206 protein-coding genes, 3 tRNA genes and 7 pseudogenes (2 of these 216 only partly in view) are annotated in these 228,255 nt (G+C 70.1%); 120 read left to right on the top strand and 96 right to left on the bottom strand.

Annotation, left to right across the window (positions count from 1 at the left end; all coding sequences use genetic code 11):
* From WAB15_RS14415 to WAB15_RS14395, 5 genes are all read right to left on the bottom strand, one after another.
* Positions 1 to 6,759, bottom strand: the 5' portion of a protein-coding gene (locus tag WAB15_RS14415) for a toxin glutamine deamidase domain-containing protein (protein ID WP_407286505.1). Its footprint begins 78 nt before the window's first position; the window shows 6,759 of its 6,837 coding nt (coding positions 1-6,759); it begins with the start codon at positions 6,757 to 6,759; its stop codon lies beyond the left edge, outside the window.
* A gap of 205 nt (positions 6,760 to 6,964) precedes the next feature.
* A complete protein-coding gene (locus tag WAB15_RS14410) occupies positions 6,965 to 7,468 on the bottom strand; it encodes a hypothetical protein (RefSeq protein ID WP_399147836.1) in 504 nt (167 codons plus the stop codon).
* A 107-nt stretch (positions 7,469 to 7,575) separates the two neighbouring features.
* On the bottom strand, positions 7,576 to 7,956 hold the full coding sequence (locus WAB15_RS14405; protein ID WP_399147837.1) for a hypothetical protein: 381 nt from the start codon (positions 7,954 to 7,956) through the stop codon (positions 7,576 to 7,578).
* A gap of 160 nt (positions 7,957 to 8,116) precedes the next feature.
* Complete coding sequence (locus WAB15_RS14400; protein WP_399147838.1) at positions 8,117 to 8,923, bottom strand: maleylpyruvate isomerase family mycothiol-dependent enzyme; 807 nt, start codon at positions 8,921 to 8,923, stop codon at positions 8,117 to 8,119.
* An 82-nt stretch (positions 8,924 to 9,005) separates the two neighbouring features.
* Positions 9,006 to 10,934 carry an APC family permease gene (locus WAB15_RS14395; protein WP_407286504.1) on the bottom strand — a complete coding sequence of 643 codons (1,929 nt, stop codon included), beginning with the start codon at positions 10,932 to 10,934 and terminating at the stop codon, positions 9,006 to 9,008.
* Positions 10,935 to 11,271: 337 nt separating this feature from the next.
* Here WAB15_RS14395 and WAB15_RS14390 point away from each other — a divergent pair, with 337 nt between their 5' ends.
* The gene (locus WAB15_RS14390; RefSeq protein ID WP_407286503.1) at positions 11,272 to 11,985 is read left to right on the top strand and encodes a hypothetical protein; all 714 of its coding nucleotides are present in this window, start codon (positions 11,272 to 11,274) and stop codon (positions 11,983 to 11,985) included.
* 93 nt (positions 11,986 to 12,078) lie between these two features.
* Here WAB15_RS14390 and WAB15_RS14385 read toward each other — a convergent pair whose 3' ends face one another.
* From WAB15_RS14385 to WAB15_RS14355, 7 genes and pseudogenes are all read right to left on the bottom strand, one after another.
* Positions 12,079 to 12,804 carry an RDD family protein gene (locus tag WAB15_RS14385; protein WP_407286502.1) on the bottom strand — a complete coding sequence of 242 codons (726 nt, stop codon included), beginning with the start codon at positions 12,802 to 12,804 and terminating at the stop codon, positions 12,079 to 12,081.
* Between the two features lie 57 nt (positions 12,805 to 12,861).
* A complete protein-coding gene (locus WAB15_RS14380) occupies positions 12,862 to 13,167 on the bottom strand; it encodes an ArsR/SmtB family transcription factor (RefSeq protein ID WP_399147942.1) in 306 nt (101 codons plus the stop codon).
* Positions 13,168 to 13,244: 77 nt separating this feature from the next.
* Positions 13,245 to 13,730, bottom strand: a complete 486-nt coding sequence (locus tag WAB15_RS14375) for an SRPBCC family protein (protein ID WP_407286501.1) — start codon at positions 13,728 to 13,730, stop codon at positions 13,245 to 13,247.
* 129 nt (positions 13,731 to 13,859) lie between these two features.
* On the bottom strand, positions 13,860 to 14,261 hold the full coding sequence (nirD, locus tag WAB15_RS14370; protein ID WP_407286500.1) for a nitrite reductase small subunit NirD: 402 nt from the start codon (positions 14,259 to 14,261) through the stop codon (positions 13,860 to 13,862).
* Entirely contained in the window at positions 14,261 to 16,861 is a 2,601-nt protein-coding gene (nirB, locus tag WAB15_RS14365; protein ID WP_407286499.1) for a nitrite reductase large subunit NirB, read from the bottom strand. The genes nirD and nirB overlap by 1 nt, the downstream gene beginning before the upstream one ends.
* Positions 16,862 to 16,991: 130 nt before the next feature.
* Positions 16,992 to 19,022 carry a glycoside hydrolase gene (locus WAB15_RS14360; protein ID WP_407286498.1) on the bottom strand — a complete coding sequence of 677 codons (2,031 nt, stop codon included), beginning with the start codon at positions 19,020 to 19,022 and terminating at the stop codon, positions 16,992 to 16,994.
* 195 nt (positions 19,023 to 19,217) lie between these two features.
* Positions 19,218 to 19,719 (bottom strand): annotated as a pseudogene (locus WAB15_RS14355) (transposase); the annotation flags it as partial.
* A 260-nt stretch (positions 19,720 to 19,979) separates the two neighbouring features.
* Between WAB15_RS14355 and WAB15_RS14350 the strand changes: the two are divergent.
* The 3 genes and pseudogenes from WAB15_RS14350 to WAB15_RS14340 all read left to right on the top strand — a co-directional run bounded on the left by WAB15_RS14350 (position 19,980) and on the right by WAB15_RS14340 (position 22,183).
* Entirely contained in the window at positions 19,980 to 21,098 is a 1,119-nt protein-coding gene (locus WAB15_RS14350) for a hypothetical protein (RefSeq protein WP_407286497.1), read from the top strand.
* 39 nt (positions 21,099 to 21,137) lie between these two features.
* Positions 21,138 to 21,293, top strand: a pseudogene (locus tag WAB15_RS14345) (IS982 family transposase); the annotation flags it as partial.
* A 44-nt stretch (positions 21,294 to 21,337) separates the two neighbouring features.
* Positions 21,338 to 22,183 (top strand): SDR family oxidoreductase, encoded by an 846-nt coding sequence (locus WAB15_RS14340; RefSeq protein WP_407286496.1) that lies wholly within the window; start codon positions 21,338 to 21,340, stop codon positions 22,181 to 22,183.
* A 597-nt stretch (positions 22,184 to 22,780) separates the two neighbouring features.
* Here the strand turns inward: WAB15_RS14340 and WAB15_RS14335 are convergent.
* From WAB15_RS14335 to WAB15_RS14310, 6 genes are all read right to left on the bottom strand, one after another.
* Complete coding sequence (locus tag WAB15_RS14335) at positions 22,781 to 23,746, bottom strand: NAD-dependent epimerase/dehydratase family protein (protein ID WP_407286495.1); 966 nt, start codon at positions 23,744 to 23,746, stop codon at positions 22,781 to 22,783.
* Positions 23,747 to 23,862: 116 nt separating this feature from the next.
* Entirely contained in the window at positions 23,863 to 25,173 is a 1,311-nt protein-coding gene (locus tag WAB15_RS14330; protein WP_407286494.1) for an LCP family protein, read from the bottom strand.
* Positions 25,174 to 25,297: 124 nt separating this feature from the next.
* Entirely contained in the window at positions 25,298 to 27,394 is a 2,097-nt protein-coding gene (locus tag WAB15_RS14325; RefSeq protein WP_407286493.1) for a bifunctional polysaccharide deacetylase/glycosyltransferase family 2 protein, read from the bottom strand.
* A 388-nt stretch (positions 27,395 to 27,782) separates the two neighbouring features.
* A complete protein-coding gene (locus tag WAB15_RS14320; RefSeq protein WP_407286492.1) occupies positions 27,783 to 28,973 on the bottom strand; it encodes a M20 family metallopeptidase in 1,191 nt (396 codons plus the stop codon).
* An 11-nt stretch (positions 28,974 to 28,984) separates the two neighbouring features.
* Complete coding sequence (locus WAB15_RS14315) at positions 28,985 to 29,272, bottom strand: DUF397 domain-containing protein (protein WP_407286491.1); 288 nt, start codon at positions 29,270 to 29,272, stop codon at positions 28,985 to 28,987.
* Positions 29,269 to 30,099 (bottom strand): Scr1 family TA system antitoxin-like transcriptional regulator, encoded by an 831-nt coding sequence (locus WAB15_RS14310; RefSeq protein WP_407286490.1) that lies wholly within the window; start codon positions 30,097 to 30,099, stop codon positions 29,269 to 29,271. The genes WAB15_RS14315 and WAB15_RS14310 overlap by 4 nt, the downstream gene beginning before the upstream one ends.
* Positions 30,100 to 30,257: 158 nt before the next feature.
* Here WAB15_RS14310 and WAB15_RS14305 point away from each other — a divergent pair, with 158 nt between their 5' ends.
* Positions 30,258 to 30,539, top strand: a complete 282-nt coding sequence (locus WAB15_RS14305) for a hypothetical protein (RefSeq protein WP_407286489.1) — start codon at positions 30,258 to 30,260, stop codon at positions 30,537 to 30,539.
* Positions 30,540 to 30,556: 17 nt separating this feature from the next.
* On the opposite strand, the gene WAB15_RS14300 is transcribed toward WAB15_RS14305, so the two are convergent.
* Positions 30,557 to 31,444, bottom strand: coding sequence for an aldo/keto reductase (locus WAB15_RS14300; RefSeq protein ID WP_407286488.1), 888 nt, complete (start codon positions 31,442 to 31,444; stop codon positions 30,557 to 30,559).
* Positions 31,445 to 31,486: 42 nt separating this feature from the next.
* On the opposite strand from WAB15_RS14300, the gene WAB15_RS14295 reads away from it, so the two are divergent.
* Positions 31,487 to 32,275 (top strand): sulfite exporter TauE/SafE family protein, encoded by a 789-nt coding sequence (locus tag WAB15_RS14295; RefSeq protein ID WP_399147856.1) that lies wholly within the window; start codon positions 31,487 to 31,489, stop codon positions 32,273 to 32,275.
* Positions 32,276 to 32,331: 56 nt separating this feature from the next.
* On the opposite strand, the gene WAB15_RS14290 is transcribed toward WAB15_RS14295, so the two are convergent.
* The 3 genes and pseudogenes from WAB15_RS14290 to WAB15_RS14280 all read right to left on the bottom strand — a co-directional run bounded on the left by WAB15_RS14290 (position 32,332) and on the right by WAB15_RS14280 (position 34,452).
* Entirely contained in the window at positions 32,332 to 33,276 is a 945-nt protein-coding gene (locus WAB15_RS14290) for a hypothetical protein (protein ID WP_407286487.1), read from the bottom strand.
* 197 nt (positions 33,277 to 33,473) lie between these two features.
* Positions 33,474 to 33,587: pseudogene (locus WAB15_RS14285) on the bottom strand (MarR family transcriptional regulator); the annotation flags it as partial.
* 22 nt (positions 33,588 to 33,609) lie between these two features.
* Positions 33,610 to 34,452: a class I SAM-dependent methyltransferase gene (locus tag WAB15_RS14280; RefSeq protein WP_407286486.1), complete on the bottom strand. Its 843-nt coding sequence runs from the start codon at positions 34,450 to 34,452 to the stop codon at positions 33,610 to 33,612.
* 150 nt (positions 34,453 to 34,602) lie between these two features.
* Between WAB15_RS14280 and WAB15_RS14275 the strand changes: the two genes are divergently transcribed.
* Together WAB15_RS14275 and WAB15_RS14270 are read left to right on the top strand one after the other, a co-directional pair.
* Entirely contained in the window at positions 34,603 to 35,046 is a 444-nt protein-coding gene (locus WAB15_RS14275) for a hypothetical protein (protein ID WP_399147859.1), read from the top strand.
* Positions 35,046 to 35,246 (top strand): helix-turn-helix transcriptional regulator, encoded by a 201-nt coding sequence (locus tag WAB15_RS14270; protein WP_399147860.1) that lies wholly within the window; start codon positions 35,046 to 35,048, stop codon positions 35,244 to 35,246. The genes WAB15_RS14275 and WAB15_RS14270 overlap by 1 nt, the downstream gene beginning before the upstream one ends.
* 95 nt (positions 35,247 to 35,341) lie before the next feature.
* Here the strand turns inward: WAB15_RS14270 and WAB15_RS14265 are convergent, their stop codons facing one another.
* The gene (locus WAB15_RS14265; RefSeq protein ID WP_399147861.1) at positions 35,342 to 35,719 is read right to left on the bottom strand and encodes a cupin; all 378 of its coding nucleotides are present in this window, start codon (positions 35,717 to 35,719) and stop codon (positions 35,342 to 35,344) included.
* A 327-nt stretch (positions 35,720 to 36,046) separates the two neighbouring features.
* Between WAB15_RS14265 and cutA the strand changes: the two genes are divergently transcribed.
* The 3 genes from cutA (at position 36,047) to cpt (ending at position 38,567) form a co-directional block, all read left to right on the top strand.
* On the top strand, positions 36,047 to 36,421 hold the full coding sequence (cutA, locus tag WAB15_RS14260) for a divalent-cation tolerance protein CutA (protein WP_407286485.1): 375 nt from the start codon (positions 36,047 to 36,049) through the stop codon (positions 36,419 to 36,421).
* Between the two features lies 1 nt (position 36,422).
* Positions 36,423 to 37,877 (top strand): hypothetical protein, encoded by a 1,455-nt coding sequence (locus WAB15_RS14255; RefSeq protein WP_407286484.1) that lies wholly within the window; start codon positions 36,423 to 36,425, stop codon positions 37,875 to 37,877.
* A 156-nt stretch (positions 37,878 to 38,033) separates the two neighbouring features.
* Positions 38,034 to 38,567 (top strand): chloramphenicol phosphotransferase CPT, encoded by a 534-nt coding sequence (gene cpt, locus WAB15_RS14250; RefSeq protein ID WP_407286483.1) that lies wholly within the window; start codon positions 38,034 to 38,036, stop codon positions 38,565 to 38,567.
* A 91-nt stretch (positions 38,568 to 38,658) separates the two neighbouring features.
* On the opposite strand, the gene WAB15_RS14245 is transcribed toward cpt, so the two are convergent.
* Positions 38,659 to 39,048, bottom strand: coding sequence for a VOC family protein (locus tag WAB15_RS14245; protein WP_407286482.1), 390 nt, complete (start codon positions 39,046 to 39,048; stop codon positions 38,659 to 38,661).
* Positions 39,049 to 39,051: 3 nt separating this feature from the next.
* Between WAB15_RS14245 and WAB15_RS14240 the strand changes: the two are divergent.
* Positions 39,052 to 39,594 (top strand): annotated as a pseudogene (locus WAB15_RS14240) (DUF6333 family protein); the annotation flags it as partial.
* A gap of 11 nt (positions 39,595 to 39,605) precedes the next feature.
* Here WAB15_RS14240 and WAB15_RS14235 read toward each other — a convergent pair.
* On the bottom strand, positions 39,606 to 40,313 hold the full coding sequence (locus WAB15_RS14235; RefSeq protein ID WP_399147943.1) for a vancomycin high temperature exclusion protein: 708 nt from the start codon (positions 40,311 to 40,313) through the stop codon (positions 39,606 to 39,608).
* Between the two features lie 235 nt (positions 40,314 to 40,548).
* Here WAB15_RS14235 and WAB15_RS14230 point away from each other — a divergent pair, with 235 nt between their 5' ends.
* The 8 genes from WAB15_RS14230 to WAB15_RS14195 all read left to right on the top strand — a co-directional run bounded on the left by WAB15_RS14230 (position 40,549) and on the right by WAB15_RS14195 (position 50,926).
* Positions 40,549 to 40,995, top strand: coding sequence for a gamma-glutamylcyclotransferase family protein (locus tag WAB15_RS14230; RefSeq protein WP_399147866.1), 447 nt, complete (start codon positions 40,549 to 40,551; stop codon positions 40,993 to 40,995).
* Positions 40,996 to 41,217: 222 nt separating this feature from the next.
* Complete coding sequence (locus WAB15_RS14225; protein ID WP_407286481.1) at positions 41,218 to 42,261, top strand: adenosine deaminase; 1,044 nt, start codon at positions 41,218 to 41,220, stop codon at positions 42,259 to 42,261.
* A 179-nt stretch (positions 42,262 to 42,440) separates the two neighbouring features.
* On the top strand, positions 42,441 to 43,331 hold the full coding sequence (locus WAB15_RS14220; RefSeq protein ID WP_407286480.1) for a sirohydrochlorin chelatase: 891 nt from the start codon (positions 42,441 to 42,443) through the stop codon (positions 43,329 to 43,331).
* Complete coding sequence (locus WAB15_RS14215; RefSeq protein ID WP_407286479.1) at positions 43,328 to 44,665, top strand: deoxyguanosinetriphosphate triphosphohydrolase; 1,338 nt, start codon at positions 43,328 to 43,330, stop codon at positions 44,663 to 44,665. Before WAB15_RS14220 ends, WAB15_RS14215 begins: the two co-directional genes overlap by 4 nt.
* A 244-nt stretch (positions 44,666 to 44,909) precedes the next feature.
* Positions 44,910 to 46,175 carry an NAD(P)/FAD-dependent oxidoreductase gene (locus tag WAB15_RS14210; RefSeq protein ID WP_407286478.1) on the top strand — a complete coding sequence of 422 codons (1,266 nt, stop codon included), beginning with the start codon at positions 44,910 to 44,912 and terminating at the stop codon, positions 46,173 to 46,175.
* A 9-nt stretch (positions 46,176 to 46,184) separates the two neighbouring features.
* Positions 46,185 to 47,207 carry a threo-3-hydroxy-L-aspartate ammonia-lyase gene (locus tag WAB15_RS14205; protein ID WP_407286477.1) on the top strand — a complete coding sequence of 341 codons (1,023 nt, stop codon included), beginning with the start codon at positions 46,185 to 46,187 and terminating at the stop codon, positions 47,205 to 47,207.
* Positions 47,208 to 47,325: 118 nt separating this feature from the next.
* Positions 47,326 to 49,245 carry a DNA primase gene (gene dnaG, locus WAB15_RS14200; protein WP_399147872.1) on the top strand — a complete coding sequence of 640 codons (1,920 nt, stop codon included), beginning with the start codon at positions 47,326 to 47,328 and terminating at the stop codon, positions 49,243 to 49,245.
* A 364-nt stretch (positions 49,246 to 49,609) separates the two neighbouring features.
* Positions 49,610 to 50,926: an RNA polymerase sigma factor gene (locus WAB15_RS14195; protein WP_407286476.1), complete on the top strand. Its 1,317-nt coding sequence runs from the start codon at positions 49,610 to 49,612 to the stop codon at positions 50,924 to 50,926.
* A gap of 141 nt (positions 50,927 to 51,067) precedes the next feature.
* Here the strand turns inward: WAB15_RS14195 and WAB15_RS14190 are convergent, their stop codons facing one another.
* A complete protein-coding gene (locus tag WAB15_RS14190; protein WP_407286475.1) occupies positions 51,068 to 52,549 on the bottom strand; it encodes an FGGY family carbohydrate kinase in 1,482 nt (493 codons plus the stop codon).
* Between the two features lie 306 nt (positions 52,550 to 52,855).
* Entirely contained in the window at positions 52,856 to 53,155 is a 300-nt protein-coding gene (locus tag WAB15_RS14185; RefSeq protein WP_399147875.1) for a YtxH domain-containing protein, read from the bottom strand.
* Between the two features lie 219 nt (positions 53,156 to 53,374).
* On the opposite strand from WAB15_RS14185, the gene WAB15_RS14180 reads away from it, so the two are divergent.
* The 3 genes from WAB15_RS14180 (at position 53,375) to WAB15_RS14170 (ending at position 53,783) form a co-directional block, all read left to right on the top strand.
* Positions 53,375 to 53,447: transfer RNA gene (locus WAB15_RS14180), tRNA-Asn, on the top strand.
* A gap of 5 nt (positions 53,448 to 53,452) precedes the next feature.
* A tRNA-Asn gene (locus WAB15_RS14175) sits at positions 53,453 to 53,525 on the top strand.
* Positions 53,526 to 53,706: 181 nt separating this feature from the next.
* Positions 53,707 to 53,783, top strand: a tRNA-Ile gene (locus WAB15_RS14170).
* A gap of 148 nt (positions 53,784 to 53,931) precedes the next feature.
* Here WAB15_RS14170 and WAB15_RS14165 read toward each other — a convergent pair.
* Positions 53,932 to 55,815, bottom strand: a complete 1,884-nt coding sequence (locus tag WAB15_RS14165) for a tyrosine-type recombinase/integrase (RefSeq protein ID WP_407286474.1) — start codon at positions 55,813 to 55,815, stop codon at positions 53,932 to 53,934.
* A gap of 523 nt (positions 55,816 to 56,338) precedes the next feature.
* On the opposite strand from WAB15_RS14165, the gene WAB15_RS14160 reads away from it, so the two are divergent.
* Complete coding sequence (locus WAB15_RS14160; RefSeq protein ID WP_407286473.1) at positions 56,339 to 57,331, top strand: recombinase family protein; 993 nt, start codon at positions 56,339 to 56,341, stop codon at positions 57,329 to 57,331.
* On the opposite strand, the gene WAB15_RS14155 is transcribed toward WAB15_RS14160, so the two are convergent.
* Together WAB15_RS14155 and WAB15_RS14150 are read right to left on the bottom strand one after the other, a co-directional pair.
* Positions 57,277 to 58,089 carry a hypothetical protein gene (locus WAB15_RS14155; protein WP_407286472.1) on the bottom strand — a complete coding sequence of 271 codons (813 nt, stop codon included), beginning with the start codon at positions 58,087 to 58,089 and terminating at the stop codon, positions 57,277 to 57,279. The two genes, WAB15_RS14160 and WAB15_RS14155, sit on opposite strands and share 55 nt — an antisense overlap.
* 4 nt (positions 58,090 to 58,093) lie before the next feature.
* The gene (locus tag WAB15_RS14150) at positions 58,094 to 58,636 is read right to left on the bottom strand and encodes a hypothetical protein (protein ID WP_407286471.1); all 543 of its coding nucleotides are present in this window, start codon (positions 58,634 to 58,636) and stop codon (positions 58,094 to 58,096) included.
* Between the two features lie 873 nt (positions 58,637 to 59,509).
* On the opposite strand from WAB15_RS14150, the gene WAB15_RS14145 reads away from it, so the two are divergent.
* The 4 genes from WAB15_RS14145 to WAB15_RS14130 all read left to right on the top strand — a co-directional run bounded on the left by WAB15_RS14145 (position 59,510) and on the right by WAB15_RS14130 (position 63,632).
* Positions 59,510 to 60,652, top strand: coding sequence for a ParB/RepB/Spo0J family partition protein (locus WAB15_RS14145; RefSeq protein WP_407286470.1), 1,143 nt, complete (start codon positions 59,510 to 59,512; stop codon positions 60,650 to 60,652).
* A gap of 174 nt (positions 60,653 to 60,826) precedes the next feature.
* Positions 60,827 to 61,252 (top strand): hypothetical protein, encoded by a 426-nt coding sequence (locus WAB15_RS14140; RefSeq protein ID WP_407286469.1) that lies wholly within the window; start codon positions 60,827 to 60,829, stop codon positions 61,250 to 61,252.
* Between the two features lie 134 nt (positions 61,253 to 61,386).
* A complete protein-coding gene (locus tag WAB15_RS14135) occupies positions 61,387 to 62,727 on the top strand; it encodes a hypothetical protein (RefSeq protein ID WP_407286468.1) in 1,341 nt (446 codons plus the stop codon).
* A 2-nt stretch (positions 62,728 to 62,729) separates the two neighbouring features.
* Positions 62,730 to 63,632, top strand: coding sequence for a ParB N-terminal domain-containing protein (locus WAB15_RS14130; RefSeq protein WP_407286467.1), 903 nt, complete (start codon positions 62,730 to 62,732; stop codon positions 63,630 to 63,632).
* A gap of 1,690 nt (positions 63,633 to 65,322) precedes the next feature.
* Here the strand turns inward: WAB15_RS14130 and cas6 are convergent.
* The 8 genes from cas6 to WAB15_RS14090 form a co-directional block, all read right to left on the bottom strand.
* Positions 65,323 to 66,138: a CRISPR system precrRNA processing endoribonuclease RAMP protein Cas6 gene (cas6, locus tag WAB15_RS14125; RefSeq protein ID WP_407286466.1), complete on the bottom strand. Its 816-nt coding sequence runs from the start codon at positions 66,136 to 66,138 to the stop codon at positions 65,323 to 65,325.
* A 78-nt stretch (positions 66,139 to 66,216) separates the two neighbouring features.
* Positions 66,217 to 67,344, bottom strand: a complete 1,128-nt coding sequence (locus tag WAB15_RS14120) for a hypothetical protein (protein WP_407286465.1) — start codon at positions 67,342 to 67,344, stop codon at positions 66,217 to 66,219.
* 15 nt (positions 67,345 to 67,359) lie between these two features.
* Entirely contained in the window at positions 67,360 to 67,803 is a 444-nt protein-coding gene (locus tag WAB15_RS14115) for a hypothetical protein (RefSeq protein WP_407286464.1), read from the bottom strand.
* Complete coding sequence (locus WAB15_RS14110; protein WP_407286463.1) at positions 67,800 to 69,230, bottom strand: RAMP superfamily CRISPR-associated protein; 1,431 nt, start codon at positions 69,228 to 69,230, stop codon at positions 67,800 to 67,802. Before WAB15_RS14110 ends, WAB15_RS14115 begins: the two co-directional genes overlap by 4 nt.
* Positions 69,227 to 70,588: a type III-B CRISPR module-associated Cmr3 family protein gene (locus WAB15_RS14105; RefSeq protein ID WP_407286462.1), complete on the bottom strand. Its 1,362-nt coding sequence runs from the start codon at positions 70,586 to 70,588 to the stop codon at positions 69,227 to 69,229. Before WAB15_RS14105 ends, WAB15_RS14110 begins: the two co-directional genes overlap by 4 nt.
* Complete coding sequence (locus WAB15_RS14100) at positions 70,581 to 71,156, bottom strand: RAMP superfamily CRISPR-associated protein (RefSeq protein WP_407286461.1); 576 nt, start codon at positions 71,154 to 71,156, stop codon at positions 70,581 to 70,583. Before WAB15_RS14100 ends, WAB15_RS14105 begins: the two co-directional genes overlap by 8 nt.
* The gene (locus WAB15_RS14095; protein ID WP_407286460.1) at positions 71,147 to 72,628 is read right to left on the bottom strand and encodes a Cas10/Cmr2 second palm domain-containing protein; all 1,482 of its coding nucleotides are present in this window, start codon (positions 72,626 to 72,628) and stop codon (positions 71,147 to 71,149) included. The genes WAB15_RS14100 and WAB15_RS14095 overlap by 10 nt, the downstream gene beginning before the upstream one ends.
* Entirely contained in the window at positions 72,625 to 74,706 is a 2,082-nt protein-coding gene (locus tag WAB15_RS14090) for a TIGR03986 family CRISPR-associated RAMP protein (protein ID WP_407286459.1), read from the bottom strand. The genes WAB15_RS14095 and WAB15_RS14090 overlap by 4 nt, the downstream gene beginning before the upstream one ends.
* Before the next feature lie 1,211 nt (positions 74,707 to 75,917).
* On the opposite strand from WAB15_RS14090, the gene WAB15_RS14085 reads away from it, so the two are divergent.
* The 4 genes from WAB15_RS14085 (at position 75,918) to WAB15_RS14070 (ending at position 80,930) form a co-directional block, all read left to right on the top strand.
* Positions 75,918 to 77,591 carry a nucleic acid/nucleotide deaminase domain-containing protein gene (locus tag WAB15_RS14085; protein ID WP_407286458.1) on the top strand — a complete coding sequence of 558 codons (1,674 nt, stop codon included), beginning with the start codon at positions 75,918 to 75,920 and terminating at the stop codon, positions 77,589 to 77,591.
* Positions 77,592 to 77,679: 88 nt separating this feature from the next.
* The gene (locus tag WAB15_RS14080; RefSeq protein ID WP_407286457.1) at positions 77,680 to 78,249 is read left to right on the top strand and encodes an SUKH-4 family immunity protein; all 570 of its coding nucleotides are present in this window, start codon (positions 77,680 to 77,682) and stop codon (positions 78,247 to 78,249) included.
* A 51-nt stretch (positions 78,250 to 78,300) separates the two neighbouring features.
* The gene (locus WAB15_RS14075; protein ID WP_407286456.1) at positions 78,301 to 79,137 is read left to right on the top strand and encodes a nucleic acid/nucleotide deaminase domain-containing protein; all 837 of its coding nucleotides are present in this window, start codon (positions 78,301 to 78,303) and stop codon (positions 79,135 to 79,137) included.
* Between the two features lie 26 nt (positions 79,138 to 79,163).
* The gene (locus WAB15_RS14070; protein WP_407286455.1) at positions 79,164 to 80,930 is read left to right on the top strand and encodes a hypothetical protein; all 1,767 of its coding nucleotides are present in this window, start codon (positions 79,164 to 79,166) and stop codon (positions 80,928 to 80,930) included.
* A 206-nt stretch (positions 80,931 to 81,136) separates the two neighbouring features.
* Here the strand turns inward: WAB15_RS14070 and WAB15_RS14065 are convergent, their stop codons facing one another.
* Positions 81,137 to 81,790 carry an HNH endonuclease family protein gene (locus WAB15_RS14065; protein WP_407286454.1) on the bottom strand — a complete coding sequence of 218 codons (654 nt, stop codon included), beginning with the start codon at positions 81,788 to 81,790 and terminating at the stop codon, positions 81,137 to 81,139.
* A gap of 230 nt (positions 81,791 to 82,020) precedes the next feature.
* Here WAB15_RS14065 and WAB15_RS14060 point away from each other — a divergent pair, with 230 nt between their 5' ends.
* The 6 genes from WAB15_RS14060 (at position 82,021) to WAB15_RS14035 (ending at position 87,010) form a co-directional block, all read left to right on the top strand.
* Positions 82,021 to 82,527 carry a hypothetical protein gene (locus WAB15_RS14060; protein ID WP_407286453.1) on the top strand — a complete coding sequence of 169 codons (507 nt, stop codon included), beginning with the start codon at positions 82,021 to 82,023 and terminating at the stop codon, positions 82,525 to 82,527.
* 85 nt (positions 82,528 to 82,612) lie between these two features.
* Positions 82,613 to 83,323: an HNH endonuclease family protein gene (locus tag WAB15_RS14055; RefSeq protein ID WP_407286452.1), complete on the top strand. Its 711-nt coding sequence runs from the start codon at positions 82,613 to 82,615 to the stop codon at positions 83,321 to 83,323.
* A 623-nt stretch (positions 83,324 to 83,946) separates the two neighbouring features.
* Positions 83,947 to 84,507, top strand: a complete 561-nt coding sequence (locus WAB15_RS14050; RefSeq protein ID WP_407286451.1) for a hypothetical protein — start codon at positions 83,947 to 83,949, stop codon at positions 84,505 to 84,507.
* A 53-nt stretch (positions 84,508 to 84,560) separates the two neighbouring features.
* Positions 84,561 to 85,997, top strand: coding sequence for a terminase large subunit domain-containing protein (locus tag WAB15_RS14045; RefSeq protein WP_407286450.1), 1,437 nt, complete (start codon positions 84,561 to 84,563; stop codon positions 85,995 to 85,997).
* A gap of 81 nt (positions 85,998 to 86,078) precedes the next feature.
* Complete coding sequence (locus WAB15_RS14040) at positions 86,079 to 86,558, top strand: hypothetical protein (protein ID WP_407286449.1); 480 nt, start codon at positions 86,079 to 86,081, stop codon at positions 86,556 to 86,558.
* On the top strand, positions 86,555 to 87,010 hold the full coding sequence (locus tag WAB15_RS14035; RefSeq protein WP_407286448.1) for a hypothetical protein: 456 nt from the start codon (positions 86,555 to 86,557) through the stop codon (positions 87,008 to 87,010). The genes WAB15_RS14040 and WAB15_RS14035 overlap by 4 nt, the downstream gene beginning before the upstream one ends.
* Positions 87,011 to 87,051: 41 nt before the next feature.
* Here WAB15_RS14035 and WAB15_RS14030 read toward each other — a convergent pair whose 3' ends face one another.
* Positions 87,052 to 87,984 carry a hypothetical protein gene (locus tag WAB15_RS14030; RefSeq protein WP_407286447.1) on the bottom strand — a complete coding sequence of 311 codons (933 nt, stop codon included), beginning with the start codon at positions 87,982 to 87,984 and terminating at the stop codon, positions 87,052 to 87,054.
* A gap of 97 nt (positions 87,985 to 88,081) precedes the next feature.
* Between WAB15_RS14030 and WAB15_RS14025 the strand changes: the two genes are divergently transcribed.
* The 8 genes from WAB15_RS14025 to WAB15_RS13990 all read left to right on the top strand — a co-directional run bounded on the left by WAB15_RS14025 (position 88,082) and on the right by WAB15_RS13990 (position 94,440).
* Positions 88,082 to 89,842, top strand: coding sequence for a hypothetical protein (locus tag WAB15_RS14025; protein ID WP_407286446.1), 1,761 nt, complete (start codon positions 88,082 to 88,084; stop codon positions 89,840 to 89,842).
* Between the two features lie 65 nt (positions 89,843 to 89,907).
* Entirely contained in the window at positions 89,908 to 90,123 is a 216-nt protein-coding gene (locus WAB15_RS14020; RefSeq protein WP_407286445.1) for a hypothetical protein, read from the top strand.
* Between the two features lie 82 nt (positions 90,124 to 90,205).
* Positions 90,206 to 90,439, top strand: coding sequence for a hypothetical protein (locus tag WAB15_RS14015; RefSeq protein ID WP_407286444.1), 234 nt, complete (start codon positions 90,206 to 90,208; stop codon positions 90,437 to 90,439).
* 1,014 nt (positions 90,440 to 91,453) lie between these two features.
* Positions 91,454 to 92,164, top strand: coding sequence for a hypothetical protein (locus WAB15_RS14010; RefSeq protein WP_407286443.1), 711 nt, complete (start codon positions 91,454 to 91,456; stop codon positions 92,162 to 92,164).
* Positions 92,165 to 92,260: 96 nt separating this feature from the next.
* The gene (locus tag WAB15_RS14005; protein WP_407286442.1) at positions 92,261 to 92,677 is read left to right on the top strand and encodes a head decoration protein; all 417 of its coding nucleotides are present in this window, start codon (positions 92,261 to 92,263) and stop codon (positions 92,675 to 92,677) included.
* Positions 92,678 to 92,691: 14 nt separating this feature from the next.
* Positions 92,692 to 93,741, top strand: coding sequence for a major capsid protein (locus tag WAB15_RS14000; protein WP_407286441.1), 1,050 nt, complete (start codon positions 92,692 to 92,694; stop codon positions 93,739 to 93,741).
* Complete coding sequence (locus WAB15_RS13995) at positions 93,741 to 94,028, top strand: hypothetical protein (RefSeq protein WP_407286440.1); 288 nt, start codon at positions 93,741 to 93,743, stop codon at positions 94,026 to 94,028. The genes WAB15_RS14000 and WAB15_RS13995 overlap by 1 nt, the downstream gene beginning before the upstream one ends.
* Positions 94,029 to 94,107: 79 nt before the next feature.
* Complete coding sequence (locus tag WAB15_RS13990; protein ID WP_407286439.1) at positions 94,108 to 94,440, top strand: hypothetical protein; 333 nt, start codon at positions 94,108 to 94,110, stop codon at positions 94,438 to 94,440.
* Between the two features lie 94 nt (positions 94,441 to 94,534).
* On the opposite strand, the gene WAB15_RS13985 is transcribed toward WAB15_RS13990, so the two are convergent.
* Both WAB15_RS13985 and WAB15_RS13980 read right to left on the bottom strand, forming a co-directional pair.
* Complete coding sequence (locus tag WAB15_RS13985) at positions 94,535 to 95,440, bottom strand: phosphotransferase family protein (RefSeq protein ID WP_407286438.1); 906 nt, start codon at positions 95,438 to 95,440, stop codon at positions 94,535 to 94,537.
* A 32-nt stretch (positions 95,441 to 95,472) separates the two neighbouring features.
* Entirely contained in the window at positions 95,473 to 96,774 is a 1,302-nt protein-coding gene (locus tag WAB15_RS13980; protein ID WP_407289223.1) for a helix-turn-helix domain-containing protein, read from the bottom strand.
* Positions 96,775 to 98,085: 1,311 nt separating this feature from the next.
* Here WAB15_RS13980 and WAB15_RS13975 point away from each other — a divergent pair.
* The 4 genes from WAB15_RS13975 to WAB15_RS13960 all read left to right on the top strand — a co-directional run bounded on the left by WAB15_RS13975 (position 98,086) and on the right by WAB15_RS13960 (position 100,744).
* On the top strand, positions 98,086 to 98,685 hold the full coding sequence (locus WAB15_RS13975) for a class I SAM-dependent methyltransferase (protein ID WP_407286437.1): 600 nt from the start codon (positions 98,086 to 98,088) through the stop codon (positions 98,683 to 98,685).
* Between the two features lie 211 nt (positions 98,686 to 98,896).
* The gene (locus WAB15_RS13970) at positions 98,897 to 99,793 is read left to right on the top strand and encodes an endonuclease/exonuclease/phosphatase family protein (protein ID WP_407286436.1); all 897 of its coding nucleotides are present in this window, start codon (positions 98,897 to 98,899) and stop codon (positions 99,791 to 99,793) included.
* Between the two features lie 98 nt (positions 99,794 to 99,891).
* Entirely contained in the window at positions 99,892 to 100,137 is a 246-nt protein-coding gene (locus WAB15_RS13965) for a hypothetical protein (protein WP_407286435.1), read from the top strand.
* A 172-nt stretch (positions 100,138 to 100,309) separates the two neighbouring features.
* Complete coding sequence (locus tag WAB15_RS13960; RefSeq protein WP_407286434.1) at positions 100,310 to 100,744, top strand: JmjC domain-containing protein; 435 nt, start codon at positions 100,310 to 100,312, stop codon at positions 100,742 to 100,744.
* An 87-nt stretch (positions 100,745 to 100,831) separates the two neighbouring features.
* Here the strand turns inward: WAB15_RS13960 and WAB15_RS13955 are convergent, their stop codons facing one another.
* The 5 genes from WAB15_RS13955 to WAB15_RS13935 all read right to left on the bottom strand — a co-directional run bounded on the left by WAB15_RS13955 (position 100,832) and on the right by WAB15_RS13935 (position 105,626).
* Entirely contained in the window at positions 100,832 to 102,706 is a 1,875-nt protein-coding gene (locus WAB15_RS13955) for an ABC transporter ATP-binding protein (RefSeq protein WP_407289222.1), read from the bottom strand.
* A gap of 224 nt (positions 102,707 to 102,930) precedes the next feature.
* Complete coding sequence (locus WAB15_RS13950; protein WP_407289221.1) at positions 102,931 to 103,350, bottom strand: lasso peptide biosynthesis B2 protein; 420 nt, start codon at positions 103,348 to 103,350, stop codon at positions 102,931 to 102,933.
* Between the two features lie 5 nt (positions 103,351 to 103,355).
* Positions 103,356 to 103,649: a hypothetical protein gene (locus WAB15_RS13945; RefSeq protein WP_407286433.1), complete on the bottom strand. Its 294-nt coding sequence runs from the start codon at positions 103,647 to 103,649 to the stop codon at positions 103,356 to 103,358.
* On the bottom strand, positions 103,643 to 105,397 hold the full coding sequence (locus WAB15_RS13940; protein WP_407286432.1) for an asparagine synthase-related protein: 1,755 nt from the start codon (positions 105,395 to 105,397) through the stop codon (positions 103,643 to 103,645). The genes WAB15_RS13945 and WAB15_RS13940 overlap by 7 nt, the downstream gene beginning before the upstream one ends.
* A 70-nt stretch (positions 105,398 to 105,467) precedes the next feature.
* Positions 105,468 to 105,626 carry a hypothetical protein gene (locus tag WAB15_RS13935; RefSeq protein ID WP_407286431.1) on the bottom strand — a complete coding sequence of 53 codons (159 nt, stop codon included), beginning with the start codon at positions 105,624 to 105,626 and terminating at the stop codon, positions 105,468 to 105,470.
* Positions 105,627 to 105,861: 235 nt separating this feature from the next.
* Here WAB15_RS13935 and WAB15_RS13930 point away from each other — a divergent pair, with 235 nt between their 5' ends.
* The 33 genes and pseudogenes from WAB15_RS13930 to WAB15_RS13770 all read left to right on the top strand — a co-directional run bounded on the left by WAB15_RS13930 (position 105,862) and on the right by WAB15_RS13770 (position 134,877).
* On the top strand, positions 105,862 to 107,304 hold the full coding sequence (locus tag WAB15_RS13930) for a transcriptional regulator (protein WP_407286430.1): 1,443 nt from the start codon (positions 105,862 to 105,864) through the stop codon (positions 107,302 to 107,304).
* 61 nt (positions 107,305 to 107,365) lie between these two features.
* Positions 107,366 to 107,740 carry a hypothetical protein gene (locus WAB15_RS13925; protein ID WP_407286429.1) on the top strand — a complete coding sequence of 125 codons (375 nt, stop codon included), beginning with the start codon at positions 107,366 to 107,368 and terminating at the stop codon, positions 107,738 to 107,740.
* Complete coding sequence (locus WAB15_RS13920) at positions 107,730 to 108,161, top strand: DUF6093 family protein (RefSeq protein WP_407286428.1); 432 nt, start codon at positions 107,730 to 107,732, stop codon at positions 108,159 to 108,161. The genes WAB15_RS13925 and WAB15_RS13920 overlap by 11 nt, the downstream gene beginning before the upstream one ends.
* Positions 108,161 to 108,589: an HK97 gp10 family phage protein gene (locus WAB15_RS13915; protein WP_407286427.1), complete on the top strand. Its 429-nt coding sequence runs from the start codon at positions 108,161 to 108,163 to the stop codon at positions 108,587 to 108,589. Before WAB15_RS13920 ends, WAB15_RS13915 begins: the two co-directional genes overlap by 1 nt.
* The gene (locus WAB15_RS13910; protein WP_407286426.1) at positions 108,586 to 109,035 is read left to right on the top strand and encodes a hypothetical protein; all 450 of its coding nucleotides are present in this window, start codon (positions 108,586 to 108,588) and stop codon (positions 109,033 to 109,035) included. The genes WAB15_RS13915 and WAB15_RS13910 overlap by 4 nt, the downstream gene beginning before the upstream one ends.
* Before the next feature lie 124 nt (positions 109,036 to 109,159).
* On the top strand, positions 109,160 to 109,777 hold the full coding sequence (locus WAB15_RS13905) for a hypothetical protein (RefSeq protein WP_407286425.1): 618 nt from the start codon (positions 109,160 to 109,162) through the stop codon (positions 109,775 to 109,777).
* An 80-nt stretch (positions 109,778 to 109,857) separates the two neighbouring features.
* Positions 109,858 to 110,340: a hypothetical protein gene (locus tag WAB15_RS13900; protein WP_407286424.1), complete on the top strand. Its 483-nt coding sequence runs from the start codon at positions 109,858 to 109,860 to the stop codon at positions 110,338 to 110,340.
* Positions 110,283 to 110,681 carry a hypothetical protein gene (locus tag WAB15_RS13895; RefSeq protein WP_407286423.1) on the top strand — a complete coding sequence of 133 codons (399 nt, stop codon included), beginning with the start codon at positions 110,283 to 110,285 and terminating at the stop codon, positions 110,679 to 110,681. Before WAB15_RS13900 ends, WAB15_RS13895 begins: the two co-directional genes overlap by 58 nt.
* A 37-nt stretch (positions 110,682 to 110,718) precedes the next feature.
* Positions 110,719 to 114,999, top strand: coding sequence for a phage tail tape measure protein (locus tag WAB15_RS13890; protein WP_407286422.1), 4,281 nt, complete (start codon positions 110,719 to 110,721; stop codon positions 114,997 to 114,999).
* On the top strand, positions 114,999 to 115,934 hold the full coding sequence (locus WAB15_RS13885) for a hypothetical protein (RefSeq protein ID WP_407286421.1): 936 nt from the start codon (positions 114,999 to 115,001) through the stop codon (positions 115,932 to 115,934). The genes WAB15_RS13890 and WAB15_RS13885 overlap by 1 nt, the downstream gene beginning before the upstream one ends.
* A gap of 11 nt (positions 115,935 to 115,945) precedes the next feature.
* A complete protein-coding gene (locus tag WAB15_RS13880; protein WP_407286420.1) occupies positions 115,946 to 116,875 on the top strand; it encodes a hypothetical protein in 930 nt (309 codons plus the stop codon).
* A complete protein-coding gene (locus WAB15_RS13875; protein WP_407286419.1) occupies positions 116,875 to 117,969 on the top strand; it encodes a hypothetical protein in 1,095 nt (364 codons plus the stop codon). Before WAB15_RS13880 ends, WAB15_RS13875 begins: the two co-directional genes overlap by 1 nt.
* Positions 117,970 to 118,407 carry a hypothetical protein gene (locus WAB15_RS13870; protein ID WP_407286418.1) on the top strand — a complete coding sequence of 146 codons (438 nt, stop codon included), beginning with the start codon at positions 117,970 to 117,972 and terminating at the stop codon, positions 118,405 to 118,407.
* 167 nt (positions 118,408 to 118,574) lie between these two features.
* A pseudogene (locus WAB15_RS13865) lies at positions 118,575 to 119,483 on the top strand (peptidoglycan-binding protein); the annotation flags it as partial.
* A gap of 327 nt (positions 119,484 to 119,810) precedes the next feature.
* On the top strand, positions 119,811 to 120,056 hold the full coding sequence (locus tag WAB15_RS13860) for a hypothetical protein (protein WP_407286417.1): 246 nt from the start codon (positions 119,811 to 119,813) through the stop codon (positions 120,054 to 120,056).
* A gap of 158 nt (positions 120,057 to 120,214) precedes the next feature.
* Positions 120,215 to 120,784 (top strand): hypothetical protein, encoded by a 570-nt coding sequence (locus WAB15_RS13855; protein ID WP_407286416.1) that lies wholly within the window; start codon positions 120,215 to 120,217, stop codon positions 120,782 to 120,784.
* A 91-nt stretch (positions 120,785 to 120,875) separates the two neighbouring features.
* Positions 120,876 to 121,088 carry a hypothetical protein gene (locus WAB15_RS13850; RefSeq protein ID WP_407286415.1) on the top strand — a complete coding sequence of 71 codons (213 nt, stop codon included), beginning with the start codon at positions 120,876 to 120,878 and terminating at the stop codon, positions 121,086 to 121,088.
* 103 nt (positions 121,089 to 121,191) lie between these two features.
* The gene (locus WAB15_RS13845) at positions 121,192 to 121,536 is read left to right on the top strand and encodes a hypothetical protein (protein ID WP_407286414.1); all 345 of its coding nucleotides are present in this window, start codon (positions 121,192 to 121,194) and stop codon (positions 121,534 to 121,536) included.
* A 25-nt stretch (positions 121,537 to 121,561) separates the two neighbouring features.
* On the top strand, positions 121,562 to 122,551 hold the full coding sequence (locus tag WAB15_RS13840) for a recombinase RecT (protein ID WP_407286413.1): 990 nt from the start codon (positions 121,562 to 121,564) through the stop codon (positions 122,549 to 122,551).
* Positions 122,552 to 122,613: 62 nt separating this feature from the next.
* Positions 122,614 to 123,747, top strand: a complete 1,134-nt coding sequence (locus WAB15_RS13835) for a PD-(D/E)XK nuclease family protein (RefSeq protein WP_407286412.1) — start codon at positions 122,614 to 122,616, stop codon at positions 123,745 to 123,747.
* 87 nt (positions 123,748 to 123,834) lie between these two features.
* Positions 123,835 to 124,749: a hypothetical protein gene (locus WAB15_RS13830; RefSeq protein ID WP_407286411.1), complete on the top strand. Its 915-nt coding sequence runs from the start codon at positions 123,835 to 123,837 to the stop codon at positions 124,747 to 124,749.
* A gap of 99 nt (positions 124,750 to 124,848) precedes the next feature.
* Positions 124,849 to 125,127 carry a hypothetical protein gene (locus tag WAB15_RS13825; protein WP_407286410.1) on the top strand — a complete coding sequence of 93 codons (279 nt, stop codon included), beginning with the start codon at positions 124,849 to 124,851 and terminating at the stop codon, positions 125,125 to 125,127.
* Positions 125,128 to 125,214: 87 nt separating this feature from the next.
* Positions 125,215 to 125,829 carry a hypothetical protein gene (locus WAB15_RS13820; protein ID WP_407286409.1) on the top strand — a complete coding sequence of 205 codons (615 nt, stop codon included), beginning with the start codon at positions 125,215 to 125,217 and terminating at the stop codon, positions 125,827 to 125,829.
* 207 nt (positions 125,830 to 126,036) lie between these two features.
* Positions 126,037 to 127,539, top strand: coding sequence for a DNA cytosine methyltransferase (locus WAB15_RS13815; protein WP_407286408.1), 1,503 nt, complete (start codon positions 126,037 to 126,039; stop codon positions 127,537 to 127,539).
* A 37-nt stretch (positions 127,540 to 127,576) separates the two neighbouring features.
* On the top strand, positions 127,577 to 128,302 hold the full coding sequence (locus WAB15_RS13810) for a hypothetical protein (protein WP_407286407.1): 726 nt from the start codon (positions 127,577 to 127,579) through the stop codon (positions 128,300 to 128,302).
* A 633-nt stretch (positions 128,303 to 128,935) separates the two neighbouring features.
* Positions 128,936 to 129,301 (top strand): annotated as a pseudogene (locus WAB15_RS13805) (HU family DNA-binding protein); the annotation flags it as partial.
* A 79-nt stretch (positions 129,302 to 129,380) separates the two neighbouring features.
* On the top strand, positions 129,381 to 129,908 hold the full coding sequence (locus WAB15_RS13800) for a hypothetical protein (RefSeq protein WP_407286406.1): 528 nt from the start codon (positions 129,381 to 129,383) through the stop codon (positions 129,906 to 129,908).
* Positions 129,905 to 130,054 carry a hypothetical protein gene (locus tag WAB15_RS13795; RefSeq protein ID WP_407286405.1) on the top strand — a complete coding sequence of 50 codons (150 nt, stop codon included), beginning with the start codon at positions 129,905 to 129,907 and terminating at the stop codon, positions 130,052 to 130,054. Before WAB15_RS13800 ends, WAB15_RS13795 begins: the two co-directional genes overlap by 4 nt.
* Positions 130,051 to 130,677, top strand: coding sequence for a hypothetical protein (locus tag WAB15_RS13790; RefSeq protein ID WP_407286404.1), 627 nt, complete (start codon positions 130,051 to 130,053; stop codon positions 130,675 to 130,677). The genes WAB15_RS13795 and WAB15_RS13790 overlap by 4 nt, the downstream gene beginning before the upstream one ends.
* Positions 130,678 to 130,910: 233 nt before the next feature.
* Positions 130,911 to 131,540, top strand: a complete 630-nt coding sequence (locus WAB15_RS13785) for a hypothetical protein (RefSeq protein ID WP_407286403.1) — start codon at positions 130,911 to 130,913, stop codon at positions 131,538 to 131,540.
* A 126-nt stretch (positions 131,541 to 131,666) separates the two neighbouring features.
* Complete coding sequence (locus tag WAB15_RS13780) at positions 131,667 to 132,683, top strand: N-6 DNA methylase (protein WP_407286402.1); 1,017 nt, start codon at positions 131,667 to 131,669, stop codon at positions 132,681 to 132,683.
* Positions 132,680 to 133,237 carry a hypothetical protein gene (locus WAB15_RS13775; protein ID WP_407286401.1) on the top strand — a complete coding sequence of 186 codons (558 nt, stop codon included), beginning with the start codon at positions 132,680 to 132,682 and terminating at the stop codon, positions 133,235 to 133,237. The genes WAB15_RS13780 and WAB15_RS13775 overlap by 4 nt, the downstream gene beginning before the upstream one ends.
* Complete coding sequence (locus WAB15_RS13770; RefSeq protein ID WP_407286400.1) at positions 133,234 to 134,877, top strand: DUF4192 domain-containing protein; 1,644 nt, start codon at positions 133,234 to 133,236, stop codon at positions 134,875 to 134,877. The genes WAB15_RS13775 and WAB15_RS13770 overlap by 4 nt, the downstream gene beginning before the upstream one ends.
* A gap of 228 nt (positions 134,878 to 135,105) precedes the next feature.
* Here the strand turns inward: WAB15_RS13770 and WAB15_RS13765 are convergent, their stop codons facing one another.
* Positions 135,106 to 137,004, bottom strand: coding sequence for a pentapeptide repeat-containing protein (locus WAB15_RS13765; RefSeq protein ID WP_407286399.1), 1,899 nt, complete (start codon positions 137,002 to 137,004; stop codon positions 135,106 to 135,108).
* Positions 137,005 to 137,316: 312 nt separating this feature from the next.
* Between WAB15_RS13765 and WAB15_RS13760 the strand changes: the two genes are divergently transcribed.
* The gene (locus WAB15_RS13760; RefSeq protein WP_407286398.1) at positions 137,317 to 137,583 is read left to right on the top strand and encodes a hypothetical protein; all 267 of its coding nucleotides are present in this window, start codon (positions 137,317 to 137,319) and stop codon (positions 137,581 to 137,583) included.
* A 604-nt stretch (positions 137,584 to 138,187) separates the two neighbouring features.
* On the opposite strand, the gene WAB15_RS13755 is transcribed toward WAB15_RS13760, so the two are convergent.
* On the bottom strand, positions 138,188 to 139,645 hold the full coding sequence (locus WAB15_RS13755; protein ID WP_407286397.1) for a PA14 domain-containing protein: 1,458 nt from the start codon (positions 139,643 to 139,645) through the stop codon (positions 138,188 to 138,190).
* Positions 139,646 to 139,915: 270 nt separating this feature from the next.
* Between WAB15_RS13755 and WAB15_RS13750 the strand changes: the two genes are divergently transcribed.
* Positions 139,916 to 140,818, top strand: coding sequence for a GNAT family N-acetyltransferase (locus WAB15_RS13750; RefSeq protein WP_407286396.1), 903 nt, complete (start codon positions 139,916 to 139,918; stop codon positions 140,816 to 140,818).
* A gap of 278 nt (positions 140,819 to 141,096) precedes the next feature.
* On the opposite strand, the gene WAB15_RS13745 is transcribed toward WAB15_RS13750, so the two are convergent.
* The 7 genes from WAB15_RS13745 to WAB15_RS13715 form a co-directional block, all read right to left on the bottom strand.
* Complete coding sequence (locus WAB15_RS13745) at positions 141,097 to 141,444, bottom strand: hypothetical protein (RefSeq protein WP_407286395.1); 348 nt, start codon at positions 141,442 to 141,444, stop codon at positions 141,097 to 141,099.
* 353 nt (positions 141,445 to 141,797) lie between these two features.
* The gene (locus WAB15_RS13740; protein ID WP_407286394.1) at positions 141,798 to 143,027 is read right to left on the bottom strand and encodes an HTTM domain-containing protein; all 1,230 of its coding nucleotides are present in this window, start codon (positions 143,025 to 143,027) and stop codon (positions 141,798 to 141,800) included.
* Positions 143,024 to 143,746: a DUF5819 family protein gene (locus WAB15_RS13735; protein ID WP_407286393.1), complete on the bottom strand. Its 723-nt coding sequence runs from the start codon at positions 143,744 to 143,746 to the stop codon at positions 143,024 to 143,026. The genes WAB15_RS13740 and WAB15_RS13735 overlap by 4 nt, the downstream gene beginning before the upstream one ends.
* A gap of 190 nt (positions 143,747 to 143,936) precedes the next feature.
* Positions 143,937 to 144,707 (bottom strand): BTAD domain-containing putative transcriptional regulator, encoded by a 771-nt coding sequence (locus tag WAB15_RS13730; RefSeq protein WP_399147881.1) that lies wholly within the window; start codon positions 144,705 to 144,707, stop codon positions 143,937 to 143,939.
* Between the two features lie 262 nt (positions 144,708 to 144,969).
* The gene (locus tag WAB15_RS13725) at positions 144,970 to 145,656 is read right to left on the bottom strand and encodes a hypothetical protein (protein WP_407286392.1); all 687 of its coding nucleotides are present in this window, start codon (positions 145,654 to 145,656) and stop codon (positions 144,970 to 144,972) included.
* 248 nt (positions 145,657 to 145,904) lie between these two features.
* Entirely contained in the window at positions 145,905 to 146,558 is a 654-nt protein-coding gene (locus tag WAB15_RS13720) for a GNAT family N-acetyltransferase (RefSeq protein ID WP_407286391.1), read from the bottom strand.
* Between the two features lie 13 nt (positions 146,559 to 146,571).
* On the bottom strand, positions 146,572 to 147,447 hold the full coding sequence (locus tag WAB15_RS13715; protein ID WP_399147884.1) for a glycosyltransferase family 2 protein: 876 nt from the start codon (positions 147,445 to 147,447) through the stop codon (positions 146,572 to 146,574).
* Between the two features lie 281 nt (positions 147,448 to 147,728).
* Between WAB15_RS13715 and WAB15_RS13710 the strand changes: the two genes are divergently transcribed.
* The 3 genes from WAB15_RS13710 (at position 147,729) to WAB15_RS13700 (ending at position 149,428) form a co-directional block, all read left to right on the top strand.
* Positions 147,729 to 148,091: a cupin domain-containing protein gene (locus WAB15_RS13710; protein ID WP_399147885.1), complete on the top strand. Its 363-nt coding sequence runs from the start codon at positions 147,729 to 147,731 to the stop codon at positions 148,089 to 148,091.
* Between the two features lie 336 nt (positions 148,092 to 148,427).
* Positions 148,428 to 148,820: a thioredoxin gene (gene trxA / locus WAB15_RS13705; protein WP_407286390.1), complete on the top strand. Its 393-nt coding sequence runs from the start codon at positions 148,428 to 148,430 to the stop codon at positions 148,818 to 148,820.
* Between the two features lie 11 nt (positions 148,821 to 148,831).
* Positions 148,832 to 149,428, top strand: coding sequence for a histidine phosphatase family protein (locus WAB15_RS13700; protein WP_407286389.1), 597 nt, complete (start codon positions 148,832 to 148,834; stop codon positions 149,426 to 149,428).
* 88 nt (positions 149,429 to 149,516) lie between these two features.
* Here WAB15_RS13700 and WAB15_RS13695 read toward each other — a convergent pair whose 3' ends face one another.
* The 11 genes from WAB15_RS13695 to WAB15_RS13645 form a co-directional block, all read right to left on the bottom strand.
* The gene (locus tag WAB15_RS13695; RefSeq protein ID WP_393487123.1) at positions 149,517 to 150,548 is read right to left on the bottom strand and encodes a rod shape-determining protein; all 1,032 of its coding nucleotides are present in this window, start codon (positions 150,546 to 150,548) and stop codon (positions 149,517 to 149,519) included.
* A 193-nt stretch (positions 150,549 to 150,741) separates the two neighbouring features.
* Entirely contained in the window at positions 150,742 to 151,350 is a 609-nt protein-coding gene (locus WAB15_RS13690; RefSeq protein WP_407286388.1) for a hypothetical protein, read from the bottom strand.
* Positions 151,334 to 152,143, bottom strand: coding sequence for an FkbM family methyltransferase (locus WAB15_RS13685; RefSeq protein WP_407286387.1), 810 nt, complete (start codon positions 152,141 to 152,143; stop codon positions 151,334 to 151,336). The genes WAB15_RS13690 and WAB15_RS13685 overlap by 17 nt, the downstream gene beginning before the upstream one ends.
* Entirely contained in the window at positions 152,140 to 152,364 is a 225-nt protein-coding gene (locus WAB15_RS13680; protein WP_399147890.1) for a Trm112 family protein, read from the bottom strand. Before WAB15_RS13680 ends, WAB15_RS13685 begins: the two co-directional genes overlap by 4 nt.
* Positions 152,361 to 153,404, bottom strand: a complete 1,044-nt coding sequence (locus WAB15_RS13675) for a DMT family transporter (protein WP_407286386.1) — start codon at positions 153,402 to 153,404, stop codon at positions 152,361 to 152,363. The genes WAB15_RS13680 and WAB15_RS13675 overlap by 4 nt, the downstream gene beginning before the upstream one ends.
* A 64-nt stretch (positions 153,405 to 153,468) precedes the next feature.
* A complete protein-coding gene (locus WAB15_RS13670) occupies positions 153,469 to 154,254 on the bottom strand; it encodes a class I SAM-dependent methyltransferase (RefSeq protein WP_399147892.1) in 786 nt (261 codons plus the stop codon).
* Positions 154,251 to 155,774, bottom strand: a complete 1,524-nt coding sequence (locus WAB15_RS13665) for a condensation protein (RefSeq protein WP_407286385.1) — start codon at positions 155,772 to 155,774, stop codon at positions 154,251 to 154,253. Before WAB15_RS13665 ends, WAB15_RS13670 begins: the two co-directional genes overlap by 4 nt.
* Positions 155,771 to 160,249 carry an alpha-(1->3)-arabinofuranosyltransferase family protein gene (locus WAB15_RS13660; protein ID WP_407286384.1) on the bottom strand — a complete coding sequence of 1,493 codons (4,479 nt, stop codon included), beginning with the start codon at positions 160,247 to 160,249 and terminating at the stop codon, positions 155,771 to 155,773. Before WAB15_RS13660 ends, WAB15_RS13665 begins: the two co-directional genes overlap by 4 nt.
* Entirely contained in the window at positions 160,246 to 160,971 is a 726-nt protein-coding gene (locus tag WAB15_RS13655; protein WP_407286383.1) for a class I SAM-dependent methyltransferase, read from the bottom strand. Before WAB15_RS13655 ends, WAB15_RS13660 begins: the two co-directional genes overlap by 4 nt.
* Positions 160,972 to 160,978: 7 nt before the next feature.
* Entirely contained in the window at positions 160,979 to 162,130 is a 1,152-nt protein-coding gene (locus WAB15_RS13650; protein WP_407286382.1) for a glycosyltransferase family 4 protein, read from the bottom strand.
* 169 nt (positions 162,131 to 162,299) lie between these two features.
* Complete coding sequence (locus tag WAB15_RS13645; protein WP_407286381.1) at positions 162,300 to 163,292, bottom strand: DUF3068 domain-containing protein; 993 nt, start codon at positions 163,290 to 163,292, stop codon at positions 162,300 to 162,302.
* A gap of 297 nt (positions 163,293 to 163,589) precedes the next feature.
* Here WAB15_RS13645 and WAB15_RS13640 point away from each other — a divergent pair, with 297 nt between their 5' ends.
* Together WAB15_RS13640 and WAB15_RS13635 are read left to right on the top strand one after the other, a co-directional pair.
* The gene (locus tag WAB15_RS13640; RefSeq protein ID WP_384427149.1) at positions 163,590 to 163,736 is read left to right on the top strand and encodes a hypothetical protein; all 147 of its coding nucleotides are present in this window, start codon (positions 163,590 to 163,592) and stop codon (positions 163,734 to 163,736) included.
* A gap of 26 nt (positions 163,737 to 163,762) precedes the next feature.
* On the top strand, positions 163,763 to 165,007 hold the full coding sequence (locus tag WAB15_RS13635) for a helix-turn-helix domain-containing protein (RefSeq protein ID WP_399147898.1): 1,245 nt from the start codon (positions 163,763 to 163,765) through the stop codon (positions 165,005 to 165,007).
* Between the two features lie 78 nt (positions 165,008 to 165,085).
* Here WAB15_RS13635 and WAB15_RS13630 read toward each other — a convergent pair whose 3' ends face one another.
* The gene (locus WAB15_RS13630; RefSeq protein ID WP_399147899.1) at positions 165,086 to 166,039 is read right to left on the bottom strand and encodes a TetR/AcrR family transcriptional regulator C-terminal domain-containing protein; all 954 of its coding nucleotides are present in this window, start codon (positions 166,037 to 166,039) and stop codon (positions 165,086 to 165,088) included.
* Positions 166,040 to 166,208: 169 nt separating this feature from the next.
* On the opposite strand from WAB15_RS13630, the gene WAB15_RS13625 reads away from it, so the two are divergent.
* Positions 166,209 to 167,816, top strand: a complete 1,608-nt coding sequence (locus WAB15_RS13625) for an MFS transporter (RefSeq protein ID WP_399147900.1) — start codon at positions 166,209 to 166,211, stop codon at positions 167,814 to 167,816.
* Here WAB15_RS13625 and WAB15_RS13620 read toward each other — a convergent pair.
* Positions 167,809 to 168,432 carry a disulfide bond formation protein DsbA gene (locus WAB15_RS13620; protein WP_399147901.1) on the bottom strand — a complete coding sequence of 208 codons (624 nt, stop codon included), beginning with the start codon at positions 168,430 to 168,432 and terminating at the stop codon, positions 167,809 to 167,811. The genes WAB15_RS13625 and WAB15_RS13620 overlap by 8 nt on opposite strands.
* 109 nt (positions 168,433 to 168,541) lie before the next feature.
* Positions 168,542 to 168,973, bottom strand: coding sequence for a MarR family winged helix-turn-helix transcriptional regulator (locus WAB15_RS13615; protein ID WP_399147902.1), 432 nt, complete (start codon positions 168,971 to 168,973; stop codon positions 168,542 to 168,544).
* 89 nt (positions 168,974 to 169,062) lie between these two features.
* Between WAB15_RS13615 and WAB15_RS13610 the strand changes: the two genes are divergently transcribed.
* On the top strand, positions 169,063 to 170,082 hold the full coding sequence (locus tag WAB15_RS13610; RefSeq protein ID WP_399147903.1) for an NADP-dependent oxidoreductase: 1,020 nt from the start codon (positions 169,063 to 169,065) through the stop codon (positions 170,080 to 170,082).
* A 149-nt stretch (positions 170,083 to 170,231) separates the two neighbouring features.
* Positions 170,232 to 170,732 (top strand): GNAT family N-acetyltransferase, encoded by a 501-nt coding sequence (locus WAB15_RS13605; RefSeq protein ID WP_407286380.1) that lies wholly within the window; start codon positions 170,232 to 170,234, stop codon positions 170,730 to 170,732.
* Between the two features lie 54 nt (positions 170,733 to 170,786).
* Here WAB15_RS13605 and WAB15_RS13600 read toward each other — a convergent pair whose 3' ends face one another.
* Positions 170,787 to 171,107, bottom strand: coding sequence for a hypothetical protein (locus tag WAB15_RS13600; protein ID WP_407286379.1), 321 nt, complete (start codon positions 171,105 to 171,107; stop codon positions 170,787 to 170,789).
* 318 nt (positions 171,108 to 171,425) lie between these two features.
* Between WAB15_RS13600 and WAB15_RS13595 the strand changes: the two genes are divergently transcribed.
* The 6 genes and pseudogenes from WAB15_RS13595 (at position 171,426) to WAB15_RS13570 (ending at position 178,260) form a co-directional block, all read left to right on the top strand.
* Positions 171,426 to 171,854, top strand: coding sequence for an organic hydroperoxide resistance protein (locus tag WAB15_RS13595; RefSeq protein WP_399147906.1), 429 nt, complete (start codon positions 171,426 to 171,428; stop codon positions 171,852 to 171,854).
* Positions 171,855 to 172,106: 252 nt separating this feature from the next.
* On the top strand, positions 172,107 to 172,232 hold the full coding sequence (locus WAB15_RS13590; protein ID WP_384427165.1) for a hypothetical protein: 126 nt from the start codon (positions 172,107 to 172,109) through the stop codon (positions 172,230 to 172,232).
* Positions 172,233 to 172,551: 319 nt separating this feature from the next.
* On the top strand, positions 172,552 to 173,550 hold the full coding sequence (locus WAB15_RS13585; protein WP_399147907.1) for a LacI family DNA-binding transcriptional regulator: 999 nt from the start codon (positions 172,552 to 172,554) through the stop codon (positions 173,548 to 173,550).
* 66 nt (positions 173,551 to 173,616) lie between these two features.
* A complete protein-coding gene (locus tag WAB15_RS13580) occupies positions 173,617 to 175,224 on the top strand; it encodes a sugar ABC transporter ATP-binding protein (RefSeq protein ID WP_407286378.1) in 1,608 nt (535 codons plus the stop codon).
* Positions 175,214 to 177,225 (top strand): annotated as a pseudogene (locus WAB15_RS13575) (substrate-binding domain-containing protein). The gene WAB15_RS13580 and the pseudogene WAB15_RS13575 overlap by 11 nt, the downstream one beginning before the upstream one ends.
* 111 nt (positions 177,226 to 177,336) lie before the next feature.
* Positions 177,337 to 178,260, top strand: coding sequence for a ribokinase (locus WAB15_RS13570; protein ID WP_399147909.1), 924 nt, complete (start codon positions 177,337 to 177,339; stop codon positions 178,258 to 178,260).
* A 130-nt stretch (positions 178,261 to 178,390) separates the two neighbouring features.
* Here the strand turns inward: WAB15_RS13570 and WAB15_RS13565 are convergent, their stop codons facing one another.
* Entirely contained in the window at positions 178,391 to 179,794 is a 1,404-nt protein-coding gene (locus WAB15_RS13565) for a nitrilase-related carbon-nitrogen hydrolase (RefSeq protein ID WP_407286377.1), read from the bottom strand.
* A 68-nt stretch (positions 179,795 to 179,862) separates the two neighbouring features.
* Positions 179,863 to 181,176, bottom strand: a complete 1,314-nt coding sequence (locus WAB15_RS13560; protein WP_407286376.1) for a pyroglutamyl peptidase — start codon at positions 181,174 to 181,176, stop codon at positions 179,863 to 179,865.
* Positions 181,177 to 181,307: 131 nt separating this feature from the next.
* Here WAB15_RS13560 and WAB15_RS13555 point away from each other — a divergent pair, with 131 nt between their 5' ends.
* A complete protein-coding gene (locus WAB15_RS13555; protein WP_399147912.1) occupies positions 181,308 to 182,066 on the top strand; it encodes a hypothetical protein in 759 nt (252 codons plus the stop codon).
* Here the strand turns inward: WAB15_RS13555 and WAB15_RS13550 are convergent.
* Complete coding sequence (locus WAB15_RS13550) at positions 182,063 to 182,740, bottom strand: TetR family transcriptional regulator (protein ID WP_407286375.1); 678 nt, start codon at positions 182,738 to 182,740, stop codon at positions 182,063 to 182,065. The two genes, WAB15_RS13555 and WAB15_RS13550, sit on opposite strands and share 4 nt — an antisense overlap.
* A 139-nt stretch (positions 182,741 to 182,879) precedes the next feature.
* Between WAB15_RS13550 and WAB15_RS13545 the strand changes: the two genes are divergently transcribed.
* Positions 182,880 to 185,456 carry a beta-glucosidase family protein gene (locus WAB15_RS13545; RefSeq protein ID WP_407286374.1) on the top strand — a complete coding sequence of 859 codons (2,577 nt, stop codon included), beginning with the start codon at positions 182,880 to 182,882 and terminating at the stop codon, positions 185,454 to 185,456.
* Between the two features lie 79 nt (positions 185,457 to 185,535).
* Here the strand turns inward: WAB15_RS13545 and WAB15_RS13540 are convergent, their stop codons facing one another.
* The 3 genes from WAB15_RS13540 to WAB15_RS13530 all read right to left on the bottom strand — a co-directional run bounded on the left by WAB15_RS13540 (position 185,536) and on the right by WAB15_RS13530 (position 188,455).
* The gene (locus WAB15_RS13540) at positions 185,536 to 186,234 is read right to left on the bottom strand and encodes a DUF4097 family beta strand repeat-containing protein (RefSeq protein WP_407286373.1); all 699 of its coding nucleotides are present in this window, start codon (positions 186,232 to 186,234) and stop codon (positions 185,536 to 185,538) included.
* Between the two features lie 152 nt (positions 186,235 to 186,386).
* Positions 186,387 to 187,454 (bottom strand): aldose epimerase family protein, encoded by a 1,068-nt coding sequence (locus tag WAB15_RS13535; protein ID WP_407286372.1) that lies wholly within the window; start codon positions 187,452 to 187,454, stop codon positions 186,387 to 186,389.
* Between the two features lie 89 nt (positions 187,455 to 187,543).
* Positions 187,544 to 188,455 (bottom strand): SGNH/GDSL hydrolase family protein, encoded by a 912-nt coding sequence (locus WAB15_RS13530; RefSeq protein WP_407286371.1) that lies wholly within the window; start codon positions 188,453 to 188,455, stop codon positions 187,544 to 187,546.
* 323 nt (positions 188,456 to 188,778) lie between these two features.
* On the opposite strand from WAB15_RS13530, the gene WAB15_RS13525 reads away from it, so the two are divergent.
* Positions 188,779 to 189,273, top strand: a complete 495-nt coding sequence (locus tag WAB15_RS13525; RefSeq protein ID WP_018088059.1) for a DUF3145 domain-containing protein — start codon at positions 188,779 to 188,781, stop codon at positions 189,271 to 189,273.
* A gap of 73 nt (positions 189,274 to 189,346) precedes the next feature.
* The gene (locus tag WAB15_RS13520; RefSeq protein ID WP_399147918.1) at positions 189,347 to 190,273 is read left to right on the top strand and encodes an NAD(P)-dependent oxidoreductase; all 927 of its coding nucleotides are present in this window, start codon (positions 189,347 to 189,349) and stop codon (positions 190,271 to 190,273) included.
* A gap of 83 nt (positions 190,274 to 190,356) precedes the next feature.
* On the opposite strand, the gene WAB15_RS13515 is transcribed toward WAB15_RS13520, so the two are convergent.
* From WAB15_RS13515 to WAB15_RS13495, 5 genes are all read right to left on the bottom strand, one after another.
* Complete coding sequence (locus WAB15_RS13515) at positions 190,357 to 191,643, bottom strand: beta-ketoacyl-[acyl-carrier-protein] synthase family protein (RefSeq protein ID WP_399147919.1); 1,287 nt, start codon at positions 191,641 to 191,643, stop codon at positions 190,357 to 190,359.
* Between the two features lie 77 nt (positions 191,644 to 191,720).
* Positions 191,721 to 191,969: an acyl carrier protein gene (locus WAB15_RS13510; RefSeq protein WP_016572342.1), complete on the bottom strand. Its 249-nt coding sequence runs from the start codon at positions 191,967 to 191,969 to the stop codon at positions 191,721 to 191,723.
* A gap of 104 nt (positions 191,970 to 192,073) precedes the next feature.
* Positions 192,074 to 193,120, bottom strand: a complete 1,047-nt coding sequence (locus WAB15_RS13505; RefSeq protein ID WP_399147920.1) for a ketoacyl-ACP synthase III — start codon at positions 193,118 to 193,120, stop codon at positions 192,074 to 192,076.
* Positions 193,121 to 193,133: 13 nt separating this feature from the next.
* Positions 193,134 to 194,099, bottom strand: coding sequence for an ACP S-malonyltransferase (locus WAB15_RS13500; RefSeq protein ID WP_399147921.1), 966 nt, complete (start codon positions 194,097 to 194,099; stop codon positions 193,134 to 193,136).
* 89 nt (positions 194,100 to 194,188) lie between these two features.
* Positions 194,189 to 195,373: a PucR family transcriptional regulator gene (locus WAB15_RS13495; RefSeq protein WP_399147922.1), complete on the bottom strand. Its 1,185-nt coding sequence runs from the start codon at positions 195,371 to 195,373 to the stop codon at positions 194,189 to 194,191.
* A gap of 57 nt (positions 195,374 to 195,430) precedes the next feature.
* Here WAB15_RS13495 and WAB15_RS13490 point away from each other — a divergent pair, with 57 nt between their 5' ends.
* Entirely contained in the window at positions 195,431 to 196,102 is a 672-nt protein-coding gene (locus WAB15_RS13490; protein ID WP_407286370.1) for a pirin family protein, read from the top strand.
* A gap of 57 nt (positions 196,103 to 196,159) precedes the next feature.
* Here WAB15_RS13490 and WAB15_RS13485 read toward each other — a convergent pair whose 3' ends face one another.
* Positions 196,160 to 196,981, bottom strand: coding sequence for a serine hydrolase domain-containing protein (locus WAB15_RS13485; RefSeq protein WP_407286369.1), 822 nt, complete (start codon positions 196,979 to 196,981; stop codon positions 196,160 to 196,162).
* 150 nt (positions 196,982 to 197,131) lie between these two features.
* On the opposite strand from WAB15_RS13485, the gene WAB15_RS13480 reads away from it, so the two are divergent.
* Together WAB15_RS13480 and WAB15_RS13475 are read left to right on the top strand one after the other, a co-directional pair.
* The gene (locus WAB15_RS13480) at positions 197,132 to 197,614 is read left to right on the top strand and encodes a MerR family transcriptional regulator (protein WP_399147925.1); all 483 of its coding nucleotides are present in this window, start codon (positions 197,132 to 197,134) and stop codon (positions 197,612 to 197,614) included.
* Between the two features lie 7 nt (positions 197,615 to 197,621).
* Positions 197,622 to 198,638, top strand: coding sequence for an aldo/keto reductase (locus WAB15_RS13475; protein ID WP_407286368.1), 1,017 nt, complete (start codon positions 197,622 to 197,624; stop codon positions 198,636 to 198,638).
* Positions 198,639 to 198,695: 57 nt separating this feature from the next.
* Here WAB15_RS13475 and WAB15_RS13470 read toward each other — a convergent pair whose 3' ends face one another.
* The 7 genes from WAB15_RS13470 to WAB15_RS13440 form a co-directional block, all read right to left on the bottom strand.
* Positions 198,696 to 199,934, bottom strand: coding sequence for an acyltransferase (locus WAB15_RS13470; protein WP_399147927.1), 1,239 nt, complete (start codon positions 199,932 to 199,934; stop codon positions 198,696 to 198,698).
* 57 nt (positions 199,935 to 199,991) lie between these two features.
* Positions 199,992 to 201,158, bottom strand: coding sequence for an alpha/beta hydrolase (locus tag WAB15_RS13465; protein WP_407286367.1), 1,167 nt, complete (start codon positions 201,156 to 201,158; stop codon positions 199,992 to 199,994).
* Between the two features lie 146 nt (positions 201,159 to 201,304).
* Complete coding sequence (locus WAB15_RS13460) at positions 201,305 to 201,982, bottom strand: response regulator (protein WP_399147929.1); 678 nt, start codon at positions 201,980 to 201,982, stop codon at positions 201,305 to 201,307.
* Complete coding sequence (locus tag WAB15_RS13455; protein WP_407286366.1) at positions 201,979 to 203,370, bottom strand: sensor histidine kinase; 1,392 nt, start codon at positions 203,368 to 203,370, stop codon at positions 201,979 to 201,981. Before WAB15_RS13455 ends, WAB15_RS13460 begins: the two co-directional genes overlap by 4 nt.
* A gap of 135 nt (positions 203,371 to 203,505) precedes the next feature.
* Positions 203,506 to 204,387 carry a DUF4429 domain-containing protein gene (locus tag WAB15_RS13450; RefSeq protein ID WP_407286365.1) on the bottom strand — a complete coding sequence of 294 codons (882 nt, stop codon included), beginning with the start codon at positions 204,385 to 204,387 and terminating at the stop codon, positions 203,506 to 203,508.
* 201 nt (positions 204,388 to 204,588) lie between these two features.
* Entirely contained in the window at positions 204,589 to 205,803 is a 1,215-nt protein-coding gene (locus tag WAB15_RS13445; protein ID WP_407286364.1) for an alpha/beta hydrolase, read from the bottom strand.
* Between the two features lie 212 nt (positions 205,804 to 206,015).
* On the bottom strand, positions 206,016 to 206,675 hold the full coding sequence (locus tag WAB15_RS13440) for a TetR/AcrR family transcriptional regulator (RefSeq protein WP_399147933.1): 660 nt from the start codon (positions 206,673 to 206,675) through the stop codon (positions 206,016 to 206,018).
* Positions 206,676 to 206,790: 115 nt separating this feature from the next.
* Here WAB15_RS13440 and WAB15_RS13435 point away from each other — a divergent pair, with 115 nt between their 5' ends.
* Both WAB15_RS13435 and WAB15_RS13430 read left to right on the top strand, forming a co-directional pair.
* Positions 206,791 to 208,392: an MFS transporter gene (locus tag WAB15_RS13435; protein ID WP_407286363.1), complete on the top strand. Its 1,602-nt coding sequence runs from the start codon at positions 206,791 to 206,793 to the stop codon at positions 208,390 to 208,392.
* 507 nt (positions 208,393 to 208,899) lie between these two features.
* Positions 208,900 to 209,313 (top strand): peptidase inhibitor family I36 protein, encoded by a 414-nt coding sequence (locus WAB15_RS13430; RefSeq protein ID WP_407286362.1) that lies wholly within the window; start codon positions 208,900 to 208,902, stop codon positions 209,311 to 209,313.
* A gap of 80 nt (positions 209,314 to 209,393) precedes the next feature.
* Here WAB15_RS13430 and aceE read toward each other — a convergent pair whose 3' ends face one another.
* Entirely contained in the window at positions 209,394 to 212,126 is a 2,733-nt protein-coding gene (gene aceE, locus WAB15_RS13425) for a pyruvate dehydrogenase (acetyl-transferring), homodimeric type (RefSeq protein ID WP_407286361.1), read from the bottom strand.
* Between the two features lie 519 nt (positions 212,127 to 212,645).
* Between aceE and WAB15_RS13420 the strand changes: the two genes are divergently transcribed.
* The 6 genes from WAB15_RS13420 to WAB15_RS13395 all read left to right on the top strand — a co-directional run bounded on the left by WAB15_RS13420 (position 212,646) and on the right by WAB15_RS13395 (position 217,210).
* Complete coding sequence (locus WAB15_RS13420; RefSeq protein ID WP_407286360.1) at positions 212,646 to 213,074, top strand: DUF3052 domain-containing protein; 429 nt, start codon at positions 212,646 to 212,648, stop codon at positions 213,072 to 213,074.
* A gap of 148 nt (positions 213,075 to 213,222) precedes the next feature.
* On the top strand, positions 213,223 to 213,681 hold the full coding sequence (locus WAB15_RS13415) for a peroxiredoxin (protein WP_399150725.1): 459 nt from the start codon (positions 213,223 to 213,225) through the stop codon (positions 213,679 to 213,681).
* 160 nt (positions 213,682 to 213,841) lie between these two features.
* Positions 213,842 to 214,417, top strand: coding sequence for a TerD family protein (locus WAB15_RS13410; RefSeq protein ID WP_128505933.1), 576 nt, complete (start codon positions 213,842 to 213,844; stop codon positions 214,415 to 214,417).
* A gap of 192 nt (positions 214,418 to 214,609) precedes the next feature.
* Entirely contained in the window at positions 214,610 to 215,185 is a 576-nt protein-coding gene (locus WAB15_RS13405; protein ID WP_399150726.1) for a TerD family protein, read from the top strand.
* A gap of 53 nt (positions 215,186 to 215,238) precedes the next feature.
* Positions 215,239 to 216,369, top strand: a complete 1,131-nt coding sequence (locus tag WAB15_RS13400; RefSeq protein WP_399150727.1) for a DUF475 domain-containing protein — start codon at positions 215,239 to 215,241, stop codon at positions 216,367 to 216,369.
* Positions 216,370 to 216,463: 94 nt separating this feature from the next.
* Positions 216,464 to 217,210, top strand: coding sequence for a Tellurium resistance (locus tag WAB15_RS13395; RefSeq protein ID WP_399150728.1), 747 nt, complete (start codon positions 216,464 to 216,466; stop codon positions 217,208 to 217,210).
* Between the two features lie 50 nt (positions 217,211 to 217,260).
* Here the strand turns inward: WAB15_RS13395 and WAB15_RS13390 are convergent, their stop codons facing one another.
* On the bottom strand, positions 217,261 to 218,364 hold the full coding sequence (locus tag WAB15_RS13390) for a TerD family protein (protein WP_407286359.1): 1,104 nt from the start codon (positions 218,362 to 218,364) through the stop codon (positions 217,261 to 217,263).
* Between the two features lie 217 nt (positions 218,365 to 218,581).
* Here WAB15_RS13390 and WAB15_RS13385 point away from each other — a divergent pair, with 217 nt between their 5' ends.
* Genes WAB15_RS13385 through WAB15_RS13375 form a run of 3 tightly spaced genes read left to right on the top strand, consistent with a single transcriptional unit; the run spans position 218,582 to position 223,128 of the window.
* Positions 218,582 to 219,754 (top strand): HpcH/HpaI aldolase/citrate lyase family protein, encoded by a 1,173-nt coding sequence (locus tag WAB15_RS13385; RefSeq protein ID WP_399150730.1) that lies wholly within the window; start codon positions 218,582 to 218,584, stop codon positions 219,752 to 219,754.
* A gap of 15 nt (positions 219,755 to 219,769) precedes the next feature.
* Entirely contained in the window at positions 219,770 to 222,307 is a 2,538-nt protein-coding gene (locus WAB15_RS13380) for a phosphoribosyltransferase (RefSeq protein WP_407286358.1), read from the top strand.
* Positions 222,307 to 223,128 (top strand): HAD family hydrolase, encoded by an 822-nt coding sequence (locus tag WAB15_RS13375; RefSeq protein ID WP_407286357.1) that lies wholly within the window; start codon positions 222,307 to 222,309, stop codon positions 223,126 to 223,128. Before WAB15_RS13380 ends, WAB15_RS13375 begins: the two co-directional genes overlap by 1 nt.
* Here the strand turns inward: WAB15_RS13375 and WAB15_RS13370 are convergent.
* Positions 223,091 to 223,729 (bottom strand): DedA family protein, encoded by a 639-nt coding sequence (locus tag WAB15_RS13370; protein ID WP_407286356.1) that lies wholly within the window; start codon positions 223,727 to 223,729, stop codon positions 223,091 to 223,093. The two genes, WAB15_RS13375 and WAB15_RS13370, sit on opposite strands and share 38 nt — an antisense overlap.
* A 109-nt stretch (positions 223,730 to 223,838) precedes the next feature.
* On the opposite strand from WAB15_RS13370, the gene WAB15_RS13365 reads away from it, so the two are divergent.
* The 3 genes from WAB15_RS13365 to WAB15_RS13355 all read left to right on the top strand — a co-directional run bounded on the left by WAB15_RS13365 (position 223,839) and on the right by WAB15_RS13355 (position 226,471).
* Positions 223,839 to 224,978, top strand: coding sequence for a sensor histidine kinase (locus tag WAB15_RS13365; protein WP_407286355.1), 1,140 nt, complete (start codon positions 223,839 to 223,841; stop codon positions 224,976 to 224,978).
* A complete protein-coding gene (locus WAB15_RS13360; RefSeq protein ID WP_399150735.1) occupies positions 224,969 to 225,628 on the top strand; it encodes a LuxR C-terminal-related transcriptional regulator in 660 nt (219 codons plus the stop codon). The genes WAB15_RS13365 and WAB15_RS13360 overlap by 10 nt, the downstream gene beginning before the upstream one ends.
* Positions 225,629 to 225,811: 183 nt before the next feature.
* Positions 225,812 to 226,471 carry an O-methyltransferase gene (locus WAB15_RS13355; RefSeq protein WP_399150736.1) on the top strand — a complete coding sequence of 220 codons (660 nt, stop codon included), beginning with the start codon at positions 225,812 to 225,814 and terminating at the stop codon, positions 226,469 to 226,471.
* A 97-nt stretch (positions 226,472 to 226,568) separates the two neighbouring features.
* Here WAB15_RS13355 and WAB15_RS13350 read toward each other — a convergent pair whose 3' ends face one another.
* From WAB15_RS13350 to WAB15_RS13340, 3 genes are all read right to left on the bottom strand, one after another.
* Positions 226,569 to 226,784, bottom strand: a complete 216-nt coding sequence (locus WAB15_RS13350; RefSeq protein WP_399150737.1) for a zinc ribbon domain-containing protein — start codon at positions 226,782 to 226,784, stop codon at positions 226,569 to 226,571.
* Positions 226,785 to 226,809: 25 nt separating this feature from the next.
* Complete coding sequence (locus WAB15_RS13345) at positions 226,810 to 227,787, bottom strand: sugar kinase (protein ID WP_407289220.1); 978 nt, start codon at positions 227,785 to 227,787, stop codon at positions 226,810 to 226,812.
* An 86-nt stretch (positions 227,788 to 227,873) separates the two neighbouring features.
* Positions 227,874 to 228,255, bottom strand: partial view of a bifunctional 4-hydroxy-2-oxoglutarate aldolase/2-dehydro-3-deoxy-phosphogluconate aldolase gene (locus WAB15_RS13340; protein ID WP_407286354.1) — the 3' portion only. It continues 239 nt past the right edge of the window; the window shows 382 of its 621 coding nt (coding positions 240-621); its start codon lies beyond the right edge, outside the window — the gene reads right to left on this strand; its stop codon occupies positions 227,874 to 227,876.

Raw genomic sequence — 228,255 nt, 5'->3', positions numbered from 1 at the left:
TGCTTCTTGGGCCTCCTTCGTTGTCTTGCCATCGGCGAACTCTCCGTAGCGGTAGCTGGTTCCGTACGAAACTTCCATGGGGTTTTTGTTCGCTGGAGTGGTCAGCTTCCCCTGCTTCTTCATTTCGCCGTGAGGGACACGTTCCTCACCCTTCGGGCGGTCCAGGTTCTCGCTGATGTAGTGAGCGCAAGCTGCGCCGCCGAGGTCGCCGGCATTGCCGCATGGCTCGTATTCGGTGAACATCGCCGTACGTTTGAACTTATCTTTGTCGAGTTCGCGCAGTCCCTCGCCCGCGGCAGGCTCAGAGTGGTCCGGGTTCGGCACTCCCTCGCCGGGGGGGACGGACGATCCGATGATGAAGTGTACGGATTGGCTCCCGTCGTCGCCGGTCTCCGTGACTTCGTATACTGCGTAATTCCGTCCCGAGAAATCTGGCAGGGCTGCCGTGTCCGACATCTTGGAATCCAAGATGCCCTTGATGCGGTCCCGCTCTGTTCTGAGGTCGCGCCGATATTTCTTGGCTTCCTCGTTCGTCATGTCCGCGGGTTCCGGAACATTCTTTTGGGCTACGTATTCGATCACCCGTCCTCGGGTGTCATTGATTTTCTTTTCGCCCGGCTTGTGGTCCTTGTGGTGCTGGAGTCCCTCCGGGTTGATGTTGTGCCCGGCTATCTCAGTGTGTTGTGCGTGATAGTCGTAGCTCAGCCGGGCGAGACAGGAGACGGTGGCAAGCCTTTCGTGCTGCTTGAGCCCCTTGTAGTTGTCGCCCAGAAGGTTGCCCAGGTCGTCTTCGCTGATCCGGCCATTGTCTCGGATGTGATCGAAGACGTTCTGCAGCGGTGACTTGCCCGTGTTCGCGTCCCGCTCCGCCCACCCGTCCAGGTTGCCCAGGACCCTGTCCCAGTTCACCTGGCGCACGACATGCGTCACGCGGAGGCGCTGTTGAGCCTCGTCGCCGAGCATGCCTTGGACGGCGTGGTCCGGCCCTTGCTCTTGCCCGTAACCGGGAGTGCCTTCAGCCTGCTGGGAGTCGAGAGGCTGCTGCATCGCCTCGCGGGTCTCTTTCGCCGGACGAGTTTTCTTCTTCTTGGCTGCAGGTTTTTCCTTCTCGTCGGACGTCTCATCCGCTTTGTGCTTCCCTGCCGGCTCGGCCGGTGGCCGGCGGGTCCCATCGGCGCCGGGAGGCGTGGGAGTTCCGGTGCTGGTGGCGGGGCGGCGGTTGGGGTCGAGGGGGATGGCGTGGACGCCGTTGGTGCCGTCGTGGAGGGGGGTGTCGCTGCGTTGGCCGGTTTGGGCGTCGACGTAGGTGATCTTGCCGTTGTGGTTGACGACGTTCCAGGCGTGGGCGCGGCCGTTGTTGTCCTGGGTGATGATGACGGCTTGGGAGCCGTGGCCGGCGCTGTGGAGGTCGTTTTCGAGGCGGTGGAAGGCGTCGGGGCCGTTGCCGTAGTCGTTGAAGCGGGCGCCGAGGGTGTTTTCGATGCGGTCGCGGCCGTTGTTCTCGCCGCGGTCGGAGGGGGTGCCGTCGGGGTGGGTGTCGGGGGTGCGGTGGGCGGCGGCGGTGGGGTTGCCGGAGTAGGTGTCGGCGGTGGCGAGGGCGGCGTCGACGCAGTTGTTGTTGCGGCCGGGGGTGTCGGGGCCGGGGTCGTTGATGGAGTCGACCCAGTTGCCGTTGTCGGGGTCGGGGTGGCGTTGGGGGGTGCCGTCGTCGTTTCTGGGGATCGAGTCCTCGACGTGCTGCTGGTGCTCGTCGGTGGGGCCTTCGAGACCGCCGGGGCGCTCGCGGTTGCGGGTCTCGGAGGCGGGCGGGTGATCGTCCCGAGGGTCACTGTGACCGTCGGCGTCGTCCCTGTGCTCCGAGGAGGACTCGTTGCCGTTGTCGTCCGTGTTCTCCTCTGGACGGGAGGAGTGGTCGGAGTCGGTGTCGGCGGGGCGCTGGGCGGTGTCGTTCGCGTCCGGCTCGGCGCGGTCGTTCGGGTGCTCGGCGTCCGGGGTCGGTGAGCTGCCGGCGGCGGTGTCGGGGACCGCTGCCGGGTATTGCGGGTGCTGTGGGTTCTGCGGGGCCTGCTGCTGGTACGGGTTGTTGTTCGGGGGCTGCTGGTGCGGCTGCTGGGTGTAGGGGCCCGGTTGTTGCTGATGCGGCTGCTGGGTGTACGGGTTCTGCTGCTGTTGGTACGGCCCGGGCTGCTGGTGCTGCGGCTGGGCGTACGGACTCTGCTGTTGGTACGGCCCGGGCTGCTGGTGCTGCGGCTGGGCGTACGGACCCTGCTGCTGGTACGGCCCAGGCTGCTGTTGCTGGGGCTGCTGGGTGTGCGGCTGCTGCTGGTAGGGGTTCTGCTGCTGTTGCTGGGCGTATGGGTTGGGCTGTTGGTACTGCGGCGCGGGTTGCTGGTGGGGCTGCTGGTACGGGCCCGGCTGTTGCTGGTGGGGCTGGGCGTACGGTCCGGGCTGCTGCTGGTGCGGCGCGGGCTGTTGCTGGGCGTACGGGTTGGGCTGTTGGTGCTGTTGGTGCTGTGGAGCCGGTTGCTGGTGGGGCTGGTACGGGCCCGGCTGTTGTTGGTGGGGCTGCTGGTATGGATTTGGCTGCTGCTGGGCCTGCTGGGCCTGCTGGGCCTGCTGGGCCTGAGCGTGCTGCTGCGCCTGGGCCTGGGCTTGGGCCTGTGCCTGTGCCTGCGCCTGCTGTTGTGCGTGCGCTTGAGCCTGCTGCTGTGCCTGCTGCTGTGCCTGTGCCTGTGCCTGAGCCTGTGCCTGTGCCTGGGCTTGTGCCTGAGCCTGAGCCTGCTGCTGGGCTTGCTGTTGTGCCTGTGCCTGCTGCTGAGCCTGAGCCTGAGCCTGTGCCTGTGCCTGTGCCTGCGCCTGTGCTTGAGCCTGCGCCTGTTGCTGAGCCTGGGCCTGCTGTTGAGCTTGGGACTGCTGCGGTTGGTTCTGGGCCTGCTGCTGGTTCTGGGGTTGGGGCTGGTTTTGGGCCTGGGGCTGTTGCTGTTGGTTTTGGGGAGCGGTGGGGTCGAAGGGCTGGCGGTTGGCGTCGGTGACGAGGTGCCAGACGTTCTTGGCCTGGGTGTTGATGGGCTGGTCGCTGATCGTGCCGGTCTGGCTGTCGACCCAGACGACCTTGCCGTTGTGGTTGACCGCGTTGAAGACGTGGGCGCCGCCGTTGGGCCAGGTGACCAGTACCGCGGCCGCGGCGCCGGGGCCGGCCTTGCGGAGGTCGTCGGCGATCTGGGCGTAGCCGTCCTTGGCGTTCTGGCCGGAGTTGCGGAACTTGGCGCCGGTGTACTGCTCGATGTTGGCGGTGCCGTTGTTCTCGCCGGACGCGCGGTCGATGCCGCCCTTGCCGTCAGGGTCGAAGGTGCGGGGCGCGGACACCTGTGGGTTGCCGTACCAGGACTCCATGAAGGAGCGGGTGCAGTCGGCACAGTTGTTGGAGCGGCCGTAGACAGTGGGGCCGCCGTCGTTCTGGAGCTGGGCCCACGGCTGGAACGGGTCGTTGAACGCCCGCGGGGTGCCGTCCGGGTTCCGCGGGAAGTTGTTCAGCAATGCCTGCTGGTCGTGCGGGAACGGCGAGTACAGGCCACCCGGCTGGACGTTGAGGCCGAGCCGTACGTCGTTGTGGCTGCGGAGGTTCTGGGGCTGTGCGACCGGTGGCTGGTGCTGTGCTTGCTGCTGTTGGTGCGGGGTGGGCTGGGTCTGCTGGGGGTTCTGGTTTTGCTGGTGCGGCGCGGGTTGCTGCTGGGGGACCGGCTGCTGGACGTACGGGCCAGGCTGCTGCTGTTGGGGCTGTTGCTGCGGGGTCTGCTGCTGGGGCGTCTGCTGCGGCTGCTGCTGTTGCGGCGTGGGCTGCTGGTGCTGCGACTGCTGCGGCTGCTGGTTCTGGTGCGGGACGTTCGGGTTCGGCGTGTTGGGGGTCGGGGCCCCAGGGCGTGTGGGGACCTGGGCGCCGGGCTGCGACGGCACCTGGGCAGGGGCGTCGGTCTGCGGCCGGTCCGTACGGGTGGGGGCGGGGGACTGTGGCGCCCCGTCGGGACGCGTCGAGTCGGGGTGTGTGGTGTCGGGGCGTGATGCGTCCGGGCGGGCGCTGTCGGGACGTGTCGTGTCGGGGCGTGACGCGTCCGGGCGGGTTGCGCCGGGCTGGGCACCGTCGGGGCGAGTCGCATCCGGGCGGGTGCCGTCGGGCCGGGTGCCGTCCGGCCGAGTGCCGTCCGGCCGAGTGCCGTCGGGACGGGTGTTGTCGGGCCGCCCGGATTCGTCGTTGCGGGCGGGGCCGTCGAGGCGGGGGTTGTGCGGGGGACGCTCGGGGGTGGGCTGTTGGGTGTGGTCCTGGACGATCTGGGAGCCGTCGGGGCGGCGGTTGTTGCCGGGAGGCGTGGTGGGTGCGTCGCGGCGGGGGCCGTCCAGGCGGGGGTTGTAGGCGGGGCGTTCAGGCTGCCGCTGTTGGGTGACGTCGCGGATGGCCTGGGAGCCGTCGGGACGGCGGTTGGTGCCGGCCGAGGGGTTGGTGTTCCCGGGTGTGCCGCTGCGGGGCGGGGCGTTGTGCGGGGGTGTGGAGGTGCCGCCCTGGGGTGGGATTCCGCCCATCATCGGGCCGGGGGTTTGGGGGGTGTTGGGCTGCTGTCCCTGTTGGGGAGCCGATGGGCTGGGGGTGTTCGCGGTGGGGTCGGTGGTGTGTTGGGTGGGTGGGGGGAGGGTGGCGGTGCCTGCGGACTGGGTGGAGACGGTGGTGTCGTCCGGGTCGTCCATCGTGGGCATGGGGTCGCCGGGGGCAGGGTCGCGTTGCTGGATGGGCTGGCCGGAGGAGGGGGTGTGCTGGACGGGGGCGCCCTGGGGCGGTGTGCCGACGTGCGGCATGGAGGCACGGCCACCGCTGCCGCTGTTGTTGGTGTTGTCCCCGTTGCCGTTGTTGTTGCCGTCGGCGGAGTTGTCGCCGTAGGAGGGCTGGTTGCCGGCTACCGGGTCCGGGATCGGTGAGGGCGAGGGCTGAGGCGCGTCAGGGCGCGAGGGCCCACCCTCGTGGGGGGTGGAGTCCGGCGCGGGCTGGGTGCTGACGGGGTCCGGGGTCGGGGTGGGGCGGGCGCCGTCCGGGGTGGTGTCCGGTGCGGGCTGGGTGCTGATGGGGTCCGCATCCGGGCGGTCCGGCCGCGCGAAGTCCGGGGTGTTGTCCCGGGTGGGCTGGGTGCTGACCGGGTCGTGGTCTGGGCGTGCCGCGTCCGGGGTGTGGTCCGGTGTCGGCTGGGTGCTGATGGGGTCGTGGTCTGGGCGTGCCGCGTCCGGGGTGTGGTCGGGCGTCGGCTGGGTGCTGATGCCGTCTGTGTCCGGGCGCGAGGAGTCCGGGCGCGAGGAGTCCGGAGTGGGGCCCGAGTCGTGGGTGTTGCCCGAGTCCGGGGTGGGACCGGCGTCCGGAGCGTGGCCGGAACCGGAGTCGGAGTCGGGGGAGTTCGAGTAGGGGCTGTCGTTGCCGCCTCGGTAGCCCTCGTCGAACGGGGAGCGCTGGTCCGGGGGCGGCAGGGGCTGCGCGTCCGGGACGTTGTGGGCAGGGTCGGAGCCCGAGCCGTTGGAGGGGCTGTGGGAGGAGGACGGGTTGGTGCCCGTGCCACCGGAGTTCGCGCCGTCGCGGCCGCTGGAGCCGGGGCCGTCGGTGGCGCCGGTGTTGTCCGAAGCGCGGGGGCTGTGGCTGGTAGAGCCGCCGCCGTCGGAGCCGCCGCGGTTGCCACCACCTGCGCTGTTGCCGCTGCCGCTGCCACCGGAGTCGCTGGAGGAACTGCCCGAACCGGAACCCGAACCGGAACCCGAACCCGAACCGGAACCCGAACCGCTGTCGGAGCTGGAACCCGAGCCCGAGCCCGAACCGCTGCCGGACCCACCCCCGTCGGATCCACTCCCCGACCCCGAACCCGACCCCGACCCCGACCCCGACCCCGACCCAGAGTCGGACCCCGACCCGCTGTTCGACCCCGATCCGCTGGAGCCCCCGTCGCCGGAACCCCCGCTATCCCCGCCGTCGCCGCCGTCGCCGCCATCGCTGCCGTGCCCGGCGGCGGAGTCCAGGCCCTGACGGGCCCGTCGGCCCGCGCGGCCGCCCGCACCGTCACGCAGGCCCTCGCCGAGGGACTCGCCCATGTTCTCGACGGCGTCCGTGGCGGCCTTCTTGCCCTCCTTGGCGGTCCGGCCGAGGTCGTAGCCCTTCTGGGCGCCGAAGTTCTGGTTGACGGTCTGGGCTATGAGGTCCGAGGCCATGGCCTCCAGCGCGGAGATCACCGGCTCCTTGGCGGCCTCCATGATCGCGTCCAGGAGCTGCTTGGCCACCTCCTTCAGGATCCGCCGGACCATCTCCCGCGTGGCCAGCGTCGCGGCCGCGCCACCGATCTCCGACAACCCCAGCGTGAACGGAGCGGCGGCCTGCGCGGCGATGATCTCGGCGGCCAGGATCGCCAACTGGACGATCACCGCAACCTTCATGCCGATGACCAGCATCGCCGCGGCCTCCAGCGTGAACGCGATGACCTCGGCCGCCTGCGCGGCGTCGTTGAGGTAACCGGAACCGCCGGAGAACTTCTCCCACGTCTTGCTGAACCCCTCGATGGCATCGCCGGAGTTCTCGCCCAGGACATTGCTCGCATAGCTGTTGCCCTGGGCCGCATGACCCTGGACCTCCGACGCGAACGTGCGCCACACCTGCGCACACTCCATCAGCTTGTCCTCGTCAGCATGCGGCCAGTTGAAGCCGAGCATGTCCAGGACCCACTCAAGAGGATCCGGCAGCATGAGAGACAAGGTGGAACTCCCCCGTGAAAAAGTGCAATCAGGCGTAATGCGGACGCAGGGTGTGCGGAAGGGCTGGTGGCTGAGCCAACATCCCGGAGATCGGAAGCCCTGGGTTCAGGTTCAGAACCCCGGAGATCGGGACCCTGGGATCAGAGCCCTGGGGGTCGAACCTTTGAGGTCAGAGCCCCGGGGCAGACGTGTGGCCTCAGCCGCCGGCCGGTCTCCAGGAGACGCGGACCGCGCTTTGGTCCTCCTTCGTCGGGTCCTGCCACGCCCGCTTGTTCTCGACGTGCTGCTTCATCAGCGAGTCGTTGAAGTCCTCGTTCTCGGCATGGTTCTTGGACATCGAGGTCAGCGCCTTGCCGATCTCCTGGAACTTGGCGGCCAGGTGACCCATCGACTCGTACATGCCGTCGCGGACGCCCTCGTAGACGACACCGAACTTCTCGCCGATCTCGTCGTCCCCCCACGGAGGAGCGTCGGCCTTGCTGGCGAACGACGTCAGACCGCTGACGAACTGCTCACCGAACGACTTCTTCTCCGGCGGCGGCCCCTCCGGGGGCTTGCTCGGCGGCCCCGCACCCAGCGCGCTCAGGCCGTCCATGAGCCGTGCCACCGACGAGTCGAAGTCATCGCCGAGCTTGACGAAGTTCGTGCCCTCGGCCTTGAGGCCTTCCACATTGGTCTGGAACCCACCAGCGCCAGCCACAACGTCCCCCGTGTTCGTAATGGTTACCCAATGAGATATTCAAGCCAAAGCTTAACCGGCGGCGCTGACGGCTCACCAGGCCCCGCCCGTTGCCCCGGACGGCGCGCTCAGGCCTCGCTCGGGCGGTAGAAGCGGTGGTAGAGCTCCACTGCCGCCTCCGGGGGGAAATTGGGCAGGAACGTCACATCCCCGTTGGTCTTGTTGATGGCGACCTGGCTTCCCCCGGGGTCGGCCGGCGGGGCGGTGGGGTCCTCGGGCGGCGGCCAGCTGGCGAACACCAGGTAGCCGAGATCGAATTCGTGGACGAACAGACCGGCGGGGCCGCCGGGCGAGCCGACCTCGGGGAAGTGCTGCCGACCGATCTCCAGCGCCTCTGCCTCGTTCGTCGGCACCGGCCGCGGTCCGGCGTCCGCCGGCTCCGGGGGGAGCGGGGGAGGCGTGGGCGGCAGGCCGGGAGGCTGGCTGCCCGTCTGGTCGGATTCGGTCATGGTGCGTCTCCTTTGGTGCTGCTCCTGTCGGTGACCGTCAACTTAACTCACGCGTGAGTGGCCGGATTGGTTCGTGTGAGGGCTCCGCAGATCCGAAGCCGATGCGCCATCCGAAGCCGATCGGCTGACCGAAGCCGGCCAGCCACCCGAAGCCGATCGGCTATCCGAAGTTGACCAGCGACAGCCAGAACTCCAGCAGGTCCGTGTCGCCCACCACCTCGAAGGCTTCCTCGTCGGTGGAGCGGCGGCCGTAGACGAGCAGCAGGAGGTCCGTCAGCGGTGCGCTGACGGAGACCGCGGCCGGTTCCTGCGCGCGGCGCCAGGCCAGGGTGTCGCCGGTGAGGTCGACGAGCCAGTGGGCGGCCGCCGCCGGCGGGGTGTCCGTGGCGTGGAAGTGCAGAGTGCGGCCGGGGCCGAGGAGGGCGCGGCGGTCGGGGTGGTGGTCGAACATCTCCGGGAGCGAGCCCAGTTCCATCCACTCGTCGAGGGCGTCGAGGGCGATGCGCTGGTCGACGGTGAAGTCCGCGCCGAGGATCAGGGTCGCGTCGGCTCGGTGGATGACCGTCTCGTGGGCCATACGGCGGGCGAAGAAGGCCGGGCTGCCGGACGGGAGCGGGGTCCAGATCCGGGCGTCGGGGCCGGCGGCCCGGAGCGTGTCGGCGAGCAGCCGGGCGCCCTCCGTGAGCCAGTCGGCGAGCTCCTGCGGGGTCCGGTCGGACGCGCGCGGAAGGACGCGCAGCGCGGTGTCGGGCGGCGGCTGCGCGGCCCGGGTGCGGACGATCTCCTCGACCCAACGATGGGCCTCGCCCAGATGCCGGAGCAGCTGGGCGAGGTTCCAGTCGGGGCAGGAGGGCACGGACGCGGTCAGATCCGTGCGCGCGTCGAGGCAGGAGCTCAGCAGTCCGGCCTCAGCGACGATTTCGGCGCAGTGCCCGTCGTAGTCCATGGCGGCATAGGTGGCTTCCATGACCTCACGGTAGGTCGCGCCACCGACAATCAGCCGCTCCCACATGCGGCCGCGGCCGGCCCCACACGTAGGGACAGCAGCCCTACACCCGCACGGCCGCCTCCAGCCGGAACCGCAGCCGGCAGATGACCGCGTCGGTGTCCCGGCGGATCGCGTGGGCGACGACCGCGCCGCGCTGGTTCTGCAGCAGGCGCTGCCACAGGTGGGCGGGCTCGGCCTCCGGGATCAGGACGGTGATGCGGGTGCCGGGCCGCTGGGCCGTCAGGTCGGTGACGTAGTCGGCTATCGGGCGGCCCAGGGAACGGGTGGCGGAGGGCAGTTCGAGGAGCTCCACGCCGGGGTTCCACAGCTCCCAGTCGCGGCGCAGCGCCTCGGCGGCCGGGCGGTCCTCGGGGGTGCCGTACGTGACGGTGACCGCCACCACCTCATCGCCCAGGGACACCGCCGCGTTCAGCGCCTCACAGGTCAGCCGGGACAGATGCGATACGGGGACGATGACCAGGGAGTGGGCGCGGCGCGGCGGCTCGGGGACCCGGCCCAGGCCCAGGCGCTCGCCGATCCGGCCGTAGGCGCGGTGCACCGCTTCGAAGGCGAGGACCAGCAGCGGCAGCGCGACGACGATGAGCCAGGCGCCCTCGGTGAACTTCGTCGCGGTCACGACGACGGCCGAGACGCCGGTGAGCAGCGCGCCGAAACCGTTCAGCAGGGCCTTGCCGCGCCAGCCCGGCGAGCGTGCCAGGCGCCAGTGCCGGACCATGCCGACCTGGCAGATGGTGAAGCCGACGAAGACGCCGATGGCGAAGAGCGGGACGAGGGTGTTGACGTCGCCGCCGGAGAGGACCAGCAGGGCCGCGGCGACGGCGGCCAGGGCCAGCACGCCGTGGCGGTGGACCTGGCGGTCCGCCTTCAGACCGAAGACGTGCGGCAGGAAGTTGTCGCGGGCGAGCAGGCCCATCAGGACCGGCAGACCGCCGAAGGAGGTGTTCGCGGCCAGCGCGAGCAGCACCATCGTGGCGAACTGGACGACGTAGAAAGCCCAGTTGTGGCCGAGCGAGGCGTCCGCGAGCTGGGCGAGGACGGTGACGCCCTCGACCGGCTGGAGGTGGAAGCGGCCGATGAGGACGGACAGGCCGACCAGCATCAGGCCGAGCAGGGCGCCGAGCGCGACCTCGGTGCGCTGGGCGCGCTTGGCGGCCGGGGCGCGGAAGGACGGCACTGCGTTCGCGACCGCCTCGACACCGGTCAGCGCCGAGCATCCGGACGCGAACGCCTTGAGCAGCAGCAGGGCTCCCACCGTGGTGGCGTTGTCCGCGAGGACCGAGGCATGGCCGTCGGCGGTGACGGTGGAGGCGGGCGCGTCGCGGAGGAGGCCGACGACGACCATCGCGAGGATGGCGCCGATGAAGACCGCGGTGGGCGCGATGAACGCCTTCGCCGAGTCGACGATCCCGCGCAGGTTGATACCGGTGATCAGGACGAGGACCGCCAGGCAGATCCAGACGCGGTCCTCGTAGAGCGCGGGGAAGGCGGAGGTCAGCGCCGCGACGCCGGCGGTCACCGAGACCGCCACGTTGAGGACGTAGTCGAGGATGAGGGAGGCCGCGGCGACCAGTGCCGTACGGCGGCCGAGGTGGGCCTGGGCGACGGCGTAGGAGCCGCCGCCGTGGGGGTACGCGGCGATCACCTGGCGGTAGGACGCGACCAGGACGGCGAGCAGCGCGGCGATCGCGAGCGTGACCGGCAGCGTGAAGCCCAGGCCGTAGCCGCCCGCCGCGGCCAGGACCAGCACGATCGACTCGGGGCCGTAGGCCACCGACGCCATGGCGTCGAGCGAGAGGGCGGCGAGTCCCTGTAGCGAGGTGAGGCGGTGGCGGGCGTCGGGCTCGGGGGCCTGGGCGCCTTCGGCGCCGGTGGCGGCCTCGCGGGGGCCGCCGGGCCGGGTGGTGACCGCGCCGGTGACGGTATCCGGCGGTTCTTCGGGCCGCCCATCGGGCTGGGACACCATGGACATCTTTCGTCGTACCTCCGTACGGCACGGCGGCCGTAACTCGGTACGGCACCGTGGCGCTGTGCTGGACCAGGCCAGCGTGCGGGCCGCGGTGGCCGCCGTCTGCGGGCCTTGGCGGCTCCTTGGCGGGCGAAAGGGTGTTCTTCACGCGTTCTTGACGGGGAGGCGGGCGTTCTCGGGCCGTGCCACCGGGGAACGCGGCCGGTTCTGGCGTCCGCGGTGGCCGCTTTTCGGCGTCCGCGTCAATGTCGCGTCATCGCCGCGTCAAGGTTCGAGGGGGCCGCGTCAGCGCCGTGCAAACGACCCCCGGCCGCCCGGGGCACCGCCCTAGCGTCCACGCATGGGACGGCGACGTGGCCTGGGGCCCGATTTCACGAAGGACGACGGGGACGACGGCGATGGCGGAGACGGCGGGGCCGACCGGGCCGGTGCCGGAGGGACGGGTGAGACGGATGCGACACGACGGACGACGCTGGGAAGGGCCGCGGCGGGACGGGCGGCGGACGGACGACGAGGTGTCCGGCCGGCCGTCCCTCCACCGCCGGTGCGCCGCGGCGAGCCCGTCCGGGACCGGACCTGGCTGCCCGAGCTGCGAGCGGCGATCTGGTGCACGGCCGGGCTGTTCACCGTCATGCTGCTGGTCGACCTCGCCAACGGGACCCTCGTTCCGTGGCGCGCGCTCTGCTGGACGGCCGTCGCGCTGGTGCTGTTCACGGTCCTCTACCCGCCACGGGTGACCGCCGGCGAGCACTGGCTGGCCTCCCGCGGACCGGTGCGCACCCGCACGGTCCGCACCGATCTGCTCGTCCTCGTCCGCCGCGGCGACGGGGTGGCCCCGCGCCTGGTGCTGCGCGACGCCCTGGGCGGCCGGGTGGAGCTGGACCCCAAGGTGCTCACCGCGAATCCGCTGCTGTGGCACCGCCTTGAGCGGGGCGTACGCCGCTCCCGAGAGCACGGGTGGCTGCGCTGCGGTGCGGTACCGATGCAGGCGCTGGCGGACCGGATCGATCACGACGGTGCGCGGGCGGTGTTCGATGCGTCCGGGCTGGAGTGACCGACTCCCGGGCGAAGCCCGTACGTTGAACCCCGCCCGCATCCCGCCCGCGTCGTCCCGTCTGCAGCCCGTCCGAACCTCGCCCGCGCCCCGTCAGCGACCGGGCGTCGAACCGGCTCCGGCTCCCCGCAGATCGCGGAAGCGGACCAGACGGATCCCGCAGAAGTCCTCGGGGCCTTCCGCGGCGTCGAAGAAGGCGGCGATGATCCAGACCAGTATGAAGAGATAGCCGCCCAGCCAGCGGCGGAACAGCCGCGGCAGCCGCGGACGGCTGGCGTCCGTTTCGCGGATCACGCGGGTGCGGACGGCGAACTTGCCGATGCTCGCGCCGCCGATGCGGGTCAGCACGACGTGGTTGAGGAACGAGAGTCCGAAGCCGGCGCCGAGGGTGGCGTAGAGGACCTGCATGTCCGGCAGGCCGGCGCGATCGGCGGCGCGCATCGCGATGAGCGCGGCGCCCAGGGTGAGCAGCCCGTCGAGGAGGACGGCGCCCAGCCGCCGCATGTCGTTGGCCTCGCGGGGGATGTGCGGGGTGGCCGCCACCGGAGGGTGCGGCTGGTGCGGAGCGGGTTGCTGGTACGGGCCCGGCTGCTGCTGGTACGGGTGTTGCGGCGCCTGTTGCGGTGCCTGCTGCTGGTACGGGTGCTGCGGCCCCTGCTGCGGGTACGGCCCCTGCTGGGGGTATGGCTGCTGGTGCGGGTATGGCTGCTGTTGGTAGGGCTGATACGCCTGTTGTTGAGCGGGCTGCTGATACGGATGCGGGGGCGGCGGGACCTGCTGCCCAGGCTGCTGCTGCGGGGCGGACTGCTGCTCGTACATGAATCCGGATTTTTCCATGCCGTGCGGGTCGGCGTCGCGGCCCCGTCCGTCGGTGCGTCAGCCTTCTTCGGCCAGGCGCTTGATGGCCGCGAGCCGGGTGTCCCAGGTGGCGGCCACCCGGTCCATCCACCGGGCGGTGACTCCCAGTTGCTCCGGCCGGACCCGGTAGCGCGCCTCCCGGCCCTCACGGTGTCCGGCGACCAGCCCGGCCCGGTCCAGGATCCCCAGGTGCTTGACGATGGCCTGCCGGCTGACGGGCAGTTCGGCCGCCAGGACCGTGGCGGTCGCCTCGCCGTGCGCGGCGAGGGCGTCGAGTATCCGGCGGCGGGTCGGGTCCGCGAGCGCGGCGAACACCTCCGCCACGGCGTCCGCGCCCGCCCCGGACTCCCGACCCTGGGGCGCCCCGGACTCCCGGCCCGCACCCGCTCCTTCGTCCGTCGTCATGCCGCGAGCCGCTCCGCGTACCGCTTGATGTTCTCGGCCTGGCCGGACCAGCCTGCAAAGTGGCTCTCGTATCCGGCGGTCGGCATCCGCTCCTCGGGGATGACGATCTCCTCGAAGCCGGTCTCCACGACGCGCAGGCGGGTGCCGTCGCCCTCCGGCGTGAGCGTGAACTCGACGAGGGTGGAGTTGTCCTCGACCGCCACCTCGCCGGGGTGGGCGCTGGCCCAGCGGTACGAGAAGTAGTGCGGCGGGTCGACCTTCACGATGGTGGTCGGGAACTGGCCGTACTCGCCGTGGTCGAGGTGCATGATGCCGCCCGGTCGCAGGTCGATCGGGGCGGGCTCGCCCTGGCCGAACCACGAGCCGACGTGCTCGGGCTCGGTCAGCACCGCCCAGACCCGTTCTACGGGCGCGGCGATGCTGATCTCCCGCTCGATTCGGTTGCGATCCTCACCGGTGGCGTGGGCGCTGTGCGTGCTCATGGGGGTGGTCCTCCTGTCGCGCTCTGCGTGTCGCGCATCCTTCTTACGTGCTACCCAATGGTTGCACGTAAGGCCAGGAGGTGCAACCGTGTGGTTGCGCATTCCCCGGTCCGGGTGCCCGGCGCCCGCTCAGCCCCCCGCCCGCACCCGCACCCGGTACGCCGGCACCGACACCTCCGGATCGTCCAGGCATTCCCCCGTCGCCAGGTCGAAGCGCTGCTTGAGCAGCGGCGACGCCACGAACGGGCGGCCCCCCAAGGAGCCCGTCAGCCCACGGGAGAGGACCTGGGCGCCGGTGAACGGGTCGCGGTTGCCGATCGCGTAGATCTGGCCGGAGCGGTCCACGAAGAGCGCGGCCTGGGCGCCGTCCGGCAGGAGGGCGGCGACGCCGCGCCCCGGGGTGAGGGCGTCCAGCGTGCAGACCGCGAGCCAGTCGCCCTGCGGGCAGTGGACCTCGACCGTGCCGGCCGCCGCGGCGACGGCACCGGGCGCGGTGGCGGGAACGGTTGCGGTGGTCATCGCAGTGGTCATCAGGCGGAAGTCCCTTCCAGAGTGCGTACTGCCAAGGTCGGCCCGGCCAGCAGCGTCAGGTCCGGCTTGACCTGGTCGCGCTCCGGTACGAAGCGGACGGACGGGTCCGGGGCGTCGGGTGCGTTGACGAAGGACACGAAGCGGGCCAGCCGCTCGGGGTCGGCGAGGGTCTCGGACCATTCGTCGCGGTAGTGGGTGACATGGGCGGCCATCAGGGCCTCCAGTTCGTCGCACAGCCCCAAGGAGTCGTGGACGACGACATCGCGTACGTGGTCCAGGCCGCCCTCGATCCGCTCCAGCCACGTGGAGGTGCGCTCCAGGCGGTCGGCGGTGCGGATGTAGAACATCAGGAAGCGGTCGATCAGCCGGATCAGTTCGGCGTCACTGAGGTCCTGGGCGAGCAGGTCCGCATGGCGCGGGGTGGCCCCGCCGTTGCCGCCCACGTACAGGTTCCAGCCGTTCGCCGTGGCGATCACGCCGAAGTCCTTGGACTGGGCCTCCGCGCACTCCCGCGCACACCCGGAGACCGCCGACTTCAGCTTGTGCGGGGCGCGCAGTCCCCGGTAGCGCAGCTCCAGATCGATCGCCATACGGACCGAGTCCTGCACGCCGTAGCGGCACCAGGTCTCGCCGACACACGACTTCACGGTGCGCAGCGCCTTGCCGTACGCGTGTCCCGACTCGAAGCCCGCGTCCACCAACCGCGCCCAGATGACCGGCAGTTGATCTACCCGAGCGCCGAACAGGTCGATCCGCTGACCTCCGGTGATCTTGGTGTAGAGGCTGAAGTCGCGCGCCACCTCGCCGATGACGATGAGCTTCTCCGGGGTGATCTCGCCGCCCGGGATGCGCGGGACGATCGAGTACGACCCGTTCTTCTGGAGGTTGGCGAGGAAGTGGTCGTTGGTGTCCTGAAGGGCCGCCTGCTCGCCCTGGAGGACGTAGCCGTCGGCGCCGACCGCCGGCGCGAGGGAGGCGATGACCGAGCCGATCGCCGGCTTGCAGATCTCACAGCCCTCGCCGCCGCGCGCCTCCTGTCGGCCGTGCTCGTCGAGCAGCTGGGCGTAGGAGGCGATCCGGCGGACCCGGACGATCTCGTACAGCTCGGCGCGGGTGTGCGGGAAGCACGCGCACAGGCTCTGGTCGCCGCTGTCCGGCAGCAGCTTGCCGATCATCTTCACGCAACTGCCGCACCCGGTACCGGCCTTGGTGCACTTCTTGACCTCGGGGAGGGTCTCGCAGGCCTGGATGGCGTCCTTGGTGACGTTGTGGCAACTGCAGATCACCGCGTCGCCGGGCAGTGCGTCCGGGCCGAGCGCGGCGGGCGCGCCCGCACCGGCGGGCAGCACCAGTTGCTCGGGCGCCACCGGGGGAACGGTGCCGGTCAGTGGGCGCAGCATGCCGTACGCGTCGGCGTCGCCGACCAGCACACCGCCCAGCAGCTCGCCCTCGGCGCCGATCACCAGCCTCTTGTAGACGCCGCTGCGCGCGTCGGAGTACACCACGTCCAGGCAGCCGTCGGCGGCGCCGTGCGCATCGCCGAACGAGGCGACGTCCACACCGAGCAGCTTGAGCTTGGTGGACAGATCGGCGCCGGTGAACCCGGCGAGCTGCCCGGAGCCGTCGCCGAGCCGCTCCGCGACGGCGCCGGCCGTCACCCGCGCCATGTCGTAGCCCGGCGCGACCAGGCCGTACACCCGGCCGTCGACGGCCAGCGCGCACTCGCCGATCGCGTAGACCGCCGGGTCGTCGGTCCGGCACTGCTCGTCGATGATGATGCCGCCGCGCTGGCCGACCGGCAGCCCGCAGTCCCGGGCGAGCTGGTCGCGGGGGCGGACCCCGGCGGAGAAGACCACCAGATCGGTCTCGATACGGGAGTCGTCGGACAGCCCCATGGCGGTCACCGCGCCCGCCTCGTCCGCGACGATCTCCTTGCCGCCGACGCCGGTGTGCACCTGCACGCCCATGTCCTCGATGCGGCGGCGCAGCGCACGGCCGCCGCCCTCGTCGACCTGCAGCGCCATCAGCCGAGGCGCGAACTCCACGACGTGGGTGCGCAGCCCCAGCCCCTTGAGCGCGCCGGCCGCCTCCAGGCCGAGCAGGCCGCCGCCGACGACCACACCGGTGCGGGAGTTCTTGGCGTACTCCTCGATGGCCAGCAGGTCCTCGATGGTGCGGTAGACGAAGCAGCCCGCGCTGTCCTTGCCGGGCACCGGAGGCACGAACGGATACGAGCCGGTGGCCAGCACCAGCGTGTCGTAGCGGACGGTCAGCCCGGAGCGGGCGGTGACCGTGCGGGTGGTGCGGTCGATGGCGGTGGCCGGGTCGCCGAGGTGCAGCTCGATACCGTGCCGGGCCATGAAGTCCGGATCGGTAAGGCTCAGCTCCTCCGGGCTCCGGCCGGCGAAGTACGAGGTCAGCTGGACCCGGTCATAGGCCGGGCGGGGCTCCTCACACAGGACGACCACCCGTGCACGCTCGGTGACACCGCGGTCGGCCAGCTCCTCCAGGAAGCGCTGGCCGACCATGCCGTGGCCTATGAGAGCGATGGTGGGGATCGTGCCTGGTGCGGCGTCGGGGTGCGGGTGCGTGGTGGTCATGCTCGTCAGCGTGCGGTCCGGCTGTTACCCGCCCGCATCTGCTCTGTTTCCCGGGCGGAACGCTGCCCTCAGAACGTGCACGGCCGCCGTGTGAGGCCCCGCCCGCCCCGCCCCGTCACCCCCGCTCGGGTCAGCCGCCCGGGTTCGCCGGGCACAGCCGGCGCGGCGCCCGGTCCGTACGCAGCTCGGCATCGACGCAGCCCCCCGGCAGGCCGCCCTGCGCCCGGGTGCCGAAGTTCGCGGTGACGGTCAGCGTGCCGTCGCCGAAGACCGTGCGCTGCACCGTGCGGTCGCCGGTCAGCCACCGGAAGGACGTCATGCGCTCGGTGCCGGCGGCGCGGTGCAGCGGCGAGAAGTACTTCTGCAGCGCGGCCAGCCGCGGCCCGTTGCGGGTCAGCGTCGGCCCGTCCAGGACATGGTTGAGCGGGGTGTTGTAGAGCATCGCGAGCAGCGCCCGGGTGGTCTGCTGGTCCGGCAGCTTCTCGTACGACAGCTCCCAGCGCTCGACGTTGACCAGAGAGCCGTGCAGCGCCGTCTCGTACAGGGGCACGCGGTACTTCGGGTCGTACATGGCCTTGGCCACCTCCGCGGGCAGCCGGACCGGCTTGAAGAAGGCCTTCGGGGCCTTCTCCGGGAAGTAGCCGCCCCAGTTCTCCTTGTCGCGCTCCAGCTTCCACAGCCCGCCGGCGACCGGGGTGCCCGACCCGTGGTCGTACGCCAGCACCTCGTTCGCCCAGGCCTGGGCGGACTCCGAGCCCAGGACGAGGCCCTTCGACAGTCGCTGCATACGAGCCAGCCGCATCTCGCGGTCCCCCGCCTTGGTCATCTCGTGCCCCGCCCCGTGATCGCGGAACAGCTCACCCGTCGCGTCGACGTCCAGGAAGTAGCTGTCCGCACCGTTGGCGACCATCGAGCGGGTGCGGTCGGCGAGGTAGTGCCGGCCCGGCTCGGCCTTCTCGAAGGCCCGCGAGCTGAGATAGCAGCCGCGGCCCCCGAACCCGGTCTGCGGGCTGCCGTCCGCCTCGCGCACACAGAAGTCGGGGTAGACCCGGCCGGGCCAGACCGAGGTGGGGCTGTCGGCGGTCTTGGGGTCCTGCCCGTTGGCGAAGGTGTCGTACGGACCGACGAGATAGCCGGCCTTCTTCGCGGCCCGCACCGCCGCGGCGTTCATCGGACCCGGCCCGGAGTCGTAACCGAGCCACATCCGGTCCACGCCGAGCCGCTTCAGCCTGTCGACGCCGGCCGCGGTACGGGCCTCGCCCCACACATAGGCGTGGAACGCCCCGAGCAGCTTCGCGGTGGCCGGATTCTGCCGGATCTTCCGGCGCAGGCTGCCGAGCCGGCCGTGCTGGGAGAGGTAGGAGCGGTAGTCGGCGGCGGGCGCCACCGGGTTGCCGTCGGTGAGGGCGAAGGTCACCTCGTAGTCACGGGTGCCCTCACCCGCGTCGAAGGCGTGCGTGGCGGTGGCGCGCAGCCGGCCCCCGGTGGAGGCGAAGCGCAGCGAGGTACCGATGTCGGTGGGGGTGAGGTAGCTGACGCCGTGCCGGCCGCCGGAGCCGCCCGCCCCACCGCCCATGGAGTAGCCCCACAGGGGGAGCGACAGTTCGCCGCCGACGTCGACCGTGCTGCCGGCCAGCCCGCCCTTCTCCTCGGCGGAGTTCCAAAAGGCGTCCCGCACGGGGATGTCCAGCCCCTCGCCGCGCGGCAGCTGCACCGCGGAGGCGGCCCGGTCGGTGCCGGTCACCGGCCAGCCGACCGACCCGTCACGGTCCGCACGCAGCCTGATCCGCAGCCGCCCGCGCTCCGCACCGGCCGTCACGCTCAGCCCCTTGGCGGGGTAGCTCCAGCGCGCGCCGTCGGCCGTACGCGTCACCGGCCCCGGCTTGCCGAGCCCGCCGCCGGCCGCCTCGGACAGCACCATCCGCCGCCCGTCGCCGGTGCGCGCGGTCACCGCGAGGGAGTCGGTGTCGATGACGGCGGTACCGCCGCCGACGGGCAGTTCGAGGCGGCTGCCCTTCAGGGTGCCGGCGGCGGCGCTGTCGCATCCGGAGACGCCGAGCGCGGTCGCGGTGAGCGCGAGGGAGGCGGCCAGCGCGCGCGTTGCGGCGGTGCGGCGGCTACGGCCGGTCCTCTGAAGGGAGTTGGGGAGATCGGATGTCATGAGGACTGGATAGTCCCGCGGCTTAAGAGGCTTCTAAGAACGCGACCGGGGCCCCGCTGGGGCGGACGTCCACTGAACGCCCGGCCTCAAGACCACTGTTGGCCTGCCCGCGTCCATCCCAGGGTGGTACGTTCCGATACTTGGCGCACTCACTGCTCTCGCCTAGATGAATGAGTCCAAGGGGTGCTGTTGCGGTCAGTGATCGTAGGCGGTCAGTGACCGCTTGATGGGCTGCCCGGTCTTGTCGTTGTGCCAGATCGCCGCCGTGAGCGCAAGGATCCGGCACAAGACCCGGGCCGCCACCCCTGTCGGGCTCTTGCCGCCGTGTCGTTCCAGGTCGAGCTGCCCCTTGAAGGTCTGGTTGATCGACTCGATGACCTGCCGCAGCGGCTTGAACAGATGTGCCCCCGCCCGCTCGGCCTCCCCCTGCGGGCCGGCCGCAGCAACTCCAGGTGACGCCCGGCAAGGTCGCACTCGAACTCCCGGCCGTAGTAGTTCTTGTCCCCGATGATCGTCTGCCCGGGTGGGCTGCTTCGACATCGGGCGCGGCATCGAGCATGTCGCGCAGTGTCTCGCGCTCGTCGGCCTTCGCGCCGGTGAGAGCAAACAGGATCGGCAGCCCACCGAGTGTGCACACCAGGTGCAGCCGCAGCCCCCAGAAGTACCGTGAGTGCGACGCGCAGTAGCCGTACTTGGACGCCCTCGTCCTATGTCCGCAGGCCATCCCATGGACTCATTCATCTAGGGGGTGTCCGATGGGTCATGGCCGGGTCCGCGGCGTCTGGCACGGCACCTCGCGGCGTTGCCGAAACGTCCCGATAGCTCCGCTATCAAGACGCTCCGGCGCCTTGCGATGCACCGCACCAGACGCCGCGGCCTATCCGACCCTGACCCATCGGACACCCCCTAGCGGGAGATCCGTGCCGCGCGGCGGCCGGAATGTGCGAGGGTGCTGCCATGGACAACCCAATACCACGCACCCTTCAGGGGTTTGCGGAGACGTTGGTCCGGCTGGGCATAGCGACGGAGGAACAGACCGCAGCCGGCCTGGCGGAGGCGGCCGGCATCGGCATGGACCTCGACGAGGAATTCGAGGACGCCGAGGACGCCGACGAGCTGACCTGCCTCCTCGACTTCTGCGACGGCCTCGGCTTCCAGACGCCCGAAAAGATGGGTGTCGATCTCGAGGAGATGGTGCTCGAGATAGCGGCGAGCACGGGCGGATCGGTGGTGGTCGATGAGGTCGAGCGGGTGGAGGTCGCAGACGGAGCCGAGTACCTGCACTTCCGGCGCAATGGGCGGTCGATATGGCACCAGACGAGGGACCCCTCGGACAACTACCGCTACATGGACTGGAACACCGCCTTCGACATCATCGGCGACCTCGTGCCCGGCAACGACGATCCCCGGGCCTTCTACCAGCTGGAAGAGGACTCCTATGACGCCTGGTGGCTCCTGCTGACGCCCGACCAGGCCGAGGGCTTGAAGGAGTTCGGTCTGCCGATGCCGGTGGACCTCGGCAACCGGGCGCGTGACGGGATCCCCACGGCGGAACCCGAGACGCCCGCGTGGTACACGGAGGACGACCGCCTGCATGCGAGCGAGGAGTCCCGCCGGTGTCTCGACGAGTGGCTCGCGCCCATGGACGCCGCGCTGGAGCGGTGGCGGACGGCCCATCTGCCCGACGACTTCCCCTTCGACCACTCGCTGGACTCGCTCGCGGCGCTGGAACGGCTGGTGCTGGACCGCTTCGATGGCCCCGCCGCACTGGAGGCGGCGGCCGGAGACGCGTTCTTCGAGGGCGCGGTCAGGTACGTCGGAGAGACCGCGCTGCGGCTCTGGCCGTGCCGCTGGACCTACCAACACTCCGACGACGAGGAGTCGGTGTTCACCAACGAGCCGTTGATCAGTGCCAACACCCCCGATGGTTTCGGGGCGGGGTTCTCGCCCGACTACGTCCTGCGGACCCTCGTGGAAACACGCACGTCCGGTGGCATGCGAGACCGCTTGGGAGCGCTGGGGGAAGCGGTCGAGGAGTACCACGAGGTACTCCGCGCCCGCGCCCGTACCCGCTAGATGAATGAATCCATGGGATGGCCTGCGGACTTAGAACGAGAGGGGCAGCTCGACCTGGAACGACACGGCGGCAAGAGCCCGACAGGGGTGGCGGCCCGGGTCTTGTGCCGGATCCTTGCGCTCACGGTGGCGATCTGGCACAACGACAAGACCGGGCAGCCCATCAAGCGGTCACTGACCGCCTACGATCACTGACCGCAACAGCACCCCTTGGACTCATTCATCTAGAGGATGCGACGATGATTCTGGTGACCGGTGCGAGTGGGAACGTCGGAACGGCTCTCCTCACTCGCCTTCATGCCGACGGCGTGGCCGCGCGCGCGGCCTACCGTGATCCGCACACCACGGCTCGGGTGATCGAGTCGGGCGGTCGGGCAGTGACGCTCGATCTGGCCGTGCCGGACACGATCGGTCCCGCACTCGACGGCATCGAGGCCGTATTCCTCCTCGGCGCGACGAGCCCCGCCCAGACGACGCACGAACTCAACATGCTGCAAGCCGCCCGTGCGGCGGGTGTCCGGGTGGTCAAGCTGTCGGTCTGGCGGGCCGACGAAGGACTCTCGGCGATCGCCCGGCTGCATCAGCCCGTCGAGCAGTCGCTTCTCACCTCCGGCTTGCCCTGGACGATCCTGCGCCCCAACTTCTATCTGCAGAACTTCCTGCGCCAGCCGTCCATCCGCGAGGCCGGGGAGTTCAGCCTCCCGTTGATCACCGCACCCATCAGCTTCATCGACGTCGGCGACATCGCCCGTGTCGCAGCGCGGGTCCTCACCACCGACGGCCACGACGGCTGCGTCTACGACCTCACCGGGCCGAAGGCACTGACCTACGCCGAAGCCGCCGAGGAGTTCTCCGACGTCCTCGGCAAGCCGGTGCGCTATGTCGGCCTGCCCGACGACGAGGCGCGCGCGGCGATGCTGAGTCGCGGGATGCCGGAGTTCCACGTCGACGCGCTGATAGAGGTCGCCCGCGCCTACCGCGACGGCGGTGCCGAGACCGTCACGTCGACCGTCCCCGACCTCACGGGCCGCGAGGCCCTCGGTTTCGCCGATTTCGTGCGCCAGAACCGCAACGTCTTCGATTGACCATGGTCCTTACCGGCCTGCGGCCTGCGGCCTGCGGCCTGCGGCCTGCGGCCTGCGGCCTGCGGCCTGCGGCCTGCGGCCTGCGGCCTGCGGCCTGCGGCCTGCGGCCTGCGGCCTGCGGCCTGCGGCCTGCGGCCTGCGGCCTGCGGCCTGCGGCCTGCGGCCTGCGGCCTGCGGCCTGCGGCCTGCGGCCTGCGGCCTGCGGCCTGCGGCCTGCGGCCTGCGGCCTGCGGCCTGCGGCCTGCGGCCTGCGGCCTGCGGCCTGCGGCCTGCGGCCTGCGGCCTGCGGCCTGCGGCCTGCGGCCTGCGGCCTGCGGCCTGCGGCCTGCGGGTCCGGCAGGGTATGCCCCGAACGGCCCGGTGGCCAGCACCCGTACGCCCGGCCGCATCCGGCGGATCCGCCGGGTGTGGTCCCCGCACGCCTTGACCGCCGTGTTCGACGGCCGGCACCCGCGCCATCAACAGCAGCATCGCGAGGACGCCGTAGCCCGCGAGCAGCCCGGTGAGGTGGGTGAGGGTGGCGAAGACCGCATCGAGCCGGACCGACGCCCCTATTCCGGTTCTTTGAGGTGCCGTTGAGGATCCCCTGACCGGGGGTTAAGAACCAGGGAGGCCGAGCGCGCCCAGCCGCGCCCGCTCCTCCTCGTCCGTGAACCCGGCCCGCAACGGCGGTTCGCCGCGCCCGACGTCCCAGGCCAGCACGTCGGCCGCGGTCACCTCCAGCAAGGTCGCCGGCATGCCCGCCGCCCGTGCGCGGGCCGAACTGCGCTGCTGGGTCGACCAGTCGGGACGTACCAGGGGGAAGAGCGGCGGTAGGTCGTCACCCGGCACCCGGACGATCTCGACCTCCGTGCCCGCCACCCGCGCACAGGTCCCGATGAGCCCGCCGAGCGTCGTCGGCTCGGCGGGCCCCACCGCGTGGAACGCCCCCGGGCGGTCGTCGACGAGCAGTTGCACCACCAGGCGGGCCAGATCGCGCGAGTCGATGATCTGCACCGGCTGTGCGGGATCGGCGGGCAGCGCCACCCGCCCGCCGCGCGCGGCCCGGCGCACCCAGTAGACGAAGGAGTCCGCCGTGTCGAACGGCCCCGCCACCTTGCCGGGACGCACGATCGTCGCGCGCTCGCCGTACCGGGCCAGCACATCGTCCTCGCAGGCCACCTTGCAGGGACCGTAGGTGGCCTCGGTCAGCTCCTCGGTGTCGCGTACCGGCGCCCGGCGCGGGGTGTCCTCGTCGGAGCCCGGCCCCACTCCCGTCCGCTGGTACACCGCATGGCTGGAGACGAACAGATACCGCCCGACCCGGTCGCCCAGCGCGTCCATCGCCTGCCCGACGTGCCGGGGGACGTATCCGCTGACGTCGACGACCGCGTCCCAGCCGCCGTCGCCCAGCGCACGGTAGTCACCGGTGTCCCGGTCGCCGATCAGCCGGGCCACCCCGGGGAACAGCTCCGGGCCGGTCTTCCCCCGTCCGAACAGCGTCACCTCGGCCCCGCCGCGCAGGGCGTCCTCCACGATGGTGCGGCCCACGAATGACGTACCGCCGAGAATCAGAAGGCGCATGACCGACGACACTACCGATCACGAACACCCGAAGGGGCGTGGATTTTCGGCCCTTCGACAGCACGCGGCACGTACGCCGGCACGCGGCCCGACGGCCGGGTGCCCGCCGTCCGCGGTCAGCCCCTGACCGCGGACGGCGGCTGGTCGTTGCGCAGCTCGCTGAAGAGCCGCTTCGCCTTCGGCAGGTCCCACTTCACGGCGCTGCCCTTGGGGGTGGCGAAGCCGAGGGAGGAGACCGGGACGTTGAGCTGTTCGCCGTGACCGGACGTGACGCCCTTCATCGCCTCGAACAGCGAGGTGAGATCCGGCAGGCCGGTCTCCTTGTCGACCACGAGCGTGTCCAGCCCCGCGCTCACGGTCGGGTAGACCGTGGAGGGATCGAGGAGGGTGCCCGGGGCGGCGGTCTTGCGGGCGAGCGCCGCAAGGAACTTCTGCTGGTTGCGGCTCCGGCCCAGATCGCCCTGGGCCTCCTGATGACGCTGGCGGACGAAGGCGAGCGCGGTGCGGCCGTCGAGCGTGTGGCAGCCCTTCTTGAGGTCCGCGCCCGACTTCTCGTCCTTGACGTCCTTGTCCAGACACATGGGCACCCCGCCGACCGCGTCCACGATGCCGACGAAACCCGCGAAGCCGATCTCGGTGTAGTGACCGATGCGCAGCCCCGTGTTCTGCTCGATGGTCCGCACGAGCAACTCGGGGCCGCCGAGCGAGAACGCGGCGTTGAGCTTGTCCTTCGACGCGGGGTAGTGCATGCCCGTCTCGGGGCGGACGTACGCCGGAACGGTCACCCAGGAGTCACGCGGCAGGCTCACCATCGTCGTGCCGTGCGCTCCGGTGTGCAGCAGGATCATCGAGTCGGTACGGCGGCCGGCATCGGCCGAACCCCCCGTGTGCAGATCCTTCCGCTCCCGTCCGGACAGGCCGGCACGGCTGTCGGAGCCCACGATGAGGTAGTTGGTGCCCGCGCCCGTCGCCGGCCGGTCTGTGATCCTGTCGAGATCGACCTCCTTGTGGAGCCTGGTATCGGCCCACACATAGGTGCCGGCGGACGCGGTGACCAGCACGCCGAGCACCAGGACCGCCGCCCTGGTGAGCCGCCGGCGACGCGTGGGAGGAACGGCCGGGGCCCGGCCCCTGGAGGGGCCGTGGCCGCCACCGCCGCCCGGACGGACCGGGGGGACGGTGTACCCGAGCGGGGTGACCGTGGTCTGCGGCAGGGGCGGGGCACCGCCGGCCGGCTGCACGGACGCCGGGTACACCTCGACCGGCCACCCGTCCGGGCTCCACACCTGACCGCTGCTGATCCGCCCCTCGCCGATCCCGCCGGTGCCGGCATATCCGGCACCGACCTCGCCGGTGCCGAGGTACGTCAACGGCGTTGCATCGCCGTAGGGAGTCCCGTCGTATGACCCGCCCAGCCAATCAGTCATGCGCGGCAGTCTGCACGCTCACCTTCCCCTCACCAAATGCACTGAGGATCTGCACAAAAGCGCACCGTTTCGCTCCGGAGGAAGGCAGAATGCCCCGGTCCGCCCGGCAACGGTGGCAGCGCGCTCACCGCGAGGTCAGGCTCTGGTACGCGGCCGGCTGCCCGATGTGCTGGGCGGCGGTGCCCGAGCGGTGCATCCGCTGCCACCTCAACCGGGTGCCGAGCAGGAACGCCACCACGGACTGGATGACGACCAGGTACATCAGCTGCCGGTAGACGAAGAGCTGGAAGGGCATCGCCCACAGCGCCCTGAGCCGTTCCCCGTCCAGCCTCAGGGCGTATCCCGCACAGGCCAGTTGGACCGCGAGGAAACCGAGCCACACCCCGGCCGAGAGCGCCGGGCCGCGGAAGAGCGCCCCGTACAGGGCGAAGACGTCCACGATCGGTGCGAGCAGGGGCAGCGCGACCTGGAAGACCGTCAGGTAGCTCAGCCCCCGTCGGCCGAAGCGCCCGGCGGGACCCACCTCGACGGTGGCGCCGCGGTGTTTCCACATGGCCTGGAGCGTGCCGTAGCACCAGCGGTAGCGCTGCCGCCACAGCTGGCTCAGCGAGGTCGGGACCTCCGTCCAGGCGATCGCGGACTCCTCGTAGACCACCCGCCAGCCCGCCTGCCACAGGGCCATCGTGAGGTCGGTGTCCTCGGCGAGGGTGTCCTCGCTGACGCCGCCGACGCCCATCAGCGCGTCCCGGCGGAAGGCGCCGATGGCCCCCGGGACCGTCGGCATGCACTCCAGCACCTCGAACATCCGGCGGTCGAGGTTGAAGCCGAAGACGTACTCCAGGTGCTGCCATCTGCCCAGCAGTCGACGGCGGTTGCCCACCTTGGTGTTGCCGCTGACCGCACCGACGGCGGGGTGGGCCAGGGGCTGGATCAGGCGGTAGATGGCGTCCGGCTCGAAGACGGTGTCCGCGTCGACCATGACCACGATGTCGTACCGGGCGTACGACAGACCGGTGTTGAGCGCGGCGGCCTTGCCCGCGTTGGGCTGCCGGATCACCTCCACACGCGGGTCGTCGATCCATGTGGCGAGGTCCGCCGTACTGTCCGTCGACCCGTCGTCGATGACGATGACCTGGAGATACGGGTGTGTCGAGGCGAGCAGCGAACGGACCGTGGACTCGATGCCGGCCTCCTCGTTGTAGGCCGGCACCAGAATCGTCACCGGCTCGACCACCTCCCGCAGCCGCGGCGCACCCGGACGGAACCGCGTCAGCCGCCTGACGTGGGCACGGGCGAACAGGACGAGCATCAGCAGCCGCAGCACCCCCAGCGCGCCCGCGATCCAGAGCACCCAGGTCATCCCGCCGACGAACGCCAACCCCAGCGCCTTGGCCCAGATCAGCCCCGTGCCCAGCCAGCGCTCGACGGTGGAAACCGACCGGTCGGAGGCGGGGAGGCCCGCCCCGTCCGTCACGGTGGTGAACCGCTTGACCTGCCGGTTGCCCAGCAGCTTCGCCGTCTCCTGATAGGCGATGTCGTTCTGGCCGAACTGCCGCACCACGCCCTGCGAGGGCTTGCGGAACCACTGGTCGGCCGCGACCAGCGTGTAGCCCTCCGCCGCGGCGTGCTGCGCCGCCTTCCACTCGGCGCCGCACATGGTGTCCGCCGTCGTGGTCTGCGGCAGCCGGAGCAGATTGGTGTGGATGCCCGCGGTGCCCGCCAGCGCCTTCTGCGTCAGCGACAGCTCCATCCCGGCCCGCAGGGGCGAGGCCGCCCCCATGACGGCGCCGGTGTAGGTGTTCGAGCCGATCTCGTGCCCCTCGGCCCGGATGCGCCGCACCAGATCCGGGTACTGGGCCGCTTGCGCGCCGCGCAGGAAGAACGTGGCGTGCGCGTGGTGTCTGCGCAGCAGCCCCAGCAGGCGCGGGGTCCACACGGGATCGGGCCCACCGTCGTAGGTGAGCGCCACGGTACGGGCGGGCATCCTGGCGGACTGCGCCCTGCCGCCGTCCAGCCGCAGCACCGGGCCGCCCCTGGCCACCTCCCGCGGTACGGGGGTGGTGCAGTCGCTGCGGATCTTCGCGGCGTCGACCTCATGGGTGGTCCAGCCCTCGAAGAGCAGGGCACCGAACATCACAGGCAGGACGAGGATCAGCAGCAGCCAGTGTCCGCGCGGATCACGGGACTGCGCATGCCGGCCCCGATTCGAGCGGCGCCTCACGCGGGGACCGCGGTGGGGCCGGTCCGCGCACCCTTTCTACGCCCGGAACAAGCCCCTCCACAGGGGCGAGAATGGGGTATTTCCTGGCGTTTTCTACGCTTGCTGGCCTCACACATGGTCGGCGAGTGTACCCACGGTTGATCGTGGTCCCGGGCCCGAAGGGCTCCTCGGCAGGCCCCCGGCGACGGGAACGGCAAAGCTCACAACGGCCTTTCCCGCCTCAGGAATTCAGCCCACTCCCCGTGCGCATCCCGGGCAGTCGATGCGGACTTGTCCGGCATGAGATGCCTTGCCGGCGACGCCCGCCGGGGCCCGGGACGGTGCCGTAGCAACACCGCGGCACCGCCCGGCGCAGACCCCGGGCCGGGCGCCCGCGCACCGCCCGGCGTCACACCTTGCTCAGCCGCCGCGTCGCCAGCTCCGCGTACATGGTCGCGCCGTCCGCCAGCACCGCATCGTCGAACTCGGCCAGCGGCGAATGGTTGTTGGGGCTGCGCTCGTGGTCGGCACCGGCCGGCGGGGCGCCGAGCAGGATCATCGCGCCCGGCACCTCGGCCAGGACGCGGGAGAAGTCCTCCGCGCCCGCCAGCGGCTGCGTCATCGGCGCGAACCGCTCCTCGCCCAGCACCTCGCGGACCGCGTTCGCCGCGAAGTCCGCCTCCGCGTGGTCGTTGACGGTCACCGGGTACCCCTCGACGAAGTCCGCGTCCACACCCACCCCGTAAGCCGCCGCGATGCCCCGGCACACCTCCACCGTGCCGTCCTTGACCCGCGCCTGGGCGGCGTCCGAGAAGCTGCGGACGGTCGCCTCGAAGACCGCGGTGTCCGGGATGACGTTCTGCTGGGTGCCGGCGTGGAACGTGCCCACCGTCAGCACCACCGGGTCGAAGACGTCGAAGGTACGGGTGATCCACGCCTGGAGCGCCGTCACCATCGCACACGCCGCCTGCACCGGGTCCTTGGCGCGGAACGGCATCGAGCCGTGCCCGCCCTCGCCGCGCACCGTCACCCGCAGCACATTGGACGCCGCCAGCGCCGGGCCGCCACGCGTACGGAAGACGCCGCCGGGCAGCCCCGCGGACAGCACATGGAGCGCATACGCCGCGGCCGGCCGCTGCCCCGCCGCGTCCAGCAGCCCCTCGTCCAGCATGTGCCGCGCGCCGTCGTGGCTCTCCTCGCCGGGCTGGAACATGAACAGCACATCGCCCGCCAGCCGGTCGCGGTGCGCGCTGAGCAGCTTGGCCGCGCCGGCGAGCATCGCTGTGTGCAGGTCGTGACCGCAGGCGTGCATCCGGTCGTTGTCGGCGGCGAAGTCCAGGCCGGTACGTTCCGTGACGGGCAGCGCGTCCATGTCACCCCGCAGCAGGACGACCGGGCCGGGCTGCCCGCCACGCAGCACCGCGGTGACGGAACTGAGCCGCTCACCGGTGCTGACCTCCAACGGCAGACCGTCCAACTCGGCCAGCACCGCCTCCTGCGTACGGGGGAGGGCGAGCCCGGTCTCGGGAATCCGGTGCAGCGAGCGGCGCAGCCGTACGAGGTCGTCGGAGAGGCCGCGGGCGTCGTCGCGGAGGTTCACAGGAGCTCCCTTCAGGCGGGGAACTCCCCGCGCTTGATGGCCGTGACGAATGCATTCCACCCGCCGGCGGGAAAAATGAGCGCCTGGCCGTCCGGGTTCTTGCTGTCACGGACGGGGACTAGGCCGTGGGGGGCGGTGAGGGAGCGGGAGAATTCGAGGCAGGCCCCGCCGTTGCCCTCGCTGTAGGAGGACTTGACCCAGGCGAAGTCGCGGGTGAATTCGACGCAGTCCCCGCCGTTTCCTTCGCTGTAGGAAGACTTGACCCACTCGGCGGCTGCCAGATCCAAGTCGGGGATCACGTTCTGTACTCCTTCAGCAGAGTCTTGATCGCGGTCAGCGATTCGTCCGGGGACAACGCATTCGCCCTGAGCAGATCGTAGTCATCCAGAGCGGCGTCGACCATTTGTGCGGAGTCGTGCATCCTGGCCCCTACCCGGGTCTCCGTGTAAAGCACCGTGGGGGAGTTGGGGAAGCGCAACACGATGAAGGGCAAAGTGGACGTGGCCGGAACACCCACCGAGAACGGCATCACCTGGAGTTCCAGGTTCGGTGATGCGGCCGCCTCCAGCAGGTAGTCGAGCTGCCCGGTCATGACCTCGGCGCCACCGACGACGCTTCGCAGACACGCTTCGTGAAGGATGACCCACAGCAACGGCGGACTGTCCCGCTCGAACACCTCACGCCGTCGTAGCCTTGCGGCAACCTTGTCCTCGATCGCCTCCGCACTGGCCCGAGGGTTGGATACTCGGAAGACGGACCGCGCGTAGTCCTCCGTCTGGACCATGCCTGCTACGAGGTTCGTCTGGTAGGTCAGGATCCGCGATGCCTTCCGTTCCAAGTTGAGGTACGGGACGAACCAGCTCGGATGATCTCCGTCGTCGATCCGCCGCAGCAGCCCGGCGAATAACTCGCCCGTGCCGAAGACGGTGTCGCAGCCCTTGGCGAACTTCTCACTTGGTCTGGGCAGCAGTGTCCCGGACTCGACCTTGCTGACGTACCCCTCGGAGTACCCCGTGGCCGTTCCTAGGTGTTTCTGCGTGAGTTTGCGGGCGAGACGTACTTGTCTGACGTCACGGCCGAAGCGCTGAAGCGGATTCAAGTGCTCGGATGGGCTGGTCTCGTCCAACGTCCTGACCTCTCGTCATGTGAACGCGCAGCGCAAACACGGCAAGCCAACGGCTTGAACCTTCAGGTTCAAGCAGCCTAATTCTATTGGCAGTTGCGTTGTCCACGTGACCGAATGACTACATCCGGTTACCTCTCGCGATCCCCAGGAGACTGGCCATGACAGACGCAACCGACACCGCACGACTCCTGCCGCCGCCGACCCCCGAGGGCAAGCGCTGCCTGGTCGTAGGTGACGGAACCGGCTACGTGTCCCGGATGGCCGACAACCTTGAAGAGACCCAGCTCGGACTGGCCGCCGAACTCATCGACGAGTCCCGCCGCATCCTCGGCGCACGCCGGTGGACGCCCGGCGAAATCCACCTGCTGGCCGTCGAGTTGACCGACGCGCTCGCCCAGGTGCACCACGTCGCGAAGTGCCGGGGCCCGCGCCGTTCCTGAACCGCCGGCTACGACGGCTATGCGTGGTCGGGCACCACGTCCAGCTGCGCCATGTCCGCGTCCGTCAGGGCGATTCCGGCCGCCGCCAGGTTCTCGTCGAGGTGCGCGGGCGATCCCGTACCGGGGGTGGGCAGCAATACGGGGGAGCGGTGCAGCAGCCAGGCCAGCGCGATCTGCCCGGTACTCGTCCCGTGCCGGGCGGCGACCGCGCCGAGCGCCGCCCCCAGCGCCTCGCCCGCGTCGCCCGTCAACGCGCCATTGCCCAACGGGAACCACGGCAGGAACGCCGTACCCCGCTCCTCGCACAGCTCCAGTACGTCCTCCGAGGCGCGGTCCATCAGGTTGTAGCGGTTCTGGACGGACGCGATGGGGGCCAGCTCCCGCGCCTGCCGCAGCTCCGCCGCGCCGACGGAGTCCAGCCCGATGTGCCGGATCTTGCCCTCCCTCTGGAGCTCGCGCAACGCGCCCAGCTGGTCGGCCATCGGCACCTCGGGGTCCAGCCGGTGCAGCTGGTAGAGGTCGATGGTGTCCCTGCGCAGCCGGCGCAGGCTCGCCTCGCACATGGCGCGCAGCCGCTCCGGCCGCCCCTCGATGTGCCAGACGTCGGGACCGGTCCGCACCACCCCGCCCTTCGTCGCGACCACCAGCCCCTCCGCGTACGGATGCAGGGCCCGCGCCACCAGCTCCTCGGCCACCTCCGGGCCGTAGTTGTCGGCGGTGTCGATCAGCGTGACACCGCGCTCCACGGCCTGCCGCAGCAGGGCGACGGCGCGCTGCGGATCGTCGTACCGCGGCCCCCAGTAACCGGGCCCGACGAGCCCGCCGGTCCCGAACCCCAGCCGCCGGACCGGCAGTTCCCCGCCGATGGAGAAGCGGGACGAGGTGTCAGCAGTCTCAGCATCCATAATCCTGAGCCTAGAGCGGTGCGCGGTTCGTAAGATCGCCCGGTGCCCCCTGACATATCGCTCTTCGCCCTGACTCTGCTCTGCCTGGCCGCCCTCGCGGCGGGCTGGATCGACGCCGTGGTGGGCGGTGGGGGACTGCTGCTGCTCCCCGCGCTGCTGGTCGGCCTCCCGCACACGCCCGCCGCCTACGTCCTGGGCACCAACAAGTCCACCGCCATCGTGGGCACCACCGCCGCCGCGGTCACCTACGTCCGCAAGGCGCCCATCGACCTCCGCACGGCGCTGCGCATCGGCCTGGCCGCGGTCGCCGGCTCGCTGACCGGGGCGTTCTTCGCGGCCGGGATCAACAGCGAGGTGCTGCGTCCGCTGATCATGGCGGTGCTCCTGGCGGTGCTCGCGTTCATCCTCTTCCGGCCGGCCTTCGGGACCGCGCCCGCGCCGTCGGGGCCGGTCACCCGGCAGCGGGTGCTGGCGGCCGTCCTCATCGCGGGCCTGGGGATCGGCTTCTACGACGGCCTGATCGGGCCGGGGACGGGCGCGTTCCTCGTCATCGCGCTCGCCGCCGTGCTGCACATGGACCTGGTCACCTCGTCCGCCACCGCCAAGGTCGTCAACGTCTGCACCAACGTCGGCGCGCTGACCATGTTCGCGATCCAGGGCACCGTGCTGTGGCAACTCGGTGCGCTGCTGGCGCTGTTCAACCTCGTCGGGGGGATGGTCGGCGCGAAGATGGCGCTCAAGCGCGGCGCCGGGTTCGTCCGCGGGGTGCTGGTGGTCGTGGTCGTCGCCCTGCTGTGCAAGCTGGCCTACGACCAGTGGATCGCGGTCTGAGGAGGACGGCCCCGCGCCAGAGTGCCTTGCCGCAGGTTCGTGCCCCCTGCCCGGCCTCATGCTTCTATGCGCAGCCAGGTGTTGCCGGTGCGGAGCCAGAGGGAGCCGTCACGGCCCTGGCCGCAGTGCATGACGACTCGGCCGGGCACCCGAAGCCGGTGGCGGCCGGTCACCGCCCAGGTGGTGCCGTTGAACTCGGCGCGTATGAGCTCGACGGACCGCTTGTTGTGGTTCCGGCGGGTCAGTACGGCCCGGTTGCCGCGGACCGCGAAACCGTCCGGTCCGGGGACGGGGCTGGGGTAGCTGACCACGTCGCCGGTGGACGGAGTGATCCGGGTCAGGAACGTGCCGCCCTTGCTGCTGCCGGAGTACCAGACGAGCCAGACCTGATCGCCCTCGGTCGCGGCGGTGCAGCCCTCCAGCGGGTGGTCGGGCAGCCGTCCCTCGGGAGACCAGACCGCCTGCCCCCGGGGGTTCCAACCCGCCAGACCCGCTCCCGACTCGGGGTGACCACCGTAGATGCCCTCGTCTCCGTAAGCCGCCCAGATGCCGCCGTGGACGTCGGTGACCAGGGCGGGGATGTCGTCGCCGACGCAGAACTCGGCTTCGGGCGTACCGGATGCGGAGAACACCACGGCGTTGGTCGCCCAGAGGCCGTCGGCCTCGTCCCGGAACGTACGGCCGCCCACCAGCAGGAACCGGGAATCCGGGAGCAGCGCGAGGTGACTGGGCCGCACCCGGATGTCCTTCACCGGGATGCGCCGCTCCTCCCGCCCCGTAACGGTGACCAACTCACCCGTGAACGGGACCTTCGGCCCCCACCCGATCCACCCCTTGACGTAACGGGTGTGATCGAGGTGTCGCCGGTGGACCAACAGGACCGCAAGCTCCCCGGCGGGTCCGACGCTCCACCAAAGGGCTCGCTGCCCCCGCACGGCATCGGCAACGGGAAGCCGCCACACGTGGCGTACCGCTGTCGCGGCGTCGGAACGAGCGGTCACGGTGCGGAGATTCATACGCGGTCGCCTCTAGGACTCCGGGAGCACCAAGCCGCCCGAAGAGCGCCACCTTACCGGCCCTCGACCAGTCCAGCTCCGGTGGCAGTCCGTCGGCGCCGCTCGGCTAGGCCATGGCACCGCCGGTGTTCCGGATCATCTGCCGGAGCACCTTCAGGGCGGTGACGTAGTCCGTGTCGCTGGATGGTCATGCCCTGGCCGTCGGGCGAGATGTCGTTCTTCGACAGGTTGCGCAGCAGCCAGTACTGGGGCTGGGTGAAGCCGAACTCCGCCTGCCGGGCCCGGGTGAACGCGATAGCGGTACATCCCCGGGAGCGCTCAGAACCGACAGTGGTACATCCGCGCCATGTCCCGCACCTTGGGCAGCTTCGCCCAGGCCCGCGCGCCGAGTCGGTAGGCCGCCGGCAGCTTCTCGATGCCCGGGACCTCCAGGGCGCTGACGTTCTCGACGATCTCCAGCCGCGGGCTCAGCGCGGCGATCCCCGCGGCGTCGGTGCCCCAGTACAGGCGGGCGCCGGCCCTGACGACGATCCTGTTGATCCACTGCGTGCGGATGGCGAACGGGCTGAAGGCGTCGAAGGCCAGCTCGCCGCTCGGCGCGTGGGCCATCAGCCGCCGCAGCAGCGCCGTACCGTCCTCCTCGGCCAGATACATCAGCAGCCCCTCGGCCACGATCATCGTCGGTCGGTCCGTCGGAATGCGCTCCATCCAGGCCGGGTCGGTCACCGACGACGGGATCATGGTGTACCCGGCGCGCTCGGGATAGAGCTGCTTGCGCAGCTCTATGACCTGGGGGAAGTCGACGTCGAACCAGCGGACCCCCGGGCCCGGGTTGAGACGGTGCACGCGGGTGTCGAGGCCGCAGCCCAGATGCACCACCGTCGCCTCGTCGTGCCGCGCGAGGAAGCCCGCCGTCCAGACATCCAACTGCCGTGCACGCAGCGCGACTCCGGCCGCGTCGCCGGCGTTCAGCCGCATCTTCCGGAAGTCGTAGTCGAGCCGCCGAACGGTGTCGAGCGCCATGGTGTCGCCGAGGATCGGCCGCTTCGAGCGACTGTCCGCGGCGCGCCCGTAGAGCGTGGCGAGGAGGGTCTCCGGCGCCCCGGTCAGCTGGACCTTGGGGCGCGGGCTGGTACTCGGGCTGGTACTCGGACTGGTCATGCACCAGAGACTACATAACATTCAGAAAAATGTGAATACTCGAAAGTCGTCTGGCGGGGGTGATGTGCCAGTGGGGGGGGGTGCTCCCGATGTGCGACTGAATGTCAAGTTCGCTTGACATTCAATGTCAAGCACGCTTGACTCGCCGCTATGTCGAACACGCGCAACATCGCAACTGGCAGGCAGAAGGCCCCAGTCGGCGCCTACGTCCTCATGTCCGTGGTGGGAGTGGTCCTGGCGACGGCCTTCGGCGCCGCGGCAGCACTGTTCCGCGAGGAGAGCGAGGCGCTCACCTTCGGGGTTTTCGCGGCCACGATGTTGGGGCCGTGTCTGTCCCTGTCGTGGTTCGTCCTCGTCTCTCGCTATACGGTCTCGCCCGACCGCCATGCCGAGGAGAACGTCGAAAGCCGCTGGATCACGAACGCCACCAGCGGGGCATGCACCGACACCTACGCGGCCTGCGGCATCGCGCTGTCCGCCGTCGTCGTCACGGGGCTGGACATCAGTGGCAGCGCGGCGTTGGGCGGAGTCCTCGTGCTCATGCTGGTCGATACGGCTGTCCGCTACCTCGTTGAGAAGCGACGGAGCTGCTGATGGAGAACGAGCTCGCGTCCCTGCGTGCCCAGCGCGGATGGTCCCAGGCACGTCTCGCGGAGGAGCTCGGTGTCTCACGGCAGACCGTCATCTCGATCGAGCGCGGACGCTTCGACCCGAGCCTCCCGCTCGCCTTCCGCATCGCACGCGTCTTCGGCCGGACGATCGAGGACGTCTTCCACCCGGACGACGAAGCGTGATGGGCAAAGTCGGCCACACTGCAGCACCAGGCTGCCGACCTGGCCACGCCGTAGCGTGAGCAATCCGCCTCCGTCCGTGATCGCCGGAACACCCCCTAGTTCCGCGCCGCCCTCGCCCCCGCCCCCGCCGGGACCGCCCGGTGGGTCCGCGCCGGCACTTCCGTCACGGCCGTGAGCAGCACCGCCGAGTCCTCGATGGCCTGCAAGCCGTGCCGCTCGTGGGGGATCGCGGCGACTTGACCCGCCTTCAGCTCCTGGCCGCCGCCGGGCCCGGTCAGCCGGACGCGCCCGTGCAGCACCTGCAGGCTCGCTGCCGGTGGCGCGTTGTGCTCGTCCAGCGCGGCGCCCGCGATCAGAGCGATCACGGTTTGCCGCAAGGGTCCGTCGTGCAGGAAGAGGTGGGCGCTGCGCCCGTGGGCGGAGGCCCGGGCGTCGTCGAGTTGGTAGCGGGTGAGTGCGGAGAGGTCGTCCATGATGCTGCCCTTTCGCGTCCGTGGCGGCGGGCTTCCTCTCCATCGTTGCCGTTGCGCGGGTGGACGCAACCGGGGAATCGGCCCCGGGTGAACTGGGGGGAGCGTCCCCGAGCGAACGGGGAATCGGCCCCGGACAAACCTGGGGCGCCCCCGGGCGAACCGGGGAACCGGTCCCGGGCGTCCGGGTGCATACCGGTGCAGGGCGGCCCGTCACTTACGCGATGATCATCGCGGTCCGTACGATGCGGCCCGGGACGGTCCCCGTGGCACGTCCCGGCGTCCCACGCCCCACTGCGAATGTCCCCCCACTGCGAAGGATGCGCCACCGTGGCCGACCCCACAGCCCTGAGCGAACCGTCCGGACCGCCTGGACCGGCCGGGCAGGGCACAGGATTCCTGACCGTCATGACGACCACCGACAGCGAGGAGAAGGCCGAGCGGCTGGCGCGCGGGGCGATCGCGGCCAGGCTCGCCGCCTGTGCGCAGATCAGCGCGCCGGTGACCTCGGTGTATCGCTGGGACGGCGCGGTCGAGACCAGCCGGGAGTGGCAGGTTCTCTTCAAGGCGGCGCAAGCGCGCTACACGGAGCTGGAGGGCTATCTCCTCCAGGCGCACGACTATGACACCCCCGAGATCATCGCCACCCCGATCACTCGCGGCGGCGCCGACTACCTGTCGTGGGTCGCGAAGGAGACGAGCTGACGTGGCACGGGACAACGGTAGGACTCCGGGCAACAACGACAGGGCGGCGGGTATCGGCCACATGGCTCCGGGCGACAACCACAGGGCAGCAGGTAACGGCGACATGGCTCCCAGCCGCAACGAAATGGCGCCGTGTCACGACGACTTGGCTCCGAACCGCAACGAAATGGCGCCCGGCGGCAGCGGCATGGCTCCGGGTAGCGGCCACGTGGTTCCGGGCGGTGGCGATGCGGTGTCGGCCGGCGCGGAGCGGGGTGAGTCCGTGTGGCGTACCCGGCGGCGGTGGACCAGGGCGGCGACCGCCGTGATCGGCATGGCCATGTGCCTGGTCGCCGCGCCCGTCGGCCATGCCTCCGACGGGGTCCCGGGCGCCTCGGACAGCAGCAGTCCCAGTCCCACCCCCGTCTTGGGCAGCCGCGACGCCGCCGCCTACTGGACCCCCGAGCGGATGGCCGCCGCGGCCCCGGCCGACGAGGCTCCCGCAGCCGACGGCGACCCCCCGGACCAGTCGACGCCCGCCGCCCCGCCGGAAGAGGGCACGCCGAGTCAGTCGCCGACCACCCCGGACGGAGGGGACGCGCCGAGCCAGTCGCCCACCGTCCCGCCCGGAGCGGAGACGCCGGGCCAGTCGCCCACCACCCCGGCCGGAACGGATACGCCCGGCCAGCCGTCCGTCGCCCCGCCCGGCAAGGACACGCCGGATCAGGCGCCCACCACCCCGCCCGCGTCCGGCGGCCCGGACCGGCCCAGCGACTCCGCGGCGGCCCAAGCCCCGGCCACGGCCCGGCACTTCGACGGAATCCCGTCCGTCGGCGTGCTGTTCTCCGTCGACAAGGACGCCCGCGCGCACCACTGCACCGCCAGCGTGGTGCACAGCCGGCACCGCAACCTGATCCTCACCGCCGGACACTGCAACCCGGGCGCCCGCGCCGCCTTCGTCCCGCAGTACCGTTCCGGCGCGCAGACCCAGCCGTACGGCGTCTGGGCGATCACCAAGTCCTTCGCCTACCCCGAACGCGGTACCACCGGCGACAAGGCCGACCTCGACTTCGCCTTCGCCACCGTCGCCCCCGCCGAGGACGGCCGCTCCCTTGAGGCGGTCACCGGCGGCAACATCCTCACGGCGACGCCCGGTTACACCAACGACGTCACCGTCATCGGCTATCCCAAGGTCAACAACGACCCGGAGGACCGCGCCGTACGCTGCGACACCCGTAGCGCCCGGCTCGCCGGAACCCGTCAACTCCGCATGGAGTGCGGCGGCTTCTCCGGGGGAACCTCGGGTGGCCCCTGGCTGACCGACCTCGACGAGGAGACCGGGACCGGCCGGATCATCGGCCTGATCGGCGGGGTCAACGGCGGCGGCCCCAAGGGCCCCGACCACGACCGGATCTCCTACAGCCCGTACTTCGGGGGCAAGATCCTCGCCCTCTACACGCGCGCGTCACAGGCGTAGTCGAGGGCCCCGTAGGCCACGTCCGGGAGGGGACACCGGGCTGTGGCAGGCGGTGGAGGGGAGGGGCAGGGAGGGGCAGGGAGGGGCAGGGAGGGGCGGTGCAGGGTTCGCGGAAATCCGGTTCGTGCATCGCCCCGGTGCCTCTACTGTGGCGCGGTGACGACTCAGGTGATCGTGCTCAACGGTGGTTCCAGCTCGGGGAAGTCCGGGATCGTTCGGTGCCTGCAGGCGGTCCTGCCCGATCCGTGGCTGGCCCTCGGGACGGACACGCTGGTCGAGGCGATGCCGGCGTCCATGCAGGCGTCGGACGGCGGCATCGAGTTCGCTCCGGACGGCGAGGTGACCGTCGGCCCGGAGTTCCGAACGCTGGAAGCGGCATGGATCGAAGGCGTCGCCGCGATGGCCCGCGCGGGCGCCCGGGTCATCGTCGACGAGGTCTTCCTCGGCGGAGCGGGCTCACAACAGCGCTGGCAGCAGGCCCTGGACGGACTGCGGGTGCTGTGGGTCGGCGTCAGGTGTGACGGCGCGGTTGCCGCAGGCCGTGAGGTCGCACGCGGCGATCGGACCATCGGGATGGCCGCGTCCCAGGCGGATGTGGTCCACCAGGGCGTGGCCTACGACCTGGAGGTGGACACCGCGCAGGCCGAGTCGATGGAGTGCGCACGGGCCGTCGCCGTACTGGTCGAGTGATCCAGGGCTGCTCTGATCCGCCGTTTGCTTTTGGTGTCTGGTGGAGCCGAGGGCCGGGCCCCGCACTAGGCGCGGGGCCCGGCGCATGTGCTTATGACGGCCAGCCGCCGTACGGCACGGTGATGAGTTCCATGGCATGGCCCGCCGGGTCCATGAAGTACACGCCGCGGCCGCCGTCGTTGTGGTTGATCGCGCCGGGCTGTTGCCGGTGCGGGTCGGCGTAGTGCTCGATGCCGCGCTCGCTGATCCGCGCGTACGCCGCGTCGAACTCCTCCTCGGAGATCAGGAAGGCGTAGTGCTGCATGGCGATGTGGTCCGCGGGGATCGTGGCGAAGTCCAGCGTGACGCCGTTGCTCAGGCCGACCGCGATGAACGGGCCCCACTCGGCGGTGATCTCAAGGCCCAGCAGGTCCGCGAAGAACTGGGCGGACTCCCGGTTGTCCCGGGCGTGGACGATCGTGTGGTTCAACTCGACTGACAAGGAATGCCTCCAAGGGCATCTCCCGACACCTCCATGCCTCACCCAGCCGGTGACCGACACGCGGTGTCGCCAGTGATCCTAACCGTTGTCCCGGCAGTGAGTCGGCGTCGTGTCCGGCCCCGGGTACGGAGCCGCGCCCGCGTCGATACGGTGGCGCCCATGACCACCGACAACGGTTTCTGGACCATACCCGCCGACACGGTGGTCCGTGGGTCCGCGGCCCACTGCAACCTGACCGTCCTTCAGCCCCCCTTCACCGTCGAGGTGGCGGACCTTCCGGCCAACAACCCGGCCAGGGCAGCCGAGTTCGCCGGCTCCCTGTCCACCGTGGCCGCCATGAGGGAAGACCTCGGCCAGCGCTCAGGAGCCAGTACGCCGACCTTCGAGACGCGCGCCGACTTGGACATCGTGCAGGCCGGAGTGTGGGGCAACGTCCTCGCCGCGAGTGACCCGGCCTGGGCTGACGACGGCAACGGCAACCCGCTGCTGTATGAGGCGAGGGGACTGCGCGAGCGGTTCCCCGACGCCCGGATCGTGGGGCGTGTCGAGGTGGAGAACTACGAGCCCTCCGGGCCGGCCCCGGCTCGCAGCGCCTCCGCCACGCCCGTCTCGCGCGGCCCCAGGAAGTGCGGATCGGGCCGCAGCAGCGCGTCCGCCGCCGCCTTCCCGGCCGCGAAGAGTTCCCGGACGCCGCCGTACGCCCAGGTCACATCGCGCTTGGCGGCCACCCCGACCCCGTACGAGTCGATACCGGCCGCCGCGCACAGCGACAGCGCCCGCCGGATGTGGAAGCCCTGGCTGACCAGCACCGCCCGGTCGACGCCGAAGATCCGGTGGGCGCGGCTGCAGGAGTCCCAGGTGTCGAATCCCGCGTAGTCGCTGACGATCTTCCGGGCCGGGACGCCGTGGCGCAGCAGATAGGCGCGCATCGCGTCCGGCTCGTCGTAGTCGCGCCGGCTGTTGTCGCCGGTGACCAGGACCGCGCGGACCGTGCCGCGGTCGTAGAGCTCGGCCGCCGCGTCCAGCCGGTGGGCGAGGTACGGGGACGGCTCGCCGTTCCACAGGCCCGCCCCGAAGACGATGGCGACCGGCGCGGCGGGCGCGTCGGCGACGGTGCGCACCCGGGGACCCCCGGTGGCGTTCATCCAGGTCGCGGGCGCCAGGGCGAGCACCGTCGCGACCACCGTCACCTGGTACGCGCGGCGCCACTCGCGCCGGGTTCGCGGCAGCCGCACGCGGCGCACCCCGCCCCGTATCCGCCGCATCGGCCCTCGCATCCGCCGCCCCTGTCCCCGATCGCATCCGATCACGTCCGGTCGTGATCGATCCCGCAGGCTCCGACGCCCACGGGCCCGGTGATGGTTGCAGGGGGTGCCCGACCGGTGAGGTGGCATGGGGCCCGCCCGGTGATGGTGGGACGGGGTGCCCGGCCCGTGAGGTGGCACGGTGGCCTGGCATCGTGGCAGGAGAAGTACCGAGCCCGGAGAGGAACGCGCCACCATGACCACCGAGCCCGAGCGGCTGCCGTTCTTCGTCTACGGAACGCTGCGCCCCGGCCAGGCCAATCACGCCCGCATCCTGCGCGGCCGCACCGCGCGCGAGGAGCCGGCCCGGATCGGTGGCGCGCTGCTCTACGACGGCCCCGGATACCCCTACGCCATCACCGGGCCCCCGGACGCGGTGGTGCACGGCGCCCTCGTCCTGCCCCGCGACGCCGACTACGACGAGGTGTGCGCGACGCTGGACCGGCTGGAGGACTACGCCCCCGGTGACCCGCAGAACCTCTACGAGCGGGTGGTCACCGAAGCCGAGTGCCCGGACGGCGGGACCGTACGAGCCTGGGTCTACCTGGCCGCCGCGCCGCTCGCCGCCCGGCTGCGCGCCACCGGCACCCCCGTCGACGGCGGTGACTGGCTGCGCGGCACGGCGGCGACGCACTCCCCGTAGCCGCGACGTGCCCCGTAGCCGCGGCGCACAGCCAGGGTGCGGTGCCGCCGACCGGTACGGCCCGGTGCTGTCGCGGCCGCCGTCGGCACCCCGGATAGCCTGGACAAACAACTCCTCCAGGACCGGCAATCGCTCCGGGCCGGCGGCTCCTCCCGGAGCGACGGCTCCCCTCGTGCCGGGGCCTTCCGTACCCCTTCCGTACCGCAGAACAGGTGTGACCGCGTGGCTTCCTCCCCGTCCCTCCCCCCGTCCGCTCCCTCCGCCGCGTCCGATACCGGTCCGTGGCCCAAGGCGGAGCTGCATCTGCACATCGAGGGCACGCTGGAACCCGAGCTGGCCTTCGCGCTCGCCGAGCGCAACGGCGTCACGCTGCCCTACGCCACCGAGGACGAGCTGCGCCGCGCCTACTCCTTCGCCGATCTGCAGTCCTTCCTGAACCTCTACTACGCGCTGATGGCCGTACTGCGCACCGAGGACGACTTCGCCGACCTCGCGGACGCCTACCTCGCCCGCGCCAAGGAGCAGGGCGTACGCCACGCCGAGATCTTCTTCGACCCGCAGGCGCACACCGCCCGCGGCGTCCCGGTCGGCACGGTCGTCGACGGCCTGGCCCGCGCGCTGGACCGGGCCCAGGAGACCTACGGCATCAGCACCCGCCTGATCATGTGCTTCCTGCGCGACGAGAGCGCCGAATCGGCCCTGGCGACCTTCGAGGCGGCCCGCCCGCACCTGCACCGGATCGCCGCCGTCGGCCTGGACTCGGCCGAGGTCGGGCACCCGCCGGCCAAGTTCAAGGAGGTCTTCGCGCTGGCCCGCGAGGCCGGGCTCAAGTGCGTGGCGCACGCGGGGGAGGAGGGGCCCGCCGCGTATGTGTGGGAGGCCCTGGACGTCCTCGGGGTGGACCGGATCGACCACGGCGTGCGCTGCATGGAGGACGAGCGGCTGGTGGCCCGTCTGGCGGCGGAGCAGGTGCCGCTGACCGTCTGCCCGCTGTCGAACGTGCGGCTGCGGGTCATCGACGACCTCGCCGACCACCCGCTGCCCGCGATGCTGGACGCCGGTCTGCTGGTGACCGTCAACTCCGACGACCCGGCCTACTTCGGCGGCTACGCGGACGACAACTTCACGGCCGTACGCGATGCCCTCGGGTTCGACGCGGAGACCCTGCGCACCCTCGCCCGCAACTCCTTCCGGGCGTCCTTCCTCGACGAGGCGACGCGCGAGAGGTATCTGGCGGAGGTCGACGCGCACGCGACGGGCGCGTAACGGGGAGCGCGCGCCCGCACGACGTGCGTAGGCGGGTGGCGCGCACCGCAACGCCGCAGGTCACGGGCAGCGCGCACCCGCCCGACGCACACCCGGGGCGGCTCCGGCGGCAGCCGTACGGAACACGGAGTTACCCGCGGGGAAACGGCACCGCAACGCCCGGGTGCCACGCTCGGGCCATGACGGCGCAGATACCGCATTCGCCCTCCCACCGGTCTCCCATGGCAGCCGTGCCGCTCGGCTCGGGTGAGCTCGCCGCCGAGATCACCGCCCAGCTCAGCACCCGGCTGTGCGGTGTCCGGCTGCGCGGCCGCCGCCACCCGGGAGCGGCCGCGCCGACCCTCGTCGCGGTGGCCCACGGCAGCCGCGATCCCCGCGCGCTGCCCGCCGTCCGGGCCCTGCTCGACCGGGTCCGCGCGCTCCGCCCCGGCCTGCCGGTACGGCTCGGCAACATCGAGCTCGACCGGCCGCTGCTCGCCGACACCCTCGCGGAGCTGCACGGCGAGGCCGTCCTCGTACCGCTGCTCTTCGGCCGTGGCTATCACGTCACCCACGATCTGCCCGCCGCGCTGGCGGCCGCTCCTCATCTGACGGGCCGGATCGCCGAGCCCCTCGGCCCGCACCCGCTCCTCGCCGAGGCGCTGCACGGACGCCTGCTGGAGGCCGGATTCGCCGCCGGGCGGGGGAGTACGGCCGTGGTCCTGGCCGCCGCCGGCTCCCGGGCGGCGCGCTCCACCCGGGACACCGAGCACATCGCGCGGCTGCTCTCCGACCGGCTCGGGGGCCTCCCCGTCCTGACCGCCTACGCGTCCGCCGCCGCCCCCACCGTCGCCGAGGCCGTCCGGGAGCTGACCGCCCGCGGCCACGACCGGATCGCCGTCGCCGGCTGCTTCACCGCGCCCGGCCGCTTCGCCACCCAGTGCGCGGCGGCCGCCCCCGGTATCGCCGCCGAGCCCCTGGCCGACCACCCCGCATTGGCCCGTCTGGTGCTGCACCGCTACGACCAGGCGCTCCTGGCGCGTACCGGATCCGGCCCCGAGAGCCCCAGGGCGGCTACCGTCGCTGTATGACGGGCACTCCACCCGGGACACCACCGGGCGCACGACCGACCATCCCCGGCTACACCCCGGCCGACACCGAGCGCTGGGTCCCCGAACCCGACAAACGGCCGGGGCGCACCGCCTTCCAGCGCGACCGCGCCCGGGTGCTGCACTCCGCCGCGCTGCGCAGGCTCGCCGGCAAGACCCAGGTCGTCACCCCGGGCACGCACACCCACGCCTGGGACGCCACCCCGCGCACCCGGCTGACCCACTCCCTGGAGTGCGCCCAGGTTGGCCGGGAGCTCGGCGCCGCCCTCGGCTGCGATCCGGATCTGGTCGAGACCGCCTGTCTGGCGCACGATCTCGGCCACCCGCCCTTCGGGCACAACGGTGAGCAGATCCTCAACGAAGTCGCCGCGCCCTGCGGTGGCTTCGAGGGCAACGCCCAGTCGCTGCGGCTGCTGGCCCGTCTGGAGCCCAAGCGGTTCGTGCCCGACCCGGACGGCCGGGCGCGCAGCGTCGGGCTGAACCTCTCCCGGGCCGCCCTCGACGCCGCCACCAAGTACCCCTGGCCGCGCGGCGGCCACCCCGCCGACCCCGCCTCGGCGAAGTTCGGGGTCTACGCGGACGACCTGCCGGTGTTCGCGTGGTTCCGGCAGGGCGCGCCCGACGGGGCGCAGAGCTTCGAAGCGCAGGTCATGGACTGGTCCGACGATGTGGCGTACTCGGTGCACGACGTCGAGGACGGGCTGCACGCCGGGCACCTCGACCCCAACGTCCTGCTCGCCGACGCCGAGCGCGCCGAGATCTTCGCGGTCGCCGGTGAGCGCTATGCGCCCGGCGCCGGCCCCGAGGAGCTGGCCGCGGCGCTGGACCGCCTCCTGGAACAGGAGTGGTGGCCGCACGGCTACGACGGCTCGGCGCTCGCCCAGGCCCGCCTCAAGGACGCCACCAGCCAGCTCATCGGCCGCTTCTGCCTGGCGGCCGAGGGCGCGACCCGGGCGCAGTGGGGGAGCGGGCGGCTCACCCGCTACGGGGCCGCGCTGGTGGTTCCGGCCGAAACGCGGCTGGAATGCGCCGTTTTGAAGGCCGTCGCCGACCGGTACGTCATGCAGCGCCCCGACCAGGAGGCGCTCCGGGCCGACCAGCGCGTGGTGATCGCCGAACTGGCCGAGGCATTGCTCGCCCGTGCCCCGGACGGCCTTGATCCGCAGTTCCGTTCGCTCTTCGACGCGGCCACCGACGACACCGCCCGTATGCGCGCGGTCATCGACCAGATCGCGTCCTTGACGGACACTTCGGCCCGCTCGCTGCACGCCCGTCTCACCCGACGCCCTGGTTACGTAGGGGACAACCGCGGGTGACCCTAGGGGGGAAGCCCCTCTTCCCCCCTCACGCTCCGTGCGGGACGCTCGAAGCCGACCGTTCTCGAAGCCGATCGTTTTCGAACGGGGAACCCCGACAGGACCGAACGGGAACCCCGACAACCACACACACATCTACGGGGGAAGCAGACCGGCGTCTACGGGGGGAAGCAGACCGGGGGTACATCGGGGGCGTTTACGGACGCGGACGCGGACGTACGGCAGCGCAACGAGGAGGAAGCAAGTGGTCGACGCACACCAGACGTTCGTCATCGTCGGGGGTGGCCTGGCCGGAGCGAAGGCCGCGGAGACGCTCCGCTCGGAAGGCTTCACCGGCCGGGTGATCCTCATCTGTGACGAGCGCGACCACCCCTACGAGCGGCCCCCGCTGTCCAAGGGGTACCTGCTCGGCAAGGAGGAACGCGACAGCGTCTTCGTCCATGAGCCCGCCTGGTACGCCAAGGCGCACATCGAGCTCCATCTGGGCCAGCCCGCCGTCCACCTGGACCCCGCGGCCAAGACCGTACGCCTCGGGGACGGCACCCTGATCGCCTACGACAAGCTGCTGCTGGCCACCGGCGCCGAGCCGCGCCGCCTGGACATCCCCGGGACCGGCCTGGCCGGCGTGCACCACCTGCGCCGCCTCGCGCACGCCGAACGGCTGCGCGGCGTGCTGGCCTCCCTCGGCCGGGAAAACGGACACCTCGTCATTGCGGGCGCCGGCTGGATCGGTTTGGAGGTCGCCGCCGCCGCACGCACCTACGGCGCCGAGGTCACCGTCATCGAAACCGCCCCCACCCCGCTGCACGGCGTCCTGGGCCCCGAACTCGGCGGCATGTTCACCGCACTGCACCGCGAACACGGCGTCCGCTTCCACTTCGGCGCCCGCCTCACCGAGATCGTCGGCCAGGACGGCATGGTGCTGGCGGTGCGCACCGACGACGGTGAGGAGCACCCCGCCCACGACGTGCTCGCCGCGATCGGCGCCGCCCCGCGCACCGCCCTCGCCGAACAGGCCGGCCTGGACCTGGTCGACCGCGGCGCCGGCGGCGGCATCGCGGTGGACTCCGCGCTGCGCACCTCCGACCCGTACATCTACGCGGCCGGCGACGTGGCGGCCGCCGACCACCCCCTCCTGGACACCCGCCTGCGCGTCGAGCACTGGGCCAACGCCCTCAACGGCGGCCCGGCCGCCGCCCGCGCCATGCTCGGCCAGGACACCAGCTACGACCGCATCCCGTACTTCTTCTCCGACCAGTACGACCTCGGCATGGAGTACTCCGGCTACGCCCCGCCCGGCTCGTACACCCAGGTGGTCTGCCGCGGCGACGTCGGCAAACGGGAGTTCATCGCCTTCTGGCTCGGTGCGGACGGCCGGCTGCTCGCCGGGATGAACGTCAATGTCTGGGACGTCGCCGAGACCGTCCAGCAACTGATCCGATCCGGTGCCCCGTTGGAGCCCGGCGCGCTGGCCGATCCGGAGGTTCCGCTGGAGTCGCTGCTCCCGTAGCGTGCGTTCATGACGCAGAGCCCCACCGGTCCCACGGGTCCCGCCGACCACGCCGGCCGCCCCGGAGGCGCCGCCCCGGACCTCGTCACCTTCGACGACGTCCGCGACGCCGCCCGGCGGCTGGCGGGCGTGGCACACCGCACGCCCGTGCTGCGCTCGCGCACCCTCGACGCGCTGGTCGGCGCCGAGGTCCACCTCAAGTGCGAGAACTTCCAGCGCGTCGGCGCCTTCAAGTTCCGCGGCGCCTACAACGCCGTCTCCCGGCTGACAGCCGAGCAGCTGGCCCGCGGCGTCGTCGCCCACTCCTCCGGCAACCACGCCCAGGCCGTCGCCCTCGCCGCCCGGGAACTCGGCAGCCACGCGGTCATCGTGATGCCCGAGGACACGCCGGCGTCCAAGGCCGAGGCCACCGCCGGATACGGCGCCGAGATCGTCCGCTACGACCGCTACACGGGCGACCGCGCCGCCATCAGCCGCCGGCTCTCCGAGGAGCGGGGCCTGGCCCTCATCCCGCCGTACGACCATCCGCACGTCATCGCCGGCCAGGGCACCGCCGCCCTGGAGCTGATCGAGGAGACCGGCCCGCTGGACGCGCTGCTGGTCCCCGTCGGCGGCGGCGGGCTGATGGCCGGCTCGGCCCTCGCCGCCACCGCCCTGGCTCCCGGCATCCGCCTGATCGGCGTCGAGCCGGAGGCCGGCGACGACACCCGCCGCTCCCTGGCCGCCGGCCACCCCGTCACCATCCCCGTGCCCCGCACCATCGCCGACGGCCAGGCCGTCGAGAGCCCCGGCGTCCTGACCTTCGCCGTCAACCGGCGGCTCATCGACTCGGTCGTGCTGGTCGGCGACGACGAGATCCGCGGCGCCATGAAGTTCGCCTTCGAACGCCTCAAGATCGTCACCGAGCCCAGCGGCGCCAGCGGCCTGGCCGCCCTGCTGGCCGGCCGCATCGACCCCCTACCCCCGCGGATCGGCGTGATCGTCTCCGGCGGCAACATCGGCCTTTCCCGCTTCGTGGAGCTGCTGGGGTGAGTGTTCGTGGCACCGCCGGGGCGGGCGGCGCCGAGGACGTGCCGCCGCCGCGCCGTCCGGGGCCGCCCGGCAGCGGCCTGCGGCGGGGACTGTCCGACCCCGGCCGTAGAATTCACGCGTGGCAGGCAGGATCAACGATGACGATGTGAAGGCGGTACGGGACGCGGTCCCGATCGACGCCGTCGTATCCGAGTACCTCCAGCTCCGCAACGCCGGCGGCGGCAATCTCAAGGGCCTGTGCCCCTTCCACGACGAGAAGTCCCCGTCCTTCCACGTCAGCCCCGCCAAGGGCCTCTACCACTGCTTCGGCTGCCAGGAGGGCGGCGACACCGTCGACTTCATCATGAAGATCGACCACCTCTCGTTCGCCGAGACCATCGAGCGCCTCGCCTCCCAGGCCGGCATCACCCTGCGCTACGAGGAGGGCGGCTACACCCCCGGCCGCCAGCAGGGCGAGCGCACCCGCCTGGTGGAGGCCCACAAGGCCGCCGCGCAGTTCTACGTCGAGCAGCTGGACGGCCCCGAGGCGGAGATCGCCCGGAAGTTCCTCGCCGAGCGCGGCTTCGACCAGGCCGCCGCCCAGCACTTCGGCGTCGGCTACAGCCCGGCCGGCTGGGACCACCTCACCCGCTTCCTGCGCGGCCGCCGCTTCAGCGACCAGGAACTCGTCCTCTCCGGCCTCTCCCAGGAGGGCCGCCGCGGCCCCATCGACCGCTTCCGCGGCCGCCTGATGTGGCCGATCCGCGATATCGCCGGTGAGGTCGTCGGCTTCGGCGCCCGCAAGCTCCGCGACGACGACAACGGCCCCAAGTACCTCAACACCCCCGAGACCCCCCTCTACCGCAAGTCCCAGGTCCTCTACGGCATCGACCTCGCCAAGAAGGAGATCGCCAGGACGAACCGCGCGGTGGTCGTCGAGGGCTACACGGACGTCATGGCCTGCCATCTGGCCGGCGTCACCACCGCCATCGCCACCTGCGGCACGTCCTTCGGCGAGGGCCACATCAAGATCCTCCGCCGGCTGCTGATGGACAACTCCGGCTCCGAGGTCGTCTTCACCTTCGACGGCGATGCCGCAGGTCAGAAGGCTGCCCTGCGGGCCTTCGAGGACGATCAGAAGTTCGCCGCCGAGACCTCCATCGCCATCACCCCCGGCGGTATGGACCCCTGCGACCTGCGGCTCGCCAAGGGAGACCAGGCCGTCGCCGACCTCGTCGAGTCCCGCACCCCGCTCTTCGAGTTCGCCCTGCGCCATGTCGTCGCGCGCCACAACCTCGACACCACGGTCGGCCGCGCCGCCGCCCTCGACGAGGCCGCGCCGATCGTCGCCCACATCAAGAACAGCTCCATCCAGCACGAATCCGCCGTCCAGCTCGCCGGCATGCTCGGCATCCTGGACACCCAGTTCGTCGTCCGCCGGGTCAGCCAGCTCGCCCGCTGGGCCCGCGAACGCGGCCGCGACGGCGCAGGCCCCGACCAGGGCCGTCAGCAGCGCCGAGGTCCGGGCCCCGGGCCCGAGCAGCCCGCCCCCGCGCCCGGCCCGCGCGGCCCGGCGCTCAACCTCCGCAGCCCCGCCCACCGCGTCGAGCGCGAACTGCTCAAGCTCGCCCTGCAGCGCCCCGACCTGGTCTCCCCGGCCTTCGACGCCTACGGGGCCGACGAGTTCACCGCGCCGCCGTACGCCGTGGTCCGCCAGTGCATCGAGGACGCCGGCGGGGCAACCGCCGGCGCCGCCGACAACACCTACGTTCCCCGGGTCCGCGAGGCCGCCCCCGACGACACCGTCCGCGCCATGGTCACCGAACTCGCCGTCGAACCGCTGCACACCCGCCGCGATCCCGACGAGGCCTACGCCGGCGTCCAGTTGGTCGCCGTCCGCCTGGCCGCCGTCAACCAGCGTGTCACGGAGATCCGCGGCACCCTCCAGCGCCTCGGCCCCCGCGCCGACCCCGAGCACCTGGCCGCCGTCCAGAACGAACTCTGGGTCCTCCAGCAGTACGGCCAGTCGCTCCGCGAACGCGGGTACGCGGCGCTTTAGGCGACGGTGCGGGCGGTGAGCTCGGCGGCGCTCCGTAGACGGCCACAGCGCCCGTCGCGCGGGAATACCGCCCCGGCCCCGCCCGTTGTGGCCCCACAGGGGGCCCTCGCATCCCCTACGGAATGCGTTCGCACGCCCCCTAGTGCCCACCCCTGGGCGCCCCTCGGCCCCGCCCCGGGCTGCCCCCGGGCTCGCCTCTGCCGCACCCCGGGCCCGGCCCTAGCTCCACCCCGACCCCACCCTCATCCCGCCCCTGCCCCCCCCCAGGAACACCCCGCAGTAGCCATCCGGTCACGGATCGGACTCAAAAAGTGGTCGCACGCCCCTCGTGGCGGGAGTGTGTCGTACTCCACACTGAGAAGCGGTGCCTGAGTCCTCGGAGCGCGGGCGGTCCGGTCGTACGCCACCGGAGTCCCCCGCGGAACCGCTCTCGACGTACGGGACGGGAGGCGGCTCGGCCGCTACCGTGCCCGACCCTTCTGCCGCCTCAGCAGCGATCACCCTGGAGGTCGCCCCCGTGCAGACCCAGACCCTCGCCGATGCGCCGACCGCTGCGCCCCCGGCCGCCGAGCCGCAGAGGGAGCCGGCCCTGGAACCGGTCGCCGTGCCGCAGCAGGCCGAGCCCCCCGCCGCCGAGATGTACCTCGGGGAGATCGCCCCGGAACCGGGACCGGGACCAGAGCCGGAAGTGGAACAAGAACCGGAATCGGAACCGGAACCGGCACTCGAACGGGAGCCGGCGCCATCGCCCCGCCCCGACACCGCCGCCGGCCCGTCCTCCGACCTCTTCCGCCAGTACCTCCGCGAGATCGGCCGGATCCCGCTGCTCACCGCCGCCGAGGAGGTCGAGCTCGCCCGCCGGGTGGAGGCCGGCCTCTTCGCCGAGGAGAAGCTCACCAACACCCCCGACCTGTCGTCCCAACTCGCCTACGACCTCGACAAGTTGGTGGTCCTCGGCCGGATGGCCAAACGCCGCCTGATCGAGGCCAACCTCCGCCTGGTGGTCTCCGTCGCCAAGCGCTACGTCGGCCGCGGACTGACCATGCTCGACCTCGTCCAGGAGGGAAACCTCGGACTGATCCGCGCCGTCGAGAAGTTCGACTACGCCCGCGGCTACAAGTTCTCCACCTACGCCACGTGGTGGATCCGCCAGGCGATGTCCCGCGCCCTCGCCGACCAGGCCAGGACCATCCGCGTCCCGGTCCACGTCGTCGAGCTGATCAACCGGGTGGTGCGCGTCCAGCGCCGGATGCTCCAGGAGCGCGGCTACGAACCGACGCCCGAGGAGGTCGCCACCCACCTCGACCTGACCGAGGAACGCGTCAGCGAGGTGCTGCGCCTGGCGCAGGAGCCGGTCTCGCTGCACGCTCCCGTCGGCGAGGAGGAGGACGTCGCCCTCGGCGACCTCATCGAGGACGGCGACGCCGCCTCACCCGTCGAATCCGCCGCGTTCCTGCTGCTGCGCGAGCACCTCGACGCGGTGCTGTCCACCCTCGGCGAACGCGAACGCAAGGTCGTCCAGCTCCGCTACGGGCTGGCCGACGGCCGCCCCCGCACGCTGGAGGAGATCGGCCGGATCTTCGGGGTCACCCGCGAACGGATACGGCAGATCGAGTCCAAGACCCTCAACAAACTCCGCGACCACGCCTTCGCCGACCAGCTCCGCGGCTATCTCGACTGAGCGCACCCGACCCGCCCCTAGAGCCACGGCCTCCGCCGGAGCGCCGCGGCACGCACCTCCGCGCCCCCGGCACGCACCGCACGCCCCGCCGGACCCCGGACCACCTCCACTCCGGGCCCCGCTACGCCCCGCCCCGCTACGTCACGCCTCCCGCTGGAACGCCCCCGGATGGGCCTCGTCGCGCACCGCCCCGTACTGCTGGCGTACGGCCTGCCCGACCGGCAGCTCCTCGCCCGGATCGAAGATCTGGCTCGCGGCGGCCGGCCACTGCGGCGGATCGACCCAGGCGGCCCCGCCGCCCGGATGGGCCTGCGCTCCGGCGGCCGGCGCGAGCGTGCCGTGCGCCACCCCCCACGCCCAGGCCGCCTGCCGCGCCGCGCCCAGCGCCGCGTACTCCGCCGGCTGCGGCACCACGACCTGCACCCCGAACAGCCCCGGCGCGATCGCCTGCACCGCGCCCAGCTCCGCCGCCGCGCCCAGCAGGAACACCCGGCGCACCGCCACGCCCCGCCCGCGCAGCACGTCCAGCGCGTCGGCGAGGCCGCAGAGCATGCCCTCCACGGCCGCCCGCGCCAGATGCTCCGGCTTCATGCTCTCCCGCCGCATCCCGTGCAACGACCCGGCGGTATGCGGCAGATGAGGCGTCCGCTCGCCCTCCAGATAGGGCAGCAGCACCATGCCGTACGCACCGGGCGACGACTTCAGCGCCAGGTCGGACAGCCCCTCCAGGTCCGTCCCCAGCATCTCCGCCGCGCCGCGCAGCACCCGTACCGCGTTGCTGGTGTGCACCACCGGCAGATGCAGCCCGGTGGCGTCGGCGAACGAGGTGATCGTGCCGCTCGGGTCGACCAGCGCCTCATGGTGGATCGCGAACACCGACCCCGAGGCGCCCAGCGACACCACGGCGTCGCCCTCCCCGACGCCGAGCCCGAACGCCGCCGCCATCGTCTCGCCCGTACCGGCGGAGATCAGCAGCCCTTCCGGGGTGAAGCCGGCGGTCCCGGACGGGCCCAGCACCTCCGGCAGCCGCACCTGGTGCCCGAGCGCCAGCTCCACCAGATCCGGCCGGTACGACGCGCTCGCCGCCGACCAGAAGCCGGTCGCCGAGGCCCCGCCCCGGTCGGTCGTACGCCGCGCGGGCCGCCCCAGCAGCTGCCAGGCCAGCCAGTCGTGCGGCTGCATGACCTCCGTGATCCGGGCCGCGTTCGCCGGCTCCGTACGCGCCAGCCAGCGCAGCTTGGTCACCAGGTGCGCGGCCTGCGGAACCGCTCCGACGGCCTGCGCCCATGCGGCGCGCCCGCCCAGCGAGTCGACGAGATCCGCGGCCGCGCTCTGCGCCCGCTTGTCATTGCCCAGCAGCGCCGGCCGTACGAGGTTGCCGTCGGCGTCCAGCGGCAGCAGCGCGTGCTGCTGCGCCGAGACGCCGATGGCCTGTACGCCTTCGAGCAGCCCGTTGCCGGCCGCCTCGCCGAGTGACATCAGCCACGCCTGCGGATCGACCTCGGGCCCCTTTTCGACGGGGTGCGGGGCATACCCCCGCCTGATGACGGCACCCGTGTCCGCATCGCAGACGACGATGCGTGTGCTCTCGGACGAACTGTCCAATCCGGCGACTATCCCCATAGCCCAGATGATGCCTCATGAGACGCATAAGGAGAGAGTCAGGCTTTGCCCGGGAGGGCCCGGCCTCGGGCTCCTTTCCGGCATCCCCCGACCCACTCCCCGGGCGTTTCCTGAGGCCATCCCCCTGACCTGCCCTTCAGGGAGTGCCTTAGAACGTTTCTTCGGGCGCCCCCGGGGATTCCTCGGTCATGCCCGGCCAGGCGATCGTCTGCCTCGCCCCGTCATCCCCGACGTCCCCTAAGGTCCCCGACGACCCCGCCGCCCCCGTCATCCCGTCGTCGCCCTCGTCCCCCCGAGCCATCCGGCTCAGGTGTTGCTGGTTCCCCAGTCGTCCTCGTCGGCGGCGCGCTGCTCCCGGAGGGAGCGGACCCGGTCGGTGACGGCTCCGGGCAGCCGGTCCCCGACCTTGGCGGAAACCGTCCCGAACGCCTTCGTCGCCGCCTCGCGCCCGGTCAGGGCCACGGACTCGGCACTGTTGCGAACCGCCGGGTTCTGCGCGACCCGCTGGGCGGCCTTGCGGAGCTGCTCGTACCGCTCGCGGCCGGCTCGTGCGCCGAGCACGTACCCCGTGGCCAGTCCCGCGATGAACGTGAGCCGGTAGCGCATCGCTCCACCTTTCCCTCTGTCGGACCCGTCCGGTGCCACCACGCACCGGCACGCCGGGCTGTGCCGCGCCCCTACCCTCCGGGGCCGGAGATCACCCGAGGTGACCTGAGGCGATACCGATTGGCGGAGCACCCCCCTGCTTGCGCTAATGTATGTGTCGCAGCGAGCGCGCGCCGTCCGGAGGCCCGGACAGCGGTGCATTCGAGGCACACAGAGCAATCCCCTGTAGCTCAATTGGCAGAGCAGCCGGCTGTTAACCGGCAGGTTACTGGTTCGAGTCCAGTCGGGGGAGCTCGGTCCCCTGTAGCTCAATTGGCAGAGCATTCGGCTGTTAACCGGAGGGTTACTGGTTCGAGTCCAGTCGGGGGAGCAGAGAGAACGAGGACCCCGTGAGGGGTCCTTTTTCTTGTGCCGTGGAACCGAACCCCGGGTGATCGAAGTCCTCTTGGGCGTCCGATGTCGCGCGACGGCAGCCCTCACGGGCAGCAGATCGTATGAGCGGCTATGCTGCGGCAGACGGCGCGCACAAATGTGCGCGACGCGCCGTGGAGGGGGCGGTAGCTCAGCCGGTTAGAGCAGCGGACTCATAATCCGTCGGCCGTGGGTTCGAGTCCCACCCGCCCCACCACAGCTTCCAGGGCGAAGATCCTTTCTACCTGGTGAAACGTGAGAACGGGAGCCACCACCAGAGTGTGGTGGCTCCCGTTCATCCGTTCAGACCAAGATCCAGTGGAAGCGTAGTGGACACGCGGAGGGATCAGTGGCCAGAGGGGGCCTCACGCCGCCTTCTGATGCCTGGAGGTACGACGGCGGCCAGCCCTTCCTGGCGTGGGCGGCAGGCCCGTTGGCAACGCCACGTCGGTCAGGCCTGTGGACTCGGAGCGGGCGACGGTGAAGCGCGTGAGCGAAAAGTCCGACCGCTGCTCCTCCGGGTACCGGTCGTTGAAGTTCTCGACCCGAACCAGTTCCAGGCCGTTCGAGGCGCAGTGGTCGCGTATCCACTTCACGGCCGCGTTGGCGGCGCCGTCCTGGCCCCGGCTGGCCAGCGTGATCATGCCGAGGAGCTCGGAGTCTGGTTGGATCTGCGCTCCAACAGCCCAGGTGTCCCCTGACTGCCGTGCACCGTGGGCGAAGAGGACGGCGATGTCGGCTATCCAGGCCGTCTCTGGGATCTCCAGCGGGGTGCGCACCGTGAATGGGAAGTCGCGGGGGACGACAGCCATCACCGATTCCGCCTCGGCTCGCATCATCTCGGGCAGCACGCTGGTGTAGGTGTCGGAGGTGATCTGGCGCGAGGAATGGCCGAGCTTCTCCTGGACCACCTTGATGTCGGTCCCTGCGAGCAGGGACAGTGTGGCGGCGAGATGCCGCAGATCATGCAGGCGGACCGGTGGCAGGCCTGAGAGTTCCACCAGACGCTTGAAGCGCCGGGACATCCAGTCGGGGTGAATCTCCTCGCCGTTCTCGTGCGTCCACACGCGGCCAGTCTCGACATAGGCGTTGCCCCACTCCTGGCGCTTCTGCTCCTGCTTCGCGCGGAAGCCCACCAAGTGGTCGCCGGACTCCAGGCTCAGCGACAGGGTGCGGACGCTGTCCGCCTTCGGCGCTTCGCCGTATAGCTTGTAGGCGACCTCCACGATCTGCTGCGAGACTCGCAGCCAGAGCGCATCGGTGCTGACCTCCGTCCAGGGCAGGGCAGCCATCTCTCCGCGTCGGGGGCCGAGGAAGATGAACGAGTGCCACAGCTCGTAGAGCCAGTCGTCCTTGACGAAGTCGAGGAACTGGCCGGTCAGCTCCGGAGTCCAGACCATGACCGGGCCCGGCTTCTCGCCGGTGAGCTTCCAGTGCTCGATGCGCTCAGGCGTCCAGACGAGCGGCTTGGACCGGGTGGCCGGCGGTAGCTCCACGAGCTGCGCCCAGTTCTTGGCGAAGGCCGCCTCGCGCTTGATACCCCATGCTAGGGCGGAAGAGAGCGTGTCGTTGATGCGGTGCATGGTGGCGGCGGAGGTGATCTTCCGCAGCCCCCGGCGGCCCTCGCGCAGTGCCTTGTTCGCGTCGAGGAACGCTCGACGGGTAGCGCGGCGCTCCTCCGTCTTCCCGGCCGCTCTCACCCAGGCCCGGTGTGCGTCGTCACGGTCCTTCTGGAGCTGATTGACGCGGAGGCGGTGGAGGGTCCTCTCGGCGTTCTGCTTCTCGATCGCGTCGTACATGAGGTCGAGGTGGCGGGCCTTGAGGTCACGGCGTTTGATGTGCCCGAGGTGAGGGAGGAGGTAGTTGTTGATGTGCTCCTCGTAGCCGTGGCGGGTGGTGCGTGCGAGGGATTTCTTCGCCTTGATCCACCGAAGGAAGAAGTCGCCGCATTTCTCGTCGGACAGCACATCGGTGCCGGCGCTAGCGGCGTCATAGAGTTCTTTTGCCTTCTTCTTGGCGTCATCCAGCTTGGCGAAGCCACCGCGGCGTACACGTGCACGCTTGCCGCCCTCGCCTGGTTCCCCCTTGAAGTAGAACGCCCAGGTGCCGTGCCCCTTGCCCAGCTTGGGGCACGTCGTGCCGATGGAGCCGATCTTGGGATTGCCTTCGGCGTCCAGGACAGGATTGCCCTCCTTGTCCCTCAGTGGCCCCGTGCACTGGCATCGCCGGTAGTAGCTCGGCTCGAACATCCGACCCCCTGCTGTCGACTGGCCCGCTGCCAGTCGTGGTTGTGTGTACGTCTCTGGCGTGATCTCTCTTCATCTTGCGGGGGCTGTCGGACACTGCTGTAAGGTCAGTTTCAAGTTGGCGCGGGGGAGAGAGCGACCAACGAGATGACTGCTCAGGAAGAGCGCAGGCAGGCTTCGGCCGGAGCGATGGGCCTGGAGGAGCTGCTGGCTCTACCGGCCACGGTCAACGTGACAACTGCCGGACGGGCTCTCGGCATTGGCCGCGACAAGGCGTACGAGCTGATCCGTAAAGGGTGCTTCCCTGTGCGGACGCTCCCGCTGGGTGGCACTGTCCGTGTGCCGACGGCGGAGCTGTGGAAGGTCCTCGGCGTTGACCAGCGGCGGGGAGCGGGGGTGGCTACGTGATCAACGTGGACGATGTGCGACTCAGAGGTGTTGAGATGCTTTCCAACAATGTGACCTATCTCGGATAAGGTTAGGTAAGGCTAAGGGGGTCGGGTTAGAGGGGCGAGGAGACCAGCAGATGCCACGGCTGTATGGCTTTGAGGACATGGCGTTCCGGCGGGTGCGTGAGAGTGAAGCGGAAGGCGCTCGTGCTGCCGCGTCCCGGCGTTTGCTCAAGCAGAGCTTCAATGCCATCACAGAGTGGATGAACGCAGAGGGGTACCGCACGACGCGCGGAGGCCGGTGGCGGCCGGATGGTGTGGCGAACATGCTCGACCACCCGGCCATCGCCGGTCTAGCGGAGGACGAGAACGGCAACCTCGTCGAAACGGGCTGCCCCGCGATCATCTCCCGGGAAGACTTCGTCGCTATCCGTGCCATGCGCCGTACGAGCGATCCCGAGAAGCAGCGGGTTGAGCAGCGCGACTACATGGTCCCTAGCCATATCACTGCGTGTGGTCTGTGCGGGACCCCGCTTGGTTCCTCTCCCTCGAACAGCGGCAGCCGGGGGTACCGGTGCTCGCCCAGCACGGCGCAGCATCCGGGAGGGTGCGGCAGAGTCCGTATCAACGCCGACCTGCTGGAAACGTACTTGGCTGAACTGGTCCTGGCGGAGCTGGCTAAGCCGGGGGTGAGCGCGCTGATCGACCAGGCGCGCGATGAAATGCTGGCTCAGGCTGCCGGCCTGCGTAAGGAGGCAGCCGCTGCGCGCCGTCGGCAGAAGAAGCTGGGCGAGGACTATGCGCGGCTGCCGGACATGTCGCTGAAGGCCTTCAGGACGGCCGACATGGAGCTGAAGCAGTTGATCAGCGAGCGCGAGGTGAGGGCCCGGTTCCTGGAACAGGTCAAGCACGTGCCGGTGGGGGCCATCCCTGATCTCGTGCGCTGGTGGAAGCACGCACCTTTGCAGGCGAAGCGGGGTGTTTTGACGCTGATGCTGGAGCAGGTCGTCCTGTACCCGGCCGCGTCCCGGGGCTCGCGCACAGTGAACGCGGACCGGGTGGCGCTGCAATGGCGTCAGTGGGGTGAGTCAGCCGCTGAGATGGCGGTGGGATTGGAAGCGGATTGCTGAAGGGCGGATGCCTTGGCGGGTTGCCGGAAGGCGGGGGCGACCAGGCCCATGCCGATGGCATTGCACGAAATGGCGAGTCCGATCAGCAAGGAGCTGATGGTCTGCTCGACTGCGAGCGGCCAAGGGTGCCCGATTTGGTAGGCGACGAGGTAGCCCCCCTGGTGGAGGGTGTAGGTGACGCTCGACGTACAGCCGATGGACAGAAACATGAGGCCGGCGGCTGCTGGACGACGCAGTCTGCGGGCACTTAGAGCCAGCCGGGTGGCGAGGAACGTGATCTCCAGGCCGGCGAAGGCCACGAATGCGAGATAGGTGAGCAGGTAGCCGGTCACATGCCCATCGGCGGCGTAGGCGGTTGTCACAACCACCTTTGTGGTGTCGGTGTGAAGGAACTGAACGATCAACGCCACTGCTGTCGTTGAGGCGATGGCGAGGCGGCCGGTGACGCTCGATGCCACCTGCGACGGCTCGCGGGTCCAGTCCATGAGCATGATTTGCATGCTGGCCATTGAGGCCGCAGCTGCGAGATTGGCGACGAGTCTCGCCGTCCCCTGTGCTCCCGTGATGCTGTCGGTGGTGTCGGCGACAGCAGGAATGGTCAGCAAGGAGGCGAATCCGCATGTGGCGAAGGCGGCGATGCGCGCTTGCAAGGCTAGGCGGCGCCTGGTGCCGTGACGACGCAGGTAGGCGTGACACATCCAGAGCGTCGTCCCCATGACAGCGAGCAGGGTGCACACGCTGTAGATGGGACCGTCCACGACGTTAGCGTCCTTCCAAGTCGTCGGCCGCTCTCGTGGCGGCCTCGTCGAAGCTCAGTCGGCGACGTGGTCGGCCCTCGCGAGGCTGGTCGACGCCGGGGGGAGGTGGGGGGATCGAGGGTACATCTTCGGCCAGTCCCGCACGATGGCGCATCTCACGGAGCTGTGTGCTGATTTGAAGGATGTCCTCCACTTCAAGTCCCTCCATTAAGCGCAGGGCTTCACGGGCTTCAGGCCGCTTGGCGAAGACGGTGAGTGCCGCCAGGTCGTCCCACTCCGGACCCGGCAGCAGGAACGCAGCAGGGGCGTGAAGGGCTCGTGCGAGGGCGGAAACCGTAGAGGACGTGGGGTTGTTGCTGGTGCCGTTCATCAGGCTATTCACCTGACCATGGGACAGTCTCGGCTTGCCCGGCCCCTGTTGATGAGTGGCCTCGGCGACGTCCCGCGCACTCGGTGTGAACCCGCCCGGATCCCTCCGTAGCCGCAGCAGGGTGAGCAGCTTCGCTCGCAAGGTCAATGGTTCGTTCTCGCCTTGAGTGCCCGCCATGTCCCGTCTTCCCTGGCTTGTCCGTCACGCGTGAACGGCTAGTAACAGCCGCCCTGTTGCTACGGTACCTCGCTGGTGGGAGGGGTTATAAGGTTTGTCTGACAGTTTCTCGGTGGCTCGCAACGGTGGCTGGAAATCGCCTTGCGGCCGAGCCTGCCACCGCGGGCTCACCGGGGGCAGTCGCATCTGGGCGAGCGAACGCGGCGCGCACGCCGTTCACGGGAGGAACCGCATGTCCGAAGTCGACGAGCGCCGGATCGCTGAGTTGGCCAAGCTGCCCCCATGCGTGCTTCAGGGGGCGGGGGTTGTGGATCTCCGCGAAGCCCGCAAGGTGCTGGAGTGGCAGGCCGGCATGCGTAGCAGGGAGCCGGACGAGGGTGCGGCAGGGGGGAGTGGTCACTAAGCTATCGGGCGACGTGGCGGCCCGCCGCTTCGAGATAGGTGACATTGTTGATTCCCTGATGTACGTTCTGAGGCACCGAGGCGGGTGCAGCAGTCTGCGAAAGTCCGCCCCGGCAGCGTCGCGCAAGCGGCGTCCTTCCCTGCTCCTCGCGGGTGGCCGACCCCCCGCGCCCCGCCCGCGAGGAGCTGGCCGTATCGGTGCGGTCGTTGGGGTGCGTGATGGGAGCGGAGCCCGCCACGGCGTAACGCCGCGGCGGGCTCGCTCGCGTCCGGGCCTCGCCGCGGCCTTCGAGGGCGAGTGCGGGGCCCTCTTAATCGGTGTATCGAGTTCGGAAAATTCAGGTAATTGAATTTCTGAATTTAAAAGGAATTTCTACTTGAATTAGAGAGGTATGCGAATAGGATATAAGTGTAAGAACAAAGGGAAATCCCAAAAGGGTGGGAATTCCTAAACGAGAAAGGCGCAGGGGAATGTACGCTGACCTCCGTATCGACCAGATCATGCCCAACCCGGACCAGCCCCGGAAGTTCTTCGACGAGGACGCGCACCAGGAGCTGACGCAGAGCGTCAAGGAAAACGGCCTCCTTCAGCCGGTCGTCGTTCGGGGTGTCGAGGGCGAAGAGGCCCCGCACATGATCGTGGCCGGCGAGCGGCGCTGGAGGGCCTGCAAGGCCGCTGGGCTCACCACGGTCCCGGTCCGCATTCTTGAAGGCATCGACGAGGAGAAGGCGTTCGTCCTCTCCATCTCGGAGAACGTCAACCGAGCCGACATGACCATCATGGAAGAGGCCGGCGCCTACGCCGACCTGGTGGCCCTCGGCTGGAAGCCCGAAGCTATCGCCAAGACCTTCGGTAAGACCAAGACCCACATCGAGTGGCGGCTGGGACTGCTCACCCTGCGCCCCGAGGTCGCCGCATGGGTAAACGAGGGCAAGATCAAGCCCAACCTCTCCTGGCACATCGCTCAGCTCTCCCCCGCAAACCAGATGGTCGCGGCAACGCGCTACCTGAAGGGCGACTTCGACAGCGAGGCTGACGCGACGAACTTCGCCCAGGGCTTGCGCATGGCTGAGAACCAGACCTCCCTGGTCTCCGGCAAGGGGCCCACCGTGGAGGAGAAGGAGAAGCGGGAGAAAGCCAAGGCCAAGACGACCGACAAGCTGGGCCGGGTCGAAGAGGTCGTCATGCCGCTCCTGGAAGAGCTGACGAAGGCCAAGCCCGAGGAGCTGGCCGACATCCTTGGCACGGACCTTGGCCGCTACGTCCGCAAGATCGACCGGCTCGCCAGCCAAGTGACCCTGGCTCGCCGCATCCTCCGCCAGGCCAACGGCATCGCAGAGGCCCGCAAGGTCGCCTGGGACGACGCGGTGGCCGACGTCCAGGAGGAGAAGGCCCAGGCCGACGACGGGAAGGCCGAGAAGCCCGCGAAGTCCGAGGCCAAGCCCGCCGCAAAGAAGGCACCGGTCAAGACGGTGCGGGCCACGGGCACCAGGGCCCGCACGGCGGACAAGGGCACCGCACGCAATGTGCCCGCCCAGCGGCAGGCTGCCAGGAGCGCCCCCTCCGACAAGGCCAAGGCGACTCAGAAGGCGGAAGTCGCGGCGAAGAAGTGAGGCAGCGGGGCCCGGCGCGGTCCGGGCCCCTGTCTTCCTCTGTGGCTGGTCGTGCCGCGCCCGCAGGGACGTTCCCTGCGGGCGCGGTGCTGTTCGAGCCCGCTCCTGGGTGCGAACGGGCACCGGCAACCTTCAGGCCACCGGCGTTGAGCCTGTGGTCGGGCCACTAGCAGCATGGAAGGAAAAAGCTGCGTGCTTACTTTGTTCACCAACCGCTACCAGGCGTATCAGCCTCCGCAAGGGGTGCCGGTGCGCATTACGCTGGGCGCTCCCCGCTTCAAACTCCCCTACTCCCTCACCCATGCGGTGAGGGAGCTCGCGCCACGTAGGGAATATCTCTCCCGTCCCGAGCCGGAGTTCATTAAGGCGTACCGGGCGGATCTCGATCGGCTCGGCCCAGCACGGATCGCCGAGCGGCTGAGGGAGATCACGGAAGCGGAGAATGATCACAGGCTGGTCCTGCTCTGCTTTGAGGACCTGTCCAAGCCGGCCCTGTGGTGCCACAGGCGGACCTTCGCCTCCTGGTGGAAGGACGCCACAGGTGATGAGGTGAGGGAGCTATCCCCTATGGCCGACTACAAGCAAGGAACATTGATGTGAGAGCTGGAACCGTTATCTCAAGATAGATGACATGATTTCAAGGCGCTATGCGCTCCTTGTGTTAGGTTCCAGCGCAGCGCCCGGCCCGGCACCCGCCAGGCCGGGCGCTGCCGTGTCGGCAGGAGGCGAGAGAGATGTTCCAGGGCACCATCCCGGGCCCCATGCGTGCCATAGTGCGCGAGACGGCGAGCAGTTGGCCGCGCGGGCCCGTCTACGTGCCGTGCTGCGGCAACTTCACCATCGAACGCACCCTGGCCGGCATGGGCTTCGCCCTCCACTCCAGCGACGTGTCCATCTACACCACCGCTGTCGGCTGGTGGCTCACCAAACAGCCCGTCGGCATCCACCTCCGCGACGAAAGCAAAGACCAACTCCACTGGCTTGCAGATTCGTTGGACGACGGCGTGGGCACCGTCGCCACGATGATGCTCGGGACCCGATTCCTGGCCAGCGTCGGCCGCGAAGGGCTCTGGCACGAGCGGGTCGTGCGCTCCTACCGCGACCAGTGGAAGGCGAAGTTCGCCGAGACCGTTGAGCGGTTGAACGGCTCCGATATCGAGCTGGCTTCCTACACGGTGGAAGACGTCCGCTCCTGGCTCCAGAAGGTGCCCCGCGACGCTCCCGTGTGCTCCTTTCCCCCCTTCTACGGTGGCGGGTACGAGAAGCTGTACGAGCCGCTGAACGCCCACTTCACCTGGGACGCACCTGAGTACGAGCCCTTGTCAGATGCCGACGTAGTCGACGTGCTCGGCGCAATCACCGACCGGCCGTACTGGCTCACCGCCTCCAACCACGACGTGCCCAAGCTGCACCAGTACCTGCGCGGAGTCATCAAGGCCACCCCGCGCGCCGCTCCCTTCTACGTATACGCCAGCGAGGCCCCCACCAGGATCGTCGCCCCCCGACAGCCGATAGAACCGGTGAAGGCTCCCCGACTACGGCGCGGAGAGGAGATAGCCGGGCCGCTGAAGCTCGCACTGCTCAAGCCCGGCGAGTTCAACGCGTTGCGCTCGCGGTACCTGAACCCGCGCATCGCACCCGGCGCGGCGAACCTCGCGATCGCGCTCAAGGACGGCAACGGAAAGGTCCTAGGCGTCTTCGCAATGTCGCCCAGCAGCTACACACCGGACGAGGCGTACCTGCTCTCGGACTTCGCAGTCACGCCGACGGACTACCCAAGGCTGTCGAAGCTGATCGTGCTCGCGGCCACCAGCTCGGAAACACGGCTGCTGTGCCAGAGGGCGTTCTCCAGGCGCATCCGCGCGGTGTCCACGACGGCGTTCAGCAACAACCCGGTGAGCATGAAGTACCGCGGGCTGCTGCAGCTGACCAAGCGCGGCCCGTCGAACGAGGACGGCTGGAAGTTCCAGCTCCAGTACCAGGGGGCAATGGGCGAGCACACGCTCACCGAGGCCCTGGAGACGTGGGCGAAGAGGTGGGGCGCCCGTGAGACGACGACGGAGACAGGAGTCTGATCATGAAGAAGACGACGCAGCTTGCCCCGCCGCAGATGGTGCAGGGCGACCCGCGCACGCTGACGCTGCTGGATCTAAACGCGAGGTTCCTGCCGCACGAGCAGTTCCGGCAACTGGTGGCGAACATCCAGCGCGATGGATGCCTCACCTCGACCCCGCTGGTGTGGAACGACGCCGACAGCGGACGACTGATCGTGCTGTCCGGCAACCACCGCATGCTCGCGGCGATCGAGGCCGGCCTGACGTCGATCTGGTGGATGCAGATAGACGAGCCGCTGCCCCGACAGCGGCAGATCGCCCTCCAGCTCTCGCACAACGCCATCGCCGGGCAAGACGATCCGGCGATCCTCAAGGAGCTGTACGACGAGCTGGAGAACGTGGAGTGGCGGCAGTACACGGGCCTGGACGACAAGACCCTGGACCTGCTGGAGAAGGTGGACGTATCCAGCCTCGGGGAGGCCAACCTCGACTTTGCCAGCGTGCAATTGATGTTCCTGCCCGATGAACTAGAGCGTGCCGAGGTCGCGTTCGACGCCGCACGCTCCACAGCCACAGCAGACCAGCGATGGGCGGCCGGGCTAGAGCAGTACGAGCCGGTGCTCGATGCGTTGGAGACGTCGCGGGCCGCGTACAAGATCGGCAACAGTGCGACGGCGCTCGGGGTGATCCTGGCAGTATTCGAGCGGCACCTGGGCGAGCTGGCCGACGGCTGGTACGACCCGGCGAATGGCAAGCCGGCACGCGGTGGCATGGCGCCTCTGGAGACGATCTTTGGTGTGCGGGAGGTCCCGGTCGAGGCCGCAGTCGCCGTACGTGCCGCGGTCGACCGTCTGGTCCAGGACGGCAGCGTGCCGGAGAACGAGCCTTGGCGCGCGCTGGAAGTCTTCGCGGCACACGAGCAGTAGAAGAGGGTCATTGGCGAGAAGCCTCGACCTGTGGCCGAGGCTCCTTTACGGGCTTCAGTTCCTGTGGAACTCGTGGGGTGCCTCAGGGTTGGCCGCGGTGCTTCCATGCCTTGTGGGTGAACCCGTTACTTCTACGCCTCGAGGGCTTTCGCTCCTGGGGAGTGCTCCCGCCTGCGGGCTGTGGAGATGGGGGCAGCTTGTATGCCCCGCTGGCTTCAGTTTTCTACGGGCATAGCCGTGGCATAGAGCCGCAGTGCCGTGTGTTTCCAGTTGCTGCGTCTTGTGGGCTCCGTCCTTCCGGAGCAAGGGTCCGAAGCTGTTCTTCCCAATGGGGGAATTGGCTTGGTTTCTACGTCCTTTGGGTTTCAGTCCCGGCAGCATGTCCTGTTGGGTAACAGTATCTGATCTCTCATCCGCCTGTTGTTTCTATGCCCTGCGGGCTTTGGTTCCAGTGGGCAGGTGGCACTGTTCCACCGGGTGTTCAACCGAGGTGGCGTTTCTATGCCCTGCGGGCCTTCAGGGCCATTGCGGCGAGCAGAGACGACTGACACCTGCGGCAGAGCTGGTGCTTCCATGCCCTGCGGGCTTTGAGGGCCGTTGCGGCGAGCAGCCCAGCCGACTCCTCGCGCAGGAAGTCGAGCTTCCATGCCCTGCGGGCTTTCAGGGCCGTTGTGGCAGCGAGACGCACAACACGGTTGAGAGTGGGTCCATCGCTTCCATGCCCTGCGGGCTTTCAGGGTCGTTGCGGCCTCCGGAGACCAAGACCTACGCCCAGGCGGGAGAGCTGCTTCCATGCCCTGCGGGCTTTCAGGGCCGTTGCGGCGTGCGCTTGCCGCTGCGGAGTCCGCCGGGCCCGGTGCTTCCATGCCCTGCGGGCTTTCAGGGCCGTTGCGGCCTGGCGACACCACTGCCGCCGAGGTTGAGGCATGGCTTCCATGCCCTGCGGGCTTTCAGGGCCGTTGCGGTGCTGTGTGAGCTGCGAGTTTAGCGGTTGGTCGGGACGCTCGGAATCAAAGGCACATGGACAATAGTGGTTATATCCGGCATTCCTCTTCGGTGTGACGGGCGCGCCATGCGTGTGCTTGGGGTTCCGAAGCAGACGAAGAGTCAAGTCCACGGCCTTTCGTGGATCTATGGTATGCAGAGTGCAGGCTCACCCCTCGGTGGATTCGGACCCTAAACGAGGGGTCTTGAAATCCGGTGTATTTCATCTTGATGGGGACAGGATTCCTCGCGTTCTATCCGTGCGTGTCGATCCTGCATTCCATTCTCACTTCGGTTCCGGTGTACGGCAACGGGACCTGATCGCTCACCCGCCTGTTGCTTCCATGTCCTGCGGGCTCCAGCTTGGGCAGTGCCGAGGAGATGGATCACCGCCGAGCGTGCGCGCAGGTTTCCAAGAGGGAAGGAGTCGATGTTCCACCGGCTGTTCAACCGCGTCGCGTTTCAATGCCCTACGGGCTTGGCTCCTGCGGAAGGCCTCGTCTTCTGCTTCTACTACAAGCGCAGCAGTCAGTTTCTATGCCCTGAGGCGTGTAACTTCTCTGCGGGTTCTGAAGGGGCGGTCTCTGGAAGTAGTTCGTTTCTATGACCTGCGGGCTTCAGTTCCGGCAGGAAGACCGGGACATCAAGTGGCTGCGGTGGATGGAGATTTCTATGCCCTGCAGGCTTTGGTATCGGAACTCTTTGATTAGGGACTATAGCCGGACTGGGGGGATTTGTCTGCTGTCTTGCGGTTGCGTGATGGGCGCTGTTGTTGGTCTTTGCTGTTGGTTGTCCTGCGCTGAGAGTGGAGTGTTGTTGTGGTCCAGCCCAGGCCGTGGGTGGTCTGGGCGCCGATGCCGGCGGCTTCGGCGTAGGCGGAGAGGGCTGTGAAGGCTGAGGCGAGGTCGTCGGGTGCGGAGTGGGGGAGGGTGAAGGTGGCTTGGCCGGTGAAGCCGGTGCGGGAAGCCGGCCCCAAGTCGGCAGGAGCACTGTGGAGTTCGTGCGCAGTCAGGCGCACCGTTTCGCGAAGGGATGTGGTGAGAGGGTCGGGGAAGGTTTGAGGGGCGAAGGTGTTCCAGCGGCGGGCGAGGCCGGTGTAGAGGAGTTCGGGGTCCGGGAGCGGGATCCAGCGGCCGCTACGCGTGAAGTAGGTGACGGATAGGAAGTTCAGTGTGACGCGACGAGTTGCGGGGAGCGCCTGGAGGGCTGCATAGGGGGCACTTGAGCCTTGGACATCCTCGACGGTGAAGAACTGGGAGCCGAGGCGGATGTGCTCTCCGCGCAGTGTGTCGAGTGGCGGGGTGGTGTGGTCGTCGAGCCAGTTGAGGGCGAGCGTCGCGTAGCCAGGGGCGTGGGGGGCTTCGACGACTGGGGTGATGGCGAAAGGTTTGGTCTGACTGTGATGGTCAGCACTGGCTCCTTCGAGGAGTCGGCAGGCCAGGCCGTGGAGTTGGGCGGGCGGGATGTGGGTGGAGCGGATGGGGTCGGTGGGGCGCAGCAGGAGTTGCCAACGGGTGGGCATCAGGTGTTGTCCTTGGGTGGTGAGAGGCATCCTGACAAAGGCGACGCGAGGTTGTGCTCCGCAGGTGTGGAGCGGCGGTCATGATGTTTCTTCGATGGGCGTGGATTGCCGTGTGACGCCGAACTCGTGGTGAGCGACCTCAGCGTGAGCCCGGGACATGAGCCAGCCCAGGGCGATGGTGATCGGCAGAGGAGCCATGATGAACAGGCTGGTTGCGATGTCAGAGCTGTGGGATTGGGCTTTCCACTTGTCGCGGGCGTCGGCCCAGGTTCGGTAGAGGTGTGTGGCGACGGCTTCGAAGGTTTCCTGTGTTTCGGGTAGGTAGTCCGTTGAGGCTTCGACGATGACGTGGGCGCCGCAGGGGCTGGTCGCGGCGTCGGGGTGGTCCTTGTCGAAGATGTAGCCGGTGTGGCGTCTGTTGGGCAGGCGGGGCTGGCCGGTCTCGGCTACGTGGCGGGCGTCGTCGGTCATGGTGTCTGCGCGGCTGAGGCGGACGATGAAGGCGAGACGGTGCTTGTGCTCGGGCGGGCAGTTGGGGTGGGCGACCGGAACTACCGGAGCGACGGGCTGCTTCAGACAGTTGTCGAGGAGCACCTGTTGTACGGGGGGCAGCGGTTGCGTGAGGTGGCTGCCAAGGTTCACAGCGGGTAGGACAGTGTGGTGGTTAGCTGATACGTGCATGACGGTGAAGGTCTTGGCGCGGTCTTCGGCGAGGCGCTGTCCCAGGATGAAGCCGTCGCGCATCTGGGCGAGCGGGTAGAGGGTGAGGTCTCCGTCGCGGCCGTTGCGGGTGTATTCGGCCATGCGGGCGTCGATGAGGTTCGCGACGAGGTCCGCGCGTGCGGCTGGCGTCAGAGGCTCGGCGCCGGGTTGCAGCAGCTTGGGCTGGAGGAACAGGGTGCTGGTGTGGTTGTTGGCGGAGGCTGCCAGCAGGGCTTCCAGACGAGCGGTTTCGGTGGGCAGCAGCGGGAACATCTGAATGACTACGCCGACTCCTCGTTCGCGGCGGAGTATCCAGCCGAGGACGACGATCACGGTGGCCACCAGGAACACGGCGAGGAAGAACCAGCCTGAGTCGTGGAGCTTTTGGAGAATGTTGGGCACGACGCCGAGGGCGATGGCTGAGAAGGCCGCGATCAGCAGGGTGCCGAAGCCTTCGCGGGAGCGGAGGAAGTCCCACAGCTGCCGGTACCAGCGGGTGTGCATGCGCGTGCTCCTGGTTCAGGGTGCTACGGCGCGGACGAAGGTGGCTGGGGTCGGGCCGGGCAGTTCGAGAAGTTCGAAGGTCAGGGCGTGGGCCTCGGCTGGCAGGGGGCCGGCTTGTTTGTCGTCTCTGGCCCAGGGGGTGCCGGGGCGGAGGTGGACGCGGACTTGTTCACCGTCGTCCTGGCCGGGGTGGAGGGCTGCGGTCAGGGCCTGTGCGCCGTCGATGCGCAGGCGTAGGCAGCGGTTGGTGTCCCAGGCCCACAGGTGCGTGGATTGCGGGGGTTCCTCCGGCAGCTGGTCTGCTTTGGTGACGTGGAAGCCGTCGAGGTCGGCCCAGGCGCATGTCGTGCCTGCTAGCAGGGAGCGTGCCTGGGGCCAGTCGAGGCGGCCGATGCGTTCTAGCCGGGCGAGGACGGGTTGCGCGGTGTGTCGGGGCTCGGTGGTCGGGGGGGCCGTCATGCGGGGACCTTCTCGGCGGCCTGGGCGGGAGCGGGAATCGTGGCGGCGCGGTGGGCCCTGAGTGTGTTCACTGCAGTTGTGCGTTCGGCAGTGAGCCAGTCGCTTGTCGCGGGCTGCGCGGCGAGGGTGCCGTAGCCCCGGGTGGTGCCGCCGCCGATGCCGATCGCCCCGTCCGCTAGATCCGCCAGGGCCAGGACCAAGGCGGCGCGTACCGCGTGCGGCACTGCCCCGTCATGGCGGATGTGCAGGGCCAGGTGGCAGTCCTCGACGGCTTCCTCTGTGTAGAGGGCCTCGTCGCGGGCGCCACCGAAGACGCGGTCGATGGCCACGTGGTTGCGTACCTTCACGCTGCCCTCGCGGAGGGGGGAATCGGCGAACAGGAGACGACCGCGGGCACCGACAGACTTTGACGGCTGTCCGTCGTCGTGTGTTGTGGCGCCGGGGCGTTCAGTCCATCCGAAGGCTTCACAGACCACGCAGGCGCCGCAGCTGCCCGCCGCACCGTCCTTGACGGACGTACACACGTTGCCGATACCGACCGACCGCAGGATGTACTCGACGCGGGCGCGCAGGACGCCCTTCCAGGTGCTGCCTGGCACGAGAGGGGTGTCTTCGTGATCGCGCAGAACCTGGGCGACCCCGGTCCGGCGGCCGGAGCGTTCGGCGAAGGTGCCGGAGCCGACGTGCAGGGCATCGGCGATTCGGAATTCCAGGGGGCGGCCGAACAGGTACGGCTCGTCCGGGGCCCCGCCGGCCTGTTGTGCGCGGTCGTAGACGACGGTGGCCTGATCGTCGACCACCTGGGGGCCGCCGACTGTGAGCCAGTGGTGTAGGCCGTCGCGGGTGGACAGGTCGATGACGCGGTGGCGGACTGTGATCAGTTCGGCCCGGCCGTAGCCGGCGGTGCGTCCGCCGCCGATCCGCGGCCGCCATGCCCCCAGCAGCTCGATGACCTCGTCGACCAGCGCAGACTCGGTGGTCTCGGTGTCGATGCGGAGCCAGCAGGTCAGCTCGGTGCCGGGCGGGAGGAGTTCGCGGTCGTGGAGAGTGGTGGCTTTCGCGGCGGCCCGGTGCCGGTCGATGGCCGTGTGACGGCGCCGCATCACGGGAGGTTCCGGCAGCGTAAGCCGGGTGCCAAGGACGCGGGTGGGGGAGGCGATCGCGGTGGTTGTCTCCCAGCCGTTCTTGTCGCTGTTGTCGGTGTCCTTGAAGACGTCGCCGAACAGGTTACGGCGTCGGTCCTTTGGGGCCTGTTGCCGCAGCGACCCGGTCAGGGAGGTGCTGGGCAGGTAGGGTTTCCCCCAGCCGTCGCGGGCCAGCGGGAGGTCGGGACGCAGGACGGAGCCGACGGTGTGGGTTTCCGGGGCGGCGACTGCGCCGGGGCCGGTGAGTTCCAGTTGGGCTTCGAGGATGTGGATGATGCTCATGGCCTCGGGGTTTCCTTCTGCATCAGCCCGCGGTGCAGGGCGGCGAGGAGGCCCAGGGCGCGGTCGAGGACGTCCACGGGCACGGTCAGCAGCATGTTGGTGATGGCGTCCCGGTCGTCTGGTGTCAGCTGCCGCATTCGAGGGCGCTCCAGGAGTCCGATGTGGCGTGTGCCAGGTTGGGCGGCAAGTTCATCGACGTAGGGGCGCAGGTTGTCGATGAACCAGGCGCCGTGGCCGGTGTCGAAGAGCCGCCGTGCGTAGGTCTCGGCCGGATCCGGCGCCTGCTCCCTGTCCGAGGCAACGGGTTCTGGTTCTACGGGCTCCTGCCAAGCGGTGGTGGCGGTCTCCAGGGCTCCGAAGCCCTCGTTGCGCCGCAGCCCGATGCCGCGCCCCGTCAGGGTGCGCAGACCGTCGGGGGAGGGGCGTTGGCTGAAGTTGAGTAGGAGGACGGAGCCTGCGCTGATGGCCAGTTCGACCGGTTTGGGCAGACGGGAGGCTGCGTGCCAGCCGCCGACCCGCTCCCGCCGCGCCCATACTCGCTCCACGGCGGTGATGTGTGCGCCATCCAGCAGCGGGGTGAGTTCGTCCTCCAGCGTGGCGTGCAGAGCCTGGTGGTCGGCGAGGTCGAGGGGCAAGCCGCTGGGGTCGGTGAGGATCGCGGGCGCGGTCAGGCGTAGCGCGATTCGGTGGCCGGTCGCGGGCGGGACGGTGGTGGTGGGGCGAGGGGAGTAGGTGACCGCTCCGGAGGTGCCGCGGCGCCCTCCCAGACGCAGCCGCCGGCTACCAGCCAGCCACGCCGCTGCTTCGTCGGGCAGTTCGCTGTTGGGGGTGATGCGGCCGTGGAAGGCGCGTTCGGCACCATCGGCGTCACGATGGGCCAGGGCGCGACGGGTGAACAGCAGGCTCTCCTCCGCGACCCCGCGCGCATCGTGGATCTGCAGGTGCGTGCTCTGTATGACCAGCTGTCCCGCTGAGGCTCCGGTGAACTCGACCTCGCCCCGCCCTGGTACCAGAGGCCCGCACGCGCACGACGGCTCGCCTTCGGCGTCGTGGAATGCTTCGTCGACGACGGTGGCGCAGCGTCGGTACTTGCAGCGCAGTACCGACAGGGGAACAACCTGGGATCCGGTGGCGAACAGCGGGCCGTAGGAGACGTCGGCCTCGAACAGGGCAATGAACTCACGGCATTTGTCCGCTGACACCTTGGTGGGAAGGCCGTACTCGGCGATCCACGCGGCGGCGAGTGCGCCCCGAAGGACCGAGCCAGGGACATGGAGGCGGGTTGGCACCGGTGCGGTGCCGGCAGGGCGAACGCCAATGGCCAGGGGCTGGTGGGCGGTCACCTGGATGTTAAGCATGCTGGTGGTTCCTCCACTGCTCGGCGAGCGCGGTGAAGCGGGCGAGGAGCTCCTCGTCTATGCGCGGGTTCTCGGGCGTGCACTGGACCCAGCCCAGGCCGCGGCGCCGCTTCGCGCCCAGGCTGTGCACGCCGGCCGCGGCGCAGGCCAGGACCGACAGGTGGCCCTCCCGGTCCAGGGGCGGGCCGTCTGTTTCCGGCAGGGGCCCGTACTGGGTGACGGTGAATTCGGCGGTGTGCGCCCACACTTCCTCCGCGTACAGCAGGTGGTCGCGTTTGGCGGCGCCGGAGTCCTCGTCCAGGGATACCCGAGCGCGCGTGACCACGATGGGCTCTTCCCCGAAGCGAGCCGCCTCCCAGCCCCAGGCAGTAGGGCAGTGCGGGCTGCCGAAGACGGTCTCCACCAAGTGTGGAAGGCCGGGCAGGAGCCGATCGGCGGATTCCCGCATCAGGCCCTTGAGGGACGAAGCAGGCAACAGGTTGTTCCGGTCGACGGTGGCATCGATGCCGGGTCGGCCTACGCCGGTAGCGACCCGGAACGGTCCGTGGAAGGTGATCGTCACGCGCATGGCCACCACCGGGCGAGTCCAAGAGCCGCACCCAGCCCGATCCCGACCGCGGGTGGCTGATCGTGCTGGGGGAAAGGGGGAAGGAAGGGCCGGATCGCATCGAGGTGGCCCACGCGGTCGGCGATGGCCGCCGCGGTGAGCGGACCGCCGCCGCGCAACGCCTCCATGAGGCGGGCGCGATGGCTGGCCGGCACCTTCACCAGTCCCGACAGAGCCTTGGCAGCGGGAGTCTGGCCGCGGCCCTCGCTACGCAGCACTGACAGGGCCAGCGGCGGATGCGCGGGGGCCTCGGGGCCATCGGCGGTTATGTCCAGCCACTGCACCGACGCACGCCGTCCGCCATACGCCCGCTTCGCCTCCGACAACCGCTGTCCCGCCGACTCGGACAAGAGATTCAGGGGGTGTCTGGCGCGGGCGAAGACGACACCGGCCGAAGCGGTCGGCGGCTCCAGGGCCGGCAGGCCCGGCCGGTCGGCGCGCAGTTTATTCAGCTTCTCCATCACCTCGGCGGTCGCCTCGTGGACCCGGCGCCCGAACTCCTCCAGGAACGTCAGCGTGAACCACCACGCCTGATCGGCAGGCAGACTCACCAGCACATCGTCACCGCCGACCACGTGCGGCACGACGCACAATTGCTCACGTTCCATCGTTAGCGGCAGCTCCAGCGTCGCTACCTCTAACGCCGCGCGCGTTGCATCAGACAGGGCGGAGGAGATCTCCGCCTTCGCCGTCCGCAGCTCCTCATCGCGGCTGCCCTCGTTGGCCAGAGCCTTGAAGAACACCCCGAACGCGTTGCCGTCCACCGCGACCGTCGCCAGGTGATTGCGCCCGGAGTCCTTGCTGCCCAGTGCTGCAAGGTCGGTTAAGCCGTCCGGTGCGGGCGCCAGGCCGATGCCGCGCAGCAGACGCCCCTCCGGGCTGTTCTCGTCTGCCACGGTTTGCCAGCGGGGTACGTTCCGCATCGAACAGTCCAGGCACAGCGCCAGCGACCCGTCCAGTACGGGCTCGATCCCCACTGCCGGATCGGTGTGGCACATCCTGCACGGAACGGCCAGCGGGAACTCCGCAGTCGGCGGCAGATCATGCCGCACCTCGCCACGATGGGCCTTTGGCTGCAGAACGTGCGCGTAGACGGCGAGGTACGACTCCCCCTCGCCCCACACCGAGTGGAACTCCGCCCCAGGCAACACCCGGCGTAAGTGGGCGAACACGAGGTCCTGCAGCCGCCGCACCCGCCCTTCGCGTTCCTCGCTAGCCCCGGTGGGGAATCGGAGGCTGACCACGCCGTCAGCCTCGCCCGACTCTCGGTTGATCTCTGCCAGATCGCCGACGACGTGCTTGACTGCCGCGTCAGCCGTGGCCTGCGCCAGGCTGTTGCTCGCGGCGCGATGCCCGCGCAGACCGGGGGTACGGGTCAGATACTGCTGGATCCGCACCGCTCCGAAGTCGACGTAGACGTACGTGCTGGTCACCGGCCCTCCTGCGTGTTCTGAGGGATGACCTTCATCGCGGGGCTCGGCGCCGCCGAGGAGGGCAGCTGCCGATAGGGGAATCTGGCCTTCTCCGCTCGGCCGCCGACCGTCTCCTTCCAGAACGTGAAGGAGGGGAGCAGAGCCTTCGGGTCCAGTGGCTGACCTGGCTCCGGCAGCCAGCCCGCGGGCGGATACCACACTTGGTGAGATACGGCCCAGTCCAGCCGCAGCACCTTGGTGAGTTGCCGCTTCCAGACATCCTTGAGATTGCGAGGCGCAGCTCGGCGGAACGCTGCAACCGCCTCCTCGACATCGAGCGATGGCGCCGCCTCATCGAGGTAACGGCTCGATGCATCGTCCAGCGAATCGAGCCTGACTTGCGAGGTCACGGTGCCGAAACCCAGCGGGCGTCCACCGCCCACGGCCCAGCCATACTCCGGGCGCTCAACCTCGACATCGTCGTCGTAGCCGCGTAGGAGCAGCGCAGGGTCCAGCGCGCACAGCAGACCGCCGAGGTCGGCGTCACTGAGGTTCTCGAAGTGGACCCGCGCGGTGAACACTGCGCCAGCCGGCACGGACTGGGCCTGGCCGAGCATCTTGTTGTCTGCCTCGTACACGTCCTCGTGAAACACCCGCGGCTTGGCCGCGCTCGCGCGGAAGTACGGACGGTCGCCCGGGGTGCCCGTCAGCCAGTACTGCTTACGGCCGCGCAGCCCACGGCGCCCCTTGCTGTCGCCCTCCGACCCCCACTCACGCAAGGGCCGGGCATTCTTCTCGGTGGTCGTCTTCTCTTCGGCGCCCTGGTCACGATTCAGGTAGAACTGGCCCGCACCCGGCTTCGGAGCGCCCATCGGAGGTAGCCACTCCTGCTGCGTCGGGTATGCCTCGTGTGGGATGGCATCGCCAAAGCGGACGTGGCCGCGGTAGGCGTTCTGCTCCGCCTGGCCCTTTCCGCCGTCCCCCTCGGTGTCTGCCGAACCGAAGATCCGGCAACTCGGACACAGGTTCTTTGGGTCGGTGCAGGCGAGTGCCTGCTCGGGGACCCTCCGTCGGGCCTTGTCCACGCCTCCCGCATGCCGCCACACCACTGACAGCGCCATATCTTTCACCGTCAGCAGCCTCTCGCCAACGGTCTCGGGCAGCACCCACACGACTTGATCCGGATACAGCCGCCGGCGGGCCGCGATCCGCTTGCCCAGAACCTTGTTGTCCTTGGGGTGCAGCACATCCACCCAATGCGGCTTGTCATCCTCCCGACCTAGCCTCTGCCGGAACTCCCGCATGTCATTGGTGTCGTCGACAGCATCGAGAAAGCTCTCCCAGACACCTGCATCGAACTCGACGCCGCGGACTGTGCCTTCGAGTTCACCGGTGGCGCAGAAGTAGCGACCGCGCAGCTTTGCCCCGCCGGCCGGATTTTTGCGGTCCTTGCGCCTGGTCCGCGCCTCGGTGAGCAGCACCACCCAGCTCCCCTCAGCACGCACAAGGTTCGGATCCTCCAACTGCTGGCGTTCGAGGACCTCCGTGCCCCGGCTCAGCAGAGTTACCCGCGCCCCTGTCTTGAGGTTGCCCGCGTCGCCCAGTGCGTTGTGCAGAGCTGTGGACTCCACCCACACAGGAGGCTGCGGGCACAGCTGCATCCGCAGCGGCCTGCCGCTTTCATCGACCTCATCGACCCTGGCCAGCTGCCAGCCTGGCGGGCGCTTCTGTACCTGATCTCGGTATCCCGGGCGGAAGTTGTCGTTGAAGACGCGTAAACAGCCGCCCGCCAGCGTCTCGTGCAGCGACCGCACGGCGCCCGCGAGCGAAGACCCCGGCAGGTATGGCACAGGTCCGTCGAAACCGGATGACGACCGCTTGGGGAAGGTCCCGTCGTCATCGGCGTACACGTTGCGTAGCAGCAGCGGGCTGCGGGCTGTCAGATCAATCTTGACAACTCCCGAGTAACGCTCCTCGCCAAGCCGGTCGTGCCCAGCAGGTGCCGTACGCCAGCCAGCTTCCGGCTCCCCCTTCGGTAACTGCACGAAGGTGTACGGATTGACGAACTCGTCCCGCGCAGCCCTCTTACCCTCGGACACACCCGACCCTCCCCCGTAGAACTGTGAAGGACAGTAGCTACCCGAGATCCGTACCGAACCGCAACTTGAACCGGCCCTAAAGTCAGCCGAGTTCAACTGGGGTGCGACCCGGGGCCCGCATCCATGCCCTTCGGGCGTTCGAGCCGCTGTGGCGGGCCCAGTTCCTCGCCGAGACTGAGCGCCCGTACAAGCTTCCATGCCCTGCGGGCTTTGAGATCCGTTGCGACCACGTCATCGCATCGGCAGTGAGTCAGCACCGGCTGCTTCCATGCCCTGCGGGCTTTGAGATCCGTTGCGACCTGCGGGAGCTCGGCGACGTGCACCAGTGGACGGATGGCTTCCATGCCCTGCGGGCTTTGAGATCCGTTGCGACCTCCTCGCCACCCTCATCCAGGCCCTCGGCTACCGCGCTTCCATGCCCTGCGGGCTTTGAGATCCGTTGCGACGCTGCGAGAGCCGTGAGTTTAACCTGGTTGGGCGGGTTCGAAGTGCCGGGTTCATGGGTGATAGTGCCTATATCCGGCATTTTTCTTCGGTGTGACGGGCGTGTCATGCGTGCGCTTGGGGTTCCGAAGCCGACGGAGACTAAGGTCACGGCCCTACCCCTTGGCCCGTCCCGTCCTGCGGGCTTTCAAATCCGCTGCCGCGCGGCTACCCCGAGCACGTCACAGTCGTCCGCAAGATTTCCATGCCCTGCGGGCGTTCAGAGCCGTAGCGGCACAGTGGTCCCGGCTGCATTCCCAGCACGGCTACGAGCTTCCATGCCCTGCGGGCGCGCCCGCCGAGCGAACCCTGCCGAGTACCCCCAAGGGGCCATGCCCTGCGGCCTTTCAGATCCGCTGCGGCCAGACGACATGGACGCCCAGAGCCATCAGTTCGGAGGGCTTCCATGCCCTGCGGGCTTTGGGATTCGTTGCGGCGTGGTCGCCCCACGGCCACCTGCAACAACAGCAAGCTTCCATGCCCTGCAGGCTTTGAGATCCGTTGCTGCTTCCGAACCAGTTCGAGACACTCCGCCGCTACCGCGTTGCCATGCCCTGCGGGCTTTCAAAGCCGTGGTGGTGGTGTAAGCCTAGTGGTTGATCGGAATTCGGGATCTGGACAGTGGTATGGCAGCCAGGCAGGACTTTATCGCATCTTGAGGAACCGTCACCTGGATGACAGCGTCTACCTCACATGCGGGGGTCGGTTGACCAGGGGGTTTGTTTCACGTGGGTGTAGTGCTGCCGGGCTGGGCGGACGAGATTCTCGACATCATCGGCGTTTCATGGCCGAATGTGGATGAGGACGACTACCGCGATATGGCCGATGCGCTGCGGGAGTTCGCGGACGACATCGATGGCGGTGCGAACGAAGCGCATCAAGCCATCCAGAGCCTGGTCGGCTCAGCGGGCGGTTCGCTGGGAGTGGAGGCGCTCAACGCCCACTGGGGCAAGATCAACGGGAGACATCTGAAGGGTCTCGCCGAGTGTGGGCGCCTGGCCGCGACAGCCATGGATGGCGTGGCTGTGCTCATCGAGGGTGCCAAAATTGCCGCAATCGTCCAACTCGGCATTCTCGCCGCCGAGGTGGTCGCAGCTCAGGTCGCGGCGCCCTTCACGTTCGGCCTCTCCGAACTAGGAGCACTGGCGGGCACGCAGGCTACGCGCCTTGCCGTACGCAGGATCATCAAAGAGGTCTGCCAGCAGGTTGTCGAGCAGGTGGTCAGCGCCGCCCTGACGCCCGTCGAGGAAGCTCTCGGCGCGATGGTCGGCGACTTGGTGGTGCAGCTCGGGGCCAACGCCCTTGGTATGCAGAAGGGCGTCGACCTCGGGCATGCGGCCCAGGCGGGCAAGGACGCCGGGAAGTCTGCTGCTGCCGATATGCAGCTGTTGAGCGCCGAGGGCGCGAGCGGTAGCAGCGGCGGGGGCGGAAGCGGAGGTGGTGCCGGCGGTGGCTTCACCTTCGATCCTGATGCCCATGACAAGGCTGTCACCGGACTGCAGAGTGCCGGTGGCACCTTCCGCAACAAGGCCGGCGGCAAGCTCGGCCGAGCCAAGAGCCATCACGGGCGCACCCGCGGCAAGGACGTCATCGCCAACGCGGCCGCTCCGATGATCGACAAGGTCATGGACGGACTAGAGAAGGGCGTCAAGAGGACGGCCACACATCTCGACGAGGCCATGACCGGTGGCGTCAAGAAGATGGCCAAGAACCATCGCGACAACGATGATGAGACCGCGCTGTCGATGGCCAAGTTGCGCAAGCGTGACGATGGCACGCCCATGTACCTTCTGGGCGATGACGGATCCGTCCAGCGTCTTCATCCTGACGGGAAGAAGGGGAAGCTCACCGACGAAGACAAGCAGCGCATCGGCCTGAAGTTCAACGGAGACAATGTTGGCCGACCCCAGGAAGGCGAACCTCTTGTCAAACTGGACCCACAGGGCACCAAGCCTCGGCCGCGCCAGCCGTCCAAAAGAGTTGAGCCGGGAAGCACGCAGCTGTCACGAGCCACTCAGATAGCTCGACATTCAAGTGACGCTTACGGGCCCAAGCCGGGGAAGCCGGGCACTCCCAACAACTATGCGGCAGTCCGAATGGACGGTGCAAACGGTCACGGCGACTTCATCATGGTTGGAAGAAGCAGCGGGTTCCGTCACTCCGAGAGGATCGTTGGGTTCCCTGTCCTCCGTGACGGCCAAGAGGGGAGGATGAGGGAGCTGTACACGGAGCGGGGGCCGTGCACTTCCGGTCCGAGATGTGCAGAGTGGATGAACGAGCGACTCTCGCACGTCGACACCACTCACAGCTTCGATTATCCAGAGAATGATTCCAAACCTGCAAGAAAAGCCATGAACGACGACGTTAAAGAATACCTGAACCGCCTGAGAGCAAACAAGTGATTGCGTCGATGCCATCCATTGAATCCATATGTCATCCGAGTGATAAACTCGGTTTGCTCTCATCACGTGTTACAGGTAAGGACACAGCATGACGCCGCCCATTGATCGGACAACACTTGAAGGCGAGTTCAGCTCCGAGGAGTTGGTCACGCTGCCCGAGGGGATGCTTGAAGGAATCGAGCATGAAGCAAGTGTGGACTTCCTGCGCAACGTGGGACTCCCGGTCCGCGCCAACCCCTGGTTCGACCTAATTGACAGGTCCCGGCGAGAGCTCAAGAAGGTGGGCGCCTGCTATGAGGACATGTGGGATCGGTGGACCAACCTCCCGGATAATGCAGCCAACTGGGTCCTGCTCGGCATGATTCCTTACGACGACATCGCCTTGGACGTCGCTACGGGAGTCGTCCAGTGCCTCCCCTCGGATGAAAGCGAGGTGTATCCGCTCAACAAGGACCTGCACTCCTTCGCTCACTTCCTTTACCTGCTGGAGTTGGAGCGGCCGAAGTATGACGAGGAACTGGAGCAAGAGCTCGACCCCGAAGGGGCGGAGCGGCGTCTCACTGCGCAAATGAGGCAGATCGATCCGGCGGCCCTCGATGTACCGCATTCGCGTTGGCACGATATCCTCGAATGGGTTTCTGATCCCGACGCAAGGTAGTGCGGGAGACTGTGGGTTTGAGGCTGCATGCAATCGATCTAGGAGTTATCCATGGCGGCCCTTGAGGGCGAGATGCGGCACTTCGGTCAGGCGGTCGGCGACCCGCTGAGTACGCCGGGTAGTGTCCGCCGACTGGAGCAGGTGGCCGTCCCCTGGCAGGTGGGCCCCTACTTCTCCACCACTGCCGACGCCCCTGTTGTGCTGGGGGCTTATGCGGAAGCCGCCGGCCGGGAGGTGGCCTCGGAAGAGCATCGACTGCTGGCTCGGCTCGGGACCGATCGGGGGACCGAGTTGTGCAGCGACTCTCAGGGTGTGGTGCGGGCTGTGCTGCTCGACTACGACGAGCCATCGCGGTATGTGAATGCCTCTCCGGAGGCCTTCGCGCAGTCCCTCCTCGTTCTGGATGGGGCTCTGCGGGCGATCGTCGGCGCTGATCAGCCTCAGGTCGCCGCACGGGCGTTCGCGGACGCGGAGCAGCGCCTGCGCGACTTGGATCCCATGGCCTTCGCCGACCGCGAGAGCTGGTGGCCGCTCGTCCTGGACGATATTCGAGACACCGCCAGCAGCGAGTGGTACGCCGCCTTCGAGTACGTCGGCGCTGACGGGCAGAAGCAGATCGTCACCAGGGCCGGAGACATCGGTCTCCATCCGGAGGAGCGGCTGTGGTCCGCGCTGAGCGGGTCGGGCGTCGAGGCGGAGCAGGTCTTGAAGGTGCATACCGAGTTGGAGCCGTGCTTCATGCCCGGCCACTACTGCTCACTGTGGATGGCGCAGACGTTCCCCGACGCCGAGATGACACACAACTTCCCCTATGGCGAGACCGCGGAGTCCCGCGCCGAAGGCCTGCGCCTGCTCGCCGAAGCTGCAGCCCAGCCCCCTCAGCAGTAGACGCACAAGAACGGGATGGCAGCACAGTGACGACCACCAGTAGTACTCAGGCGCCCGACCTGGCGCAGTGGCCGCCGCTGGCCGCGGACCGTTCGGCTGCCGGCCAGGCCCTCATCGAGTGGGCCGCCGCGACCGGCGCCGCTCGGCCGCGGTTGTGCCTGCTGCGGGGCGGCCGCGCCAGCGGCAAGAGCCACCTCCTCGCGTGGTTTCTCACCGGCGCGGCTTCCCACCCCGCCACCACGGCCCACGCCACCGTCCCCACCCAGGGCCTGATCACAGATGCGGTCGCCTGGGAGATGGGGCGCCAACTCGGCTACGGCCCCGTACCGCCCCATCGCCTCCTGGAGCGCGTGGCTGCCGATCAACGACCGCTGCTGCTCCTGCTGCCCGACCTTCACTTGGCCGGACGTGGCCCCTCCGACGAGCCGGCAGGCAATCCGCAGACGATCGTCGACGAGTTCGTCCTACCTCTCCTGCAATTCCCCCACGTCCGCGCGGTGGTAGAGACAGGAGAGACGACACTCCTCGCAGACCAAGAGCATCAGGAAGTCGACCTCGGCGCGCTGCCGTTCCCCGGCATCGAACGCCCCGCTGACACACCGCTCAGCTTCGCCGCCCTGCGTGCCATCATTCCGGCAACAGCCGCCGGCAGGCCTATCTGGTCCCAAGCACCCCGCCAATCCCGAGAACGCATACTCGATGCTGCCATCGACGCGGGAGACGGCAGGGCCGTTTCCTCCCTGCTTGCGGATCCGGGGTTCTTGCTCCACGGCTCAGCCGCCGCGATCACCGCCGCGCTTCGCAGCCGCGCCACTGCAGCACCGGCCGGTCTTCGTACGATCTGGGAACGGGCTGCTCCGCAGCTTTCCTCCGTCGAGCACGACATCTCCGAACGGGCAGCCCTGCTGCACGCCGCCTCTCTCGGAGTCAGCCCCAGCCTGAGTGAGTACCTGCGTCCTCTCGCAGAACAGCACCACTGGAGCGCCACCTGGGCACAGCACGGCCAGCCGACCGCGGCGCAGGTCCAACTCCCCCAAGAGGGCGGTCTGTTGGTCTCCGATCTCCTTGGCCGGCTGCACCAGCATGACTCTGCCACGGGACACCGGACGGGAATGCTCCCTGCGCCGGCTGCCCTGCGTCCCTCGGGCATCGCGGCATCCAGTGCCGACGCACTGCTGATTCTCGACGAGACCGGCTCGCTCCATGCCGTCACAGCCGACGAGGACGGACTGGCTGCCACCGTGTTCGGGCACATCGCCTCCCACCACGGACAGGTGTCGCTGACGACGGACACCCATCAGCCCACAGCTATCGGCAGCTGTCCTCACTCGTCCTTGGTGGCTATTGGTGACGCCTACGGAGCTGTGCACCTGTGGTCGCTGAACGAGTACCGCCCGATGCCCCAGTCCTGTCGCCTGCACACGATGCCCGTCACGGCCGTGGTCTGCCTGCAGGTCCCCGAGGAAGAACTGACTTTCGTCATCAGCGCCGCACTCGACGGCTCCATTCGCCTCTGGGAGGCTTCCCAGGCACCGATGGAAACCCCACTCGATCAACGGCCGGCACTCGTCACAGCCCTCGCCGCCGCCACCACGCCTGTCGGCCCCGTCGTCGCCGCCGCGTGGAACGACCAGGAGATCCACCTGTGGCACCTCCTGAGCGGAACAGTCTGCGTACTGCCGCTTCTCTACCGCTGTAACTCCCTCACCCTCACGTCCACAGGACAACTGACCGCCGGTGGCCCGGATGGCTTCCACGCGCTACGACTCGACCTTGACAAACTCTGGGTCTAAACGGGAGTTGCAGAAGCCGCTGCGGCGGCATGGTTGGTATTCGTGACCTGCCATCCTGGGCCGCCACCACGGCCACGGTCACTGACCACCCTGCCAGGCAAGCCGGTGAGACCTGGTGGCCTCACCGGCCGTCCATGGTGCGCCGCAGGCAGAAGCCTGCGGCGCACCGCCGTGTTCAGCCCTCACCATCCCGGTTCTCCTTTGCGCTACACCGGCTCGTACTCGACGACGGTGTCCTCGCAGCCGGTGGCGAGGTCGCGGAGGGTGTCGCGCTCGGCCCGGTCGACGGTCAGCGCCCACCGGAGCTTGGTGGCTGTCCAGTCGGCGAGGTAGGTGCACTGGGCGTCGTCGGCCGGCGGCATCCACTCAGCAGGGTCTTGATCGGCCTTCTGCCGGTTGGTCCTGGCAGTGACGGCGACCAGCGAGCGTTCGGCGCCGAGGTCGTTGGCGTAGGCCTGGCGCCGGGCGGCGGTCCACTGCGAGGCGCCGGAATCCCAGGCTTCGGCGAGGGGGACCATGTGGTCGATGTCGAGGCCGGAGGGGCCGTCGATGATCTGGTCGTCGTAGTACGACCACCAGGTGCCGCCGCTCAGCTTGCAGCGAGGGCCTTCGGTGGGCGGGGTGGTGGCTTCGTCGAGCAGGACTTCGTTGCGGGTGTTGCAGCCGTCCTTGTCCTCGTCGATCCAGTGGCGGAACTTCGTGCGCTCGTAGCCGTCGCGCACTTCGGCGGCTTGGGGGAGGGCTTCGATGGCGTCGTGGAGGCTGAGTGTCTCGGCGGCTTGCGCGGGGGCGATGGTGGTGGCGAGGGGCAGCAGTGCGAGGGCTGCGGCCCCGAGGGCGCGGGCAGTCGTCTTGAGCATGGTCTGTTGATAGCGCCGACGCTCTCGACACAGTAGGGAATCCGGATGGCGGTCACTCGGGGGAGTGGGTTGTCATACCGGCCTCGCTAAACTCGCGGTGGTGTCCTTGCTCGGCCCGTTGAAGGCAGCGGGTCGGTGAAACGGCATCAGCACGAAGCCGATCGCCTGGGCCAGGAAGTCAGGGACGTGGCTCGGGAAGCTGCGGGCTCAGTCCGCCGACAGGAGGCCTGGTGAGTCGTGATGAGGCGCTCAAGGAGCTGAGCCGCATCGCGCACGAGAGAGCGTTCGGCGGGTATTTCGCGTCCGAGACCCTCATTCAGGTCGGTCTGGACGCATTGCTTGCCGGGGTCGAGAGCGAGTCCCTTGCGATGCTGGCCGGCCTCGGCCGCAACGAAGAGCTCGAAGCGCCGGACCTCTTCGACCGGGTGCTGTACGAGCTGGGCCTGGTCGTCGAAGTACCTGCCGATGCCCGGGCTGCGAGGTGGGCACTGGCCTACTGGCTCGCCGGTCAGATGGTGAAAGGCTCCCTCGACCCCGTGGTCGGCGCCTTTCGGATCTGGCGTGACGTCGCCCTGGACTTCGACTACCCCGACACACTGCAGCCACTCATCGTGTGCGCGCATACCCTCGGTGACTGGGACGAGAACTGGGACGTACCCGTCGAAAAGCTCAAGAACGATACGGTCGAGGCAGCTGCATACTTCCTGACCCAGCAACCGCCAGCCGAGCACGACTGACCCCGAACAACATCTTCTGTTGACGCGCCCAGGTGTGATGGGTAGACCCGTGGAGCTGACGTCACCTCACTGACCTGGGAGTCCTATGTATTCCGCACGTCGCTTCGCCGTGCTGGCCTGCCCGTTGCTGATGGTGTCTGTGGCCGCGTGCACTCCTGGGGCGTCCCGCCAGGACGCGAAGCCGCCGTCGTTGGCACCGAGCACTGGCTCGTCCGACGGCAAGAAGAGCGACCTGTCTCTGGCAGAGGCGATAGGCCGGCTAAAGGTGGCTCGCGAGTCCCGCACCGGCTACCAGCGGGACAAGTTCCACCTGTGGATCGACGCCGACCATGACGGCTGCGACACCCGCAAGGAAGTCCTCCTGGCCGAAGCCGTGGTCAAGCCCCGCAAGGGCAAGAACTGCAAGCTCACCAGCGGCAAATGGCGCTCCGCCTATGACGGCAAGACGCTCACCAACGCACGCCAGCTCGACATCGACCACGTCGTACCCCTGGCCGAAGCCTGGGACTCCGGCGCCTCGAAGTGGACCGCTGAACGCCGCGAGCATTACGCCAATGACCTGGATGCCGAGCGCGGCCTCATCGCGGTCAGCCTCGGCTCCAACCGCTCCAAAGGCGACAAGGACCCGGCCGAGTGGATGCCGCCTGCCAAGGACGATACCTGCACCTACGCCACCGACTGGGTCGCCACCAAGCTCCGGTGGAAGCTGACCGCCGACCGCGCCGAGGTCAAAGCCCTGCGCACGGTCGCTGCTGGGTGCAAGAATGCAAAGGTCACGTTCCGGTCGGCGCCATAGGCCCCTTCCCACTGTCGAGCTGCGGACACAGGGACGCAAGAGCCGGTACCGCACCAGCGGTACCGGATCTACGGCAGTTTCACGCGTGAGGTGAAGGCTGGCCGAGTCGAGCTCGCAGAGGCGGGCCCCGCAATCGCTCTGCCTCGCCCAGGCCCTGCAGGTAAGACTCTGAGGCAGCCGTCCCTGCGTCGTCCACGACGGCTCTGCGGTGCGACCTCCGACTCCTGCACCGTTCGAATCGCAGCGAACTGCACACGCTGCTCAAACCGGTGAACAACTGCTGCTGGTTCTTGGGTTCTGGCTCAACTTCTGTGATGACGCTCCAACGCTCGGTGGATCGGGTCGGCGAACGCGGGGAACCGGCAGGTCAGAGCGTTGGTCCGACGCGACCACGAACGCGCACAGCGCAGCTCCACAAGAGTTGAGCCAGAACCGGTTCTTGGGAACCGAGCCCTCCTTCGCCGCCCCCTCCGCGGCCTCCACCCCACCCAGGCCCATGATGCGGGAGAGCACGTTCATCGACATGATCGAACGCGGCAGCTGCCCCCACTGCCACGCACGGCATCCCCCAACCCGTCAGACACGGCCTAGGCTGAGTGCCATATGTGGCTGGTATGCGGCGCATGGGGGAGAAGGAAGGCTGTCCGGTGGATCACCGGGGCGCCGTTGACGTGTGGGAGCGGCAGGCGCGCGAATCTCCCCAGGCGTTTGAGGCGTTCGCTGCGTACCGCGATCTTGGTCCCGCGCGGAGTATCACGAAGGTAGTCCAGCAGTTGGGCAAGTCTCGGGCTCTACTGAGCCGCTGGTCGAGTCAGTACGCCTGGGTGATGCGGGCGAGTGCGTACGACCGGGAGCAGGATCGTCTGTTCCTGGCTGAGCAGCAGCAGGCGCGGCGTGATGTTGCCCGTCGGCATGCGAAGTTGGCGCAGGCGTTCTTGGGTAAGGCGGTTGCTCGGCTTCAGGGGTTGGACCCGCGTGAGCTGTCGCCGTCGGAGCTGCTGCGGTATTTCCAGGTGGCTGCGGAGATCGAGCGTCGTGCGGCTGGTGAGGAGATGGCCGGTGGCGGTGAGCGCGACAAGCCGGAGGGCGCGGATCTTGAGTCGCTGAGTGACGAAGATCGCCGGAGCCGTATGGAGTTGCTGCGGCGGGAGTTGGAGCGGCGTCTTGCGGAGGGCGCGCAGTGAGTGGTGGTTGGGCGAAGCGGCGGGCGATTGAGGGTCTGGTTGATCCGGGCGTGATGAGCCTGGAGCAGCTGCGGTCCGAGGTCGCGGCGCTGGTGCGTGCTGATGAGGTGTCGGCGCGTCGGTGGGCGTGCGAAGTGCCGGATTGCGATGGGCTGCCGCATGAGGGGTGGCTGCACCATCACGCCCGTGCGGCTCAGCGGCGGCCGTTGTGGCTGTGGACGGTGTGGATGCTGCTCACTGGTCGTGGTTGGGGGAAGTCGCGGACGGCTGCGGAGGCGGTGCGGGAGTGGGCGAGGACTCCGGGGTTGCAGATTGCGGTGGTGGCGAAGAACGCGACGCTGGTGCGCGACATCTGTTTCGACTCCCCGAAGTCGGGGCTGCTGTCGGTGTTCCCGCCTGAAGAGGTGGCGAAGTACAACTCGTCGCTGGGCGAGACGACGCTGTGGTTGAAGAACGGCACGCTGATTCGTGGGTTCGGTGCGGAGACGCCGGACAACCTGCGTGGCTGGGCGTTCGACAAGGCCTGGCTGGATGAGTACGCGGCTTGGTCGCGGCACACAGCGCAGGAGGTCTACGACATGATCTGGTTCTGCCTGCGTGAGGCGGAGTCGCCGCAGGTGGTGATCTCTACGACGCCGAAGCCGCTGCCGCATGTGAAGCGGCTTGTCGAGCGTGGTCGGACGCAGGAGAAGCAGCATCGCGAGGGTGGAGAGCCGCCGCGGGTGGTGCTCACGCGTGGGCACATGCGGGAGAACGACGCGAACCTGTCGGCTGCGGCGCGGGCCGAGCTGGAGGAGGACTACGCCGGCACCCGGCTGGGGCGGCAGGAGCTATCGGGTGAGCTGCTTGAGGACGTGGAGGGAGCGTTGTGGAAGGGCTGGATGCTGGAGGTTGAGGGTTTCCGGCCTCGGCCTGAGCATCTGCCTGACCTCCAGCGCCTAGTGGTGGCCGTGGACCCGGCGACGAAGTCTCATGAGAACGCGGACATGACGGCGTTCACGGTGGCGGGACGTGGCTGGCCGGTGGAGACGATGTTCGGGGACGACCGGCCCCGCGGGTACCTGCTGCATGCGGAGCAGGACCGGCATACGCCGACGCAGGCGATGAAACGGGCCGCCGCGCTGTATCACGAGCACCGGGCGGACTGCGTGGTCATCGAGGCGAACAACGGCGGCGACTACTTGCCGGCGCTGCTGGAGCAGGTGGACCCGACGGTGAACTGGCGGATTGTTCACGCCACGCGGGGGAAACGGGCGCGGGCGGCTCCGGTGGCGCAGTTGTACGAGCAGGCTCGGGTGTCGCATGTGGGTCCGGCTCGGCTGTTCGCGGAGCTGGAGGAGCAGATGACCACGTTTGTCGGGCAGGGGGAGACGGAGGATTCCCCGGACCTGTTGGACTCGGCGGTGTGGGCGTTGTGGGATCTGTTCCTCGACCCAGCGATGCCGCCTCCGAGAGGCGGGGACGATCAGAGGCTTGCGGGACGACGTTAGTGAACGGCTCTCGTGCCTGGCCCGTGTGTGGAAGGGTGTGGGCAGTTTGGTGTCGCAATCTAGGGCGGCGGGGAGGGCGTGGTGGGGGAGTGGATCTCGAAACTGATCGGCATAGCACCGGTCGTCGCGACCGCGGTGGTGCAGATGGCGCTGTGGCCTCGCCTGAGGAAGACGGGACGAACGGGCTGGGAGCTTGCCCGTGAAGAGGGCGAAAGTGCGACCGACGCGCAAAACCTCGTGCTTGGACGGTCTGCGACGGTGATCTCCACCTCCGGTCCCGCTGGGACGGGAAAGAGCAAGATTCTGTCCGATGGCTTCGACTTGGGCACGAGTGAGCGCCTTTTTTTCCTCTCGGCGAGGCTTCTGGAAGGCCACACGCCGAAGGAGAGGGGTGCGCCGCCGGACTTGTTCAAAGTGGCGGAGGATAGAGACGCCATTTCCGGGGTGGTGCGTTTGCACGAGGGGTTTGACGCACTTTTCCGTGCGCTTGGCCCCCCTCCAGATGGTGGGCTCAATGAGTTGGAGAGCCTCGGAAGCGGCGGCGGGGGGGAAGCTCAGTGAGTCAGGAAAGTGGAACCTCGGCGCGGCAGCCGACCGGGTTGGACATCGCCATGCAGTGGGCGGAGCTTCCGGCTGAGCATATGAAGATTGCTTTGGATGCGCTGGAGCCGCAGTTGCGGCGTGAGCATGAGATGCGTGTGCTTCAGCAGAAGGCCGAGCAGAAGTTGGCGTTGGAACAGGTGCGCGCTCAAGAAGCCGCAGCGAAGCGGGCGCACGTGTTGTACCTCACCGGTTTGATCGCTGGTTTCGTGATCGCCGTAGCGATGTTGAGTGGCGCTGTTGTGGTTGGTATCAATAATCAGCCTTGGCTTGCTGCGATGCTGTCAGGGCCGAGTGTGTTGGCACTGGCGACGGTCTTTGTGTTGCGGCGAAGTGAACAGGGTCAAGCGCATGCGGTTGCGGCAGCACAGCGTTCCGCGCTGAATGCAGCGCAACAGCCGCCCGTGGTCTGAAAGCTGGCCGGCGCGTACTCGCTGGCTGGCTTGGTGTGAAGTCAGAGGGTTGTGTCGATGCGAGAGGCGCATGCTTGGGCCAGCAGTTGGAGTTCTGCGCGGGCCTGTGCGACGAACTGCTGCCCCTGTGGTGTGTCGACGATTGCCATGTTCACCATGCCGTGGAGTCGCTGCCTGTTCGAGATGGGGAGTACTACGGTGCCATGTAGCGGCAGTCCGGTCTCGATCCGGTTCTCCAGCAACTGATCTAGTTTCTGCCATTCGTGTCGGGCGGTGTCTTTGCGGGAGTTTACTTCGGCGGTTGTGGCCGATGTCAGGTTGTCGAGCGCCAGGATGAGCGTTCGCGCTTGACTGTTGATCTGGGTGCAGATTTTCCTTGCGCGAGAGTGGACTTTTAAGCAGGCGGCGCCTGCTGCGAGATATGTGCCCATCGTGAAGCTGAAGTTGGCATTCTGCTGGCTGGACTCCGACCGAACCATGGGGAGGACGAGGTTGAGGGCCATAGTTCCCGCGACGATGGCGATGATGCGGAAGGCGACTCTCTGGGTGATGCGCGTACGCAGCTGGGTCAGCCGGATCGGGTCCGTGTATCTGCCGTCTCCGGTGAAGAAGTAGTTGGCCATGGCCACGAGGGTGAGCAGCATTACCCCTGCTGTGCGGTCGACCGTCAGAATCCATCCGGCGAGAGCAGCCAGCATGAGGTAGCTGACTGTAAACGTGACTTTGCGTAGGGTGGCCAAGCGGTTCTTCGTGTTCGGTTCGAGGTAAGCGGATACTCCGGTTCCCAGGATCACGAAGGCTGCCAGAGAGAGGAGCGAGCCGATGATGATGCTCGACTTCCAAAGTAGAGGCATCGCGATCTTGATTGCCATACCGCTGAGGAAGTAGGTGATCCCGGCTATGCCCGCTGCCCAGAGTCGGCGTTTGGGAGGGATGCGCCCAAGCTGAGCCTGGAGCCGATCGAACGTCGTCATGAGTGGAGAAACGATCAGCTGTCCAGGCTCGGTTCCGCTGGGCCCTCTGTGCCACGGTAGTGTGCCTTCACGGCGCGGGGCCGATTGCCGGGAGGGCATGGTGGGCCTGCGTCAATTCGTGATCGATGCTTGGTCGTGGCTGAACTACAAGCCGGTGATGGCCGATGTGGCGCGTCCGGGGAACCTGTCGTTTCCGGAGTTGGCCGCTACGTGGATGCCGGCGGAGGAGTTGCGGCGTCTGGCTGCCTACAAGGTGCTGGCCGCATACGACAACAACCAGGCCGGTCAACTGGCGGCCGCCTCAGGTGATGAGGCGGCGCTGGAGCGGCGGGAGCTGGGCGACGCTGCGAATCTGGTGGATACCGCGCTGGGCTATCTGCTGGGCTCGGAACAGAAGATCACGGTGGAGGGTGCGCAACACGCGGAAGGCGCGGAGGGAGAGGCGCCGAAGCCGGGTGCGACGGAGGCCGCCGCGCTGCAGGAGCGTCTGCGGACGTGGGCGGGCAAGGAGCTGCTGACGCTGCGCATCCAGCAGGCTGAGCGCGCCGCGGTGCTGCTGGGCGACAGCGTGTATGTGCTGGCGTGGAATCCGGAGAAGCGGCGGCCGACGCTGCGGGTCTACGATCCGGGGTTCTTTTTCCCGCAGTGGGAGGACGAGGACGCTGATTTCCCCTCGCGGGTTCATCTGGCGTGGGAGCTTCCGGAGGACCGGGACACGGGGCTGAAGGCGCGGGTGCGACGGGTGACGTACGAGCTGGGGCCGGTGTCCGAGGATGACGAGAGCCTTGTGCGGCTGTACCCGTGGGATCCGGGGCGTCCGTCGCGGATGACGTGCTACCTGACGGACGCGGAGTGGCTGCTGGAGGACATCAAGCGGGGCGAGACGCTGGACCGCCTGCCGATCGACAAAGCGGCGTTCAGGGTGCGGCCGGACGGTACCGAGCTGAACCGTCTGGATCTGATGATCGACTTCGTGCCGGTCATCCACATCACGAACACGATTCCCGATGGTGGGGAGCACTGGGGCCGTTCTGCGGTAGCGCGTGTGCTCCAGGGCCTGGATGAGCTGGCGGCCACGGACTCGGACAGCTCGGCTGCGTCGGCGACTACGGGTACGCCGATCATCGGGCTCGCGGGGGCGCGGCTGCCGGTGGACCGGGCGACGGGCAAGCCGGAGAAGTTGAAGGTGGAGGCTGGCGCGGTCTGGCAGCTCGGGGACACAGGACGGATGGATGCCCTGGACACCTCACCGCAGTTGGCGGAGTTGCGGGCGCGGGTGGAGCACCTGCTGGACCGGATCGCGGCCAACAGCCGGATCACGGCGGCGGGACTGGGGACGCTGGACGCTTCCGAGGTGCCGTCGGGCTACGCGCTGAAGTTGGCGCTGGGGCCGTTGGATGCGCTGGTCGGCATGATGCGGCTGGCCAGGGAACACAAGTACAGGCTCCTGTTCAAGATGGTGCAGCGGCTGCACCAGGCCGGCCGGGCGCCGGGGTGGTCGGCCGGGGAGTCGTTCCCGGCTCGTCTGGCGTGGGCGCCGCACGCCCCGACGGACCGGGCGGCGGTGCTGGAGGAGGTGGTGCAGGCGTTCGGTGCTGGGGTGCTTTCTCTGGAGACCGCGGTGGCGATGCTGGTGGAGGCGGGTTACCCGATCCGGGACGCGGCTGAGGAGGTGGCGCGGATTCGGCAGAGCGCGCAGCGGGAGTCGCAGGTGCGGATGGAGGAAGCGGCGGCTGCGCGGGGTGGCGCGGATGATGGGCAGCCGCAGGATGAGGCAGCCGGTGGCGAGGAGGAGGCTGCCGGACAGGAGCAGGGGCAGGCGTTTGGCTTTGCTGCGGGGGTGTCGGGGCGGCAGTGACTGGGCTGAGCGCCGGGTTGTCGTCTCGGTGTGCGTGGGGGGTGGTGTGGGCGCAGGCTGGGGGTATGGCTGCGCCGATCGTTGTGCACCCGCCGTCGCCGACAGGTGGGCGCCGTGTGAGTGCCCGTGGGGAGATCCTCGGTTTGGCGCATGGTGTCGCCGATCTCTTGGAGTTTCTACGCCGCGCTGGATTGGACCCGGACACGATCCATCTTGATGACTCCGGGGCCATTGAGTGGCGTGGCGGTGGCCCGGACGTGTGGGGCGGCGAAGCGGGCTGAGGTTATCCACAGGGGTCGCGGGTGCGCTCGGTTGCGCCCTACCGTGACGGCTCAGCCGATCACGGGGGGCGCGGTGTGCGGGATGGTGTTCGAGGAGCTGGCTGTCGAGGTCATGGCCGACCTGCCGAGCGACCTGGCCCGGTATGAAGTACTGGCGCTCGTTGATCGGGTGCGGCTGGATCCACGTGCGTGGGCGGATGTACGGGATGTCGGCTCTGTTGAAGAGATTCGTGAGGCGTTCGGTACGCATTGCTGGGTGCAGTACACGCCGCATGCGGGAGCGATTGAGGTGCGCGAGATCGGGTGGGTTGGGTGAAGGTGCCCGCCGGAGGCAGCTGCTACGCGGGGTGCGTAGGACGAGACGAGCGACCACGACGAGGAGCTCTAGGCACAAGGCGGGGGTGAGAATGCGCAAATGACCTAGGGCAGGAAGCCACCAGATTCGGTACCAGGATCAAGGGGTACGTCGGAGCCTTGTCGATATGCGGGACGTAGCCACAGGGCCGATAATGGGTAATGGTGGTTGGGCCTATGGCGATCTCGCGCTAACGCCTTGATGACAGGGGGCAGTTATGCCCACCTCTATCCAACTCCTCCTCACGTTGGCTGTTCTGGTACTGGCCGTCGGTATTGTTTTGGGGCTCTTTGTGGGCCCGCGGCACTCGGCGCCCGCCGTAGAGCGAGTCCGGGCTTTGGCTGGTCTCCTGGTCGTCCTGGTTGCTGACGCAGTCATCCTCATTATCGTGATCTGGGCGGTCGGCAGTTGGGCTGGTACGGAGCCCGTAGCGGCCGCTGCCTTGGTTGGCAGCGCGTTTGCTGTGTTGAGCACCATCACCACGGCTTACCTCGGCATCAGGGCGGTGGCCAATACTGCCCAAGCTCTCAAAGCGCCTGAAACGCGCGAGGGTAAGGACCCAGAGCCACCTTCCCCGGCTGGTTCCGAGGTCCTGCCCTCAGCCCCGACCACGGATCTGGCCGGGGCCCAGACTGAAGCCGGGCCTGAAGGCGAGAACGAAACCCCGGAGCCTCCCTCGGGCGTCAGGGGAACTACGGCGGACACATCCGGAACCAGGAAGGCCCCCAAAACCAAAGCTAAGAGGGGGATCTATGGATTTCGGCAGACCTCCAAAACTCCGAAGGACCCCCGCGAAAGAGTGCCGGGCGGCCGGCCTAGGAGGAGAAGCCAAGGAAATGATGGCTAGTTTCGGTGCTTTCGCGACGGGTACGTGCAACGTCTCGACGTTTGCTGCAGCTGAACGCACAGGGAGCGGTGTCGGCGCTGGTGGCTACACTGGTCGGCAGCGCGGGGGCGCGCATCAGGAGGAGTTGTATGGTCCGGGCCCTGCCGCCTCGCCGCCCTGTTGGGTTTCGCCGTGATGGGCGGCCGATCTTCCCGATCTGTGGAGCCTCGTCGGAGGACGAGACGAACGACCAGCTGGACGATGGAGCCGAGGACGGCGGCCAGGAGCAGCAGGTCACGGTGACCCAGGATCGTCTGGGGAAGATGCTGACTCGGGAGAAGGCCCAGGGTGAACGGGCCGCGATTAAGCGCCTGTTGTCGACTCTCGGGTTCGATACGCCGAAGGCGTTGGCGGAGTTCGTGACCGTGCAGCGGGAGGCTGAGCAGGCCGCGCTGTCGGAGGTCGAGCGGCGTGAACAGCAGGCGGCTGAGCGGGAGTTGCAGGCTGCTCGGCGTGAGGAGCTTGCCGCTGAGAGGGAGCGGGCTGCGCTGCGCCGGGCTGCGCTGGTGTCACTCGGCGCGGAGGGCGATGATCTCGTGGATGCGGAACGGCTCCTGGCTGTCGATGACGAGGACGCTGAAGAGCCGCAGTTCCAGGCGGCGGCCGAGGCCCTGAGGGCGCGGCGCCCGGAGTTGTTCGGGGAGGTCCGCAGGCAGGTGCCGGCGGCCCCCGCGGGTGCCCCGGCCGGGCGCGGGCCGACGCGTACGGCGTCGGTGCAGAGGGCGGGCGCGGCCGGGCTGGAGATGGCCCGTCGGCGGGGGTTGATCGTTCCCAGGTCAGCGACGCCCGCTGACCGGTAGATGAGCTGTGGGGACCACGCCCCCTCGACTTCGTGGACGGCATCGCCCCCATGGGCGGTGTGCGGATTCTGACCGCAACGTCCATGGAGACACGGCATGACCATCCAGCCTGTCGAGAAGTCCGAGTACCTGACCGCCAACCGCGAGTGGCTGGCGGCACTGCACGGTACGGATTCGATCGACACGATCACCCTCGACCTGTCGCTGTTCACCGAAGGAGTGCACTACGAGTGCGGTGACGGCTGCGACCCGTATGGTCGGGTTCTGTCCGGTGTGCCGGTCGGCAGGGTCGCGGAGTCGGGCCTGTACGGGCCGTACGACCCGGAGGCGCACTGCGGCCGTCAGGTGCTGCGAGGGTTCGTGATCGCGGAGGCACCGTTCGCGCCGGGGCAGACGCGGGTGCCGGCCGCGCTGCTGTGGCATGGCGCGGTGAAGGCGTCGAAGGTGCCGGGCGGCATCGACGTGTCGCAGCTGGTGTGGCACCCGCGTGCCGCACAGATCCGGTTCGTGTGAGCGGGGTCTGAGCTGTGACGATTCAGGACCTGTTGAAGGACGTCTCGGTCGCGGACCTGACGACGTTCGCGAGGGCGATCCCGTCGCCGAAGGACTTCCTTCTCACGCAGACGATCTTCCCGACGTTTGAGCTGCGCGAGGTTAAGTGGCGCACGAAGGACTCGGGCCGGTATGTGAACGTCGCGAAGTACCGGGCGTTCAACGCCTCGGTTCCGTTCGCGACGCGTGAGGCGTGGCAGACCTCCCGTGAGGGTGCGCTGCCCGCGCTGGGCCAGAAGCTGATCGTCTCGGAGCAGGAGCAGATCCTGCTGGAGGCGTCGCACGGCTCGGACCAGGACCGGCTGATCGAGCTGCTGTATGACGATGTTGAGCGGCATGTGGAGGCGATCCGGTCGCGGCTGGAGCTGGCGGCCGGTGACGTGCTCGCCGACGGGAAGTTCGAGCTGGTGCAGGAAAATGGGCTGACGCTGGAGGTGGACTGGGGAGTACCGGTCGAGAACAAGCCGGTCGCGGCCCGTCCGTGGTCCGATCCGGCGTCGGACCCGATCGCGGACGAGCTGCGGTGGATCCAGCACCTGGACGACATCGGCGCGCCGGAGCCCGAGCTGGTCATCACCAGTCGTAAGGCGTTCTCGTACCTGGCGGTGAACAATGCCTACAGGGCGGCGTACTACGGGTCCGTGAACCCGTCGACGACGCCGACAGCGACGCTGACCCCGCAGCAGATCAACGTGGTGCGCGGCAACTACAACCTGCCGCCGATCACGTTCTACAAGGCCCAGGTACGGGTGGACGGTAAGCCCCGCAAGGTGCTGCCGGAAGACCTGTGGATTCTGGTGCCACCGGACCGTGAGAAGTGGGCACAGACCCAGCTCGGTGTGACGGCCGAGGCCCTGGTCCTCTCACGCGGCACGAACCCGGAGATCATCCGGGAGGACGCGCCGGGCCTGATCATCACCCGCGGCGTTCAGGACGACCCGGTGCAGATCTACACCAAGGGCGCTGCTGTCGGCATGCCGGTGATGCACACGCCGGACGCGCACATCGTCGCGAAGGTGCTGTGATGCCAGTGCCTCGTCTGATCGCTGCCGTGTACGTGAAGGACCCGTCCACTCGGGAGGAGCTGATCCTGCTGCCGGGCGAGTGTCCGGCCCCGGAGATCGCCGCGCTGGTGACGAACCCGGAAGCCTGGGACGCGCCGCTGCACGACGAGGCGGAGGAGGCCGAGCCGCAGCCGGTCGCTGTCGGCGAGCCGCACCCGACCGCGGCCGTGGCCGAGCCGGACCAGGAGCAGGGGGAGGCCGGCGGGAAGAGGACGTCGTCACGGCGGACACGATCGTCCTCCACATAATGCGCTCGCCCGTACGGTCCGGAGCCAGCTATGTCGGTCTGGCTCTGGGCCGTACTTCGTGTTGAGGGATGTGATCCTGGTGGACGAGTTTCAGCGGTCCTGGCTGCTCGCGCAGCTCGGCCCGGACACCGACCCGGCTGACCTGGAGCGTCGGTTCTTCCGGCTGAGGTCGGTGCGCGCGGTCGCGCTCGAGGTACTGGGCGAGCGTCGCGCCAAGCTCCTTGCCGATCCGCTGAAGGTCACTGTGGACGGCGTGGTGACCATGGACCTTCAGGAGAATCTGCGTGGCATCGAGCGGCAGATTGAGCAGGTGCGCCAGGCCCCGGCCCCGGACGATCCTGGAGACGAGGACGACGAGGGGGAGGCGGCGATGGCGGTGACGTGGCTGGTGCCCGCGCGCCGCTACCGGTAGCCGTGGTGGGTACGGCCAGTGAGCGTGGACAGGAGGATCTTCGGCGTGGCGTTGAGGCGCAGCGACGATGGATCACCAATCCTCGCGGCCTGCGTCACAGGATGTTCCACGTGAGTGATGTGTCCTCGCGATGAAGCCCCGTAATGCGGCGATCAATCTCGGCTCGGCTCCCCGGAGCGTGGCTGATCTTTCGGGCGTTGGTTGTGATCATGCGGAGCTCACGTATGTCACGAAGTACGGCGAAGTGGGACCAGAGGGTGACATCAAAACCGTAAGTGTCGGCGAACTCCTTGTAGTGATCAGGGCTGTACCCGAATCGCCGGCAATGGATTTCGAGGGTCACGAGGTCCCACTCCGGCTGGCCGATGGCCACCGTGTCCCAGTCGCAGAGAACGGTGTCGTCGCCATCGAACAGGGCGTTCCGATGCTGCGGGTCACCTTGCACTACGCCCTTGGGCAAGACGTATTCAACAGTGCGGAGGGAATGTTCCAAACAGTCTGCCCGTTCGGCAAGAAAGTGCTTCGTTTCGTCCGGTAGAGCCGTGATGCTGCGGATCGAAGCCCGGATGGCTCCCAGGTTGTCCATGGCCGGGAGGGCGAATGGCGGGATAGGGAGTGAGTGGAGCGCGAAGAGCGGTTTGGCGATCTGGGCCGCTGATAGGGAGTGCTCCGGTTGCGGAAGATAAGTCCAGTAAGTCACTGCATGCCCGTCGACCTGAACTGGTTGATCGGCCACCGGATGCAGAGGGACTGTGGGGAACCCGCGATCCATGAGCCACTGGACGAACCTGGCCGTGCGTCGTACGTTCTCGAACTTCGACCCCCGGCGAGCGACCTTGACCACCACCGGGGCAGTACTGAGCTGTACGACGGCGTTGGTGTGGCCGCGCAGGAGCCGGGCACCCGATGGGTCCAGCCCAACAGCCGAACACGCTTGGTCAAGGACGTACTGAAGTTCGGCCTCGCCGAACCCACCTGGCAGAGATGCGGGTGCAGTCATGGCTCAAGGCTGGCCGACGATCGCCCTCACTGTCACCTTGAGCCCGTAGGGAGCTCCAGTAGTTCGCGTAGGTCCTTCGCGGCTGGCATGGCCTGGTTCGCGCCAGGTAGCCCCTCGATCACCCGGCGCGCTCGCGCCCCCAGAATCGGCGTGCGGTGGGCCTCCGGCACGCGCAAGTAGGTCGCCGCAGCGAGCTGGCATGCCTCGGTGGCGCTGCGATCGTGCACGAGGCAGAGGGCGGCTTCCAGACGGAGGAGCGCGGGGTCGATGCCGGTGACCGCGGGATAGAGATTAAGCGCCTCTTCCTGAACTCTTCGCGCTTGGGAACTCCGCCCCAAAGCCGTGAACGCACCGCTGAGATAGAGCAGGAACCGCCTTACAGGAAAGGCGAAAGCGTCCTCCTCCGAAGTATCGGGAAGCTGATCGAAGATCAGCTGTGCGTCTCTGATGCGTGCTTCGGCGGCGGCTTTGTCTCCCTGCTGAGCCAGAGCCCGTGCTTCAGCAGCAGCGGCAAACGCTGCTGTATGGGAGGGTCTATTCCGCGTCATTATGCGAGCCTCGCGAGCGAGCGTGACGGCTGACTCCAGAGGGCCGTAGTAGTACGGCAGCATCGCTGCCTGCGCTCGCACACGCGCCCGCAGTTCTAGGTCTCCACTCTCGTCGGACGCGTGCCGGGCGGTGTTGTACCAAGACCGAGAACGCGACAAGTCCCCAAGCTTCATCAGAGAGTCAGCGATGAGGGTGGCCAGTACGGCAGTCATCTCCGCGAGACGAACCTGCACCGATGCCGGCTGGCGGTCTTTGGCCAGGTCTTCCACTTCCTGCAATTCGTCAAGGAGTTGCTTGAGCATCGCCGCTGGGGGTTTGGAGATGTATTCCTGTCGAGCCAGCAGGATCCGCTCGTCGATGAGGTCTAACTGCCCGAGGCTGACGCTTCCAGCGGCGAGCGTCCGGTCCACGGAGCGACGCACGGTATCAACGTGGTCGGCGAGGTCTGCCACTGGATAGGCATCCGGCAGTGACGAGGCGCGAAGCGATGGCGGCGCTGGGACAGCCCGGGTTGGTGGTCCATCGTCCCCGAGCCCCAGCTCGTGCGAGGTGGACCCGTAGTAGTCGCACAGCAAAGCGACCATCGCGGGCCTCGGAGTTCGCCCCCCGGTCTCCCACAGGCCCAGTTGATCCGCGTCTGCTCGAAGACGGTTCGGATCACGGCTCTCGCCGAGGCGCCGCAGATCCTCTCCTGCTTGCCTGAGCGTTAGGCCGCGAGCCAGTCGGTAGGCGCGAAGCCGTCTGACAGAGCAACACTCGTGGATCGCCGCAGCGGTTTGCGGCACAGACCAGCCCAGAGCCGCTCCTCGCTGGCGGATGCTCCGAGCGCACGTGGGCTTGTGGACTTCTGAACTGTCAGCCACGGAACCTCCCCAGGTCGATGGCTCAATGTAGGGGCGGGGTCAGAGCGTTGCCACGATACTCCGACGCTTTCCGTCGGCTTCTCCAACGGGAAAGTCAACTGCCCCCCCGGTAGGCGTCGGTTCTGACGGATGCGTCGGTTGAGCGAGAACTTAGGCCCGGCGAACGTTGCGTCCACGAACACTCCAGCCTTTCGTCATTGTCTGCCGAAACGGCCGGCTTCCGATACGTGCCAACGCCACCGGAGGGGAAGTCGTGATGACCGCCGAACACCAGCGATACCGGCCGAGCGAGGGTGACCGCGCTTACGACGCCAAGAGCGGCTGCGACGTCAAGGTGAAGACCGACCCAGGGGTCTACGCCCGAGACCGCGTCTGGGTACAGCCCGTCAGCGGGGGGCCGGGGTGGCCCGCCAAGTGCGCGGACTTGGAACCCGTGACGCCCAAGGAAGCGAGCGTCGAATGACGGCCCCAGGTTCCATCATCACTGCCCTGATCGTGGCTGCCATCGGCTTCCTCACCGTCTACGGACCCAAATGGAGACAGCCATGAAACACCCTGTGCCCCGAAGGAAACGGCTTCCCCGCCTTCGCTGGGCCATCCGTCACCCGAGTAAGACCCTCCGGCGGAACCACGCAAAGGCGAATGCCGCGCTCGACCGCGAAGGCTTTGGGCTCTTCCAGATCGTGGGAATCTGCGCATTCGTCGCCGCGGTCATTGGTTGGCTCACTGTTCAGTACTTCTCGCTCACCCCCTGATCCGGTTGCCGGGCGCAGCACGCGTTCCTGTGCCATTCGGGCACGGCTGCGCCCGGCGGCCTCACGAATGGTCATCTCCGAGGGGCTCGACCCCCATCGCCCCAAGGAGATGACCACCAGTTGGGGTCCCTCCGGCCACCGAGGCCACCGTGCGCCGAGAGCACGGGCGAGCCCGTGGATACGCGACGGAGGGACCGGCGCCGCTGCTGCCCGGGGCCGCCGTCACCTGTCCGACGGCGCGAGCAGTGCGCGCCCCGGCCGCCGCCCTCTGTGGGGGAGGTAAACGGCGGCCGGCCCAGCCCATCACGAAGCCCCTCCCGGCCACCGGGATCCCGGCGAACCGGGAGGCGCCAAACCGGGCACCACCACCCCCAGGTGCCCGGCCCCGTCGGCTCGGCCTGCCACGACCTGCCCTGAAGCAGGCCGAGCTGGCGGCGGTGAGGCCGGGCTTCCCAGTGACATAACGAAAGGTTGAGCAGTGCAGAGGGACGAACCGCCAACAGGTGCGCTCCAGGGTCGGCCGATCAAGCCGGCCGTCTGGGATACATGGGCGCGCGAAGGGCGGACCCCGTACGACATCAGCGTCGAGGAGATGCGCTTCCTCGTACACCAAACCTCGGGCCGATACGGTCAGGTCGCCATCGATGCCGGATGCGGGATCGGCAAATTCAGCCGAAGTCTGCGCCGCCTGGGATACCACGTCACGGGAATCGACTACTCGGTGTTCTCCCTGCGCTTGGCACGCGCCGAGGGGTGGGGGCCTCAGCTGAGGTATCTGCACGCCGACCTGGAGGACGGTGTGCCTCCCGGTCTTCCCCGTCACGACGTCGACCTGGTCGTTGCTCGCACGGTGGTTCCCTTCCTTACGAAGCCCGCCGAGTGGTTGCAACAGGTACGTGACCTGTGGCTCGCGCCCGAGGGGCTGGTCTACCTGGTGGTCCCCATTGGCAGCGAGCAGCCTCTTCAGCCGGGCCAGATGACCCGGGCAGATATCAGGGCCCTCTGCTCGGGGTGGCAGGTCGAGCGGCGGGACTCCGGCGGGCTAGCCCGGATCGTTCTCCGTCCCTCCACTCCATGACGCCGTGAACCGAGGTCGCAATCGGTTCCCCATCCCACCGCAGCCGACCACCGCACCCAAGACCGCTGGCGGGCCACTCCCAGACCGCCGAGCCAATCCACCCACTGAAGAAAGGCGAAGTGACCGTGAACGTCAACGAACTCCGCTTCGTGTCCTGGAACATAGGAGTGCTGTGATGAACCTCGTACGGCAGAGGAACAGCACTCTCACCGTGCTGTCGTGGAACTTCGAGCGGAACGGTGCGGACGACTCCGAAAGGCGCCTGCGCGCTCACGAACTGCTTGTCTCCCTCAACCCGCACCTCATCCTCCGCCAGGAGATGTGGGGAGCGGACGCCCGTGGCCGCGAGATCATGTACGAGCTGGAGGACGTCCTTGGGCTGAGGGGGTGGCTCGGCCCGAGATCTTCCACAGGAGTGTTCGCCGACCCGGCCCTGTTCCAGCCCTTGCGAGAGTGGCCCGACGTCGGGCCAATGTGGGTACAACCGCCGACCGCGCTGACGTTCCGCTTCGTCCCTGCTGGCTTCGACGCCATGCCGATGGCTGTGGTCTCCTACCACCTGAACTACGCCTCGTCCACGAACCGCCAAGCAGAGGCGGAGTGGCTGACGACCTGGGCCGACAAGAGGTGGACCACACCACAGGGCAAGGTAGCGCGGGTACCGGCCCTCCTCGCCGGGGACAATAATTCTTATCCCTCACCGGACGACGAAGACGTCCCGCTTCCGGAGCTGCGCGCCATTGCGGACGAGCCCCACCGCGTGCACCGAAGCGTCACCGACGACACCGGTCAGCGAGTGATGGACACGCGACCGGATCAGGTGCTGCGGCTGGCCGGCCTGGAGGACGTCGCCTGGCACTGCACGACCGCGCGAGGCGGTGGCGACAAGGCTCTGGCTCGGACAGTCAACGCCTGCGAAACCCACGGACCGGATTCGCGTATCGATCGGATCTACGCCACCACCGACCTGCTGCATGCGGTGGTCGGAGTGGACGTGATCGAGGTCCCGGAGGACGTCTCCGATCACCACATCGTCCGCCTGCGCCTCGACGCCGAGAGTCTCGCGGACATCCTCAACCGGCAGTCAGGCATGTCGCCTGCGGCCTAGCCGGGCACTGCCCACAACCCCCGGCCGCCGCAACTTCTGTGGAGGGGGGCCAGCGGCGGCCGGGCCCCTCCCCCCTCTGAACCCCCATGGAGATCACTGTGGAACAAACCACGACAATGCCGCCCGAGCAAGAATCGGACCTGGTCCGTCAGGTCAATCAGGTGTTGGAGCAGCACCCCATCAAGCAGGTCCTCTGGGATCTGCTGTCCCCTCAAGAGCTGCGGTTGGCTGAACAGTCGGCTCTCAACTCCGCTCTTCACGCAGCACTAGGCGAAGCACGGGCCACTGACTACTACCCACATCGGCGGCCGGACGGCAGCGTCGGGCACCTCATGGGCACCTAAGGGGGAACCGATGACAGCACCTACCGCGTCCGCAGCAGCCGTCGCCTTCGCGGCACGGCTCAGCACGGTCGCCGTGCCGCTGGTTCGTTCGGCCTCGTCCGTGCGTCATGTGGGCGGCCTGTTCAGCCCGTCCTGGCTCTCTTCCCTCCCACTGTCTGTTGAGAGGGTCCCAGTGACTCTGATCGACGGCCCGGACTTTCAGCGGGTGTCGTCCAACGACGCTGCTGTGGCGCTTCCCCGGACTCATTCCTACGAGAACCTGCACGTCCACGTCGACTGGATCCGTCGCGCCTCGTGTTCCCTGGAGTTGGCGTTGGGGCGGCGCGTTGCCTGTGCGGCGTACGCCTCGCAGGCTGGCGATACCTCTCTGGGCCCTCACGACGACGACTGGGATGGGGTCATCGTGCAGATGGAGGGGGCGAAGCAGTGGCACGTGTGGACGGACCCGCACAAGGGTCCGAAGGAGATCGTCACCAGGCTCGGTGACGTGCTGGTTCTGCGCCGGGGTGTCCCTCACGACGTCACCACGCCAGGGCGGTCGCTGCACCTGGCGTTCGCGGTCACCAATCAGCCCCGCGCGGTGGATCCGATGCTCGCCCGCATGTGAGGCGGTCCACGGGTGGCGGTGTGGGGAGAGGGCTCCAGCCCTCTCCCCACACCGCATTTGGCTAGGAGGCCGCGGTCTTGCCTCCGGTCACGTGCCAGCGGGCATTGCGACGCTGTGGACCGGTTGCCCGTCCGAGCCCCCTTCTTGCAGGCGGTGCAGCTCCGCGAACAGCCCGTCGACGGCCAGAAGCTCCGGGTAGGAGCCGCTCTCGATGATGTGCCCGTCCCTCAGGACGAGGATGCGGTCGGCGACCTTGGTGTTGGCGAGTCGATGGGTCACGAAGAGCACGGTGCGACCCGCGGCGAGGTGGGCAAGGCGGCTGAAGACCCTGTGCTCAGCGCGAGCGTCTAGGGCGGCGGTCGGCTCATCCAGGATGAGGACCGGGGCATCGCGGTGGAAGGCGCGGGCAATGGCGAGGCGCTGCCACTGCCCGCCGGAGAGGTCGTGTCCGCCCCACCAGGAGCGAGCCAGTGAGGTGTCGAGGCCCTGGGGGAGGTCGTCGATGATGGTGTCCGCCCCGGCCAGTTCGGCGGCCCGCCGAACGGCTTGGTCGCCGTCGCCTTGGGGTTGCCCGAGAGTGATGTTCTCCCGGGCGGCGAGAGGCCAGCGGGTGTAGTCCTGTGGGACCACGGCTGTCGTGCGCCACAGGGTCTCGGGGCAAAGGTCGGTCACGTCGTGTCCGTCCCAGGTGACCGTGCCGGCGCTGGGGAGGTAGAGGCCGGTCAGTAGTTTGGCGAGAGTGGTCTTGCCGGAGCCGTTCTCCCCGACAAGCGCGATGACCTCGCCACAATGGATGTCGAGGTTGATGTCGGCGACGGCGGCTTCACTCTTGCCGGGGTACGTAAAGGTGAGACTGCGGGCGCTAATCGTCTGGGGCCCCTCGGCAGGAGCGGGCGTGGTGCCACGACGCATTGCCCAGGTGTGTGCGCCGTCGAGGAACGTAGCCCAGTCGGCGATGTAGAGGCTGGTGGCAAACAGGCGGGCCGCGGCGCGGACTGTGCTGGTCAGGGCGCCACTGGCTGTGCGGACCACCAAGACGGTGGTACCTGCGGCGGCCACTGCCATGTGACCGGTGAGCATGAGGTAGACGATGCCGGACCACACGACTGCCAGCGCGAGGGTGGACAGCAGGTCACCCATGCCTTGGGTGAGCGCGGCCTGCCGCGCCGCGGTGAGCTGTTCGGTCTCCAGACGGCCCGAGATGATGCGGTACTGGGTGAGCAGGAACTTGCCCATGGTGCCCGAGCGGATCTCGGCCGCCGTCCCGCGGTCGGTGGTGTACTGCGCCAAGACCCTGCGCAGGCGTGTGTCGGCGAGGCTGCGGTGGGCAGCGTCGTGGTCGAGCCGGGCGGCGCGCGCCGCTCCCCACACCCGAGGGATGACGGCCAGGAGCAGCAGCGGCAGCAGCAGGATGTTGAGGGTGCCAACGACGACCACCGCGGCGACGAGCTGGGCACAGGCGGAGACGACGCTCTGCGCTCCGCTGATCAGCTCAGGAGTCTTCTCCGCACCCTGGGTGGCGGCGAACCGGGCGTCGTCGAACGCGGGGTTCTCGTATGCGCCGAGTTCGGCGTCGACGGAGGCGGTGATGACGGCGAGGTCGGCGTCGCGGTTGACCTGCGGGGCCAGGCGGTTGGCCGCATGGCGCGCGCCAGCGTCGGCCAGATAGCCGACGCACGCCGCCGCGGCGACCACTGCGAGCACAGGCAGCGCGTGATGGAGGCGTTCTGCGGCTGTGCCCGAGTCGAGGAGAGCAGCCAGCAGCGCGGATGTGGAGCGCAGTGCGACGGCCGTCAGGACGGAGTAGACGAGGGTGCATGCTGCCAGGGCGAGCAGTGTGCGGCGGTCCGCACGCCAGCTCAGGCGCCAGGCTCGTGCCAGAGTTGCGGGAAGCCGGGCGGCGATGGCCCGGGTACTGACGTTGATCTTCTCGGCGGAGTGGGTGTCGTCCTGCAACCGCATCACCGGCGGTGGTCCTGGCGTGGCAGCAGCGGCCGCCGTGGTCGGGAAAGTCACGCACCCATTGGCAGACAGGTGCCGACGCCCGCTCAACGTCGTTTACGTACTCTTCAGCGGATCGGGCCTGGTCACGTAGATCACAGGTCAATCGTGAGGCGCGAGATTCACTCTTTCGTGTGAGCCGGGGGCGGGGCGGGGAGGCTCATTTCCGGTCCCGCCCCCGGCGGTCAGGGGGAGGTGTAGACCGCAGTCCAGGGGTGATCGGCGCCGCCGGCTTCGTCGGACCCGATCGCGTTGCCGTCGGTGGTGGTCACCCAGGCGTGGAAGCCGGAGGGAAGAGTGCGGGCCCCCAGCACCATGCGGCACCTGCGGCCTGTCAGGGCGCTCGCCAGGACCGTGGCCAGTGCCCGTTCCTTGCAGTCGATCTGCCCGCGCCACCAGCGTGGTTGGCAGGCGATGACGGTCTGGTAGAGACGGCGGACATGCTGATGGTCGGCCGGGGGAAGCCAGCGGGTGGAGCGCACCAGCGCGATTCGTACGCGCATCCGGCAGCGGCCCGGCAGGCATCTGACTGCCAGGGCCACCAGCATGGCGAGGTGTGCCGGAACCCGCGTGCGCCCTGGCGGGACAACCGGCGTGTGAATCATCTGCGTCACCGCGACCACCACCAGCGCCGACTGCGTCGCGCCGTCGCATCGGTCAGCAACCCCATGGCCCGCAACTGCACCAGGTAGGCGTCGATCGCGGTGCGAGTGGCGGCGATGTCCCTGCCGACAGGGACGGCAAATTCCTCCGCCAGCCCCGCGATGCTCCCGCGGAGGGTGACGGCGTCCCAAATGCGGGCGCCGTCTCCTTCGAATATGGACCACTGCCCGGATCTGAGGTTCAGCACGGCCGTGCCACCGGGGCAGCGGGCCCAGTGGACGTGTGCGGCGGGGATCAGCACGCTTCCTCCAGCGGTGCGCTGTGGCCGGTAGAGGCCAGCCACTGGCACACCATCGTCAGTCGCTGAAGGTCGTACAAGGCGTGAGCCTGCGCGCCCTGGACACTGGCCAGCGTGGCGATTGCCGGTTCCGGATCCAGCAGACCGCCCGTCGCGAGCGCGCTGGAGCGGATCAGATGCGCGATGGCTTTGCGATGGTGGACCAGGCCCACGATGAACTGGCGACTGAATGAGCCCTTGCTCGTGCGGCTGGTCAGCCACCACGGCAGGTAGGGCAGGGCAGCGCCGAGCAGCGGCTTGAAGCTGGTCACGCCGTGCCGCTCTGCGGGGGCGATCGCGAAGGCGGCACGCACGACCTCGTTGTCCAGGTACGGATGCACTTGCCGTATCCCCAAGGAAGCCGCGAGCGGGGCCGTGTCGCGGGCATCGGCACCCACCAGTCGCAAGGAGGCGTGCTGTTCGAACACGTCGGCCCGTTCGGGCGTGCTCGCCTGCGCGGCCCCGCGCAGCAGCGCGGCGACCTGGTGACGTCCCGCGGGAGTGAGCCATCTGCCGGACTGCCCCAGATGGCACCACGACCACACCCCCGGCCGTTTGCCGTCGAAGGAGCCTGACTCCATCTGCGCCGCAGCCTCGTCCAAAGCACCAGCCACGCCGATGTCCGCGGACCGCGTGACGGACGCCCACAGATCACGAGGCGACCGGTTGCGGGCCCGCGCCCAGTTCGTGACCTCGCGGTGTGCCGCGCGCCGCTCCCCTGCCTGCACCATGGCGACCCACACGGCGCTGCACGAGTCGAGGACAACGTCTCCGCCATTGCCGGTGAAGTGCACGGGCAGATTGGCCGCGGGGCGCAGATAGAGTGCGTGCTGGCCCATGGTCAGGCTGGTGGCGGCAGGCTGCTCGGTCACCGGCTGCGAAGAGGACCAGCCGAAGGGCAACTGCTCCAGACCGCCCCACCCCACGTGGAGTTCGACACCGATGTGCTCGGCCACACGGCGGGCGAAAGCGAGATCTTCGGCACTGGTGTAGACGTCACTGTAGGTCACTGCACGCACTTTTCCGACACGGGCGGCAGTGATCGCCAACGCTGACGAGTCCAGCCCGCCCGAAACGTCCGCGCCGGCGAGACCGCCGACGTCACGCATTCGCCAATGCACGGACCTCTCCAGCGCCTGGCCGAACGCGGCAGCTCCCTCATCGAGCGAGGCGACCGGATCGATGCCGGTCACGTCGATGAGCTGCGGCCGGGGCCCGCCCAGGAGCAGGCCCTTGCCACCAGGAACGCCAAACACGCCCTCGTACACGGTGCGGTCCGGCCAGTGCTCGGATCCCGCCACCACTCGGGCAGCCACCAGGGCCAGATCGGGCCCCGCCTGACGCAGCTCAGCAAGCTCACGCGCACTGGTTGACCAGACGGTGCGCGCGCCGATCTCCGTGTGGAAAACGGTCCGGAAGCCTGCCAGGTCCCCGCACACAAACCTGTTGGTGCTGTTCTGCGCGACGACCCAGTAGGACCCAGGGCAACGCGTCAGGTCAGCCCATCGACCGTCCGCCGCGGCATCGAGCAACGCCGCCTTGCGATCCCGGCCCAGGCAGACGTCACCTGCCAGGACCACTCGTGCGCGCTCGTCCGCCATCGCCTCGACACGGCAGCCTGGCCCCACACCCACGCCGGGCATTCCCTCCAGTTGCCGCCCCTCGGTCCACGGACGAGCCGGAGGGCCGCCGGTGATCCATTCCTCGCTCATGCGCTTTCCCTTCTGCGACGAACCGGGGGCCGGCAGCTGCCGACCCCCGGGACCTACTCAGCGGCAGCGATCACTCGAACCACATGGCGCAGGAGTTGTCGCCGTCGTTGTTCGGCTGGCGCCCGAGGGTCGCGGCCTCCACCGGGAAGCTCTCGGGGAGCGCGATCACCGGAACGTCGGCCCGCTTCTCGGCCTGGACAGCCTCGACACCATCGGTGCTTGAACGCATGAGATACCTCCGTGAGTTGAGCTAGGTGTTCGCCGTGGCGCTTGTTCGCCGCGGCATCACCAGATCACCAAAGATCGAAGGCGACCGGAACTCGGTGAACGGCGGCGGAAGGCGGCGCTCATGGTGGCGAAGAAGCGGCGCGCCCCTCGGTGATTTACGGCGAAAAACTCGGAGGCGTTCCCGGCCGCGGTTTCCGCTTCTACGCTGGGGAGTTCAGCGGCATACGGAGGCGTCCATGGGAAGGCCCCCGATCGACCGGCGGCCCAACGAAATGCTCGCGCACTGGCTCACCCGCGCAGGCATGTCGAACGTTGAACTTGCGCGCGAGGTCACCCGGCGCGCCGCAGCACGCGGGGAACGTGGCATAGGCACCGACGAGAGCCGCGTCCGACGATGGCGCGCCGGCGAAACACCTCGCGGTGCCATTCCCCAGATCATCGCCGAGATACTCGGTGAACGCTTGGGGCTGCCACTCACCTGCCCGGACATCGGTCTTCCCAGCCCTGGAGCGTCACCACTCGCCGTTACCCCGGATCTGCCGTGGCGCTCCTCCACCACCATCGACGCCTTCGCACACCTCATCCGGAGCGAAATCATGCAGCCGCACACCCGCAACAGCGCCGACGCGGCGCGCGTACACACAGGGGAGCGCCTCCTCAGCCCCCTCCAGCAGTGGACTTCAGCAGCTCCCACCCCCCTGCTCGATGAGATGGAGCCGCCCCGAACACCTCGCTCCGGCCGCATCGGCATGACGGAAGTGGAAGGCATCCGCGCCGTCACGGCTACCTTCCGCGACGTGGACAACCGCCACGGCGGCGCCCTGTCTCGCAAGGCCGTGATGGCCCAGATCGGCGATGCGCTCGCCATGCTCGACAACTGCACGTTCTCTGAGGCGACCGGCCGTGCGCTGTTCTCCGCCATCGCCGACCTGGGGAGCGTGGCTGGCTGGATGAGCTTCGACTCCGGCCGCCATGAGAGCGCCCAACGCACCTTTGTCGTTGCGCTCCATGCCGCTGCGGAAGGAGGCGACAAAGCATTGGGGGCGCATATTTTGCAGTGCATGGCTCGGCAGATGTCCCACCTTGAGCACTACGATGACGCGCTCGACCTGATCGCCCTCGCACAGTACGGGGCTCGCCGGCAGATGTCGCCAGCTACCACCTCCATGCTCGCCTCACTGGAAGCCCGGTTCCACGCCATCCTCGGTGCCCTGGACGAAAGCGAGCAGGCGGCTGGCCGGGCGGAAGATGCGTTCACCCGGATCCACGCGGATGAAGAGCCGTTCCACATGGCCTTCTATGACGCGGCCGAGATGTCCGCCACTCTAGGGGTAGCCCACCAGATCGCCGCCAAGAAGAGTGAGGGCGCCCACCGAGCACGCCGCGCTGAGAAGTCCCTGCTGCTGATGGACCAGGCCCTCGGACTCCGGCCAGAACACCGTGTGCGCTCCAAAGCGTTCGACCACTTGGGATTGGCACGCACCCATCTGGCCGTTGGGGAACTTCACGGCGCGCAGCTGGAAACGAGTAAGGCCCTGGCCCTCTTCGGGACCATCAGTTCTCGCCGGGTAGCAGACCGCTTGATTGAACTGCATGATGAGGCAGGGCAATTCGCGAATAGCTCACCAGCAGCTGAACTGCGTCAGCAGATTGGTCAGGCGGTCCCTACACCGGGTTGACCGTCGCCTTCATGACAGCGTCGCGCTGAAGCTGTCCGACAGCGGGCTTAGCGTCGTTTGAATGGATCACAACAACGACGAAAACCTGCACCGAGTGCAGATCACGGCTCGCGGCGCGAAGGCCGCGATCGAAGTCGACGGCCAGCGGATGGACCCTGGTGCCCTGAGTGGCTACACCGTCACCCACCGAGCGGGAGAGCCGCCGCAGGTAGTCCTCTTCTCCACGGATGGCGTGGAATCCGCCTTCGAGGGGCTGGCCCGCCTCGCGGTTGCTGATATGCCCGACCCTGGCCCGGCCGCCGCGGTCTTCCTGGCGGATATCGACGCCGAGGAACTGGAGCGTGCCGCGCTGGCCCGCCCTGACCTTGGCACCGGTCCCCACTCGCTGACACTGGCGATGCTCACTCAGCTCGGGGAGTGGGCTCGTGGCGTTTGACGTGGACGGGGCGCGGCGTGTGGTGGGGCGCATCCTGGACGACAAGTTGGAGGCGTGGCGAGACAGCGGCGGCCGTGCTGACGACGTGCTGGATGAGACAACGGGAACCCTGGTGCCGCCGGCGCCGGACGAGGTGCTGATCTGGGACGGGCTCGGCGCGGTCATGCCGCTCGGCCGCCCGGCGATCACCAAGCCGCTGGACGGCGCGGTCGTGCAGGAACCGCTGACCACCGACTACCAGGCAGTGCTGCCCGTGCGGGCCCCCGAACTGCGGCCGGATGACGTAATTCGCGTCGCCGGGTCCGTACGGCCAAGCGGCCCGCGTGACCCCCAGCTGGTCGGTCGCCGCTTCCGGGTCTCGGACACGGCCGTGGGCACCTACAGCGTGGTGCGGATCGTCAGGGTGCAGGTGATCACCTGATGGCGCCCGCGAACCTGCACCCGAACGCCCACCCCGACGCCACGGCGTTCCGGGACCCGATCGCGCTCGCTGCCGCGCTGGCACGGATGGGCCCGGCCGCACGAGCTCGTACACGCACCATCACCCGGCATCACGCGATGCTGCTGCGCGTCCGTATCCAGCGCAACGCCTCCGGCCGCCCAGGACCACGGGTGATCACCGGCCAGTACCGCGCCTCCTGGGATGTGAGGATGAGCACCGGCGGCGGGCAGGCGACGGCGGAGGTGTTCTCCGACGCCCCGCAAGCACGCAGGTTGGAGTACGGGTTCGTCGGCGTGGACTCGCTCGGCCGTCACTACCGGCAGCCGCCGTACCCGCATGTCGAGCCCGCCTTCCGGCAGACGCAGCCCGCCTTCATCCAGGCCCTGGCAGAGGGAGTGCTGCCGTGACCGCTGCACGCCTGCCCGTCACTCGGGCGCTCGCCGCACTCATCGAAACGGCCACCGGCAGGCCATGCGGGATTGGTGAACTTCCTCGTGTTCGAGGAAAGTCCGGGGAATGGGAGCCTGCGACCTGCCCGTACGCCATCCTCGACTCGCTGCCGGGGGAGTTCAGCGGTCCTCCACTGTCGGACTGGCACGCGGACGCGGCCTGGACCTACCAGGTGACCTCGGTCGGGGAGCGAGACGACCAGGTGCAGTGGTTGTCCGACCGAGTACGCGCCGGCGTCGTCGGCCGCCACGGCGGACGATGGGCGCATGACCTGCCCGTTTCCCAAGCACGTGTGATCGACCGGGAGTTGGGCTACGACGCTGCTGGAGAGCCTTCTGTGTCGGCGGCAGGCGCTATCGTGTCCTACGTGCAGCGCGTCACCATCACGGTGACCCCTGCATAGACATTTCTTCTGACCTCACCGCGGAGGCCCGCGCGGACGCTAGGCCCCAGGCCAGGCGAACCCCCTTTGAATCAAGGGGCAGGGCCTCGGCACGGGACGCTGCCCCAGAAGCGGGAGCGGACCTGTGTCCCTGAAGAAGTCCTCCACCCAGACCCGATTCCTCCGGCGTGGCATCTCGAAGGTCTACTGGCTCAAGCAGATCAACGACCCGAAGCGGCCGTCGCGCACGGAGATCTCCGAGCCCAACCAATTCGACCTGACCAACGCCGTCTCGGATATCGAGGGCTGGGCGCTGGAGAACGACCCGATCGAGACCCCTGACCTCGGCTCGACCTTCAACTCCTCGATCCCCGGCAACGACAAGGCCGAGAACAGCTCGCTGACGTTCTACGAGGACCGGCACTCCGACGCGATTGAGCAGCAGCTGCCCAAGGGCGCCAAGGGCTACGTCGTGCTGCTCCGCAAGGGCGACATCCCCGGCTCCCGCTCGGTGGATGTCTTCCCGGTACAGGTCGCCACCCGCGCCGCGACCTACTCCACCGGCAACGAGGCTGCGAAGTTCAAGGTCGACTTCACGATCACCGAGACGCCGACGCTGGACGCCGTGGTGCCCGAGGCGTTCCACACCCTCCCAGTGCCGGACGAGGACTGCGACGACGACCACGATGCCGAGCACGTTGACGTGACCGTCGTGAGCACCACCAAGACGGCCGCGACCATCACCGAGCACGGCGAGGACTGAGCGTGCCGCGCCCCGCACCGGCTAAGAGCCCGTCCCTCCCCCGCGCCGAGGCGCCGGCGGAGGGGGCGTGGGCGGCCAAGATGAACCGCCTCCGCCAGCGCAAACGGCCGCAGAGCACGCTCCTCATCTGCGACGACGACCAGCTCCGCAAGCGCGTCGAGGAAACCGAACAGGCCGCTCAGCGCGCCCGGATCTTCACCGAAGCCTCGCCGGACGACGAGGCCGCAGCTCAGCGCGCAGTCCAGGCAGAGGCCGCTGCTGAGCAGGCCCGCGCCGAGCTGGATGACGCCTCGGAAGTCCTGACCTTCCTCGCCCTGCCACGGGAGGTCTTCGAGGAACTGATCGCCCAGCACCCGCCGACCGAGACGCAAGCCGAAGAAGGCGCCGCGTTCAACCCGGACACCTTCCCCGCAGCTCTGGTCTCGGCCGCATCGTTCGACGGCATGAGCCGCGAGGAGGCCGAGGAGCTGCTGAACAGCTGGTCGGCCCCGGAAGCCAACGAACTGTGGGAAGCAGCCTGGCAAGTGCAGCAGAAGAGCCGGGTCGAGCTGGGAAAAGGCTGAGCCGTGACACACAGCTGCGGGCCGAGCTGGAGCTGTGCGCCGCCTACGGCATCCCGCACTCCCAGTTCCTCGGCGGCGACGGCCGATGGTCGGAGCTGGACCGGGCCAAGGCTCTGGCTTGGGCGGAGTGGCAGCGGGCGGTGTGTCCGGAGTGCCACACGCGACTGGAGGAGTGGGACCGACAGCGCGGTGGCGACCCGCACGCCTACGTCACCTCAACCTTGCGCTGTCCCGGCTGCGAGCTGATCGAGCAGGAACGCGACCACGTTCCCACCGACCGGTCCGGCTACGGCGTGAAGATCCAGCTCCTTCCGCGCGAGCTGCACCCCGACCACGCCTGATCCAACCCGCACAACGTATGTAAGGAGGCCCACGGCGGTGGCCGGGTTCACCCTGACCGTGGCGATGCGCGCCGAAGTCCGCGACCTGATCGCGGGAACTCGCGCTGCCTCCGGCCAGATGCGGACGATGGCCGACCGCACGGACGCCGCCAACCGCTCCCTGGCCCGCCTCGACGCGAACGGGGCGCGTCTCGCTGGCCAGTTCGCCGTGCTGAATCGCTCCACCCGCTCGGCCGTCGGTGAGTTGAACCGGATCTCCGCTCGCGCCGCAGCCGCTCGCGCCAGCCTGCGCGCAGCCGGTGACGACGGAGCTCGATCCATGTCCCGGCTCCAGCGCGCCACGGCCGGCGCAGGGAGGCGCGGCATCTCGGCCACCAACATGCTCGCGGGTGGCGGCCTGCTGTTGGGCGCGGGCGAGTTGGTCGAGGAAGGCAACCGCTACCAGAAGCAGATGAACCTGTTCCGGGCGGTCACGAACGCCACCGCCGGACAGATGAAGCGCGCCGCCGCCATGGCGCAGGAACTCGGCAACGACCTGTCGCTCCCGGGCTCAACGGCGGCCGATGCAGCCGAAGGCATGGTCGAGCTGTCTAGGGCCGGTTTCCGCGCCGACCAGAGCATCGACGCGGTACGAGCCTCGCTCCAGCTCGCCTCCGCAGCCGACATCGACGCTGCCACATCGGCGCGGTACTTGGGCGACATCATGGACCAGTACGGTCTCGGTGCCGACCAGGCGGCCAAGGCATCGGACACGCTGGCCGCCACCGCGAACAACGCCTCCGGCTCGATCACCGACATCTACTACTCGATGCGGTACGCCGGACCAGTCGCCAACGCGCTCGGTGTATCGCTGCAGGACACGGCCGCCGCCGTGGGCATGCTCGGCAAGAGCGGCATCCTCGGGCAGACAGCCGGAACGAGCTTGCGAGGGATCTTCGCGAACCTCGCTGCCCCAACGCCCCAAATGAAGGGCGCCCTCAAGGATCTGGGGATCGACGCCTGGGACGCGCAAGGCAAGTTCAACGGCTTGCGCGTCGTGATCGACGGGTTGTCGAAGGCCGAGCACAACCTGTCGCAGAAGGACTTCACCGCCGGGGTGACCAAGGCATTCGGCAAGCCCGCGCTCTCCGGCGCGGCGGCACTCGCCCACCAGGGCACCGAATCCTTCGACGCGCTGTCGGTGGCGGTGCGCCAGACCGGGGCTGCCGCGTCCATCACCGCGTCGCGTGGGCAGGGCCTGACCGGCGCGATGACACAACTTCGGACCCAGGCCCGGCAGACCGGACTGGCGCTGTACCAGGGAATGGCGCCGGGCTTGGAGTGGGTTACGCGCCTGCTGACGCGTGGTATGGCGGGGGCGACGCCGTACCTGACTACCGCACTGGAGTACGGCCGCAACCTTGCTGTCTTGTACGGGCCGGAACTGAAGGCCAAGACCCAGCAGGGGCTTGGCGGCCTGATCGAAGAGGTGAAACGTTTCGTCGGCCCGCTCAAGGAGCTGGGCGAAGACGCCCTGGCGACCGGCTTGAACCTGCTGATCAATGCGGGGGAGGCCCTGGGCGAGGTACTGGGCAATGCGGCCGACGGTGTGGAGCCGATCGTGTCCGCCGTCGCCGACCTGGGCAAGGAAGGTGGTGCGGCCGCCGGCACGCTGGACATCATCGCCACCGTCGCGAACATCGCGATGGTCGCCGTCTCGGGCCTGTCCGCCGTCCTCGTCCCGGTTGGCCACGTCGTGGGCGGGCTGGTCAGCGTGTTCGGTGCACTGCCCGCCCCGATCCAGTCGGCGGCTCTGGCGATGCTGCTGCTCCGTCGGTCCCAGCCGACCCTGATGAACCTGGCGACCACCATGACCGGACCGGTCCGGTCCGGCATCCAGTCCTTCAACCAGCAGATGCAGGTCCAACAGCGCCTCGCCGCCGCGTCCGGCGTCAGCGTTTCCCGGTACGGCGCGGCCTGGGCCGCCGTACAGGCCCGCTTTGGGTTTCTGGGAAACATGACGTCGGCGTTCCGCAGCGCGAACGGAGCGGGCGTCACCTTCACCGGCACGCTCAACGGGATGAGCCGCGCGGCGGGATCGGGACTACGTTCAGCAGTCAGTGGCATCACCGGCGCGCTCGGCGGCCCGTTCGGAGTCGTCGTGGCGGGCGTGTCCGTCGGTCTCGGCCTGTTGGCCGCACGGCAGCAGCGGGCGGCGCAGGCCGCAGCCGAGCATCAGTCCCGCATCTCCTCCCTGACCTCCGCGCTGCGCGAGTCCGGCGGGCAGATCGACAGCAACGTCCGCAACCAGGCCGCCCAGGCCCTGCTGGACACGAAGACGGAACAGGGGCAGCTCACCAAGGTCATGTCGGATGCAGGTGTGCCGCTCGCATCCCTCACGGACGCCTACCTCGGCCAGGGCACGTCCCTGGACGCGCTGCAGAAGAAGCTCCAGGCCACGGCTGACAGGCACAAGGTGTGGAAGGACGTCGCCGGAGGCAAGACGACCACGCAGGAATACTCGCCTCTCGGGCAGCAGTACAAGGACGCGGCCGACGCGCTCGGGACAGTGAAGGGCGAGATGGCCGGGGCGATGAAGAACGCAAAGGAGCTGGCCAAGGCCACGAAGGGCGCCGGGGACGGCACGTCCGCCTACGACCGGCTCAAGAGTGCCGTCGGCGGACTGGCCGACGAGACGGCCGACGCCGACACCCGCACCCGCTCCCTCAAAAGCGCCCTCGATCTCCTGTCGGGCGGCCAGATCTCCCTCCAGGCGGCGAAGGCCAAGGTCAACTCCGCCGTGCTGGAACTCAAGGAGGGCGGTAAGAACGTCAACCGGGAGCAGGGCTATGGCGGCAAGCAGCTCGTCAACCGGGACAAGACCCTTAACACCACAACGCGCAATGGCCAGCAGCTCTACACCCAGCTCACGGCCCTGTCCGACGCGGCAGCCGACGCCAGCGTGGCGACCTTCGACCTCGCTCAACGCAACGGCGAGACTCTTCCAGCTGCGCTCGCAAAGGCACGCGGGGAAATGAGCCGTTCCCGCTCGGCGGCCATCGCGGCGGCCCGTAGCTACGGACTGACCAAGACCCAGGCCGAGGGCGTCGCAGACAGCCTGGGCCTGTTGCCATCGAAGGTGTCCCTGCTGCTCCAGACCAAGGGCATGGACTCCACGCTGGCGAATCTCATCGCGGTTCAGGCGGAGTTCCACCGGCTGCCAAAGGCCAAGACGATCAAGGTCGACTCGCTCAGCGATGGCGCGCAGAAGAAGCTGCGCTCCCTCGGCTTCACGGTGCGGACGGTGCCCGGCACTCGACAGATCAAGATCACCGCTCCCACCGCTGGCGCGCGGAAGAACCTCGACGGGCTGATCGACAAGCTTGGCCGAACCCCCAACCGCAAGAACGTCCACGTTTCCGCCCCCACGGCGGCCGCCATCAAGAGCCTGGAGGCGGTACAGGCCAAGATCCGAGCCACGCCGGGAGCGAAGCATGTGACGGTCCGCGCCCCCACCGCGCAGGCACGCAAGGAACTGGAGGCGCTCGGCTTCCGGATCGAGAAGGTCCCACGCTCCAAGAACGTCAAGGTCATCGTCCCCACGAGCGGTGCCCGAAAGTCGGCTGACTCCATCCAGCGGCGGATCGACGCGCTGCGCGGCAAGTCGGTGACGGTCACCACCCGCCACGTGACCATCTTCGACACGCTCCGCAATGAGCCGGCCACGACCGCAGACATCTTGCGCCGCCAGGCTGACAACCTGCGCAAGCAGGCACAGGGGCACGCCCAGGGCGCTGTCGTCGACTACTACGCGGACGGTGGCATCCGTGACGGCGCGCTTCGGCCGCGCCGCCGTGAGCAGCACGTTGCACAGATCGCCCCCGCAGGCTCATGGCGCATCTGGGGTGAACCAGAGACTCAGGGCGAGGCGTACGTACCCCTCGCGGCGTCGAAGCGGGATCGCAGCAAGGCCGTTGTGGAGGACGTCGTCGGCCGCTTTGGCGGGCAGGTGGAGTGGTTCGCCAACGGCGGGCTCACTGGTCGGACCAGGCGCGACTACAGCCCCGTGGTGGCCAGCTCCTTCAAGCGCGCCCGGAGTGCGGAGGTGATGGCGGGCGTCGTCCGCGCCTTCGACGTCCGCACCGGTGGCGACCGCGCCCGCACACGCGTGGTCGACGGCCGCGCCGGCGGGCGCGTCCAGGTTGTCGTGGTGCGCGAGCAGCAACCGCTGATCGGCACCATGCCGGTCACCGTCACCTCCAGCTCCGCGACGCCTGAGCAGATCGGCACAGAGATGATGCGCAACCTGCGCAACGCCCAGCGTGGCGGGAGGGTTTGATGACCACACCACTGAAGAAGTCCCCACCCATCGAGCTGACCCCATGGCAGTTCGAGATCGGCGGCGTCGTCCTCGGCACCGGCACCCGTATCCCGATCGGGGACATCGAAGGTCTCGGGTCGCCCGCCACCCGCCCGCAGGACGTCGACAATCCCACCGGAGACGGCACCTACCCGGGGCAGGACTTCTACGGCCCGCGCACCATACGCATCGAGGCTGGCATCAAGACACCAGGCGACCCGGTGGCAGCGGCCGACCTCCTCGCCCGCCTGGAGCTGGCCGTCGATGACCCGGCCGCCCGCATTCGCCCTGACGGACGGGCCGTCTTGCGCGGCCGCTGGCCCGGACACCGCACACGCCGCCTCTACGGGCGCCTGAGGCGCGTGGAGGCCACCAGCACCGCCAACGCGATCAACGGGTGGATACCTCTCGATATCGAGTTCGCCGGTCTCGACCCGCGCTGGTACGACGACGAGCTGTCGCACCTAACGCTGGGCTTGGACCAGGCCGCCGAGCACCAGCACGACGACCGCACCGTGGACGAGGTGTTGTGCGAGCCCGCCGGATGCGATCGCGCCAGCCCGGACGACCGGCCCGGCTGGATCACTAACCGCGGCAACGTCGCCTCGTGGCCGAGTATCCGCGTTCACGGGCCGGTCTCCAACCCGCGCATCTGGAACACCGTCACCGGTCGCGCTCTCGAACTCGACCTGTCGCTGCGTGCCGGGGAGTGGGTGGAGATGGAGACCCGACCCAGAACCCGGTGGGCGCTGCGCAACGGCGTCACCAACGTCGCGAATGACCTCACCCCCGCCTCGCGGCTCGACCTGTTCAGCATCCCGCGGGGCCGCTCGGAGATCGGCTGGAGCGCGGAGGACCCCACCGGGACGTGCCGACTCGACGTGTCGTGGCGGTCGGCGTACACCGCCCTGTGAATGGAGCACCTGTGACCCTTGTCCAGCCCCCGATGATGGTGCACGGCGGCAACCATCCAGCCCGCGCGATGCGTCTGATGATCAGCTCCCTGGCGCGCGGCCGGCAGGGCATCGCCGAGGCCGGAGACCTGAAGGTCCGTCCCTTGGAGGCCCCCGGACCAGGCGTCCGCGTCGGCGACGGCTCGGCCCTCATCCACGGCGCGCGGCCCTGGCAGGGTGCCTACACCCAGACCAATGTGGGCGACGCCGTGGTGAACGTCCCGCCGACCGGCCCGTTCGCCCGCACGGACCTGTTGGTCCTGCGTATCGAGGATCCCGAATTCGAGGGCGAGCGTGACCCGCGCACGCAGGACATCGGCTACTTCCACCTCATCCAGGACATCGGCAACAAGGAAACCCCTGCGCCGCGCGGCATGACCGCCATCCCGCTGGCGCGGATCACCTTGCCCCGTAACACTGCGGCCGTCACCGCGGAGATGGTCACGGACCTTCGGCGGATCGCCAACCCGCGCACCGAGCGGACCCTGCGCACCGTGCACCCCCAAGACACAGAGAAGGTGCCCGGTAAGCACGGCCACTGGGTGGCCTGGCCCAAGGAAGCGGCCTGGGACGTGGACGTGCCGAACTGGGCGACGAAGGCCACCATCGTGATCACCCTCTCCGGACTTCGCGCGGAGGCGGGCAGCATCTACGCCGAGCTGCGCACCCGCCTGGGCGAGCGTGCCTCCAGGCCCACCGTCGTCGACGACGACGGCACCACCACGCGGAGCGCCGCCGTCGTACTCGCCGACACCCTCACCGTGCCGCCCGACTACCGCGGCACCCGCCAGCACCTGGCCGTGCAGATCAACCAGCTCGACAAGTACGGCGACGGCGACCTGTCGGTCGCCAAGGGCACCACGGTGACAGCCGACATCGAGTTCACGGAAAGCCCGGTGTGATGCCCGACTACCGCTACATCGTCGCCCGCGCCGCGACCGGCGAGGTCCTGCACTGGAACCTCCCGCTGACGGAAGTGGAGTTCGGCCCTGAGATATCCGGGCCCGGTTCACTCAGCGGAACCCTTGCGCCGACCTTCGCAAGGTCGATGAGCGACATGCTGGACGCCGGGAACGCCGTGATCCTGGCCGAACGGAACTCGCGTCTCCTGTGGGGCGGACTCATCTGGCGAGCGGAGCCGGAAGGGCCCAAGCTGCCCATCGAAGCGTCTGGGTTCACCAGCTACCTGCACCGCCGCCACGACCTGCACGGCAACCTCTCAGGCCGCGGCCCCTACATCGAAGCCGACCCGTGCGTGGTGATCCGCGATGTGTGGGCCTACGCCCAGTCGCAGCCGGACGGCGACCTTGGTGTCGTCGTGGACGACACCAAGTCGAAGGCGAAGACCGGCACTGCGAAGGACCTGTACGACATCCCGCGCTGGGATGCCCGCAACCTGGGCGAGATCGTGGACGAGATGGCCGAGATCGATGACGGACTGGAGTGGTCGGAGACCGTTGCCTGGCGCGGGCGCCGTGCCGAGCGGCGCATCATCCTCGGCGCCCCGAAGCTCGGCCGGCGCCGCCAGGACATCACGTTCACCACTGGGGCCAACGTGGTCGGGGACCCGCACGTGATCAAGGACGCCGACGAGTACGCCCAATGGGTCGTGGGCCTCGGCGCGGGCGAGGGCAAGAAGCGCAAGGTCGTCATCGATGGCGACCGCAACGGGCGGCTGCGCCTGGAGCACAAGCTGGAGACCAGCGAGAAGGACGAGGCCAAGCTCAGGCAGCGCATCCGGCGTGAACGCCTGGCCCGGCAGATCCTGCCGACGCTCACCGAGCTGGAGATCACCGACCACCCGGCAGCATCGATCGATGCGCTGCGCATCGGCGACCACGTACGGATCCGGCTGCACGAGCCGCACACCACCTACGACGGCTGGAACCGGATCGTCGGCTGGACCGTGCGGCCCGGCGACGGCGAGACCCCTGAGCGGGTGACGCTGAAGCTGGAGCGCAGCGCGAAGCCCGCTGACGACGCGGAGGAGAAGTAGATGCCGGACACGATCGCCGCGCTCGCGCGCCGCCTGGCCCGCCTGGACCGGCGGGTCACAGCACTGGAGCGGGCCCGCCGCGCACCGTACCCGCCCTGGCACGATGTGCCGCTGACCGGTGACACGTCGGTGGCCGACCCCGCGCAGCCGCCACAGATGCGCGCGAACCTGTGGAACACGCTGGAGTTCAGCGGCCGGATCGGACTGCCGGGCGGCCGAGTGGCAGACGAAACGGTCGTCGGCCTGCTCCCGGAGGGATACTGGCCCGCCGTGCCCCGGGCCGTACCGGTCGCCTCCGACGCGGCCCGCCGCGCGCTCCACCTCGACATCGACCCGAAGGGCCGTCTGATCCTGCGGGTGCAGGATGGCGGCAGCGTGAGGGCGACATGGCTCAGCCTGGACAGCGCCTCCTGCCGCATCGACGGCGACGACGAATAGCCGAGCAGACCAGCGGCATCGTCGCGACCTGCGGTCCGAGCCTCTGGGTACCATGACGATCGGGTGACCCTCCGCCCAACGCTTCGCAGCCCAACTCCCGAGGGACCGGCCCCAACCGAAGGGTCTGGCCGACTGCCATACGGCGCAGGGGAGAAGGCGAAGCGAGCGTGGCAACACCGTTGAGCGCGGACAGGTTCCTGTCCGCGCTGAAGCACGAACGCCTCGGCGTCGTTGAGCACGGCAAGTGGCGCACCCACAACCGCAACACCCACGGCAACTGGGGCCCCGCGAACGGGGTGATGATCCACCACACCGGCTCCTACAGTTCCGAGGCCGACATGGTGGAGCTATGCCGCGTCGGCTACCAGGCCCTCCCCGGGCCGCTGTGCCACGGAGTGATCGACCGGTCCGGCACAGTGCACCTCGTCGGGTACGGGCGAACGAACCACGCCGGCCAGGGTGACACCGACGTGCTGCTCGCCGTCATCGCGGAGAAGAACGACCTGCCGCGCGCCAACGAAGAAGACACCGACGGGAACCGGCACTTCTACGGTTTCGAGTGCATCAACACCGGTAACCAGCCGTGGCCCTCAACGCAGCTGGACGCGATGGCGCGGGCCGCAGCCGCGATCTGCCGCGCCCACGGATGGAACGAGCACAGCGTGATCGGCCACAAGGAGTGGAAGCCATCCAAGTCCGACCCCGGCGGCATCGATATGGACGACTTCCGGGCTCGCGTCGCCAAACATCTCAAGAGCGACAGTAAGCCGCCCAACAAGCCGAAGCCCAAGCCAGACCCCAAGCCCAAGCCGAAGCCGAGTCCTGTGCCGAAGCATGCCGCGTACCCCGGCAAGGACTTCTTTCGTGACGGCCGTTCCTCGCCGGTGATCGCAGCCATGGCCAGGCGGCTGATCGGCGAGGGCTGCGACTCCTACGACACACCACCCGGGCCAGTCTGGAACGACGCGCACCGCCGCAGTTACGCCGCGTACCAGATCAAGTGCGGCCACCACGGGGATGCCGCCGATGGCATCCCCGACCAGAAGACCTGGACCAAGCTGCGCGTCCCGCGCCAGGCCGGCGCCGCCGAACCCACCCCGAGCAAGCCCGACCAGGAGAAGAACGACACCATGCCGCAGGCCCTCGCCGACGTCGCCGAGCGCACGATCGCCACCTACATGCAGTCCCTGCTGGGCTTGATGGCAGCCTCCAGCACTACCGACGTGCTGTCGCTCTCGGCGTGGCAGGCCGCAGGCGTCTCCGCGATACCCGCGGCCCTCGCTGCGCTGAAGTCCACCATCGGAACCGTCCTCGGGCGACCGGGCACAGCCTCGTGGCTGCCGCTCAAGAGTGATCCGGCCACGCCCGTCCGCTGACCGGTGCCATGACAGAGGGAGAAGCACGTGCCGGATGGAGAGGTTGCCCTGGCCCTGGCCGAGCTGCGCAGCGCGCTGGAAGTGGGGCTCGCCAGGATTGATGGGCAGCTTGCGTTGCTGGTGCAGCGGTCCGACCAGACCGACAAGGCAGTGGAAGACCTTGAGGCGAGGGTGACGTCCTTGGAGAGAGGGCGGTGGCCGCTGCCGACGATCGCCGTCCTCGCGAGCATCACGGCGGTGGCGCTGACGTTGTTCGGCGTGGCCCGCGGCTGAGCTATGCAAGCGAACGGCCCCCGCCGGAGCGGGGGCCGTTCAGAGCCTCTTGGAGAAGGCTGTCGCCCACGATAGCAGTGCCTTCGCCGAGCGCGGTGTGCAAAGCGCGGCTACCCTGCCGGTGCACGCGAGAGACGACACGGCGAGGGACAGGGACGATGTGCGGGCGCAAGCCGTATCTGGTCGGGCACCAGGAGTTCGCTGTCCTGTATGGGGTGGAACCGCAGATGGTGGGGCAGTGGCTGGCTCCCAGCCGGGGCGTTCTGGACCCGGCGACGGCCATCGTCGTCTCTGGTGTCAGGTATTGGCCCCTGGGGTTCGCGTGCCGCTTCGGGAAGACAACCCCTCGTCCGAAGCTGCTGAACGTCCGGTACAGGAAACTGCTGATTGCGGACCAGGGCGAGGGTTGGGAACCTGATCTCGGTGACGAGCTGCCGGCGATCGTCGGCCAGCAAGAGATCATCGAGCTATTCCACCTACCGTCGCAAGGCACCCTTGCGACGCGGATAGCCCAGGGGGGTTTCCCGAAGGAGGACTGGTGGCTCTCGGGCTCGCGGCTGTGGCTGCTGGACACGGTGATCGAGGCCGTGCCCGAACTCCAGGTGAGTGCCCGCAGCCTGCCATGGGAGGTAGACGACAAGGTGGAGGCGGCTTTGCGTGCGGGTACCTACGAGGGGCCCGGCTCGGTGGTGCTGACACGTGGGCGTCACGCTCGGAAGGGCCTCTGACCTGCGTAAACGCTGTACTCAGGCCCTTTGTGCGAATAAGATATATGTATGCCCTTGCTGGGCTGACTCTTACTCGCACGAGGAGGCAGTGGTGCACATCATCTACGCACCCAGCGGCGCCGTCGTCGCCGTCATGGAGGAGGCGGAAGTCGTCGTGATCGAAGCGGCGCTAATGCGCTACGCGGCCGGGGGCGTCGACTCCGGCCTTGCGGTCCAGGTGCTGCAGAGCGTCGCAGGGGCGAGCGAACGGGCCGAGCGGCGCGCGGAAGGGGTCGCTGAGGCGGTCGGGTTTACCTCGGCGTGACCGCGTCGGCGTGAAGTCTTGCCTGTCGTAGGGGGGTTGATCGCTGCACTCCTAGGCCTCAAGATAGGAGACATTGTTGATATCAGTCTCCAGGGGGTGGGGGATGGCGGTCGTCCAGGACGAGATTCCGGGCCTGGTGATCCACGCCGTGCGGCAGCCCGACGGCAAGGCGGCGACGATCCAGGCGCAGTTCGAGGCGTTCCATCAGCTCAACCCGTGGGTCCTGCGAGCCCTAGAGAAGCTGACCGCCGACTACCTCAAGCGCGGAGCCAGGCGCGTCGGCATCGGAATGCTCTTCGAGGTCCTGCGCTGGCGCTACGCCATCGCCACTGAAGGCGACGACTTTCGCCTCAACAACAACTACCGCTCCCGGTACGTCCGTCTCCTCATCGAGCGACACCCGGAGTGGCAAACCGCGTTCGAGGTCCGCGCTCTGCGGACTGACTGAACCGAATCTCTTGGAGAAACCACCCGTGAACCACCAGGACCAACAACCGGCCGACGAAGCCAGGGTGACGGCGCCCGTCGCCCCGGCCACCGAGGCTTCCCCGCCCCGCTCCGCCGCAGCGAGCGCGATCGTGCTCCGCACCGACCAGGACGAGTTCGACGCGCGGCAGGTGGCTGCACTGGCCCTGATCAGTCCCGGTCTCCAGGCGGCCCCCCGCGCCCAGCTGGCAGTGTTCTTCCACTACTGCGTGCGCAGCGGCCTCGACCCCTTCGCGCGGCAGATCTACATGATCGGCCGCAAGAACCGGGGGGACGACCGGGAAGAGAACCCAGTCAACTGGACCATCCAAACCGGCATCGACGGCTTCCGCACCATCGCACATAGGGCGGCAGAGCGGACCGGCGAACGCATCAGCTACGAGGACACCGTCTACTACGACGCCGATGGCACGGCGCACGAGGTCTGGTTCGCCCCCGGCCCGCCGACCGCCGTCAAAGTCACCGTCCTCCGGGGCATCAGCCGCTTCCCCTTTATCGCCCGCTGGGGCGAGTTCGCCCCGACCTACTGGGACGCGAAGACCGGCGAATACACCGTGGCGAAGATGTGGCGCACGATGCAGTCGCACATGCTGCGGAAGTGCGCCGAGGCCGGCGCACTCAGGATGGCCGCCCCGCAGGACCTGTCCGGCATGTACGTCGAGGAGGAATTGGCGCAGGCGGATGCCGAGGTCGTGGCAGGCGTCGCCAAGGAGGCCACGCAGCGGTTGCGTGCCGCCGCGGGCCTGGAAAACGACGACGAGGACAACGGCGCCGGCGCATCAGATGGGTCTCCTGACGACCAGGGGCACCAGGAGGAGAAGCCCGCGCCGAAGCGGACCGCCAATTCCGCGCAGTCGAAGGCAAAGCCGAAGCCAGAGCCGGAGGAGGTGACGAAGGCCGACGAGCAGCCGGCCGTGCGAAAGCGCGCCACCCCCCGCAAGCGCGCCTCCTCAGCAAGGCCCCGCGCCGCTTCCTGACCCCGCCCACAACGGTGCCGTCCCGCCCGCGGGGCGGGCGGCACCGCGTTCTTGGAGACGACATGACTCTCATGGATGAGCGCCCCGTCAGCCTGTGGCCCGCAGCCCACGCGGCCGATGCGCGGCGCCCTCGCTCGCTGCAAACGAAGATCGGTGCCAGCGACACCGTGTGCGCTCGTCGCGCCGGATACCTCCTGCACGGCCGCACTCCGACCGACGGCGGCGAGAAGCGCAAGGCGATCCTCGGCACCTGGCTGCACGCCGGGATTCTGTCGACTGCCCGCGAGGAGTTCGGCTGGATCATCGAACGCCGCGTCGAGGACGAGACCATCCGAGGCCACATCGACGCTGTGCAGCTCGACAGCCACACCGCCGCCAAGCTGCCCAAACGCCTGCGCCCGAGCCTTCCGGCCGACGAGACGACGGTGGAGGACGTGAAGACCAAGTCCACCTACCAATGGAACAGCGTCCTGCGCTACGGCGCCAGCGACGCAGAGATCCGCCAGGTCTTCCTGTACGCGGACCTGTTGCGCAGTGAAGGGTTCGCCGACATCGAGGGACAGCGACAGCTCGCCCGCCTCGGCCCCGTTCCGGTTGGCCGCATCCGCTTCCGGTTCATCAACCGTGACAGCGGCGATGACCACGTACAGGAGATGTCCTACACCTCCGCGCGCGCCCGAACGGCGCGTTGGTGGGTCGAGCAGGTGCGCTCCGCCGCGAGTCCGGAGGACCTACCCCGTACCTTCCAGGGGCCGGGCCTGTCGGTCATCTGCGACAACTGCCCCTTCAAGACGGCCTGCTGGGGATCAGTAGCCGCTGGCCGCCGTCCGCAGAGCATCCTCATTCACACCGACGCCGAGCGGGAGAAGGTGCTGGCGGAGTACGTCGAGGTATCTGAGCAGATGAAGCCGCTCAAGGAGCGGCAGAAGTTCCTGCGGGCTCAGCTGGACGGTTCGGAGTCCGGTGCCTATGGCGACAATGTCTTGACCTGGAGCGGCGGCAACCCGACGAAGGTCGATGACGTGGACGCCATGGTTGCGCTCTATCGGCGGGCCGGCCTGGAGGTGCCGATGGCACCTGACACGGCGGCGATGAAGGCGCAGCTGAAGGCCGCGAGCATACCCGTGCCTGTACGGCTGGACCCGGACAGGCGTACCTCGGTGAGCATCAACGTGACTGTTCGCAAGAAGTCCTGAACCCGCAACCCGGTAGGGACAGAGCCGCCGTTGGTCCTGCCCCTACCCCAGTGCGGCCTGAACCGGATGTGACATGGAGAGGTGCGGGTGAGCATCCATCTGATGTTGGCGGCGGCCTATCTACCTAAGGAGGTGATCAACAAGACGCAAAAGATGGTCCTGATGAAGATCGCGGACTCTGCCGACGATCAGACGCTCCTGGCCCGTCCGGGGCTGGAGCGCATGATGGCCTGGGCCGGCGTGGGTGAGAAGCAGGCCATCACGGTCGTCACCGAGCTGGTGGGGCTCGGCTTCGTCGAGCGGGTGGAAGTCGGCCGTGTCGGTCGCCGCGCCGAGTACAAGGTTTTCCCGCACGGTGTGCCTCCCATCCCGTCTACGCAGGAGCTGATCGAGCGGCGCCGTGTGGCGCAGCGTGCTCCGAAGAACCCTCGGCTGGCCCGGCAGGTCAAGCGCCGCAAACCGTCGTCGGCTGCTCGCACCCAAGGTGATCTGGCCGCGCGGGAGGCGGCACGTGCCGCGGCCGTGGCGCCGCTGGAGGGAGGGTTGCCCGAAGGGAACCCTGGACGTCAGGAGGAGAGGGTTTCCGCTGGGGAACCCGGCAGGTTTCCCCAGGGGAACCAAGAGGGTTTCCCCACGGAAACCCCTTCTTTTCCTTCTCATTCCTCATTCCTTCCTCACCCCCCTACCCCCACAGCTGGCGCTGCGGGGGAGCCCGACGGGGCTGGTGATCAGAAGCCGCCGAGCGGGTGCGAGCGGCATCCGCACCCGGTCGGCAACTGCCGGGGATGCGGCACCAACTCGCGCGCCGGTCGCGAACAGGCGCGGCGTGAGGCCGCGGCCAGCGCGCACGCCACACAGCAGCAGTGGCTGAGGGACTTCTTCGCGGAGCGGGAGCGCCGCGTTGCCGACACGGACCCCAAGGCTCTGGAGGCGGCTCGTCAGCGGGCGAAGGAACTGGCACGCATGAGCCGCTCGCGCATTGCCAACTCGGGGCAGCCATAGTCGAGTTCAAAGATCGCAAACATTGACGCCCGGATGTATGCGAATAAAGTATAAGTACAAGTTCGAAACCCCTCGAACTGTGACCTCTTGGAGAATTCAGTGCACATCCTGACCCTCGACCCCGCCGGCTATGTCGTCATGGCCGAAGTCATCCTCGGCCCGGCGGCCGACCCCATCCTCAGTGGCGGGCCGTTTTGCTGCATCGAGTGCGCCACCCAGAGGGTGTGTGACCTCGCCGTGGAACTCGGCATCCAGGAGCAGGGTGCGAGCTTCCTCATCTGCCACATGGACCGCCCTGCCGGTGTCGTCGTCGGCTCCCACGATCGCATGTGGGCGGTACGGATCCTCTCCTCGTACGAGCTGGCCAGCAGTGACTGAAAGCGCATCTCAAGATAGGCGACATGGTTGAAAAGCGGGAGCCCCTTTAGGGGCTCCCGCCCGCAACACCCCTCTTGGAGAACAGAAGTGACCATCGCAGCACTGCCCGACCTCAACAACACCACCGACCCGCGGCGGCTGAAGCTGTTCCACGGCTACCGCCACCTCATCACCCCCCTGCGCCACAACGGCTGGAGGACCGACGTCGAGCTGAGCAGGGGCGAGCCCCACCTGCGCGCCGAGCTCGGCGACGGCACCGAGCTGATCACCACCTCCGTCAACGGCCTGCCCGACGACCCGAACGAGGCGACCGGCTGGAGCGTGGTGCGACTGGACACCGAGGATCAGACACGGCACGCCATCCTGTACGACTCCACGCCGGACGGCCCCCAGAGCCACCACGGCAACCGCCTCATCACGCTGTTCCATCGCCTCGGTGCGATGCAGGCGCCAAAGTCCACGGAACGGTTGGTCGTCTCGACCACGTATACCGCCCTCTACAGCGGCTACCACCACCAGAACACGGGCAGCGAGACGCCCGGGGAGGCCATCGCCCGCTTTTTTGAGTGCTCGGGGTGGCTGGTTGCCAACGATGGCTACCAGCAGGTCTGGGAGCGGCCGGAGTCCGAGGGATATCCCCTGGCGATCTTCGAGAAGGACGGCCACATCACCACCGTCCGCGTCATGCCCAGCTATGACTGACCGGCCGCGCCGCGCACCCCGCCCCACCAAGGGTGTGGGTCGGTGATCTGTCTGCTGATCGCCTGCTCCCTTGAACTCGCTGCGTTCATCGCCCTCGCGATCGAGGACAGCCGCCACCACCGCGCGTTACGCGCCCCTGACCAACCCTGACCCTGGCTGCCCGGCCCGACCCGGGCCGGGCAGCCCCCACTTGTTGGAGTCCAACCGTTGCCCCGCGCCATATCCCTGCTCTGCGGAGCAGGCGGAGACGCACAAGGTCTGCTGGAGTCCGGCTTCGAGCCGATCCTCGGCATCAACCACTGGCAAACCGCCATCGATACGTTCGAGATCAACCACCCCACCGCCAAGGCCCGCTGCGCCGACATCCGCAACTACCCCATGCGCTGGCTGCCGAAGGCCCTGATCCTGTGGGCGTCCGTCATCTGCACCGAGATCAGCCCCGCCGGCGGCCGCAAGCGGCAGCCCAACCCAGCCCAAGAAGCCCTGTTCGAAGAAGAGGAGCAGTGGCGCGAGCTGCCGCAGGAAGCTTTCGAACAGACCCGCGCGACCGCCTGGTGCGTGCTGCGGGCCATGGAAGCCAAGCGGTTCCCCTGCGTGGTCGTCGAGAACGTCACCGAGTTCATCACCGACTGGATCCTGTTCCCCGAGTGGATCCGCGCCGCGAAGAAGCTGGGCTACCGCGTCCAGATCGTCTCGGCGTCCTCCGCGCACATCGGCTCCGAGACCAACCTGTACGCGCCTCAGTGGCGTGACCGGATCTACGTCGTCCTGACCCTGACCAGCGTGCGCCGCCCAGACCTTCGGCCGCGCCCGCTCGCCTACTGCATCGAATGCAGCCGGGACGTCCGCGCCCAGCAGAGCTGGCGCAACGACAAGGTCCGCGTCGGCAAGTACGGCCAGCAGTACGACTACCGGTGCCCCAACACCCGATGCGGGCACGCACTGGTCGAGCCATACGTCCGCCCCGCGGCCGACATCATCATGTGGGACGACATCGGCCAGCGCATCGGCGACCGAACCCGGCCGCTGGTGCCCAACACCATGAAGCGGATCACGGCCGGCCTGGAGAAGTTCCCTCACCAGCCCAGCGTCATCACCCTCACCCACGGCAAGGACGGGGGAGACCGGGCCTTCTCGCCCCACCACCGGCCCCTGCCCACCCGCACAGCCAAGCTCGGCGAAGCCCTCCTCGTTCCGGTCGGCGGCTCGTGGAACGAAACGCAGACCCACGTTGGCGTCCCACTGCGCACCCGGACCACCCGCGAGAGCGAAGCCCTGGTCGCCGTCGAGCCCCCCGCGCCGTTCGTCGTGGAGTTCCGCAACAACTGCGACGCAGCTCCCGTGGACAACCCGCTCAGCACCATCAGCACCGCCCGCCACCACGGGCTGGTCGTGCCCGACGGCGTTGCTCGCGACCGGGCCCGCAACACCCTGGTCATCCCGTACCGCAAGAGCACGCCGAAGACAGCGGCCCAGCCCCTGCACACCCTGAGCGCCCGCGACTCGGCGGCCGTGGTGCGCACGGCGCCCGCTATCGAGGACTGCTACTTCCGCATGCTCCAGCCCCGCGAACAACTGCGCGGCCAGCGGTTCCCCGACACCTACGAGGTCGTCGGCTCCAAGGCGGCGCAAACCATGCAGGCCGGCAACGCCGTGAGCGTCAACGTCGCCCGCTGGCTCGGCGAGCGCCTCAAGCCCGTCCTGGCCTGACCAACCCATGCCTAGCGAGAAGAGAGGAATCTGCACCATGACCGATGCAACGGCGGACCTCCTGGCCATCCTCAAGCAGCAGCGCGAGGATGCCGACACCCAGCGCACTCGGGCCGAGAAGGCGTACGCCCTGGCGGTCCTCGATGAGACAGCAGCACTGATCCGGGCCCTGTGCCCGGAGGCGGTGTACGTCAACTTCGCCTACTACGGCGACACGCGGACCCTGTCCCTGTACGGGGTGCTCGGTGAGCAGCCCAGCCCGCTGGGGACCTGCCCCTGGCTGTGGGAGGAGAGCGACCAGGAACACCCCCTGGCCGAGCACGGCAAGAAGATCGCCCTCGACCTGCAAAAGGCGCTGGCACCCTACAACTCCCCAGCCTGGGCACGCACCAGGCCGAACACCGTGGGGTTCAACGACTGGTTGCTGGAGCTGCCTCCGCCCGACCGTGCCGCGCGCATCGCCGAGCTCGTGCGTGAGCACCACCCCGATGCCAGTGCCGTCGTCGTCGACGGGCGTCTCGCGGGCGGCCGAATCATCGAGGTCATCGAAGGCGTCGCCGAGGAAGGCTCGGACAACCGCACCACCCGGCGCCGCTGGAACGACAGGTGCGACGACCTGATCACCGCTCTCGTAGCCCAGATGTTCGCGCTGCCCGACGTCGCCGACCGGCACCTGATGCCCGTCGGTATCAGCTACGCGCACCCCTACGGCAGCAGCCTCAGCGACCACGTGCGCCGGATGCCACTCCCCTTGACCGCGTAAGCCGTCCCGGAGGGCAACTGGTGAGCGGCACCTGGTGGGTTAGTGAGGCACCGTGCGGCGGAGACCGACGCTTCACCCCCGACGAAGCGACCGCGGGCTCACTCAGGACGCCGCAGACACGGGCCCTCTTGGCCGTGTGCCAGGAATGCCCGTTCCGGTCGAAGTGCATCGCCCTCGTCCTGCCAAGCGACTCCCTTTTCGACGGGATCTGCGGCGGACGCCTGTGGCTGGACGGCGAGATCCACGCAACCTGCCACGGCGCCCAGGCCGCGGAACTCGCAGAAGAAGCAGACCCCATCAACCACGGCACTGAGGCCGGGGCTCGCGCCCACAACCGGCGTGGCGAACCGGCCTGCTCCTGGTGCCGGGAAGCCGGACGGCTCGCCCAAGCCCGCCGACGCGAGCAGAAACGAGCGCGCGGCACCGAGCCCAGAGTCAAGATAGGAGACATTGTTGAAACGGAGTGACGTTTTGTGGGCGTCGCCGCCCTGTCCCCCCACTTGGACGTATCCCCAGCACGACCCGGGTGTGGGCCTCAGTCCTCTCCCTGCCGCATGGCGCACACGCCAGCCCCATGGCAATTCACGCCAGCTCAACGTGCCGGCCCTGCATTCGAATCGAAAGGAATCCCCCGTGAACAAGGCGCAGCTCGTAGAAGCCATTGCCGACAAGCTCGGCGGCCGCCAGAACGCTGCGGACGCGGTCGACGCGGTACTGGACGCAGTCGTCCGTGCAGTTGTCACCGGCGACCGTGTTTCGGTCACCGGATTCGGCTCGTTCGAGAAGGTCGACCGTCCGGCCCGTTACGCCCGTAACCCGCAGACGGGTGAGCGCGTGCGGGTCAAGAAGACCTCGGTGCCGCGTTTCCGCGCCGGTCAGGGCTTCAAGGACCTGGTGAGCGGCTCGAAGAAGCTCCCCAAGGGCGGCGAGGTCGCCGTCAGAAAGGCCCCCAAGGGCAGCCTCACGGGCGGCGCTGCCGCCAACAAGGCCACCGCCAAGACCTCGCGCCCGTAACCCCGGACCCAGGTGCGCCGCCTCGGTCACGCGCCGGGGCGGCGCACCGCCCGAAGGAACTTCGATGAACCACCCTGTCGGAACCGAGATTGACGCCACTGCCAAGTGGCTGGAGGCACGCGGAGCGGACGGCGCCGCCATGCTGCTGCGCCGCGTAGCCTGCCAACGCGACCAGGCACGGCGAGAGCTGGCCACCGAACGCGAGTCAGCCACAGGCGGCAACGCGCCATCACAACAGTCGCACCACACCCAGCAGGAGAGTGCAGACACCCGCTGCGCCACGCCGCACGCCCCGGAAACTGCCCGCATCATCGCGATGCTGCGCACGGACCTGGCCCGCTTCCAGGCGCTCGCTGAGCATGCGGGCTGGGTGTCGGATGCCCGGCCTCGAAGGCTCTGGCGCTGGCGCGAAGGCTGGTGGGAGCTGTGCAAGAAGAACTCGAAGGACGGCTACCAGGACACCGGCTGGCATCTGTGGGGCCCGAACGGCATCTTCGGCGAGTGGATTGCCGCTCACAAGGCGGATGCGATGACCGAAGCAGACCGGCTCATCACCCAGCACCTGGCCGCCGCTGCGGAGGTGACGCAGTGAGCAGTCAGCTTGAACTGATCTGCGCGGCCAGCATGCGCCCCGATCCGGCCCGCGAATGCGCCGATCTGGAGGCTGGGACGGGCGCACCCTTCCCCCGCGATCCATCCATGGCCGAGATCATCCGGCGAGCCGGAGGAACGTCGTGACGGCACTGCTCCAGAGCGCGCCCGTCATGCTGCCCAGTGTCCAGGGCGAGGGGGAGTGGCAGCCCCGGGTGATCGGCCTGGACCTGTCCCTGACCTCCACGGGCGTTGCAGGTACGGATTGGGCGAAAGCTCTGCGGCCCGGCATGCGCCGCAGCCACGAGCGGATGGACTGGCTGTGCGGTCAAATCCGCCTCGGCGTCCACGGGGCCGACCTTGTGGTGGTCGAAGGCGCGGCGTACGCCCAGGGCGGTCAGGTCGGGCATCACGAACTGGCAGGACTGTGGTGGCTGGTGACCCAGGACCTGTGGCGCCGCCGGACCCCGTACGCCGTGGCCAACCCGCACCACCGCACGATCTACGCCACCGGCCGCGCGAACCCCGCCCAGCACCTGCCGCGCAAGGAGCGATCCAGGGTCGCTAAGGGCATGGTCCGCAGTGCGGCCGTCGATCGGTACGGCGTCGAGTGCGAGGGGCCGGGACGGTACGACCAGGCCGACGCCACCATCCTCGCGGCGATGGGGCTGGACTGGCTCGGCTACCCGACGGTGACGGTGCCGGACACCCATCGTCGGGCCCTAGAGGCCGTGCGGTGGCCAGACCTCATTCCGGCTGCCGCAAATTAGGGAATTGAATTGCGGAGAATCAATCTGGATTCAAAAGGGCAAACCTTGCTCCTGGGGAATTTGCCATTAATATATAAGTAAGCAGTTCGAAAAAGTCGAACTAGAAATTCCCGGCTAGGGCATGCAATTCCGCATGAACTCATAGCCCGAACCTAAAACAGAAATACCCGCGCCCCCGGCCCACCACCGGGGGCGCACCCATACGCGCAAGCGTGCCTCTTGGAGAAAACGCCATGAACTACACCCGAGGAATCCAAGCCCTCTCCGAGCAGATCGGAGTAGACCCCGACCACGTCGCCAAAGCCCTCCGCCTCGCATCCCAAACCCACAAATCGATCAACGCCCCCCGCTACAACCGCCTGAGCGACGACCAGCTCTCACGCCTCATTGGCGCCGACCGCTACGTCCTCGCCGTCGTCGCCAACTACGCAATGCGCTTCGCCGGCCGCATCGAGGACGCCCAACTCCTCATGGACGTCTACAAGGCCAGCACCGGCATCACCACCGACCGCACGACCATCCGGCAGGGCGTCGGCACGCTGCCCGAACACCACAACCACCCCCGCGTCCAGCAGGCCATCCGCATCCTCCAGGCCGCTGACCTGCCCCCCATCCACACCGACGGAACCCGCGAACTGCGGCCCGGCTTCCAGGTATTGCCCGGGTGTGAAGACCAACTGCCCGGCTGGCTCTTCATCGCACCCGACCCGGCCGCAGACCACCGACGCGGCTTCGCAGGCGGCCAGCTCGGCTACTTCGCCGTCATGCGCTGGGCCGGGTGGGGCGTCATCACCGAACACCTCCCCGGCGGCATGTGGGCCGCCTGCCACCCCGACTACCGGAAGAACCCCTTCCCGTCCTGACCGCACCCCCGGCGCCGGCCCACCCACCAGCGGGCCGGCGCCAGCCTCTGACCCACTCCGCCCACAGCACCACCAGCCGCCCCGGCCGCGCACCGGGGCGGCCCCATGCGCGCAGAAAGAAAGCCAGTGTCCGACGACGCCCCGTTCCTGCCACGAACCGCCACACCCATCACCACACGGCCGGCCCCGTCCTGGGCGAAGAAGAAGCCCCTCAAGTCGAAGGCCGCCACACGCACCAAGGTCACCGCGCGGAAATACCTCGCCCCCCGCGACCCGCACGAACACGCCCGCAAGATCGCCGACAACGTCATCGAAGCCTGGTACCAGAACTACGGCGGCAACAGCATCGAAATCCCCCTGGGCACCGTCGCCGCGCTCGCCCTCCTACGCAACCTGCCCGGCTTCGCCGACTGGATACTCAACCTCCAGCCACACGAACTCCCGCAGTTCTTCAAGGAGATCTACCTCGGCCACTGGACCAAACGGCCCGACCTCATCGACCGCGCCATACGCCTCCACGACTGGGCCTGGAACCCCGACCCCGACACCCAGCAGCTCCGCGCCGTCCACGCCGTCACCAACCGCGCCATCAGCACCGGCCTGTTGGACCTCACCGGCCACGACGACCCCTACATCCGCTCCGAAGCCGACGTCCTCAGCCCCCTGCTGACCGGCCTGCGACACAAGAGCGACAAGAAGTGGCGCGGCGAGTACCACACACCAGCGTGCGTCTCCGACCTGATGGCCCGGATGCTCGTGGACAAGAACTTCGCCCAGACGAACATGGCCATCCGCGAACCCGCCGTCGGCTCCGGCGGCATGCTCCGTTCCGTCGCCCAGCGCCTGCGCGAACTCCAGCTCAACCCGCACGACTACACCTGGTACGGCAACGACGTCGACTCCCTCGCCGCAGCCTGCGCCGCCGTCAACGCGATCATCTGGGACCTCGGCCCCAACTGCCACATCGGCTGCGCCGACTCCCTAGCCCCCGAGGACGACTACGCCAAGACCCTCGCCGACGCCCAGGACGCCTTCACACAGCGCGACAAAGCCATGGGCGCCGTCACCACCATCATCGCCACCCGCCAAACCCTCCGCCGGCTCGACCAGATCATCACGCCCAAAGAGAAAGCTTCCGCGTGACCGAAGAGCAACCTCTCGTCCCCCGCGTACAGCCCCCACCCCGACGCGCCAACCGCTCCCGAAAGCCTCCGCGCAGGCGCGGAGCTCACATCCCCTCGCGGGACGACGAACGCCGCCTCGAACACCCCCTGAACGAGATCGCTCCCCACCTCGAACCGCCCTGGTTCAAGGAGGACTCCGACACTCCCGAGCGCACCACGCTCTACACCCATCCCGAGGGCCACCGCATCGGACTGCGACTCCAACCCGGCGGCATGAGCATCCAGACCTGGATCACCGCAGGCCCCGACCTGCCGCCGATCCCCGCCGGCACCGCGGAGGAGAAGGCGGACGCCCAGGCAGCCAACGACGCCCGGCTCCAGCCCGGCCGCACCTGGCACGCCGTCCTGATCACCCACACCAGCAAGGCCCTGGCCGCCGACCTCGGCGCGCTCGTCCACGAACGGCTCCTCCCAGCCCTGACGAACAAGCCACGCGGCTTCCCTGCCCCGGCCCCGCCCGCTGGCATCGGGCAGCCCGACACCGCACCACAGAAGGAAGGAACCCAGAAGTGAACACACCCGACAACACCGTGCAGGTCACCAGCCTGCCCGACCTCGCCCAGATCCTGCCGTACCTCCTCGGCCACTACCCAGACGACAGCATCGCGCTCCACGCCCCCGGCCCGAACTTCCACGACGGCCCGACCATGACGTGCCCCCTTCCCGAGGACACCGCTGAGTGGCAGGCCACGGCCGAGAACGCTGCCCGCCAGTTCGTGGCCTACGCCCACAACCAGGGGCACGACCCCACCCTGGGCGTCATCATCTACCTGAGCCGCGAACCGCGCCCCGGCCAGAGCCCCGAGGACACCGCCGCCCTTCTTGCCCCCATCGGCACATGGCTCACGGACGAGTTCAAGCACCGCGCCACCGTCCTCCGGACCATCAGCCTCGTCGCGAACCGCTGGTGGGCCTACGAGTGCACCATCGACGGGTGCTGCGAGGGCGAACCGCTCCCGTCGCCCGACGACTCCACCAGCATCGTCGCCCAGATGACCCGCCTCGGCCGGACCCCCGGCCCCCGCACCCGCGACATCATCAAAGAGTTCCAAGCCACAGCCGACCCCGACTTCCTCAACGACCTCCACACCGCCGCCGACCACTTCAACTCACAGTGTGCAACCAACGCCGGACGCGACGCGACACTCATGACGACGTTGAACCAGATCGACACCGCCATGAGCCAGTTCCGTAACGGGGCGCATGCCCTCAGCCGCGCCTTGACCACGCAGCTCATCGTCGGCCTGCAGGACGACGACGCTGTGGAGGCCGGCATGGCCCACACACAGGACGACGACCTTCCCCACGCCCGACGCCTCTGGGCCTACCTCGCCCGACACTGCGCCGAACCGTTCACGCACGAGGCCGCTCCCATCCTGACGCTGTTCGCGTTCGCCGCCTGGCGGCAAGGCGACCTCATCGCCGTCCGGCTCGCCCTACGCGACGCCATCACCAACGACCCCGACTACGAGCTGGCCACCGGCATACACCTGGGCACCATCGACGGCGAAGACCCCCGAGAATGGCTCGCCTCCGCCCGCGAGGGCCACGCCCGCTGCATGGCGCACCTCCAGCACGCCGTCGAGGTCACCAGCGAGTACCGCCCCACCACCGACACCACCGCGGTGCGCTACCGCGAAGCCCTCGACACAGCAGCCACCCACTACTACGACCAGGCCCAGACCGAAGAAGGACGGCTCCTCGCCCGCCACGGCACCATCGACATAGCCAACGGAGCCCTGGCCGACTTCCGTAACGGCCGCCCCCAGCTCAAAGACGACACCGCCGCCCGCATCATCCTCGGCCTGCAAGACCTGCACGCCAGGGACGCCGCGCTGTCCACCGGCGAGGAGAGCGACCTTCCCTACGAGCGGCAGCTGTGGGGCTACCTCGCCCGACGCTGCGTGCCGCCGCACACCGCAAAAGCGCCGCCGCTCCTCACCCTCCTCGGCTGGGTCGCCTGGCGACAGGGCGACACCCACACCGCCAGTCACGCCTTCGTCGAAGCCCTCGACAGCTACCCCGGTTACACGATGGCCAAGCTGCTGCTCGACGGCATCCGCAACGAAATCGACCCGGCCCGGTTCCTGGCGGAATGCCGCGACGCGGTAGCGGAGTTCGCCGCAAACCGACCGTACCTCGACACCATCTGACCCACACGTGGCCCCGGCAACCGCCGGGGCCACCCCGCTCACGAGACCATCCATGACCACACCCACTGAAGCCCGTTATCGGGCCGCACCGAAGACTTCAGTGGCCAGGGCCGTGGCCTGGGCCCTGAAATCCTCCCCGCGGTGGCTCACGACGGTTCGGACGCACCGCTTGCTTCAGCATCCGATGACAGCGGCGTTCTGCCGGCCCCTGGCCGTGGTGCATGTGGGTCAGCGTTTGACGCGGCTACGGATAGACAGGACTGCCAGGCCCAGAAGGACGGGCTCGGTCACGCGCGACGTCATCTCGATGTACGTGCCGGTGGTGGTCAGGTCCTGTCCACTGGAGCGGAACACCACCGAGTTAAGGGTGACGTTCACGGCCTTCTCGAACCTCTTGCCGGTGAACCTGTTCCCGGTGGGGTTACGCGGTTCCTCCTTATCGATCACGAAGCTGACCCTGCCCCCGCCAGGCGGCACGGTGCCGGTCGCCTCCTGCCTCGGGGAGTCCTCGGGGAGCCCGAAGCCCATCAGCAGCACGATGGTGACGAGCATGGCAGCAGCGAGCCAACCCAAGGCTCGGGAGGCACGCAGGCCATAGCCGGACAGCATCCAGTAGCCGTGCAGCAGGCCACGTTCGGCGCGGGTAGTGCTTGTGCGGTCGTGGCGGCGCATCTCCATCTCGCCGTAGTAGAAATCCGCCGCCCCCGGCTCGTTCTTGCTGTCCTCGAACGCCTTGCGCAACGCCCGGTACACCGGCGCCAGCTGCGCCGGCCCCACGTGACCGGCGCCGAACACCGCCACGTTCCAGCCCCGCACTGCAGTCGGCTGGCTCGCGCGCCAGTGGTGTTCTTCGGCGAGGGTACGGCGCTGGGTGAACCGTGTCAGACGCCAGCGCCGCCAGTGCGTGCCGGGCGGGACCTCGTCGAAGGAGCAGATGCCCTCCAGCCGCAGCTGGTCCAGATGTACGGTCCCGGCGAAGAGGCACCTCGACAGATCGACGTCGGCGAGAACCAGATGAGCCGCGTCTACCCCACGCAGCGAAGCCATCCGCACCGTGGCATCGGGTGTACCGGCAAGAGCCTGTTCTGTCACAGGCCGTCCATCGGGGAGCGCGAAGGGGTGAGCCTCCGCAGCGATGGTCAGGGGGTATTCGAAGACCGCGTGGGCGAAGTCCACCGTGGCATAGCGCAGCCGCAACGCGGCCGTTGACAACCAGCGGGTCCGCCGACACCCCAGGCGGCGTGCGGCGAACGAGAGGGTCGCCGGGCCGCTGAACACCGCCCCAGACAGCTTCACCTCCCCTGCACACACCAATGGCCCAACACTGACTGACCGCTCGAAAACCGCCGACTCGAACTGGACGTCAGCCTTGAAAACGGCCGACTCGAACTGGGCGTCGCTTTGAAAGGTGGCCGACCCGAACACGGCGTGGCTCTCGACGGTGGCCGACTCGAACCGGGCGGCGCTTTCGAAGGTGGCTAACCTGAACTGGGCGGCGCTCTTGAAGGTGGCCGACTCGAACCAGGCAGTGCTCTTGAAGGTGGTCGCCCCGAACCAGGCAGTGCCCTTGAAGGTGGCCGAGTCGAACCAGGCGTGGTCGTGGAAGGTGGCCGCGCCGAACCGGCCCGTGCCCTTGAAGGTGGCCCAGATGAACCAGGCTTGCTCCTGGAAGGTGGCGAGCTCGAACCGGGCGTCGCTCTCAAAGGTCGCCGACCTGAACAGGGCATTCCCCTCAAAGGTGGCTGACCTGAACTGGGCGGTGCTCTCGAAGGTGGCCAACTCGAACCGGGCATCGCTCTCGAAGGTCGCCGACTCGAACTGGGCGCCGCCGAGGCGGGGGCGTCTGGTGGCGGGGTCGCGGAGGGCGCCGAGGAGGGCATCAAGAAGAGGTTGGGTAAAAGTGGTGCCGCGGTGGTCGATGTCTGTGCCTGGGGTCAGGCCGGCCAGGTAGGCGGCACGGTCAGCGTCGGCTAGGTGGGCCAGGCATGCGGTGTGGCCGGGGACGTGGATGCCGCGGCAGCCGACCGGGTCATCCCGGGTGCTGCCGTGGCCACAGTGCGGCCACTCAGGTGAAGTTGAGGGCGGTTCGGGGCTCGGGTGTGGCATACCCGAAGGACGATCGGGCACGGCCGGATAGTTGCCGTCCTCGCCTCCGAGACTCGCAGCACTGAAATCTTCGCTGCGGCACTGAAGGACCTAGCGAAATGAATCGTGCGCCACTGAAATCATCCGTGCGGTCCGACACCCGTCCCCGCTGACAAGCCCTGTAGGTCACTCTGATGAAGATATTTCCTCGGACGAGTGACGTTCCGACACTTTGATATGAGCGCAGTGGTTAGGGGCGGTGGCAGTGCGTTACGAGCGTCCGAGGGCGGGCACTCCGGAGGCACGAGAGCCGTGCCGCTCCGTTGAGCGCACATGCTGGAAGGGGTACAGACCGTGAAGATCGCCAAGGCTGCTGCGAGTGCTGTTGGTGTCGTGCTGATGCTGGGGGCCGCGTCCCCGGCACTCGCGGCCCCTGCGCCGCGCGGTGACGACCAGTTGGTGGACAGCAGCACTGTCAGCAAGAACGAAGTGAAGAACCCGCTCAAGGACATCAACGCCGAGGTGTTGATCGCAGGGGTGAGCAAGGTGGCCGACAAGCTGGCGACGAAGAACGACCTCGCCTCCAAGACCAACGTCCTTGGCGGTGCGGCCACCCGCTGATCGTCAGCGGGTGAGATCTCGGCGCTCCTGCCACAGGGGCGCTGATCCACTGGGGGATTCTTTTCTCCGGTAAGGCACTCCGCTGCCTGTCTGTTCAAATCCGTCGATGCCCCACGCTGCGGCCTGCATCGATGCCCTCGGGGAGTTCCCATGAGCCCTGGGGGATGGCGCGCATGGACCCGTAGTGGACACTCAGTGGACGGAAGGATCAGGAAGGGCCGGGAAGACTTCGGTGGGGGGCGATAGCGTTTATCCCTCTGACCTGCGAAAACGGGAAGCGAGAGGCCAGATCGGGAAGATCGCGGACGATCCTCAAAGGACTCATAATCCGTCGGCCGTGGGTTCGAGTCCCACCCGCCCCACCACAGCTTCCAGGGCGAAGATCCTTTCTACCTGGTGAAACGTGAGAACGGGGGTCACCGCTGCAGTGCGGCGGCCCCTGTTCATCCGTTCAGGCCAAGATCCAGGGGCCCACGCGCCAGCCGCTCTCTGAACGCGGCACTTCGCCCCGCCGGTCGAGCCGACGGGGCGACGCAAGAGGACCCGAATCAAGCGGCAGCGATGCGACCGCCTCCGGGCGCCCGGCGCGTGCTTCCCGTGACCGTCAGCCGACCGGCACGGTCACGGTACGGATCTCGCTGGACGGCGAGTGGTTCCCGGCCGCGTCATAGGTGCGGGCGCGGTACTCGTAGCTGCGCCCGTCGGCGGGCAGCGGGTCGCAGACGGTGGCCGTGGCGGTGTCGAGGCGCGGGTCGTAGCCCTTGTGCAGGGCGACCGACCAGGTGCCCGTCCCCGCCTCGCGGCGCTCGATCTCCAAGCCGGTGAAGTCGCGGATCGGGGCCGGCGTGTGGTCGGTGGCGGTCGCCTGGACGCCGGTCGCGCAGGAGCCCAGGGTCAGCTCGGGGGCGTAGGCGGGGGCGATGCCGTCGGGGATCTCGAGCCAGAGCTCATTGGTGGCGGTGGCGTCGAGCCCGTTCGGGTTGTAGGTGGTGGTGCCGCCGTCGTTGGTGACGAGGACGCGGTAGTGGCCCCACTCGCCGTCGGCGACGACCGGCTCGGTGGTCCAGGTGTTGCCCTTGGTGGTGCCGAGCGGGACCCAGACCCAGTAGCCGTCCACCTTGTCGTTGCTCAGGACCGTGTAGTGGTCGAAGTGCGACTCGGTGTTGAGGGGCCACTTCAGCGTGACCTTGCCGCTCGCCTTGTCGTACGTGCCCGTCAGCTCGGTCACCACGGGCAGCGGGCGCACGATGGTGTCCGTGCTGCCCGACGAGGTGTTGCCCGCCTTGTCCTTGGCGCGGACCTCGTAGTAGTAGGGCGTGCGGTCGTCGGGGTTCACGAGGGGGTCGGTGTGGCTGCGGGCGGTGGTCGTGGTGACCTGCGTCCAGGTGCTGGAGCCCACGGGCCGCCGGTAGAGGGCGTAACTCGCGAGGTCCATCTCCTTGTTGGCGGACCAGGAGACGGTCGTCCTGCGGGTCGTGGTGTTGTAGGCGGTCTTCACGCCGGTGGGGGCGAGTGGCTTCGTCTTGTCGTACGTGGCCGAAGTCCGGGGCGTGTACGTGTACTTGACCTTCGCGGCGCCGCTCCAGTTGACGTAGTCGACGCGGAGGGTGTGCTTGCCGGACGGGACGGTGAGGTTGACGCTCTGGGAGCGGGCGGTGTCACCGGTGCCCTTCCACAGGTCGATCTTGCGGGCCCCGTCCAGGTAGACGCGGACGCCGTCGGTGGCGGAGGCGGTGAACGTGAAGGGGCCGCCGGAGCCGAAGTCGCGGGTCACCGACCAGCGGACACCGAAGTCGTCCGACGGCATGCCGGAGACCGGGCCGCCGGACCAGCTCTGGTCGATGGCGCTGTCGCAGTCGGTCTTCACCGGGGAGCCGGAGAACGAGGTGTTCTTGTAGAACGTCCGCTGGTAGACGTTGGCCGAGCAGGTGACGTCGGCGGCTGACGCCTGCGGGGCTGCGGCCAGCAGGCTGCCGAGGACGACGGCGGACATGACGCCACCGGTCCGGGCGACGACGAGTCTCTTCTGGTGCACGGGGGCCTTTCGCGCTGTGCGGGTCATGACATACAGCGCGGAGACTCGTGAGGTGGGAAGAAGGTTGCACGGCGCGCGGACGGCGTGACGGTGCCCGGAGGCGATCGCGCCGCGTCGTACGCGGATAAATGCCTGGAGACTGCGAGCGATCGCGCCTAGGGTGGGCGCACGCCCGTGACCACAGAGAAGGAGGCGAGAGCGATGTCCACCACAACAACCGTGCGCTCCCGCCCCGTCCACCGGGCGTCCCACGTCTGATCCGGGAGCGCGTCACTCTCCCGAAGGATCGCTTCACCCATGACTGAACTGGTCATTCGTCCGCTCACCGCGGGCGAGACTCCCCTCTTCGCCTCCCTGCCCGACCCGGGCATCGTCGGCCGCGCCGTCCTCGGCGACACCTACGGCATGGTTGCCGACGGCGGCCAGTACCGGCCCGAATGGACCTGGGTCGCGCTGCGCGACGGTGTCGTCGTCGCCCGCGCGGCCTGGTGGGCCAAGCCCGGGGACGAAAGGCCCATCGCCCTCGACTGGTTCGACTTCACCGACGCCGAGGCCGCCGTCCAATTGCTGCGCTCCGCACCTCTTCAGGCCGAGTACAGCCTGCTGCTGCCGCCCGGCTGGCGCGAGCAGCCGGACGTGCGGGCCGAGGCCGAGGCCCGGATGGCCGCAGCGGAGGCGGCCGGCCTCCGGAAGCTGGTCGAGCGCTACCGCTACACCTGGACCTCCCACTGCCCGCTCCCCGAGCGCACCGGGCGCCTGGAGTACCGGCCGGAGCCGGACGACGACGTCATCCGGGGCGTACTGCGCCGCATCCAGGAAGGCTCCTTGGACGCCCACGACCTGCACGACATCGAGGAGTACGGCAGGGCCGGGGCCGTCGAGGAACTCCTCGGCATCCTCACCTGGATGCCTTCCCCACGGGACTGGTGGCGCCTGGCCTACACCCCGGCCGGCGAGGTGGCGGGCATCCACGTCCCCGCCCGCAACCCGTCGGGCCCCTGCATCGGCTACATCGGCGTCCTCCCCGAGCAGCGCGGCCACGGCTACGCCTACGACCTGCTGGTCGAGTGCACACAAGACCTGGTGGCGCGGGGCGCGACGCGCATCGCGGCCGCCACCGACCAGGAGAACTTCCCGATGGCAGCGCATTTCGCGACGGCGGGTTACCCGGTCAGCGAGGAGCGCATCGACTTCGTCTGACCGTCCGCGGCGCATGGCCGCACGGAGTCGTCACGCGAGGGTCACGCTGGTTCAACGCCGCGGTCATGGCCGCCCTCCCACGCTGGACGCATCCATGGCTTCAAGAGAAGAGGAGGCGCAGTGATGACAAGCATCCGAAGGCGTCTTCCGCACGTGGTCGGAGCGTCCTTCCTGGCGGCGGCGCTCGCCGGAACAATGGGAGCGATAGGAGCCACGGGCGCTGAAACAGCGTCTGCGAAAGCTCCTACCCAATCGACACAAGCGGCGCCAGGAGCACCTCAGGTCCTTTGCATCAGCAAGTTCACCGGCAAGGTCATCAATGTCGCTCCGGGCTCGGTCAGGGCGCTGTGCCGCGGCGGCAGCTGGGGCGGCGGGGGCGGCGGGGGCGGTGGTGGCGGCGGCAGCACCACCGTGACCGGCGGCAGCACCACAACGACCGGCGCCAGCACCACCACCGGCGCAAGCACGACGACCGGCGCCCAGACAACAACCGGTGCCCAGACCACCACCAGCTCCCAGACGGTCACCGGCTCCCAGACCACCACCGCCGGCACTGTTACCGGCGCCCAGACCACCACCGCCGGCACGACGACCGGCTCCCAGTCCACCACTGTCTCCCAGACCACCACAGGGAGCGGAATCGGAGGCACCACCGCCACCACCACGACTACCACCGGCAAGTGAGCGAATGGCGTCAGCACAGGCAGCCAGGCCAACAACGACCGAGGCAGGCCACGCACCCGGCGGAGTTCTCGACTCCTGCTGAGGGGCGGACGTAATCCTCCTGCCCGGGAGCACCGTTCACTGTCCGCGGGACGGCGGATCCGGACTCCCGCAGACCCTCCGGCGGTTCATAGCCCTGGCCTATTCCGCTGGAGGACCGCGCGCCGAGCATCGTGACGCGCCGAGCATCGTGACCGTCCGTCCGCACGGCCGGTCCATCGCTCGCCACGGCTGCTCCGTCGGCTCGCACAGCGCGTCAGATGGTCACGCGCCGGTTCTCGTCACGGCTGCCCGGGCCCTTGCTCCGGCGTAGTCGTGCCGTGCTGCGGTCCCACGCGGCCGCCACCCTCGCCCCGCCCCACCGCAGGGCGTTCGTCGGCAGGAAGACCATGTCGGAGGCGATCATCGCCAGCGAGAAGAACGGCAGGCCGCAGACCACCGCGATGGTGGCGTGTTCGGTGATCAGGATCGCGAGCAGCACGTTCTTCGCTCGGCGGTTGAGGAGGGCGAAGGGGAAGGCGACCTGCGCGATCACGGTGCCGTAGGTGATCGCCGTGACCATGATGGAGCGGCTGTCGAGCATCTCGGACAGAGCGGTCCACGGGCTGAAGTAGTGCAGATTCAGCGGGAAGTGCAGGGCGCTTCCGTCCTGCCAGCGGGCGCCCTGGATTTTGTACCAGCCGGCCGTGGCGTAGAGCAGGCACACCTGGGCGGCGATCACCAGCATCGCCGCGTTGTGGACGAGGTTGGCGACGACGTCCAACAGCGCCCGCGCGTCCGGGGAACGACGCCGCCCTGCCCAGAACCACAGGGCCTGGCTCAACCACAGTCCCCAGAGGATCAGTACCCAGCCCCAGGGGAGTTCGGCGAATCCCGTCACCTGTGCCAGGGTGAGGCCCGCGCCGGCGAGGATCCACAGCACCACGCTCACCCGGTCGCAGCCGTCCGGCGGCGTCGCCGTGCGCTCCCGCCGTCGGGCGTCCAGCGACCACACCTGCCCGCACCGCGTGAGCACCAAATAGCTCGCCATCAGATGGATGAGGGTGTCGCCGCCGTCGCCCAGGAGGATGCTGCGGTTCATCAGGGACAACACCCCGACCATGAACAGAATCGACATCGTGCGGGTGTGCCACCCCAGGAGCAGCAGCAGAGTCGCGGCGATCGACCCGTGGTAGACCAGTTCGAACCACAGTCTGTGGTTCGACCACAGCAGGATCGTGAACGCGTGGTTCGAGGCGGTGAGGCGCTGGGCCAGGTCGAATCCCCATGGGTTGGTGGTGCCGTACAGGTCCAGCCGGTACGGCCATTCGCGGAGGAGGTAGAGCGCGAAGGTCAGGGAGAGGCCGATGCGGACGACCGCGGCCTGGTACGGCGCGAGTGCCGCACTTGTGATCCTGTTCAGTCCCCTGGCGATCGCCGCGTCGAGCTTGGTGCCCAGGCCCTTGAAGGGGGAGGACGTCCGGGCGATGTCCTTCTCGACGCTCACGGGAACTCCTTCTTGGAGACCGGCCACCATGGCAGCACCTGGTAGGTCTTCTCGGTGCTCCCGCGGTCGCTGCTCCACTTGGGCGGGATGATCGGGGTGATCAACGCGTAGATCTGCACCTTGACCACCTGGCCGCCGTCGATCCGCGGCCCGAGCCGGTGAGCCGCGATCCGGCGCACGAATGCCTCGGAGAGTTCGCCGCGCAGACCGGCGGCCCGCCCCTTGGCATCGTGCGTCCTGTTGTAGAAGTCCCAGGCCTGACGCAGCAGGTTCTGGTGCGCGTGACTGGGCACGGGATTGTGCCTGATCTCGCGGATGTCCTGGGCGGTCAGGGACAGCCAGCCCGTCGTACGCCGGGAGCCGTCGGGGAATGCGACCTCGGCGCGCGCGTGCACGGCGATGTTGGACTGGAGCGGGTTCGGGGCGAACAGCTGCCAGTTCTGATCGAACTCCGGATAGACGTAGCCCTTGATCAGCCCGTTGTACTCCCTGCTGATGGCGTTCAACGGGGCGACGAACAGGAACACCAGAAGCAGGTGGAGCGTGACCCCGATCGTCAGCACCCCGATGGTCGCGGCGATCACCAACCGCGACGGCAGCGACCAGGACCCGCTCGGCGGGGGCGGCAGCCCGCGGACGGCGGCGGACCGTCGGGGCGTCTCGCCCTTGTCGGCGCCGTCCGTGCCGGTCTCGTCCGAGGCCCCGCGTGGCTCCACCATGCTCCCCCGATCACGGGTCCAGAACATTCAGCGAGTTCGCCGACGGATCACCTGGTCGTTCAAGCCACCGCCGCCATCTCAGAATAGAAAGACTCATTCCTACGCAAATGTGCTACTGGGCCGAATGGCTGAGGGGGCAGTCCGGTGCGAGGGGGCTGCGTAGCTCGAAGCCCGGCGCCGCCGGGCGCCGTCACCGACCGGGGCGCGGCCGCTGCAGTCCGTCCACGAGGTGACGCAGCCGCGGGGTGGGGCGGAGGCCGAGCTCGTCGCGGAGACGGTGCTCGTAGCGTTCGAAGTCGTCCAGCGCCTCGGACAGATTGCCTTCCGCCAGATGGGCGCGGATCAGCGACGCCTGGCTGCTCTCCCGCAGCGGATTGGCCTGTACGGCCGCGTGGGCGGCCGCCACCGCCCCGGCGAACTGCTTCGTGTCGATGAATGCTCCCGCCAGTGACTCAAGTGCGTGGAGTCGAAGCTGCCGCCATCGTTCCGCCTCCCGCACTGCCCAGTCGTCGTACCAGCCGGGCAGGAGGTCGGCGGAGAGCTGGTCGACGGTCGCCGCACTGAGAGGGAGCTCTTCGGCCGGGATGCCGGGGTCGAGTATCCGCTGGGCCAGCGACCGCGCGTAGTGCAGGTCGACGCTGACCTCCCGCGCGAGGCGCACGTCGGTGGGGCTGACCTCCAGGGCTCTCCTGCCGATGCTGCGCAGGCGCGACAGCGCCGACCGCAGGTTCGCGTGCGCGCTCTGCTCGCATGCCTCGGGCCAAAGGCTTCCGGCGACCAGGGACCGAGGCGCAGCGGTACGGCCATTGAGCGCGATGAACGCCAGGAGTCGCTTCGAACCGACGGGGACCACTACCGGGAAGTCGCCGAGCACGAGGTCGAAACCGCCGAGAAGGGCGATCCGCACGGCCGGCCAGTTATGCATGTGCGGCTGGGAGAACATGAGCTCATATGGGCTCATGGCTGTTGATCGCGGAGGGGCCCGTCTGCCCGGCGTACACCCCACCTGCCGCGCCGACGTTGCCTGAGGTTCGCCATCACCTGTGCACCTCCCACCAATTTCATGTTGCTCCGCCCGCGGTGGGTTGTCGAATTGTTTGACTTTGGTGAGATATTTCGCCTCCGGAGATGCGTCATCGAGGCGAACGGGGGCTTACCCTGTGCGCCACCACCATCCCGGGGCCCGCTCCGCTTCCCCCTCCACTGGCATGGGTGCGGGACGCTCAACCGCTCTCAAGGCGGCTCAGCATGAGCGAGAGGGCGTTGACTGCGTCGTCGCGGTTCGCTTCCTGTGTCTCGGACCCGTTGCGGGTCACGGACGCCTGCAGTACGAACTGCCCTTTGCTTGCCGTGAGCAACGTGTAGTAATCGTCTGTCTTCTGGCCATCTGAATCGACGGTGGCGTGTCCCTCTGCGGCCACCAAGTCATCAAAGCCCTTCAGGTCGGGGACCTTTACCTCGTGGATATTCTCGTACTGTGCGTTACTTCCGGCGATGCCCTGTTTCGGGCATCGCCGCAAAGGCTCGCGCTGCCGGGCAACGAAGCTCTCGGCGGAATCCGCTCTCTTGTAGGTGATGAGTGAGGAGTCGGAAAGCACCGTGTCGTCTGATTCTTTGACGTTACGCTGTAGGCCATCGAGCGCATCGGTCAGTGATTCCGACGTGATTTTGCAGTCCTGGTCGACAAACGTCCAATACTGACCCGTATTCTCATATGGAGAATTGCGAACGAACGTACTCCCCCAATCCTTGGGTGTCAGCGCCACGCGCTTCGCGAGATTGCGAGCCGCTGCGGACGAGCTGACGCTCGGCACCTTGGAGGGGTTGTCCGAAGGCTCGCCCCCGTCGTCGCCGCTGATGAACGCGAAGAAGCCGAGTGCCGTCACGATCACCACGACGGCGACGCCCACGCCGACGAGTGCGGGTGCGACGCGCCGCCGGGGCCGCTGAGGGGGTGGCGGTGGAGTGGGCGTCGGCTCCCCGTGCAGGGGGCCGCTGGGCGGGCCGGTCGGCGGTGGGGAGCTCACAATGCCTCCTGTACCACCCGTGGCCGGGATGTCGCACCGCCGTGCCGACGTTCACCTGACTGACAGGCGAATCCGCCGCCCAGGGAATGTGCGAGGGGCCGCGCGTGACGGGCTCGGCATGAGGAACACGTTCACCAGAGCCTGTCGATGTCACCCGGGTAGAGCGCGAGGCGGGTGTGGTGGAACGCGGTGCGGTCCCGGCGGGCGGCGGGGGAGAAGAAGTCCGCCATGGTGACCTTGTCGAAGCCGGGTTGGTCGCTGGGGAAGGGGGCCTGCGGCGTTCCGCCGACGAGGACCGTCCCGGGGAGGGCGTGCCAGCCCGCGCTCTCGTAGAAGTGCTGCAAGGGGCGGTCGCAGGTGAAGATCCCCAGGTCCAGGTCCAGGTCCAGGCCCAGGTCCAGGTCCAGGCCCAGGTCCGAGCCGGTCATGGCTTTGTGGGCGGCGGCTACCAGGTGGCGGCCGTGTCCCTGGCCGCGGGCGGCTCGGCGGGTTACCACGGCGCTCAGTCCGCCGGCCCGGTAGTGGTGGCCGGCGTGCACGATCGGCTTGGAGAGGATGTCCAGGGCTGCCAGCACCGTGCCGTTGTCCACCAGCAGCATCGCGACCGGATGGAGTGCGGGGTCGTGGTGGGGCTGGTCGTCGTCGGCCGTTGCGGTGGTCGAGGCGTCGGTCCGGGGCTCGGCCGGATCGTCTGCCGGGGGCCACGCCTCGTCATGGAGTGCGTGTATCTGTCGGCGGAGTTCGGGAGGCGTCGCGGCCTCGGGGAAGGTGAGGAGCTGCACCACGTGGTCCCGGTCCTCAGATGATCGGCGGGCGGCCGAGCCGCGTCATCCGCCACACGGTGCGCCAGCGGATCGGCCGGCGTCGTCCGCAGGGCGTCCGTACCCCTTCGGTGAAGCCGGCGGCCCAGGCGCGCATGCCTGCCACCGAGCGGCTGCGTACGGCCGTCAGCGCCGCCCATACCCCCAGGTAGAGCGGCACCAGGACCGCGGGCAGATGACGCTTCGCCAGCCATACGCGGTTTCGGGCGACCATGCGGTGGTAGACCGCGTGCCGGGTGGGCGAGGTGTACGGGTGCTGGAGCACCATCTCCGGCGCGTAGCGGATGTGCCAGCCGTCGTCCAGGGCCCGCCAGGCCAGGTCGGTCTCCTCGTGCGCGTAGAAGAAGTCGTCGGGCCAGCCGCCGATGCGGTCCAGCATCGGCACGGACAGCGAGTGCCCGCCGCCGAGGAACGTCGTCACCAGGCCGCCGCGCTGCGGGTCGCCGGCCCGCAGGCGCGGGACGTGGCGGCGCTGCGTGCGGCCGAGCTCGTCGGCGATGCGGAAGCTCACGATGCCCAACTCGGGGTCCTCCGCGTGGAGTTCGGCGAGTCGGCTGAAGACGTCCGGGCTGATCAGCAGGCCGTCGTCGTCCAGATCGACCACCACGTCCAGATCTCCGAGCTTGCGCAGCTCGTCCAGGGCGACGTTTCTGCCTCCGGAGACGCCCAGGTTCTCGCTCAACTCCACACCCGTCGCGCCGTGCGGCAGCGGCGGCAGCGGCGAGCCGTTCCCGACGACGACGATGTGGGCGGGCTGGAGGTCCTGCTTGGCGACCGAATCCAGCAGCGCGATCAGCTCGGCGGGACGGTTTCCCATGGTCAAGATGGCGACGCCTACGCGCAGATGACGCACAGAAGGATGCTCCGTTCTTGGCGGGCTTGCCCGGTTGTTTCGGATGCTAGTCGTCGGGGTAAGCGGCTGCGCGCTACCGCACCCGATGGGCGACATCCCCGTCGGTACCGGTGAGTACGCGCGCACGCATGTACGTACGGACGTACTCGCGCACGTACTCACGCACATGCGTCCTTCGTCCCGGCCCGGGGTACCGGTGGTCGCCTCTCCCGGAGTGGGCGCACCATGGAGGGAGCGGGGGGTGCGACGGAACGACCGGTGGGGGGCGGGAGGTAGCCCTCATGATGGAGATCAAGACGATCGACAAGCCGGACGAGCGGCGTGACTTTCCCAGGGGTCACCTCGAAGCCGTGCATCTGACCGGGCTGGACTTCGCCGTGGCCACCTTTGAACCGGGCTGGCGCTGGACGGAGTCGGTCGGCCCGATCGCCGGGACCGACAGCTGCGAGGTCCACCACAACGGCGTGATGGTCCAGGGGCGTATGCGCATCAGGATGGACGACGGCGCGGAGTCCGAAGTGGGGCCCGGCGATGTCTTCGTCTGCCCGCCCGGCCACGACGCCTGGGTCGTCGGCGACGAACAGGTCATCGTGTACGACTTCGCGGGTGGGATGGCGACGGAGTACGCCAAGGCCAAGGGGTAGCCGGGAACGGCAGGGGTCGGCCTGGAGTGAGGAGCCGGCTGCCGCGTCACCGAGAGTGACTGGACCGGTGCGGCGGGCTGAGACAGAGCCACGAGGAGGATCGCGGGGCCACGGCCCGCACAAGGTCCCGGGAGCTGGTCCCGGGGCCTTGTGGTGTGCGGATGCCCGTACCGGCGGGTCGTGTGTTTTCCCACGTCGATCGGGATGTCTAGGAACGCGTTCGGTGGGCAGGGGAGTCGGACGGTCCGGCATGCGGAATACGACATGGGTTGATCCTGTTGCCGCTGCCGGGGACCGAGTGGACATCGTCGACAGACCGGAAGCAGGAACGTACGCATGAGCACGGTTGAGCTCACCAAGGAAAACTTCGACGAAATCGTCTCCGGCAACGATTTCGTCCTGATCGACTTCTGGGCCGAGTGGTGCGGTCCCTGCAAGCAGTTCGGCCCGATCTTCGAGCAGTCCTCGGAGAAGCACGACGACCTGGTCTTCGCCAAGGTCGACACGGAGGCCCAGCCGGAGCTGGCGCAGGCCTTCCAGATCCAGTCCATCCCGACGGTCATGATCGTGCGGCAGAACATCGCGGTGTTCGCGCAGCCGGGCGCGCTGCCGGCGGAGGCCCTGGAGGACGTCATCGGCCAGGCCCGTGCGCTGGACATGGACGAGGTCCGGGCGTCGGTCGCCGAGGCCCAGGAGAGCGCGGAGGCGCAGGGCGGGTCGGGCCAGTAGGCTCGGGGCCCGTGAGCGAGCTACTTCTGGTCCGGCACGGCGAGACCGAGTGGAGCCGGAACGGCCGGCACACCGGCTGCACCGATCTGCCGCTGACCGCCCATGGCGAGGAGCAGGCCCGTGCGCTGCGGCCGCTGCTGTCGGGCCGGAAGATCGCGCAGGTGTACGCCAGCCCGATGGTGCGGGCGCTGCGCACCGCCGAGCTGGCGGGCCTCGCCCCTCCGCAGATCGATCCGGACCTGCGGGAATGGGACTACGGCGGCTATGAGGGCATCACCACCGCCGAGATCCACCGCGAGCGGCCCGGCTGGTATCTGTTCTCCGACGGCGTCGCCCCCGGCCCCGACGAGCACCCGGGGGAGTCCCCCGAGCAGGTCGGCGCGCGGGCCGACCGGGTACTGGCCAGGATCGCGCCGCAGCTCCAGGCCGATCACGGGGATGTGGCGCTGGTGGCGCATGCGCACTTCCTGCGGGTACTGGCCGCGCGCAGGCTCGGACTGCCGGCCGCGGCGGGCGGGCTGTTCACCTTCGAGACCGGGACCGTCGGCGTTCTGGGAACGGAGCACGACCGCCCTGCCGTGGTGGCCTGGAACGCCCGGAGTCTGTGAACGGCGGGAGCCTTTTCATGTACGGGAGTCTGTTCGTGTAGCGGCAGGGCCGGGGGAGGAGCCGCCGTAGTGGGCGGCTGAACCGCCTCTACGGTGCCATCGGGTCGAGGTGCAGTGGCTGGACCTTGCCCTCGATCATGGCGCCGAGTCCCATGACGGCGCAGGTGTCCGGTCGGTCCGCGGTGTGTACCGGCATGCTGGTGGCCTGATGGATCATCGGCTCCAGGCCGGGGATCAGGGCGCTGCCGCCGGCGAGCATGATGCCGCGCTCGCCGAGGTCGGCCACCAGATCCGGCGGGCAGCGCCGCAAGACGGCGCCGATGCCGTCGAGGATCGCGGTCAGCGGGGTGATGATGGCGTCCCGTACCCGCTCGGTGTCGACATGCACGGAGCGTGCCATTCCGCTGACCACGTCGCGGCCGTGCACCTCGGTGGAGCCGGGGGTGAGGTCGTCACCACCGGACAGGATCAGATGCAACGGGCGCACGGCCTGGCTCGCCAGCATCAGTTCATGGTGCTGGCGCAGATGCTGGATGACGGCGTGGTCGATGGCGTTGCCGCCCACCGGCACGCTCTCCGCGGCCACGATGGAGCCGAGGGACAGCACCGCGACCTGTGTGGTGCCCGCACCGCACATCACGATCATGGTCGCCTCCGGCTGCTCCACCGGGAGCCCGGAGCCGACGGCGGCGGCGACCAGGGTGTCGACCAGTTCGACCCGGCGCGCACCGAGTCCGGTCAGCGTCTCCACGGCCGCCCGCTGGGCCAGCGGCTCGCTGCCGTACGGGAGGCAGACCGCGGCCCGCATCGTGGGGCGCCGCCGCCAGGTCTTGCGCAGCCCGTTGCCGACCAGGGTGCGCAGCAGTCGCTGGGCCATGTCGATATCGACGACGGTGCCGCCGGCGATCGGGCGGACCACGCGGATGTGGTCGGGGGTGCGGCCGTCCATCAACTCGGCTTGCTCGCCGACGGCCAGCAACGCCCCGGTGCGGGTGTTGATGGCGGCGACGCTCGGTTCATCGACGACCAGCCCCTGGTTCTTGACATACACCCTGGTCCGGGCCGCGCCGAGGTCGACGGCGGCCGAGCAGCGCCGCAATTGGGCGAGGCTGATGGTCATGGGTGGTTCCTCCCCGGTGGGCCGGTATGGACGGAGCGCTCACACGGCCCGTTCGCGCGGACCGCTCGTGCGCCATCCTCTGGTGGCCCATGGGGGGCCGCCTGCTGGGAGGGTCCGGTAGGGGGACGGGGAGGGGCGGGCTACGGCGAACGGGTGAGCGGAGTCGGGGCGGTGGCGCGCCGATGGCCGGGGCTCAGTCGACGCGGCGCTGGTAGAGCCCCCAGGTGAATTCCGTGACGATGTGCCGCGGGGCGCCGTCGGGACCCGGAGCCGTGCAGGCCAGCCGCCAGCGGGTGGGGGCGCTGCCCTCCATCGGGCGGGCCGGGGCGAAGGCGCGGGCGACCTCGTCCACGGTGCAGGACCAGGGAGCCAGGTCCGCGGTCGTCCGCAACTCGGGGGACGGGGCCCCGGGCGCCCGGACCAGCCAGGCGTTCCAGACCGTGCCACGGGCCGCGGTGAGGACCTCGAACCGCAGGTCGGGCCAGAGGGGGACCGGCCAGGTCAGGGCCTCGCAGGTCAGGTCGCCGATCCGGCGGGTGGCGACGGTCTGCGGGGCGCCCAGCAGTGCACGGTAGGGCTGGACGCCGCCCGCCCGTGGGGCGTGCATCCGCGCCTGCCAGCGGCGGTTGGCCTCCCGCATCTCGGCGCGGGAGACGTCCAGTTCACGCAGTGCGTCCTCGACCATGCCGGGGTGGTGGTCGGCCATCCGGCGCAGCAGTACGAGCTGGAAGGCGACGGGTCCTGGCAGGTCGGAGGGGGTGCCGGGGCCGGTGGGCGGGTCATTGTCAGTGGTGCGGCTCATGATGGACATGGTCGTGGACGGCGGTGGCTTCGGGGGGTCCGGGGCGGTCGCCGTCGGGGAGGAAGAGCACGGAGTTCACATAGCGGCGGTGCGGTGCGAGGGAGCGGCGCAGCAGGCCGTGTTCGGCGACATGGGAGGTGCGGGACTGATGGGCCAGCAGATCGAAGTCGGCCAGTGGCAGCCAGCGGCCGTGCGGCAGGACCCAGCCGCGATAGCCGTGGGCCGCCGTCCAGTCGAGCACCGGCGCCAGCGGCTGGATGCGGCTCTCCAGCTCGACGAACAGCGCCGGTCGGTCGCGCTCGACGATGTCGGCCGCGCCGCGCAGCACCGCCAGCTCCGCACCGTCCACGTCCACCTTGATCAGGGTGACGGACGCCAACCCGAGCGCGTCCAGGGGAAGGCAGGGCACGTCGAGGGTGGCGGCGTGCACCTCGCGGCGTACGAGCGAGGAGACCCCGCGGTCGCCGCGGCCGTCCGGGGGGAGCCAGAGGGTGGCGCAGCCGGCGTGGTCGGTGGCCGCCGCGGAGACCACGTCGACATGAGGCGGTGTGACGGAAGCGATCAGGCGGGCCAGATGGGGGACGGGCTCGATGGTGACGACCCGGTCGGCCCGCCGGGCCAGCCGCCGGGTCCAGGGGCCGTACCACCCACCGACATCGACGGCCGTGCCGCCCGGTGGGCAGAAGTCGGCCAGCCGCCGCAGCTCCGGCTCGAAGCGCGGATAGAGCCGGCCCGCCAGTGCCGACACCAGCCGGGCCGGTAGCCGGGGCCCCAGCCGCGCGGCGAGCGTCACGACGGCGCCCCCTGCTCCGAGAGGCGGCGCAGCAGACGGTCGTGCTCGGCGTCGGTGACCTGTTCACCGGAGGAGGGCAGGAGCTGGGGAATGCCGTCGAGGATCGGATAGCGGCGGCGCAGCCGGGGGTTGTAGAGGATGCCGTCGGGGGTGAGGAGGGACAACGGACCCTTGTCGAGGGGGCAGACGAGGATCTGCAGCAGCGGGTCATCGGGCTTCATGGCTCAACTCCGTTAGCCGGTGGGCGGGGTGGGGTGGTGAGGGTGCCGTGGCCAGGTCCTGCGGGGGTGTCGTGGCGGGGCGCGGTGGTGGGGTCGTGAGGCGGCGGGCCGGGGTTGTCAGCACTGGGTCCGGCGGGGGTGTCGTGGACGGGCCCGGCGGTGGCCTCATGGCGCGGTAGTGCGAGCAGGACGGTGACGGCGACGGCGGTGCCGCCCAGTCGCAGGGCGAGCCGCAGGGGATCGGCGGGTAGCGGCTCGCCGAACGCCACGGTGCCGCAGGCGACGGTGAAGACACAGGTGACGGTGGTGCAGACGGGGACGATCACGGAGGCGCGGCAGCGCTGCAGTGCGGTCTGGGACAGGATCAGACCGGTGGCTCCGGTGAAGAGCAGGAGGTAGGGGTAGGGCGAACGGAGAAGCTTGGCGGCGGCCCCCGCGATGTCGTCGGTGGTGAGCAGGCCGGAGACGCCCTTGATGGCCAGCGAGCTGACGCCGTAGAGCAGACCGACGGCCACCCCGTAGGGGACGCCGGCGGTCGGCAGCCGGTGGCGGCGTCGGGCCCGCCGTTCGGCCGCGCGGTAGAGCAGAAGCCCGGCGGCCAGCGAGGGTACGGCGATGGTGAGCAGCGTCGCGGGCGGGGCGGTGCGGGCGATGGCGCGGGCGTCCTCGCCCTGGAGGGAGGCGACGACCAGGACGAGCGCGATCAGGATCGCCACGATGCTCTGCCGCTCCCGGCCGCTGGTCCGCTCGCCCAGGACGACCGAGGAGAGAAGCAGCAGCAGGACCAGACCCGAGACGAAGATGCCCTGGGCGGCGGCGAGGGGCAGGGCCCGGTAGACGGCGAGCTGGGCGGCGAACCCGGCGGCCAGCGCCAGCGAGCCGCCGAGCCACAGCGGACTGGACAGGAGGTGGCCGACGACCCGGGCGGGTCGGCGGGTGCTCAGCGCCGGCAGCGTGGCCAGCGCGCGTTTCTCCAGCACGAAGCCGGTGCTGTACAGGACATTGGCGAGCAGTGCGGACGCCACGCCCCACCACAGCATCGCGCTACCTCCTTCGTCGAGGGCCCCCGCGGGTCTGAGTGAGGTGTCGAGCCGCTGCGGTCGGTCAGGGGCCGCTTCGGCGGGCGTGGGCGAGCAGGATGGAGGCCAGGGACGGGACATGGCAGGCGGCCCGGTCGAGCGGGCGCAGCGGGCGCGGCACATCGTGGTACGGGGCGCCGGCGATGCGTACGGCCTCGAAGCCGGAGGCTGCCAGGAAGCCGCGCAGCGCACGGGCGGTGTAGAGGCGCAGATGGCCGACGACCTGGCTGCCCGGCCGGCCGTGGATGCGACGCATGCTCACCTCCGAGAAGACGGGCTGGACTCCGGCCAGCAGGAGTCCGCGGTTGTACCAGGCGGCGAGATTGGGGGTGGAGAGCATCAGGTGGCCGCCGGGGCGCAGCACGCGGCGCAGCTCGTCCAGGGCGGCATCGGGGTCGACGAGATGCTCGATGACCTCGCTGAAGAGGACGGCGTCGGCGGAGCCGGTCGCGAACGGCAGGCCGCCGTCGGTCAGTTCACCGCGTACGACGGAGGGGATGCGGGACCGGGCGCGGCGCAGTGCGTCCTGGGACCAGTCGACGCCGATGAGCCGGTGGCCCGCGAGGACCTCGGCGGCGGTGGCGGCCGCGGTGCCGTCGCCGCAGCCGAGGTCCAGGACGGTGGCCGGTGGGGCGCCGGAGCGTACGGGGCCCAGGGCGCGGGCCAGCAGCCGCGCCTGCCGCCGGCTGCGGGCGGCGCCGGACGCCACCGGCACGGCGGGGTTCTCGTAGAAGTCCCGCAGCCCGGTGGGCGGCGCGGTCGGGCCGGTGCCAAGGGCGCCCCTGGGGCGGGGGGCGGCGGGCCGGGTCATCGGGCGCGTCCTTCGGTCGGGGCGGCGGGGGGTGGTGGCGGTTGCCCAGGGGGCGGGGGCGCGTCGGATTCGGGCCGGCCGGTGGCGGCGAGCGAGGAGCGGAAGAGGGCGCCGAGCCGGGCGCCGGCCGGATCGTCCAGCAGGGCGTGCGACCAGCGCAGCGCGAGCTGGATGCGGCCGCCGACGGAGACGGTGGTGACGGTGAGCCCGCGCGGCATCCGCGCCGGGGCGGAGAACCACACCGCGGTCGGGCGCCCGGCGTCGCCGAAGTCCAGCGGATAGGGGATACGGCCGATGTTGGACAGGAGCGTGGTGGAGGTCCAGGGCGCGGCGGCGTCACGCAGTGCGCGGGTGGCGGCGCCGCGCAGTCCCACGGGCAGTACGGGCGCGGTCAGCACCGCCCCGGAGAGCCCGAGTTGGGGGCCGGGCGGCGCCGATTTGAGGGCGCGGGTGCGCGCCGCCGTACGTCGCAGCAGCCGGGCCACCGCCTCCGGGTCGGGGGGATCGGCGGTCAGCAGCTCGGCGTCCCGCCGTTCCTCGGGGCCGAAACCGACCGAGACCAGCCGGGTGCCGTTGCCGATGGGCATCCCGGCGTCGCGCGGCCGGTCGTCGACGGGCATGGTGACGACGACGGGAGCGGTGCGGCCGGTATGCAGCCGGTTCCAGCGGGCCACCATCAGGCAAGTGGCGACGAGGAGTTGGTCGTTCACGGTGTACGGGGCCCGCCCGTCCACCCGGGGCGGACGGGCCGGCACCGGCAGCTCGGTGATGAGCATGCTGTTGCCCCTGCCCGTACCACCGTCGCCCCCGTGGTGGGCGGCGATCCGGACCGGACGGGAGAAGCGGTGGCCGGCGCTCCCCGGATCGATCGCGTCGTCCGGATGCTCCGTCCCGGGGCCGGTGGCCCGTACGGGCGGCGGTGCCGGGGAGTTGTCGGCGTCGCCGTAGAGCTCGGCGGCGGTGGCCAGTACCCGGAGGCAGGCCGGGCCGTCCAGGGCGGTGTGGTTGATGGTGAGCAGCAGCACCGTGCCGTCCCCCGATCCGGCCCCCTGTCGCCCGACGATCTCCAGCCGTACGGGCGGCGAGGCGTCCAGGGGCGGGCAGTGGGAGAGCGCGCGCTCCCGGGCGTGGCGGAGCGCGTCGGGTCCCGGTGGTGCGACGGCGACCGGGTCCACGTCCGGGGCGGCGGTGAGCTGCCACATGTAGCGGCGGTGCCACCAGCGGACCGGCTCCTGGCGCATGAGGATGCGCGGGTGCCGGGCGAGCGCCTGCCGGAACGCGGTGCGCAGCCGCGCGGGATCGATCCGGCCGGGGAGGTGCACCTCGATGTGCACGGTCTCCGGCTCGTCGTCCTCCAGGCAGTGCCGGGAGATCTCGTCGACGAGCGGGAACGGGACGCGGGCGACGGTGGGTTGGCGGGCCGGGCGCGGCCCGGACGAGGAGGCCGACGGGGAGGACGACGAGGCGGAGGACGAGGACGACGAGGGTGGCGGCGCGGCGGCCGGCTGTAGTGCGGTCATCGTGCGGTGTCCTCCCCGTCGCCCTGCTCGCTGTCCGCCCCGTCGTCACCCGGTGGCGCGGGCGGCGCCGGTGTCCGCGGTGCGGCCGGTCGGCCCGGCCGGCGCCGCTCGGCCCACAGAGGACCGGCACCCTGGGTCCGTCCCCGGGCCACGATGGGGCGGCCGACGGCCTGCCCACCGGGCTCGTTCGCCGTGTCCGCGGCGCCCCGGGTGCTGACGGACCGCACCGTGCCCACCCCACCCCGCGGTCGCCGCGGCAACGGCGGAGGGGGTGCGTCCGACGGCGCGTCCGGCCCCGCCCCGCCCGGCTCCGTAGCCGGATCGGGCTCCGCCACCCCGGTCGGTACGGTCACCACCCCCGCCGCCAGCCCCAGCAGCGCCAACCCCTGGGCGAGGCCGCTGAAGGCGCCCTGGTCCGCGGCGACGGGCTCGCCCGCGCCGAGTGCCGCGACGGCCCCGGCGGCCGTCATCGCCGCCAGCGCGAGCGGGACGAGCAACTGCGGCCGGAAGCGGGCGAGTAGCGCCAGCAGCGGCACGATCACCGCGTACGGCCCGGAGGCCAGGGCCATCACCGCCGTGAGGGCGACGACCCCCAGCACCCATGAGGGGGCGGGCGGCGGCGGGATGTCGGGACGCGGTGTGCGGGGCGTGCGGCGGATCAGGGCGGACAGGACGAGCAGCGCCACGCCCAGCGCTCCGCCGATCAGCCCCAGGTCGTAGGCGGTGGCCGGACCGTAGGACAGCTCGATGGCGCCGCCCGCCCCGGCCGGTACGAGGAAGGCCTGCTGCCAGCCGTCCACCCGCAGCGGGGTCAGCCGCCGCCCGTGGAGGGTGGCCTGCCAGCCGTCGTTGGCGTTCTCGTGGATCTGGAGGTAGACGGCCTGACCGGAGCCGACGGAGACGGTGCGGCGATCCCCCGACCAGTCCTCGGCGGTGACCTTGCGGGCCGGGCCGGCCGAGGCCGTCGCCGGCTCCGTGCCGTCGGTGTCTCCCCTGCGCAGCGTCACATCCGTCAGCGCCAGCGGCCCCTGGTCGCCGGCCTCCACCCGGTGGCGGCCCGGCGGCAGCTCCAGCCGCCCGTCCTTGGCCGGGCCGGCGCACAACTCCACGTCGATCGGGCGGCGTTCGGTCAGGTCGCGGACGTAGCCGGCGGCCTTGGTGGCGTGCAGCACGCCGTCGACGGCGAGCATCGGGCCCTGGCCGCAGCCGACGGTGAAGCGGGTGCCGGCGGCGGGCCGCGGCGTGCGGTAGGCGTCGAGCGCCGGCAGGTAGACCTCGCTGAGGCCGACCGGGAGTTGCAGGGCCTGGCCGGCGACCGGGTTGTGGATCGTCAGCTCCTTGACCTTGCTGATGGTGATGTCGAGTCGGTCGGTGGTGATCGCCTCGAAGCGGGCCTGGCCGTTCTCGTCGACGCCCGCGGTGGCCGCGCCGTCCGGCGAGTTGATCAGGATCTGCTCCGGACGGGTGGAGATGCCGCCGGCCGCGGCCAGCACGATCTGGTCGATCTTCTTCCTGCCGGGCCAGCGCAGATGCAGCGTCGGCCGGTCGCCGGCGATCCAGGCGGTGGTCAGATCGCCGTCGACGAGGTTGCGGGGGCTGAGCGACTGCCCGAAGCCGAAGCTGGTGGAGTCGGCGGTGGCGGTGATCCGGTCCTTCTGCTCCGGCGCGACCCGGTCCAGCAGCCGGTCGAGTTCGGTGCCGGGGACGGCCAGCGCCTTGCCGGAGATGTCGTAGTCGGCGCGCTGGCCGGTACGGAACTGGCGGTGCAGCCCGACCTCGGCGGAGACCGGCGACAGCCCGCCCGGGTCGCTGCCGCGGTGCAGCGAGACGGTTTCGGCGGGCGCGTCGGAGTCCTGGGCGTCGGTGGGGAGTTGCAGCAGCCGGGTGACCTGCACGCCGGGGATGGCGATCTCGGCGAATCCGGCGCCGGAGAGGCCGGCGCGCGGGGTCTGCGAGCCCGTGATCGTCACCTTCAGCCACTTCGCCGTCCCGGCCGGGGCCTTGACCCGCTGGGGCGTGCCGTCGGGGCGCAGCACGGAGTCGGCGCCGCCGCGGTCGGTCTGGATCCGTACGGATGTCGGGGCGGCGCGCAGCCCGTCGCCGGGCAGCGGGGTGAGGGTCAGCGCGGCGGGGACCGCGGTCGGTCGGGTGAAGGCGATCTCGACCCACTGGCCGACGGGGTCGCCGGCGCTGCCCTCCGCCCAGGCGGTGTCCGGGTTGCCGTCGAAGGCGTTGACCGGGTCGTACTGCGGCAGGTGGAAGAGCCAGTTGCCGCTGGTGGAGGCGGTGACCGAGGACGCGCCGCGGAGCTCGGCGGTGGTCTGGTGGTCGATCCCGGTGGTCGGCAGGATCTGCCGGGGCGGCCGGCCGGGGTCCTGCACGCTGTCGGGATGGTTTCGCTCGTCGGGCGTGTAGGTGTAGGAGGTGTTGCTGTTGACCAGCCCGAAGCGGGTGTCGGCGCGGCGCAGGCCGTCGGCGGTCAGCTGGAGCGGCGGGGTGCCGAGGCCGGGGTGGTTCTCGCCGGTCAGCACGGTGGCCCGGTTGCGCAGGGCGGGGTCGGCGGAGAGCTGAAGGAGGGCTTCGGGGCCGCCGCTGAGCTGGGCGGTGTCCGCGACGGGCCGGGCGGCGACGCGGCCGGGCTCCGGGGTGTTCACCGGCTGGTAGATCTCGACGGCGCGCTGGCGCGGATAGAGGCCCTGGATCTGCAACGGGGCCTCGGCGGGGATCCTGCCCCCGGTGGTCAGCGGGCCGAAGGCGGCCGCCTTGCGGTAACCGGACGCCTCCAGGGTCCGCTTGACGGTCTGCGGGGGGACGTAGCCGATCTGGTCGGGGTCGAGGTCGTTGCGTACCACCACATCGTGCAGTCCGGCCCGGCCCAGGTAGTCGCGCAGGCCCGGAACCCGGGCGCCGGTCAGCAGCGCCTGTTCGACGGCGTCCAGGGCCCGGCGGGCGCCCGGGGTGCCGAACGGGACGAAGTCGCGCTGCGCCCAGGGGGAGTCGGCGAGCACGTCGAGGGGTTCGTCGATGGGGGAGCCCCAGGTGTAGATGCCGTGCGCGGTGGCGGGGACGACCAGGGCGCGGCTGTGCGGGGTGTGGGTCCGCAGCCAGCCGGCGGTCTGCTCCCAGTAGGCGGGCAGCTTGGTGAAGGCGCCCGGCTGGAGGACGGTGCCGGTCAGGAAGGGCAGCGCGAGCGCGGGCAGGACCAGCAGCGCGGTCAGTTGGGGCAGGCGGTGTCGGGCCGGGATGCGGCGGGTGCCGCGGCGCTCGGCGGCGACGGCGAGCAGATGCGCCAGCCCGAGGGTGAGGGCCAGGGCCAGGCCCGGGGTGAACTTGTAGATGTTGCGGAACGGGCGCAGCCAGCCGTTCAGCCAGTCCTGCCACAGTTCGTGCAGAGGTCCGCCGAGCGCTCCGCCGTATCCGGCCAGCGCGATCAGCGCCACGGCCAGTACGGTCAGCAGGAGCCAGCGCCGTTCGGGCAGGTCGCGGCGGGCCAGGCCGGCCAGGCCGAGCGCCGCGGCCAGCGCCGAGCCGAGCACCGCGAAGGCGTTGGCGGTCATGGTCCAGCCGGCCGGCAGCCAGGGCTCGCCGAAGTTGAGGTAGCCGACCCAGTTGCCGGCGCCGCGCAGCAGTTCGGTGGCGGACATGGTGCCGGTGGTGGTGTCGGCCTGCTCGATGAACGGCATGAAGTTCTCGCCGTGGATGCCGAGCAGCAGCAGCGGTACCACCCACCAGGCGGTGGCCAGTACGACACCGGGCAGCCACCAGGCGAGCAGCCGGGTGCGCCGCGGACCCGTACGGGAGAGCAGGTACAGGCCGGCGGGCAGCAGCGCGGCCAGCGTGGAGGCCGCGTTGACGCCGCCCATGAAGGGGATCAGCAGCGCCGAGCGGGTCGCCGCGGTACGGGCGCTCACCTGAGGGTCGGTCAGCGGCAGCAGCACCCAGGGGAGCAGCGCGCCGGGGAGGGCGGCGGCGGAGGTGGAGCCGATGACGATGGTGAACGTGGGCCACAGGGCGTAGCAGGCCGCCGCCGGCAGCCGTGTGAGCGGGCTGCCGAAGCGCAGCCGTTCGGCCAGCCGCAGCGCGCCCCAGAACGCGGCCGTGACGATCAGCGACATCCACAGCCGCTCCGCCAGCCAGACCGGGACGTGGGCGAGGTCGGTCAGGCCGTAGTAGGGGAGCGTGGGGAAGGCGTAGCCGAAGTACTGGTCGGCGATACCGCCGAAGCCCGCCCGGTCGTGCCACAGCTGTCCGAGGTCGCCGAGGAACTTCCAGGGGTCGGTGGTGACGCCCAGTTTGGTCTCGAACGTCATCTTCCCCGGCGAGGGCGTCAGAAAGCCCACCAGGGCGGCCGCCCAGAAGGCCAGTAACCAGCGTCTGCTGCGGGGCCCGCCCGGCGGTGGGGCACACGTGGTGTCGGTCCTGCCGCCGGCATCGGGCGTTCCCGGGGACGGGGTGGGCCGCAGGGGCTGGGTCATGGCAACCGCCGGAGGATGAGGAGGAGGTTCCAGGTGGCGACCTCCCGGACGCCCGGGAGGCGCGGGATGGCCTCGGCGAGGAACGGTGCGTAGCGGGAGCGCGCGGTGACGATCGCGACGTCGTCGCGGGCCCGCACCTGCCGCAGGGTGCGCCCGACGTGCACGGCGAAGAGGTTGACGCCCAGGGTGTGCTTGGCGTCCCGGCCGGTGCGCCGCCGGTAGCGCTCGCGGGCCCGTTCGGCGCCCAGGTAGTGCCAGGGTGCGGTCTCGTGGCCGCCCCAGGGGGAGAGCCAGTTGGTGAAGGCCACGTAGATCAGCCCGCCGGGGCGGGTGACCCGGACCATCTCGCTGAGGAAGGTCTGCGGGTCGGCGACGTGCTCCAGGACGTTGGAGGAGAAGCAGATGTCGGCGGCGCCGTCGGCGAGCGGCAGCAGGTAGCCGTCGGCGACCACCGCCGCCTCGGGCCTGCGGCCGCGGGCGGTCAGCTCCGCCGGGTCGGGCTCGAAGAGGTAGCCGTGGGCGCCGCGGCGCCGGAACTCCTCGGTGAAGTGGCCGGCGCCGCCGCCGACGTCGGCGACCACCGCGCCCTTGAGCGGCGCATGGCGTTCGACCTGGTCGGCGGCGTCGCGGGCGAGCAGCCGGTAGCAGTGCTCGGGTGCGCTCTGCTCCTGGAGGAAGGCGCGGAAGAGGGCGTAGGACCTGCGCAGCGAGGGGTCGCGCACCGGGGCCTCACCGCCTGGGGGCGAGGACGGCTTCCGCGGCGACCGCGCGGAAGCTGCGGACGGTATGGCTCCATCGGAAGCGTTCGGCGCGTTGTCGTGCGGCGTCGCCCAGCGCCTGGCGGCGGTGGGCGCTGAGCGCGAGGGTGCACCAGTGCGCGGCGAACGAGCTCTCGCCGCGGGCCAGCAGGCCGGTGGCCCCGTCCTCGACGGAGTCGCGCAGGCCGGGGATGTCGAAGCCGACGGTGGGGGTGCGGCGAGCGGCGGCCTCCATGACCACCAGGCCCCAGCCCTCGATGAGCGAGGGGTGCAGCAACAGCCAGGCGGAGCAGAGCAGTTCGTGCTTGCGCTGCTCGGAGACGTGGCCGGTGAAGGTGACGCCGGGGCCGGCCTGCGCGGTCAGCCGTGCGCGCTCCGGCCCGTCACCGACGATCACCAGACGGCCGCCGGTCACCGGCCGGACTCGCTCCCACAGCCGCAGCAGCAGATCGATCCGCTTGTACTCCACGAGCCGCCCCATGGCCAGGAAGAGCGGTTCGGGGGCCTTGGGGGCCAGTGCGCCGGGCTCCTCCACGCCGTTGTGGACGAGCCGGATCCGGCCGGGGTCCACACCGAGGCCGCGCAGTGCGGACGCGGTCGATCCGGAGACCGCGACCATCAGGTTGCGGTGGTGGGTGGCGGTCAGCGCCCAGTGCTCCAGACGGCGGCCGAGCCGGGCGGCCGGCGCCGGGTAGCGCAGCCGCCACAGATCCGTGTGGACGTGGTTGACCAGGCACAGGGTCGGGCCGCGGTGCCACAGCGGCGCGAGGTAGGGCATGCCGTTGCAGACCTCGACCAGCAGATCGCAGGAGCCCGCGCGGCGGGCCAACTGGCGTGGTGCGCGCAGGAAGTGGCCGGCGTCGCCGCCCGCGGACACCACCCGGTAGTCCCGTGCGGCCGCGGGCCCGCCGCACAGCAGGGTCACCTCGTGGCCGTGTGCGGTCAGTCCCGCGGCGATCCGGTCCACCAGGAGTTCGGAGCCGCCGGCGGCGGGGTTGCCCAGGTCGCGGCGGGCGAGGAAGACGATGCGGCGGGGGAGCGGGGGCCGGCCGGCGGCGGGGGGACCGCCGGCCGGCGGTGCGGAGGGTGCCGGGGGCGGCGAGGGGCGTACGTACGGGGGCATGTGCGATCCAACTCGTCTCAGGGTGCGGTACCGGCGGTGGGGGGACGTACTGCGTACTGAGTCGTGCGGGGCCGTGCTGCGCCGTGGGGTGGACAGTTTTCGCCCGGCCGGTGCGCCGCGGCTACTCACCGGGGTGACAAAAACGGGTCCGAACCTGACTGACGGTTCATCACTTCGCTCCGCGGCCGGGCCGTCGGCCGCGCGCCACCCAGCCCGCCCCGGCCACCGCCAGCACCCCGCCCGCCACCGCGGTCCCCACCGGCAGCGTCCGGCCGACCAGCGCCAGCTTGTCGCTGTCCGCCTTCGCCAGCCGCACCTGCGCGCGCTGCGTCGCCGGTGTGAACTCCAGCTGCCGGCCGCGCAGCAGCACCACCGCGTCGCGCCGGGAGCCGGGGGCCCGCAGGGTCTTGAGCGGGGAGATCGCGGCATGGATGATCCGGCCGGTGCGCTGCTCGACGACCAGCTCGATACCGGAGTTGGCGTACCACTCCTCGGCCTGGATCTGGCCCTGCCCGCCCCGGCCCACCAGCCGCCCGGGGACCTGCCGGCTGCCGGTTCTGGTCGGCGCCACCGTCCCGGTGAAGCGGTAGCCCTCATAGCCCTGGACGTGCCGGGTGCCGGCGTAGCGGAGCGGGACGGCCGCGCCCAGGGTGTTGTCCCACCAGCGGTAGCTCTTCTTCTGCACGTCGAAGGGGAACTTGAGGTACGCGTCGCCGTCGAAGCGGGTCGGGGCCTCCGCGCAGCAGTGCACCGGGGCGTTGCTGTGCCGGTCGGTGACCCAGCGCTCGGTGGTCCACTGGAAGGCCTTGCGCGGGTCCTTCAGAGGCAGCGTCCGGGGGGTGTCCACCGTGGTGGAGACGTCCCACACGGCCCGGCCGCTGCGCTCGCTCGCCGCGACGTCGCCCAGGACGTGCCGGGTGATGGTGATCTTCTGTCGGTCCCTGGTGCGCAGCGCGGCGGTGTCGAAGTAGCTGCCGGTGCCGGTGAAGACGGTGGTGACATCGACGTCGACCGGGGTGACCTTGGCCCGGGGTTCGACGTACCAGGCCAGCAGGGGGGCCAGGACCAGCAGGAAGACGCCGAGTCCGAGGACGGCCAGGGACGGCGGCGATGCGGTGCGGGCGGCGGCGGAGGGGGTGGCGGACTTGCCGGATGCGGGCATACGGGCACTCCTGGAAGCGGTGGGGGATCACGCTCTGGTGCACGTTCGGGGCGCCGTGGCCGGTCCGGTGTGTTCGCTCCCGGTGGCCCCGGGCGCCATGGGCCGGGAACGTAAGGGAACTCTTGACAGGGAGTCAATGCCCTTCCACACTCGGCAGGCACCACGACCGAAGTGGTGCCGCGCCGTGGGACGCGGCGCCGAGCCGGCCTCGATCCATCGCACCCCGGGCCGTGCATGTGCCGTACCAGCCTCGACGAAGACCTGAGGTCTCCGGCATCGACGAAGGGCCGCCGCGCCATGCACCGAACGCTCGCTGCCGTACTGACCGCTCTGGCCGCCGCCGCTCTGGCCGTCGGCGTCGCGCTCGGCATCGTCGCGGCGCTGGGCGCCACCCCCGAGCAGCCGAACGTGCCGCTGGTGACCTTCGGCCGGACCGGCGAGTAGGGGGGCGGCGTGCGAAGGAGGTCCGGGTGGTGACCGCCGTGCGTTCCGCCTGGCGGGAGGTCCCGTCCTACCAGGTGCGGCGGTTCGCCGCGCTGGCGCTGGACGAGGTGCCCTCCCTGGCCCAGGACATCCTGCGCGAGATTCGCCGGGAGTACCCGCAACTTCCCTTGGTGCACGACGAGTTCGGCGAGCCGAGGGCGCTGGTCGGCATCCGGCAGTCGCTGGAGCACTTCGTCGCCCATATGACCGCCGGCCTGGACCGCCCGCATGTCCACCCGAGGGTCTTCCAGGAGTTCGGCCGCGGCGAGGGCATCCAGGGCCGCAGCCTGGACGCTCTACAGGCCATCTACCGGCTGGGCGTACGGCTGGCCTGGCGGCGGCTCGCCGAGATCGGCCAGCAGGTCGCCATCCCGGCGCCGGCGATGTACGAGCTGGCCGAGTCCGGGTTCGAGTACCTCGACGGACTGGTCGCCGAGTCCGTACGCGGCTATGCCGAGGCCGCCGCCCGGCAGGCCGGTGAGCGGCTGCGGCTGCAACGCGGCCTGATGGAGCTGCTGTTCACCGGCGCCGGCAGGAGGCGGCGCGGCAAGGGCTCCGGCGCCGCGGGGGCCGCCGCGCTGCTGCCGGCGCTCGCCGAGCGGGCCGCGCGGATCGGCTGGCCGCTGCCCGAGCAGGTCGCCGTCGCGGTCCTGCTGCGGCCGGCCCGCGAGGCGGTGGCGCCCGCCGTCGCCTCGGACGTCCTGCTGGACATGGAGTGCGAACGGCCGCGGATGGTGGTGCCGGAGCCGGACGCCCCGGGGCGGCGCGAGCTGCTGGCGCGCGCGGCGGCCGGCTGGTCGGGCGCCATCGGGCCCGCCGTCCCGCTGCTGGACGCCGCGAAGTCGCTGCGCTGGGCCGGGGCGGCGGTCGATCTGACGGAGCGCGGACTGCTGCCCGCCGGCGAGCTGCTGCAGTGCACCGAGCACACCGAGGCGCTGGTCCTGCTGCCGCCCGAGGAGCTGATCGAGGACCTCACCCGCCGCCGGCTCGCCCCCCTGGAGAGCTGCGGCCCCACCCACGGGCGGCGCCTCGCCCAGACCCTGCTCGCCTGGCTGGAGACCCGCGGCGGGGCCCCGGAGATCGCCGAGCGGCTCGGCGTCCATCCGCAGACCGTGCGCTACCGGCTGCGCCAGATACGGGAGTTATGGGGCGGGGAGATGGACGACCCGGACCGCCGCTTCGAACTGGAGCTGGTGTTACGGGCCCGCCGGCTGCGCGGGGAGCTGACCTGACCGGCCGCACGGGGCCGGCGGGATCACCGGCGTCTCCCTGAAGTAGGGGTGGGCAACCTCCCGTGGCGCGCGGCCTGTTCAGCCGCCCCCGCCGCCCCCCGCCGCCCGGCGCCCGACCAGCACCTCCATGCCGTCCAGGAGCCGCGCCAGCCCGAACTCGAAGAGCGACTCCAGGGTCACCGCGTCCTCCCCGACCCCGTCGATGCCCGCGTACATGGGGTACGAGCCGGACTCCAGGATGCCCGCGAACACCGGGTCCATGGAGGCCATCCACTGGTTCTGGTCCATCCCCGTCTCCTGCTCGGCCTCCAGGTCGTCCTCGAAGCCGGCGGCGGTGGACCGCACATAGTTCAGCAGGGTCACGGCCATGTGGATCAGGGTCAGCGGATCCATCCCCTCGACCCGCGCCATGGTCCACTCGATCAGCGCCATCGCCTGCGGCATCGGCCGCGGCCGGGTGATCGACAGATACTGCGCCAGCCACGGATGCCGCTGGTAGAGCTCCCATTGCAGCCGTGCACCCGCCTCCATCCGCTCCCGCCAGCCCTCCGGTGCGGGCCGGGGCGGCGCGACCTCGGCGAACGCGGCCTCCGCCATCAGCAGTTCCAGCTCGTCCTTGTTGGCGACATGGCGGTAGAGCGCCATCGAGGACACCCCGAACTCGGCGGCGACCCGGCGCATCGACAGCCCGCGCAGCCCCTCGGCGTCGGCGACCTTGATCGCGGCCCGTACGACGCGTTCGCGGCTGAGCCCGCCGTCCGTCTCGCGCGGCCGCCGCTCGCGCGCGGTCTCGGCGCGGGGCGCCCGCTCCTGTTCGGCCACGACCGTGCCCACGCCCGGTACGGCCCGTACGAGCCCCTCCTGGCGCAGCGTCGTCAGCACCTTGGTGGCGGTCGCCATCGCCACGCCCCACTCCTGGGTGATCCGCCGGGTCGACGGCACCCGGTCGCCCGCCGCCAGCTCGCCGGCGTCGATGCGGCGCCGGATCTCCTCGACGATCCGCCGGTAGGGCGGCGGGGCCGACTGCTCCACGGGGCAACCTCCGTACTAGTGCACCAGGGGAATTTGCTCGCTGTGAGGGTAGCAGCGGGGGCGCCACCAGCGCCTTGCACTAGGTCAGTGCACTAGTGTGATGCAGCTCCAATCCCCTTATCGCTCCTGTTGTTTGCACCGTAAGCGCAACCTGCTTACCGTGTCAGCCATGTCGTTTACTTCGTACACACCCAAGCCGTTGGCCGGCCGCCGTGAGTGGACCGCCCTGGGCGTCCTCCTGCTGCCCTGCCTCCTGGTCTCGATGGACGTCTCGGTGCTCTATTTCGCGGTGCCCTTCCTGACCGCGGAGCTGGAGCCCAGCAGCGTTCAGCAACTGTGGATCCTGGACGTCTACGGATTCGTCCTGGCCGGCCTGCTGATCACCATGGGGGCGCTGGGCGACCGCATCGGCCGCCGCAAGCTGCTGCTGTCCGGCGCCCTGCTCTTCGGCCTCGCCTCCGGAGTCGCCGCATACGCGCAGAGCGCCGAAACGCTCATCGCCGCACGGGCGTTGCTCGGCGTCGGCGGCGCGACCCTGATGCCCTCCACGCTCGCGCTGATCCGCAACCTCTTCCACGACGCCAAGCAGCGCGGCAAGGCGGTCGCGTTGTGGTCGACGGCAATCATGGGCGGGATCGCGGTCGGCCCGGTGCTCAGCGGGGTGCTGCTGGAGCACTTCTGGTGGGGCTCGGTCTTCCTGATCAACGCACCGGTGATGGTGCTGCTGCTGGTCTGCGGCCCGCTGCTGCTGCCGGAGTACAAGAACCCGGCGGCCGGCCGCTTCGACCTGCCCGGCTCGCTGCTGTCCCTGCTCGCCATGTTGCCGATCGTCTACGGCATCAAGGAGATCGCCCGCGACGGCCTCTCGGCGCTGCCGGTCATCGCCCTGGCGGCCGGTCTGCTGGCCGGCGCGGCCTTCGTCCACCGCCAGCGCACCGCCCGCCACCCCATGCTCGACCTGGAGCTGTTCCGCCACCGCGGGTTCAGCGGGTCGGTGCTGATGAACCTGCTGGCGACGTTCGCCGTCGTCGGCTGCGCGGTGTTCTTCACCCAATACCTGCAGACCGTACGGGGGATGAGCCCGCTTCAGGCGGCGCTGTGGAACCTGCTGCCGACGCTCGCGGTGGGCGGGATGGCGCCGCTGGCCGCCGGGCTCGGCCAGCGGATGGACCGGGCGTACGTCATCGCCGTGGGCTTCGCGGTCGCGGCCGGCGGCTTCGTCTGGCTGTCCTGGCTGGAGCCCGGCTCCGCCCTCTGGTACGTCCTGGTCGCCTCGTCCGTCTACGCCTCGGGCCTGGTGATGGTGATGTCCCTCGGCAACGAACTGGCCATCGGCGTCGCGCCGCCGGAGCGCGCGGGCTCCGCCTCGGCCGTCCTGGAGTCCGGCACCGAACTGGGCGGCGCGCTGGGCATGGCGATCCTGGGCAGCATCGGCGGCGCGGTCTACCACGGCCGCATGGCCGACGCGCTGCCCGCCGGTCTCCCCGCCGGGGCGGCCGACGCGGCACGCGAGACCCTGGCGGGCGCCGCCGCGGTGGCCGGTGAACTGCCCGGCCGGGCGGGCCGGGCGCTGCTGGCCGCCGCCCGGACGGCCTTCACGGACGGGCTCCAGACGGCGGTGCTGTGCGCCGCGGGGGTGATGGCGTGCGCCGCGGTGCTGTCGTTGGTGCTGCTGCGCGGCCTGCGCACCACGGTGGCCGAGGAGCCGGGAGCGGCGGACGCGACCGGTTCGGCCGCCGCCGCCCCCGCGTCCTCCGCCCCCGAGGCCGTCAGCTGAAGTCGAACTCGCCGGTGCGGGTCCGCTTCAGTTCGAAGAACTTGTCGTAACCGGCGAGGAGGCGGACGCCGTCGAAGATCCGCACCGCGTCCTCGCCGCGCGGGATCGCCATCAGCACCGGGCCGAAGAACGCGACCCCGTCGATGTGGAGCGTGGGCGTGCCGACGTCCTCGCCGACGGGGTCCATGCCCTCGTGGTGGCTCTTGCGCAGCGCGTCGTCGTACGCCTCGCCGCCGGCGGCGCGGGCCAGCTCGGCCGGCAGCCCGACCTCGGCCAGCGCCTCCTCGATGACGGTGGCGGTGTCCTGGCGGCCGTCGTTGTGGATCCGGGTGCCGAGCGCGGTGTACAGATCGCGCAGCACCTCCTCACCGTGCTCCTGGGCGGCCGCGATGCACACCCGCACCGGGCCCCAGCCCGCGTCCAGCAGCTCGCGGTACTTCTCGGGAAGGTCCTCGCGGCCCTCGTTGAGCACGGACAGGCTCATCACCCGGAACCGCAGATCCAGGTCGCGGTGCCGCTCGACCTCCAGGATCCAGCGCGAGGTGATCCAGGCGAACGGGCAGATGGGGTCGAAGTAGAAGTCGACGGAGTGGCGGGTGCTGCTCGGGTTGGTCATGGGGTGAGGTTAGAACGCCGCCGGTCCGCCCGCCCGGTCCACCTGCCCGCGACGATCGTGGGCCACTTCCCGCCGCGCTCCCGCACGGGCCCGGTGCGGTGCACCGGTCTCACTCCGGCGCGACGCCCAGCATCCGCTGCAGCAGCTCCTTGAGCAGGGTGCGCTCGGCGACCGACAGCTTGCCGAGGGGCTCGCGGGCGAAGCCGAGGGAGGCCCGCAGCGCCCCGGCCGTGCGCGCGCCCTCGGCGGTCGGGGCGGCGAGCTTGACCCGGCGGTCGGCCGGGTCGGGGCGGCGCTCGACCAGGCCGCGGGACTCCAGGCGGTCCACGATGCCGGTGATGTTCGACGGCTCGCACTTCAGGCGCTGGGCGACCTTGCGCATGGGCAGCGGCTCGACGCAGAGCAGGCCGAGCACCCGGGCCTGCGCACCGGTGAGGGAGTGCTCGGCCGCGGCGTGCTCGTACTCCTCGTAGTAGCGGGCGACGACGGTGCCGATGAGATCGACGACCTCGACGGTCAAGGGGTCCGGGCGCACTGTCATGGGCACCAGGATACCCAATTACTTGACAGCATGAAATATCGAGGAGCATCATTGTTTCAGTACCTGAAGCATTAGGAAGGATCGCGCTCATGTCCGCACTGCCCACGACCGGCCGTGAATGGCACCTCGTCGCCCGCCCGCACGGCTGGCCCACCCCGGACGACTTCGCGCTGCGCGAGGCCGCGGTGCCCGAGGTCGGCGAGGGCCAGGTCCTCGTCCGCACCAAGCACTTCTCGGTCGACCCGTACATGCGCGGCCGGATGAACGACGTGAAGTCCTACGTCCCGCCCTTCCAGCTCGACCAGCCGATGGAGGGCGGCGCCGTGGGCGAGGTCATCGCCTCGCGCGCCGACTCCCTCGCCGTCGGCGACCACGTCCTGCACGGCCTCGGCTGGCGCGAGTACGCGGTCCTGGACGCCCAGCGCGTCGCCAAGGTCGACCCCTCGCTGGCTCCCCTCACCGCCTACCTCGGCGTGCTCGGCATGCCGGGCCTGACCGCCTACGCGGGCCTGCTGGAGGTCGCGTCCTTCAAGGAGGGCGACGCCGTCTTCGTATCCGGCGCGGCCGGCGCGGTCGGCGGCGAGGTGGGCCAGATCGCCAAGCTCAAGGGCGCCTCCCGGGTCATCGGCTCGGCCGGCTCCGACGAGAAGGTCAAGCTCCTGGTCGAGGAGTACGGCTTCGACGCCGCCTTCAACTACAAGAACGGCGACGTCGCCAAGCAGCTGAAGGAGGCCGCGCCGGACGGCATCGACGTCTACTTCGACAACGTCGGCGGCGACCACCTCGAAGCGGCCATCTCCTCCCTGCACGTCCACGGCCGGGTCGCCATCTGCGGCATGATCTCGATGTACAACGCCACCGAGCCGACCCCCGCGCCGCGCAACCTCGCGCAGGTCATCGGCAAGCGGCTGCGCCTGCAGGGCCTGATCGTCACCGACCACTACGCGCTCCAGCCGCAGTTCGTCCAGGAGGTCTCCGCCTGGATCCGCTCCGGCGAGCTGAAGTACCGCGAGACCAAGGTCTCCGGCATCGAGAACGGCGTCGAGGCCTTCCTGGGCCTGCTGCGCGGCGAGAACACCGGCAAGATGATCGTGAGCCTGGACGACTGACCGGAGTCCCGGCGCGCGGCGTCCCGATCCGCACCCGGCCGCGGGAGTCCGCGGGCCGCGGTGCGGACGCCGGCCGCGGTGCGGGCACCGGCCCGGACCGCGCGGAAAACCCCTTGCCGGGGGCGCCGGCCGGCGCCAGGGTCTGGCCCATGACAGAGATCACCGTGCGCCCCCTGGAGCCCGACGACTGGGCCCTCTACCGCACTGTCCGCCTGGCGGCCCTGGCCGACGCCCCCGAGGCGTTCGGCTCCACCCTGGGCCGCGAGCAGGCCTTCGCGGAGGGCGACTGGCGCGAGCGCCTCACGTGCCGCAGCCAGTTCCTCGCCGAGGACGACGGCGGCGCCTGTGGCCTGATCGGGATCGTCCCGACCGACCCCGGCGCCGCGGAGCTGGTGTCGATGTGGGTGAGCCCCGCCGCACGCGGACGCGGCGCCGGCGACCTCCTGGTCCGCGAGGCACTGCGCAGGGCCGGCGACCACGGCCACCCCCAGGTCCACCTCTGGGTCACGGAGGGCAACACGCCCGCGGAGCACCTCTACACCCGCCACGGCTTCCAACGAACGGGCCGGACCCAGCCCGTACGCCCCGGATCGGCCGACCGGGAGTTCGCCATGGTCCGCCCGGCACCGCGGCCTCTTGCGACGGCCTAGCCACCTCGGGTGAGCCGAAGCACGACCCGTGCGCCGGGCCATGACGGACGCCGGTCACAGACCGGCGACGTCCCCGGCCCTCTTCAGCACGGAGTCGAGCGCGTCCACCACGCCGTTGTGCCGCCTCGCCCGCGCCGCCCGGTCCGCCGGCACCAGCCGCGCGGCGGCCTGCACGGCGTAGGCGTCCGGGTCGCCGAAGGCGGTCCGCGGATGCTCTCCCGTATCCGTGCAGTGCGCCGTGACATCCTTGACCGCCTGGAGCACGACCGCCCGGTCCACGCCCGGCCGCACGGCCAGCCGTACCTGGAAACGCGCCATCCACTTCTCGCGGTCCTTCTCCCCCGCCGCGTCCGTCCTCTGGTCCTTCTTCGCCACGTGCTCTCCCGGGTGATCGGCAGCCGTCCGTCATGGAGTGGGACGCCGGGTCATCGACGTGGGTTGACAGGCGAGAATCCGCCTCGGCGCGACGATGCGGCCGCTGTCGCGGTGGACCGGGGACGCTCGGCCGTGAGCCGGCCGCGCGTGCCGGTCCGCCACCTCGGCCCGGCTCGGCGCAGGGATCACGACCACCGTGCTCGAACGGCCCCGTCGGAGAACCCGCACTGGCAGCCGTCCTTCGCCACGGATTAGGCTCGGCGGCAGGCCGTCGCGATCCGTGGGCGCGAGTCGCGGCGAATCACAGGAGGATCTCGTATGTCCATCCAGACCGTCGACGTCGTCTACACCGCCGTCGCCACCGCTGAGAACGGCCGTGACGGCCGCGTCGCCAGCGACGACGGCAAGCTCGACGTGGTCGTCAACCCGCCCAAGGAGCAGGGCGGCAGTGGCGCCGGCACCAACCCCGAGCAGCTCTTCGCGGCCGGCTACAGCGCCTGCTTCCAGGGCGCGCTCAGCGTCGTCGCCCGCCGGGAGAACGCCGATGTCTCCGGCTCCCGGGTGACCGCCAAGGTCGGCATCGGCAAGACCCCGGACGGTGGGTTCGGCCTCACGGTCGAGATCTCGGTGTCGATCCCCGACGTCGACGCGGCCACCGCCCAGGACCTCGTGGAGAAGGCCCACCAGGTCTGCCCGTACTCGCACGCCACCCGCGGCAACATCGACGTCAAGCTGACCGTCGCCTGATCCGCCGCTGACCGGCGACTCCCGCCAGGGGCCGCATCCCGCAAAGGGGTGCGGCCCCTGGCGCGTGGGGCCGGAGCCGGGGCGGCCAGGGCCTGCTCCCACTCCCCGCGTGGCGCCGGATTCCGCCCCGCGAGGGGCTCAACTCGCGCTATTCTCAACGGGCTTCATCGCGTTCCTCCCACAGCTTCACCGGCGGCACCGCCGGTGAAGGCCCTGACTTCCGGGGCCTGTCCGGAGGAGCGAGGAGGAGCGATGGACGATCAGGACACGGAGCAGGAGAGCGACCGATGGGCCCCGCCTGACAGGTGGCAGGTCGTACTCGGCGTGCTGAGCCTGCTGGTGGCGGTCGTCGCGTGCGTGGGTCAGTTCGCCCGGTAATCGGCGGGTCGGGCCCACGGGTCCGGACACGGCCGGTGCGCGCCATCGAGGCGGGACGGTCAACGGGGGAGTGCCCGGGCCGATCGTTCGCACGGCGCGGGATTCCGGTGAGCCGGCTCCGTCGCCGCCGACTCCCCGTTGTGGCGCAGACAACCCCGATGTGACACAGGCAACATTCGCGGCATCTTGACGCACCGGCCGTGTAATCGATTTCGTAGCCCCCACGAAAACCTCCTGAAATCGATTACACGTCGATGACGCGAAGCCACCCGCCCCCTGGGCGGTCGGCGGTCGCACGGACAGAAACGGCAACGGCGCCATGGCGAACATCAAAGATGTGGCAGAGCGGGCAGGGGTCTCCGTCGCCACGGTCTCCCGGGTGCTCAACGGCCACAGCCCGGTCGCCGAGACCCGCGAACGGGTGCTGGCCGCCGTACGGGAGCTGGGTTACCGCCCCAACAACGTCGCCCGCGCGCTGCGCACCGCCCGCACCGGCACGCTCGGCCTGATCATCGGCGACCTCACCAACCCCTTCTTCACCGAGCTGGCCGACGCCGTCGAGGACGCCGCCCGCAGCCTCGGCTACAGCCTGGTCATCGGCAACGCCGGCGAGCGCCCCGAGCAGCAGGACGACTACATCCGCACCCTGCTCGACCGCCGGATCGACGGCCTGCTGGTCAGCTCGGCCGGCACCGGCTCGGCGATGCTCGGCGAGGCCGTCGCCGCCGGCACCCCACTGGTCCTGCTGGACCGCACCGTGCCCGGCGTCGACGCCCCCTGCGTACGCGCCGACGGTGCCGCCGCGCTCACCGACCTCGCCGCCCACCTCGCCGCCCTCGGCCGCCGCCGCCCCGCGATCATCGTCGCGCCGGCCGGCACCCCCACCGGCGACGAGCGCCTCGAACTGTTCCGTACGGCGCTGGCCGGCCACGGCCTCGCCCTGCCCGACGAGCGGGTCGGCGCCACCCCCGATCTCCAGCCCACCGGCGGCCGGCGGGTGATGAGCGGCTTCCTCGACCTGCCCGAGCCGCCGGACGCGGTGCTGGCCACCGACAACCTGATGGCGCTGGGCGCGATGGACGAGCTCCGGGCCCGCGGGATGCGGGTGCCCGACGACATGGCGCTGGTGGTCTACGACGACGTGCCGTGGTTCGCCCATATCGACCCGCCGCTGACCGCCATCGCCCAGCCCACCCGCGAACTGGGCCGGGCCGCCGTCGCCACCCTGCTGGCGCGGATCGAGGGCCGGCCGGCCGACTCGGTGCTGCTGCCGGCCCGGCTGGTCGTCCGGCGTTCCTGCGGCGAGACCGCCGGCTAGCGGGTCCGGCGAGCCGCAGTCCGGACCGACCACCGCAAGGGGACCCGAAGAAGAGAGGGGGAGCGCATGACCGGCGTCAACGACGACGTACCGGGCGGCCGCGAACTGCTGCGCGTGGAGGGGGTGACGAAGTCGTTCCCGGGCGTCCGCGCGCTGGACGGCGTGGACCTGAGCCTGCGCGGCGGCGAGGTGCACGTCCTGCTCGGCGAGAACGGCGCGGGCAAGAGCACCCTGATCAAGATGCTCTCCGGAGCCCACCGCCCCGACGCGGGCCGCATCCTCGTCGACGGCGCGCCCCACGGCCTGCGCGAGGTGCAGATCCGCTCCGCGCGGGACGCCGAGCGCCTCCGCATCGCCACGATCTACCAGGAGTTCAACCTCGTCCCCGGGCTGACCGTCGCCGAGAACCTCTTCCTGGGCCGCCAGCCGCGCACCGCGCTCGGTCTGATCGACCGCAAGGCCCTGCGTGCCCGCGCCACCCAGCTGCTCGCCCGCGTGGGCCTGGACGTCTCCCCGGACACCCCGGTCGCCGAACTGGGCATCGCCCGGCGCCAGATGGTCGAGATCGCCAAGGCGCTCGGCCTCGACGCCGGCGTCCTGATCATGGACGAGCCGACCGCGGTGCTCACCTCCGAGGAGGTCGACACCCTCTTCACGATCGTCCGCGAACTGCGCGACGCCGGCGTCGGCATCCTCTTCATCACCCACCATCTGGAGGAGATCGGCGCGCTCGGCGACCGGGTCACCGTCCTGCGCGACGGCCGCTCGGTCGCCGAGGTCCCCGCATCCACCGACCAGGACGAGCTGATCCGCCTGATGGTGGGCCGGGACATCGCCGAGCAGTACCCGCGGGTGCGCCCCGACGAGCCGGGTGCGCCCCTGCTGCGGGTCCGCGGGCTGACCCGTCACGGGACGACGGCCGGGCCGGTCTTCGAGGGCATCGACTTCGAGGTGCGGGCCGGAGAGGTGGTGGGCCTGGCCGGACTGGTCGGCGCGGGCCGCACCGAGGTCGTCCGGGCCGTCTTCGGCGTGGACCGCTATGACGCCGGCACGGTCGAGGTCGACGGCGAGCCGCTGGCCGGCGGCGATGTGCGCGCCGCGATGCGCGCCGGCCTCGGCCTCGTACCGGAGGACCGCAAGGGCCAGGGCCTGGTCCTGGACGCGTCCCTCCAGGACAACCTCACCCTCGCCCGGCTCGACCGCGACACCCGCGGCGGGCTGGTGGACCGCGGCGCCCAGCGGCGCGAAGCGGCCGCAGTCGCCGAGCGGTTGAGGGTGCGGATGAGCGGTCTGGCGCAGCCCGCCCGTACGCTCTCCGGCGGCAACCAGCAGAAGATCGTCATCGGCAAGTGGCTGCTGGCGGACACCAGGCTGCTGATCCTCGACGAACCCACGCGCGGTATCGACGTCGGCGCCAAGGTCGAGATCTACCAGCTCGTCAACGAACTGACGGCGGCCGGCCGCGCGGTGCTGATGATCTCCAGCGATCTGCCCGAGGTGCTCGGCATGAGCGACCGGGTGCTGGTGATGTCCCAGGGCCGGCTGGCCGGCGAGCTGCCGGCCGAAGAGGCCACCCAGGACGCCGTGATGGAGCTCGCGCTACGGCCCCCGCACGGCACCCCCGACGGCAACCACACCAACGAGAGCGCGATGGAGGGCTCCGATGTCCGCTGAGGTGAAGACGGCGGCCGCCGCCGAGGCGGTGGGACGGGCACCGGCCCGGGGCGGCCCCGGGCCGTGGTTCTCCCGGGCGGTCCTCAGGAACGGTCCGCTCGGCGGACTGATCGCCCTGGTCGTCGTGATGGCCGCGCTGTCCGGGGACTTCCTCAACGGACAGAACCTCCTCAACGTCGGCGTCCAGGCGTCGGTCACCGCGATCCTCGCCTTCGGCGTCACCTTCGTGATCGTCTCGGCCGGTATCGACCTGTCGGTCGGCTCGGTCGCGGCGCTCTCCGCCACCGTCGTCGCCTGGGCGGCCACCGGCGGGGGCCTGCCGGTCTGGACGGCGGTGCTGCTCGGCCTCGCGGTCGGCGCGGGGGCCGGACTGGTCTCCGGCGCGCTGGTCGCCTACGGCCGGCTGCCCGCCTTCATCGCCACCCTGGCGATGCTCTCGGTCGGCCGCGGTCTGGCACTGGTCATCTCCGGCGGTTCGCCGATCGAGTTCCCCGGCTCGGTCGGCCGGCTCGGCGACACCCTCGGCGGCTGGCTGCCGGTACCCGTCCTCGTCATGATCGTGATGGGGCTGGTCGCCGCACTGGTCCTGGCCCGTACGTACACCGGACGCGCGATGTTCGCGATCGGCGGCAACGAGGAGGCGGCCCGGCTCTGCGGCATCGCCGTCAAGCGCCGCAAGCTCGTCATCTACGCGCTGTCCGGGCTGTTCGCGGCGGTGGCCGGCATCGTGCTCGCGGCCCGGCTCACCTCCGCCCAGCCGCAGGCCGCGGTCGGATACGAGCTGGACGCGATCGCCGCCGTGGTGATCGGCGGGGCCAGCCTCTCCGGCGGCTCCGGGAAGGCGTCCGGCACCCTCATCGGCGCGCTGATCCTCGCCGTACTGCGCAACGGCCTCAACCTGCTGAGCGTCTCGGCGTTCTGGCAGCAGGTGGCCACCGGGCTGGTCATCGCGCTGGCGGTGCTGCTGGACACGCTGCGCCGCCGGAGCGCGCGGTGACCGCCCGGGGCCGGAGCGCGGCGGCGAGGGACCGGACGGCATGGACCGTGCGCCTCAGGGGGGCGGCCGGGCGTGGGGCGATCGCCCGGGCCAGGGCGCCGCTGGCGGCCGGACTGGCCGCGACCGTGGCGCTCGGGCTGGCCGGCTGCGACCGCGGCGGCGACACCGACCTGGGGCTCGCGCTGTCCACGATGAACAATCCGTTCTTCGTCGGCATCAAGGAAGGCGCCCAGGCCGAGGCGGACGCCCGCGGGCTGCACATCAACATCACCGACGCGCAGAACGACCCCACCCAGCAGATCAACCAGATGGAGACGTTCACCAGCCAGAACGTCAGGGCCGCGATCATCAACCCGGTCGACTCCGACGCCGCCGTCCCGGCCGTCGGCGTCGCCAACCGGGCGAAGGTGCCGGTCATCTCCATCGACCGCGGCGTCAACGGCGGCACGGTCGGCTCGACCATCGCCTCCGACAACGTCGCGGGCGGCCGGCTCGCCGCGAAGACGCTGGCCGCATCGCTCGGCGGCAAGGGCAAGGTGGCCTTCCTGGAGGGCCAGCCCGGCACCTCCGCCGCCCGCGAGCGCGGCCGGGGCTTCGAAGAGGGCATCAGGAAGTACCCCGGCATCCAGGTCGTCGCCCAGCAGCCCGCGGACTTCGACCGCACCAAGGGCATGGACGTGATGTCCAACATGCTGCAGGCGCACCGCGATATCGCCGGGGTGTTCGCCGCCAATGACGAGATGGCGCTCGGCGCGTCCAAGGCGCTGGGCGGGCGGTCCGGCAAGGACGTGAAGGTGGTGGCGTTCGACGGCACCCCGGACGGCGTCGAGGCGGTCCGCGGCGGCACCCTGACCGCCACCGTCGCCCAGCAGCCGGAACTCCTGGGCAGGAAGGCCGTGGACTGGGCGCTGAAGGCCGCCCGCGGTGAGAGGCTGCCGAAGTCGGTCAAGGTGCCGGTGGTGCTGGTGACGGCCGAGAACGCCGCGAGGTTCGACGGCGGCTGAGACGGCGGACGGCCCGGCGAGTGGGACGGCGGATGAGACGGCAGATGACAACAATCGGCGAAGCGGCGCACGGCTATCGGAGCGCGCCGCTCGGACATGGGAGAACGGCGCATGTATGACGTCCTGGTGGTCGGCTCGGCCAACGCGGATCTGACGGTACGGGTCGAGCGGCGGCCCGGCGCGGGAGAGACCGTGCTCGGCACGGACCTGGTCGAATCGGCCGGCGGCAAGGGCGCCAACCAGGCGGCCGCCGCGGCCCGGATCGGCGGCCGCACCGCACTGCTGGCGCGGGTCGGCGGCGATGCGTACGGCGAACTGCTGCTGCACGCCCAGCGCGAGGCCGGCACCGACGTCGCACCGGTCATCGTGGACCAGGCGGCCCGCACCGGCACCGCGATGATCGTCGTCGACCCGGACGGCGACAACAGCATCGTGGTCTCGCCCGGCGCCAACGCCGCCCTGACCCCGCAGGACGTGGCCGCGGCGAAGGAGGTCATCGCCGCCTCCTCGGTGGTCTCCCTCCAGCTGGAGATCCCCATGGAGTCGGTACGGGCCGCCGCCGCGGCCGCCGCCCAGGCCGGCACCCGGGTCGTGCTCAACCCCTCGCCGGCTCCGGAAGCGGCCCTTGCGACCGAACTCCTCGCCGTGGCAGACCCGTTGGTGGTCAACGAGCACGAGGCCCGCCGGCTCTCCGGCCGCGCCGACGGCACCCCCGCCGAGTGGGCGCAGGCGCTGCTCGACCAGGGTGCCCGCTCGGTCGTGATCACCCTCGGCGGGGACGGCGCGCTGGTGCTGGACGCCGCCGGAATCGGCGAGGTCGCCGGCGTACGGGTCAAGGCCGTGGACACCACCGGCGCCGGCGACGCCTTCACCGGCGCCCTCGCCACCCGCCTGGCCCGCGGCGCCTCGCTCCAGGAGGCCGCCCGCTTCGCCGTGCGCGTCGGCGCAGCGGCCGTCACCAAGCCGGGCGCCCAGCCGTCCTATCCGACCCGGGCCGAGCTGGAGCTGCTGGCGCCGGAGGCGCCGCAGGACTGAGGCCCGTCGACCGGTCCGGCGCCGCACGGGTGCCGGACCGTCGGCGTCGTACGGTGCCGGGCCGCCGCGCTGTACGGCTGCGGGGACCCAGTGCCGTAACGGGTGCCGGACCGTCAGCCGGCCGGTGGTGTCACCACCTCTCCATCGGGCCGTACAGCGCATGGTCCGCGCCGGTCGCCAGTGCCCAGTAGCGGTCGCCGTAGGACCAGTGCCACCACTCGGTGGGGTAGTTGACCAGGCCGGCCGCCCGCAGGGCGGAGGAGAGTATCCGGCGGTGGGTGCGGGCCGCGGGCGGCAGATCCGGGGCGCTCGTGTAGCACGCGCCGTCGCTCTCCTCCGGCGAGGCGTTCATGGGCGTCCCCATGTCGACATCCCGACCTTCCGCCGTGACCAGGGTGAGGTCCACCGCGCCGCCCGCGCTGTGCGGCGCGGTGTCGGGCGGCGACACATAGCGGCTGGCGGCCCGGTGGATGCGCTCGGCATCCCAATCGGCGTGGGCGGCGCGCAACTCCTGCGCGTACTCCTCGAAGTAACGGCGCTGCAGCTCCGGCGGGCGGTAGCCCTCGACGAGCCGCAGTCGCAGCCCGTCCGGCAGCGACTCCTGCGCCGTCAGCAGCCGCCGCAGTACCCCCTGCCGCAGATGGGCGAACGCGCCCGGCCCGTCGTGCCGGTCCGCGGCCACCAGCAGTGCGGGCGCCGCGGTGCGGACGTCCACCAGCGGCTCACCGCACTCCTCGACCGGTATCGCCGCCACCGCCGGGTCCGCCATCAGCGTGATCCGGTCGCGGACATCGGTCAGCACCAGCTCGAAGCCCTCGCCCGGCGCCAGGTCCGTCCCGACGCCGGCCGCCGCCACCTGCTCGCCCGTGGGCAGCCAGGCGCCGCTGCGGCCGCAGGCCGGTCGGTCGGGGCGGTCGACGCCGGTGCCGGTGCCGGTGCCGTTGGCGAGGAGGATGTGCAGCCCGTGCTTCTGCGCCAGCTCCGCGTACCGGTCCATCCACTGCGGGTCGTCGTGGAACGAACTGGCGAGGTACACCCGGCAGCCGTCCGCCGCGGCCTGCTCGGGGACCTCGGGGAAGTCGTTGTCGTAGCAGGTGGCGAGCGCGAAGCGGATCCCGCCCAGGGTGAAGCGGCCCTCGGCCGTGCCCGGCGTGAAGACGTCGTTCTCCGCCCCGGACAGATGCCGTTTGTCGTAGCGGGTGAGCAGTGCGCCGTCCGGCCCGTAGACGAAGGTGGACAGGAGCGGGCGGCGGCCGTCCCCCGCCGCCCGACCCGGGGCGTTGACGACCGCGGCGGTGCCGGTCGCCCGGCAGGCCTCCCGGACGGGCGTCAGGCGGGGGTCGTCGGGGCCGACCGTCATCCCCTCCGGGTCGGCCTTTATCGCCTCCAGGTCATAGCGCGACAGCGCGAGTTCGGCGAAGAGCACCAGATCTGCGTTGCGCCCGGCGGCCTCGGTGACGAGCGCGGCCATCCGCGCGGCGTTGGCGCCGATGTCGCCGGGAACGGGGGTGAACTGTGCGGCAGCAAGGATCATTGCTCCATCATGCCGCCACAGCTCACGGCGTGTGACGGCCTGTGGATAACCTGCTCGGGCCGGCCGCGCTACCCGCCGGCGGCCTCCTGCGAAGCCGCCACCGCCACGACCTTGCGCACCTGCCCGACGATCGCGATCCGGTTCTTCACGAAGACCGGATCGGTGACTTGACCGCCGGCCGGATCGGTGTTGCCGGGCCCGAACTCGAGCACCGGAGTGTGCAGATGGCCGCCCGGCAGCGCCGGCCGTCGCACCGCGTCCCGCAGCAGCGTCGCCCGGTAGGCGATCTCGTTGGACAGGTAGTCCCCGCCGCCGCCGGCGCGGGCCGTGGACCCCGGAGTCGGACCGTCCGGCCGCTCGACCGGCTCGGTGCCGCCCGCCGGGATCTCGGTGACCGCGGTGTGGTCGACCACCGGATACGGCCCGGTGTCCGCCGCGACGATCCGCGCGTACGGCAGGCTGGTGGTCGTCCACTGCGGCTGCGGCGTCACGGTCGGCACACCCGCCGGGATCGGCGCCGTCTCCGTACGGGACTCCCGCGCGTTGTCCGGATAGCCGCCCCGCCAGGCCCCGTTGGTCCGCTCGACGTCGAACCTCCCCGGGCGCCCCTGGCTGATCGTGGTGAACAGATCCACCTGCCGCGGCCCGCGCCGGAAGTGCGGCAGCAGGGTGCGCTCCACCGTGCCGGCCGCGAAGTCCGCCCACCGTACGGGGAACATCGCGGCCTCGATCCGGGCCGTCCGGCCCGACGCGGTACGCACCGTCGTCCCGTCCAGCGCGAGTGCCGCCGCCCCCGACGGATTGCTCCGCCGCGGATCGGCGTCCAGCTGGAACGGGTCGAACCCGGTCACCACGATCCGCAGCACCTGCTTCCCGGCGGGCAGCTCGATGCCGTCCTCCCCGCGCGAGCCGCGCTCCAGCGAACCGAGCAGCGCCGCCCGCCGGGCGGGGGACAGCGCGAAGTCCGGCCGCCACTGCCGCAGTTCCTTCGTCATTCCCAACCGCGCCCAGTACAGCGGCCGGTCGTCGTCCCGACTCAGATCGCCGCCCGCGGGCCCGCGCCCCTGCGCCCGGTCCACCGCCCGCCGCCACAGCGCCCGTCCCGCGTCCGCGACATAGCGCCTGGCCTCCGGGTAGGTGTCCAGGCGGGCCAGTCCGCGCCCGAACTCCGGCGCCTGGTCGTCGAATGCGCTGCGCCGCAGGATCTCCTGCGGCGCGGCCTGCGTCAGCCGGGCCTCCTCCACCGTGACCTGCTCGACCGCGGTCCGTACCGCGGTGGGTCCGCCCGTGCCGGCCGCTTGGGCCGGAGCCGTCAGGGACAGCGGGACGGTGGCGAGCAGGGCGATGCCGAGTGCGACCGGCTTGGTGCGTATGCGTCTCATGGGGCGAGTAAAACGGGGCGCGCGGTGCGGCGGTAGAGGGCACGGGATGGCTTGATACGGCCCGCGGTTAGGGTTTCTGGTCCGGTCCGCGCACGCGTTGGGCACTTCCGAGGAATCCAGGGGGAATCTCCATGGCCACACCGCCACCACCGCACGGCCCTTACCCGTATGCGCAGCCGTATGGCCAACCGCCCACGGGACCCTACGCCCAACAGCCCACGGGGCCCTACGCCCAGCAGCCGCACCCCGCGCCCTACGCCGCCGCCCCCGGCTGCGAGTTGTGCGGTGCCCAGCCCGCGGTCCGGGCCACCGTGCGCGGGCATCAGGGCATCCTCTTCCTGATGCGGTTCCTCAGCCGGAGCGCGGTGTTCTGCCGATCCTGCGGGCTGGCCACCTACCGCGAGATGTCCGCCAAGACCCTGTGGCAGGGCTGGTGGAGCCCGCTGTCGGTGGTCATCACCCCGATCACCCTGCTGGTGAACCTCGGCCCGCGGGCCCGCTTCCGCAAGCTGGCCGCCCCGGCGGGCGGCTTTCGGCCCTCGCTCGATCCGGGCAAGTCGCTGCTGCGCCGCCCCGAGGCGCTGCTGTTCCTGGTGCCGATGGCGCTCGTGGTGCTGGCGATCCCCACCCTGTTCGTCCTCGGCGCGTTCGTCGAGGGAGCGGGCATCGGAAAGACCCCGACCCTCGCCGTCGGCGACTGCGTCCGCAACGAAGGCGACTGGCACGACCAGGACCTCGAAGTCGTGGCATGCGGCTCGGCCGATGCCCAGTACCTGGTGACCCGCAGGCTCGACGCGCCCAAGGACACCTGCGCGGACGGCGAGCTGCTCGCGGACCTCGAATACAGCCCGGACAAGATGACGGTCTCCTGCCTCGCGCCGGTCCGCTAGGGGGCCTCGCCCGGTCCATCGTCCCCGCTCTCGTCCCCGTTCCCGCCCCCGCTCCCGAGCAGCGCCAGGAAGTCCCGGAACGCCGCCGGCATGTCCACCTCGTCCGGGTCCAGCAGCCACTGCAGCTGCAACCCGTCCATCACGGCGACCATCAGCGGCGCCGCCCGCTGCGGGGTCAGGCCACCGGGCAGCGTGTCGCCGTACTCGGCCCGCAGCGCCTCGGCCATCGCCGCGCGTACGCAGCGGAAGCGCGACACGAAGAAGTCGCGGGCGGGGTGGTCCTCGGTGACGCTGTCGGCGGACAGCACGGTGTAGGTCTGCACGATGCCGGGGCGGGTGGCGTTGTAGTCGACGAGCTGGGCGAGGGTGTCGGTACGCCGGGCCCCGGACGCCGCGGCCGCCGAGGCCAGATCCCAGCGGTCGCGTGCCTCCAGCACGCCGACCAGCAGCAGCTCCTTCGTGGGGAAGTGGTGCAGCAGGCCCTGCTGGGTCAGCCCGGCGCGCTCGGCGACGGCGGCGATCGAGGTACGGCGGTAGCCGCGCTCGGCGATCAGCGCCATGGCGGCCTGCAGGATCGCCTCCCGCCGCTCCGCGCGCTGCGCCTCCCGCCCGCCGCCGCTCCGCCGAGGGCCCGACCGGCCGTCGCGGGGCGCCTGCTGCTCTCGTGCACTCACCGGCCGAGCGTAACCCCGGAGTGGAGATCCCGTAGGGCTGAGTAACGGAAGAGTAACGTTGCCTACCGTCTGGCAGGTGAGAGGGAAAGAATCCGGACAGGGAGGCCGTAGAACCACTCAGGGAGCACCGGAGAGCCGCATGACCGACGCCCAGCCCCACGACCCCGCCCGCGACGACGCCCGGCATCCGGCCCGCGACCGCCCGGAGAGCGACCGGACCCCGGAGAACGACCAGATCCCGGACAACGACCGGGCCGCCGCTCATACCGCGGCCGTCGAGCGGGCGCTCGCCGCGCTCGACCTCGACACCAAGGTCCGGCTGCTGTCCGGTCAGGACATGTGGACGCTGCCGGCCGTGCCCGGGATCGGGCTGCGCTCGCTGGTGATGTCGGACGGCCCGATCGGGGTGCGGGGCCGGCAGTGGAGTGCCGAGGACCCCTCGATCGCGCTGCCCGGCCCCACGGCGCTGGCCGCCACCTGGGACCCCGGGCTGGCCCGCCGGGCCGGTCACCTCCTCGCCCAGGAAGCCCGCCGCAAGGGTGTGCACGTCCTGCTGGCCCCGACCGTCAATCTGCACCGCTCACCGCTGGGCGGCCGCCACTTCGAGTGCTATTCGGAGGACCCGCTGCTCACCGGCGCGATCGGCGCCGGATATGTGCGCGGTGTGCAGGAGGGCGGCGTCGGGACGACGGTCAAGCACTTCGTCGGCAACGACGCCGAGACCGACCGGCTGACCGTCGACAACCGCATCGCTCCCCGGCCGCTGCGCGAGCTGTATCTGGCGCCCTTCGAGCGCATCGTCGAAGAGGCCCGCCCCTGGGGCATCATGACCGCCTACAACCAGGTCAACGGCTCGACGATGACCGAGCACCGCTCGCTCGTCCACGATGTGCTGCGCGGCGAATGGGGCTTCGACGGCGTCAACGTCTCCGACTGGACGGCGGCCCGCGACACCGTGCGCGCCCTGCGCGGCGGGCTGGACGTGGCGATGCCGGGCCCCCGTACGGTCTTCGGCGCCCCGCTCGCCGAGGCCGTCCGCGCGGGGCAGGTCGCGGAGGCGGAAGTCGACGACGCGGTGCGCAGAGTGCTGCTGCTCGCCGCGCGTACGGGGTGTCTCGACGGGGTGCCGGCCGCCGTCGATCCGGCCGATGTCCCGCGCGGGATCGACGGCCGGGCCCTGGCCCGCGAGGTCGCCCGGCGAGGCTTCGTCCTGCTGCGCAACGAGTCCGTCGGCGGCGCGCGGCGGGCCCTGCCGATCGACCCCGCGGCGGTCCGGAGCATCGCCGTCATCGGCGCCGGTGCGCGCGAGGCGCGGGTGCTCGGCGGCGGCTCCGCGACGGTCTACCCCGAGTCCGTCGTCTCCCCGCTGGAGGGCCTGCGCACCGCGCTGCCCGACCACGTCGAGGTCGTCTACGCGGCCGGCGCCGAACCGCGCACCCGCCTCCCGCACGCCCGCGAGGGCTTCACCCTGCGCGCCCGCTACCTCGCCGCGGACGGCCGACTGCTGGCCGAGACGCCGCAGTTCGACGGGCAGGTGCGCGCCACGGGCGGCTTCCCGGCGGGCGTCACCCGGCAGAACCTCGCCGCCGTCGAACTGACCGGGAGCTTCACCCCACGGCTCACCGGCGGCCACACCTTCGCCGTCGCCGGCAGCGGCGAGCTGCGGCTGACCGTCGGCGGCTCGGTCCGCTTCGACGACCACTGCGCGCCGGAGGGCAACGACCCCTTCGAGATGCTGATGCACCCCGTCGAGCGGCGGGTGACGGCGGAGCTGACGGCGGGGGAGCACATCGAGGTCGCCCTGCGCTTCGTCCCGCTGCGGCTCGGCCTGGGCGAGGGCATCGACGCGCTCTACTTCTCCCTCGGCCACAGCGAGCCGCAGCTCGACCCCGACGCCGAGATCGAGGAGGCGGTCCGCGCCGCGGCGGCCGCCGATGTCGCGGTCGTGGTCGTCGCCACCACCGAGGAGGTCGAGTCCGAGGGCTTCGACCGCGGCGACCTGCGGCTGCCCGGCCGCCAGGACGAGCTGGTCACCCGGGTCGCCGCCGTCAACCCGCACACCGTCGTGGTCGTCAACTCCGGCTCGCCGGTGGAGCTGCCGTGGCGTGCGGAGGTGCCCGCGGTGCTGCTGAGTTGGTTCCCCGGCCAGGAAGCCGGTGCCGCGCTGGCGGACGTCCTGCTCGGCGCGCACGAGCCGGGCGGGCGGCTGCCCACCACCTGGCCGGCCCGGCTCGACGACGCCCCGGTCACCACCGTCACCCCGAGCCGGGGCCGACTCGACTACTCCGAGGGCGTGTTCATCGGCTACCGCGCCTGGCAGCGATCCGCTGTCGCCCCCGCGTACCCCTTCGGCCACGGTCTGGGCTACACCGACTGGGAGTACGAGTCGCTGGACACCACGCCGGACTCGGTGCGGGTCCGGGTCCGCAACGCGGGCGACCGGCCCGGCCGCGAGGTCGTCCAGATCTACCTGGCGTCGCCGGCGGACACCGCCCCGGATGCACCGGAGCGCCCGGCCCGCTGGCTGGCCGGCTTCGCCGTTGTCGAGGCCGCTCCCGGCGAGAGCGTCGAGGCCGAGATCCCGCTGCCGGACCGCGCCTTCGCGGTCTGGGAAGAGAAGGACCGCGGCTGGCGCCGGGTCGAGGGCGTCTACACCGTCGAGGCGGCGCACAGCGTCGCCGACCGCAGGCTGACCGGGGAGGTCACCGCCGGCTGACCCAAGCGCAGCCGGGGGCGCTCCTGTCCAGGGGCGCCCCCGCCGCCCGGTCATGAGGCCGCCGCCTTCATCGCCCCCGTCATGACGACCGCACCGACACGTTCCCGCCGCTGGTCCGCGCCGTCACCTTGTGCCCGGACTTCGGGTCCGTCGGCACGGAGACCTTGCTGGTGCCGCCGCTGGTCGAGGCGTCCACCGCGTAGGTGCCCTTCGGGAGGCGGATGGTCACATTGCCCCCGCTGGTCCGCCCCGAGACCTCGTCGGGCGCCGAGTCCAGCGCGACGTCGACATTGCCGCCGCTGGTCTTCACCTTCGCCGAACGGGAGGTGGCGTCCGAGACGGTGATGTCGCCGCCGCTGGTCTCCGCGCTGATCCGGCCGGCGGTACCCCGGATGGTGATGTCCCCGCCGCTGGTGTGCAGATCGACCGAGGCGTCACGCGGCAGCAGCACCCGATAGTCCACCTCGCACTTGCGCCCCATGCCGCAGTCCTCGGCCTTCAGCGTCAGCAGGCCGTCCTTGACCCCGTGCTCCGGTGTCGGCTTGCGGTCGTTGTAGCGGTACTTCTCGCGCACCTTGACCGACCCTCCGGCGTCGACCGGCACCACCTCGATGTTCCCGCCGTGCGTGGTCGCCGACAGCGCGGTGACCTTGCCGTCGACCGAGTACGTGCGCTCCGCCTCCTTCGTCGGGCCGAAACCCGACAGCGAGCAGCCGGTCACCAGCGCGGTCAACGCCGCACAGGACAGGACGAGATGAGGAACGCGGAGGCGGGCCATGGTGACGAGTTCTCCCGGGGCAGGCGACGGTCGGAACGGATCGGAACCGATCACAGCCCATCTTCGGCCTTCGCCGCCCCGCGGTCGTCGCCGCACGGTATGACCTTGTCGTCACCGCACGGTATGACACTCCCCTAGGGGGACCCCCGCCCTCAGGCGGCCTCCGCGCCGGCCCGGGGCGCCCGCACCGAGAATCCGTACACGGTCTCCGAGCGGTAGCTCGCGCCGGGCCGCAGGACCGTGCCGGGGAAATCCGGGCGGTTGGGGGAGTCCGGGAAGTGCTGGGTTTCCAGGGCGAGACCGGCCGCCGGGCCGTAGGGGAACCCTGAGGTGCCGATCAGGGTGCCGTCGAGATGACCGGCGGTGTAGAGCTGCAGGCCCGGCTCGGTGGTGGCCAGCTCCAGTGCGCGGCCCGAGCGCGGGTCGTACAGCTCGGCGACCCTGCGCGGCTGCTCGCTCACCCCGCCGTCGAGCGCGAAGTTGTGGTCGTAGGCGCCGTCCACCGCCCGTGCCGTCCGGAAGTCGAAGCGGGTGCCGGCGACCTCGGCGGGCGCGCCCGGCAGCGGAATACCGGTGCTGTCGACGGGCGTGTACCGCGACGCCGCCAGCCGCAGCTCGTGCCCGGTGGCGCTGCCGCTGCCGTCCCCGCCCAGATTGAGATAGGTGTGGTTGGTGAGGCTGACGACCGTCGGAGCGTCGGTCCGCGCGCGGTAGGCGATCCGTAGCGCCGCGCCGCCCGGTCCGGCGGAGACGGTGTACCTCACGCGCACGTCCAGGGTGCCGGGGAAGCCCTCCTCGCCATCCGGGCCGACCCGGTGCAGCTCCACTCCGCCCTCGACCTCCCGGGCGTCCCACACCACCCGGGAGAAGCCGCCCGGCCCGCCGTGCAGGCTGTTGCGCCCGTCGTTCGGCGTCAGCGGGTACGTCCTGCCGTCGAGCGCGAAGTGCGCCCCGGCGATCCGGTTGGCGTACCGCCCGACCAGCGCGCCGAAGTACGACCCGCCGTGCACGACGTACGACGCGAGATCGGCGAAGCCGAGCGCCAGCTGCGCCGTCGCCCCGTCCCGGTCGGGGGCCTCGACGCTCTGGACGATCCCGCCATAGGTCAGCACCCCCACCCGTAGCGCGCCCGCCCCGGAGCCGGCCTGAAGGGTCCAGCGGTCGACGCCGGTGCCGTCGCCCAGCGTGCCGAAGGGTTCCCTGCCGACCTGCGTGTTCATGGCCGCGAGCCTAAGCCGGGCGGCCGTCCGGTGCCCTCCGGGGACCGCGGACGGCTACCGCGGCGTGTCCGAGCCGTGCCCCGACCGGGCTATGCCGGCCTGCGGGTGATCGCCCGGAAGGCCAGCTCCGCGAGTTCCTTCTGGCCGCGGGCGCCCGGATGGAACCAGTCCCAGGTGCTCAACTGCCGGTCGGTGAAGCGGTAGTCGAAGACCGAGCCGTCGAACCGGCACAGCGGATCCTTGCCGCACACCTCCGCCAGCGCCGCGTTGTACGCGACCACCCGCGCCCGGACCTTCGCCCGCCGGTCCTGCGCCGGCTTCGTCAGATCGTCCGGGTCGCGCAGCATCGATCCGCAGATCCCCAGCTTCCACACTTCCTTGCCGAGCGGGTTCTTACGGCCCTCGGACCACAGCCGCAGCAGATCCGGCACCGCGGCGACATACACCTGGGTGTGCGGCAGGGCGCGCCGCAGGGACGTCAGCGACCGCGCGAAGTCGGCGCGGAAGGACGCCTCCGGCGTCATCGCGCCCACACTGCGCCGGCAGGCGTCGTTCGCGCCGATCAGGACCGTGACCAGTTCGGGCTTGCGCCGGACGGCCGAGGCGACCTGGACCGGCAGATCGCTCATCAGCGCGCCGGTCTTCGCGAAGTTCCAGCTCTGGGTGGCGGGGTGGGTGACCAGCCGCCGGGCCAGGCTGTCGACCTTGGGGTCGGTGCCGGTGGCCCAGGAGACCTCGGGGCAGTCGGAGAGCACCGTGCAGGCGTCGAAGCCGACGGTGATCGAGTCGCCGAGCGCCGCGAGCGAGCCGGGGTCGGTCCGCCATGTGGGCGCCTGCTTGGCCCGCTGCTTGCCCGAAGCGCTGGAGTGCGGGGCGGGGTCGCCGCCGGCACTACAGGCGGCCAGGGTGATCAGCAGGGCGGTAGCGGCGGCTACGGTGCGTGAGATTCGGCGGCCGGTGCGGCTGCGTCGGGGGCGAAAGGGTCGATCGATCTGCGTCATCCCCTGTCCCCTCCGGCGTGCGAGTGATATCTCTTCGGGTACCGACGGTACGTCACCCTTTCGCCTGGCACTGCGCGGTAGCTTTGCCCCGTGCCTGCCGGGCGGTGACCCAAAGTGGCAAGTGCAGTCGGCACAGACAAATTACATCACGTCATTTCCTGTCCCTTTTGCGGCAAATTCCGCCCAATGGTGTTTACTGTAGGTCACCTCGCATGCTGGTGCCGAAGTGATCACTGGGGCAGAATGGCAACTGTCCCGGCCGCAACCGGAACGGGCACGAGGCCGCTGGGGAAGGCGAACCTCGAACCGCACTGGAGGTCCCGGTGACGACACGTGGAGTTCTGTACGTCCACTCCGCTCCGCGCGCGCTGTGCCCGCACGTCGAATGGGCAGTGGCGGGCGTCCTCGGGGTGCGCGTCAACCTCGACTGGATCCGCCAGCCGGCGTCCCCGGGTACGTGGAGAGCCGAGTTCTCCTGGCAGGGCGAGGCCGGTACGGCCTCCAAACTGGCCTCCGCGCTGCGCGGCTGGCATCTGCTGCGCTTCGAGGTGACCGCGGAACCCTGCTCCACCGCCGAGGGCGAGCGCTACAGCTCCACCCCCGACCTGGGCATCTTCCACGCCGTCACGGGCATCCACGGCGACATCCTGATCCCCGAGGACCGGCTGCGCGCCGCGGTCGCCCGCTCCGCGCGCGGCGAGACCGAGCTGGCCGCCGAGGTGGCCAAACTCCTCGGCAAGCCCTGGGACGACGAGCTGGAGCCGTTCCGGTACGCCGGCGAGGGCGCCCCGGTCCGCTGGCTCCACCAGGTCGTCTGACGCCCGTTCAGTGCTCCCCCGACACGCCGGCCGCGCTTGCCCTGGAGTTCACTCCAGCCCTTAGCGTGCCGCCATGGCCGACAGCAACTCTTCCGACACCCCCTCAGTGGCGGTGCTCGGCACCGGAATCATGGGCACGGCGATGGCCCGCAACCTCGCCAGGGCCGGACTCGACGTCCGCGCCTGGAACCGCACCCGCGCCAAGGCCGAACCGCTGGCCGCCGACGGGGTCCGGATCGGGGACACCCCCGCCGACGCGGTGGACGGCGCCGAGGTGGTCCTGACCATGCTGCACGACGGGGACGCAGTCCTCGACGCGCTGCGGCAGGCGGCGCCGGCGCTCCGGGCCGGTGCGGTGTGGCTCCAGACGAGCACGGTGGGTCTCCAAGGGGTCGCCCCGCTCGCCCGGTTCGCCGACGAGCACCGGCTGCGCCTCGTGGACTGCCCGGTCCTGGGCACCAAAGCACCGGCGGAGAAAGGCGAGTTGACGATCCTGGCGGCCGGCCCACAGGAAGTGCGCGAGCGCGCCGGGCAGGTCTTCGACATCGTCGGGAGTGCCACCCACTGGGTCGGCGAGGACGCCGCGAGCGGGGCGGCCAGCCGCCTCAAGCTCGTCGTCAACAGCTGGGTGCTGACCCTCATCAACGGCACGGGGGAGGCGCTCGCGCTCGCCGAGGGGCTCGGGGTCGACCCGCGCGACTTCCTCGCCGCGGTCGCCGGCGGGGCGCTCGACGTGCCGTATCTGCGGCTGAAATCCGAGCTGATCCTGTCCGGGAACTACCCTGCGAGCTTCACGGTGTCCGCGGCCCGCAAGGACGCCCGGCTCATCACCGGGGCCGCCAGGGACGCCGGCGTACGGATGGATCTGGCGGCGGCGGCCGCCGAGCGTTTTCGCCGGGCCGAGGAGCTGGGTCACGGTGACGAGGACGGCGCGGCCGCGTACTTCGCGAGCTTCGACGACCAGGGCCTCTCCCCCGGGACAGGGGAGGCCAGGCCCTAAGGGCAGGCCCTAGGGACACGCCAAGGGCCCGCCCGGTGCGGTTCACCGGGCGGGCCCTTGGCGTATGGGGCGCGTCGTCCTCGTCAGACCGTGCGGAAGGCGAGCACGACGTTGTGGCCGCCGAAGCCGAACGAGTCGTTCAGGGCCGCGATCCGGCCCTCGGCGGGCAGCTTGCGGGCCTCGCCACGGACGACGTCCGCGTCGGCCTCCGGGTCGAGCTCCTCGACGTTGATCGTCGGCGGGGCCGTCCGGTGGTACAGCGCCAGGATCGAGGCGACCGTCTCGATACCGCCCGCACCGCCCAGGAGGTGACCGGTCATCGACTTCGTGGCGGAGACCGCCATGTGGTCGGTGTCGTCGCCGAAGACCTTGCGCAGCGCCTTCAGTTCGGCCAGATCGCCCTGCGGCGTGGAGGTGGCATGCGCGTTGACGTGCATGATCTCCGCCGGGTCGAGATCGGTGTTGTCCAGCAGGTTCTGCAGCGCGTGCGCGATGCCGTTGCCGGACGGCTCGGGCTGCACGATGTCGTGGCTGTCGGCGGAGATGCCCTGGCCGACCGCCTCGGCGTAGACCTTGGCGCCGCGCTTGGCGGCGTGCTCGGCGGACTCCAGGACGATGACGCCGGCGCCCTCACCCATGACGAAGCCGTTGCGCCCGGTGTCGAAGGGGCGCGAGGCGCCCTGCGGGTCGTCGTTCGACTTCGACATCGCCATCATGTTGCCGAACGCGGCGATCGGCAGCGGGTGGATGGCCGCCTCCGTACCGCCCGCGACGACGATGTCGGCACGGCCCGTACGGATCATCTCGATGGCGTAGCCGATCGCCTCGGAGCCGGACGCACAGGCGCTGACCGGGGTGTGCACACCCGCGCGGGCGTTCACGTCCAGGCCGACGTTTGCGGACGGGCCGTTGGGCATCAGCATCGGCACCGTGTGCGGGGAGACGCGGCGTACGCCCTTCTCCTTGAGCACGTCGTACTGGCCGAGCAGGGTGGTCACACCGCCGATGCCGGAGGCGATGACCGTGCCGAGCCGGTCGGGGTTGACCGAGCCGGCGTCGCCGGCGGCCGGGTCGGGCTCACCGGCCTTGGCGGTGAAACCGGCATCGGCCCAGGCCTCGCGGGCGGCGATCAGGGCGAACTGCGCCGAGCGGTCCAGCTTGCGGGCCTGCGCCCGGGGGAGGACCTCCGACGGGTCGACGGCCGCCTGCGCGGCGATGCGGACGGGCATGTCGGCGGCCCAGTCCTGGTCGAGGTTGCTGACACCGGAGCGTCCGGCGAGCAGGGCCTCCCAAGTCGAAGCGCTGTCGCCACCCAGCGGTGTGGTTGCGCCGATACCGGTGACGACCACGGTGCGATTGGTCGCGTTCACGGGAATTCTTACTCCACGGGTAGAGGGGTCTGAATCGACGGCGCCACCGCCAGGTGGCGACATGCGCGGGAGCTGGATCAGCTCTGGTGCTTGAGGATGTAGTCGGTCGCGTCGCCGACCGTCTTGAGGTTCTTGACGTCGTCGTCGGGGATCTTCACGTCGAAGCGCTCTTCGGCGGCGACGACCACCTCGACCATGGACAGCGAGTCGACGTCCAGGTCGTCGGTGAAGGACTTGTCCACCTGGACGTCCTCGGTCGGGATGCCGGCGATCTCGTTCACGATCTCGGCGAGACCCTTGACGATCTCTTCCTGAGTGGCGGCCATGATGGCGCTCCTTCGGTCATTTTAAGGGGAACTGCGTTACTTGTGGTGAAGGTCCGTGCGGCGGCCGACACGTCCGAGGACATGCGGTGCTGCGCAGATCTTGCCTAGGGGAGGGTAACGACCGTCGCGGCGTAGACGAGACCCGCCCCGAAGCCGATGACCAGCGCGGTGTCACCGCTCTTGGCCTGCCCGGTCGCCAACAGCCGCTCCATGGCGAGCGGAATGGAGGCTGCCGAGGTGTTGCCGGTGGTCTCCACGTCGCGGGCGACCGTCACGCTCTCCGGCAGCTTCAGAGTCTTCACCATCGAGTCGATGATCCGCATGTTGGCCTGGTGCGGGATGAAGACGTCCAGGTCGTCCGGGCTGACTCCGGCCGCGTCCAGCGCCTGCTGGGCGATCTTCGCCATCTCGAACACCGCCCACCGGAAGACCGCTTGGCCCTCCTGCGTGATGGCGGGGTACCGGATCTCCTCCAGGGCGGGGCGCGCTTCGGGCCCGTCGCCCCCGGGGAGCGGGGTGGAGCGGTAGACGTCCCAGCCGAGGGTCTGCTTGATGGTCTCGGACTTGTCGCCCTCCGAACCCCAGACCGTCGGGCCGATCGCCGGCTCCTTGGCCGGGCCGACGATCACCGCGCCGGCGCCGTCGCCGAAGAGGAAGGCCGTCGCGCGGTCCTCCAGGTCGGTCAGGTCCGAGAGCCGCTCGACGCCGATGACCAGCACGTACTCCGCGCTGCCCTCGACCACCATGCCCTTGGCCAGGGTCAGTGCGTAGCCGAAGCCCGCGCAGCCCGCCGAGATGTCGAAGGCGGCCGGCTTGCCGGCGCCGATGCGATGCGCGATCTCGGTCGCGATGGCCGGCGTCTGCTTGAAGTGCGAGACGGTGGAGACGATCACGGCGCCGATCTGCTCGGGCGTGATGCCGGCGTCGGCGATCGCCTTGCCGGACGCCTCGATCGACATGGTCGCGACGGTCTCGTCCGGGCTCGCCCAGTGGCGGGTGGCGATGCCGGACCGCGAACGGATCCACTCGTCGGACGAGTCGATGTGCTTGAGGATCTCCTCGTTGGGCACGACACGGGTCGGGCGGTAGCCGCCGACACCCATGATCCGCGCGTACGGGGCGCCCTTCGAGGGCTTGATCTTCGAGGTCATGCGCTTCGGACTCCTATTCGGCCGGTGCAGAGCCTGCGGCGGAGACGACCGATCCCGCTTCGGCGATCAGCGTGCGGGCCGCGTCGAGGTCGTCGGGCGTCTTGAGGGCGAGGGTCCGCACTCCGGGCAGCGCACGCTTGGCAAGACCGGTGAGCGTACCGCCGGGGGCGGCCTCGATGAGCGCGGTGACGCCGAGCTCCTTGAAGGTCTCCATGCACAGGTCCCAGCGCACGGGGTTGGCCACCTGGCCGACCAGGCGCTGTACCAGTTCCTGACCGGAGGAGACCAGCTTCCCGTCCTTGTTGGAGACGTAACGCGTGTGCGGATCGGCGACCGAGAGCTGGGAGGTCGCCGATTCCAGAGCCGAGACGGCAGGTGCCATGTGGTGAGTATGGAACGCGCCGGCGACCTTCAGGGGTACGACCCGGCGAGTGCCTTCCGGCTTGTTCTCGACCAGCGCGGCGATCTGCTCGGCGGTACCCGCGGCGACGATCTGACCGGCGCCGTTCACATTCGCCGGGGTCAGGCCCAGCTGCTCCAGATGCGGGATGACGACGGACTCGTCGCCGCCCAGCAGGGCGGCCATACCGGTCTCGGTGACGGCGGCGGCCTCGGCCATCGCCTGGCCGCGCCTGCGCACCAGCGTCATCGCGGCCTCGTCGGAGACCGCGCCGGTCAGCGCGGCGGCGGCGAGCTCACCGACGCTGTGGCCGGCAGCCGCGCCGACCTGGGCGGCGAAGTCGTCGGCCGTCGCGAACAGCCGGCGGGCGGAGATCAGGGCGGAGGCCACCAGCAGCGGCTGCGCCACCGCGGTGTCGCGGATCTCCTCCTCGCCGGCCTTCGTGCCGTAGTGGACCAGGTCCAGGTCGATGGCTGCCGACCACTCACGGAGCCGGTCTTCGACACCGGGGAGGTCGAGCCAGGGAGTCAGGAAGCCGGGCGTCTGAGCGCCTTGGCCGGGAGCGACGAGTACGAGCACCCTCACACTCTCTCTTGTGGGTGGTTCCGTCCGCCCGTGGGGACAGGGACGAAGAACCATCGGGGTAATTGTTGGTCTCCGACAAAAGTCTAGGGTTGGGCCTCACCGTCAGCCAGACGCCCCAGAATCAGCGCGATACGGAGTGTGAACGCCGAGCGCACATCGGAGGGCGACCACCCGGTGACGTCTGTCACACGTCGGAGCCGATAGCGCACGGTGTTGGGGTGGACGAAGAGCATCCGGGCGGCGCCTTCCAGGCTGCTCGCCTGCTCCAGATAGACGCTCAGCGTCTCCAGGAGCGCGGACCCCGCCTCCTCCAGCGGTCTGTAGATCTCCTCCACCAGTTGGTCTCGCGCCACCGGGTCCGAGGCCATCGCGCGCTCCGGCAGCAGATCGTCCGCGAGGACCGGGCGCGGGGCGTCCGGCCAGGCGGCGCAGGCCCGCAGCCCGGCCGCCGCGGCCTGTGCGGACCGGGTCGCGGCCAGCAGGTCCGAGACCACCGGACCGGCCACCACCGGACCGGCCGCATACGGGCCGATCAGTGCCTTCGCCGCCTTGAGCGGGTTGTCCGAGCCGCCCGCGATCACCACCAGGCGGGAGCCCAGCACGCCGGTGAGGACCTGGAGCTTGGCGTGCCGGGCAGCCCGCCGGATCGCTTCCACGGTCAGCTCGCTGTCGCCGTCCGGGGCGGTGCCCAGCACCACGCACACATGCTCGGGGGAGTTCCAGCCCAGCGCCGCCGCCCGCGAGACCGCGCCCTCGTCGGCCTCCCCGGACAGCACCGCGTTGACCACCAGCGACTCCAGCCGGGCGTCCCACGCGCCGCGCGCCTCGGCCGCCTGGGCGTACACCTGGGCGGTGGCGAAGGCGATCTCCCGGGCGTAGACCAGCAGCGCCTCGCGCAGCACCGACTCGTCCCCCGGGGCGGCGACCTCGTCGATGGCCGTCTCCATGACCTCGATGGTCGTGCGGACCATCTCCACGGTCTGGCGCAGCGTGATCGCCCGGGTCAGCTCGCGCGGCGCCGTACCGAAGACATCGGTGCTGATCGCCTGCGGGGTCTCCGGATGCCGGAACCATTCGGTGAAGGCGGCGATACCGGCCTGGGCCACCAGGCCGATCCAGGAGCGGTTCTCCGGTGGCATCGCGCGGTACCACGGCAGCGTGGCGTCCATGCGGGCGATGGCCGCGGCGGCCAGTTTGCCGGACGAGTTCTCCAGGCGCCGGAGGGTCGCGGAGTGCGGGTGCGCGTCGCGCGATGCGGGTTCAGACACGGGACAAGCCTGCACTATCGGGACGGGGAGGTGAGGGGGTGGGGCTACGGTGGGCCGATGATTGAGGTGCGCAGGGGCGCGGAACGCTATCGGGGCGGCGATCCGAACGCCGGGATCGAGTCGCTGCACGCGTTCTCGTTCGGGCCCCACTTCGACCCGGACAACCTGCGCTTCGGCGCGCTGATCGCCTGCAACGAAGAGCGGCTGGCGGCCGGCGCGGGCTTCGACGAGCATCCGCATCGCGACACCGAGATCGTGACCTGGGTGATCGAGGGCGAGCTGACCCACCGCGACTCGGCCGGCCACGAGACCACGGTACGCCCCGGCGATCTCCAGCGGCTCAGCTCGGCGGGCGGCGTACGGCATGTGGAGCGCAACACGTCCGACCGGCCGTTGCGCTTCGTCCAGATGTGGCTGGCGCCGACCGAATTCGGCGGGGAGCCGTCCTACGAGGTGGTGCGCGGCATCGCCGACGGCACCCCCTACGCGGTCCCGCGGGCCGACGCCATGCTTCACCTGCGCCGCCTGGCCGACGGCGAGCGCACCGCGGTCCCGGACGCCGCACGGGCCTATGTGCACGTGGTGCGGGGCGCCGTACGGCTCGGCGGACAGGCGCTACGGGCGGGCGACGCGGCCCGGATCACCGACGGGGCCGGCCTGGAGCTGACGGGGCTGGCCGCGTCGGAGTGCCTGGTGTGGGAGATGGCGGCGGAGCCTCGGCACGGATGAGGCGGGCGCGCGGGCCCCGGACGCCCGGTGCCCGCACGCGGTGCCGTGAGGGGGCCGTCAGGCCGGCCGGGCCAGCTCGGTCAGCACCGCGTCGGTCAGCTGGGGCCAGACCTCGATCGCCCACGGGCCGAAGGCCCGGTCGCTCAGCGCCACACAGGCGGCCCGGGCGTCCGGGTCCACCCACAGGAACGTTCCGGACTGCCCGAAGTGCCCGAACGTGCGGGGTGAGGACAGCGCCCCGGTCCAGTGCGGCGACTTGCCGTCGCGGATCTCGAAGCCCAGCCCCCAGTCGTTGGGCTTCTGATGGCCGTAGCCCGGCAGCACACCCGTCAGACCGGGGAAGACCACCCGCGTCGCCGCCGCGAGCGTCTCGGGCGCGAGCAGCCGGGGCGCCTGGAGCTCGGCCGCGAAGCGGACCAGGTCGGCGACCGTGGAGACGCCGTCCTTGGCGGGCGAGCCGGCCAGCTCGGTCGCGGACATGCCCAGCGGTGCGAGCACCGCCTCGTGCAAATACTGCGGGAAGGGGATGTCGGTCGCCTTGGCTATGTGGTCGCCCAGCGCTTCGAAACCGGCGTTGGAGTAGATCCTGCGGGTCCCCGGCTCGGCCATCGCACGCTGCTCGTCGAAGGCCAGCCCGGAGGTGTGCGCGAGCAGATGGCGCACCGTGGAGCCCTCGGGTCCGGCCGGTTCGTCCAGCTCGATCGCGCCCTCCTCGACGGCCAGCAGCGCGGCGTACGCGGCCAGCGGCTTGGTCACCGACGCGAGCGGGAACCGCTGCTCCAGGGGCCCGTACGAGCCGGCCACCACCCCGTCGGCTCGTACCACGGCGGCCGCGGCGGTGGGCACCGGCCAGTTCTCGATCATCCGGAGGCTCTGCATGCCCACGAGCCTAACGGTCCCAAATTCAGGTCAAGTCTGCGCGTGATCGGCGCTTGCTTGGAGTGCGCTCCAAGTCTCTAGCGTTGAGGACGTCGAGAAGGATCCGGCGAAAGAGCCGGGCGAGATCCGGCGAATCAGGGGAGACGGGGCATGACGGTGACGCAGAGCGAGCCGGTCGCGAGCGGCGCGGCCGGCGGACTGCCGACGAAGGTGCGCGACTGCGGCACCGCGCCGCCGCACCCGCGCCCGGCCGGCCGCGACCAGTACACGATCAGCGAGGTGGCCGAGCACACCGGGCTCAGCGCCCACACCCTGCGCTGGTACGAGCGGATCGGCCTGATGCCGCATGTGGACCGCACGCACACCGGGCAGCGCCGCTTCACCAACCGCGATCTCGACTGGCTGAGCCTGGTCACCAAGCTGCGGCTGACTGGTATGCCGGTCGCGGACATGGTCCGCTACGCCGAGCTGGTGCGGGCCGGCGAGTCCACCTTCGCCGAGCGCGAGCACCTGCTGACCGCGCACCGCGAGGACGTACGCCAGCGGATAGCGGAGCTGCAGAGCACGCTGGACGTACTCGACTACAAGATCGATATCTATGCCGACGCCCGGCGGGCGTCCGAGAGGTTCTGAGGTCTCCATGAGCAGCGAGAAGATCGAGACGGTCGAGCTGGGCACCGGCGGTCCCCGGGTCGGGGTGCAGGGCCTCGGCTGCATGGGCATGAGCTTCGCCTACGGCCCCACGGACGCCGACGAGGCGCGAGCCACGCTGGAGCGCGCGCTGGAGCTGGGTGTGACGCTCTACGACACCGCCGACATGTACGGCATGGGGGAGAACGAGAAGTTCATCGCCCCGTTCGTCCAGGCGCACCGCGACGAGATCGTGCTCGCCACCAAGTTCGCGATAGCGCTCGACCCGGACGACCCGACCGAGCGGATCATCCGCAACGACCGGGCCTACATCCGCCAGTCCGTCGAGGGCAGCCTCAAGCGCCTGGGCGTGGACGAGATCGACCTGTACTACATGCACCGGCGCGATGTGCGGGTCCCCATCGAGGAGACGGTCGCCGCGATGGCCGAGCTGGTCGCCGAGGGCAAGGTCAAGCACCTCGGGCTGAGCGAGGTGACCGGCTCCGAGCTGCGCGCGGCGCAGGCCGTGCACCCGATCGCGGCGCTGCAGTCCGAGTGGTCGCTGTTCAGCCGGGACATCGAGGACGGTGTGGTGCCGGCGGCCGCCGAGCTCGGCGTCGGCCTCGTCCCCTACTCGCCGCTCGGCCGGGGCTTCTTGACCGGTGCGTTCGTCAGCGCCGACAAGGAGCTGAGCCAGGACGACTTCCGCCGCCACCAGCCGCGGTTCACCGGCGACAACGCGGCCGCGAACGCCGCGCTGCTGGATCCGATCCGCAAGATCGCCGAGGCCCGCGGCGCGACGCTCGGCCAGATAGCGCTGGCCTGGGTGCAGCAGCGGGCCGCGGCGCACGGCCTGGCCGTCGTCCCGATCCCCGGCACCCGCAAGCGCACCCGCGTCGAGGAGAACACCGCCGCGATCGGCATCCGGCTGACCGAGCAGGAGCTGGCCGTCCTGGAGCCGATCGCCGCGGAGGTGGCGGGGCCGCGCTACGCGGACATGTCGTTCACCTCGGCGGGGCGGGACTGACCGCCCCGGCCTTCGGGGCGCGGACCCGGCGTACGCCCCCCGCTCCCCGATGGCCGCTCACGCGAGCCCCAGCGCGAAGGCCGCGAACCCGGCGGCCAGTACGGCGGCCAGGGCCCGGCGCACCCGGGTGACGCCGGTCCAGGGCGCCTCGAAGCGCCGGGTCGTCCGCGCGATCACCAGCAGGGCCGCGGCGAAGACCGGCAGCCAGGCGATCCGGGCCAGGAGCCAGCCGAGCGTGTCGGGCGCGACGGTCAGCCCCGGCACCGGGCTCAGGAAGGACGCGGGCACGGCCGCCGACAGCAGCGCCGTCTGATGCCAGCACAGGATCGTCATCGCGGAGAGGTTGACGAGCACCACCGGCGCCCACAGGGCCGGCCGGCGCAGGAGCCGCGCGAGCCGGTCGCGGAGCAGGATCGCGGCGCCCGACTGGGCCGCGGCCAGGGCCAGGACCAGCAGCGACGGCGGATGGGAGTTCGTACGGTCCTGACCGGGGACGCCGACCATGCTCGCCGGGTAGCCGAACCACAGCAGCAGCACGGCGAACAGCGCGGCCCCTCCGAGCAGCAGCGCCCACGCGGCGCGTCTGCCGAGCCGCCGCTCACCCCAGCAGACCCCGAGCTGGTAGGCGAACATCCAGCCGGGCAGCAGATTCACAAGGCTCAGCCAGGACGGCATGTCCGGCGCCGCCGGCCCGTAGCGCAGAAGGTCCACCGACGCCACGGCCGCCGCCAGCGGCGCCGCGGCCCAGGCGCCCGTCCACCGCGCCGCGCGGAGGCAGTACGGCGTCAGCGCGGTGATCACCGCGTAGACGCCGACGAACCACAGCGGCTGGATCACCAGCGTCGCCCCGGTCCGCAGGGTCGCCTCCGGCACCCCCAGGCCGTACAGCAGCGGCGCCAGCGTCGCCCACACCGCCGTCACCCCCAGGACCGGGCGCCCCAGCCGGACCAGCCGGCCGCGCAGCCAGCCGCCGGCGGACTCGCCGCGCGCCATGGCGCGCCTGAAGGACAGCGCCGAGGCGTAGCCGCCGACCAGGAAGAAGATGCCGAGCATCTGCAGCACCCAACTGGCGGGCGCGAGGAAGGAGAGGGAGGTCAGCGGACTGGCGTTGTGCAGTGCGCCGTCGGCGTCGCGGGTGAAGCCGCCGAGCAGCCAGTGGCCGGTGGGTACGGCGAGCAGCGCCAGGGCGCGCAGGCCGTCGATCGCCCGGTCGCGGTCCGCCGGGGTGCGCTCCTCGATCGCGCGGACGGCCTTGCGGGCCGCGCCGCCGAGGGCTGCCGGGAATGCGGTGTCCATGAGGCGTCCTTGAGTCCTTGAACCGGTGAGGTGAGGAGTGGGGAAGGGCGCGCGGCGTCAGCGCACGTCGCCGTAGCGGCCCAGCACGATGGCCGCGAAGCTCTGCAGGGAGTCGGTGCCGGGCGCGAGATAGCCGGTGTGGCCCTCGGCCCGTTCGGCCGAGACCCGGCGGGCGCCGAACGCGGGGTCGGTGGGGTCCGTGCCGTGCCCCAGACCCAGCAGCTGTACGTGCGGGACGTCGCCGATCCAGTCGGCGGCGTCCCGCGCCGCCCAGACCCGCGCCGGGCCGCGCAGCTCCGCCACGCTGTCCCGGCGCATACCGGGGGAGCCGAACACGATCAGGTCGGCTATCGGGCCGCGGCCCAGACGCGGTGCGGCCAACCCGCAGACCACCGAGCCGTAGCTGTGGCACAGCACGGCCGGGGCCGGGGCCTTGACGGCGGCCAGCCCGGACAGGAAGCGGGCCAGCCGCGGCGCACCGGCTTCGGCGAGCCGCCCGGTGGCGGCATCCGGACCGAGGCCGACCGGGGTGGTGTACCCGACCCAGGCGATGACCGCGGTGCGCGTGGTGGGAGCGTCGGCGGCCAGCTGCGCCCGCAGCGACCTGGCCATCCCGGTGGGCGTGCCGTACGGGTCCCGCGCGCGGTCGAACGAGGCCAGGTCGATGTCCGAGCCCGGCACGATCACCGCGGTGCGCTCGGCCCTCGCCAAGTCGCCGTGCACCTCGGCCACTTGGCCGCGACCGCGCGGGTCGAAGGCGAGGATCCGGCGGCCGGGGGCGAGCAGCGCGGCGCAGCGCTCGGCCGCCTTACGAGCCTGCCGGTGGTCCTCCAGGGTGCCGGCCGGGTCGGTGCTGCGGGCCAGCTGGCGGCCGCGTTCCGCCTTCAGGGCCAGGGAGTTGGCCTCGTACCGCAGGGCGAGGGGCGCACCGTCGAGGTTGCCCACGGTGAGCGGGTGCCGGGCGGCGAGAGCGTGCCGTTGGGCGTCGGTCAGCGAGGCGAAGAAGCGGGCGACCTCGGCCGGCCGCGCGCCCGCCGGGTCCGGCAGCCGGACGCCGAGGGCGTGGTCGGCGCGCCAGGCGGCGGCGCCGGGCGCGGGGCCGGTGACGGCGGTCTGCGCGGTGCCGGCCGCCCAGCCGCCGGTGCCGGCGGCCACGGCCACCGCGAGCGCGGCGCCGATGAGCGCGCGCCTGCTGCGTCGAACGGCGGTGCGCAGCACGGACATGGTGGTGTCTCCCTCTTCCGTTGGTGTGGCGGAGGGAAACGTAGGGAGCGGGTGTATGACGCGGCGTCACACCGGGGCGCCAACTCCCGGGTGATACCGGGGTAGGGGGTGTGGGCCGCCCCTCGTCCTCAGGGAGGAGGTGGCCGTTACCGCTCCCCGGGGGCCACCAGCCCCGACTCGTAGGCGAAGATCACGGCCTGTGCCCGGTCCCGCAGCTCCAACTTGGCGAGCACCCGGCCGATATGGGTCTTCACGGTCTGCTCGGCGAGGATCAGCGCCTCGGCGATCTCCTGGTTCGACAGTCCCCGGGCGATCAGCTCCAGCACCTCCGTCTCCCGCGGCGTCAGCCCGTTCAGCCGGAGCGAGGCCCGGTCCTTGCGGGGCACCGGCCGCCGGGCGAAGTCGGCGATCAGCCGTCGGGTCACGGACGGCGCCAGCAGCGCCTCACCGGCCGCCACGACCCGGACCGCGGAGATCAGATCGGCCGGCGGGGCGTCCTTGAGCAGGAACCCCGAGGCGCCCGCGCGCAGCGCTTCGTAGACGTAGTCGTCGACGTCGAAGGTGGTCAGCATCAGCACCTTCGGGCGATGGGTGACGCCGATGGGCGGATCGAGCAGCCTGCGGGCCGCCTCCAGCCCGTCCATCTCCGGCATCCGGACGTCCATCAGCACCACATCGGGGTGCGTCCGGCGGCTCAGCTCCACCCCCTGCGCACCGTCCGGCGCGTCGCCCACCACATCGATGTCGCTCTGCGCCGCGAGCAGCGCGGCGAACCCCGCGCGCACCATGGCCTGGTCGTCGACGATGATCACGCGGGTGGTCATACGGAGTCGGCATCCTTCGCTGGGAGGGGAGCGGTCGAGGAGGGCGGCGGCGAGAGCGGCAGCTGGGCGGCGACCCGGAAGCCGCCGTCGGGCAGCGGACCGGTGTCGAGCGAGCCGCCCACCAGGCGCACCCGCTCGCGCATACCGACCAGGCCGTGGCCGGTTCCGGTGGTCTCCAGCGGCTCGGACGGCGCGGGCGGCGCGGAGTTGACGACCAGCAGCGTCAGCCGCGAGCCGTCCCCGGTGGTCGTCACCGACACCCGGGTCCGCGCGCCCGGCGCATGCCGCACCACATTGGCCAGCGCCTCCTGCACGATGCGGTACGCCGACAGATCCACCGCCGGTTCGGGCGCCACCGGCTCCCCGGGCAGCGTCAACTCGACCGGCACACCGGCCCGTACGGTCGCCTCGACCAGCTTGGGCAGCATGCCGATACCGGGCTGCGGGGCCTTCTCCGGGCCGCCCTGCCGCTCGGTCTCCTCACTGCGCAGCACCCCGAGCAGCCGGCGCATCTCCGCCAGTGACTCCCGGGCGGTCGCCGCGATCGAGGCGAACTCCTCCTGGGCGTCCTGGGGGATCCCGTCGATGCGGTACGGGGCGCTGTCGGCCTGGACCGTGATCACCGACATGTGGTGGGCGACGACATCGTGCAGTTCCCGGGCGATCCGGGTGCGTTCCTCCAGCAGGGTGCGGCGGGCGCGCTCGGCCTCGCTGATGGTCTCCTGCTCGATCAACTTCCGCTGGGCGTCGCCCCGTTCCCGCAGTGTGGCACCGATCAGCAGCATCACGCCGGTGAGCACGAACAGCAGCACCCAGGTGCTCTGGCTGCCGTCGGGGGTGCTCGGCACCAGCAGGATGCCGGCCGCCCCGGTCGTCAGCCAGACGGCGATCAGTGTGCGGCGGCGCTCGCGCAGCGACAGCGCCAGCATCAGTACGAGATAGCCGACGATCGCCGTCGGCGGCCAGGGCCAGGCGCGGCCGCTGACGCCCTCGGTGACGGCCAGGGCCAGGGCGCTCACCACGTCCGCCGCGAAGATCACCCACCAGGCCTGCAGCGGCCGGCTGACCGCGAGCAGCAGCGGCACGGTCTGCGCGGTGGCGAGCACGCTGGCCAGGCCGCTGTTCATGCCGTAGTCGTTGCCGAGGACCTGGATGGTCGTCGGCAGCAGCGAGACCATGAACGCGAACGCCACGAGGTACGGGACGCTGCGCAGCCAGCGGCTCTGGACGCTGCCGAAGAGCGGTGTGCCGGGCTCGGTCGGTGTGCCGAGCTCGTCGGCGAGGACGCGCAGCGCCTGCCGTGCGGTGCGCAGCGCCCTCGCGCGCAGCGGCTCGGGCCCGGCGGCGCGGGCCGGTTCGGGGGGTGGGGGCAGGGGTCGTCCGTTCATCGCGGAGTCAATGTAAGCGGAGCGCGGGGGCCGGGGCGTCATACCGTGGTGCGGGCTTCGCCCCGTACCACGGTATGAGTTTCGGCGGCCGGCACCGGCACGGGCCGCCGCCCGGAGCCGGCCGGCGGCCCGGCCTCACAGCTCCGCCAGCAGCTCGGCCTTCTTCGCGCTGAACTCCTCGTCCGTCAGCAGCCCGGCGTCGTGCAGCTCGCCGAGGTGCCGTATCCGGTCCGCGATGTCCGCCGGATCCCGGCCCGCGTCCCCGGTCCGCCGGCGCACCGGCTCACCGTCCGGCCTCTCCTGCGCCGGTTCGGCGGCGCGTACGGCCTGCAGCACCGCGGCCGCGAACGGCAGCGACTCATGGACGGGGCCGTACCCCAGGCCGAACACCACGGCGGCCGGGTCCTGGTCCGCCTCGCCCGCCCCCGGGTCGCGGGCCCCGCGCTCCAGCAGCCGCAGATGGCCGTTGAAGATCTCCGGCGAACGCCACTCCACACCGGCCAGCTCGCCGACCGTGAAGGTCTGGTCGCCGCACTTCCACTTCGCCGACGACGCCCCCGTCCAAAACCAGCGGAAGGCGACCGAGCGTCCGTCGAAGGACGCCTTGCCGTCATACGCCTTGAAGTGCAGCGGAGGCGCCGGCGCGGCCACCAGATGGCGGTCGGCGGGCTCCTTGGCCTCGGGGCCGAGCGCCGTGCGCAGCTCGTCGGCGTAGTACTCGGCGAGCGTCTCGCGCTCGGCCGGCAGCACCAGCCGGTACGGGTCGACGTCCTCCTTGAGCTGCCCGGCCGCCGCCTCCATCAGCGGATCGGCGCCGTGTCGGGGCACGGCGTGCAGCACCACCGTGCCACGTCTGCCCTCGGTCACCTCGACAGCGCTCAGCGCCTCGTACGGAATGCGTCGCTCGCCGAGCGCCTGGAACAGCTTCGGCCTGCGGATCCCCCGTTCGAAGCGGATGAGTACGGAGTCGGTGTCGAACTCCCAGACGGCATGAAAACCGGCCAGCACATCACCCATGCGGCTCATCGTATGCGGGCGGTCGCCCGCCCGTCCCCCTTCCGCACACCTGCCGCAGTCGGCGTGTCACGCCCCGCGACCGCTTACTCCGTTCTTTTCCCCCGTGGACGCCCCCGTCACGGGGGGCGGTTCCCGCAGGCAGGGCCCGTCCCCGGGCGCCGGGCCCTGCCTGCGGCCGCCGGCTGTGGCGCGGTCCGGCCCTCAGGCCAGGTCCGTGCTGCACTGCGGATCGGCGGAGGCGCAGTCCACCGAGCCGATCGCACCGACCCCGACCAGCGCGAAGTTGCGCAGGCTGCGGGTGCCGGGCGTGAAGTAGCCGGCGTGCCCGACGGCGCCGTCGGCGGACAGGATCCGGGATCCGAAGGACGGATCGACCGGGTCGGCGCCGTGGCCGAGCCCGCCGACCTCCAGGTACGGCACGTCCTGGATCCAGTCGTCGGAGTCCCGCATCGCCCAGACCCGGGCGCGGGTGTCCAGCCCGGTGCGGCTGCCGGCCCGCATGCCGGGGCTGCCCGCCACCGCGATGTCCTCGACGTTGGCCGGCAGGTCCCGGGCGGCGACGCCGCACACCACGGAGCCGTAGCTGTGGCAGAACAGCGAGACGGAGTCGGCCGACGGCAGCGACTTCACCAGGCCACGCAGCCGGATCGCGCCGGCTTCGGCGAGCTGCCCGGTGGCGGCCTCGACGCCCAGCCCGGACGGCGAGGTGTAGTCGGCCCAGGCGATCACGGCGGTACGGGTGCTCGGGGCGGCGTCCCGCTCGGCCCGGTAGAGGGCCCGGGCCATGCCGACGGGTGCGCTGGTGGCCCGCGCGGTGCGCTCGAAGGTCGAGAGATCGGTGTCCACGCCGGGCACCACGACCGAGACCCGGTCCGCCCGCGGGAGGTTGCCGAAGACCTCGGCGGCCCGGCCGCCGTAGGCCGGGTCGAAGGCCAGGATCTGCCGGCCGGGGCTCATCAGCGATTCGAGGCGGTGCATCAGCCGGCCCGCTTCCTGGCGGCCGACGGGCGTGAGCCGGTGGTCGGTCATGCGCTTCTTCTCGATCGCCCGGGCGTCGTCGATCGCCATCCGGTTGGCGTGGTAGCGCAGGGCGACGGGGGCGCCGCCCATATTTCCGACGACCAGGGGATAGCGGGCGGCGAGCTGCTGCTGCTCGGTGCGGGCGAGGCCGGCGAAGAAGGCCCTGAGCGCGGTCGGCGAGCCGTTGGGGTCGGGCAGCGGGCGTCCGAGGAAGGTGGCGTGCTTCCAGGCGGCCTTGGCCGTGGCCAGGGGGTTGGCGTCTTCCTTCGTTCCTCTGATGGCCGTCCAACCGGTCATGGCAAGCATCACGAACACCACCACCAAGGCGAGTGCCGCGCGCCAGGCGGTGGACTGCAGGAAACCGGAGGAGGGGCCGAGGCCCGAGAAGGAATTCACCGCGAGCCACCCTAGGAGACGCGGCAGGTCGGCTGGACCGGCCGTGAGTGATCTCACGTTTCACGCTGGGTATTTCGACCAAAACGGACACGAATTATCGAAATCCGGTGCTCAGTCGTGCAGGAGGGGTCTCATGGGGAGATTAATGGGTTGCGCGGTGGCCGATGTCCGTTACCCAGGGTTGCCGGTGCGGGCAACGGGCCGGGGTGCCCTCAGCGCCGCGCCCGCCAGTCGTCGTCGATCGCCGGCCCGATGTGGTCCAGATAGGACTGGGTCAGCTCCCGGATGGCCGCCACGCTGCAGTCCTGGCCCTCGCCCCAGACCTTGCCCGCCACCCGCATCACTCCACTGAACGCGGCGACCAGCACCCGCGGGCGCGGATCGACGTCCACGTCCAGCCCCTCGCGCCCGGCGATCAGCCGCGCTATCTGCTCCTCCAGCTCGGAGGAGCGCCGCAGATGCACGGCGATCAGCGCGGGCGTCGACTCGATCATCTGGTACGAGCGCATGTGCAACTCCACCGGGATCACCGACTCGATGGCGCTGCCGATGTCGTCCCAGGCGGCCATCACCGCGCTGCGCAGCGCGGTCAGCGGGGCCTCCGTCGCCGGCCGCGCGGTCAGCTCGTCGAGGAAGCGGGCCTCGACCATCTCCGGTACGGCGAAGACGACGTCTTCCTTGTTGGCGAAGTACCGGAAGTACGTGCGCTGGGAGACGTCCACCGCCTCCGCGATCTCGTCGATCGTGGTCGCCTCGTACCCCTGCTCCGTGAACAGCTCCAGGGCGGCGCGGATCAGCGCGTCGCGGGTGCGCTGCTTCTTGCGTTCGCGCAGGCCGCCTGCGAGGGCCGTCTGCGGCGTCGGGGTCGCCATCCTGCGCCGCCTTTCTGTGGAGTTCGCGCTGCTCAGATTACCTGTGAGGGAGACGACAGTTACCGACTCATGAATTGCTTTGTCAATTGTCAGTGGCTGACATTAGTGTCGTCGTATGAGTACTCAGACCCCGGTCGCCGACGCCGCGCCGGAACTTCCCGTACCGGAGCCCCCGAAGGGGCTGCGAGGCCATCCGTGGCTGACTCTTTTCTCCGTCGCCATCGGCGTCATGATGGTCGCCCTGGACGGCACGATCGTCGCCATCGCCAACCCGGCCATCAAGCAGGACCTCGGTGCCTCGCTCGCCGACGTGCAGTGGATCACCAACGGCTACATGCTCGCCCTGGCCGTCGCGCTGATCACGGCCGGCAAGCTCGGTGACCGCTTCGGTCACCGCCAGACCTTCCTGATAGGCATCCTCGGCTTCGCCGCCGCCTCCGGCGCCATCGGCTTCTCCCACGAGGTCGCGTTCGTCATCTTCTTCCGTGTGCTGCAGGGGCTGTTCGGCGCGCTGCTGATGCCCGCCGCACTGGGTCTGCTGCGCGCCACGTTCCCGGCCGAGAAGCTCAACATGGCGATCGGCATCTGGGGCATGGTCATCGGCGCCTCCACGGCCGGCGGCCCGATAGTCGGCGGACTGCTGGTCGAGCACGTCAACTGGCAGTCGGTGTTCTTCATCAACGTCCCGGTCGGTGTGCTGGCCCTGGTCCTGGGCCTGGTGATCCTCAAGGACCACCGCGCGGAGAACGCCCCGCGCTCGTTCGACATCCCCGGCATCGCGCTGCTGTCCGGCGCGATGTTCTGCCTCATCTGGCCGCTGATCAAGGCGACGGAGTGGGGCTGGGGCGACATGAAGACCTGGGGCTTCCTGATCGGCGCGGTGGTCCTCTTCGCCCTGTTCGCCGTCCTGGAGACCAAGGTTCGCGAACCGCTCATCCCGCTGCGGATGTTCCGCTCGCTGCCGCTGACCGCCGGCACGGTCCTGATGGTGCTGATGGCCTTCGCCTTCATGGGCGGCCTGTTCTTCGTGACGTTCTACCTCCAGAACGTGCACGGCATGACCCCCGTCGACAGCGGTCTGCACCTCCTGCCGCTCACGGGCATGATGATCGTGGGCTCGCCGCTCGCCGGCGCGCTGATCACCAAGCTCGGCCCGCGCATCCCGCTGGTCGGCGGCATGGTCCTGACCGCCGTCGCCATGTACGGCATGTCCGGCCTGGACGCCGACAGCACCACCGGCCCGATGTCCCTGTGGTTCGCCCTGCTCGGCCTGGGCCTCGCCCCGGTCATGGTCGGCGCCACCGAGGTCATCGTCGGCAACGCCCCGCTGGAGCTCTCCGGCGTCGCCGGCGGTCTCCAGCAGGCCGCGATGCAGGTCGGCGGCAGCCTCGGTACGGCCGTGCTCGGCGCGGTGATGGCCTCCCGCGTGGACAGCGAGCTGCCGGGCAACTGGCAGTCGGCCGGTCTCCCGCCGGTCCCGCCGGCCAAGGCGTCCGAGCTGTCCGACGCCGTCTCGGCCGGTATCGCACCGATCCCCAAGGGCACCCCGCCGGAGTTCGCCCAGAAGATCACCACCGCCGCCCATGACACCTTCGTGTCCGGCATGGGCCTGGCCTTCACGGTCGCCTGCGGCGTGGCGATCCTCGCGGCCGTCGTCGCGATCTTCACCAAGCGCGGAGCCAACGCCGAGGCGGGCGCCGGCGTCGGCCACATCTGACCGGCGGCCTTCCTTACGCAGCGCGGCGTGCGGCCGCTCGAGGAGTCCCCTCGGGCGGCCGCACGCCGTTGTCGTGCCCGGCGGCGGGCGCCGGACGTCAGCCTCGACCGTCAACCACCGCCGACGACCCGCAATTCGACCCACCCGCCGTACACCCGGCGGCAGTTGGCCCCCGCCGGCGAGCCGAATCCCTCATCCGGATGAGCCGTCACGGGAACCGGACGCCCCGCGCGCGGCATTCCAGGAGCCGCGGGTACGCACCGCACCTCACCACGCCACGGGAGAACGGTTTTTGCGGCCCGCCCGCGCCACCCGCCCCGCGTCAACACCGCGCACCGGCACCCCGGTCCGGCGCATCTCGCTTGTCCACATACCTGATCCGGGTGGCAGGACCGCCACGGCCTTGGCAACCGCGCCGCACCCTCGCGAAGCTCGATCACGAACCCGCCGCGGCCCACCGGCCCGCCGCGGGGCACCGTCGACCTACTCCACGGGGGAGAGACTCCTATGCGTTCACGCCCGTCCCGCACCACCGCGCTCCTCACCGGCCTCACCGCGCTGGCCGCCGCGCTCACCCTGCCGCCCGCCCTCGGCACACCGGCCGCGCATGCGGCCACCGGCGGGCACCGAGCCGCCGCGACGGGTGACTGCGGCGCGGGTGAACTCTGCCTCTGGCGGCAGGCGGACTTCGCCGGTGAGCGGCAGGTCCACGAGCTGTCCGGCACCGACATCGAGAGCTGTGTGCCGCTGCCCGAGGGGATGACCGCCGCCTCGCTCGCCAACCGCATGGGCCGGCCGGTCACCACGTACCAGAGCGCGGAGTGCGCCGAGACCGCCGAGTTCGACACCTATCCGGGCGGCGGCAGCTGGGTACCCCGGTCCCCGTACCGGGTACGGGCGTTCAAGGTCTGGGAGCGTTGAGCGTGGACATGCGACGCCCCCGGCAGCGGGGTGCTGCCGGGGGCGTCGGACAGGCGGTACGGTACGCCGCCGCGGGGACGCTACGCGTCGCCGCCGGCCTCACCGGCCTCGGCGGCCGCGACGTCCAGGAGCTGGTAGCGGTCGATGGCCTGCTTCAGCAGCGACCGGTCGACCTTGCCCTCCTTGGCGAGCTCGGTGAGCACGCTCAGGACGATCGACTGCACGTCGATGTGGAAGAAGCGACGGGCCGCGCCACGGGTGTCCGCGAAGCCGAAGCCGTCGGCACCCAGCGACTGGTACGTGCCGGGAACCCAGCGCGAGATCTGGTCCGGGACGGAACGCATCCAGTCCGAGACCGCGATCTTCGGGCCCTCGGCGCCCTGGAGCTTGTGCGTCACATAGGGGACGCGCTGCTCCTCCTCCGGGTGCAGAAGGTTGTGCTCCTCGACCTCGACGGCCTCGCGGCGCAGCTCGTTCCAGGAGGTCGCCGACCAGACGTCGGCCTTGACGTTCCACTCGTCCGCGAGGATCTGCTGGGCCTCGACCGCCCACGGCACCGCGACACCCGAGGCGAGGATCTGGGCGGCGTGCTCGCCCTTCTCACCGGCCTTGACGCGGTGCAGACCCTTGAGGATGCCCTCGACGTCGGCGTCGGCCGGCTCCGCGGGGTGCTGGATCGGCTCGTTGTAGACGGTCAGGTAGTAGAAGACGTCCTCGGAGTTCTCGCCGTACATCCGCCGCAGACCGTCCTTGACGATGTGCGCGATCTCGTAGCCGTAGGCCGGGTCGTAGGAGACACAGGCCGGGTTGGTCGAGGCCAGCAGCTGGGAGTGGCCGTCGGCGTGCTGCAGACCCTCACCGGTCAGCGTGGTACGACCGGCGGTCGCGCCGAGCACGAAGCCCCGCGAGAGCTGGTCGGCCATCTGCCAGAACTGGTCACCGGTGCGCTGGAACCCGAACATCGAGTAGAAGACGTAGACCGGGATCAGCGGCTCGCCGTGCGTGGCGTAGGCGGAGCCCGCGGCGATCAGGGAGGCGGTGCAACCGGCCTCGGTGATGCCGTCGTGCAGCATCTGGCCGGTCGGCGACTCCTTGTAGGCCAGGAGCAGTTCGCGGTCGACGGACTCGTACTGCTGGCCCAGCGGGTTGTAGATCTTGGCCGACGGGAAGAACGCGTCCATACCGAAGGTGCGGTACTCGTCGGGCGCGATCGGCACGAAGCGCTTGCCGATCTCCTTGTCCCGCATGAGGTCCTTCAGGACCCGCACGAACGCCATGGTCGTGGCGATCTTCTGCTGCCCCGAGCCCTTCTTGGCGCCGGCGTACGCCTTGTCGTCCGGCAGCTGCAGCGGCTTGGCGCGCACGACGCGGGTGGGTACATAACCGCCCAGCGACTTGCGGCGGTCGTGCATGTACTGGATCTCTTCGGAGTTGCGGCCCGGGTGGTAGTACGGCGGCAGGCCGTCCTCCAGGTCCTTGTCCGGGATCGGCAGGTGCAGCCGGTCGCGGAAGCCCTTGAGGTCCTCGACCGTCAGCTTCTTCATCTGGTGGGTCGCGTTGCGGCCCTCGAAGTTCGGGCCGAGCGTCCAGCCCTTGACGGTCTGCGCGAGGATCACGGTCGGCTGGCCCTTGTGCGCCTTGGCCGCCGCGTACGCCGCGTAGATCTTCTTGTGGTCGTGGCCGCCGCGACCCAGGTGCAGGATCTGGTCGTCGGTCATGTTCTCGACCATCGCGCGCAGGCGTTGGTCGTCGCCGAAGAAGTGCTGGCGGATGTAGGCGCCGGTCTCGGTGGCGTACGTCTGGAACTGACCGTCGGGCGTGCTGTTGAGCTTGTTGACCAGGATGCCGTCGCGGTCCTGCGCGAGCAGCGGGTCCCAGCTGCGGTCCCACACCAGCTTGATGACGTTCCAGCCGGCACCGCGGAACTGCGACTCCAGCTCCTGCATGATCTTGCCGTTGCCGCGGACCGGGCCGTCCAGGCGCTGCAGGTTGCAGTTGACGACGAAGGTCAGGTTGTCCAGGCCCTCACGGGCGGCGATGGACAGCTGGCCGAGCGACTCGGGCTCGTCCATCTCGCCGTCGCCGAGGTACGCCCAGACGTGCGACTTGGAGGTGTCGGCGATGCCGCGCGCCTCCATGTAGCGGTTCATCCGCGCCTGGTAGATCGCGCCGAGCGGGCCGAGGCCCATCGAGACGGTCGGGAACTCCCAGAAGTCCGGCATCAGCCGCGGGTGCGGGTAGCTGGACAGACCGTAGGGGGCCTTGGACTTCTCCTGGCGGAAGGCGTCGAGCTGCGCCTCGCTCAGTCGGTCGAGAAGGAACGCGCGGGCGTAGACACCGGGCGAGGCATGGCCCTGGAAGAAGATCTGGTCGCCGCCGTCGCCCTCGTCCTTGCCCCGGAAGAAGTGGTTGAAGCCCACGTCGTAGAGGGAGGCGGAGGAGGCGAACGTGGCGATGTGGCCGCCGACGCCGATGCCCGGACGCTGGGCGCGGGAGACCATGACGGCGGCGTTCCACCGGGTCGCGTTGAGGACCTTGCGCTCGATCTCCTCGTTGCCGGGGAAGAACGGCTCGTCCTTGGTCGCGATGGTGTTGACGTAGTCCGTGCTGCGCATCTCGGGCACGGCCACACGCTTCTCGCGGGCCCGCTCGATCAGCCGGAGCATGAGATAGCGGGCACGTTCCCGGCCTCGCTCGTCAACGGCCGCGTCGAGCGAGTCGAGCCATTCCTGGGTCTCTTCGGGATCGAAGTCCGGGACCTGGCTGGGAAGGCCGCCAATGATGATCGGGTTTCGATCGGATCCGGAAGCCACGCTGTTCCTTCGTGTTCGGGTCGTGTCGTGCTCTGCACGCTATTGCTGCTGCGCACGGGACGAATGCTGTCTATGCCTTGGTGTCGCGCCGTCTTCCATCGTGTACCGAGCCACAGGGATACGTCACCTCTACCGATGGGTAACCACCCGCTGAGAGAGGGCGCTGAAAAAGGCCGCTTTCTCAGGTCGGCCAAATCGCAACCATACGCCCATGTCGAAAGCGCCTCGCGCACGGACGTACGGGCCTCGAATGGAGATCCGGAACGGCACTCGTCGCCCCCCGAAGGGACCAGTCGCGCGCGACTACCCGATATCACCCGCAGAACGCTGTGGCGTGAATCACTTCAGCCTGTCCTGTTGGGGTCGTAGTTGCGGTGAGACGCCTCCAAACGTCACCGTTTCGGCGGTCTGAACCGCCGGGTACTTGCGCGATCCGCCCGGCCCGTGTGGACTACGCCCAATGCTCCGCGCACGCGCGGGGTCCCCGAGCATTTCCCGAAACATGACAGGAGGCAATCCGTGAGCGCGACCGCGGACCACGCGGAGGAGCGGACCAACCCTGCCACCAGGCTGGGGTTCGAGCCCGGACAGGTGGTCCAGGAGATCGGCTACGACGACGACGTCGATCAGGATCTCCGCGAAGGCATTGAGACCGTGATCGGCCAGGATCTCGTCGACGAGGACTACGACGACGTCTGCGACGTCGTGCTGCTGTGGTTCCGCGACGAGGACGGCGACCTCACGGACGCTCTGGTGGACGCCATCGGCCTGATCGACGAGGGCGGGCAGATCTGGCTGCTGACCCCGAAGACCGGCCGCGACGGCTACGTCGAGCCGAGCGACATCAATGAGGCCGCGCAGACCGCGGGTCTGTCCCAGACGAAGAGCATCAACGCAGGCAAGGACTGGGCCGGCAGCCGACTGGTGACGCCCAAGTCCAAGCGCTGAGCAGCACCGCTTCGACGTTCGCCGCCGAGCCCCCTCCCGCCCTGTTCGGAGGGGGCTCGGAGTCGTTCCGCACGGGTTCCCCCGCCGCTCACCCCGGCGCGTAGGGTTGGTCGCGTTCTGTTGAGCGTGAGCGGAAGGGAAGCACCCCATGGCGATCGAGGTCGGCACGAAGGCTCCGGATTTCGAGCTGAAGAACCAGCACGGCGAGCTGGTCAGGCTCTCCGACTTCCGCGGTGAGAAGGCCGTCGTCCTCCTCTTCTACCCCTTCGCCTTCACTGGCGTGTGCACCGGTGAGCTGTGCGCGCTCCGCGACGAGCTGCCGAAGTTCGTCAACGACGACGTCCAGCTGCTGGCCGTCTCCAACGACTCCCCGTTCTCGCTGCGCGTCTTCGCCGAGCAGGAGGGCCTGGAGTACCCGATGCTGTCGGACTTCTGGCCGCACGGCGAGGCCTCGCGGGCCTACGGCGTCTTCGACGAGGAGAAGGGCTGCGCGGTGCGCGGCACGTTCATCATCGACAAGGAGGGCGTGGTGCGCTGGACGGTCGTCAACGGCCTGCCCGACGCCCGCGACCTGAACGACTACGTCAAGGCCCTCGGGACCCTCTGAGCCGGCGCGCGCCGGCGTCCCGCCGGCCGACATCCGCACTGATCCAGGCGCGATAACTGCAATCGGCGGGAACCGGTCACTAGGATCAATTCGTTGATCCGATGCCATGCACGACGGGGGCGCAGAACTTTACGTACCCCTCGAATCTATGGGAGGACTCGTGGGAGTCAGCCTCAGCAAGGGCGGCAACGTCTCGCTGACGAAGGAAGCCCCCAATCTGACCGCCGTCATCGTCGGTCTGGGCTGGGACGCGCGTACCACCACCGGTACGGACTTCGACCTGGACGCCAGCGCCCTGCTGACGAACGACCAGGGCAAGGTGGCCAACGACCAGAACTTCGTGTTCTTCAACAACCTGAAGAGCCCGGACGGTTCGGTCGAACACACCGGCGACAACATCACCGGCGAGGGTGAGGGCGACGACGAGCAGATCAAGGTGAATCTGGCCGGCGTGCCGGCCGATGTCGCCAAGATCGTCTTCCCGGTGTCGATCTACGACGCCGAGACCCGCCAGCAGAGCTTCGGCCAGGTCCGCAACGCCTTCATCCGCGTGGTCAACCAGGCCGACAACAATGAGCTGGCGCGCTACGACCTGAGCGAGGACGCCTCGACCGAGACCGCCATGGTCTTCGGCGAGCTGTACCGCAACGGCGCGGAGTGGAAGTTCCGGGCCATCGGCCAGGGCTATGCCTCCGGCCTGCGCGGCATCGCACAGGACTTCGGCGTCAACGTCTGATCGACCGGATCCGGGATCCGATCGTCGACATCCGGCAGGGCGGCGCCACCACAGTGATCGCCCGTGCCGCAGAGCAGCCGCGTCCGGCGCCGTACGCCCCCGTCCGGGGGGAGTGCGGCGCCGGACGCGCTTGAGAAATGAGGCGGGCCGCGCCCGGCGTGGCCCGTACCGATACCGGGGAGGATGCGCACGATGACCGTCACGCTCGCCAAGGGGGGCAATGTCTCCCTGTCCAAGGCCGCTCCGAATCTCACGCAGATCATGGTCGGTCTCGGCTGGGACGCGCGGTCCACGACCGGAGCACCGTTCGACCTCGACGCCAGCGCGCTGCTGTGCCACTCGGGGCGGGTGCTGGGGGACCAGTACTTCGTCTTCTACAACAACCTCAAGAGCCCCGAAGGCTCCGTCGAGCACACCGGGGACAACCTGACCGGCGAGGGGGACGGCGACGACGAGTCGATCCTGGTGGACCTCTCGCAGGTGCCCGAGCAGGTCGACAAGATCGTTTTTCCGGTCTCGATCCATGAGGCCGATCTCCGCGGCCAGAGCTTCGGCCAGGTCAGCAATGCCTTCATCCGGATCGTCAATCAGGCCGACGGCAGCGAACTCGCACGTTACGACCTCAGCGAGGACGCCTCCAGCGAAACCGCGATGATCTTCGGCGAGGTGTACCGCCACAGCGGTGAATGGAAGTTCCGTGCGGTAGGCCAGGGGTACGCGTCGGGCCTGAGGGGCATCGCTCTAGACTTCGGGGTCAACGTTTCGTAAAGCGCCGCGCGCTGCGCGCGGGGGACCCCATACAGCGAGGGATTGGGTAGGCAGTGCTCCTGAAAACCTTTGGCTGGTCGTTCGCCGTCACGGTGCTCGGCCTCGCCTTGGCCGGCGTGCTCTGGGGGTGGCAAGGGCTCGCGATTGTCGGGATCCTGTCCATCCTGGAGATCTCGCTCTCGTTCGACAACGCCGTCATCAACGCAGGCATCCTGCGCAAGATGAACGCCTTCTGGCAGAAGATCTTTCTGACCGTCGGCATCATCGTCGCGGTATTCGGCATGCGGCTGGTGTTCCCGGTCGTCATCGTCGCCATCACCGCGAAGATCGGTCCGATCGAAGCGGTCGATCTCGCCATCAACAACAAGGCGCATTACGAGGAGCTGGTCACCAGCGCCCACCCGGCCATCGCGGCCTTCGGTGGAATGTTCCTTTTGATGATCTTCCTCGACTTCATCTTCGAGGAGCGCGACTACAAGTGGCTGGCCTGGATCGAGCGGCCGATGGCCAAACTGGGCAAGCTCGACACGCTTTCGATCATCATCTCGCTGGTCGTGCTGCTGGTGAGCGCCATGACGGTGGCCACCGACGTCGCGCACGGCGGCGGTGACAAGAGCGCCACGGTCCTGCTGTCCGGCGTCGCCGGTCTGATCACGTACCTCGTCGTCGCCGGCATCTCCGGCTACTTCGAGGACAAGCTGGAGGACGCCGGGGAGGAAGAGGGCGAGGAGGCCGCCGCGGCGCCCGCGAAGAAGGGGACCGGCGCGGCCGTCGGGCTGGCCGGCAAGGCCGCGTTCTTCATGTTCCTCTACCTCGAGGTCATCGACGCGTCCTTCTCCTTCGACGGCGTCATCAGCGCGTTCGCCATCACCAACGACATCTTCGAGATGGCGCTGGGTCTGGGCATCGGCGCGATGTACATCCGTTCGCTGACGGTCTTCCTGGTCCGCAAGGGCACGCTGGACGAGTACGTCTACCTGGAGCACGGCGCGCACTACGCGATCGGTGCGCTGGCGGTCATCCTGCTCATCACGATCAAGTACGAGATCCCCGAGGTCGTCACCGGCCTGATCGGCGTCGTGCTGATCGCCCTGTCCTACTGGTCCTCCGTGGTGAAGAACAAGCGCGAGGGCAAACCAGGAGCCGAAGGCGGGGCGCGGTCGGAAGTCGCGTCCGGAGTGTGACGCGACGCTGATTGAGGAACGCTCTCTGCGGGGCGGCCTGGGGTACGGACCTCGGGCCGCCCCGCGGTAATTGGGGCCGAGCAATGGGGTGGGCATGGTGTCGTTCCTGGGGAACCTGTGGCGCGGTGGCGCGCAGAAGATGGACTTCGACAGCGGTGGGGCGTCCTACGTCGTCGAGCTGACGAAACGCAATCCGGTCATCTCCCTGACCAAGCAGGGGGCGGCCACGGGGCATCTGCGGGTCAATCTGCACTGGCAGATGCGGACCTCGGACCTCCATGAGCGGGGCGGGCAGAGCAAGGGCAGTCTGCTGCGTCACCCGGGCAAGCTGTTCAAGCCCGAGATCGTCCAGGCGCAGGGACCGGCCGTGGTCAAGATCGACCTGGACCTGGCCTGCCTGTACGAGCTCAAGGACGGCACCAAGGGCGTGGTGCAGCCGCTGGGCAACTTCCTCGGCGATCTCAACGCCGCGCCGTTCGTGAAGCTCAGCGGCGACGACCGCTTCGGCTCCCCGTCCGGCGAGACGCTGTACATCAACATGGACCAGCGCGACGAGATCAAGCGGATGCTGATCTTCGTCTACATCTACGACGGCACGCCCGCCTTCGACCGTACGCACGCGATCGTGACGCTCTACCCCAGCAACGGCCCGCGGATGGAGATCAAGCTCGACGAACGGGCGCCACAGGCCCGCTCCTGCGCGATCTTCATGCTGGAGAACAACAAGGGCGAGCTGACGGTGCGCCGCGAGGTGAAGTACGTCTACGGCTTCCAGGCGGAGCTCGACCGGCTGTACGGCTGGGGGCTGCAGTGGGGGCGGGGGTACAAGTCGAAGGTGTGACCCGCCGGCGCGGGGGCACCGCCGTCAGGAGGTGCCCCCGCGGCCGTCCCCTAACGGCGCTGGAACTGCGGGCCCTGGGGCGGCAGGACGAACGACGGGTCCGGCACGAACGGCTGCTGCTGCATCGGATAGCCGTACGTCGCCGCCGGGTGCGGCTGCTGCTGCGGATAGCCGTACGCGGCGGGCGGCGGCTGCTGGGGCTGGTACTGGGGCGGCGGCCCCGGGTAGCCGTAGGCGGGCTGGGTCGGGGGCTGGGCGGGCGGCGGCGGGACGTTGTGCGGGTAGCCGTAGCCGCCGCTCGTGGGCGCGGGCGCCTGGGCGGCCGCGGCGGCAGGCGGCAGCGGTGCGGCCGAGAACGGCTCCGGCATCGCGTCCGGCACATGCTGGGTGACGGCGTCGGCATTCGACGGGGCGGAGTTCTGTGAGCCGGCCGCGGACGGCGGTCCGGAGGCCTCTTCCGGCCAAGTGCTCGGCGGCGGGGTCACCGGGGTGGCGGGCTCGCTCCGCTGGGGTGCGGGGAGGGCCTCCGTGGGTTCCGAGCCGGGCGGCGTCGAGGGCGGCGTCGACGGTGTCTCCGGGGCCGGCGCAGCCTCGCTCTCGGCGGCGGTGTCCTTCTCCTCCACCGAGATCCCGAACTCGGTCGCCAGGCCGACCAGGCCGGTCTCGTACCCCTGCCCCAGGGCGCGGAACTTCCAGCCCTCGCCGCGGCGGTACAACTCCCCGCAGATCAGGGCCGTCTCGTCGCCGGTCTCGGGCACCACGTCGAAGACCGCAAGCGGCTCACCGTCGCTCTCCGCCGCGTCGTACAGCAGGACCCGCAGATCCGCTACGCCCGCGAAGGCGCCGCCGTCCGACGATGCGGCCAGCACGACCCGGTCGACTGACGGATCCAGTGTGGCCAGCTCCGCCTCGATGGTCTCCGTCAGGCTGTCGGCGATCCGGGCCTTGGGCAGATGCCGGACCAGGCCGCTCGGGTGCTGCGGCTGGTTGTAGAAGACGAAGTCCTCATCGGAGCGCACGCTTCCCTCGGGCCCCACCAACAGGGCCGAGGCATCGACATCGGGGACTCCGGCGCCGGGCGTCCAGCGCAGGACGGCCCGAACGGCCGTGGCATCGAGGGGTACGTTCGACCCTTTCAGCATCGCGTGCGTCATGCCGCAATCCTGCCTTCCCGGAGGTCGCAGGGACAACGCGGGGGCCGCGGAGCGGTGCATGGAGATCGAGCGCGGACATCTGAAGGCCTCATGCGGGTTACGTGATTTTCACGCACGCGGGAACTAACCACACCCCCACGCACGTACGATTACCGGCTGGATCCAGACAGCGAGACGCAGCGGGGGTGCCCGGTCCCGCATCTATACGGGGAGATATATGCGGCACTTTGGGTACCTTCCGCCCGATATTCGGAAGACGCTGTTCCACCAGGAGCCGGTGGAGTTCACCGCCGACTCCTCGGCCCGCACGCTCGCGGTCGCCCTCGGTGCCACGCTCTACAGCCCCGCCACCCGCCCGCGGCTCGCGGCCGATGTCCTCAAGCAGGCCGGGCGCGGCGTGATGTCCATGGTGCTGTGTCTCGAGGATTCCATAGGGGACGGGGACGTCGAGGCCGGCGAGGTGAACCTCGTGCGGCAGTTCGGCCTGCTCGACGAGGCCGCCGACGCGGGAGGGGACCTTCCGCTGCTGTTCATCCGCGTCCGCACCCCCGGCCAGATACCGGATCTGGTGCGCCGTCTGGGGCCGACGGTACGCAGGCTGTCTGGATTTGTACTTCCGAAGTTCACCGAAGAGCGTGGAGTCCCCTTCCTTGAGGCGCTGACCGCGACCGAGTCGGCCTGCGGCCGGCGACTGTTCGCGATGCCGGTGCTCGAATCCCCGCAGCTGCTGCATCTGGAGAGCCGCGCGGAGACCCTTCAGGGCATCGCCGGGACCGTGGACAAGTACCGGGACCGGGTCCTTGCCCTGCGGCTGGGCGTCACGGACTTCTGCTCCGCCTACGGTCTGCGCAGACCCCCCGACATGACCGCCTACGACGTCCAGATCGTCGCCTCCGTGATCTCCGACGTGGTGAACGTACTGGGCCGGGCGGACGGCACGGGCTTCACGGTCACCGGCCCGGTGTGGGAGTACTTCCGGCTGCACGAGCGGATGTTCAAGCCACAGTTGCGGCGCAGCCCGTTCCTCGGACGCGCCGAGGAATTGCGTACGGCCCTGATCGAGCACGACATGGACGGCCTGCTGCGCGAGATCGAACTGGACCGCGCCAACGGACTGCAGGGCAAGACCTGCATCCACCCCTCGCATGTCGCGCCGGTGCACGCCCTCTCGGTCGTCAGCCATGAGGAGTTCAGCGATGCCGCGGACATCCTGCGGCCCGAGCGGTGCGACGGCGGGGTCCTGCGCTCTGCCTACACGAACAAGATGAACGAGGTGAAGCCGCACCGCGCCTGGGCCGAACGGACCCTGCTGCGCGCCGAGGCTTTCGGAGTCGCCCGGGAGGGCATCGGCTTCGTGGAGCTGCTGACGGCAAGCCTGCCGCAGACCTGAGATACGGCGAACGACATGAACGGTACGACGGAGGAGACGGAACGCGTGGTGTGGACGGGAGAATGGGTCGCCGGTCGGCTCGGGGTCTCGCTGAGCGGCGGGGACGAGCTGCCGGAACTGCTGGGGCTGGCGCTGCGCCGCAACCCCAAGCGGGCCCATCTGCTCGTGTCGAACGTCCTGGGCAAGCATGTGCCGCAGCGACCGGACGTGGTCCACGGCGCCGGCTTCGCGCTGGGGCGCCGGGTGCGCGAGCTGCTCGGCGACGAGGCCGCCGCCCGCTCCGTCGTCCTGGGCTACGCCGAGACCGCCACCGGCCTGGGCCACTCCGCGGCGGACGGCCTGGCGCTCGCGCCGTATCTGCACTCCACCCGCCGACCGGTGGAAGGCGTGGCGCAGGCGGGCGGCTTCGAAGAGGAGCACAGCCACGCCACCTCGCACCTGCTGCTTCCGGAGGACCGCGAACTCCTCGCCGGCGACGGGCCGTTGGTTCTCGTCGACGACGAGTTCTCCACCGGCAGGACCGTCCTGAACACCATCAAGGCGCTGCACGCCCACTTCCCGCGTGAGCGGTACGTCGTCGTCGCCCTGGTCGATATGCGCTCCGACGCGGACCGCAGCCGGCTGGAGAAGTTCGCGGCGGAACTGGGCGCCCGCGTCGACCTCGTGGCGCTGGCCGCGGGTGGCGTACGCCTGCCCGATGACGTCCTGGTCCGCGGCCAGGAGCTCGTCGCCGAACATGAGGCCCTCGCGGCACGCGAGCCGGCGGCCGGACCCGGGAGCGCGGCGGAGCCCGCCGGCAGTCACCGCGCGGACGTCGAACGGATCGATCTCGACTGGCCCGCCGGGCTGCCCGACGGCGGGCGGCACGGCTTCACACCCGCGCACCGCGAGCGGCTGGAGGCCGGGCTGCCGGGCATGGCGGCCCGGATCGCGGGGCGCCTGGACGGCGCCCGCCGCATCCTCGTCCTGGGCAACGAAGAGCTGATGTACGCGCCGCTGCGGATAGCCGGCGCACTGGACACCCTGGTCGCCGAGGGAGGGCCGGGCGCCGGTGCGCCTCGGACCGGCGAGCCGTCCGAGCCGACCGCGGACCCGGGCGTCTACTTCTCGACCACCACCCGTTCGCCCGTGCTCGCCGTGGACGACCCCGGCTACGCGATACGGACCCGGCTGTCCTTCCCCGCCCACGACCGGCCCGCCGACGGGCCGGGGGAGCGGTACGCCTACAACGTCGCCGCCGGTACCGACCCGGCACGCCGTTTCGACGCCATCGTCGCCGTCGTGGACTCGCACGGCGACCTCCCCGAACTGCACGCCGCCGGCGGTCTGCTGGACCGTCTCGCCGAGCACGCCGACCGGCTGCTGCTCGCCGTCGTCCCCTCGTACGCCCCACAACCCCAGGCCCGGTCCATGTCCCTCCCCGAGCCGCTGCGCGGCCCCGCCTTCTCCTCCTACGACGCCGACGAGGTCGGCTGGCTGCTGCAGGACCTGTCCGACATCACCCTGGAAGCGCCCACAGAGGAGCGCGAGGAGGCGATCCAGCGCGGCGGCGCCCACTACGCCGAGTCGCTGCCGGTCGAATATCAGCCGAGCGAGCAGTACCAGGCGCTGTTTCACAGCGCTCTGAAGGCCTCCGCGCACCGGATCGCCTGTGCCGTCGGGACCGTCACCGAGACCGTGCTCGCCGAGCGCAGCCGGCGCCCCGTGCTCGTGTCGCTGGCGCGGGCCGGTACGCCTGTGGGAGTGCTGATGCGGCGCTGGGCGCAGCACGCACACGGCCTGGACCTGCCGCACTACGCGGTCTCGATCGTCCGCGGCCGGGGCATCGACACCACCGCGCTGCGCTGGCTGGCCGCCCATCACGATCCGGCGGACGTCGTGTTCGTGGACGGCTGGACCGGCAAGGGTGCCATCACCCGCGAACTCGCCCAGGCCCTGGAGGACTTCCCGGGCTTCGACCCGCGGATCGCCGTGCTCGCCGACCCCGGCGGCTGCGTCGAGACCTACGGCACCCGCGACGACTTCCTCATCCCGTCCGCCTGCCTCAACTCCACCGTCTCCGGCCTGATATCGCGCACGGTCCTGCGCGACGACCTCGTGGGACCGGACGACTTCCACGGTGCGAAGTTCTACCGTGAGCTGGCCACGTCCGACGTGTCGCGCGCGTTCCTGGACGCGGTCGGTGCGCGTTTCGACGAGGTCGCCGGTGAGGTCGCCGCCAAGGTGAAGGAGTTGGCCGCCGCCGACCGCGCCCCCACCTGGGCGGGCTGGGCGGCCGTCGAGCGGATCAGTGAGGAGTACGGCATCCACGACGTCAATCTCGTGAAGCCCGGCGTCGGCGAGACCACGCGGGTGCTGCTGCGCAGGGTCCCCTGGAAGATTCTGGCCCGGCAGGGCGCCGGAGCCGATCTCGATCATGTGCGCCTCCTGGCTGAACAAAGGGGTGTGCCCGTCGAAGAGGTCGACGAACTCCCCTACACCTGTGTCGGATTGATCCACCCCCGCTTCACTCGCGGGGCGACGGGCGCCGACGGCAAGGCGGTGGCCGGCTGATGAGCACGATCGTCGCCAGCGACCTCGACCGCACCCTGATCTATTCGGCGGCCGCCCTGGACCTCGCCATGCCCGACGCCGAGGCCCCACGGCTGCTGTGCGTCGAGACCTACCAGCACAAGCCGCTGTCCTATATGACGGAGACGGCCGCCCGGCTGCTCGCCGAACTGGCCGGCAGTACCACCTTCGTGCCGACCACCACCCGCACCCGTGAGCAGTACGGCCGCATCCACCTCCCCGGCCCCGCACCGGAGTTCGCGATCTGCGCCAACGGCGGCCATCTGCTGGTGAGGGGCGAGTCGGACCCGGACTGGCAGCGCACGGTCGCCGAGCGGCTCGCCTCGCAGTGCGCGCCGCTGGACGAGATCCGTGCGCACCTCGTCCGCACCGCCGACCCGGCATGGCTGCTCAAGGAGCGGGTCGCCGAGGACCTCTTCGCCTATCTCGTCGTGGAGCGGTCGCTGCTGCCCGAGACCTGGGTGAAGGACCTCGCCGACTGGGCGGAGCAGCGTGGCTGGACCGTCTCCCTGCAGGGCCGCAAGATCTATGCCGTACCGCGGCCGCTGACCAAGAGCGCGGCCGTGGCGGAAGTGGCGCGCCGCACCGGTGCGTCCGAGATCCTCGCGGCCGGCGACTCCCTGCTCGACGCCGATCTGCTGCTGGCCGCCGACCGGGGATGGCGCCCGGGGCACGGCGAGTTGGCGGACTCCGGCTGGCAGGCCCCGCATGTCACGGCGCTCGGTGAACGCGGTGTCGCCGCCGGTGAGGAGATCACGCGGGCCTTCATCCGCGGCGTCGTATCCCCGGGCCGCGCCGGCTGAGGCGTACCGAAGCGAAGGCCGCCACCGCCAGCGCGGCCGCCGCGAGGACCGCCTTGGAATAGACGTCGACAAATCCCGTCACCTCTTCCCATCGTTCGCCGAGCAGATAGCCGGCGAGGACGAAGATCGTGTTCCAGCACAGGCTGCCGAGGGTGGTCAGGGCGAGGAAGACCGGTATCGGCATGCGCTCGATGCCGGCGGGGATCGAGATGAGGCTGCGGAAGAGAGGGAGCATCCGGCCGAAGAACACCGCCTTCGTCCCGTGCCGCCGGAACCAGCGCTCCGTCTTTTCGATGTCGGAGACCTTGACCAGCGGCAGCTTCGAGGCGATCGCGACCGTACGCTCGCGCCCGAGCAACGCCCCCACGCCGTACAGCGCCAGGGCGCCGGTCACGGAGCCGAGGGTGGTCCATGCGAGCGCGGACGCCAGATGCATACCGCCGCGGCCGGCCGCGAAGCCCGTCAGCGGCAGGATCACCTCGCTCGGCAGCGGCGGGAAGAGATTTTCGGCGGCGATCGCCAGACCCGCGCCGGGCGCGCCGAGCGCGTCCATGAGGTCGGTGATCCAGCCTGGTGCGGTGTTTCCGATGCTCTCGATCATGTTTTCAAAGCTATGAATTTCGATCCGCCCGCACATTGCGGAAGACCGCACAAAAGACTGCGGTTTTCCGCAGTGTGCGAGGGCGCGCGGTGCGGCTAGCGTTTCGATCATGTTGGGAATCGCACGGCGCGGACTGCGCCTGACGACAGGGCTGGTGCTCGGCGCGGTGATGTCCGCCGCCGAGCTCCCCTTCGTCGTGCTGTCGGGGCTGTCCCTGCTGCTCGTGCTCGCCTGGCCGCGCGGCCGCCGCGTGGTCCTCAAACCCGTGGCGGTCGGCGGACGGGCCCTGACCGAGGCCAACCGACGTCGTCTGCGCGACTACATCACGACCGAGACCTCCGACGCCTACGCCGATCGCCGCGCCCTGCAATATCTCTCGCTGCGCTGGTCGTTGGGCCTGCTGGGCATCTTTGTGCTGAGCGCCGCCCTGATCGGAGCGGCGTACGGCACCGCATGGGTCTTCATCCTGCTGTTCAGAGAGGTCCGGCACTTCGACACCGTCGTCATCTCCGGCATCGGCGGCCTCTTCCTTCTCTTCCTGGGCATGCAGGGCGCGTTCGGGGTCGCCGGCCTGGAGGCCAAGCTGGCGCGGCGCTACCTCGGTCCGAGTCACCAGGAGGAACTGGAGCGCCGCATCGAGCAGTTGGCGGCAAGCCGCGCCGGTGTCGTCGCCGCCGTCAACGACGAGCGCCGCCGCATCGAGCGGGATCTGCACGACGGCGTCCAGCAGCGGCTGGTGGCGCTGGGGATGCTGCTCGGCCGCGCGCTGCGCAGCCAGGACCAGCAGCGTGCCGGGCAACTCCTGCGCCAGGCCCACGAAGAGAGCGGACAGGCCCTGGCCGAGCTGCGTGAAGTGGCATGGCGGGTCTATCCGACGGTGCTGGACGAGGCAGGTCTGCGGGCGGCCCTGGAGACCGTCGCCGAGCGCTCGGCCATCCCCGTGCGGCTCGACTATGAACTCTCCGCCGACCCCGAGGCCACGGTGGCGACGGTCGCCTACTTCGTGGTCTGCGAAGCCGTCACCAACGCCGTCAAGCACTCGGGCGCCGGGTTGATAACGGTCCGCGTCGCCCGTGGCGAGGACGCCGTGCTCGTATGCATCGAGGACGACGGACTGGGCGGCGCGGATGCCTCCGGCAGCGGCCTGTTCGGGATGGCCCGCAGGGTCGCCGCCCTCGACGGCCGGTTCCGGGTCGACAGCCCGGCCGGCGGACCGACCACCATCACCGCGGAGCTGCCGTGCGCGTAGTGCTCGCCGACGATTCGACCCTGCTGCGGGAGGGCCTGGTGCGCCTCCTCGCCGAGGAAGGGCACGAGGTGGCCGCGGCGGTCGGTGACGCCGATCAGCTGATCGCCGTGCTGGAGCGTGCGGCGGAGGCGGGGACGAAGCCCGACGCGGTGGTCGTGGACGTCCGGATGCCCCCGACCCACACCGACGAGGGGCTGAGGGCGGCGGTGCAGATCCGGGAGCGCTGGCCCGGTGTCGGCGTGCTGGTGCTCTCGCAGTACGTCGAGCGCCGCTATGCGACGGAGCTGCTGACCGACGACGGTGAGGGAGTCGGCTATCTCCTCAAGGACCGGGTGGTTCAGGTGGACGAGTTCCTGGATGCGCTGGAGAGGGTGGGCGCCGGCCAGGCGGCCTTCGACCCCGAAGTCGTACGGCAGTTGCTGACGCGTACCCGCCGCTCGGATCCGCTGGGCACCCTCACCGCACGCGAGCGGGAGGTGCTCGCGGAGATGGCGCAGGGCCACACCAACGCGGCGATCGCCGTCCGGCTGCACATCTCGCAGAGCGCCGTGGAGAAACACGCCAACGCGATCTTCGACAAGCTCGGTCTGATCGGTACGTCCGGGTACTCACGCCGGGTCCTGGCGGTGCTGCGGTTCTTGGGAACGTGACAGGCGGGCCGTGACAGGCGGGCCGTGACAGGAAGGGACGGGACGAGCGAAGGCTCGTGACTCGTGAAGGGAGGTGTGGAAAAGCCGTTGGCGGCGAAGTCGCTCGGCTAGTCTCGCCGAGGCGGGCGGCTGCACCGTCCGGTGATCGGCCGAGACCGCGATCCTTGATCAAGAGGAGAGCAAGTGGCTGAGTCCAAGAGCACACCGATCACGCCGGAGCTGTACGACTACGTTCTCGCCCACAATCCTCAGTTGAACGCAGCGCAGCGGGGCATCGTGGAGCTCACCCGGCAGCAGTTCCCCAAGGCGGCGGGGATGCAGTCGGCGGAGGAGCAAGGGCCGCTGCTCGCGTTCCTGGTGCGGCTGATCGGGGCGCGGCATGTCGTCGAGGTGGGGACGTTCACCGGCTACTCGACGCTGTCCATGGCCCAGGCTCTGCCCGTAGACGGCACGCTGATCGCCTGCGATGTGTCCGAGGAGTGGACGGCGTACGGGCGGGAGGCGTGGTCCAGGGCCGGTGTCGCGGACCGCATCGAGCTGCGGATCGCGCCCGCGCTGGAGACGCTGCGGGCCATGCCGAGCGAGCCGCACATCGATCTTGCCTATCTCGACGCGGACAAGGGGGGCTATATCGCTTACTGGGAAGAGCTGGTGCCGCGGCTGCGGCCCGGCGGGCTGATCGTCGCGGACAACGTGCTGTACCACGGTGAGGTCGCCGACCCGGCGGCGACCGGGTCGGCCCTGGCGATCAGGGCGTTCAACGACCATGTGTCGGCGGACCGGCGCATGGAGTCGGTGCTGCTCACCGTGGCGGACGGTCTGACGCTGGCACGCAAGCGGTAGTGCCCGCGACCAACGGACGCGGCCGCCGCCTCCCGAAAGCACGCGGCCGCCGCCCAGGGCGCGTCTCCCCGCCGGCCCACGGTGGGCGGAGAGCCCCCTAGCCGCAGCAGCCGCCTCCACAGCAGCCGCCGCCTCCGCCCCCACCGCTCGGCGCGGGGGCGGCCGCGGAGCCGCCCACGGCGACCGTGGAGAGCAGCTTCACGGTGTCCTCGTGGCCTTCAGGGCAGACGGCCGGGGCGGAGGACTCGGCCATCGGCCGGTTCAACTCGAAGATGGAGCCACAGGGGCGGCACCGGTATTCGTAACGAGGCATGGCCACAGATTAACCGTGACGCTGATCAGCGCACGACGGTGCCGGGTGGCGCGCCCAGCATGCCGAGTTCCGCACGGGTCGGTGCGCCCTCCCAGTCGCCGGGCGAGGAGACCGCGAACGCTCCGGTCGTGACGCCACGTGCCAGGCGTCCGGCCGGCCCCTCGCCGTCCAGCAACGCCGAGAGGTACCCCGCCACGAAGGCGTCGCCGGCACCCACGGCGTCCACGGCGCGTACCGCCCTGGCGGGCTGGTGCACACGTCCGTCGGGGGTGAAGGCCGTCGCACCCTCCGCGCCGAGTTTGACCACGACCTCACCGACACCCTGCTTCAGCAGCAGCCGGGCCTGGTCCGCGTGGTCCGGCGCCGCGGCGCCCGCGCCTTCGGGCAGGCAGAGCGGCAGCTCGTCGTCGGAGGCGATCAGGACGTCCACGAAGGGGATCCACTCGCGCAGGACCGCGGCGGCCTCCTCGGCGGTCCACAGGCGGGCACGGAAGTTGACGTCGAGACAGATCGCCGAGCGATGCCGGCGTGCCAGGTGGAGGGCCTGGTACGCCGCAGAGCGGGCCGTGGGGCTCAGCGCCGGGGTGATGCCCGTCAGATGCAGGACGCGCGGCGGAGCGGTGCGGAAGGCGCGGTCGACGGCATCCGCGGCCGGCCGGGAGCCGGCCGATCCGGCGCGGTAGTAGTGCACCCGGGTGACCTCCGGCAGCCGCGGTTCGAAGAGCAGCAGCCCGGTCGGGGCGCCGGGATCGGTGGCGGCGCCGGAGACCTCGACGCCCTCGGCCCGCAGTGTACGGAGCACCAGGGCACCCGCCTCGTCGTCACCGACCGTGCCCGCCCAGCGGACGGCATGCCCGAGCCTGGCCAGTCCGATGGCGACGTTGCTCTCCGCCCCGGCGATGGAGACCTGCATCGTGCCGCCGAGCCTCAGCGGGCCGCTGCCGCGCAGGGCCACCATGGTCTCGCCGATGGTGAAGACGTCCGGGCGCCCGCGGTCCCCCAGGAGCCCGGAGGAGGCGAGGGCGCCCCCTGGAGCCTCGCCGCCGCGCTGCTCCTCCCCGTCCCCGGAGGCAGCCGGAGGCTGTCCCGTCACCGTGCGCACACCGCCTTGAACTCCGCCGCGCGCTTGCGCAGCTCGTCCAGGTCGCCGCCGTCCGCCGCATCGCCGATGAGCGGCGAGCCGACGCCCACGGCCACCGCTCCCGCATCGAAGTACGCCGGGGCGACGGTCGCGTCCACCCCGCCGACCGGCACGAACGGCAGCTCCGGAAACGGAGCGCGCAGCGCCCGCAGATACGCCGGTCCACCGGCCGACGCCGGAAACAGCTGCAGCGCCGAGACGCCCAGTGCCTCTGCGGCGATCACCTCGGACGGCGTCATCACCCCGGCGAGCGTCGGCAGTCCCTGCCGTACGGACTCCTCCAGCCCCGCGCCCAGACCGGGTGTGACGATGAGATTCGCGCCGGCCTCG

The sequence above is a fragment of the Streptomyces sirii genome, from assembly GCF_045690365.1.
In the GTDB taxonomy this organism is placed as follows: Bacteria; Actinomycetota; Actinomycetes; order Streptomycetales; family Streptomycetaceae; genus Streptomyces; species Streptomyces sirii.
This window is presented reverse-complemented; position numbering and strand designations above follow the sequence as displayed.

Excerpts from the sequence above, each read along its gene's own strand:
- WAB15_RS13560 (WP_407286376.1), bottom strand. The coding sequence starts at position 181,176 with ATGAGACGCATACGCACCAAGCCGGTCGCACTCGGCATCGCCCTGCTC.
- WAB15_RS14115 (WP_407286464.1), bottom strand. The coding sequence starts at position 67,803 with ATGACGGCCCCCCCGACCACCGAGCCCCGACACACCGCGCAACCCGTC.
- WAB15_RS13590 (WP_384427165.1), top strand. The coding sequence starts at position 172,107 with ATGGACGATCAGGACACGGAGCAGGAGAGCGACCGATGGGCCCCGCCT.
- WAB15_RS13375 (WP_407286357.1), top strand. The coding sequence starts at position 222,307 with ATGAGCACGATCGTCGCCAGCGACCTCGACCGCACCCTGATCTATTCG.
- WAB15_RS13995 (WP_407286440.1), top strand. The coding sequence starts at position 93,741 with ATGCCAGTGCCTCGTCTGATCGCTGCCGTGTACGTGAAGGACCCGTCC.
- WAB15_RS14360 (WP_407286498.1), bottom strand. The coding sequence starts at position 19,022 with ATGACATCCGATCTCCCCAACTCCCTTCAGAGGACCGGCCGTAGCCGC.
- WAB15_RS14130 (WP_407286467.1), top strand. The coding sequence starts at position 62,730 with ATGAAGAAGACGACGCAGCTTGCCCCGCCGCAGATGGTGCAGGGCGAC.
- WAB15_RS14235 (WP_399147943.1), bottom strand. The coding sequence starts at position 40,313 with ATGCGGCGGATACGGGGCGGGGTGCGCCGCGTGCGGCTGCCGCGAACC.
- WAB15_RS13855 (WP_407286416.1), top strand. The coding sequence starts at position 120,215 with ATGTGCGGGCGCAAGCCGTATCTGGTCGGGCACCAGGAGTTCGCTGTC.
- WAB15_RS13710 (WP_399147885.1), top strand. The coding sequence starts at position 147,729 with ATGATGGAGATCAAGACGATCGACAAGCCGGACGAGCGGCGTGACTTT.
- WAB15_RS14080 (WP_407286457.1), top strand. The coding sequence starts at position 77,680 with ATGACGCCGCCCATTGATCGGACAACACTTGAAGGCGAGTTCAGCTCC.
- WAB15_RS13485 (WP_407286369.1), bottom strand. The coding sequence starts at position 196,981 with ATGCAGAGCCTCCGGATGATCGAGAACTGGCCGGTGCCCACCGCCGCG.
- WAB15_RS14100 (WP_407286461.1), bottom strand. The coding sequence starts at position 71,156 with ATGCGCGTGACGATCACCTTCCACGGACCGTTCCGGGTCGCTACCGGC.
- WAB15_RS13405 (WP_399150726.1), top strand. The coding sequence starts at position 214,610 with ATGACCGTCACGCTCGCCAAGGGGGGCAATGTCTCCCTGTCCAAGGCC.
- WAB15_RS14190 (WP_407286475.1), bottom strand. The coding sequence starts at position 52,549 with ATGGGGATAGTCGCCGGATTGGACAGTTCGTCCGAGAGCACACGCATC.
- WAB15_RS14340 (WP_407286496.1), top strand. The coding sequence starts at position 21,338 with ATGATTCTGGTGACCGGTGCGAGTGGGAACGTCGGAACGGCTCTCCTC.
- trxA (WP_407286390.1), top strand. The coding sequence starts at position 148,428 with ATGAGCACGGTTGAGCTCACCAAGGAAAACTTCGACGAAATCGTCTCC.
- WAB15_RS13645 (WP_407286381.1), bottom strand. The coding sequence starts at position 163,292 with ATGCCCGCATCCGGCAAGTCCGCCACCCCCTCCGCCGCCGCCCGCACC.
- WAB15_RS13800 (WP_407286406.1), top strand. The coding sequence starts at position 129,381 with ATGAACCACCCTGTCGGAACCGAGATTGACGCCACTGCCAAGTGGCTG.
- WAB15_RS13730 (WP_399147881.1), bottom strand. The coding sequence starts at position 144,707 with ATGAGCCCATATGAGCTCATGTTCTCCCAGCCGCACATGCATAACTGG.
- WAB15_RS13520 (WP_399147918.1), top strand. The coding sequence starts at position 189,347 with ATGGCCGACAGCAACTCTTCCGACACCCCCTCAGTGGCGGTGCTCGGC.
- WAB15_RS14400 (WP_399147838.1), bottom strand. The coding sequence starts at position 8,923 with ATGGAAGCCACCTATGCCGCCATGGACTACGACGGGCACTGCGCCGAA.
- WAB15_RS13580 (WP_407286378.1), top strand. The coding sequence starts at position 173,617 with ATGACCGGCGTCAACGACGACGTACCGGGCGGCCGCGAACTGCTGCGC.
- WAB15_RS14150 (WP_407286471.1), bottom strand. The coding sequence starts at position 58,636 with ATGGCGGGCACTCAAGGCGAGAACGAACCATTGACCTTGCGAGCGAAG.
- nirD (WP_407286500.1), bottom strand. The coding sequence starts at position 14,261 with ATGACCACTGCGATGACCACCGCAACCGTTCCCGCCACCGCGCCCGGT.
- WAB15_RS13480 (WP_399147925.1), top strand. The coding sequence starts at position 197,132 with ATGACGGTGACGCAGAGCGAGCCGGTCGCGAGCGGCGCGGCCGGCGGA.
- WAB15_RS13955 (WP_407289222.1), bottom strand. The coding sequence starts at position 102,706 with ATGCGGTTGCAGGACGACACCCACTCCGCCGAGAAGATCAACGTCAGT.
- WAB15_RS13675 (WP_407286386.1), bottom strand. The coding sequence starts at position 153,404 with ATGCTGTGGTGGGGCGTGGCGTCCGCACTGCTCGCCAATGTCCTGTAC.
- WAB15_RS14135 (WP_407286468.1), top strand. The coding sequence starts at position 61,387 with ATGTTCCAGGGCACCATCCCGGGCCCCATGCGTGCCATAGTGCGCGAG.
- WAB15_RS14105 (WP_407286462.1), bottom strand. The coding sequence starts at position 70,588 with ATGCTTAACATCCAGGTGACCGCCCACCAGCCCCTGGCCATTGGCGTT.
- WAB15_RS14350 (WP_407286497.1), top strand. The coding sequence starts at position 19,980 with ATGGACAACCCAATACCACGCACCCTTCAGGGGTTTGCGGAGACGTTG.
- WAB15_RS13465 (WP_407286367.1), bottom strand. The coding sequence starts at position 201,158 with ATGTCCGTGCTGCGCACCGCCGTTCGACGCAGCAGGCGCGCGCTCATC.
- WAB15_RS13540 (WP_407286373.1), bottom strand. The coding sequence starts at position 186,234 with ATGGCCCGCCTCCGCGTTCCTCATCTCGTCCTGTCCTGTGCGGCGTTG.
- WAB15_RS13750 (WP_407286396.1), top strand. The coding sequence starts at position 139,916 with ATGACTGAACTGGTCATTCGTCCGCTCACCGCGGGCGAGACTCCCCTC.
- WAB15_RS13660 (WP_407286384.1), bottom strand. The coding sequence starts at position 160,249 with ATGACCCAGCCCCTGCGGCCCACCCCGTCCCCGGGAACGCCCGATGCC.
- WAB15_RS13885 (WP_407286421.1), top strand. The coding sequence starts at position 114,999 with ATGACCACACCACTGAAGAAGTCCCCACCCATCGAGCTGACCCCATGG.
- WAB15_RS14160 (WP_407286473.1), top strand. The coding sequence starts at position 56,339 with ATGCCACGGCTGTATGGCTTTGAGGACATGGCGTTCCGGCGGGTGCGT.
- WAB15_RS13640 (WP_384427149.1), top strand. The coding sequence starts at position 163,590 with ATGCACCGAACGCTCGCTGCCGTACTGACCGCTCTGGCCGCCGCCGCT.
- WAB15_RS13665 (WP_407286385.1), bottom strand. The coding sequence starts at position 155,774 with ATGACCGCACTACAGCCGGCCGCCGCGCCGCCACCCTCGTCGTCCTCG.
- WAB15_RS14185 (WP_399147875.1), bottom strand. The coding sequence starts at position 53,155 with ATGCGCTACCGGCTCACGTTCATCGCGGGACTGGCCACGGGGTACGTG.
- WAB15_RS13615 (WP_399147902.1), bottom strand. The coding sequence starts at position 168,973 with ATGACAGTGCGCCCGGACCCCTTGACCGTCGAGGTCGTCGATCTCATC.
- WAB15_RS13950 (WP_407289221.1), bottom strand. The coding sequence starts at position 103,350 with ATGATTCACACGCCGGTTGTCCCGCCAGGGCGCACGCGGGTTCCGGCA.
- WAB15_RS13690 (WP_407286388.1), bottom strand. The coding sequence starts at position 151,350 with ATGAGCCGCACCACTGACAATGACCCGCCCACCGGCCCCGGCACCCCC.
- WAB15_RS14140 (WP_407286469.1), top strand. The coding sequence starts at position 60,827 with ATGGAAGGAAAAAGCTGCGTGCTTACTTTGTTCACCAACCGCTACCAG.
- WAB15_RS13585 (WP_399147907.1), top strand. The coding sequence starts at position 172,552 with ATGGCGAACATCAAAGATGTGGCAGAGCGGGCAGGGGTCTCCGTCGCC.
- WAB15_RS14145 (WP_407286470.1), top strand. The coding sequence starts at position 59,510 with ATGTACGCTGACCTCCGTATCGACCAGATCATGCCCAACCCGGACCAG.
- WAB15_RS14120 (WP_407286465.1), bottom strand. The coding sequence starts at position 67,344 with ATGCACACCCGCTGGTACCGGCAGCTGTGGGACTTCCTCCGCTCCCGC.
- WAB15_RS13380 (WP_407286358.1), top strand. The coding sequence starts at position 219,770 with ATGAACGGTACGACGGAGGAGACGGAACGCGTGGTGTGGACGGGAGAA.
- WAB15_RS13530 (WP_407286371.1), bottom strand. The coding sequence starts at position 188,455 with ATGACGCAGATCGATCGACCCTTTCGCCCCCGACGCAGCCGCACCGGC.
- WAB15_RS13565 (WP_407286377.1), bottom strand. The coding sequence starts at position 179,794 with ATGATCCTTGCTGCCGCACAGTTCACCCCCGTTCCCGGCGACATCGGC.
- WAB15_RS14030 (WP_407286447.1), bottom strand. The coding sequence starts at position 87,984 with ATGACGACGTTCGATCGGCTCCAGGCTCAGCTTGGGCGCATCCCTCCC.
- WAB15_RS14280 (WP_407286486.1), bottom strand. The coding sequence starts at position 34,452 with ATGACCAGTCCGAGTACCAGCCCGAGTACCAGCCCGCGCCCCAAGGTC.
- WAB15_RS14055 (WP_407286452.1), top strand. The coding sequence starts at position 82,613 with ATGTATTCCGCACGTCGCTTCGCCGTGCTGGCCTGCCCGTTGCTGATG.
- WAB15_RS13835 (WP_407286412.1), top strand. The coding sequence starts at position 122,614 with ATGACTCTCATGGATGAGCGCCCCGTCAGCCTGTGGCCCGCAGCCCAC.
- WAB15_RS13395 (WP_399150728.1), top strand. The coding sequence starts at position 216,464 with ATGGTGTCGTTCCTGGGGAACCTGTGGCGCGGTGGCGCGCAGAAGATG.
- WAB15_RS14165 (WP_407286474.1), bottom strand. The coding sequence starts at position 55,815 with ATGTTCGAGCCGAGCTACTACCGGCGATGCCAGTGCACGGGGCCACTG.
- WAB15_RS13510 (WP_016572342.1), bottom strand. The coding sequence starts at position 191,969 with ATGGCCGCCACTCAGGAAGAGATCGTCAAGGGTCTCGCCGAGATCGTG.
- WAB15_RS13470 (WP_399147927.1), bottom strand. The coding sequence starts at position 199,934 with ATGGACACCGCATTCCCGGCAGCCCTCGGCGGCGCGGCCCGCAAGGCC.
- WAB15_RS14395 (WP_407286504.1), bottom strand. The coding sequence starts at position 10,934 with ATGTCCATGGTGTCCCAGCCCGATGGGCGGCCCGAAGAACCGCCGGAT.
- WAB15_RS13555 (WP_399147912.1), top strand. The coding sequence starts at position 181,308 with ATGGCCACACCGCCACCACCGCACGGCCCTTACCCGTATGCGCAGCCG.
- nirB (WP_407286499.1), bottom strand. The coding sequence starts at position 16,861 with ATGACCACCACGCACCCGCACCCCGACGCCGCACCAGGCACGATCCCC.
- WAB15_RS13505 (WP_399147920.1), bottom strand. The coding sequence starts at position 193,120 with ATGACCTCGAAGATCAAGCCCTCGAAGGGCGCCCCGTACGCGCGGATC.
- WAB15_RS13785 (WP_407286403.1), top strand. The coding sequence starts at position 130,911 with ATGAACTACACCCGAGGAATCCAAGCCCTCTCCGAGCAGATCGGAGTA.
- WAB15_RS13390 (WP_407286359.1), bottom strand. The coding sequence starts at position 218,364 with ATGACGCACGCGATGCTGAAAGGGTCGAACGTACCCCTCGATGCCACG.
- WAB15_RS13455 (WP_407286366.1), bottom strand. The coding sequence starts at position 203,370 with ATGAACGGACGACCCCTGCCCCCACCCCCCGAACCGGCCCGCGCCGCC.
- WAB15_RS13370 (WP_407286356.1), bottom strand. The coding sequence starts at position 223,729 with ATGATCGAGAGCATCGGAAACACCGCACCAGGCTGGATCACCGACCTC.
- WAB15_RS14220 (WP_407286480.1), top strand. The coding sequence starts at position 42,441 with ATGACGGCGCAGATACCGCATTCGCCCTCCCACCGGTCTCCCATGGCA.
- WAB15_RS13415 (WP_399150725.1), top strand. The coding sequence starts at position 213,223 with ATGGCGATCGAGGTCGGCACGAAGGCTCCGGATTTCGAGCTGAAGAAC.
- WAB15_RS13435 (WP_407286363.1), top strand. The coding sequence starts at position 206,791 with ATGAGTACTCAGACCCCGGTCGCCGACGCCGCGCCGGAACTTCCCGTA.
- WAB15_RS14110 (WP_407286463.1), bottom strand. The coding sequence starts at position 69,230 with ATGAGCATCATCCACATCCTCGAAGCCCAACTGGAACTCACCGGCCCC.
- WAB15_RS14045 (WP_407286450.1), top strand. The coding sequence starts at position 84,561 with ATGAGCCTGGAGCAGCTGCGGTCCGAGGTCGCGGCGCTGGTGCGTGCT.
- WAB15_RS13475 (WP_407286368.1), top strand. The coding sequence starts at position 197,622 with ATGAGCAGCGAGAAGATCGAGACGGTCGAGCTGGGCACCGGCGGTCCC.
- WAB15_RS14330 (WP_407286494.1), bottom strand. The coding sequence starts at position 25,173 with ATGACTGATTGGCTGGGCGGGTCATACGACGGGACTCCCTACGGCGAT.
- WAB15_RS13535 (WP_407286372.1), bottom strand. The coding sequence starts at position 187,454 with ATGAACACGCAGGTCGGCAGGGAACCCTTCGGCACGCTGGGCGACGGC.
- WAB15_RS13935 (WP_407286431.1), bottom strand. The coding sequence starts at position 105,626 with ATGCGTTCAAGCACCGATGGTGTCGAGGCTGTCCAGGCCGAGAAGCGG.
- WAB15_RS13930 (WP_407286430.1), top strand. The coding sequence starts at position 105,862 with ATGGGAAGGCCCCCGATCGACCGGCGGCCCAACGAAATGCTCGCGCAC.
- WAB15_RS14305 (WP_407286489.1), top strand. The coding sequence starts at position 30,258 with ATGACAGACGCAACCGACACCGCACGACTCCTGCCGCCGCCGACCCCC.
- WAB15_RS13350 (WP_399150737.1), bottom strand. The coding sequence starts at position 226,784 with ATGCCTCGTTACGAATACCGGTGCCGCCCCTGTGGCTCCATCTTCGAG.
- WAB15_RS13430 (WP_407286362.1), top strand. The coding sequence starts at position 208,900 with ATGCGTTCACGCCCGTCCCGCACCACCGCGCTCCTCACCGGCCTCACC.
- WAB15_RS14230 (WP_399147866.1), top strand. The coding sequence starts at position 40,549 with ATGACCACCGAGCCCGAGCGGCTGCCGTTCTTCGTCTACGGAACGCTG.
- WAB15_RS13845 (WP_407286414.1), top strand. The coding sequence starts at position 121,192 with ATGGCGGTCGTCCAGGACGAGATTCCGGGCCTGGTGATCCACGCCGTG.
- WAB15_RS14300 (WP_407286488.1), bottom strand. The coding sequence starts at position 31,444 with ATGGATGCTGAGACTGCTGACACCTCGTCCCGCTTCTCCATCGGCGGG.
- WAB15_RS13610 (WP_399147903.1), top strand. The coding sequence starts at position 169,063 with ATGTCCGCACTGCCCACGACCGGCCGTGAATGGCACCTCGTCGCCCGC.
- WAB15_RS14005 (WP_407286442.1), top strand. The coding sequence starts at position 92,261 with ATGACCATCCAGCCTGTCGAGAAGTCCGAGTACCTGACCGCCAACCGC.
- WAB15_RS13450 (WP_407286365.1), bottom strand. The coding sequence starts at position 204,387 with ATGGGTGATGTGCTGGCCGGTTTTCATGCCGTCTGGGAGTTCGACACC.
- cas6 (WP_407286466.1), bottom strand. The coding sequence starts at position 66,138 with ATGCCCACCCGTTGGCAACTCCTGCTGCGCCCCACCGACCCCATCCGC.
- WAB15_RS13650 (WP_407286382.1), bottom strand. The coding sequence starts at position 162,130 with ATGCCCCCGTACGTACGCCCCTCGCCGCCCCCGGCACCCTCCGCACCG.
- WAB15_RS14075 (WP_407286456.1), top strand. The coding sequence starts at position 78,301 with ATGGCGGCCCTTGAGGGCGAGATGCGGCACTTCGGTCAGGCGGTCGGC.
- WAB15_RS13570 (WP_399147909.1), top strand. The coding sequence starts at position 177,337 with ATGTATGACGTCCTGGTGGTCGGCTCGGCCAACGCGGATCTGACGGTA.
- WAB15_RS13875 (WP_407286419.1), top strand. The coding sequence starts at position 116,875 with ATGCCCGACTACCGCTACATCGTCGCCCGCGCCGCGACCGGCGAGGTC.
- WAB15_RS14050 (WP_407286451.1), top strand. The coding sequence starts at position 83,947 with ATGGGGGAGAAGGAAGGCTGTCCGGTGGATCACCGGGGCGCCGTTGAC.
- WAB15_RS13755 (WP_407286397.1), bottom strand. The coding sequence starts at position 139,645 with ATGACCCGCACAGCGCGAAAGGCCCCCGTGCACCAGAAGAGACTCGTC.
- WAB15_RS14390 (WP_407286503.1), top strand. The coding sequence starts at position 11,272 with ATGGGACGGCGACGTGGCCTGGGGCCCGATTTCACGAAGGACGACGGG.
- WAB15_RS13385 (WP_399150730.1), top strand. The coding sequence starts at position 218,582 with ATGCGGCACTTTGGGTACCTTCCGCCCGATATTCGGAAGACGCTGTTC.
- WAB15_RS13605 (WP_407286380.1), top strand. The coding sequence starts at position 170,232 with ATGACAGAGATCACCGTGCGCCCCCTGGAGCCCGACGACTGGGCCCTC.
- WAB15_RS14015 (WP_407286444.1), top strand. The coding sequence starts at position 90,206 with ATGGTGTTCGAGGAGCTGGCTGTCGAGGTCATGGCCGACCTGCCGAGC.
- WAB15_RS14010 (WP_407286443.1), top strand. The coding sequence starts at position 91,454 with ATGGTCCGGGCCCTGCCGCCTCGCCGCCCTGTTGGGTTTCGCCGTGAT.
- WAB15_RS14270 (WP_399147860.1), top strand. The coding sequence starts at position 35,046 with ATGGAGAACGAGCTCGCGTCCCTGCGTGCCCAGCGCGGATGGTCCCAG.
- WAB15_RS13870 (WP_407286418.1), top strand. The coding sequence starts at position 117,970 with ATGCCGGACACGATCGCCGCGCTCGCGCGCCGCCTGGCCCGCCTGGAC.
- WAB15_RS13440 (WP_399147933.1), bottom strand. The coding sequence starts at position 206,675 with ATGGCGACCCCGACGCCGCAGACGGCCCTCGCAGGCGGCCTGCGCGAA.
- WAB15_RS13810 (WP_407286407.1), top strand. The coding sequence starts at position 127,577 with ATGACCGATGCAACGGCGGACCTCCTGGCCATCCTCAAGCAGCAGCGC.
- WAB15_RS13595 (WP_399147906.1), top strand. The coding sequence starts at position 171,426 with ATGTCCATCCAGACCGTCGACGTCGTCTACACCGCCGTCGCCACCGCT.
- WAB15_RS13625 (WP_399147900.1), top strand. The coding sequence starts at position 166,209 with ATGTCGTTTACTTCGTACACACCCAAGCCGTTGGCCGGCCGCCGTGAG.
- WAB15_RS13365 (WP_407286355.1), top strand. The coding sequence starts at position 223,839 with ATGTTGGGAATCGCACGGCGCGGACTGCGCCTGACGACAGGGCTGGTG.
- WAB15_RS13490 (WP_407286370.1), top strand. The coding sequence starts at position 195,431 with ATGATTGAGGTGCGCAGGGGCGCGGAACGCTATCGGGGCGGCGATCCG.
- WAB15_RS14265 (WP_399147861.1), bottom strand. The coding sequence starts at position 35,719 with ATGGACGACCTCTCCGCACTCACCCGCTACCAACTCGACGACGCCCGG.
- WAB15_RS13460 (WP_399147929.1), bottom strand. The coding sequence starts at position 201,982 with ATGACCACCCGCGTGATCATCGTCGACGACCAGGCCATGGTGCGCGCG.
- WAB15_RS13915 (WP_407286427.1), top strand. The coding sequence starts at position 108,161 with ATGGCGCCCGCGAACCTGCACCCGAACGCCCACCCCGACGCCACGGCG.
- WAB15_RS14405 (WP_399147837.1), bottom strand. The coding sequence starts at position 7,956 with ATGACCGAATCCGACCAGACGGGCAGCCAGCCTCCCGGCCTGCCGCCC.
- WAB15_RS14335 (WP_407286495.1), bottom strand. The coding sequence starts at position 23,746 with ATGCGCCTTCTGATTCTCGGCGGTACGTCATTCGTGGGCCGCACCATC.
- WAB15_RS14215 (WP_407286479.1), top strand. The coding sequence starts at position 43,328 with ATGACGGGCACTCCACCCGGGACACCACCGGGCGCACGACCGACCATC.
- WAB15_RS14375 (WP_407286501.1), bottom strand. The coding sequence starts at position 13,730 with ATGAGCACGCACAGCGCCCACGCCACCGGTGAGGATCGCAACCGAATC.
- WAB15_RS13680 (WP_399147890.1), bottom strand. The coding sequence starts at position 152,364 with ATGAAGCCCGATGACCCGCTGCTGCAGATCCTCGTCTGCCCCCTCGAC.
- WAB15_RS13925 (WP_407286429.1), top strand. The coding sequence starts at position 107,366 with ATGGATCACAACAACGACGAAAACCTGCACCGAGTGCAGATCACGGCT.
- WAB15_RS13940 (WP_407286432.1), bottom strand. The coding sequence starts at position 105,397 with ATGAGCGAGGAATGGATCACCGGCGGCCCTCCGGCTCGTCCGTGGACC.
- WAB15_RS14275 (WP_399147859.1), top strand. The coding sequence starts at position 34,603 with ATGTCGAACACGCGCAACATCGCAACTGGCAGGCAGAAGGCCCCAGTC.
- WAB15_RS13620 (WP_399147901.1), bottom strand. The coding sequence starts at position 168,432 with ATGACCAACCCGAGCAGCACCCGCCACTCCGTCGACTTCTACTTCGAC.
- WAB15_RS14205 (WP_407286477.1), top strand. The coding sequence starts at position 46,185 with ATGACGCAGAGCCCCACCGGTCCCACGGGTCCCGCCGACCACGCCGGC.
- WAB15_RS14065 (WP_407286454.1), bottom strand. The coding sequence starts at position 81,790 with ATGCTCAAGACGACTGCCCGCGCCCTCGGGGCCGCAGCCCTCGCACTG.
- WAB15_RS13670 (WP_399147892.1), bottom strand. The coding sequence starts at position 154,254 with ATGACCCGGCCCGCCGCCCCCCGCCCCAGGGGCGCCCTTGGCACCGGC.
- WAB15_RS14385 (WP_407286502.1), bottom strand. The coding sequence starts at position 12,804 with ATGTACGAGCAGCAGTCCGCCCCGCAGCAGCAGCCTGGGCAGCAGGTC.
- WAB15_RS13545 (WP_407286374.1), top strand. The coding sequence starts at position 182,880 with ATGACCGACGCCCAGCCCCACGACCCCGCCCGCGACGACGCCCGGCAT.
- WAB15_RS14020 (WP_407286445.1), top strand. The coding sequence starts at position 89,908 with ATGGCTGCGCCGATCGTTGTGCACCCGCCGTCGCCGACAGGTGGGCGC.
- WAB15_RS14025 (WP_407286446.1), top strand. The coding sequence starts at position 88,082 with ATGGTGGGCCTGCGTCAATTCGTGATCGATGCTTGGTCGTGGCTGAAC.
- WAB15_RS13985 (WP_407286438.1), bottom strand. The coding sequence starts at position 95,440 with ATGACTGCACCCGCATCTCTGCCAGGTGGGTTCGGCGAGGCCGAACTT.
- WAB15_RS13735 (WP_407286393.1), bottom strand. The coding sequence starts at position 143,746 with ATGGTGGAGCCACGCGGGGCCTCGGACGAGACCGGCACGGACGGCGCC.
- WAB15_RS13695 (WP_393487123.1), bottom strand. The coding sequence starts at position 150,548 with ATGACCATCAGCCTCGCCCAATTGCGGCGCTGCTCGGCCGCCGTCGAC.
- WAB15_RS13900 (WP_407286424.1), top strand. The coding sequence starts at position 109,858 with ATGAACCGCCTCCGCCAGCGCAAACGGCCGCAGAGCACGCTCCTCATC.